Origin of the sequence: Nonomuraea sp. NPDC050547 (assembly GCF_044457345.1) — a bacterium.
In the GTDB taxonomy this organism is placed as follows: Bacteria; Actinomycetota; Actinomycetes; order Streptosporangiales; family Streptosporangiaceae; genus Nonomuraea.
This window is the reverse complement of the sequence record NZ_JBITGW010000010.1, coordinates 225,442-414,716: the sequence shown is the minus strand read 5'-3', so window position 1 is coordinate 414,716 and position 189,275 is coordinate 225,442. Positions and strand designations below refer to the sequence as shown.

The window sequence follows — 189,275 nt, the reverse complement described above, 5'->3', positions numbered from 1 at the left end:
CCGACCCCAAGCCCTTGGTGTGGACCAAGACCGCAGACGAGATCCTCGACAACCTCACCGCATACTGCCAGCGAATTAACGACTCGGCACACTAGCGCTAGCCGCTCCGGGCGATGGACGCGTACGGCGGTGCGTGCCTAACGTCGGTGGCATGGTTCCCGAATCAGCCCGCCACCTCATCCGCTACAGCGGCCAGGCCGCGTTCACCCCGGAGCTCATCGCCCGCGCGCACGGCACGTCGGTGTTCACCGAGAGCGGCCACGAGCTGCTCGACTTCACCTCCGGCCAGATGAGCGCGATCCTCGGGCACTCCCACCCGGCGATCGTCGCGACGGTGCGCGAGCAGATCGGCCGGCTCGACCACCTGCACAGCGGCATGCTCAGCCGTCCCGTCGTCGATCTCGCCCGCCGGCTCGCGGAGTCCCTGCCCGATCCGCTGGAGAAGGCGCTGCTGCTGACCACCGGGGCCGAGGCCAACGAGGCCGCGGTGCGGATGGCGAAGCTCGTCACGGGCCGGCATGAGATCGTGTCGTTCGCCCGGTCCTGGCACGGGATGACGATGGCCGCCGCGAACGCCACCTACAGCGCCGGGCGCAGGGGTTACGGGCCCGCCGCGCCGGGCAACTTCGCGCTGCCCGTTCCCGACCGCTTCCGTCCCGGCGTCGTCGACGCCGGCGGCGCGCTCGACTGGCGCCGCCAGCTCGACCTGGGCTTCGACCTGATCGACGCCCAGTCGGTCGGCAGCCTGGCCGCGTGCCTGGTCGAGCCGATCCTCAGCTCGGGCGGCGTCATCGAGCCGCCGCCCGGCTACCTCGCCGCGCTGGCGGACAAGTGCCGGGAACGCGGCATGCTGCTGATCCTGGACGAGGCGCAGACGGGGCTGTGCCGTACCGGGGACTGGTATGCCTTTCAGCACGACGGCGTGGTGCCCGACATCCTCACGCTGTCCAAGACGCTCGGCGCAGGGCTGCCGCTGGCGGCCGTGCTGACCAGCGCGGAGATCGAGCGGCGGGCGCACGAGCGGGGGTATCTGTTCTTCACCACCCACGTCAGCGACCCGCTGCCCGCCGCGGTCGGCAACACCGTCCTGGACGTCCTGGAGCGCGACCACCTCGACAAGCGGGCGGGTGAGCTCGGCGCGCTGCTGCGCGGCCGGCTCGACGAGATCGCCGCCCGTCACGACGTGGTCGGGGACGTGCGCGGGCGCGGGTTGCTCCTGGGCGTGGAGCTTGTCGGTGACGAGGTCCTGGGCGCCGGCGGCGCCGACCGGCTGGGCGCGGCCGTCACCCGGCGCTGCTTCGAGCTCGGGCTGCACATGAACATCGTGCAGTTGCCCGGCATGGGCGGCATCTTCAGGATCGCGCCGCCGCTGACCGCGAGCGACGAGGAGATCACCCGCGGCGCCGCCATCCTCGACCAGGCCCTCGCCGACGCCCGCCTATGACGGGCGGCTGATGGACATGCGCATGCGACCGTAGTCGAAGGTGACGGCGTACGGCTTGAAGAACTCGTGGGTGAAGTTCGCGATCATGTCGAAGCCGAACTGCGCCGACTGGCCGGGGCCGGGCAGGCCGGGGAAGACCTTCTCGGCGGCGTTGCCGCGCACGTCGCGCCTGACCGCGCCACCCAGGCCGGCCCGCTCCGCGGTGACCGGGTAGGTCTTGATGCCGAACCGCTCTCTCGGGTTGTCGTAGTCCACGGTGAGGCCGTACTGCTCCGCGATCGCCACCGTGGTGTCCAGGGCGCTGCCGATGCCGCCGGTGTCGATGCTGACCATCCTGGGCGGGTGATCGCCGAGGCTGCCCAGCGAGCACGGGAAGTGGTCCCCCGCCAGCCACAGCGGCAGGCGGGCGATCTCGTCGCGCGGGGCGCCGGGCGTGCGCCGCAGCACCAGGGCCTTGCCCGCGTAGTCCATGGTGGTCAGGAAGTGGTAGAAGATCGTGGTGCCGAACGCGCCCGCCGCCTGCGAGCCGTCGGGCAGGGGCGGCCGTTGCGCGTCGTTCCATTGCACGGGGATATTGCGGATCTCGATGTCCCCGACCCTGAAGGAGTCGAGGACGCCGAAGTGGAGCACGACGGGATGGTTGTCCACGACCCCGCCCTCGACGGTGGCCAGCGCGCGCAGCCCGGCACGCTCCGCCTCCTCCATCGACAGGTCCAGCGTCGCGTAGGTGTCGAGGTAGAACTTCCGCGGCTCGCCGCCGTTGACGCTCGCCTCGACCGAGGGGACGGGATCGAGGGTGTGGAAGGGCACGCGGGTGCTCCGGGCGCCCGAGATCGTCCAGGGCGTGCCCTTGATGGCCGAGTAGACCGTGGCGGACGCCGCGTCACGCGGGCGGCCGGTACGGCGCAGCAGCGGGATCGCGCGGGCCAGGTGGTCCTGGCGGACGAAGCACTCGGCCAGGCGCTGGGTGGAGGCGATGTCGCCCGGAGCCAGCGCGATGGCCCTGCCCAGGTGCGCCTGCGCGGTGCCGAACCGGTTGGACAGCAGCGCGATGTAGCCGATCCGGGCGTGGGCGTGCGCGGCGCGCGGGTCCTCGCGCAACTGGCGGCGGTAGCCGCGTTCGGCGTCGGCGAACCTGCCCTGCTTGAACAGCTGGTCGGGATCCTCGGTTCCGGCCTCGGCCGCGAAGGGCAGCGCCGTACTCGCTCCGGCGGCGGCCAGGGCCTTCAGGAAGGTGCGCCGGCCGGCATGGTGGAGGGTCATGTGTCCTGCCTCGTGTCGTGTGCGGATCGATCAAGGCCACACAACAGAGGCGGCGGTTAAACACGGATAAGCGCGTCCCACCAGGTGAGCACCCGCGTCCCGGACAGCGTCAGCCACTTCGACGGCTCCCCCACCGGCGCGTCCACCTCGAACCACACCCGCCCCGGATACCGCCACGCCTGCCGCCAGGTGCCGTCCGGGCGCCGGGCGGCCCGGATGAGCTCGATCGCCTCCGCCATCCGCGGGTCCGGCTTCGTGCCGTCGAACAGCGCGGCCTCGCGGAAGTACTCGGCCGCGGTGAGCACGGTGTACTGCCACCGGACGGGGTACGCGAACCGCCCCGCCCACGGCCCGACCGGCTCGCCGGTGGACAGGCGGCGGAAGAGGCCGCGCCGCAGCAGGTACTCCTCGCCGGAGCGCCGGGCGGCGCGGGTCTCGTCCGTGCCGCCGGTCGCCACGTCGTAGGCGAGCAGCCCCTTGAGCGAGTTGAGCGTCGAGTGGAACGACGAGCGCGTCGAGCCGTTGACCCACTCGCAGTTCCAGCCGCCGTCGGGCAGCCGGTGCTCAAGGAACCACTCGACGATGCCGGTGACGTCGGCGCCGAGCCACACGCCGTTCCCAGCCGTCCAGGCGTTGATGCAGCAGTCCACCTCGCCGCCCCAGTAGGGCAGACCGTCGTACTCCCACCGGCAGTTCTCGGCGAGCAGTTCGGCGGTACGGCGTTCGCGCAGGACGGCCGGATCCATCCCCCATTCCCGCAACGCGGTGAGCGTCCAGGTCGTCGCCGTCCAGGGCTGCCCGTCTCCCTCCTCGGGTTCCTTCGGGAAGAACGCGCCGCCCGCCCACTGGCCGTCCGGGTCCTGGAGGGCGAGGAGCCGGGCGCCGAAGCCCTCGGCCGCGATCCTCGCCCGCGTCGCCTCCCACACCCGCGGCGGCTCGCCGTCCAGGTCGCGCTCGACCTGCCAGCGCAGCGCCGGATCGGAGTCACGCAGCCATGCGGTCAGATCCATGGAGCCGACCCTATCCGGGCGCGCGCCCAGGTCAGAGGGTGGTGCTGAGGAACATGGGGAACTGGAAGCAGTTCGGCCCGATGAGCCGCTGGACCGAGGAGATCGTGTCGCCGAACTGCCACCACCGGTGGTGCAGGTCGCTGATGCTCTGGCCGGGCAGCACGCAGTAGGCGCGGCCGCCGTTGTTGTCGTGCTGGTAGACGACCCAGGCCGAGTTGCCGGTGACCCGCAGGGAGCTGGCCCGGTCGTCGCTGCCGGTCGGCGAGAGGTTGCCGTTGGTCTCGCTGAAGGTCCAGTTCAGCCCGCCCAGGGACTGGTTCTGGCCGAGGATGAGGGTCCCGACCGATGCCTGCGCGGGCACGGAGCCCGTCAGCGCGGCCACGGTCACCACGGCCGCCAGGATCGCCAGCAGGTGCTTGCGCATGAGATGCCTCCTCTGAGAGTGAATGTCATCAGAGGGGCGTGACATCCCGTTCCACCGTGGAACACCGCCGTCAGTCCCCGTCCTCCGGATACTGGAAGACGTCGTCGAGCGTGACGCCCAGCGCGCGGGCGATCTTGAAGGCCATCTCCAGTGAGGGCGAGTAGCGGCCCTGCTCGATGGCGATGACGGTCTGCCTGGTCACGCCGACGCGCTCGGCCAGGTCAGCCTGCGTCATCTCCCCTTTGGCGAAGCGCAGCGCGCGGATCGAGTTCGTCACCCTGGTGGGTTTGACCATGTTCAGAAACCCCTGCGGTAGGCGATGATCCGGGCGCTCGCCGAGGCGAGGGCCGACAGCACGAACGCCAGGTAGAGGGCGTTGGCGATCCAGAAGTGCGCGGCGCCGGCCAGGGTCAGCGCGAACACGCCGACGACGCCGACGGCCAGCACGTGGTACTCGGCACGCTGGCCGTACCGGCGGATGGAGGCGTCGCGCTCGTCCTTCAGGCCCGCCTCCCTCGGCGCGGCGATCGCGGTGGCGATCGACGCCACGATGTTCGCGAGTACGGCGACGCCGATGGCGGTGAGCAGGGCCGGGACGTAGGTGATCCGGGTGACGTCCGCGCCGGGCAGCTGCCGGAGGACGACGGTGAAGTAGACGACGGGGATCGCGAGCGCGACCGCCGCGTACACCCACACCCGTTTTTCCTCGGTGGACACGACACTCCTCCATGCAAAGAAAAGCCGACATCGCCAAGGTAAAGCACCTTGGACATGGTGTCAAAGATTCTTAACATGAATCAGCTGGGCCACCCGCGTTCGGTGAAGATCTCGATGAGGTGGCGGACCGCGATGCCGGACTCGGTGGGGTAGCGGAAGTGCCGGTCGGGGTTGAGCGTGTAGATGTTGCGGCGGCCGACTCGTTCGCGGGCGAGGTACCCGGCGTCGTGCAGGTCGTTGACGATGCCCTGGACGGTGCGCTCGGTGATGCCGATGGTGGCGGCGATGTCGCGCAGCCGGGCCTCGGGATCGCGGGCGATCTCCAGCAGGACCCGGGCGTGGTGGGTGAGGAAGGTCCAGCCGGGCGGGCTTTCGCCTGGAAGTTCGGGCACGGCGTTCACTCTCTCGTCCCCCGCGTGACGACTGTTATAGGAACATCGTATACTGAAATGTCTTTCCTGTATTGTCATTCACTCATAGAGTAGAGTAACGCCGTTCGAGTGGGCCTTCTGTCCGGGAGATCGCCGAGGTCGTGATGACGCCGCTGTCCTTGATGACCGTCAGCATGCTGCGTGGCACGCTGATCACCGTCACCGGTGAGCTGGACGCCAGCAACGTCGCACAGCTGGCGGACCACGTCGCCGAACGCCACACCGAGCCGGGGCTGCCGCTGGTCCTCGACCTGAGCGGGCTGAGTTTCATGGACAGCACCGGCCTGAGCCTGCTCCTGCATCTGAGAGCCGGCGCCGGCGAGCACGGCGGCAGTCTCCACCTGGCCACCGTACAGCCCCGGCCCGCCCGCATCCTGGAGGTCACCGGCGCCTACCGCCAGTTCAACATCCACCCCACCCTCGAAACCGCGCTCCAGGCCTCCGGCCTGACCTCCGCCGACCCCTCATCGGCCGACATCGCCTGACACGCGGCACGCGCCGGTAGCCGCGGACCACCATCGGCCGGCATCCAGGGACCTCACGCGCTCGTTCGCCCGTGAGGAACCGCGCGTTGCCGGCCTCGCGCGAAATCCTGACGCGGCCGCCGGCGCCCCGTCATCCGCCGACGTGTGGCCGCTGGAGCCCCGTCGCGAGCCGACGTGTGGCCGACGACGCCCCGCCATCCGCCACATGTCTACCGCTGGAGCCCCGTCCGCCGCCGTGTGCCGCTGGAGCCCCGGTCATCCGCGCCGCTGGGAGAGCGGAGCCCGTCATCGGCCGGCATCGGGGGACGTGTGCCTTTTGAGCAGCGGCTCGCCGCGGTCCCACGGCTCAAGCCGTCCCCGCCGCTCCGCGCGCTGTCTGGCCAGGCCGGACAGCGCCTCCAGCACGACGCGGCTGCCGAGCATCGCCGTCACGTCGGCGTGATCGTGGGCGGGGGCGACCTCGACCACCTCGACGCCGACGATCGGCAGCTCGTAGGACAGGCGCCGCACCGCGTCCAGCAGTTCGCGGGAGGTCAGGCCGCCCGGCTCCGGCGTGCCCGTTCCCGGTGCCATGCCCGGATCGACGACGTCGATGTCCACCGACAGGTACACCCCGTCGCACTCGTCCAGCGCGATCTCGGCCGCCTCGCTCAGGCACTCGGCCAGGCCGCGCTCGACGATCTCCGTCATCTCGTACGAGCGCATCCCCTGCTCGGCCATCCAGCGCAACGTCTCCGGCCCCGGCCAGTAGCCGCGCAGCCCGATCTGCAGGAACCGGTCGCCCCTGGCCGCGCCCGACTCGATCAGCCGGCGCATGGGCTGGCCGTGCCCGATGAGCGTGCCGTACGAGCTGTCGCCGGTGTCGGCGTGCGCGTCGAAGTGCAGGACCGACACCCTGCCCCACCCGGCCGCGCGGGCGACGCCGGTGATGTTGGGCAGCGCGATCGAATGGTCGCCGCCGAGCACGAGCGGGACCTTGCCGGCCGCCGCGACCGTGTGCACCGCCCGCTCCAGGGCGGCGTGCGCGGCGTAGGCGTCACCGCTGAGCATCATGACGTCGCCGGCGTCCTTCACCCGCAGGTCCAGCAGGCCGTCCACGCCGAGGGCGAGCGACGGGCGGGCGCCGTCGTGTTCGAGGTAGCAGGCCTGCCGGATGGCGCCGGGGCCGAAGCGGGCGCCCGCGCGGTAGGAGGTGCCTCCGTCGTACGGCGCGCCCAGGATGACCACCTCGGCCTCGTTCCAGGAGGCCGGATCGTCCAGGTCGCAGGCGGGGACGCCGAGGAAGGTGAGATCGGGACCGTACATAGCGCCGAATCGGGTCATGGCCGCATCCTCACAGCGACCGTTCATGATCCGGAACGCCCCGCTTTTCTGCACCACCTCCATACGCTCTATGCAGCTCGATCCAGACCCGGTCCACGACGGCGGGGCGTGGCCCGGCGGGGATCACGAACTGGATCCCGCGTGCGCCCACGTCCTGGAGCACCGGGCGGGAGACCACGTCGTACCCCTGCTCGAAGGCGAGTTCGGGCACCAGCGCCACCGCGCCCCCGGCGCCGACGAAGCCGTGGATCACGCTGTAGTTGTCGGCACGCAGCGCGATGCGGGGACGGAAGCCGAGGGACTGGCAGGTCGCGTACAGGGTCTGGTCGCTCGGGTCGTAGGAGCCGCTGGAGATGATCCACCCCTCGCCAGCCAGCAGCCCGAGATCGACGGGCCCTTCGCCTGCGGCCAGGGCATGGCTTCCGGGCAGGAGCAGCCGGTAGGGGTCGTCCATCAACGTCCGCACCCGCAGATCCGCCCCATAACGCCCCCGCACCCCCGCCCCGGCCTTCGCCCCCGAGCCACCACCCGACCTCACCCCCGAACCGGGCCCAGGCTCCACCCCCGAGCCATGACCGGGATCCGCCCCCGAGCCGAGGCCGGGCTTTTCGGCCGCGACGCGGACGGACTTGGTCGCCGCGACGTCGTAGATCAGGGCGCAGTGCAGTGACCTGGCCCGTAGCCGGGTGAGGAGGTCGAGAGGCTCGGCCTCGGTGAGTTCGATCCGGACGTCGCTGCCCTCGGTGGCGCGCCGCAGCGGGCCGGGCAGCAGCTTGGTCGCCGCCGTGGTGAACGCGCCGACCCGCAGCGTGGACACACCGTGGGCCAGGCGCGCCGCCACGTCCGACTCCACGGTCTCGATCCGCTCCAGCACGACCGCCGCGTGCTCCAGCACCATCGCCCCGATGTCGGTCAGGACGGCGCCCGTGGGACCGCGTTCGACCAGCCGGGCGCCGAGGTGGGCCTCCAATGCGTCGAGGTGGTAGCTGATCGTGGGCTGGCCGTAGTGGAGCCGGCGGGCCGCCCCTGCCAGCGAGCCGCTGACCGCGATCGCCCTCAGCACGTGGAACTGGCGTAGATCCATCATCCATACATGCTATGGAGGGAAGGTGGTCAGCTCGCCGTACGCGGACAGGGTCTTGGCCAGATCGCCCCCCTTGCCGCGCAGCGTGGCGTCCAGGAACGCGGTGGTGACCGCCGAGGTGAGCCGCGGGCCGGCGGCGCGCCCGGCGGAGCCGATCAGCGAGGGCAGCGGCGGCAGGTACAAGGGCGCGTCGGTGAAGGTCAGGTGGGCCGAGCCGGGGACGGTGAGCCGGTAGCTCGCCGCCTTGCTGAGGTCGAGCACCCGGGTGAGGCGGGAGAGGTAGTCCCGCTCCTCCCCCGGCGCGATGTCGTGCGTCAGCGCGAGCACGGGCTGACGGAACGGCCGGGCGACAGGGTCGCGCGGATAGCCGTCCAGCACGATGACCGCGGCGAACCGCGCGTCCTGCCGGGCGGCCTGCAACGCGGCGGCCCCGCCGAGGGAGTGACCGGTCGCCGCGGCCCGTTCCAGGTCGAGGCGCCCGGCCAGCGGACCCTGGATCTCGCCGCTGTGCATCCGGCCGAGCTGCGTGAGCACGAAGCTGAGGTCGCCCGCGCGGACCGCCGTCCATCCGGCCGCCCGCCGCTCGTCCTCCGCGTCGTCACCGGTCGCCACCAGCCGCGTACGTACGGCCCTGCCGTCGTCGAGCACGACCACGGCCGAGTCGTAGGGATGGTCGATCCCCGCCACCACGTACCCGCGGCTGGCCAGGTCTTCGGCCCAGGCCGTGTTCTGGGTGCGCACCCCGCCCAGCCCGGGTGAGAAGAGCACCACGGGGAACCGCTCACTCCCGCCGGCCACCGGAGCCTCCGGCGCCGAACGCGCATGGGCACGCGCCACCTCGTCGAGCATGAACCCGGGCACCCCGAGATAGTCCGCGGAGCCCCCGGCCACGATCCTCGCCTCCTCAGCGGTACGCCCGAGGTAGCGGCTCCGCCGGGCGCCCGTGGCGTCACCGGAGGGGTACCAGAGCTGGACCACGACCGTCCGCTCGTCGCCCGCCTTGGCGGTGGCGGTTTCCTCCCGGTCGGCGTCCGTCCACTGCACCACGGTGGTCCCGACCGCGTACGCCCCCGGCGGCTGGGGAAACACCGGCAGCGGCAGCGCCCACGACGCCCCCGTGCCCGCCACGACCAGGCCGAGCCCGGCCACCGCCCCTGGCAGCGCCGCCCACCATCGCGCCCTGCGCACCGGCCGCCCCGTCCGCCCTCTCATCAGCACGAACACCGTGAAGGCCAGCGCGACTCCCCCGGCGGCGAGCACCGGGATGAGCTGCCAGCGCACGCCGGACACGGCCAGCACCACCGCGCACACCGCGAAGACGGCCCCGGCCGCCATCGCGACCGGCCGCCGCGCGGGAGGCGGGAGCCAGCGGGCCAGCACCAGCGCCAGGGTGGCCAGTACGGCAAGGATCTCCAGGGGAGACAGCCCGAGAATCGTCACCCGCCCATTCTTCGGATCCCCGCCGCGCCCGGCATCAGCTCTACGTCCAGACCTGCTTGCTCCCCTGGTATGACCTCGCACGCCGATGTCCCACCAAGGTCTGATGCCAACTAGTTGGAAAAGTGGGTACTATACGACTAGTTGGCATAGGAGGGCGTATGGCCGGAAAGATGATCGAAGGGCCGGACGGCCGGTACATCGTGGGCACGGTGAAGATCGGGGAGAAGGGGCAGATCGTCATCCCGAAAGACGCGCGGGACCTGCTCGACCTCCAGCCGGGCGACACCCTGCTCGTGCTCGTGGACCGCAAGCAGGGCATCGCGCTGGTCGACAACGAGAGATTCCGCAACTTCGCCGGCGGAGTCCTCGCCGCACAGGAAGCCGCGCAGGAAGAGGAGCCGACGTGATGACCGGCTACCACAACCCCTTCGAAGGGCGGCGCGAGCCGTTGCCGCCCGAGCTGGCGCGGGCCGGGTTCCGGCAGGAGTTCGCCACGTTCGACGGCACGGTCCTCAGCTATGTCCGCGGGCCGGAGGCCGGTGTGCCGCTTCTGCTCGTGCCCGGCCAGATGAGCCTGTGGAGCAGCTACCGCCGCGTCATGCCGGAACTCGCGCGGCGGTTCACGGTCTTCGCCGTCGATGTCCGGGGCCATGGGAACTCCTCCTGGACACCCGGCGACTACTCCTGGGACTCCGCCGGCGGCGACCTTGCCCGCCTGCTGCGCGAGGTCATCGGCCGGCCGGCGATCGTCAGCGGGAACTCCTCCGGCGGCGTCCTGGCTCTGTGGTGCGCGAGCCGTACCCCGGAGGAGGTCGCCGCGATCGTGCTGGAGGACCCGCCGATCTTCTCGGCCGAGATGCCGCGCTTCCGCGACCGCGACCGGTGGGTCTACGGCAGCCTCGCGCACGCCGTCAGCGTGCTCGGCGACCTCGACCGGCGGCGGGTCGCCGGCATCTACCGCCAGGAGATCCCCGTCTCGGAGACCAGGTCCGTCCGGATGCCGGAGCGGCTCGTCGGCCTGTTCGACCGGCTGGTGGCCCGGCATCGGCGGCGGCACCCCGGACGCCCGGCGAGCCTGGGCGTCCGGTGGCTGCCACGGTCGCTGGAGGAGATGGTCCGGGCGGCGTCGATGTTCGATCCCGACTTCGCCCAGGCCTTCCTCGACGGCCGCTTCTACGGCGACTTCTCCCACGAGGCCGCTCTCCGCGCGACGACCTGCCCCGTCCTGCTGCTGCACGCCAACTGGAACCGCTACGAGAACCACGGGCTGGTCGGCGCGATGGACGACGACGACGCGCGGAGGGTACGCGAGCTCGCGCCGCAGACCGTCTACCGGCGGATCGACGCCAGGCACGTGATCCACGGCGACAAGCCGCACGCGTTCACCGCCGCGCTGACCGATTTCGCGGCGAGGCTTCCCAGCAGAAGTGGCTAAACGCCCCGGGCGATCACGGCGGCGGCGACGAGACCCGCGATCGCCAGCACGCTGCTCGTGACGAACGGGTCGGCGAGGGCGGGAGCGGCCGCGAGGCCCACGTACACCGTGACGCCGGTCGAGCACGTCGCCGAGGCGGCCGCCGAACATCAGCAGGCCGCCGCCGGTGATCGTGTATCCGACGACCACCCACGTCAGCCGGCGGGCGTCCGCCTGGAACTCGGCGCCGATGGACGGCAGCGCGATGTTGACCACGGTCACGTCGACCGCGATGAGGAACTGCAGCATGGACAGGCAGCCGAGAACCAGCCACGGCCGCACGGAAGAACGAAGAGGGAATGACACAAGAACGCTCCGGTGCGCGAGAGAGATTCGGGCGACACGAAGCGACGGATCGTTCAGCGGAAAATGAAGGAGGAACGCCCCGCCGCTGGCGAAGCGTCCTGGTCACGGCGGCGGAAGCGCCAGACATGCCGTGCACGCTACCGGGGGTCCCCCGGTACGGCCCGCCCCGCGAGCCCATGCGAAGCTCAGGAGAGCCGTCCCCACGGAGAGGAACTCGCGCATGGACATGCCACTGGCCACCGACCGCCTGCTCATCAGGGACTGGTCGGCCGACGACGCCGAGGCGGCGCTGGCGATCTACGGCTCCGTCGACGTCACCCGGTGGCTCACCCCGGCCATGCACCGCGTCGAGGACGTGGCGGGCATGCGTTCCGTCCTGCAGGCCTGGCAGGAGGCCCAGCCCAACCTGCTCAAGCCGCGCGGCCGGTGGGCGGTCCAGCTCCGTGAGGGGGGCGAGGTCGTGGGCGGGCTGAGCATCCGGCTGCTCCCGCCGTACGAGGAGGACCTGGAGGTGAGCTGGCAGCTGGACCGCAAGGCGTGGGGCCACGGCTACGCCACCGAGGCCGCCCGCGCCCTCATCGCGTGGGCGTTCACCCAGGACGTGGACGAGTTGTTCGCCGTCGCCCGCCCGGCCAACCGGCGCGCCATCGCCACCGCCGAACGCCTGGGCATGCAGTGGGTCGGCGAGACGTCCAAGTACTACGACCTCACCCTGCAGGCCTACCGGATCCGCCAGGGCGACCTGCCCGTGGGCTAGAGCCCGGTCATGGACCTGATGTTGAGGTGGTAGATCCGGTCGCGGGCCTGCGGTGAGAGGCCGAGCGAGCCGATCGCCTTGATCGTCTCCCTGATGTACATGGGCCCGCCTTCCGGGTCGAACGGGCAGTCGGTGGCGAACAGGACGTGCTCGGGACCGAAGAACTCGAGGCCGCACCGCATCCCGATCGCGGAACCGGACAACGCCGTGTCGGCGTAGAAGCGGCGGAAGTACTCCAGCAGCCCCTTGGGCAACGTCTCGTCCAGCACCTCTCCCTCGGTGCGGCTGCCGAGCTGGTCGCTCCACCCCAGTCCGATCCTGCCCTCCAGGTAGGGGATCATCGCGCCCATGTGATGCGTGATGATCTTGAGGGCCGGATGGCGTTCGAACAGGCCGGAGAAGACCAGCCGGGACATGGCGACACTCGTCTCGTACGGCCAGCCCAGCGCCCACCAGATCTCATAGCGGGAGGCGTCCTCGGTGGCGTAGTCGGCGAAGGCGGCCCCGCGGGCCGGGTGCATCCAGATGGGCAGGTCACGCCGGGCCATCTCGTCGAAGACGGGGCGGAACGCCGGATCGTCCAGCGGCCGGCCGCTCACGTTGGTGAACACCTGCACGCCCCGGGCGCCGAGGTCGTCGATGGCGTACGCGAGTTCGGCCATGGCCGCGTCCGGGTTGTTCATCGGCAGGGAGGCGACGAAGGCGGGGAAGCGCTCCGGGTACGCGCGGCACAACTCCAGCATCGACTCGTTGGCCAGCCTGGCCAGCTCGGGCGAGTCGTCCGGCCCGGCGAGCAGTTCGATCGGCGGCGAGGACAGCGTGAGGATCTGCTGGTAGTCGTCGCCGAACTCCTCCATCATCCGCAGCCGCGCCTCGACGTCATGCAGCGCGGTCAGTTCCAGCCAGCGCTTGAGCGCGCCGGGGTCGACGGCGAGTTCGCGCATGCGCTCGAAGTAGGGCGCGGGCAGGATGTGGCTGTAGGCGTCGATCTTCATTGACTTCCTCTCGAGGTTTGCGGAACCCAGCCGGTCAGCCTGCGGTCCACGGCCTGGACCAGCCAGACCGCGCCCAGGGCGACGGCGATGATGACCAGCAGCACGGCCAGCACGCTCGCGCTGTCGAAACGCCCTCCGGCCTCGGTGACGATGTGGCCGAGGCCGACCACGGCGATGAACATCTCTCCGTTGATCATGCCGGTCACGGCTCTGCCGACGCCGAGCCGTACCCCTGCCATGATCATTGGCGTCGCGGCGGGGAGCAGGACCCGCAGCAGGATCTGGCGTTCGCTCGCGCCGTAGGAGCGAGCCATCTCCACCAGGTCGGCGGGCACCGTCTGGATGGCCGACGCGGTGTTGATGATGATGACGAACAACGCGTACATGACCACCACGGCGATGATCGAGGCGCGCCCGTCTCCCAGCAGGGAGAAGAAGATCGGCGCGAAGACCAGCGCGGGGGCGGTGAGCAGGGCGTAGACGTAGACGCCGAGGGCGGCCTCCACCTTGCGGTAGCGGCCCATCGCGACGCCCACGAGCAGTCCGGCGACCAGCGAGATCGCGAAGCCGATCAGCAGGTTGACCAGGCTGTCGGCGACGCTCTGGAAGATCTCGCCGTCCACGGCCATCTCCGCCAGGCGGGCCGCCACGGTGCTCAGCGGCGGGAAGAACGGCACGCCCGACAGCCGGCCGATCAGTTCCCAGGCGACGGCCCCGGCCGCCAGGCTGACGAGGGCGGCGGGAACGCGTGTTCTCATCGTGCCACCCGGTGCTCTTCGTGCATGTCGCGCAGCCGGTCCCAGAGGTAGGCGGTGATCTCGACGTACTCGCCGGAGCGTTCGAGCGCGCCGACGTCACTGGAACGCGGTCGCCGCAGCGGCACCGGCACGATCTCGGCGATCTGTCCCGGGCGGGCGCTCATCAGCACCACCCGGTCGCCGAGCAGCACCGCCTCCTCCATGCTGTGGGTGATGAACACGACGGTCAGCCGGCTCTCCTCCCAGATCGACAGGAGCTCCTCCTGCAGCAGCCGCCTGGTCTGCTCGTCGACGGCGCCGAACGGCTCGTCCATCAACAGCACCCTCGGCTGTACGGCCAGCGCCCGCGCGATGCCCACCCGCTGCTGCATGCCCCCGGACAGCTCGGCCGGACGCTTGGTCTCGAAGCCGGCCAGCCCCACCATGGCGATCAGCGCACGGGCACGCTCCTCGCGCTCGGCCTTGCCGACGCCGCGCAACTCCAGGCCGAAGGCGACGTTGTCCAGCACGGTCGCCCATGGCAGGAGGGCGAAGTTCTGGAAGACCATGCTGCGATCGGGGCCGGGACCCCGCACCGGCGCGCCGTCGACGCGGATCTCGCCGGAGTCCGCGGGGACGAGCCCCGCGACCGCCTTCAGCAGCGTCGTCTTCCCGCAGCCGCTGGGGCCCAGCACGGTCAGGAACTCGTTCTCCGCCACGTCGAGATCGACGTCGCTCAACGCCTGTACCCTGCCGCCGTCCTGGCCGACGAAGCTCTTGCTCAGTCCACGGATCTCTATCATCAGACGCTCCTTCCGGTGAGCTTGCGTTCACCCCAGCGGGCCACGGAGATCAGCAGGAGCGCCTCCGCCAGGATGATCACGATGGTCGCGTAGAGCTGTGGCGCCTTGAGCAGGCCGCGGTACTCGAGCATCAGCCCGCCGAGTGCCGTGGAGACCATGAGCAGCTCGACGAGCACCATCCCGGTGACCGCGCGGCCGATGCCGAGCCGGATACCGGTCATGATCGCCGGCAGCGCGCCGGGCAGGAGGACGCGGGTCCAGATCTGCCGCTCGCTCGCGCCGAAGCTGCGCGCCATCTCGATCAGCGATGGGTCGACCTGCCTGACGCCCGCGCGGCTGTTCACCACCACCATCACGATCGCGAAGATCGCGACGAGGATGACCCGTGCGGCCAGGCCGTACCCCACCGACATCCCGAGCAGGGGGATGATCGCGGCCATCGGCGTGACCAGCAGGATGTTGAGGTAGACGTCGGCGAACCGTTCGAGCGACCGGAAGCGGCCGAGCACGATGCCCAGCGGCACGCCGATGCCGACCGCGACGGCGAAGCCGAGCACGAGCGCCTGGTTGCTGGCGTACAGCGCCTGCCACAGCTCGGCGCCGCCCAGCAGCTTCACGCTCGCCCCGACGGTTTCCGTGAAGGTGGGGATGAGCAGGCCGCCGCGCACCCGGGCGTAGATCTCCCAGCTCACCGCGAAGATCACGAACGTCAGCAGCTGGTACGGCAGCAGCCCCCGCCTGGTCACGCCGCCGCCTTGATGAAGGACAGATCGGCGGCGTCCTTCGCCTTCATCCCCGGCTCGATCACGCCGGCGCGGACGAAGAAGTCGATGGTGACCTGCATGTTGCGCTCCGTCAGGCCGGCCGCGTCGAACAGGCCCGCCTTGACCGAACGCTCGGCGATCTCGGCCACGTCGTCGATCTCCTCCTCCGGCAGGTAGGTCCGCACGAGGTTCACCAGGTGCCGCGGATCGGCGTTGATCTTGGCGTGCTCGCGCACCAGCGCCGAGACGAACAGCTGCGCCACGTCCCTGTGCTCGGCGAGGAACGCGGTGTTGGCGTAGACCGTCTGCGGACGCAGGTCGGGCAGGGTCCTGCCGAAGTCGACGACCTGGGTGAAGGCCGAGTCGCCGGAGCGCTCCAGGGCCACCACGTCGGCCAGTTCCAGCGCCGTGGCGTCGATCTCGCCCGCGACCAGGGCCTGGGCGCGCACGTCCGATCCGCCGATGGTCAGGTACTCCGGCTTGCGGTCCCCGGTGCACTGCGTGCGTACCCACTCCTCGGTCATCGCGGTGGCGACCGCGCCCCGGCTGAAGATCCCGAACGGCTTTCCGTCCAGGTCGTCGCAGGTGACCCGGGACTTTCCGTAGATCGCCCACTGGTTGCCGATCGCGTCGGCGATGATCCGGATGGGCGCCTCCTGCTCGATGGCGCTCAGCGCGGGGCTGGTCGCCTCGGCGGAGATCGCGTACGCGCCCTCGGCCAGGCCGCCGATGGCCAGTTCCGGCTCCGCGAGCTCCACCACCTCGACCTTGTGGCCGGCCTGCCTGACCACGTCGACGGCGGCGAGAATCGGCACGGTGGTGATGTCCGGCTCCGTGACGGCGATCGAGAACGAGAGGGTCCCGTCCGGGTTGGTCTCGGTCCCCCGAACGCCGCACGCGGCCAGTGCGGACATCACCGCCAGCGCCGCGAGCCTCTTCAGATGCATAATGCTCCTTGTCAACGGCTAGGCAAACGTATGCCTAACGGCAGCATAGAGAGAAGGATCGGGCCGCCGTCAAGGGCGTTCTTCGCGGAAGATGTCAGATCTGCCCGCTGACCTCGAATGACACAGGCAAACGTTTTCCTCGCTATGCTGAGTGCCGTGAGCTCATTGGTGGAAGTCGCACGAGCGGCCGGCGTCTCCGTGTCGACAGCGTCACGGGTGCTGACCGGCTCCAGTCACCCGATCTCGGCCAAGACCCGTGCCAAGGTCATCGCGACCGCGGAGAAGCTCGGCTACTCGCCCAGCGCTCTCGCGCGGGCGCTGGTGTCGCGCAGCAGCAGGCTCATCGGCGTCCTCGTCAGCGACATCGTCAACCCCTACTTCTCCGTCATCGCCCGCGGAATCGACGACGTCGCCAGCCGCGCCGGCTACGTCACCATGCTGTCCAACGTCGACCGGCGTACCAGCACGGAGATCAGCAGGCTGCGGACGATGCGCGACTACCGCGCCGCCGGGGTGGTCATCGCCGGTAGCGGCTTCGAGGCCGACCCGCTCGCACCGGACCTGGCCGAGGCCGTACGGCAGGCCAAGGAGCAGGGCATCCAGGCCGTGTCCCTGACCGCCCGCGACCTCGGCTGCCCGGTCATCACCGCCGACAACGAGGGCGCCGCCCGCGACGTCACCGACCACCTCGTCTCGCTCGGCCACCGCCGGATCGCCTTCATCGACGGCCCCCCGGGCATGACCACCAGCAAGCAGCGCCGCGACGGCTTCCTGGCCTGCATGAACGACGCGAACCTGGGCGACGTGGCACGGTGCGTGCCCGGCGGGTTCGACTTCGAGGCCGGCCACCTGGCCGCCATGCGGCTCATCGCCCGCCCGCCGCTGCCCGACGCCATCCTCGCGGCCAACGACGAGGCCGCCGTCGGCGCGCTCAACGCGCTGCGGCAGGCCGGCATCGACGTGCCGGGCGAGATCTCCGTCGCCGGTATCAACGACCTGAGGGTCGCCCGGTTCGTCGGCCTCACCACGGTGAGCCTGCCGCTGTACGAGATGGGCGCCATGGCCGCCCAGCACCTGATCGACGCCCAGCCCGGCGACGCGACGACCACCCTCCTGAGCCACCGCGTCATCCCCCGGCAGACCACCGCCCGGCGGCCGACCGGCTAGGCGTCGGCGTTCCTGCCGGAGGGTCGAGTATCTTGTGCTCGCGCTCGCAGTTCACGGGAGGAACACGGATGTCGTCTGAAGGACGCCGGGTCCGGCTTCAGGATGTCGCCGACCACGCCGGCGTCTCCCTGGCCACCGCCTCGCGCATGCTGAGCGACTCCGACTACAAGGGCAGGGCCGCCCTGCGCGACAAGGTCGTCGCCTCCGCCGCCGAGCTCGGCTACCGGCCGAACCTGCACGCGCGCGCCCTGGCCAGCTCGACCTCGACCAGTGTCGGGCTGGTCGTGCACGACGTGCGGGACGCGTACTTCGCCATGATCGCCGGAGGGGTGATCAAGGCGGCCGAGGCGCACCGGCTGCTGGTGACCATGGTGTGCACGTACCGGGATCCGCAGCAGGAGCTCAACTACGTCAGCCTGCTGAGCACGCAACGCCCCCGCGCGATCATCCTGGCGGGCAGTTCCTTCGCCGACCGGGCCCACACGACCGCGATGACCGCGCAGCTGTCGGCGTACCAGGCCGACGGCGGCGCGGTCGTCTCGGTGACCCGTGGGCGCAGGATCGGTCATCTCGTCGAGGTGGGCAACGTCGAGGCCACCCGCCGGCTCGCGCACCTGCTCGCCGACCTGGGCCATACCTCCTTCGGCGTGATCTCCGGCCCCGCCAAGCTCATCGCGGTGCGCGACCGCATGCACGGTTTCCGGCTCGGCCTGCAGGACCGGGGCATCGAGCTGGCGCCCGACGCGATCGTGCACGCCGACATGTCCCGTGACGGCGGCGCGCGGGCCGCCCGCCGCCTGCTCGACCGCCCCGACCGGCCGACCTGCCTGTGGGGGGTGGCCGACGTGGTGGCGGTGGGCGCGATGGCCTGGGCCAGGAGCAACGGGCTGCGCATCCCCGAGGACGTCTCCGTCGCGGGCTTCGGCGGCACCCCCCTGGCCTCCGACGCCGTGCCGGCCCTGACCACCGTGGAACTCCCGCTCGAGCGCATCGGCAGGACCGCGCTGGACCTCGCGCTGCTGCCCCTGGACGAGCCGCGGCACACCGTGGAGATCGGCGGGACCGTGCTCATGCGCGACAGCACCGCGCCCGCCGTCAGGGCCTCATGACGCCGGTGCCGTGAGCTCCGGGACGTCGATCCAGCGGCGCTCGCGCCACGAGCGCAGCGCGAGCTCGGCGAGCTGGACGCCCTTGGCCCCTTCCAGCAGGTCCCAGGGGAACGCGGCGTCCTCGGCGACGTGGCGCAGGAACATCTCCCACTGCGCGCGGAAGGCGTTGCCGTACTCCTCGTTGTCGGGGACCGGGGACCAGCCGCCGCGGAAGTCGATCGGGTTGGGGATGTCCGGGTTCCACACGGGCATCGGGGTGGTGGCGCGCGACTGGATCCGGCACTCGCGCAGCCCGGCGACGGCGCTGCCCAGCGTGCCGTCGAGCTGCCACTCGCCGATCTCATCACGGTACGGGCGGGTCGCCCACGACGTGGTGAACTGCGCCAGGACGCCCTGGTCGAACTGGAACAGGCCGTAGGCGGCGTCCTCGGCCGTCGCCACGTACGCGTCGCCGTCCTCGTCCCAGCGGTTCGGGATGTGGATCTCGCCGTGGCACAGCACCGACCTGACCGGGCCGACGATGTCGTCGAGGACGTAGCGCCAGTGCGGGTACATGTCCAGGATGAGGCCGCCGCCGTCCTGCCTGCGGTAGTTCCATGAGGGCCTGTTGATCGGCTGCCAGTCGCCTTCGAACACCCAGTAGCCGAAGTTGAGGCGGAAGCTGAGCAGGTCGCCGAAGAATCCGCCGTCGACCAGCCGCTTCAGCTTGCGGATTCCCGGCAGGAACAGCTTGTCCTGCACGACGCCGTGCTTGACACCCGCCGCGTCGGCGAGCCTCACGAGGTCGAGGGCGTCGGCCAGGTCGCCGGCGGTCGGCTTCTCGCAGTAGATGTGCTTGCCCGCCGCGATCGCCTTCCTGACCGCCTCGGCGCGCAGGTTGGTGACCTGGGCGTCGAAGTAGATCGTGTCGTCCGGGTCGCCGAGGGCCGCGTCGAGGTCGGTGGTCCAGCGGTCGATCCCGTACCGGCGGGCGAGCGCCTCGACCTTGGCGGCGTTGCGGCCGACGAGGATCGGGTCGACCGTGAGCGTCCGCCCGTCGGCGAGGGTCAGCCCGCCCTGGTCCCTGATCGCGATGATCGACCGGTCGAGGTGTTGCCGGGTTCCCATGCGCCCGGTGACGCCGTTCATGATGATGCCGACTCGGACCTGATCCATGAGCACTCCTTAGAGTTGAATTGCAAGCGCTTTCTATCTATCGATGCAGCTAGTGTCAAGGCCAGCCTCACTCTTGCGTCTGTTCAATTTTCATGAGAACGTGCAGAAAATTGAAAGCGCTTCCCGATGAAAGGTGCTGGTCTGATGCCATCGACACCCCTCCTCGACCGGGTCGTCCTGGTCACGGGAGCCGGCCGGGGAATAGGAAGATCCATCGCCCTGGCCGCCGCCCGCGACGGCGCGCACGTCGCCGTCGCCTACCACTCGAGCCGGGACGGAGCCCACGAGGTCGCCGAGAAGGTCCGGGCGATGGGCCGCGACGCCGACGTCCGGCCGTGCGACGTGGCGGTGCGCGAGGACGTGTTCGCGCTGGCCGCCTGGGCCGAGGAGCGCTTCGGGCGCGTCGACGGCCTGGTCAACAACGCCGGGATCCTCATGGAGTCCGACTTCCTCGACATCACTCCCGAGCAGTGGGATCTGGTCCTCAGGACAGATCTGTCCGGCATGTTCCACGCGAGCCAGGCCGTACTCCCCGGCATGCTCGAACGCGGCTCCGGCTCCATCGTCAACATCGCCTCCCGGCTCGGCCAGATGGGCTGGGCCGGAGCCGCCCACTACGCCAGCGCGAAGGCGGGGGCGATCGCGCTGGCCAAGTCGATCTCGCGGGAGTTCGGATCGCGCGGCATCAGGGCCAACGCCGTGTCGCCCGGCGTCACCAACACCGCGATGGGACGCACCGTGATGGAGGGAGAAGTCGGGCGCAAGCGCATGGCAGAGCTTCCGCTCGGCCGCTTCGCCGAGCCGGAGGAAGTGGCCGAATGCGTGACCTTCCTGCTGTCCGACGGCGCCCGCCTCATGCTCGGCCAGACGCTCAGCCCCAACAGCGGCGGGCTGATGCCATGAGCGCCAAACTCCTCACCGTCGCGCGGGCCGTGGCCCTGGTGCCGGACGGCGCCGCCCTGTGGATCGGCGGGTCCGGCGCCGGTCACGGCGTGCCGCAGGCGTTCATCGACGAACTCGCCGCGACCTTCACCCGCACCGCCGCCCCCCGCGACCTGACCACGGTCCGCGTCGTCGGCATCGGCGACTTCGCGCAGCACGGCCTGTCCCAGCTCGCGCTGCCCGGCCTGACCCGGCGCACCATCGGCAGCAACATCGGCAACGAACCCGGCCTCGGCGCGATGGTCGCCGAGGGCGCGATCGAGGCGTACTCCTTCCCCCAGGGCGTGCTGTCGGCCCTGTGCCGCGACATCGCCGCCGGCCGTCCCGGTCATCTCACCCATGTGGGCCTGGGCACGTACGTGGACCCGCGCCAGACCGGCGGACGGCAGAACGCGCGCACCACCGAGGACCTGGTCCAGATCGTCGAGCTGGCCGGGCGGGAATGGCTCTTCTACCCCGCGCTGCCCGTCGACGTCGCGGTGATCCGCGCGAGCACCGCCGACGAGGACGGCAACCTCACCTTCGAGCACGAGCCGATCCTCGGCGACTCCCTCGCGCTGGCGATGGCCGCGCACAACAGCGGCGGCGTCGTCATCGCCCAGGTCGCGCACCTGACGACGCGCGGCTCGCTCCCGCCGAACCAGGTGCGCATCCCCGGCGCGCTGGTCGACCACGTCTACGTCGACGCCGAACAGCGGCAGACCTACCGCACCGGCTACTCGCCGTACTTCTCGGGTGAGCTGCGCAGGCCGTACGGCACCGCCGCCCCCACCCCCCTGGACGTGCGCAAGGTGATCGCGCGCCGCGCCCTGCTCGAGTTCCGCCGGGGCGACATCTGCAACCTGGGCTTCGGCATCTCCCAGCAGATCGGCGCGGTGGCCGCCGAGGAAGGCGTGGCGGAACGGCTGACGCTCACCGTCGAGCAGGGCATCTTCGGCGGCGTACCCGCGCACGGCCCGGACGGCGGCGCCGGGGTGAACTACCAGGCGCGCCTGGAACAGCCCTCCATGTTCGACTTCTACGACGGCGGCGGCCTCGATGTGGCGAGCCTCTCCTTCGCCCAGGTCGACCGGCACGGCAACGTCAACGTGCACGCCTTCGACGACCGGATGCGCGGCCCCGGCGGCTTCGTCAACATCAGCGCGCGGACCGGGCGGCTCTGCTTCGTCGGCACGTTCACGACGGGCGGCCTGCGCGTCGAGCTGTCCGGCGGCCTGCCCCGCGTCGAACGTGAAGGCGCCCGGCGCAAGTTCGTCGACGACGTCGGGGAGATCAGCTTCAACGGCCCCATGGCGCTGGGCAAAGGGCAGAGCGTCCGCTACATCACCGAACGCGCCGTCTTCGCCCTGACCGCCGATGGCCTGGAGCTGATCGAGGTCGCCGACGGGATGGACGTGGAGACGGACGTGTTCGCCCACATGGACTTCCGCCCGAAGGTCAGCGAGCGCCTGCGCCCCATGGACGCCCGCCTGTTCCGCGCCGCCCGCATGGGGCTCACCTTCGGAGAAGAGGACTGACATGGCGACGCTGGTCAACGTGACGCGCGGAACCTGCGCGGAGATCGAGCTGGACAACCCGCCGATGAACGTGGTCTCCCGCGAGCTGACCGGGCAGCTCCGGGCGGCGCTGCGCGCGGTCGGCGACGACGAGGACACCCGGGTCGTGATCCTGCACGGCGCGGGGACGCGGGCCTTCTGCGCGGGCTCGGACATCGCCGAGTTCGACGAGCTGCACGAGCACGTCGCCGAGCGCAAACTGCTGCTGGAGAAGCTCGTCTACCGGCAGCTCGCCAGGCTCCGGGTGCCGTCCATCGCGGCCGTCGAGGGGTACGCGCTCGGCGGCGGCCTCGAACTCGCGCTCTGCTGCGACCTGCGGATCGCGGGCGACCAGGCCAGGCTCGGCCTGCCGGAGCTCAAGCTGGGCGTCCTGCCGGGCAGCGGCGGCACCCAGCGGCTGCCGCGCATCGTCGGGCCGGCCCGCGCCAAGGAGATCATCCTCCTGGGCGAGCCGCTCGACGCCGCCACCGCGCTCTCGATCGGCCTGGTCAACCGCGTGGTCCGGGCGGGCACGGCGCTGGCCGCCGCCCGGGAGATGGCCGCGACGATCGCCGCGCGCGGGCCGCTGGCCGTACAGGCCGCGAAATCATTGATCGACCAGGCCGCGGAGCGGCCGCTGGACGACGGGCTCGCGCTGGAGCTCGACGCGTCGGAACAGATCTTCTCCACCCAGGACGCACGCGAAGGCGCCCGCGCCTTCCTGGCCAAGCGTCCGCCGGCCTTCAGGAGGTCGTGATGCGCACAGTCGCCCTGTTCGGCAACCCGCTGCGGCGTACCCACTCGGCCGTCATGCACAACGCCGCCTTCGCGGCGTTCGGCATCGACGCCCGCTACGAGCTGCGGGAGGTGCGCGAGTCCGACCTGGCCGAGCAGGTACGGCAGGCCAGGGACGAGCGCTGGCTCGGCTTCCAGATCACCGCGCCGCACAAACAGGCGATCATGCCGTTCCTCGACGAGATCGAGCCCGACGCCCTGCGGATCGGCGCGGTCAACAGCGTGGAAGCCGCCGCCGACGGGCGCCTGGTCGGCTTCAACACCGACGTGAGCGGCTTCACGACCGCGCTGCGCGAGCACGTGGGCACGGACCTGAGCGGCGCCGAGGTCGTCGTGGCGGGCTCGGGCGGCGTCAGCCACGCCGTGTCGTACGGCCTGGCCAAGGACGGAGCCGGCCACCTCACCGTCCTCGACCTCGACGCCGCGGACGCGCGCCGGCTCGCGGCCAGGTTCGGCGATCTGGCGGCGATCGAGCCGATGGCCTTCGCCGATCCGCGCGTACGGGATCGCCTGTCCGGGGCGGACCTGTTCGTCAACGCCACGTCGGTCGGCATGCTCACCCCGGGCCCCGTGGTGGACGTCGGCCTGCTCTCGCCGCGCGCGGCCGTGTTCGACGTGGTCTACCTCCCGCGGCTGACCGAACTCGTGCGGCAGGCCCGCGCGCGGGGCATGCGCGCGGCAGGGGGCGCCGGCATGCTGGTGGCCCAGGCTGCCGCGGCCTTCACCCGCTGGACGGGCGCGGGTGACGCCACCGCGGTCATGCGGGCGGCCGTCGAACCACTGCTGCACCGCGACGACCTCACCCCCTGAGCCGCGTTACGGCCGGCGTACCCGGTAGAGCAGGTGGAGCACGCGGTCGCCCTGGATGACGACATGCGGGTCTTCGAGCAGGTGCTGGGCGTCGACCGAGCCGAAGTAGCGTTTGCCCGAGCCGAACACCACCGGCACCACGTCCATCGCCACCTCGTCCACCAGCCCGAGGGCGAGCGCCTGGCCGCCCACGTCGCCGGCCGCGACGGCGACCGTCCGCTCCTCCCCCGCCAGTTCCTTGGCCTTGGCGAGCGCCTCGGCCACGGCGCCGGCGAAATGGTAGGAGGCCTCGGGGTGCCAGCCGTCCGGTTTGGGCCGGTGGGAGACCACGACGACGTGCTCACCGGCCGGCGGCCTGCCCTCCCAGCCGTTGGTCATGTCGAACAGGTGCCGCCCGATCACCATCGACCCGATGCCGTCCCACATCGGCCGCACGTACGCGGCCGAGACCCGCGACGCCTTCAGCCCGCTGCCCTCGGCGAGTTCGGTGTCGCCGTTGGTGTACCAGTCGAACAGCGGCCCGATCTGGTCGTCGGCGTCGGCGATGAAGCCGTCCACCGACACGACGTTGTGCATGACCACTCTGCCCATCGGACCTCCCCGGTACCGCGACCATTGTGGGCGCGCCCGCCCGCGCCCGCAATCACCCGGCGGGCAGCCGGTCGGTCCATTCGGCGTCGATCGTCACCCCGCCCTCGGTCGAGGCGACCCCTCCGAGGAGGGGAACCCAGACCGGCGTGTTGCGCACCCTGGCCGTCTCAGGATCCACGACCACGATCTGGCGGCCGGACGCGAGCGGAATCTCCAGCCTCCGCCCGCCGTCGCCCTCGCCGAGGTCGGTGACGTCCGGCAGCGCGGCCAGCGCCCGGTACGCGGCGGCGCGCACCGGGGACGAGACGGGAGCCTCGCTGATCAGCGAGACCAGCGCCTCGGCGGTGAAGCCGCCCAGCTCGGCGGGGCCCGGCGTGCCCGCGCTCGTGCGGATGCCGGCGCGTCCCACCTCGTCCCGGAGCCGGCCGGTCAGCGCCGTCTCCTCCTCCGGCAGGCCGCGCAGTTGCTCGAAGGTCATGCTCAGCGGCCCGATCCGGAACGGCTGCGGCTCGCCCGGCCATTTGAGGAGCTCGCCCTCCCCCTTCAGTCCCTCGCCCTTGAGCCAGAACTGCCCGTCGCGCCGGTACCAGTACTCCTGTGGCGGCCCGGCGGGCTTCGTGACGGTCACGTGCCAGTACGTCCCGGAGCCCTCGGGCGTGCGCTCGGCGGCGGTGGCCGCCACGAGCAGGACCTCGCGCGCCGAGGACGGCTCGGACGGCACGATCACGAACGCGGCCGCCGCGGCCACGGCGGCGACCGCCGGGAGCAGCACCCAGCGCGCCCGCCGCCCGCGTGGCCCGCGGCGCATGCGGGAGGTCACCTGCAGGCGCCGCCTGGCGACCACCTCCGGGGACGGGCCGGGCTTGGCGAGCACCGTCCGGATCACGTCGAGATCATCCATGGTCGTCCTCCGCCATCGCTTGGTGGATCTTCTTTCTGGCACGGTTGAGCCGGGACCCGACGGTCCCGTAGGAGATGCCGAGGGCGTCGGCCACCTCCTGGTGGGTGAGCTGGGCCAGGTAGTTCAGCGTCACCACGTCGCGTTCGCCCTGGTTGAGCGTGGCCAGGGCCCTGGCCACGCGCGGCCCCATGCGCTGCGCCGTGACCGCGTCGACCACGCGGTCCTCGTGGCTGCCCGCCGCAGGCTCCTCGCCGGTGCGGGCCAGGGCCCGGTAATGGCGCGCCTCCTTACGGCGGTGGCGGGCGATCAGGTTGGTGGCGATGCCGAACAGCCACGGCCGCAGCCCGCCGCGCGCCGGGTCGAAACGTTTTCGGTCACGAAAGGCCAGGCAGAACGTCTCCGCCGCGAGATCCTCGCCGATCTGGACGTCCAGACGCCCGGCCACATAGAGGTACACCTCGCGGAAGTAGCGGTCGTAGACGGCCGTGAACTCCTCCGCGTCCTGCCGGAAGCGGCCGACGAGTTCGTCGTCGTCCACCCTTCCGGGCGACTCGGTCCTCACACTCTCCCCTTCCCGCCAACGGTTCTTCCTCCTTCCTTCGCCGCAACCGGGCAGAGCTTTCCCGGCTTTCGCCGACGTATCTGGTATAGACCGGATACGGTGGCCCGTGGAATTCGGCGAAGCCCGTAAAGGCCACCGGGAGTGTCTCTATGCGTAGCGTTCTTTCCATCGGGGCGGCGGCGGTTCTCGCCTTCACCCTCGCACCCGCCCAACCGGCGACCGCCGCGGCGTTGCCGGGGGGCAAGTCCACGTATGTCGTGTCGCAAGGTCATCTCAAGGCGTCCTCCCGGGAGAACTGGGTGCGCCTGGGCAGTTACCGCTTCGCCGCGAACGGCACCGTGACCTCGTCGCTGTACCTGTGGTGGCAGCGCCATCCCGAGGCCAGGCAGGGCACCGGCATGACCCCGGACGCGGGCTGCAGCACCAAGGCGGGCGGCAAGGGCACGCGGGTGCGTACCTGCCAGGTGCTCACCGCGGGCGGCTTCACCGGCGCGCCCGACGAGACCCGCACCGGGACGTACACCGTGTCGGGGAACGTCGTGAGCATCCGGTGGAAGATCGCCCAGACGTGGACGGAGCAGTGGTTCGTGCGCCCCTCCCCCGACGGGAAGCTGGCGCGGCTGGACCTCAAGTCCAGTTCGCTCGCCACCCACGGCTACGCCTACGGCAGCAACGCCGCGCTCGGCACCCGGCGCGCGATGAGCTCGGTGAAGGCCCACCCCGGCGCGCTCCGGCAGGATCTGACGAGCTGGGCGGGCGGCAGGCTCGTGCCCTCCAACAACCAGCCGTTCGGCCACAAGGCCTTCCGCGCCTGCACGACCACGACGAGTTGCCTGACCTATCTGCAGCCCTCCTCCAACGGCGCCTGCCAGAAGGCCGGCGGCTGTCCCAAGTACGGCGGCGGCACCCGTGCGAACGTCAGCTCGATCCAGTACTACCTCACGAAGATCTCCAACTCCGACCGCCGCGACTCGATGTGGCACTGGTGCACGTGCCTGGCGATGGAGCGCGGCCAGTTCTGCTACACCGGCAACTCCCACGTCAAACCACTCATGCAGATCATCGACGACAAGGGCGCCTTCCGCGGATGGGTCGGGGCGGAAGCCTCGTTCTCCACCGGCGCGCGAGGGGCGGACATGCTGGCGGTCTTCCGCATCAGCGACTTCCGCTGATGGCCCGCACGCCGCATGACAGCTTCCACGATCTCGCGCTGCCGCCGGACCTCGACCCCGGCCGCAACAAGGGCGACCAGATCAAGGAGATTCTGGAGCTCATGGTGCGCGCCCTGCCGCCGGGCACGCTGCTGCCCTCGGAACGCTCGATCGCCGAGCGCTACCAGGTGGCCAGGGGAACGGTCCGGCAGAAGATCCAGGAACTCGTCATGCTGGGCGTGATCCGGCGCTCCAGCGGTTCCGGCACGTACGTCGCCGAGCCGAAACTGCAGCAGGGCACCACGATGGCCTCCTTCAGCGAGGAGATGCGGGCCCGGGGCAGGATCCCGGCCGCCCGCATCCTGTCGGCCCGCACCCGCCGGGCCGGCGCCGCCCTCGCCGAACGGCTCGGCGTCGACCCAGGCGAACGCGTCGTCGACCTGCGCAGACTCCGCTCCGCCGACGGCACTCCCATCGCCATCGAGCACACCCATCTGTCCGCGCGCCGCTTCCCCGGCCTGCAGCGCGTCCTGCGCGATGACATGTCCCTGTACGCCACGCTCGGCGAGCGCTGGGACGTGCGGGTGGAGCGGGCCGTGCACCGGGTCTCCGCGATCGCGCTGGGCGAGCAGGAGGCGGCCCTGCTCGGCGCGGCCCCCGCGTCGCCCTCCTTTCTGGTGGAACGGCAGGCCTGGGACCGGCACGGCGCCGTGGTCGAATGGGGACGCTCCACCTACCGCGGCGACTTCTACGACATCGTCTTCGAAGTAGGCACCTGACACGTGCGGTGTCGCGTCAGAGACCGCGTCAGGGCGGCGACGGCCCGGTATCAGAGCGGTCGACGAGAGTGAACGACATGAACGGGGCACCGTTCGCCAGAGACTTCACTCCAAGGAGCAGAACATCATGTTCGTCACCCTCACCGACCAGGACAAGCTGACCCTCCGCCTCGCCGCCTGGGGCGCCGTTTCCCTGATGTCCGCCGCCGGAGCCGCCGGTTCCGCCCACAAGGCCGCCACCCACGGCTCCATCGCCCTGACCTCCGCGACCGGCCAGGTCGGGCACGTGATCACCAAAGCGCCCAAGGGTGTGAAGTACGGCAAGACCGTCGCCGAACTCGCCGACCGGGTGCTCCCCGCCTTGACCGCCGCCATGAACCTGCTCAGGCAGCAGGATCCGGCCGAGGCCGACAACTTCCGGCGTACCGTCATCGTCGCCGCCGAAGCGGCCACGCGGGCCCAGAAGGGCCCCAGCCCCACCATGGCCGAGATGACCCGCAAGATCACCGAGGCCCTGGACGCCGCCTGACGGTCCCCGTGACTCAACCGGCGGCGACCCCGCTCATGACCACCCCGGCCAGCCGGACGGCGGCGGCCTCGGAGGGCAGGCCCGCGGCGGCCGACAGCGCGTGGAGGCAGTAGCGAGCGAGTTCGGCGGCGGGCACGTCCGCCCTGAACTCCCCGGTCCCCGCCCCCTCCTCCAGCAGAGCGCGGACGAGGTCGGCGAGATGTCGCTGGGCGTGCGCCGGGTGCCCGTCGCGGTGCAGGAGCGCGCCCAGGTCGGGGCCGTGTTCCCCGCGCCGCCGGAGGATGCTCGCGTACGCGGCCAGCACCGCCTCCAGCCGGCGGCCCGCCTCGCCCGGCCGGCCGGCGATCTCGGTGAGCTGCTGGAGATGGGCGGCGACCTGCCGCTCGTGCCAGGCGGACAGGATCGATTCCACGTCGGCGAAGTACTTGTAGACCGTGGCCCGGCCGATGGCCGCCCGCTCGGCGATCTGCGCCATCGTGACGGACATCAGCCCGCGCTCGACGACCAGCGCCCAGGCCGCGTCCAGAATCGCGTCCCGCACGGCGGCCCGGTGCGCCTCGATGGTCTCGTTCCACAGTTTGGGCACCGCTCAAGCATACGGGACGACAAGGTCGTGACAGATGTCTCCTATAGCGACATACTGTCTCGCAAAAAGGAGAACGACATGTCTTCCCAGACCCCGCCACCGGCGCCGAAGTGGGTGAAGATCTCTGGGATCGTCGCGGCCATCCTGCTCGTGGCGTTCCTCATCGCCCAGGTCCTCGGCGTCGGCGGCGAACACGGCCCCGGCCGCCACGCCTCCCCCGCGCACGCGGCGACCCTCGCGGAGCTCCGCCCGTGATGCCGCCCCGCCTGCGCAAACTCATCCTGACCACGCACATCGCCTCCTCCGTCGGATGGCTCGGCGCGGTCCTCGCCTACCTGGCCCTCGACGTCACGGCCGCGTTCGGCACGGACATCCCGGCGGTGCGCGGCGCCTACGCGGGCATGGACGTGCTCGTCAGGTTCGCGATCGTGCCCCTGGCCGGTGCCTCCGTCGTGATCGGGCTGGTCAACGCCCTGGGGACACCGTGGGGGTTACTGCGCCACTACTGGGTCCTGGTGAAGCTCATCCTCACCGTCGTGGCCTCGGTCGTCCTGCTGATCGAAAGCCGGACGGTGCGCGCCCTCACCGCATCGGCGCTGAGCGACGCCGACCCGCGCCTCCTGCCCGCGACGCTGCCCCATTCGATCGGGGGCGCGACGGTGCTGGTCATCGCGACGATCCTGTCCGTCTACAAGCCGCGCGGCCTGACACGGTACGGCTGGCGGCACCGTACCCACCCCCAACGCCTGCGACCGCGGCCCGGATCCTGAGGGCCGGTCGGAAGTTCAGCACCACACACACCTGAACCGTTTCCGCGGCTTGCCTGAGCCGTGCGCACCGTTCCGGGTGGTCCCGGTGCGGCAACGCACCGGGACCACCCGGCGAACAGCGCACCCGGGCACCCGGGCACCCTGCGAGCAGCCCGCCCGGAGCACCCGGCGAGCAGTGCACCGGGGCCACCCGGCGAGCGGCGCAACTCCGTGGTGTGGAGGAGCCGCGCCTGGCCCGGGTGGTTACGGGGCGCTTGCGGCGCGCTGGCGCTGCCTGTCGCGGTAGCGGCGGGCTTTCACGATGCTGCCGCAGCCGCGCATGCTGCACCAGCGGGCCGTGCGGTTGCGCGACTGGTCGTAGAACAGCCATCGGCACTCCGGGTTGTCGCACGACTTCAGCCGCGTCCACGTCTGCGTGAGCACGGCCTCGTGCACGGCGGCCGCGAGCGCCGCGATGACGCCTCCGGCGCCGTCCTCGCGTGGCCGGACGGAGGCGACCATGGAGCCCTGCCACACGTCGAGGCGGACCGAGGCGGCGTGGGGCGCGGTGAGATCGTTGAACGCGTCGACGACCGCGGGAGGCGGCTGCTCGCCCGTGGTGTTGGCCGCGGCCATCTCGCGCAGGGCATCGCGCAGCTTTCGGAGCGCCGACAGGTCGCGTACGGTCATCGGCCGGCCCTTGCCCAGCAAACCCTCGCCGGCCAGCCACGCCGTCGCGGCTTCCACGTCGCCCAGGGCGTCATGGTCGTTGTAGACGTCGTGGGTGTCGACGAACCTGCGCACCACTTCCAGCGCGCCGGGCGCCGCGCCACTGGGGTCATTGCTCACGTCGAAGCCTCCTCGGTCGCACACCCGTCGTCACCATCGTACGCGACTTGACGGTGACGGCCCCCTTGTTTGTCGTCACCATCGTAGCTATGTTGAAGGTGACGACAGACGGGAATCGGCCGCGGAAGTCTTCGGCGAGCCGGAACAGAGGCAACCTGGTGGCCGGCATGCCCACCCGTCACGAACCCGGGTTGCCGGTGATCCGTGCCTCGACGCTCGTGCCGTATCACCGACCCGCATGGGCTTAAGCGTCTTGAGAATCTTCAGCCCTGAAGCCGCGGACGCCGCGGACATCCTGGGCGGCCTGCCACCGGCGGGCGCTCGAGGAAACGGCACGGTCGCGCGTCAGCGTATGCCTGCGCCTTTCTCTTGATGTGAGTTTCGGAAGCGACGACCGGCAAGGAAGGAGCACCCGCATGACGGATTTCACGACGGCACCGCTCACACCCGCGACGTGGAAGGACTTCGAGCAGGTCATGGGCTCGAACGGGGGCGCGCGCGGATGCTGGTGCATGCACTGGCGGCTCTCGTTCAAGGAATGGGAAGCCGGCGCGGGAGACGGCAACCGGAATGCGCTGCGTGAACGCGCGAAACGACAGCCGCCACCCGGCCTGGTGTGTTACCTGGGCGACGAGCCCGTGGGCTGGGTCGGGATCGGCGAACGCCCGGAGTACCCGCGCCTGCGGCGTTCACCGGTCACCAAAGCCCTCGACGCCACGCCGACATGGGTGATCACCTGCTTGTTCGTCCGGCGCGACCACCGCCACCAGCGGCTTCAGGTGAAGATGATCGCCGCCGCGTGCGACTTCGCCGCCGAGAACGGCCGGCACACCGTCGAGGGCTTCCCCGTCGACCCCGTGCCAGGACAGGTCGCGGGCGCGGACAACGCGATGACCGGCATCGCGTCGGCCTTCCGGGAAGCCGGGTTCACCGAAGTGGCCCGCCGCAAGAAGGACCGCCCGGCGATGCGTCGCACCGTCGACGGCACCTGACAGCCACCGCCCGGGGAACATCTCGGTCACGGAATCGGAGAGGTACGGTCGCAGCCCCAGCCCCCGGCGCACGCCTAGCGTCGAGCACCGGAAACGACTCCATGGGAGGACCGGATGCGGGACGCGAGACGGCGCTGGGCGTGGCTGGCAGCGGGAGGACTGCTCTGGCTCCTGGCCGTGCACGGCCGCTACGACATAGCGGTGGCGGCGTGGCTGGCCCCGGTCCTCCTCCTGCGGTTCGTACGGCTGAGCCCGGCTTTCACCGGGCTGCTCCTGGTCTGGGTGGCCTCGGCCGCGGCTGGACTGTTCTGGATGGCCGAGACCGTGGTCCCCATGACCCCGATCACCGTGCTGGGCGTGATCGCGCTGGGCACGCTGACGGTCCTGCCGTACGTCGTGGACCGGCTGCTCGCGCCCGCACCCACGTGGGTGTTCCCGGCGGCCATGGCGGCCTGCGGGTTCCTGATGACGCTCCTCAGCCCGTTCGGCACCGCCTTCGGGGTGCCCGCCGCCACCCAGCACGGCAATCTGGCCCTGCTTCAGGTCGTCACGCTGACCGGGCCGTACGGGGTGAGCTTCCTGATCGGCTGGTTCGCGAGCGTCGCCAACCAGGTCTGGGAGCGGCCTTCGTGGCGGGCACCCGCGGTCTACGCGAGCGTGATGCTGGTCATTCTGATGCTCGGCGGGGCCAGGCTCGCGTTCCTGCCGCCCGGCGGGACGACCGTGCGGGTGGCGGGCATCAGCCCGGACACCTCCAGCACGCGGGAACTGCGTGGCGTCATCGGCGAGAACCCCTCCCCGGCCGAGCAGGCCCAGATGGATCCGGCCATGCTGCGGGCCGCGTACACCAAGATCAACACGAACCTGCTGCTGAGGACGCGGGAGGCCGCGCGCGAGGGGGCGAAGATCGTCGTCTGGTCCGAGCAGGCGGCGAACGTGCTGGCCGGCGACGAACGGGCCTTCCTCGCCGGCGTGGCCGCCACCGCGCGGGAGAACGGGATCTACCTGCAGGCCGCGGTGTCGGTCGGCCGGCCCACGGCCAATCGTGTGTACCTGTTCGACCCCTCGGGCCGGCAGGTCTGGGTGTACGACAAGGCGCATCCCATCCCCGGCCTGGAGAACTACCCGGCGGGTGACGGAGTGGTGCCGGTGACGGCGACGCCGTACGGGCGGCTGGCCACGGTGATCTGCTTCGACGCGGACTTCCCCGAGCTCATGCGGGTGGAGGCGGACATCATGATCGTGCCGGCCCGCGACTGGGCGGAGATCGGCCCGGTCCACAGCCAGAAGGCGCGGCTCCGGGCGATCGAGAACGGTTACTCCATGCTCCGGCAGGCGGAGTTCGGCGTGTCAGGGGCCTTCGACGCGCAGGGGCGGACGCCGGGCGCGCACGACTACGCGGGCGCCGATCGGCACGTGGTGTTCTCCGACGTGCCGACGCGGGGTTCGGCCACGCCGTACCGGGTGATCGGGGATGTCTTCGCCTGGTTGTGCCTGGCCGGTACGGCGCTGCCGATCGTCGTCAGGTTGTGGCGGTACTCGCCGGGCGGGCGCCCGAACCAGCGGGTGAACGCGCGGCGGAACGCGCTGGGCTCGGAGAACCCGAGCCGGTAGGAGAGCGCGTCGATGGTCTCGCCGCCCCGGCGCAGGCTGTCCAGGGCGAGGTCGCGCAGCAGTTCCTCCCGGATCCGGTTGAAGGACGTGCCTTCCTGCCGCAGGAGCCTGCGCATGTGCTGGACGCTGACCGACAGCCGGGCGGCCACGTCCTCGGCGCGGGCCCAGGTGGTCATGTCACCGCGTTCGATGACATTGCGCACCCGGTCGGCGGTCGTGGTGCCGTAGTCGCGGTGCAGGAGCAGGTCGGCCGGGGAACGGCGGATGTAGCTCAGCAGTTCGCGCTCGTCGCGCACGATCGGGGCGCTCAGCCGGCGGGCGTCGAAGCTGAGGGCGGCCGCGGGGGCGTCGAAGTCCGGCGTGCGGCCGAAGATCGGGGTGTACTCGGAGCTGTAGTCCGGTTCGGGGAAGGGCAGTTCCAGGCCGGTGAGCGCGATGCGCTGCGCGATGAGCCAGGCGGGGAAGCGGTGCACGAGGCTGAGCATGATCTCGGCTGCCAGTGGCGGGGTCCGGGTCTCGGCGGTGATCTCGATCCGGGCCGTCGAGCCGTCCACGACGAACCTGCTGCGGGTGTAGCCGGTGGTGATCGCCGCGAACGCGACCAGGCGCTCCAGGGCGGCGCGCAGGTCGGGCGCGTGGATCAGGGCGAGGGCGATCATCCGGAACGTGCCGGGCGGCACCGGTCCGGGGCCGAGGCGCAGCAGTTCGTCGCCGGTGACGTGCCAGAGGTTCCGCATCACGTTCACCGCCTGGTCGCAGTCCACGTGCGTGGCGCTCGCCTGCCGCACCTCGACGCCGGCGGCGGCAGCGGCCGTACGCAGAAAGTGGCCCGGAACCCCATATGTCGACATAAGCCCCCTGAGCTGGACCGTAGCATGCGCGTCGCGGGCGATTACCGCTGCTTGAACCGCTCTCCACGCGGGTGGTCTGCGACGGGTGAGGACAGAACCCTCAGGCTTTGTTCTTCGCGGACCTCCAACGGCGACCTGCCGGGAGAGATCTTTTTCACCGATCATCCGCCTTGGTGATCCAGTCTCATGACGCGAGAGAATCCGGCCTGACGGCATCGCGGCAACTCCCGTCGGCCACAGGCCTTGATCATCGCCGCATTTCCTGGTCATCGCAGGAACCAGCGCGCCGGCAGGATTTTCGCTGATATTCCCTGCGCGATTCAGCGGCTCACCGGATAGACTCCGCCATGAAGGCAACAATCACATTGGCTTCATTCGCCGAGAAAGGCCCTTCCTGGCTCGCCGGGTGGGGTCTTTCTCATGCGCGCCGGCCTTCGGACGCTCATACCGCTAACGTTCAGGCGCCCTCATTCACCGCCGTATACCTTGAGCCGGCCTGATCACGGCGTATGCGCGACGAGAAGGCCCCGCGTCAGCGAATTGCCCGGCAGATCTCGCCGAGCGTGTTTCGCAGCACGTGGCAGACATGGTCGACGGCCCTGGAATCGAGCTCTTTCAGCACGCACAGGCGCACCGCCCGCTCGCCCGTCGCAAGGGCGTTGGCCGAGACCCGCAAACCGGTCGCGGCGGCGTCGGCCCGGATCCGGTCCAGGCCCAGATCCCGCGCCGCGCGTTCGGTGACGGGGGCAACTCGATCGCGTCCAGAGCGGCGATGTGGTGGCGGACCAGGACGTCCTCCCCGGCTTCCTCCGGCAACCCAGGGAAGAGGCCCCGGATGAGTACGTTCATCCAGAGCCTCGGACGGCACCCACCTCTTGGAAAGCCCAGTTGCCCGGCGCCGACGCGTCGGCGCTCCAGTAGATCTCCTCGAGGCCTTCGATGAACCCGGCCTTGGTCACGGTCGTTGTCCTGGTCGAGCCGGTCGAACCCCTTCCGGCTGCCGGCCACGCCATTTCCTTCCCCGGCCTGTAGCTCTCGTCCACGTGCCGACGAGAAACCGGCCGGCCTGGGGGTGCGTCAGACGCGCTGGGCTTCCTGCTCGCGGGCCGGGTCGAGGCCCTTCGCGATCAACCAGATGGCCAGGACCAGGCTTTGAAGCGCCAGTGGCGCGTTGATGGCCAGGTAGACCGGTGTGACGACGTCGGTCAGGCCTACCAGCACCAGGAAGCTGGCCAGCATGGCCGATCCGGCCCCGAGAAGACCCCAGGCGGACAACCAGCGAGGAACAAGCCTCGATCGATACAGAATCCCGAACAGCAGGAGGTCCCCGAGACCCAGCGAGATGATCAGCGCGACGTGGTTGACGAAGTCACGCGCGGTCCGCAGCAGGTCGCCCATGGTCTCCAGGTGAGCCGCGCCGCCCTGGGCGAATTCCTGGCCGAGCACCAGGAACAGGGGCAGGAGAATCACGCCGATGAAATGGAACGTCGCGGCGATCAGCCTGAATCCGAGGAATCCCAGGCTGAGGGCTTCATTCACCTTTCTCAAGGTGGGGTACAGGTAGAGGGCGAACCCGACATAGGCCGGGATCATGATGAACTGGGAAACGGCGCCGACGATGATCTGGTTCTTGTGCGCCGGGATGAGAGCCAGATAGTTCGATTCCTCGATGACGGGAACGACACTCAGCATTCCCGCGATCATGCCCACGATGACCAGCGCGCCGGCCATGGCGGCCGCGCGCCTGTTTACCTTCATAGCACTCTTCTCGTAGACGTCGAAGCAGACTGAACTCACCCTTCACTTACACCGTAAGGGCAAGTGAGGCCGACCTTACCCTTACAGGGTAAGGTTCGCAAGCCGACGGCCTCAGATCGGGCGGCGGGTGGCGGAGGGCAGCTCGCCGTACTTCTGGAAGTAGTGGGCGGCGAAGCGGCTCAGGTGGGGGAAGCCCCACCGCAGCGCCACGTCCGTGACGCTCGTCGACGCGCCGGTTTCGGCGATCGCCCGCAGGTCGGCGTGCGCCTTGGCCAGGCGGACCTCACGCAGGTACGCCATCGGGGTCGTCTGCATGTGCGCACGGAAACTCGCCTGCAGGGTGCGTACGCTGACCCGGGCCGCGGCGGCGATGTCACGCGGCGACACGAGCTCCCCCGCGTGGTCTTCGCAGTAACGGCGAGCTCGCCGGAGCGCCGCCTGACCGGCGAGCGGGGCGGGTTCGGCCACGACGGCGGCGAAGTTCCCGGCGTGCGAGGCGACCATCGTGTGCAGGAGGAACTGCTCCATGTGGTGGGCGGCCAGCGGCGAGGCCGTGAACGACAGCACGCCCTCGGCCAGTCCGCGCAACGCGCCGCCGAACGGGCCGTCGCGGGCGATCTCCGGCTCGAAGACGGGCACGCGCGGGGACGGGCCGCTGAGGTAGTCCGCCAGCGTCCGCTCGACCTGCGCCTGCGGGACCTGGACGATGAGGATCTCGTGGTTGACGCTCCAGTTCATGACGGGCCGCTGCCCCGGGCCGATGACGGTGATCGGGCTGCAGAGCTCGCGCCGGTCCACGCTCAGCCGCCCGTGGCCACGCAGCGGCACGTGGATGTAGAAGTCCCGCAGGTCGCGCACGCTCACGCTGATCTCCGCCCCGTAGGCGAGCGTCTGCATCGTGAGCGTCCCCCGGTGCAGCGGCCGGTAGCGCGCGCCGTCCGGGCTGAGTTCGCGCACCTTCAGCCGATGCGGCGCGAAATGCCGCGTGACCAGGTCATGCATCTCATCGACCAGCACGTGGCCCCCCTTATGCCGATGGCGCATATCCTGCCGTTTTCGGAACACGGGTGGAAGCCAGTTGTCTATCCGTAATGCGCGATTACGGACGCGGTTGGCGGATACCCTGCCATGTCGCGCTCGGGCATGGTGGTTCAGGCGGGGAAGCGGGGGCTCCCGCGCACCGACCACCACGGAGAAAGCCATGAGCGCGCACATTCAGACCTTCCACCTGGATATCCCGGACGCCGCCGTCGATGACCTGATCGAACGGCTCGGCCGTACCCGATGGCCTGACGCGATGCCGGGACTGGGGCACGGCATCGCCCAGGAGCGGGTCAGGGAACTGGCCGAATACTGGCGCGCCGGCTACGACTGGCGGGCCGCCGAGGCGCGGCTGAACCGGCTGCCGCAGTTCGTCACGGAGATCGACGGGCAGCGCATCCACTACGCGCACGTGCGCTCCAGCCGCGACGACGCGCTGCCACTGTTGATCACCCACGGCTATCCGAGTTCGTTCGCCGAGTTCGAGAAGCTCGTCCCCCTCCTGCTGGAGCGCGGCTTCGACCTGGTCATCCCGTCGTTACCCGGGTTCGGCTTCTCGGCTCCGGTGCGCGAGCCGGGCTGGGCGATGGGCCGCACCGCGCGGGCGTGGGCGTCGCTGATGGCCGCGCTCGGCCATTACCGGTACGGCGTGCACGGTGGTGACGTGGGCGCGGGGATCTCCGGAGCCCTCGGCGCGCTGGACGGCGAGCACGTGGCCGGCATCCATCTCGTCACCGACCCGTACACCGCCGCGGCCACCGCGACGTTCCTGCCGTGGGTCTCCCAGAGGCTGAATCCGGACGACGAGGTCGACAAGCTGGCTCTGAGCCGCATGGAGGAGTTCAGGAAGGAAGACTCCGGCTATCTGGCCATCCAGAACACGCGCCCGCTGACGCTGGGCTTCGGGCTGACCGACTCGCCGGTGCTCCAGCTCGCGTGGATCGCCGAGAGCTTCGACGCCTGGACCGACCTGCCGATCGACATCGATCAGCTGATCACCAACGTCAGCATCTACTGGTTCACCGGCACGGGCCCGTCGGCCGCCCGGTTCCTGTACGAGCAGTACCATGCCTCGGACTGGGGCGCGCCGCCCACCGTGCCCCAGGGATACTCGGTCTTCGGCGCCGACCCGACCGTACGCCGCCTGCTGGAGCCCGCCGAGGACGTGCACTGGGTCGAGCACGAGCGCGGGCGCCACTTCCCGGCCATGGAGGCGCCCGAGCAGCTCGCCGCGGACCTGTCGGGCTTCTTCGACCGGCTCAGATGACGCCCGCCCCCCGGTCCGTGATCGTGACCTCGTGCTCCCATGCCGAGCGCGGCTGGAGATGCAGGCGCCAGTAGTGCTCGGCGATGTCCGCGGGGTCGAACGCGGTCCCGGCGGCGACCACGCCGCCCACCGTGATACTCGCCACGTGCACGCCCGCCGGGCCGTACTCCTCGTCGAGTGCGGCCACGAGCGTGCGGATCCCGGCCTTGCCCAGTGACAGGCTGAGGTACCCGGCCTTGGGCTCCGGCATCCCGCCGGTGATCAGGAACGTGCCGCCGCCGGACCGTCCCATATCGGGCAGCACGCGCGCGGCCGTGACCAGTGCGCCGCCCACGTTCACCGCCCACCTGCCCAGATGGCCGTCGAGCGACAGCTCCCCGGGCCGGTCGGGCCGGATCACCGCCGCGTTGTAGACCACCACCTCCGGCACGCCCCGCTCGGCCAAGATCGTGTCCAGGGCCGCGCGCAGGCGGTTCTCGTCGCCCGCGTCGGCCGTGGCGGTCAGCACCTCCGCCTCGCCGCCCACCGCCGCGGCGACCGCCCGTACCGTCTGCTCGCCGCGCGCGACCAGCGCCACGGACCGGCCCTCGCGGGCGAACCTGCGCGCCACCGCCTGCCCGATCCCCGGACCTGCGCCGACAATCACCACTCCGGACATAAGACACTCCTCCTTCGCGTTGGCACGGACACTAAGGCGTCACACCCATGTGAAGGTCAACGGAGGAGCCCGTGCGCATCAGCGACCTGTCCGAGCGATCCGGCGTCAGCCGGCGGCTGCTGCGCTACTACGAGGAGCAAGGCCTCCTCCATCCGGTACGGCAGGCCAACGGCTACCGCGACTACGACGAATCCGACGTCGTGGCCGTCCGGCACATCCGCCTGCTCCTGGAGGCCGGGCTGCCGACCGTGGTGATCGGCCGGCTGCTGCGGTGCGTGCACGACGACGGCGGCAAGGCCGTACCGGCGCCGTGCCCCGGCATGGTGAACCAGCTCCGCCGCGAACGCGCCAGGATCGCCGAGACGATCGACAAACTGCGGACCTCCCAGCGGGCCTTGGACGGACTCCTGGCCGACACCCTGGGCGCCTTCGCCCGTCCAGGGATCTAGCGCGAACGAACCGTGGAGCCCTGCCGGAGGTGGCACGGCACGGTGGCCCCTCAGGAACCGGGCAGGTCCAGGGAGGCGAGCCTGGCCGGGTCGGTCACGATCGTGATGGCCGTGATCCGGCCCTCGGCGACGGTGAACGCCATGACCGAGAGCGGGGCGCCGTCCTCCCGCCACGAGACGATGCCGGGCCGGCCGTTGACGAGCACGTCACGTCCCCGCGCCGCCGCGGTGGCCGACAGCCGTGCTCCGGCGGCGACCTTGGTGGCGCCGAGGACGACGACCACGCCGTCGGCGGTGTCGACGGTCAGCTTCACCTCGGGGTCGAGCACGCGCAGCAACCCCTCGAAGTCGCCGTGCCGGGTCGCCGCCAGGAAGGCCTGGACCACCTCCCGCTGTTCGCGTCTGGCTTCGGGCGGCCGCCCGGTCGCCTGTACCTTCCTGCGGGCGCGGCTGGCGAGCATCTTGGTGGCGTCGGCGGACTTGCCGAGGATCTGGCCGATCTCCTCGAACGGCACCGCGAACAGGTCGTGCAGCACGAACGCCAGCCGCTCCCCCGGCTTGAGCGAGTCCAGGACGACGAGCAGCGCCAGCCCGACCGAGTCGGCGAGCGCCGCGTCGTCGTCCGGCGCGGGGCCGTCGTCGGCCGTCACGACGAGGTCGGGCAGCCGGTCGTCGTAGGCCGCCTCGGGGCGGGTCTGGCGTGCTCGCAGGACGTCGAGGCTGATCCGGCCGACCACCGTGGTGAGCCAGCCGGCCAGGTTGCCGATGGCCGCCGTGTCCTGGCGGGCGAGCCGGAGCCAGGCCTCCTGAACCGCGTCCTCGGCGTCGGCGTGCGAGCCGAGGACCCGGTAGGCGAGCGCGCGCAGCCGGCCGCGCTGGGCTTCGAACACGTCGGCCACCAGGCTGGAGTCGGTCACCTCGGCACCTTTCCCGGATCAGCGGCGCTGCTGGCGGAGGGAGATCCGGTTGCCGTCCGGGTCCACCGCCTCGATGCGAACGCCGAAAGGGTAGTCCACCGGCTCGGGCGCGTCGAAGCTCACGCCTCGCCGGCGGAAGACCTCGAAGTCCTTCCTCAGGTCGTCCGACTCGAGGATGAGCGGGCCGGGCGCGGCGCCCGGCTCGGCCGGTTGTCCCGAGGCGGGCGCGTGCTTCCAAAGAATGATCTTGACGGGGTTTCCGGGGACGCCCACGGTGAGGAAACGTCCGTCAGGGCCCGGATAGTCGGCGTGCTTCTCCAGTCCGAGCCCTTCGGTGTAGAACGTCAGCGCGCGGTCCTGGTCGGTGACGTAGACCGTCACGTACATGATGGTGGTCAGCATCCTGTTCTCAGCTCCCTTGAAGGTCGACGAGTCGTCGGCTGTATGACGGGAGCGGGCGGGAGGAGGTAACAGATCAGCCGCGCCACCACTTCTGATTCGCGCCGCCGTGGCACTCGTACTGGATCGGCGCCGCCCCGCTGCCGCCCCGGTCCTTGACGTCCACGCACTTGCGGTGGACGAGCGCGCCGCCGCCGTAGTCGACGGCGAGCCGTCCTTGGGCGGCGTCGAACCAGGCGCCGGCGAAACGCTCGCCGAGCCGGGGTGGCGGACTCGGCGTGAGAGCGCTCTCTCGCTGTGAGCTTCACAGCCACTTCACTCGAAGTCAATGCGGCGGGACACGCTCAGCGGGCGGCGAGGTTGATGTAGACGCCCTTGACCTCCGTGTAGACCTCCAGCGCGTACGCCCCCATCTCCCGGCCGAAACCGCTGCTCTTGAAGCCGCCCCACGGCGCCGCCGGGTCGGGGGTGTGGAGCATGTTGACGAAGACCGTTCCGGCTCGGATGTCGGCCGCCAGCCGGTGGGCCGTGGTCAGGTCGTCGGTCCAGATGGAGGCGGCCAGGCCGTAGGAGCTGTCGTTGGCGCGCTCGGCGAGTTCGGCCGGGTCGTCGTAGGTGAGGACGGACATCACCGGGCCGAAGATCTCCTCCCTGGCGATGCTCATGTCGTCGGCGACCCCGGCGAAGACGGTGGGCCGGTAGAAGTAGCCGGGACCGTCCACCCGGGCGCCGCCGGTCAGCAGGGAGGCGCCCGCGGCCACGCCCTCGCGTACGCGGCGGTCGACCTGGTCCAGGTGTTCCGCACTGATCAGGGGACCGAAGGCGACCTGCCCGGCCAGGTCGGCGGCTCGTTCCGTGAACTCGGCGGCCCGGCGGGCGTCGACGTAGAAGCGTGAGTACGCCGCGCACACCTGGCCGCTGTTGAACATCGCGCCCTGAACGCACCCGGTCACGGCCCGTTCCATGTCGGCGTCGGCCGCGACGATCACCGGGGTCTTGCCGCCGAGTTCGAGGGTGACGCGGGCCAGGTTGCCCGCCGAGGCCCGCAGGATGCTGCGGCCGGTCTCGGTGGAGCCGGTGAACGACACCTTGTCCACGCCGGGGTGGGCGGCCAGGGCCGCGCCGGTATCGGGGCCGCCGGTCAGGAGGTTGACGACTCCGGCGGGGAATCCGGCCTGCTCGCACAGTTCCATCAGCTTCAGCGCGGTCAGCGGCGTCTGCTCGGCCGGTTTGATCACGACCGTGTTGCCGCAGGCGAGCGCCGGTGCGAGCTTCCAGGCGAGGATCATGAGCGGGAAGTTCCAGGGCGTGATGAGCGCGCAGACGCCCACCGGTTCGCGGCGGGTGTAGTGCAGGACGTCGGGCAGCGACACCGGGATCGTCGCGCCCTCGATCTTGGTGGCCCAGCCGGCGAAGTAGCGGAAGTGCTCGGCGGTGCCCCGGACGGAGATCTCCCGCGCGACGCCGGGCGGCTGGCCCTGGTCGTGGCTCTCCAGGCGGGCCAGTTCGTCGTCGTGGGCCTCGATCAGGTCGGCCAGGTGCCACAGCAGGCGGCCGCGCGCCGACGGGGACATGCGCGCCCAGGCGGGGTCGTGCAGCGCCGTCCGGGCCGCGGCCACGGCGTCGCCGACGTCGGCCGCACCGGCGGCGGCGACCGTGCCCAGTTCGGCGCCGGTCGCCGGGTCGAGGGTGGCGAACTCGCGGCCGTCGGCCGCCGGGCGCCACGTGCCGCCGATGAACAGCCGGCCCGGGGTGCGCAGCCGGGGCGGAGAGGAGCCCTCCAGTGTGATCGTCATGACCTGAGCATGAACGCGAGGCGCCGATCGCGCCTTGTCCGGGAGCGTCCATTCGTTGCCTGTTCATGTACGGTTTCCTATATGAGGCTCCGGACGAGCGACGTCCCGGCGCAGGATCGCGAAGAGCTCTGGCGGCACACGGTCGCGCGCTCCTTCGTCCCGCTCGACTTCGCGTTCCGGCGGGGCTGCTCCGGCGAGATCACCGGCCGCAGGATCGGCCACATCCTCGTCACCGAGGTGAGCGCCGGGTCCCACCGCGCCGAACGCACCGACCGGCACATCAGGAGCTCGGCCGGCCCCGGTTTCTACAAGCTGAGCCTGCCGGTCAGCGGCCGGGTGCGGATCCGGCAGGACGGCCGCGACACTCCCCTGCTGCCCGGCGACCTCACGATCTACGACACGAGCCGGCCGTACCAGGTCGTCTTCGACGGGACGTGCAGGGTGATCGTGGTGATGTTCCCGCACGGCGAGCTGCGCCTGCCGCAGCGGGCGATGCGCGAGGTCACCGCGCGGCGGATCGCGGGCGGGCGAGGGCTGGGCGGCGTGGTCTGCCCGCTGCTGGTGAACCTGGCCGGTCACCTGGACGAGATCGGCGGCGCGCCCGCGGCGCGACTGGCCGACAACGTCGTCGACCTCGTCGCCACGCTGTACGCGTCCCGCCTGGGCGAACACGCCACCGCTCCGGCGCCGCTGCTGCGCGAGCGGGTCAAGGCGGTCATCGCGGCACGCCTCCGCGACCCCGGGCTCCGGCCGGAGACGATCGCCGCGGCCTGCCACATCTCCCCCGGATACCTGCACAAGCTGTTTCGCGCCGAGGGCGTCACGGTGTCGAGGTACATCCGCGACCTGCGCCTGGAGCGCTGCCGCCGCGACCTGCTCGACCCCGGCTCAGGCGAGGTGGCGGTGCGCGCCATCGGCGCGCGCTGGGGGTTCACGGACGCCGCGCACTTCAGCCGCGTGTTCAAGGCGGGGTACGGGCTGGCGCCCCACGAGTACCGGCTCAGCCGCCACGCGGGCGAATGGTGAAGTCGAAGGCCAGCGTGCCCGGGTCGAGCAGGGTGGTGCCGCCGTCGACGGTCAGCACCGCCCCGTTGACGTAGGAGGCAGCGCCGCTCAGCAGCCACACCACGGCGGCGGCCGCCTCCTCAGGAGCGGCGGGCCGGCGCTGGGGCACCAGCCTGGTGATCTCGGCGTAGGCCTCCTCGCGGTCGAGCCCCAGCGGCTGCCCGAACTCGCGCATCTCCTCGTCGGCCATCTCGGTGCGCACCCAGCCGGGACAGACGACGTTCGCCCGCACGCCCTGGGGGCCGAAGTCGGCGGCGATCGTCTGGGTGAGCATCGTGAGCCCGGCCTTGGAGGCGGCGTAGGCCGAAGCGCCCGCGGGCGCGCGCAGCGCCGCGATGGAGCTCACCGCGACGAACGCCCCCGACGCGGCGATGAGGTGCGGCAGCGCCGCCCGCGCCAGCAGGTAGCCGGAGGTGAGGTTCGTGCGCAGGCTGGTCTCCCAGTCCTCGGGCGTCAGCGTGAGCACGGTGCCCGAGCGCATCACCCCGGCGTTGGCCACCACGCCGTCCAGCCGCCCGAAGGTCGCGACCACCTCGGCGACGAGCGCGCCGACGTCCTGCTCGGAGGTGACGTCGGCGACGATCGGCAGCGCGCCGGTCTCCGCCGCGACCCGGTCCAGGGCCGACCTGCGCCGCCCGCAGATCACGACCCGCGTTCCGGCGTCCGCCGCTCTGGCCACGGCCGCGCCGATGCCGCTCCCGCCGCCCGTGACGATCACCACGTGTGACACGGCCCCGAGATTATCGCAAATCCTATACGAGCACTACTTACACGGACTTAACATCCATTACCCTAAAGTGCTAGGAGACTAGATAAATGGGAGAACCGGTGATCGAGTTCCACCTGGACGGCCGCTCGGGCGTCTCGCCGTACCTGCAGATCGTCCAGCAGGTACGGCAGGCGCTCCGGCTGGGCCTGCTACGCGAAGGCGACCAGCTCCCCACCGTGAAGGACGTGGTCGCGAACCTGGCGATCAACCCCAACACGGTGCTCAAGGCCTACCGGGAGCTTGAGCACGAGGGCCTGGTGGCGGCCCGGCCGGGCGTCGGCACCTTCGTCACCAGGACGCTGACCGACGCCTCGCTGGCCGCCCACGCGCCGCTGCGCAGGGAGCTGCGGATCTGGCTGGCCAAGGCCCGCCTGGCCGGTCTCGACGACGAGAGCATCGAGGCCCTGTTCATGAACACCTTTCGGACCGCCGCTCAGGAGGACATAGCATGACCGCTGTCCTGCAGGCCCAGGAGCTGGGCAGGAGGTACGGCCGGCGATGGGCCCTCAGAGACTGCACCATCGACATCCCGGCCGGGCACGTCGTCGGGCTGGTGGGCCCCAACGGCGCCGGCAAGACGACACTGCTGAAGATGGCCGCGGGCCAGCTGGCACCGACGTCGGGCGGCATCACGGTCCTCGGGGGCCTGCCCGCCGCCGGTCCGGCCCAGCTGGCCAAGGTGGGATTCGTCGCCCAGGACACCCCCGTCTACGCCGGGCTGAGCGTCGCCGACCATCTCCGGCTGGGCGCCCGGCTCAACCCCGGCTGGGACGCCGGACTGGCCCGCGACCGGATCGCCGCGCTCGGCCTCGACCCCGCCCACAAGGCGGGCCGGCTGTCGGGGGGCCAGCGCGCCCAGCTCGCCCTCACGCTGGGCCTGGCCAAGCGCCCCCAGCTGCTGATCCTGGACGAGCCCGTCGCCTCGCTCGACCCGCTGGCCCGCCGCGAGTTTCTGCAGGGCCTGATGGAGGCGGTCGTCGAGCACGAGCTCAGTGTTCTGCTCTCCTCCCACCTGGTCGCCGACCTGGAACGTACGTGTGACTACCTGATCGTGCTGGTCGACTCGCGGGTGAGGGTGGCGGGCGAGGCCGAGCGGCTCCTGTCCACCCACCACCGGCTCACCGGCCCCCGCCGCGACCCCGACCGGCTGCCCGCCGACCAGGAGATCGTCAGCGCGAGACATACCGACCGGCAGAGCACCTTCATCGTGCGCACCGAGTCCCCGATCCACGACCCCGCCTGGACGGTCAGCCGGCTCAGCCTGGAGGACCTCGTCCTGGCCTACATGGAGAAGCCCGCCGAACCCCGGCGCGCGGCACTGGAGGTCCGGCGATGATCTGGCTGACCTGGCGGCAGTTCCGCGGCGCCGCCGCCATGATGGGCGCGGCCCTGCTCGCCCTGGCCGCCGTCCTGGCCGTGACCGGCCCCGGACTGGCCGCGGAGTACTCCGCCGGCATCGCCGCCTGCACCGGCGAGCGCGGCGGCTGCGCCCGCTTCTTCGACCGGTTCTTCGAGGAGTACCAGACCCCCTTCGTCCTGGTCACCGCCGTCGGCGTCGTCCTGCCGGCCCTGGCCGGCCTGTTCTGGGGCGCGCCGCTGATCACCCGCGAACTGGAGGCCGGCACGCACCTGCTGGTGTGGAACCAGAGCATCACCCGCGCCCGCTGGCTGGCCGTCAAGCTCACCGTCATCGGCCTCGCCGCCGTGGCCGCCGCCGGTTTGGGCAGCCTCGCGGTGACGTGGTGGTCCGGCCCGCTGGACAAGTCCGCCGCGCCGGGGTTCGCGCTGATGGACCCGCTGGTGTTCGGCGCGCGCGGCATCGTCCCCATGGGGTACGCCGCTTTCGCCTTCGTCCTCGGCGTGACCGCCGGGATGCTCCTGCGCCGCACCCTCACCGCGATGGCCGTCACCCTGGCCGTCTTCGCCGCGCTCCAGTTCGTCGTGCCGCTGCTGGCCAGGCCCCACCTGCAGCCGCCGGTCACCTCGGCCTTCCCGCTCAGCCAGGAGAACGTGGACGTCTTCGGCCTGCCCCGCGACGGAACGAGTCCCCGGGTCGCCCTCGACAACGCCATCCCCGGCCACACCGGCGCCTGGGTCCTGTCCAGCCGGCTCGTCGACCCCTCCGGCCGCCCGATGATCAGCGACGACGCGGGCACCGTCATTCCGGTCTCCGTGACCTCGGGGCCGTGCGCGCCGCCCTCGATGGCGGCGCCGGGAGAAGGCGGGATGGAGGGCTGCCTGGCCGAGGTCAACCGGCTGGGCTACCGGCAGCAGGCCACCTACCACCCCTTCGCCCGGTTCTGGACCTTCCAGGCCATCGAGACCGGCGCCTACGCCCTGCTCACGCTGGGCCTGGCGGGCTTCTGCTTCTGGTGGATCAGGAGGCGCCTGTCATGAGCTCGAAGACCGTGGCCGCAGGGCTCGTCCTGCTGCTGACGGCGGCCTGCGCGGGCCAGACGCCGCCGCGCGCCGTGCCCGGCGTGGTGAGCGCCACCGGCTCGCCGGCGTGCGCCGAGCCGCCACGCGGCGCACCGCCCGCCGCCGAGACGCCCACCACCGTCGACGTCATCGAGCAGGCCTACCTCTGCATCCTGTCCACCTACTACAGCGGAGCCACGCTGGACCACCGCACGCTGCTGAACGCCGGATTCGTCGCCTTCACCCAGGAACTCAACCGCGACGGGCACGACCTGGCGGAGGCCACCCTGCCGGCGATGAGCGGTGACCGGACGGCCGACTGGGCGGCGTTCGAGAAGCTGTTCCGGCGCCTCACCGACCTGCTGCCGCAGGACGCGAAGCTGCGCGAGCGGCTGGCCGCCGCCACCCTGGAGGCCATCGTCGCCGCCCTGGACGACAACCACGCCCGCTGGGCGCACGGCATGCGGCGCGCGCCCAGCTCCTACGACGACGAGCAGTACGGCCTGGGGTTCAGGCCGAACCTCGGCCCTCAGACAGCCGGCAACCCCGGCATCGCCCTGCCCCCGCTGTTCGTCGCGTCCGTGCTGGGCGGCGCCGCCAGGAGCGCCGGGCTGCGGCCCGGCGACATCATCGAGTCGGTGAACGGCTCCGCCCCCTTCGTCGGCACGGACGTCACCCCCGCCGCGATCACCGCCCTGTACCCGCGCTATCCGCAGGCCGGCCCGGTCCGGCTGCGGGTGCTGCGCCAGGACACCGGCCGCCGCCGGGAGGTGACGCTGAAGCCCGGCCTGTTCCGGCCCGACCCCGCCGCCCTGCAGACCGTCACCGCCGAACGGCTCGGCGGCGACATCGCCCACGTACGGCTGCGCGGCTTCGGCCCCGACTCCGCCGACCGGGTGCTCAAGGCGATCTCCAGGCTGAACACCGGCCGCGGGCTCGCCGGTCTGGTCCTGGACCTGCGCGGCAACGGCGGCGGCAGCCCCGACGAGGTGAACCGGCTGCTGGGCGCGTTCGCGCACGGCAAGGTCACCGCCTACCAGTGCGCGCCCGACGGCGCCTGCGAGACCATGCGCACCGATGACGGCGTCGCTCTGCTCGGCCTGCCGTTCGTGGTGCTCACCGACCGCGCCTGCGCCTCGGCGTGCGAGCACTTCAGCGCCGCGGTCAAGGACCTCGGGCTCGGCAAGCTGGTCGGGACGCGGAGCGCGGGCGCGGTGTCGGGGCCGGCGCAGGGGTACCTGCTGAGCAACAACACGATGTTGTCGTTGCCGTCGAAGCACCACCTGGCGCCCAACCGCGAGGTGATCGACCGGGTGGGCGTCGCGCCCGACCACCATGTGCCGCAGACTCCGGAGGACGTCGCGGCGGGGCGCGACGCCGCCCTGGCCAAAGCCCTGACCCTGCTGCCGGGAGGACGTGCGTGATGAGCCTGAAGCCGCTGCTGCGAGGTGGGCTCGCCGCCGGGCTCGTGGTGCTGGCCGTCTCGGCCTGCTCGGCGCCGGCCGCGCCCCGGTCGGCCGGGGCCGGTCCGCCGAAGGCGAGCGGGCCCGCCGCGCTGCCCGCGCCCACGGGCGCGTATCCGGTGGGAGCCACGATGCTGCATCTGACCGACGACTCGCGGCCCGATCCGTGGGTTCCCGAGAGGAAGGCCAGGGAGCTCATGGTCACCGTGTGGTATCCGGCCCGGGAGCGTTCCGGGCGGCCGGTGCCGTACATGAGCGCGAAGGAGTCGGAGCTGACCCTGAAGGGAAAGCGGGTGACCGGCTCGCCGTACGACGTGCTGAGCAGGACGCGCACCCACGCCTTCGCGGACGCGACGCCGGCCGGGCGGGACGGGAGCCTGCCGCTGGTGGTGCTCTCCCCCGGGTTCACGATGCCCAGGAGCACGCTCACGGCTCTGGCCGAGGACCTGGCCAGCCACGGGTACGTGGTGGCGGGGGTCGACCACACCTACGAGAACTACGCGACGACCTTTCCCGGCGGGCGCGTCGCCGACTGCGTGGCCTGCGACGCCGACAGCGATTTCGGCTTCGGGACGAAGGTCACCGGGATCCGGGCGGCCGACGTCTCCTTCGTGCTCGACCGGCTGACCGGCGACGGGCCCGCGTGGAAGGGCTCCTCGCTGATCGACCCGTCCAAGATCGCGATGGCCGGCCAGTCGATGGGCGGGGCCGGGGCCGTGGCGGCCATGGTGAAGGACTCCCGGGTACGCGCCGGGATCGACATGGACGGCACCACCTACGCCCGCATCCCCAAGGGCGGGCTGGCGCGGCCGATGTTGTTCCTGGGCTCGGCGGGCCACAAGCCGGGTGGCCGCGACGTCTCCTGGGATCGCGACTGGAAGCTGCTGACCGGCTGGAAGCGCTGGCTCGTCCTGCCCGCCGGCGACCACCAGTCGTTCACCGACGTGCCGCTCCTGGCGGGCGCGCTCGGCGTGGAACCGCCCGGCACGCTGACGGCGGCCCGCTCCGCGGAGCTCACCCGCACCTATGTGCGCGCCTTCCTCGACCTGCATCTGCGCGCCAAACCCCAGCCCCTCCTGGAACGGCCCTCGCCACGCCACCCCGAGGTCACCCACTGCGCCCCGGCCGCGAAGACCTGCGCCTAGCCTCAGCCGAGGACCAGGCGGTGGCCGTCCCTGCGCAGCGCCGCCAGCGCGTCCTCGGCGTGGTCGGGGCCGCGGGTCTCCAGCTGCAGTTGCACCTCGACCTCGTCCACGTCGAGACCGGAGCCCACGCGCTCGTGCACGATGTCCAGCACGTTCACGCGCAGCGCCGCCAGATCGGTCAGCAGGGCGGCCAGGGCGCCCGGCCGGTCGCGCAGGCGCACGCGCACCGCCAGGTAGCGTCCGGCCGCCGCCAGGCCGCGCCGCAGCACGCGGGCCAGCAGCATCGGGTCGATGTTGCCGCCGGACAGCAGCACGACCACCGGCGGCTCGAACGCCCCAGGATGGGCCATCAGCGCGGCCACGCCGACCGCCCCGGCCGGTTCGACGACCTGCTTGGCCCGCTCCAGGCACAGCACCAGCGCCTTGGAGATCTCCTCCTCGGTCACGGTGACGACCTTGTCCACCAGGTAGTGGATCAGCTCGAACGGCAGGTCGCCGGGCCGCCCGACGGCGATCCCGTCGGCGATCGTCGGGTACGGCTCCAGCAGCACCGGACGCCCCGCTGCCAGCGACGGCGGGTAGGCGGCGGCCCGCTCGGCCTGCACGCCGACCACCGTGATGCCGGGCCGCAGCGACTTGGCGGCCAGCGCGAGCCCGGCGGCCAGCCCGCCGCCGCCGATCGGGACGACGATGGTGGCGGTGTCGGGCAGCTGGTCGAGGATCTCGATGCCGATCGTGCCCTGACCGGCGATGACGTCGGGGTGGTCGAAGGGGTGGATGACGACGGCGCCGGTCTCGGCCGCGTGCTCGTGCGCCCTGGCCAGCGCCTCTTCGACGGAGCGGCCGCCCAGCCGTACCTCGGCGCCGTAGCCGAGCGTGGCCTCGACCTTGGGCAGCGCGGCGCCCTCCGGCATGTACACGGTGGACTTGGCGCCGACGAGACCGGCGGCGAGGGCGACGCCTTGGGCGTGGTTTCCGGCGCTGGCCGCGACGACGCCGCGGGCGCGTTCCGGCTCGGTGAGCCCGGCGATGCGGACGTACGCCCCACGCGCCTTGAACGAGCCCGATCGCTGCAGGTTCTCGCACTTGAGGTGGACGGGGCCCGCGGCCAGGTCGGACAGCACCCGCGAGGGCAGCACGGGGGTGCGCACGGTCACCGCGGCGAGCAGTTCCTGCGCTGCGAGGACGTCGTCGAAGGACACCTGCGGACCGGTCATGCGGGCAAGTCTCCCACCGTGCGGCACCGGCCGGTCACAGTGACTGCGCGAAAGCGAACAATCCGCCGGGGTCGTAGGCTGCCTTCACCTCTCTCAGGCGTTCCAGGCTCGCGCCGTGGTAGGCGGCGGGCCAGCCGGGCAGGTCGGCGTCGGGGTAGTTGGGGTAGACGCCACGTGTCCAGGGTGACAGCCGTGCCCAGGACGCGCACAGCCAGGCGTGGGCCTCGTGCCTGCGGGCGTCGGTGGCGCGGAAGCCCACCTGGACGGACTGCTTCAGCAGGAAGCGCGGGGTGCGGTGGGCGAAGGCGCCGCCGCTCGCGCGGGCGATGGCGCCGCCCCAGGGGACGAACTCCAGGTCGCGGATCTCGCCGTAGACGCGGTCGGCGGCCAGCCGTTCCAGCAGGTCGTCGATGGCGGCCCGGGGCAGCCTGCCGGGGAAGAAGCCCGACTTGTTCAGGCGCAGGCCGGGGCGCTCGCCCGGCGGCAGATCGGTGACGGCGCCCGCGCCGCCGTCGGCGTAGGCGTGGTGGCGGGCGGCGGCCGGGCCGTCCAGGGGTGTGAGGGTGACCTGTTCCAGGGGCGGGAGGTCGGCGAGGATCTTGCGGGCCTGTTCCCTCGTCCCGGCGACGGCGCCGAAGAGCACGGCGTAGGGCTCCTCCTCCGGTTCGTCGCCGCAGATGACCGCGATCTCCAGGTTCACCTCGTCGGGCGCCTCCGGCAGGTGGTGCTGCCAGGCCTCGACGAGGTCGGCGGCGCGGGCGTACGGGCAGATGGCCTGGACGACGGTGATCGGCACGATGGGGCGGGTGCGCAGCGTGACCTCGGTGACGACGGCGAAGTTGCCGCCGCCCGCGCCGCGCAGCGCCCACAGCAGGTCCTCCGGCGCGTCGGTGATCCGTCCGTCGGCCAGCACCACGCGCGCGGCGAGCAGGTGGTCGGCGCCCAGGCCGTACAGGCGGCTGAGCACGCCGTAGCCGCCGCCGAGCACCGCGCCGACCACGCCGACGTCCTGGCACCAGCCGCACGGGACCAGCCGGCCGTGCGCGGCGAGGGTCCCGGCGAGCTCGCCGACGCGTACGCCCGCGCCGGCCTTGACCACGTCCGCGCCGGTCTGGATGGTCTTGAGACCGGACAGGTCGATGAGCAGGCCGGTGGTGGAGGAGTGGTCGGCGAAGCTGTGGCCGCCGCCGCGCAGCGCGAACGGCATCCCGCGTGAGCGCGCCAGGTCCAGGGCGGCCGCGACGTCGGTTTCCGTGGCGCAGCAGGCGATGAGGGCGGGCAGCCGCTCGGTGGGCGTGCCGAGGAACGCCTTGCGCCTGGCCTGGTAGCCGGGCTCGCCCGGCTGGATCAGCCTCATCGGCGTGCCGCCCTGCCGGTCTGCAGGGCGTACAGCTCGGCGTAGCGGCCGTTCAGGGCGAGCAGTTCGTCGTGGGTGCCCTGCTCGGCCACGCGGCCCCGGTGCAGCAGGACGATCCGGTCGGCGTGCCTGACGCTGGTCAGGCGGTGGGTGATGAGCACCACGGTCCGCTCCCCCGCGATCTTGCGGAGCGTCTCGTACACGGCGTACTCGGCCTTGGCGTCCAGGGGTGCGGTCGGCTCGTCCCAGATGAGCAGGGGGCCGTCGCGGAACAGGCCGCGGGCCACCGCCAGGCGCTGCCACTGCCCCGCCGACAGCTCGTGGCCGCCCCTGAACTGCTTCGACAGCAGCGTGCGCCAGCCGTCCGGCAGCTCGGCGACCACGTCGTCGGCCGCGGCCAGCGCGGCGGCCTCGCGCAGGGCGTGGTCATGCGGGTCGGCGCGGTCGTGGCGGCCCATGCGGACGTTGGTCCTGGCGTCGTGCGGCCAGCGCAGCGGGTGCTGCGGCACCAGCACGACCCGGTCGGCGAGCGAGGCGGGGTCCAGGCCGGCGGTGTCGAGGCCGTCCCAGCGCAGGGCGCCGGTGCTGGGACGGTAGAGGCCGGCCAAGAGCCTGGCCAGCGTGGTCTTGCCGGAGCCGTTCTCGCCGACCAGCGCGATCGTCTGGCCCGCGTGGATGGTCAGGTCGATGTCGCGCAGCGCCGGGTTCGAGCTGCCCGGGTAGGTGAAGCCGACGCCGTGCAGCGTGAGGCGTTCCGGTGAGCGGGGCGCCGCCGTACCGCCGGAAGGGGCGCGGCGAGCATGGGCGTCGGCGAGGAAGTCGTGGTAGTCGGCCACGTACATGAACTGCTCGAACAGCTGGTTGGCGGCCTGGGCGAGCTGCTTGAGCGCGGTCGCGGCCACCCGCACGGCGATCACGGCCGTCCCGGCCGCGGCCAGCGCGATCCACCCGGAGTGCAGCATCAGCCCGAGTACGGCCAGCACCCCGGCCATGGCCAGCCCGCCCGCCGCGCGCCCCGCCGCCCTGACCCGGGCCATGGACAGGCCCACCCGGGTCTCGGTCCTCTGCAGAAGGTTCGCCACCTGCCGGTACTCGTCCAGCACGTACGGCTGCGCCTGGCAGGCCCGCACCTCGGCCGCCGGTTCGCGTTCCGTCGCCAGGTCGGCCAGCATGTCGACCCGCCGGTTGAGCGTGACCATCTCGCGCATGCCGCCGTACCCGTGCCGGGCCGCCCTGAGCACCGCCCATCCCTCGGGGATCACGCTGAGCACGAGCAGCGGCACCAGCACTGGATGCAGGACGGCCAGCCCGGCGGCGGCCGCGGTCACCCCGCAGGCCGCGCCGAGCAGGTCGATGGTGTTGGCCACGGCGCGGTCCAGGTGGAACAGGCCGCGGTCGCGGGCCCGGTGCAGGCCGTCGTAGAAGTCGACGTCGTCGAAGTCGGCCAGTTGCACGCCGAGCGCGGCGGCGAACAGCCGTTCCTCGGCGGCCCGCCGCAGCGCGGGTTCCAGCCGCGCCCTGGCCAGCTCGACCGCGGCCTCCGCCGCCGCGCGCAGCGCCACGATCGCGGCGACGAGCGCCAGGCCGGGCACGGCGGCCGCCAGCCGTTCCGGCGCGGCGCCCTCGGCCAGCAGGTCGTCGAGCACCGAGGCGGTGGCCAGCAGCCCGCTGGCCGTCGCGGCGCCCGCGGCGAGCTGCAGGGCGAGGATGACCAGCGCCGGGCGGCGCCCGCTGTGCCAGATGAGGCGCAGCACGGGCGCGGTCAGCGCGGGCAGGCGGCGCAACGTGCGCCGCGAGGCCGGGTCGGGACGGTCCAGGTGCCAGTAGGGGGCGACGAGGTCATCCTCCACGCGATCTCACTCCAGGTCCGGGAGCAGGACGGACGGCAGCGCGCTGCCCGGGTGCGTACGCAGCAGCTGGTAGGCCACCCCGCCGAGGCCGGGCAGCAGACCGGGCGCGAAGGCGTCCCTGGCCAGGCCGCTGATCGGGCCGTTGGTCTCCAGGCTGCCCAGGATGTGGGCGAGCAGGGCCTCGCGCCCGACCGGCGCGACCCCGGCGGCCCGAGCGTGCTCGATCACCTCCCAGGATCCGAGGTCGCCGTGGCAGAGCGTGTGGTTCCAGCCGGTGCCGTCGGCCCAGCAGGAGGCGGCGGCTCTGGCCAGGCGCTCGCGCCACAGGTCGCCGCCCTGGCGGGCGAGCTGGTCGGCGGCGACGATGCCGACCCCGCCGGCGCCGTGACACCAGGCGGCGGCGGTGTGGCCGTCGCCGCGCAGGTCGAGCCAGCCGCGCTGGCCGTGGTCGTAGAGCGTGTCCTCGTAGGCGAAGGCGGCGTCGGCCAGCTCGCGCCTTCCCGGCAGGCGCGACAGCGCCCAGCCGATGCCGGTGGCGCCGTGCGCGAGGCCGCCGAGCCCCTGGGGGAAGCGGGGGCTGGGCCAGCAGACGCCGCCCTCCCGGTGCTCGGCGAGGCCGGCCAGGCGGGCGCCGATCGATGCGGCCAGTTCGCTCCAGCGGGGCTCCGCGGTCCGCGCGGCCAGGCTGAGCAGGGGAACGATGGCGCCGGCCATCCCGGCCAGCAGGTCGTAGGAGTCGTCGGCCTCGATCGCCGGGGGCAGCAGGGCCGCCTGCGCGCGGGCGCGCTCCAGCGCCTCGTCTCCCACCGCGCCGAGCGAGCGCAGGAGCAGCCAGCCCCACACCTGCGAGGCGATGCCCAGGTAGGCCCCGGGCGGCTCGGGCCGCAACGGAAGGCCCTCCTGCCGCTTCTCGGCGTCGCGGTCCTCGGCCAGGCGGATGGTGCGCAGCAGTGCCGCCCGCAGGCCGTCCAGGTCGTCGACGGGGTCGGCCCTGCCCGCCGCGCTCTCCGTCAGGTAGGCGCTCACCAGGATCGCGACGCCGTGGGCCCCGCCGTACAGGTCGGCGGCCAGGGGTTGCACGGCCCAGCCCGTGGGGGTGAGCAGGGGCGTGATCCAGGTGACGGTGCCGTCGCCGCCGCGCACGGCGCTGTCGAGCACGCCGCGCATGATGCCGGCCGCGGCGGTCCTGCGGCGCGACTCCAGCCGGTCGGTACGGATCACGCCGGGCGACAGCCCCTGGTCCTCCGGCATCCAGCCCTCGTTGAGGTAGGCGCTGACCAGGGCCGCCTGCGCCACCCCGCGGTCCAGGGCGTGGTCGCGGGCCCGCCAGCGGGCCACCGCGTCGGCGACCAGGTCCAGCTCGGGCCCGCACCGGGTGCCGGCAGGGCCGCGCAGCATGCCGGCGCGCGGCGTGGTGTCGAACATCGGGATGTCGCCGTGGCACAGCTCGTCCACCTCGGCGGCGATGATGGCGGCGTCTCCGGGCGCGCCGGGGACGTTCTCCGACATCTTGGCCAGCAGGGCGGCAGCCTTGGCGCGGGCGCCCGCCTCGTCGTGCAGCGCGACCGGGTGCCACAGCATGCGGCCCAGCTCGGCGTAGGACTCGGTGGAGCGCAGCACCGCGCGGACCGGGCAGTCGGCGAAGCCCGCCAGCAGCGGCTCCAGCTTGCCCGAGCGGTCCAGGTCGGCCAGGCGGGCGTCGAGCTCGTCGAACCCCGCGATGATCGCGTCCCAGTAGTGGCCGAGCACCGGCTCGGGGCTGGGGTGGTTGGCCGCCGGAGGCAGGTCGACCAGTTCCGTCCCCATGCGGGGGGCGTCGGTGCCGGCGCCGAGCACGACGGGCAGTTCGACCCGCGGCTGCTGGCCGGGCAGCGCTCCGGCGGCCGACATGTCCACGCCGCGCCAGCCCAGGGCCACGCCGCGTCCCGGCAGCAGGCCGGTCCGCATCACCGAGGCGTCCACCAGCTCCACGGCCAGGTCGACGGCCTGGCCGTAGCCGGAGGGGCGGGCCTTGGCGTGCGGGGCGAACAGGCTCTCGCAGTCGACGACGACGGGCTGGGGGCCGGCCGCGATGAGGTTCTCGGCGTGCAGGTCGCTGCCGCCGAGCAGGCGCATGAGGGCCAGCCAGTGGCCCATCCCGGTGTAGAAGGCGCGCAGTTCGCCGTCTCCGGCGCAGTGGCGGTGCCCGATGTGCTCGGCCCAGCCGTACTCCCGCCTGGTCACGACCGCGGGCACGCGCATGGCCGACACGCCGAGGTGCGTGAGCAGCTCGGCCAGCGCCGCGTCCACGGCCAGCGAGCGCGGCTTGTAGATCACGCGGCCGTCCGCGCCGCGCAGCAGGATGACGCTCTGCCCGCCGCGGTGGCTGTCGCCCGCGCCGAACTCGACGTGCTCCAGCTCTCCTTCCGGCGCGCCGGGCAGGGTGGAAAGCGCCGCGCGGTCGGCGGCGAAGCGCTGGGCGAAACGATGCGCGGCCGCGCAGCGGTTGCGGATCACCGTCATGAGCCGCGCCATCATGCCGGGGTACGGCCCCGCCAGCGCCTGCCAGAACGCCGGTCGCGCCACGGCGTCCTTCCACTCCAGCCAGCGTTCCTCGGAGTTCGCGGCGCTCAGCCGCCCGGACAGGCGCGCGGCGTTCAGCTCCAGCACCAGCACTCTGGTGATCTTGCGGCGGACGTCCTCCTCGACGCACTGCGCGGAGCCGGCCAGGATGGCGGCGCGCTCGGCCGCGGCGAGGCCGGTGAGCGACCCCAGCCGGGCCTCCAGACCGGCCAGCGGCGCCGCGATCAGCGGGTCCAGCGGGGGATCGAACTCACCGGCCATATGCTCCCGTCCCCGCTCAGCAGCAGTAACGGGTACGCGAGCCCGAGCAGGCGGTCCCGCACTTTCCTGAGTGGCCGGGGCCGGTCATGGTGATCTCGGATTCGACGTACATGCCGGGCAGCAGGGGGCCGACGGGGCTGTCGGGCTCTTCGCCCGTCCTCCAGGCGAGGATGATCTCTTCGGCCCTCTCGAGCGTGACGGTCATGCTTGCTCCCTTCTCGGACTTGGCGCCATGTTCTGCCGCCGGGTCCGTCACCGATAGGCGTCATAACTGCGCACTTGACACGACATTCCGGATATGGGAAAGACAGGAGTGATCACCCTTTCTGTGATTGACGATGACCGCATGCTCATCGACGGACTGGCGGCATGGCTGGAAGGCGTACCCGACGTCCGGCTGACCGCGTGCGCCGCGACCGTCCCCGAGCTTCTGCGCGCCGAACCCGCCCCCGCCGACGTGGTCCTGCTGGACCTGCTGCTCGCCGACGGCTCCGACCCCGTCCAGAACGTGCGCACGCTGGCGGGCCTGCATCGGCGGGTGCTCGTGGTCAGCGTGGTGACCTCGGGCGACATGGCCGTGCAGATGATCGACGCCGGGGCCTGCGGCTACCTCACCAAGGACCACGACCTGGCCGCCCTGCTGGCGAAGGTCAGGGAGGTGGCGGAGGACGGGGTGGCCCTGTCGCCCGAACTGGCGCTGGGCTGGCTGGCGGCGCGCGACGGCGAACGGCCCGTGCTGTCCCCGCAGGAACGTGCCGTCCTGCTCGCCTACGCCTCCGGCATGACGCTGGCCGCCGCCGCCAGAAGCGCCGGGGTGCAGCCGGGCACCGCCAAGAACTACCTGGAGCGCGTCAAGGACAAGTACCGCAAGGCCGGCCGTCCCGCCTACACCAAGCTGGAGCTGGCCACCCGGGTCAGAGAGGACGGCCTGGCCACCGGAGCTCCACGCACACCCCTTCACCGGGGGCCGTGATGACCTCCGCGCTGCCGCCCGCCTCCGCCATGCGCCCGGCGACCGAGGAGCGCAGCCCGTAGCCCGGCTCGGTCAGGTCCGGGGCGAAGCCGCGGCCGCGGTCGACCACGCGTACGGTGACCACCCCGTCCACCTCGACCGCGGTGAGCCAGGCCTCCCGCTCGCCGGAGTGCCTGGCCACGTTGTTGAGCGCCTCCTCGGCCGCCTCCGCCATGGCCACCGACACCGCCGTGGGCAGGTCCTCCGGCAGCGCCTCGGCGGCGTAGCGCACGCACAGTCCCAGGCCCGCCGCCCTGGCCACCGCCCGCGCCAGGCCGTTGCTCAGCCCGTTGGCGGGTCCCGCGGCCTCCTGTCTGATCAGGGCCCGGACATAGGAGGCGTCGGAGGCGCACCGGCGGCGTACCTCCTCGGTGTGGTGGTCGAGGCCGCCGCGGGCGATCGCGGTCAGCGTGGCCAGCACGGTGTCGTGCAGTTGCCGGAAGTGGGCGAGCCTGGCGTGCTCGGCCACCCGTTCCGCCACCCGTGCCGCCTCCGTGGCCAGCCGCTGCTCGGCCAGGCCGTCGAGCCGCGTGGCCTGGGCGGCCAGGTAGCGGCGGATGAAGAAGACGATGATCGCGAACCAGACATAGCTGTTAACCCGGACGGCCAGCTCCAGCAGGAACGGGTAACGCTGGCCGAGGTCGGCGGCGTGCGCGAACGCGTACACGATGATCGGGGGCACCAGTGCGGCGAAGTGGATCGCGCGGCGGCTGACCGCGCCGATCAGCGCGCCCGTCGCCAGCAGGGCGTGCGAGGACCAGTTGGACACGCACGCGGCGGAACCCGGCAGGCACGCGCCCGTCACCGCCACCATGAACGCGCAGGTGGCCGCCACGTCGATGACCACCGCCGGCGGCGCGAACCAGCCGCGGCGGGCGACCCAGCGGAACAACGTCACGTTCCACGCCAGCGCCAGGGCCAGCAGGGCGGCGTTGCGGCCGCGGTCTGCGAACAGAGCTTCGGCGGCCAGCAGGCTCGCGCCGGCCGGCAGCAGGTAGCTGGCCCGCTGCAACAGCAGGAGCATCGCCACGAACCTGCACACCCGCTCCCGGCTGGGCCGCGAGGCCAGGAACAGCGGGTCGCGCCAGCCCAGGGAGCCCCGCCCACCCGCCTGGGCCTGGCCGGCGGGCTCGGCCGCCGCGGGTGGAGAGTGCATGCAGGGCCGTCCTTCCGCCGATCCGCCTGAAGGATCTCCGCGCGGCGAACGGGCGTCAAGCGGGCACCGGATCAGTCGAGGACCGCGACCGCCTCAAGCTCGACCAGGTGCTCCGGTACGTCCAGCGCCGCCACGCCGATCAACGTCCCGGGCGGCACCGGCGTGCCGCCCAGCTTCGCGGCCGCCCGCGCCACCCCCTCCAGGAACAGGGGCATCTTGTCCGGGGTCCAGTCGACGACGTAGACGGTGAGTTTCGCCACGTCGTCGAAGGTGCCGCCGGCTCCGGCCAGGGCGGTGGCGACGTTCAGATAACACTGCTCGACCTGGGCGGCGAGGTCGCCGCCGTCCCAGGCCACCTGGCCGGCGACGAAGACCATCTTCGTCCCGGTCGCGATCGACACCTGCCGGTAGGCGTTGATCTCCGGCAGTCCGCTGGGGTTGACCAAGGTGATGGGCATGCCCGCCTCCGTACTCTCTCGTGGTTACTCGGACACCGTAGGAGAGTGGCGGCTGACATGGAAGAACGCACTTTTCGGAGACTGGGGAACCCTTTGGTTACCCAGGTTGTCACGCCCACGCCACCTATGCTAGCTATAACATCCTGTGCTGATCGACATAGGAGCGGAATCCATGACGAGTGACGACCTTCTCCACCGCCTGCGGACCCTGGAGGACCGCGAGGCGATCCGCGAGGTGCTCCACCGCTACGCCCGCGGCGCCGACCGGTGCGACCTGGAGCTGTTCAAGTCCTGCTACTGGCCTGACGCCGTCGACTGCCACTGGTTCTTCAACGGCAACGCCCACGCCTTCGCCGACTACGTGATCTCCCTGCTCGCCGAGCTGCGCACCTCCCAGCACTCCATCACCAACCCGATCATCGAGCTGGACGGGGACCGGGCGTTCGCCGAGTGCCAGTGGTACGTGCTGCACCGCATGGAACTGGGCGACGGCTCGGGCCGCCTGCTCGACCAGCAGCTGGAAGGCCGCTACGTCGACGTGTTCGAACGCCGGGACGGCGAGTGGAGGATCCTGCGCCGCCAGACGGTGACGGAGGCGGGGCGCGAGTTCGTGGTCGAGGACCTGAACGCGGGGATCCCCGACGACCTGCCCATCGCGGGCCGCCGCGCACCCCGCGACATCGTGTACGCCGGGATGGACATCCTCGGCATGGAGGTCATCGCGATCGACGGCATGGACCTGTGGGAGATGGCCCGCGCCCGCCACCGCTGACGACGCGGGCCCTCAGGATCGATAGGACTCCAGGCCCGCCAGGACGAAGTCCATGCCCCGCGTGAAGTGGGCGTCCCAGCCGGCGTCGGCGCCCGGCGGGTGCGCGGCGAGCACCGGATAGAGGGCGGCTCGCCGCTGGATGTGCTCGCCGAGCGCGCGGCGGGAGCCGCCCTGGTCCTCCTGCCGCCAGGCCGCCTCGACCGAGGCCGTGCCGATGACGTAGTTGCTGACGGCCGCGGCCGCCGCCGACAGGTTGAGCCCGGAGAACCCGGCCGAGACCAGGGCCGCGTGCACGAACTCGGCCCGCGCCAGAGCATGAGGCCCCATCAGCGGACGGCTGCTGGCCAGCGGCCCCGCCCACGGATGCCGCAGCAGCGCGGCCCGCAGCCCGTCCATGAACGCGGCGAGATCCTCCCGCCAGGACACGTGATCGGGCAGCGCGACCTCGCCGAACACCTCGTCCAGCGCCAGGTCGAACAGCTCGTCCCGGGTCGCCACGTACCAGTAGAGGCTCGTGGCGTGCACGTCCAGCGCCTCGGCCAGGCGCCGCATGCTCAGCCCCGCCATGCCGTCGCGATCCAGCGTCCCGACCGTGGCGGCCACGATCCGCTCGCGGGTCAGCGACGGCGAGCGCTGCGGGGCGGGCGGCTCGCGCAGCCAGACGCCGCCGGGCATCGTACCGGCGCCCTGCGGACGCTTGGGGCTCATGCGCCCATGCTAGTAGCCCTACACTGTTGGATTAATCCAACACTGTAGGAGGAAGTATGGAAGGCCATCCGAGACGCTGGGCGATCCTGATCGCCATCTGCGCGGCGCTGCTGGTGATCGTGATGGACAACACCGTCCTGCACGTCGCCCTGCCCGCGATCACCGCCGCGTTCGGCGCCACCGCCGCGCAGCAACAGGCGATCGTCGACGCCTACGTGATCGTCTTCGCCGGGCTGCTCATCGCCGCGGGAGCCGCCTCCGACCGCTACGGCCGCCGGCGCGCCATGGTCATCGGGCTGACCGTGCTCGGCCTGGCCTCCGCCGCCGCCATCGCCGCGCCCTCGACGTGGTGGCTGATCGGCGCCCGCGCGCTCATGGGCGTCGGCGCCGCCCTGGTCATGCCGGCCACGCTGGCCGTCCTCGTCCAGGTCTTCCCCCCGCGTGAACGGCCCAAGGCCTTCGCCGCGTGGGCGGCGGCCGCCTCCGTCGCGATGGCGGCGGGGCCGGTGCTCGGCGGGTACCTGGTGGACGCCTGGAGCTGGGCGGGCGTCTTCCTGATCAACGTGCCGCTCGCCGGCGTGGCCGTACCGGCGATCCTGTGGCTCGTCCCCGAGTCGCGCGACCCGCGCGCCCGCCCCGTCGACCCCCTCGCCGCCGCACTGGTCACCGCCGGCATGGTCGCCCTGACCACCGCCATCATCGCGCTCGGCGAGCACGGCCGCCCTTCGCCGCTCGTCCTCGCCTGCGCCGGGGCCGCCGTCCTCGCCCTCGCCGCCTTCGTCCTGCGCCAGCGGCGGGCGAGCACGCCGGTCGTCGAGTTCTCGCTCTATCGCGACCGGCGCTTCGCCGGAGGCAGCGCCGCGGCCGCCCTGCTCACCGTCGGCACCGGCAGCGCGCTGTTCGTCCTCACCCAGTACCTGCAGCTCGTCCTCGGCTACGACGCCCTGCGGGCCGGGCTCGCGGTGATGCCACTGGCCGCGGGCACCGTCCTCGGCTCGGCGGCCGGCGCCCGCGTGCCCTCCCGCATCGGCCCCCGCGCCACGATCGTCATCGGATTCGCGATCACCGCCGCCGGCTTCGCGCTCCTCGCCGCCCTCACCCCCGGCAGCTCCTACCCTCTCGTCGCCGCCGGACTCCTTCTGGCGGGCGCCGGCACCGGGCTGGCGGGACCGTCCACGACGACCACGGTGCTCGGCGCCGTCCCGCCGGAGCGCGCGGGCATGGGCTCGGCGCTCAACGACACCCACCAGCAACTCGGCATCGCGCTCGGCGTCGCCGTCCTCGGCAGCCTGCTCGCCGCCACCTACCGCACGGGCCTGCCCGCCGCCGTCCCCGACGCCGCGCGCGCCTCTCTGGCCGCGACCCTCACCCACGACACGGTACGTCTCGACGCCGCCCTCGCCACGGCCGCCAGGGAGGCCTTCACCGGCGCCCAGACCCTCACGATGCTGACCGCCGCCGGCTGCGCCCTCGCCGGGGCGGCCATCGCCGCGACCGTCCTGCGCCGGGATTGACCTCCACCTGGCTTGAGGTCGCAGGCTGGGCCCAGCGTCCATTGATCAAGGGAGAACACCGTGCTCAAGCTTGGCGTCACGCTGCCGCCGTCCGGCGTGGACGAGAGCGCCGGCGTGCGCGAGCATGCCCGGCGCGCCGAAGACCTCGGCCTGGAGTCCATCCGGATCGGCGACCACCTGATCCCGGTGCGCCCGTATCCCGACAGCACCATCGTCCTGGCCACCGCCGCTGACGCTCAGAGCGACCCGACCACGGCGTTGACCGCCGCGAGCAGCGCACCCCCCACCAGCGCGACCACCAGAACCACACAGACAATTCTCGCCCAGGACTGCACCCCGCCATCCTGCCGCCGAAACGCCCAGGTCACAACCGGGGCTTCCGGCGGGTCCACTTGTCCAGGACCTTGAGCACGGGGTCGCCCGGCCTCACCACGAAGGCGTCGCCGTCCGTACGCCCGGCGTCGCACCAGGCCCAGACCACGAACCCGACCACGCCCGCCGCGAACTGCGCCGACATCTTGACCGCGTAGGCCCTGGCCCGGCCGCGCAGCCCGCCGGTCTCCTTCGGGTCGATCCCCGCCTCGCCCACGAACAACGGCTTGTCCAGCGCCCTGCACTGCGCCAGCCGGATGGCCAGCCCGTCGAACCGGTTGCCCGGGATGGCCTGGTCCGGCTCGTGGTAGTCGTGGTACTCGCACACGTCCAGCGCGGGTGAGGCGTAGACCTCCTGGTAGTTCTGCGCGGCGGTGCCGCACTGGCCGCCGCCCATCGTGCCGAGCGTGAGCAGGTGCGCGGGCGAGGCGGCCTTGGCCACGGCGCCCACGTCGTCGGCGAAGTCGCGCAGCGCCTCGGTCGCGCCCGGCCCGCACTCGGCGGAGTCGGCCGGCTTGGCCTCCGCCTCGTTCACCAGCGTCCACATCGCGATCGCCGGGTCGTGGCGGTAGCGCCGTACGGCCTCGGCCACCCAGTCGCGGTAGGAGACGGTGCCGCCGGGGTCGATCTCGCGGTAGCCGCTGCGGTACCAGCTCTCGGTCTTGTAGCCGCTCCACTCGCATTTGCCCCATTGGTCGGTCAGCACGGGCAGCACCTTCACCCCGTGCCTGCGCGCTGTGGCCAGCATGCGGTCGAGCGCGCGCCAGTCGCGCCTGCCGTCCTTGGTGGCCAGCCGCTGGAAGAACCAGACGCGGATGACGTTGCCCCGCATCTGGCGCAGCGACCTGCCCAGCGACATGGGATACCAGCAGTTTCCCTCGCTGGCGGCGTTGTAGACGTTCAGCCCGGCCATGACGTACGGCCGGCCGTCAAGCGTCAGCCGGGTCCCCTCGGCGCGCACGAACCCGGGCTCGGGACCCGGCACCACCGGCAGGAGCGCCATCAGCATCCCCACCATCCACAAGCCCATCGCCATCCCCCTCACATTGTCGGCGCGTCCCCCGTCCAACCTGCGGAAACGCCGTATACCCTGCCCGTTGATCCACTCTGCCTGACATGAACCGTCAGGTCGAGTAAGTCCGAGCCTGCGTCTGGAGATGCTGGTGAGCTTGGCCGTGGTGATGCCCGCCTATTGCGAAGAGGGCAGCCTGGAATCGACGGTTGTGGACTTCCTGACCGTCCTGGACGGAACCGATCACCAGGTGATCGTGGTGAACGACGGCTCGTCGGACGCGACGGGCGAGGTGGCCGAACGACTGGCCGAGCGCTTTCCCGGCCGGGTGCTCGTGATCCACCACCCCGCCAATCAGGGGTACGGCGCGGCCGTACGGACCGGCATCCAGGCCGCGCTCAACTCGACGGACGCCGAGCTGATCTTCCTGACCGACTCCGACGGCCAGTTCCGCGCCAGGCAGCTGCCCTGGTTCGTGGAGCTGGCCGGCGCCGAACGGGCCGACGCCGTCATCGGCTACCGCTCGCGCCGCGCCGACCCGCCCGCGCGCCGGATGTTCGGCTGGCTGTGGACGCGCCTGTGCCGGGCCCTGCTGCGCATCCGCGTGCGTGACATGGACTGCGCGTACAAGCTGCTCGACCGGCGGCTGCTGGAGAACGTCTCCTTGCGCGGCGACGCCGCCACGATCTCGCCCGAACTGCTCGTCAAGATCCAGGCCAGGGGCGCCCGCGTGGTGCAGCGGCCGGTGGACCACTTCCCCCGCGAGCACGGCCACCAGACCGGCCTGCGCCCGGCGGTCGTGCTGCGCTCGCTGCTCGGCCTGGGGCGGCTGTGGGCGAGCATGTTCCGCCACAGCCCGGCCGGGCGGGCCGCGCACCGGTTGTTCCGCCCGCATGACTCGGCGCTGGCCTGGCTGACCGTGGTCGCGGTCGCGCTGTCGGTGGCCGGAAGCGTGTACTTCGCCGACGTGCCGCTGTCCTACCCGGACGCCGTCTCGCACCTGCTGATCTCACGCCGGGTCCTGGAGTCGCCGACGCCGGGGTTCGCGCAGCTGGGCGGCGTCTGGCTGCCGTTCCCGCACCTGGTGGCGTTGCCGCTGGTCTGGGTGGACTCCTGGTATCTGTCCGGCCTGGCGGGCTCGCTCATCTCGATGGCGGCCTACGTCCTGACGACCCGCTACCTGTACCGGACCGCGCGCCTGCTCACGCACAGCCGGGCCGCGGGCCTGACGGCGGGCGGGGTGTTCATGCTCTGCCCGAGCGCCCTGTACCTGCAGAGCACGCCCATGACCGAACTGCCGCTGCTGGCGTGCCTGGCCGCGGCCACCTACCACCTCACCCGCTGGTGCCGCACCTGGGCGCCGCGGCACCTGGCCGCGGCGGGCGTGGCGTCGCTGCTGGCCACGCTCACCCGGTACGAGGCGTGGTTCTTCGTCCCGACGGCGGCGGCCGTCGTGATCGCGATCACCTGGACCCGTTCGCCGCGCGGCAGCAGGCTGCGCAGGGCCGAGGCGCACGTGATCTTCTACGGGCTGCTCGCCTGCGCGGGCATCGCGGGCTGGCTGGCCTGGAACACGATGATCTTCGGGGATCCGTTCTTCTTCCACCGCGGCGAGTTCTCCAGGCCCTCGCTGTGGGTGTCGGGCACCGAGGTCACGACCGGCGACTGGATGGTGTCGGCACTCACCTACGCCTACGCGGTCGTGGGCAACATGGGGCCGGTGCTGCCGGTGCTCGGGGTGGCCGGGCTGGCCGTACACCTGATGCGGCGGCGCTCGCCGGTGCCGCTGGCACTGCTGGTGTTCGCGCCGTTCTTCGTGTACGCGCTGTACGGCGGCCAGCGCCCGCTGCACGTGGAAGAGGTCACCGGCAGCCTGTACAACGTCCGCTTCGGCCTGGTCATGCTGCTGCCCGTGGCGCTGTTCTGCGGCGGCCTGACCGCGGAGGTCAGGACGCTCGTCACCGCCCTGCGGCTCAGGATGGCCCGCGTGCCCGCCGCCCGGCTGCGCACACTGGGCCACGTCTTCGCCGGCGCGGTGGTGGTCTCCTGCGCGGTGAGCGCCGCCGCCTCCGGCATCGACACCAGGCGCGAGGCCGAGGCCTTCCGCGCGACCGGCGTCGAGCGCGCCAACAGCACGGCCGCGCAATGGCTGCGCACGCACTACGACGGCGGCCGCGTGCTCATGGCCTCCTTCGGCAACGAGACGATGACGTTCGACTCCCACCTGCCGCTGTCCTCGATCCTGTACGAGGGCAGCTTCCGCCGGTGGGAACCGGCGCTGCGCGACCCGGCGGCCAGCGATGTGCGCTGGATCCACCTGCGGCGCACACCGGGCCATCAGGATCCGGTCTGGCGGGCGCTGGGCGAGTCGCCCGAGCTGAGCCGCTACACGCTGGTCTACGAGGATCCGTACCGGCGCATCTATCGCTTCTCCGGCATCGGGAGTTCGGCATGACCCAGCGGACCCTGCCCACGACCTCCGTACCGGAGAACGGCAGCGCCCGCCGGCTCCTGAGCCGCGGTCAGGCGCTGGCCGCGGCCGCCACGGCGCTGCTGGCGGGGGCGGCCGCGATGGCCGACCCCGCCCAGGCCGGCCTGGTGCTGACCGCGGCGGCGAGCGTGCTCTACGTCGCCGTCATCGCGTTCAAGGTGCTGCTGACCTACGGGCACGACCGCTCGCACGTGATGCGGTTCGGCCCGGGGGAACTGCCGCCGGACGACGAGTTGCCCGCGTACACCGTGCTGGTGCCGCTCTACCGTGAGGGCAACATCCTGCGCGACCTGCTCGAACGGCTGGCCGCTCTCGACTATCCGCACGATCGGCGGCAGATCCTGCTGCTGGTCGAAGAAGACGACGAGGAGACCAGGGACGCCCTGCCGGGCGCGTTGCCGCCGGGTTTCGAGGTCGTGGTGATCCCGGCCGGGCACCCGCGTACCAAGCCCAAGGCCTGCAACGTCGGGCTGCGGCACGCGCGCGGCGAGTTCTGCGTCATCTTCGACGCGGAGGACCAGCCCGAGCCCCTCCAGCTGCGCAAGGCGGTGGCGGCCTTCCGCAGCTCGCCGCGGTGGATGGTGTGCGTGCAGGCCGAACTGCAGTACTGGAACCCGTGGACGAACTGGCTGACCCGCTGCTTCGCCGCCGAGTACGCCCACAACTTCGGGCTGTTCCTGCACGGCCTCGACCGTTTCCGGCTGCCGATCCCGCTCGGCGGCACCTCCAACCACTTCCGCACCAGCGCCCTGCGCGACCTCGGCGCCTGGGATCCGTACAACGTCACCGAGGACGCCGACCTCGGCATCCGGATCGCCAGGCGCGGCTGGAGCGTGCGCATGATGGAGTCGGTGACGCTGGAGGAGGCCAACTGCCGGCTGGGCAACTGGCTGCGCCAGCGCAGCCGGTGGATCAAGGGCTACTGCCAGACCTGGCTGGTCCACATGCGCGCCCCGGTGCGGTTGTGGCGTGAGCTGGGCCCGCGCGGCTTCGCCGCCTTCCAGCTCGCCATCGGCTTCTCCACGCTCACCACGCTGCTCAACCCGATCTTCTGGGCGATGACCGCGCTCTACCTCGTCGCGGGCTCGGGCCCGATCGCCGGGTTGTTCCCCGGCCCGGTCCTGTACACGGCCGTGGCCTCGATGCTGGCGGGCAACCTGCTGCTCATGCACGGCTACATGGCGGGCTGCCTGGAGCGCGGGCTGCACGCGGCGGTGCGGACGATGGTGTTCGTACCGGTCTACTGGGCGCTGATGAGCGTCGCCGCCTACCGCGCCCTCTGGCAGCTGCTGCGGCCCAGCCGCCGCCACTACTGGGAACTGACCGAGCACGGCCTCATCGACGCCTGACGCTTCACCCACAACCCGGCGAACCAGGCGAGCAGCCCGACCCCGAGCTGCTCCCACCCGAACCCGCTGCCGGGCCCGACCGGCAACCCCCTCCCGTGTACGGCCGGCGTCGTCGTGACCACGATCGCGGCGACCACCGCCCACGCCGTGGTCATCACCGCGACGGCCCAGCGCTCCCCCCGCCGGAACGCGGTCAGGGCGATCCACCCGAGCAGGACGAGCAGCCCGGCGGCCATGGCCGCGCTGTCCAGGACGTGCGCCCTGGCCGGTTCGGTGACCAGCGTGGCCATGCCGTCCCGGTCGGCGCCGGGTCCCGCCACCGACCAGAAGAGCGTGAGCAACGGCTCCTCCAGCGCGAGCATGACCAGGCCGAGCACGACGAGCCAGGCGGCCGCCCGGTCCCGTCCGATGCGGCCGGAGAGCGCGGCGAGAACGAGCGTGGCGGCGAGACCGACCAGGGCCCAGGCCAGGGCGATCTGGGCGGTCATGGCAGGTTCACCGCGCCGTGCCGGGTCATCAGGTAGGCGGCGTGGCCGGGTATGAGGCGCCGCCGTCCGGTCGCGGTCGTCCGGGTGAGGCGCTCGATGGCGAAGTGGCCGCCGAAGCGCTCGCGCACCTCGCCGGGCTCCATGGGCCGCAGCCTCTCCCAGCGGCGCGGCTGCCACTCGAAGCACCAGAGCAGGAACCGCGCGCCCGGACGCGCCAGCGGCACCACGTTGTCCACGTAGCGGTCGCGGCGGGGCGGCGACAGGTCGTCGAGCGTCCCGTAGTCGACCAGGACGTCGAAGTCGCCATGATCCTGGCGGAGCCGGGTGAGATCGTCCTCGACGAAGCGCACGCCGGTTCCCGCCCTGGCCGCGTTCCTGCGCGCCTTGGCCAGGGCGGCGGAGGCGAAGTCGAGGCCGGTGACCTCGAAGCCGTGCCGGGCCAGGAAGATCGCGTTCGCTCCGGTCCCGCAGCCCAGGTCCACGGCCCTGCCCGGCGTCAGCCGTCCGGAACGCACCAGCTCGACCAGCTCCGCACGCGGCCCGATCTCCCAGGGCATCCGGGCCAGCCGGTAGCCGAGGTTGTAAAGGTGGCGAGAGTCCATCACGGTGCTAGCATTTACTCAAACCATCTAATAGTCAATTGATTTGAGTATCAAATTGTCGAAGGATCCGAAGGACGAGCTGGCCCGCGAGCTGACGGGCGAGCTGTTCGAACTGAGCATGGCGCTCGACCTCATCGGGAACGCGTCCGCCGGGCAGATCGGGATCAACCAGACCGACCTCATGTGCCTGAACCTGCTCGTCCGCCACGGCCCCATGAGTCCCGGCCAGATCGCCGCCGCCCTGGGCCTGACCACGGCGGCGATCAGCGCGATGGCCTCCCGGCTGGAGGCGGGCGGCTACGCCGCCAGGGAGATCGACCCGAAGGACCGGCGCCGCGTCCTCATGCACGCCTCGCCCCTGGGCGCGGAACGGGCGTTCGGCCTGTTCGACGACTTCTTCCGGGCCGCCACGGAGTTGTTCGGCACCACCTCGGAGGAGGACCTCAGGCGGCTGGCCGGCCTCCTGCGGAGCTTCCGCCACCTGCTGACCGAACACGCCCAGGCCATCCGCGACCGGCCCGCGTAGCTCGGCGAGCGTGGCGACCAGGTGCGCGCCGAGCCGCTCACCGGTGTTCTCGACCGTGAGCACCGCCGTCCTGGCGTGAACGCCGGCCGTGAGCCGCACCGTGCCCCGCTCGGGCAGGTTGCGGACGATCGCGTTGTGCACGAGGTTCGTCGTCATCCGCGGCAGGAGCTCGGGGTGACCCCGTGGTGCGGGCCGTGGCGGGTGGCATCCGTGATGCGGGTCAGCGGGGCGAGCATGCGTCCGGCGAGAACCCACCCTCCGGCGAGGCCGGACACCAGCAGGAACGCCAGCACCAGGAATGCCCGCGGGAGGAAGGCGCGCAGCAGGCCGGCCCGGTCCGGAAGCAGGCCGTCGTGGATGGCCCGCGCCATGAAGGGTTCGTCATCGAGTTCCGTCGCCGGCGTCGTCCTCACCCAGGGGACGGACATGCCGGAGGACCACAAGGCACAGCACGGTCGCCACGACGATGGCGACGCCCCCTGCGGCCGAGGCGATGTTCACCCCGGTGGTGAACGCTTCCCGAGCCGCCCGCACGACCTCGGCGGGCACCTGGCCGGCGACCGAGAGCGCCCCGGAAAGGCTGCCGGTGAGGTGAGCGGCGACCTCGGGCGAGGTGCCCTCGGGAGCGGTCATGCCGGCGGTGTACAGGGCGGTGCCGAGGCTGCCGAGCAGGGCGACGCCGACGGCGAGGCCGAGTTCCTGGACGGTCTCGGACATCGCGGCGGCCGATCCGGACTTCGAGACCGGCGCGGCGCCGACGACCATGTCGGTGCCCAGGGCGGCGATTGCGCCCAGCCCCAGGTAGATGAAGGCGAACCCGGCCACCACAGCCGCGGCGTCGCCGGTGCCGGCCGTCGCCAGCAGGGCGTACCCGATCACCGACAGGCCCAGCGTGGCGGCCATGACCAGCCCCGGGCGGACCCGCCGGGCGACCAGGGGCGCTCCGATGGCGGCGGCGAACATCGCCAGGGCCGGTGGCCCCATCCACAGCCCCGCGGTGAAGGGGGTGAGGCCCTCGACGAGCTGGAGGTACTGGGTGACCAGGTACATGGTGCCGCCGACGCCGACGAGCCCGATCAGCAGCACGGTCAGCGCGGCGGAGAAGGCCCGGTCGGTGAACAGGGTGACATCCAGCAGGGGTGAGGCCAGACGGCGCTGGCGGCGCACGAACACCACACCCGCGAGCACACCGGCGGCGAGCAGGAGCACCGTGCTCGCGTCCGCGCCGTCGGCGGCGGCGTGCTTGACGGCGTAGATGACCGGCAGGATCGCCGCCAGGGACAGGGCGACGCTGGCCGGGTCCAGCCGTCCGGCCCGCGGGTCGGCGTACTCGGGCAGGAGGGCCTTCGCGCCGGCCAGGACGACGACCGCGACGGGGACCGCGATCAGGAACGCCGCACCCCACCAGAACGCGTCGATCAGCGCGCCGCCGACCACGGGCCCCGCCGCCATGCCCAGGGCGAACATCGTGGCCCAGACCCCGATCGCGATCGCCCGCTGCCGCGGGTCGCCGAACATGTTGGAGATCAACGACAGCGTCGAGGGCATCAGCGTCGCCCCCGCTACTCCCAGCAGGGCGCGGGCCAGGATCAGCAGTTCGGCGCTGGGGGCGAAGGCCGCGAATACCGACACGACCGCGAAGGCCGCCATCCCGATCAGCAGGAGGCGACGCCGGCCGATCCGGTCGCCCAGGGTCCCCATCGTGATGAGCAGCCCGGCGATGAGGAACCCGTAGGCGTCCATGATCCACAGCGTTTGCGTCGCCGATGGATCAAGGGCTCCGGCCAGGCTCGGCAGCACCAGGTACAGCACGGTGACATCCAGGCCCAGCAGCACCGTCGGCAGCGCCAGCAACCCCAGGCCTGCCCACTCGCGCGCTCCGGCACGCCGCGTCGCGACCTCTGACATGCGTCCTCCTCCGTTAGATATTTGAACGATAGTACAAGTAGAACTATCGTTCAAATACCTTTGAATCGGTATCGCCGTACCGGATTTTGGTACAGTACGGCGATGATGATGGGAGAACGGGGAAGAGGCCGGGCCAGTGGGCGGCGGCAGGAAGTGCTGGGGCACGTGGTCGCGGTGATGATCGAGCGCGGGTTCCACCAGACGCGGTTCAAGGACGTGGCGGCGGCGAGTGGCGTGGCGATCAGCACGTTGCAGGTGTACTTCAGCACGCGCGAGGACATGCTGGCCGAGGCGCTGCGCACGTCCACCCGAGCGGAGGTGGACTCGATGCGGGCGCGCGTCTGCGAGCTGAGCGACCCGTGGGATCAGCTGGTCGGGCTGATCGATCGGGGCTTCGCGACGCCGGTGCCGGTGTGGCGGATGCTGATGGAGTTCTGGACGGCGGCCGCCTACGACGAAGAGCTCCGCGCCCACAGTCACCAGCTGCAGGCGAGCTACCGCGCTCCCTTCGAGGCCGTGCTGAACGCGGGGATCGACGGCGAGGCGTTCCGGACCCGTCACGAGGTCGCGGTGATCACCGATCTGATCGTCACCACGCTCGACGGCCTCCTCTACCCCAGGGTCCTGGCTCAGCCGCGGCCCGCCGGACCCGACCTGCGGGACCTTCTGCTGGATCAGCTGCGCGCGACGCTCGGGGTGACGCGATGAGAACGATCATGGCCGTCCTCCTGCTCGCCGCACTGCTCGCGGCGCCGGTACGGCCCGCCGCGGCCACCGGCGGCATCCTGCTGGAAAGCCGCCCGTTGGCCGTGCCGGCCGAACTGGCCGCCGCCGGTGCGACAGGTTTCCGGATCCGGTACGTGTCCACCTCTCCGAAAGGCCGCCGGATCGAGGTGACGGGCGCGGTGTTCCTGCCCTCGGGAACGGCTCCGCCGGGCGGCCGGCGGGTCGTCTCCTGGGCGCACGGCACCACAGGTGTGAGCGATCGCTGCAGCCCGTCCCGTGACCGCGAGCTCGGCGGCTATGGCTATCCCGGCTACCTCGCCGGGTTCGTGCGCAGGGGTTACGCGGTCGCCGCGACCGACTACGAGGGGCTGGGAACCCCGGGCGTACACCCGTATCTGATCGCCGAAAGCCAGGCCCGCTCGGTCGTGGACGCGGTCCGGGCCGCCCGGGAGCTGAGCCCTGACATGTCCCGGGCCTGGCTGACGGTGGGACACTCCCAGGGCGGGCACGCGGCCATGGCGGCCGGCGAGATCGCCGCCGGGTACGGCAAGGGCCTGGACTTCCGGGGAACGGTCGCGCTCGCCCCGGTCACCGACAACCGGCCGTACGTCGACCAGCTCTCCCGGCTGCGGCCCGTCGACCACGGCTACTACATGGCGATCCTGGCCGGGCTGTCCACGCAGCATCCCGGCCTGCGCCTCGCGGACTATCTCGGACCCCGGGCCCGCCGCGAGTACCCGCGCATCCACACCACCTGCATGACGGACCTGACGAACCGGCTCACGAAGCTGAACCTGCCGGGCACCGAGTTCACCCCCGCCACCGGTGCCGCGACCGCGAAACTGCGCGGGTGGCTCGGCGACAACGCGGTCCCCCGCGCCCGTTCCGCCGCGCCCATGCTGGTCGCGCAAGGACTCAACGACGTGCTGGTCTCACCGGCGCAGACCGCGAAAGCCGCCGAGCACGCCCAGGCACTCGGCACGGCCACCAAGCTGATCACCTACCCCGGCACCGACCACTTCCAGATCCTCACCTCGTCGGCCCCGGACGTCCTGCGCTGGATCGACGCCCGCTTGCGCCGTTGACCGCACAAGCTCTTCGCCGTGGTGGATGCCGGGGCCGTGAGGTCAGGAAGGCACGATGTTCTCAGCCTGGAGGCCCCGCTGCCCCTGGACGATGTCGAAGGAGACCTTCTGGCCCTCCTGCAGTTCCCGGTAGCCCTGGGCGGCGATGTTGGAGAAGTGCGCGAAGACGTCGTCGCCGCCGCCGTCCTGCTCGATGAAACCGAAGCCCTTCTCTGCGTTGAACCACTTCACGGTGCCTGTTGCCATGCCAGCTCCTAAGACTTGCGGGTGGATCGGGATCGCGCGGTCGCGGAAGCCGACGATCACCCTGGCCCGACGTGGGATGAACGATGAACACCAGCGGGCCACTACTAGTTCGTCGACACAAAGATACCTCAGAGTAGTGGATCAACCACACAACGCGACGACAGCCGGCCCCACCGGCTCCCGAGGCCTCATTCCTGGCCGTTCAGCGCCCGGATGATGTGATCGATGATCGCCTGGATGCGCTCAGGGGTGGTGGCCGGTTCCAGCCGCAGGAGCGGCCGGTAGTAGAGCGGGGCATACAGCAGGTCGATGGCGAGCTCGAGGTCGGCGCCCTCGGGTAGCTGTCCTTGCGCCTGCGCGTCGCGCAGCCGTTCGACGGCGGCGGCTCTGCGCGGCCGGAGCAGGTCGTGGGTCAGCGCCCGGGAGAGCGCGTCGTCGTGCTGGGCTTCGGCGATCACCCCGAGATAGGCCGTCCCGTGCACGAGGGCGAGCACGGCCGTCATCTGGGCGCGCAGGTCGGCGACCAGATCGCCGGTGTCGGGGAAGGCGGTGCTCTTCGGCACCTCATCGATGATCGCCTCCAGCACGACCGCGCCCTTGGACGACCACCAGCGATAGATCGTCTTCTTGCTCACGCCGGCGCGGGCCGCGATCGCCTCCACGGTCACGCGGCCGTATCCCAGCTCGGCGCACAGATCCATGGCGGCGTCCAGGATCGCCCGCCGGCTCTTCTCACTGCGCCGGCTCTCGTTCGGTGTCACTGACCCAGCCTACAGGAAACGACACGTGGCGTGTTGACAAGACTCTTCGGCCGCGCCCACAATGCCGAACATAACGACACGCGCCGTGTCGTGTCGCGTCATAAGGAAAGGAAGCTTGTGAAATCCCCTTCTCGCCGGCTCGCCCTCATCGTGCTCTGCGCGATGCAGCTCATGATCATCCTGGACGGGACCATCGTCACGGTCGCCCTGCCCACCATCCAGGACCAGCTCGGTTTCACCCAGCCCGGCCTGGCGTGGGTGATGAACGCCTACCTCATCGCCTTCGCCGGCCTGCTGCTCCTGGCCGGACGACTCGGCGACCTGCTGGGCGTCAAGCGGGTGTTCATCGCGGGAGTCGCCGTGTTCACCCTGGCCTCGCTGCTGTGCGGGCTGGCCGAATCGAGCGCGCTGCTGATCGCCGGCCGTACGCTGCAGGGAGTCGGCGCCGCGCTGGCCTCGGCCGTGATCCTCGGCATGATCGTCAAGCTGTTCCCCGCCCCCGCCGAACAGGCCAAGGCCATGGCCATCTACAGCTTCACCGCGGCGGGCGGCGGCGCTATCGGCCTGCTCGCCGGCGGCGTCATCACCCAGACCATCGGCTGGCACTGGGCCTTCCTGGTCAACGTACCGATCGGCGCGCTCGCGCTGGTGCTCGCCACACGCCTGTTCGCCGCCGACCGCGGCCCCGGTCTCGGCCGCGGCGCCGACATTCTCGGCGCGGCACTGGTCACCGCGGGCCTGTCCCTCGGCATCGCCGCCATCGTCACCACCACCATCCTGTACGGCCTGGCCGCGGCGGCACTGCTGGTCGCGTTCGTGATCCGCCAGGCCAGGGCCGCCCAGCCGCTGGTCCCGTTGCGCGTCTTCGGCAACAGGACGTTGTCCGGCGCCAACCTCGCCACGATCCTGCTGTTCGCCGCCGGTTTCGGCTTCCAGTTCCTGACCGCCCTGTACCTGCAGCGCGTCCTCGGCTTCGACTCCCTGCAGACCGGGCTGGCCTTCCTGCCGGGCCCGCTGGTGATCGGCGTGATCTCGCTGTTCGCCGCGGCGCCGCTCACCGCGCGGTTCGGCGTGCGTACCGTCCTGCTGACCGGCCTGTCGGCGATCGCGGTCGCGCTGATCCTCCTGAGCCGCGCACCCGTCGACGGTGACTACCTGGTCGAGATCATGCCGGTCCTGGCCCTGATGGGCCTCGGTATGGGACTGGCGATCCCCGCCCTCATCATGCGAGCCATGTCGGGGGCGCGACCCGCGGACGCGGGACTGGCCTCCGGCCTGACCAACACCGCCCAGCAGGTCGGCGCCGCGCTCGGCACCGCCGTGATCGCCACCATGGCCACCCTGCGCACCGACACGCTGATCGGCCAGGGCGTCGCCACCGTCACCGCCGAACGCGACGGCTACAGCCTCGCCTTCCTGATCGCCGCGGGCTTCGTCGTGGCCGCCATCGCGGTCGCCGCCTTCTACGACAAGGCGACCGACCCCACCCCCATCCGCGAAGAAGCCGAGCGAGAAAGGACCAACGCCCCGAACCCGGCCTAGCCGGATCCGTCCTCGCGCAGTTCGCTCAGCCGTTCCTGGGCGAACGAGCGGATCTCCTCCTCCTCGGCTCTGGCAGCGTGCTCCAGGAGGCTGCAATCCTCCACATCGGACAGGCTCGCGGCGGCCGCGGCGGCGAACAGCCTGGTCACCGGGTCACCTGCCTCCAGGCGGATCACGATGCCGGCCAGATCGGGCTCCTCGCCGTCCTGGAGGATCAGCCACTCGGTCAGTTCCTTGAGCCGGCCGGGGGGCAGGCAGGACGCCCCCGCCTCGAGCTGCTCGACCGAGGCCTCGGTCAGGAACTCGAGTACCTTCCACCGGACGGCGCTTTCGGGGTCCCGGCTCAGGTTGATGACCTGCGCGATAGTGGGCCCGTGCCGCTGGTCGGCGTTCTCCAGCACCACTGCCGTCGCGTCGTATCGCACGCTGAGGATCGGGCTGGACAGAAGGGCCGGGACCTCCTCGATCAGCGGTGCGGCGAGTTCGGCCAGTTCCGACAGCAACCAGGTCGCCGTCCGCAGGATCCGGTCGTCGCCGCTGTGCAGGAGCCTGGTGAGGTTCTCGACGGGGTATCCCGCGTACAGCTCGCTGAGCAGGTCGTTGGCGGCCGGGCCCACGACGTCGCCGTCGGCCGGATGCGCGAGGATGCGCTCGATCAGGTCCTCGCCCGTTCGCGTCCGCATCGGCGCTACCACTTCCTGTTCTGCTGCATCCGCCGGAACTACCCCGCCGCGCGGGCCGGCCGCGGCCAGGCGTGGTCCGGGACCTCCCGGGCGGCGCAGGTCGTCCAGGATGCGGCGCATCGGGTCGGTGACGCGGCGGCGCACGATGGGAGCGATCACCTTGCCGGTGCCCTCGCTGCCTTCACGCAGAATCTTCCTGACCGCCTGCCGCGAGGCCAGCACCCGAGCCGTCGCGACCGTCGCCCCCACCGCCCCGCCGAAGATCAGTGCCTTGGCCACGCCGACCGCGGTGAACACCGCCTGCGTGCCCGCCGCCACCTTCACCGCCGACACGACGGAAGCGGTGCCCTCCAGGGCCACCGGCATCACCTTCATGGCCGCGTTCGCCTGGGCGGTGTGGCCACCCTGCGCGTCGGTCCTGCTCCAGTGGTTGCCCATGCTGGTGGCGGACTCGCCGCGGTAGACCTGCTGGGTGGCGCGGACCGCCGAGTCGGCGGCGTGCCCCGAGGGGGCCGCACCGGACTGGGCGACCCGCGCGGCGTTGCCCTCGGCTCTGACGTCGTCCTCGTTCATGTTCGGCCAAGGACCGAGCATCTGCATCATCCCCGCCGCCTCGGGGGGAAGCGTCACAGCCACGTGCGGCCGAGGTTCTGGGCGGCGAACGAGCGGTTCCGGCGCCTGCTGACCGGCTGGAGCTGATCCGCCGGCCGTACCGTGGCGCAGCGAGTGATCTTGACGGGGGCTACGATCGGGCTTGACCCCCGGGAGGTGCGCCCATGGACGCCGCGACGGTCGCGATCGACGTCAGTGAGGCGGACGGCGCCGCCGTACCCGCGAAACCTCGCGGAACTTGAACGAGCCCACCGGCCCGCGGTCCGCCGCGCTGGGCGGCGCCAACTCCGGCATCATCATCACCGGAGACGGCGCCCAGCTCGGCGCCTCCGCCCTGCCGCTCCCCCGCCCCGGCGACGTGCCGGCGCCGCGCGGGCTGAGCAACCTCACCAAGCCGCCGGCCCTCGACTTCGTCGGCCGCGCCGACGCGCTCGCCGCCCTCGGCACCGCGCTGAACGGCGCGGCCTCCGTCGTCGTCTCCCAGGTCGTCTACGGACTGGGCGGCGTCGGCAAGAGCGAGCTGGCCCTGCAGCACGCCACGGCCAACCGCGAGCACTACCGCGTCATCTGGTGGATCACCGCCGAGTCGCCCGAGCAGATCGAGGCCGGCCTGGCCCAGCTCACCCGTTTCCTCGTGCCCGAGCACCCGGTGGAGGTGCCCACCCGCCAGGCCGCCGTCTGGGCCAAGACCTGGCTGCTGGAGCACGACGGCTGGCTGCTGGTCCTGGACAACGTGCACAACCCCGCCCAGGTACGCGACCTCCTGGCCCAGATGCGCGGCCACATCATCGTCACCACGCGGCGCGACCTGGGCGCGCGGGCCTGGCGGGTACGCGAGCTCATCGCCCTGGACGTGCTGTCCCTGGAGTCGGCCACCGACCTGCTCATGCTCAGCGCGGCCGACGGCAAGGACCGCGAACCCGCCGCCCGCCTGGCCGCCGCGCTCGGCTGCCTGCCTCTCGCCATCGAACAGGCCGGCGCCTACATCGAGGAAACCCACGGCGACATCACCGCGTACCTCACCAAACTCGACGAGACCTTCGACCTCTACGCGCCCGTGGCCCATCGCGGCGACCCCGAGCAGACCATCTCGAAGATCTGGCGGATCAGCATGCGGGAGGTCGGGCAGACCAGCCCCACCGCTCTGGCGCTCCTGCGCGCGTTGTCGTGCTTCGCCCCCGACGACATCCCGCTCACGCTGTTCGACGAGGCGGCGCTGGGCGACCTGGCCCTGCTGGCGTCCTACAGCCTGGTCAAGCGCAGCGCGGGCGGCGTCGCCATCCACCGGCTGGTCCAGAGCGCGGTCCGCGCGGAGGCCAGGGACGCGCACCTCCTCGACGCGGCGGCCAGGGACGCGCTGTCCATGCTGCTCACGCGGCTGCCCGAGCGCCGCGCCTTCGCCCTCGACGAGTGGCCGGAGGGGCTGTCGCTGCACCCGCACGCCGTCGCCGTGGCCTCGCTGATGCCGGTCCACAAGCCCTCGATTTCGCTGGGCAGGCTCCTGCGCGACACCAGCCGCCTGCTCAACCTGCACGCCCGGTTCAAGGAGGCCTTCCCGCTGGCCGAACGCGCGCTGACGCTCGCCGAGGACCGGTTCGGCCCCGACCATCCCGCGCTGATCGGCTTCCTGACCAACCTCGCGGCCACGCTCAGCGGCCTGCGCAGGGACGACGCCCTGCGGCACGCCGCGCGCGCCGTCGCGATCGCCGAGGCCTCCCTCGGCCCCGGCCACCGGGACCTGGCCCCCCGGGTCGGCAACCTGGCCGCCGTCTACATCGACCTCGACCGTGCCCACGACGCGTTGCCGATGGCCCGCCGCGCCCTGTCCATCGCGACCGCGACGCTGCCGCCCGGCCACCCCGACCTCGGCCGCCACCTGGGCAACCTGGCCGCCGCGCTGGCGGGCGTGGGCGATCACGAGCAGGCGCTCGCCCTGGAACTCCAGGCGCTGGACCTCACCGAGCGCGCCCTGCCCGCCGACCACCCCGAGCTGGTGGTACGGCTCGGCAACCTCGCCCTGGCCCACCACGCGACTGGCGACACACAGCAGGCCATCGGCTGTGCCGCCCACGCCGTGACCCTCGCCGTCCGCATCCTCGGCCCCCGCCACCCCACGACCGGCTGGGCCCAGCACCTGTCCCGCCACCTCGTCAGCCACCACCCGTGAGCGCTCAGCCGTTTCTCAGGGTCCCTCAGGCCCTTCACAGCCGTACGGGCCCATGCTTTGAACATGTTCAAGAGATGGCCGGAAGCCGCCGGATACGCGGCCGCGACATGGTCGGCCGGTTACGCCCTGCTGGGCGTCACCTGGCTGCTGGGCTGGAACACCTTTCCCTGGGGCAGGGCCGCGGAGGATCCGCTGGATCCGGGCGACGACCGCGATTTCCTCGTCCTCTTACAAGCGGCGGACGCGGCGCCCGCGGCCATCGCGCTCGGCGCGGCGGGCGCGGTCGTGGGACTCGCCATGGCCAGGGGGTTCACGCACGCCCGGTGGCCGCTCGCCGGATTCGGCGCGGCGGCCGCGGTGCTGCTGGCCGTGATCGCCCCGGACGGGCGGGCGCTCATGGTTCTCGGCTACCTGCCGATGCTCATCGGCGGGCTGCCGTTCGGCTGGCCGCCGGTCGATCTGGGCGGGTGTTCACGTGGTCGCTGTGTCACCAGTTCGTCCTCCTGGCCGGCGGGCTGCTGTGGGGCCTGGCCACGCTCGCCCACGTCCGGCGCGGCCGTGGCGCGTGCGCCCACTGTGGCGGCGCGGCGCGCTGGTCGCGTGCCCAGTTGCTGCGGTGGGGCCGGATCGCCGCCTACACGGGCGCGGCGATCCCGCTGCTGTATGCCGTGACGCGGTGGGCGTGGGGGCTGGGCCTCGCCGTGGGCATCGGGGCCACCGAGCTGGCCGCGATGCACGAGAGCGGGCTGGTCTGGGCGGGGGTGGGGCTGGCCACGTTCGGCGCGGTGGGCGCGGCGCTCACGCTCGGGCTGGCGCATCGATGGGGCGAGGTGTTCCCGCGCTGGATCCCGGTGCTCGGGGGCAGGACGGTCCCGGTGTGGCCGGCCGTGGCGCCGGCCGCGCTCGTGACCGTCGTGCTGGTCAACGCCGGCTGGCGCATTCTCGTGGGCGCGTTCGTGACCGTCGACCTGTCCAATCCCATGGCGTTGTGGCCGCTGTGGGGACTGGCCGTGGGGGTGGCGACCGTTGCGTACTGGTTGCGGCGCCGGAGGGAATGCCTCCAGTGCGCGCGGCCGGCTCTCGTCTGAGCCGGTGGCGGGCGATCAGGTGACGGGGCGGGCGGTGACGTCCTGGCCGGCCCAGTTCAGCGCGAACTCGCCGGTCGCCAGGAAGTCCAGCTCGACCTCACCTTTCATCCTGGCGTAGAAGCGCGTTTCTGACATGGGCCGCAGTTCTGTCCTGACCAGCCCCTGCACCTCCACCATCAGCTGGTCGCCGTCGCGCGTGACGTCCATGGTGGAGGTACGGCCCATGTACCGCATCGTGTAACGGCCGGTGTACCGGTCGAGGACGACCGGATCGACGGTGACGAAGACCCTGCGGCCGGGCAGCTCGTACGGCTCGCCGCGGGCGACAGCCGCCAGACCGGCCTCGATCTCGGCGAAGGCGGCGTTCTCGATGTTGGACAGCACCGTCACGAAGAGGTCGTCACGACGGTAGTGCGCCGAGACACTGACGAAGCCGATGGCACCGCCCGCGCTTTCGACCCGGTCGCCGCGTACCGCACAGCCGTAGCCGTAGCCGGTCCCGTCGGCTGCCGTGTGCGGCTTGACCAGCTCCGCGAGCGATTCGGGGCGCAGCAGGCGGGGCAGGCCGCGGTTCCATCGGAGCAGGTCCTCGGCTGTCGAGTGCAGGGCGCCTGCGGCGTCCTGGCTGGAGGAGTGCACGCGCGGGGTGCGGGTGAGGCGGCCGTCGCTCGCCATGTAGCCGAGGGCGTGTCCTGCCGCGGAATCGCCGGTCAGGCCGCTGCGCTCCATGGCCAGTGGCTCGAAGACCTGCCTGCGCAGGTACGCACCGTAGGTCAGGCCGGACGACCGCTCGATCACCTCGCCGAGCAGGACCCAGCCCGAGTTGCTGTAGCTCATCCGCGCGCCGGGCTCGAACAGCAAAGGCCGGTCCTTGAAGCCGGCGATGAGCGCCGCTCTCGTGCGCGGCGTCCCCATGGCGCGGGTGAAGCCGTCGGTGGTGACGTAGTCGGGGATGCCCGAGGTGTTGGTCAGCAGGTGGTGCAGCGTGATCGCGTCGCCGTGCGGGTAGCCGGGCAGGTGGTGGCCGATCGGGTCGGTGAGTCGGAGCCTGCCCTCCTCCCGCAGGCGCAGGATCGCGATCGCGGTGAAGGTCTTGGTCTGGGAGCCGATCCTGAACGCCGTGCGCGGCGTGTTGGGCACGGCGTGTTCGTGGTCGGCGTGGCCGTACCCCCTGGCGAACAGACGGCGGCCCCCGCGGGCGACCAGCACCGCGCCGCTGAACCTGCCGAGCCGCGTGTACGCGCGGACGAGCGCGTCCATGCGCCGGGTGAGGAAGAACATGCGCATACCTCCATTTTGAATATTCAAGTTTGATTATCAGAGCATGGGGCGGCTGATATGGTCAACCTTGACTATCGCGTGGAGGTGTTCGAGTGTCGTCAACCCGGTTGCTCGTGCTGGGGGTGCTCTATGAGGGGCCGCGTCACGGATACGAGATCAATCAGCTCGTCACGGCCGGGTCGCTGGAGCAGTGGACCGACGTGAAGGCGGGATCGGTCTATCACGCCCTGGCCAAGCTGGAGAGCGAGGGGCTGGCCGAGACACATGCGGAGGAGCGCACCGGCGACCGGCTGCGCCGTATCTACGGGATCACGCCAGAGGGCCGGCACGCGCTGCGCGACCTGCTGCGTAAGGCGCTGTCCGCTCCCCCGCACTCCACCACGTCCGGCTTCGCGCTGGCGCTGCGCTGGCACACGTTGCTGGACCCGGGCGAGGCGCGGGAACTGGTGGAGGCCTCCTCCCTGGCGCTGGAGAGCCGGCGGGCGGAGATCGCCGCGGGGCGGAGGGCCAAGGAGGGGCTGTCGCCGCTGGCCGACGTGCTGTTCGACAACGCCGAGGCGCATCTGGCCGCCGACGCGAAACTCCTGGCGGACATCCGGCGCCTGCTCGCCCGATGACAGCGGTCCTACCCGGCCGCCGCCGGCACAGCCAGGAGGGGCCCCCACGCGGAGGACCGCGTCATGGAGTCGCGCCCCGTCCCGAGCGCTGTCGGTGAGCGCCAGGCCCGGGGCCTTTGGTCGTCGGTGCGGGCGTGGCGGGCCCGCCGGATCGTTTCCCCGTTCGGGCGCGGCATGGCCGGCCCGCGTTCCAGGAACGTCGTGGCCGCGTCGCTCCCCTGGCGCGGTGGCTGATCCCGGCGAACAATGCGCTGGAGGGGGTGACCGATGGCCGACAAGGTACGGGTCTGGCTCAACAGGGGCGGCATCATCAACACCGGCGACGGCGCCCTCAACATCGTCAACAACATCGTCCAGGCTCCACCTCCGGTCCCGGCCGCCACGGTGCAGGCCCGGCCCCGCCTCGTGCGGCTGCGCTCGACCCGCGCGGCCGCCCGCCTGTTCGTCGGGCGGGAGAAGGAGCACGCGGCACTGGCCAAGGCCCTGAGACGGCGTTCCGGCGGGAACGCCCAGGTCCTGACCGGGCTGGGCGGGATCGGGAAGTCCACGCTCGCCCTGCGGTACGCGCTGGCCCAGGTCGGCCGGCACAACCCCCTCTGGTGGATCGACGCCGAGGATCCGGCCCAGATCGACTTCGGCCTGGAAGCGCTCGCCAGGCAGCTGCACCCGGAGGGCTCGCCGGAGCGGCCCGTCGAGTGGGCCAGGCAGTGGCTCGCCAGTCACACCGGCTGGATGCTGATCCTCGACAACGTGACCCGCCCGCCGGAGGTCGCGGAGCTGATCGGCTCGCTTCCCGGCGGGCGGTTCCTGGTGACCAGCCGCCAGGGCGTCGGCTGGGAGGACATCGCCACCCCCATCCGGCTGGGCGTGCTGTCCGCAGGCGATGCCGTAAGGATGCTGGACAGGCGGGTGGCAGATCGCGGCCTGCTCGACGGCGGCGAGGAGCTGTGCGCGGCGCTCGGCGGGCTGCCGCTCGCGATCGAGATGGCCGGGCACTACATGGCCCAGAACCACGTCTCCGCGCGGACGTATCTGCGGCGGCTTTCCGGCGACGGCGCGGTGCTGGACTGGACGCACGCGGGCGGAGATCTCGACCGGACCGTCGCGCGGACCTGGCGGGTCACCCTGGACCGGATCGCCGCCCGGCACGGGCCGCTCCCGGGGCGGGTCCTGGGCGCCCTGGCCTGGCTCGGCCCCGACGACATCCCCATCAGCCTGCTCCCAGACGACTCCCAGGCCGCCGCCGGGCACCTCGCCGCCTACGGGCTGGTCACCCGGTCCGGCGACGCGCTCTCGGTCCACCGGCTCGTCCAGGCCGTCAGCCGGGATCCCGGGGCCCGCCATGGGGCGGGCCGGACGTTGCGGACCGCCTGGACCGACGGGCCGGAGCCGGCGGCCCGGCTGGCTCCGCACTTCGCCGCCTTCATCGCGGCAGGCGGCCTCGCCGAGCTCGACGACACCTCGGCCGATCTCGCGGTCGCCTACGCCATCCACCTGGCGCGTACCGTGTCGAGGCAGGAAGGCATAGCCTTCCTGGACAGGACCATCACCGCGCACGAGGGATCCGGCCACCCGGCCCTGCTGTCCATGCGGACGACCCTGGCCGTTCTGCGCACGCCGCTCGATCCTCTCGAGGTCTCGATCGGCGCGTTCGAACGGCTCGTCGCGGACAAGCAGCGGATAATCGGCCCCGGAGCCCTCGACACCCTGGAGACCCGGCTCGAACTCGCCGGCCTGTATGCCCGGCGCGGCGAGGACCACCGCACCTTCGCCCACTACCGGCGGCTCGCCACCGACGCCGAACGGGTCCTGGGCAAGAACCACTCCCTCACCCTGCAGACCAAGTGGGACCTGGCCGAGGCCTACCTGAACGCCGACCGGACGTGGCGGGCCGGCCACACGATCGTGGTGCTCGTGCTCTGGTTCTCGGTCCTCACCGGCCTCGAGGAGACGCGCGGCCGGGACGACGAGGTGACCCGCCAGATCGGCGTGACGATCGCCAGGTATGTGAGCACGCTCGCGCTCCACGAAGATCCGGGAACCAGGAGGGTCCTCCGTCTGGTCGGCGCCGCCGAACGCATCCGCCGCCGGCTGAAGGGCGCGTGACGACTCCGCCGTCCGGCGGGCGGTGATCCACCGATCGGTGGACCGGCAAACCCCGCCCCCTGGCCGATGCCGGAAAAGCGCTGGTCATAGCAGGCTGAGGCGCATGCCACCAGTCATCGAGGTACGTAACCTCCACAAGCGCTACGCGGACAAGGTCGCCGTCGACGACGTCTCGCTCACCATCCAGGAGGGCGAGATCTTCGGCATCCTCGGCCCGAACGGCGCCGGCAAGACGACGACCGTGGAGTGCGTCGAGGGCCTGCGCACGCCGGATCGCGGTGAGATCAGGGTGCTCGGGCTCGACCCCCTCCGGGACCGCGCCGAGCTGACCCGGCGGCTCGGCGTCCAGTTGCAGGCCGGCCACCTCCCCGAGCGGCTCCATGTCGCCGAGGCCCTGGAGCTCTACAGCTCCTTCTACCCTCAGCCCGCCGACTGGCGCGCGCTGCTGGACGACCTGGGCCTGGCGGACAAGGCGAAGACCAGGTACGGCAAGCTGTCCGGCGGCCAGAAACAACGGCTCTCCATCGCGCTGGCGCTCATCGGCGGCCCCCGGGTGGCGATCCTCGACGAGCTCACCACCGGTCTCGACCCGCAGGCCCGGCGCGACACCTGGGACCTGATCGAGGGCGTACGCGCCCGCGGGGTGACGATCGTGCTGGTCACCCACTTCATGGAAGAGGCGGAACGGCTCTGCGACCGGCTCGCGCTGATCGACGCCGGCCGCGTCGTCATGGTGGACACCCCGGCCGGTCTGACCGAGCGGGCGCGCATCGGGCAGCGGATCCGGTTCCGCCCGTCCAGGCCGATGGACGACCGCCTGCTGACCGGCCTGCCCGACGTCTCCGGCGTCACCCGCCAGGGCGAGCTGGTGATCGTCAGCGGATCCGACAACGCGCTCAACGCCGTCACCACCGTGCTGGCCCGCAACCAGATCGTGGCCGAACGGCTCCGCGTCGAGCAGGCGAGCCTGGAGGACGCGTTCGTCCAGCTGACCGGCAGGCGCCTCGAATCCGGCCCCCGCTAACCGATCACCGAGAGGACTTCACACCCATGTCAACCCTGCGTACCGCCGAGCCGGCTTCCGCCACGTGGCGGCTCGTCAAGGCCGAGAGCACCTTGTGCGTCCGGGACAAGGTCGCGCCCCTCTGGGGCATCGGCTTCCCGCTGATCCTGCTGATCATCCTGGGCAGCGTCCCCGATCTGCGGGAACCCGTGGCGGCCGGCGGCGGCCTGACGTACTTCGACCTCTACGTTCCTGTTCTGATCCTGTTCAATCTGGCCATCCTGGCCACGGCCTCCCTGCCGACCACGCTCGCCGGCTACCGGGAGAACGGCGTGCTGCGGCGCATGCGGACCACGCCGGTCGGGCCGGCCCGCGTGCTCGCCGCCCAGCTCGTGGCCAACTTCGCCATCGCGGTCATCGCGATGGTCCTGTTCCTCGCGACGGCCTGGGTCGGCTTCGGCGTCGACCCGCCGAAGCACCCTGTCGGTTTCGCGCTCGCCTGGCTGCTCGCGGCGGCCGCGCTGCTCTCGATCGGCCTGCTGATCACCGCGCTCGCGCCGGGCCGTGCTCCGGCCACGGCGATCGGCACGGTGCTGTTCTTCCCGTTGATGTTCTTCGCCGGGCTCTGGATGCCGATCTCGCAGATGCCGCCGCTGCTGCGCGACATCGCCCACTACACCCCGCTCGGGGCGGGCATGCGGGCGTTCCAGGACGCCTACCTGGGTGACTTTCCGTCGGTCGTGCCGCTGCTGACGCTGGCGGCCTATGCGGTGGTGTGCACGTTCGCCGCGGTCCGCTGGTTCCGCTGGGAATAGAATCTCGCGGGGAGAGGGAGTTGTGAGCAGGAAGATCTCGATTTCGCGGGAGCCGCCGTTCCTGCTGGTCAACGTGGTGCCGTACGCGCTGCTGGTGCTCCTTGTCGCGATTCTGCTGATCGTGGAGGACTGGGCGGGCGGCTCCCTGCTCGTCGACCTCGGCCTGTGCGGGCTGGCGGCCGCGTGGATGCTCGGCATGTTCACCCTGCGTCCCGGCTGGCGGAACCGGCCGCGGATCATGGGCGTGTTCGTCGCGGGGGTGCTCGTGATCACCGCGGTCCTGGTGGCCCGCCACCCCGCTTTCGGGCTCTTCACCCCCGCCGCGTACATCTACTCCTTCACCGTCCTGCGCTGGCCGTGGCGGCTGCTGGGCGTCGCCGCCGCGGCCGTCCTCGCCGGTACGGCGCAGGCCTCCGGCATCCCCAAGACGGACGCGCTCGGCCTGGCGATGCACGTGACCATCATCGCGTTCAACATCGCCCTGATGTGCGGCTGCGCCTGGGTCCTGCGGCTCGCCGAGAAGGAAGAGGAGCGGCGCGAGCAGACGCTCGAAGAGCTGAGCAGGACGAACCGGCTGCTGGAGGCGTCGCTCGCCGAGAACGCCGGTCTGCACGCCCAGTTGCTCGCCCAGGCCAGGGAGGCGGGCGTACTCGATGAACGCCAGCGGATGGCCCGCGAGATCCACGACACCCTGGCGCAGGGGCTCACCGGCATCATCGCGCAGCTCCAGGCGGCCGAGCAGATGCACGAGGTCCCGGAGCCGTGGCTGCGGCCGTTCGAGGCCGTGAAGAACCTGGCGCGGGAGAGCCTGGCCGAGGCGCGGCGCTCGGTCGACGCGCTGCGGCCCGAGCCGCTGCGGACCGCGCGCCTGAGCGACGCGCTCGTCGCCGTCGCCGGCCGGTGGTCGAAGCTGCACGGCCTGCCCGTCCAGGTCACGACGACCGGTACGGCGCGGCCGATGGCGCCCGAGGCCGAGTTCGCGCTGCTGCGCACGGCGCAGGAGGCGCTGGCCAACGTGGCCAAGCACGCGGGCGCCAGCAGGGTCGGCGTGACGCTGTCCTATCTGCAGCAGGAGGTGGCACTGGACGTGCGCGACGACGGCAAGGGCTTCGACCCGGCGATCCTTGAGGACGGCGGGTTCGGCCTGACGATCATGCGGCAGCGGGTGGAAGGGCTGTCCGGCAGCCTGCGGATCGAGTCCGAGCCCGGCGCCGGCGCCGGCATCTCGGCCTGCGTCCCCTGTCCCGCCGGGAGCGGCGTGTGATCCGGCTGCTGATCGCCGACGACCATCCTGTCGTCAGGGACGGGCTGAGCAGCATGTTCGCCTCCGCGCCCGGATTCGAGGTGCTGGGCGCGGCCGCGGACGGCGCCGCCGCCGTACGGCTCGCCCAGGAGCTGCGGCCCGACGTGATCCTGATGGACCTGCGCATGCCCGGCATGGACGGGCTGAGCGCGATCGTCGAGCTCGCCCGGCTCGGTGTCACCGCGCACGTGCTGGTGCTGACGACCTACGACTCCGACACCGACGTGCTGCCGGCGATCGAGGCGGGCGCCACCGGCTACCTCCTCAAGGACTCCCCCCGCGAGGAACTGCTGCGCGGCGCGCAGGCCGCGGCCAGGGGCGAGAGCGTGCTGTCCCCGACCGTGGCTGCCCGGCTCATGAACCGGATGCGGGCGCCCGCGCCGCAGCTGCTCAGCCCCCGCGAGCTGGAGGTCCTCGAACTGGTGGCGGCGGGCAACACCAACCGCGAGGCGGCCGCCCGCCTGTTCATCACGGAGGCGACCGTCAAGTCCCACCTGCTCAACATCTACACCAAGCTCGGGGTGAACGACCGCGCCGCCGCCGTCACCGAGGCGTTCCACCGCGGCCTGCTCGTTCCGCGCACGGACTCCTGACCGCGAGGTCAGGGCCGCGGGGGTTGCGGGCTGCCGGTTCGCCGGTTGGCGCTCAGGCTGGTGATCGTCACGAGGGCCAGGACCGCGATGATCACGCCGAGTGACATCAGGGTGGGGATCTCGGGGATGACGGGCCAGATGCCGTGTGCCCAGTGCAGCACCAGCTTGACGCCGATGAACGCCAGGATGACGGCCAGACCGTGGTTGAGGTGGCGCAGTCTGGCCAGGGCGCCCTGGAGGACGAAGTAGAGCGCCCGCAGGCCGAGCAGGGCGAAGGCGTTGGTGGCGAAGACGAGGAAGGGGTCCTCCGTGACGCCGTACACGGCCGGCACGGAATCGACGGCGAAGACGATGTCGGTGACGAAGACGGCCACCATGGCCAGCGCGAGCGGCGTCAGCGCCCGGCGCCCGCCCTCCCGCACCACCAGATGTGAGCCGCGGTAGTCGTCGGTGACCGGCATGAGGCGGCGCAGCAGCCGTACCGACCGCATGCGGGAGATGTCGACCTGCTGCTCGTGCCCGGCCAGCGCGTCCTTCATCACCTTGCCCGCCGTGACGATGAGGATCGCGCCGAACAGCAGGAACGCCCACGTCCCGCTCTGCAGGACGGCCGCGCCCAGCGCGATGAAGATCGCGCGCAGCACGAGCGCGCCGATGATGCCGTACAACAGCACCCGCTGGGCGTACACGGCCGGGACGGCGAAAGCCGACAGCAGCAGCATGAAGACGAACAGGTTGTCCACCGACAGCGACTTCTCCACCACATACCCCGTGAAGAACTCCACCGCGATCCCGGACCCGAACGCCTGCCACAGATACACGCCGAAGCCCACCGGCAGCGCGAGGTAGAACAGCGACCACCCCACGGCCTCACGCATGCGCACCTCGTGCGGGCGCCGCGTCAGGACGAAATCCACGCTCAGCAGTACGGCCAGCGCGGCCACGGTGATCGCCCACAACGACGGTGTGCCGATCGTCGGCAGGTCGGCGGAAAGAGCGGTTGCCACAACAGGCACGGAGAGCCTCCTCGAACGTACGCGGCCGTTCGAGGTCTCCTTCACCCGCGTCCACGCGGGCGGCCGTCCGGGGACGTCCCATCACGTCCGTACTGACCGGGGCGGCTCTTACGAAGTACTCCCCTCGCGCTGCCAGCCTAGTTCAGGGTCCAGGGTGACAAAGACCCTGGCCACGGACACGGCGGCTGAGCGCGAGAGCCCACGCCCTCGGCACGATGTTCACGGCTGACGGCCTCCCCATACGCGCAGGGATGTGTTGTGATCGTCTGGTGAGACTGACCGTGCCCAGACGCGCGGTCGCTGTGCCGAACTCCGCAACATCATCCGTAGGCGACGATGGGATGGACGCGATGCCTGGTGAGGGCGAGTACGAGCCGAGTCCGCGGCAGTGGGTGCGCGAACAGGTCGAGCTGTACGAGAGCTCGGGCGGCACCGAGGGGACGACGCTCTGGGACACGGGACTGCCCGTGATCATCGTCACGATGCGTGGCGCGAAGAGCGGCAAGATCCGCAAGATCCCGCTGATGCGCGTGGAGCACGAGGGACGGTACGCGGCCGTGGGCTCGAAGGGCGGCTTCCCGACCCACCCGGTCTGGTACTTCAACCTCAAGGCCGACCCGCACGTGGAGCTCCAGGACGGGCCCGGCCTCCAGACCATGACGGCCAGGGAGATCACCGGCGACGAGAGGGCCGAGTGGTGGGAGCGGGCGGTCGCCGCGTTTCCGCCGTACGCCGAATACCAGGAGAAGACCGACCGGTTGATCCCCGTCTTCGTGCTGGAGGCGGCGACCGGGAGCTGACCGGTTAACCGGCGCCGAGGGAGCGGATACTGGCGAAGCGGTCGAGGGCTTGTTCGAAGGCGGCCGGCGAGATCGTCACGCCGCCGCTGAACGGGAAGTCGAGCTGGGAGACCAGGAACAGCACCATGCCCACGAGCCCTCCGACCACGGCCGCCATCGTGATGTGCACCTTGCGGACGGGGCCGCCGCAGACGACCGCCGGCACCACGGCGGTGAGCCCGCGGCCGGCCAGGGCGATCCACAGCAGGGGCGGCACGCCGGTGTCGGCCACCTGTGCCCTGGTCCCGCGGGCGTCGAGGACGGCCTGCATGCGGCTCATGGCCTGCCCGTAACGGGTGGACGCGGCGGCGGTGCCCGGCTCGATGGTCTGGAAGAAGGCGCGCATCTGCTCGACCGAGCGCCAGGCCGCCGGTGACAGCGTCCGCTGCTCGGCCATGAGCGGCCATTCCTGGCGGATCACCGTGGTGGTGTACTCGCCGGCCAGGCTCCGCAGCTTCTCGCGCTGCGGCTCGGGCAGGCTGCGGGAGTACCAGGAGACGTCGACCAGGGTGCCGGCCTCGGTGGAGCTGGTCTGCGTGGCCGAGTTGACCTGATTCCAGGCGGCGACGCCCACCAGGGCAACGAACATGAGCTCTCCCCTTCTGTAACGCATTACATACAGAGAGTATTGGCTGATCCGGTGGAGCTGCGGTTCCACCGGATCAGCCCGGGGCTCAGCGCACCCGGAACGCGCGCTCGACGGTCTGGGTGACCGTGGCGCCCGCGCTGTCGCGTGCCGAAAGCCGCAGGGAGACCGTGTCGCCCGAACGCGGCAGGTTCAGCAGGAGCGCGTGCCAGCTGTCACGGCCCGTCGGCACGACCGCGACCCGGTGCCAGGACGTCCCGTTGGTGGAGACCTCCGCGGTGACCTTGGTGATCGGCTTGGTCGCGCCCTCCATGCGCTGCAGCCGTAGCGGCAGGGTCATCAGGCCGGGGCGGGTGGCGTTGTTCAGGTCGAGCTTGGGCTCGGCCCGCAGGACGAACACCGGCACCGGGCCCGCGCCCGCCGAGGTGAACGACCACTCGGTCGTGAGCTTGGACGACAGCTCGGTCGCCCTGGGGTCGGCCGTGCCCTCGACGCGGAGCTGGAAGCGCCCCGAGCCGGGCGTGACGGGCAGGCTCACGGTGTAGTTGGGCAACTGGGCGGCCGTCGCGACGACCTTGCCGTCGCGCAGCAGCGTGGTGGTGCCGTCGCCGTAGTCGCTGCCGCCGGTGACGCGGTCGCGCCCGGCCGCGTGCCACAGGGGCAGGTTGCCCACCTCGAACTCGGTGTCGGTCCTGGTGATCAGGGTCCGCTCACGCAGGGCCGTACCCACGACCCCCGAGTTCCAGCGCTCGTGCTCCTCGCGTCCGGCGCGGAAGGTACGCGCGTCGGCGTGCTCGATCGTCTGGTGAAGCCGTCCGTTCGGCATCGTCTCGAAGGCGCGCTCCCAGGGGAGGCCGGGAGTGAAGTACCAGGCTTGGGTCACGGGCAGCGCGGTGACCACCTGGCTCCAGCCCGTGAAGCCTTCGCCGAGAGGTCCGCCCGCCGTGGGTCCCGCGCCCGGCGCGCCGGTGGCACCGGCCCGCAGGGTGGCGAGGTCGGCGCGTACCTTGCCGAGCTCGCGGTCACGCGTGCGCAGCTCCCCGGGAACGAGGCCGTCCTTGCGCAGCACGAGGTTGTACACGTACGGGCTGTCGGTGAACGTGCCGTCCGAGCGCAGGGCGGCGAGCTGGGTGAACTTCTCGAAGCGGAACCCGGACGTCTTGTTCGTGGTGGGCGCGACGCGGAAGCGCAGCGGGTCGGGCGGGACGTTGCGCGGCAGGGAGAAGCGGTCGATGGAGAAGCTCGCCGCCCACTCCTGGCCGTCCTGCCGCTTCTGGAAGAAGACGAACTCCTCGCCCGCCGTCCTGGCGTCGGGCCGGTCGGTCTTGACCTCCATCATCTTGGCGGTCCTGGCGTCGAAGACGACCTCGCGGTCGGCCTTCACGTCCAGGCCGGTGATCGGCACGACGCTGAGTTCCGCGTGCCCGTCGTCGAACTGGGTCCGCATGACGGTGTAGGCCAGGTAGCGGCCGGCCGGCACGCGGATCGGGCCCTCGCTGTCGCCGTGGTTGATGCCCATCTGGATGAGCGGCCCGCCGTTCTCGGGCATCAAGGTCATCGGCATGAAGTCCTCGGAGTCGTCGGGGACGGTGCCGAGCTGGTCGATGAGCTTGACGTGCAGGTCGTAGCTCTCCGGTTCCTTGCCGAAGCTGACCAGAGTCGACAGGGTCACGCCCTCGGAGGAGGCGGTGATCCGCCCGCCGTACGCGGTGGTGGAGGCGGCCTTGGGCGCGGCGGTCACGGTGACCGGGGCGGTGCCGCCGGCCGGGACGGTGACCTGCGCGGCGCTCAGCGTGAACACGCCCTGCGGCGCGGCCTTGCCCTCAAGGTCGGTGGCCTCCAGCGCGAGGTTCAGGGTGACGGGCGCGGTGCCGGCGTTGCGGTAGGTGAGGGTGCGCTCGATGGCCTTGTCCTCGTACGGCCAGCGCAGGTGACCGAAGGCGACCGTGCCCGCGTCGGCCGTGACGCTCTGCCGTACCGCGCCGGCCACGTCGAGACGGCCGGTGCCGTACTCCCAGACGCTGCCGCCGGTCTTGGCCGAGGCGACCAGGGCGGACTTGAGCTCGCGCGAGGTCCAGCCGGGGTGCTGCTGGGCGAGGATGGCCGCGGCGCCCGCGACGTGCGGGGTGGCCATCGAGGTGCCGGACATGCGCACATGCTCGGCGCCGCCCGCCTTGGCCGCGGCGATGGCCACGCCGGGAGCGGTCAGGTCGGGCTTGAGCGCGAAGTCGCCCGCCCGGGGACCACGGCTGGAGAAGCTCGCGAGCTTGTCGTCGAAGTCCACGGCGCCGACGGTGAGCGCCGCGTCGGTGCTGCCGGGGCTGCCCAGGCTGCCCGGACGAGGGCCTTCGTTGCCCGCCGCGATGACGAAGAGGATGTCGCGCTCGGCGGAATAACGCTCGACCGCCTGCTCCAGCGGGTCCAGGCCCGCCTGGTCGGGGGCGCCGAGGCTCATATTGATGATCTTCGCGCCCTGCTGGGCGGCCCAGTCGATGCCCTCGATGATGTCGGAGGTGTAGCCGCTGCCCCCGTCGTCGAGCACCTTGCCGTTGAGCAGCCGGACGCCCGGCGCGACGCCCTTGCGCGCGGGCGTGCCCGTCGCACCCTGACCGGCGATGGTGGAGGCCACGTGGGTGCCGTGACCGGCACGGTCCATGGCGTCGGCGCTCTCGCTGAAGTTGGCCGACGCGTCCACGCGCCCGGCCAGGTCGGGGTGGCGGTCGTCGACGCCGGTGTCCAGGACGGCCACCTTCACGCCCTCACCGGTGAAACCGGCCTTCCACGCCTCCGGCGCGCCGACCTGGGGCACGCTGCGGTCGAGGGTGGCCTTGACGGGCGCGTCCAGCCACACCTTCTGCACCGACCGGTCCTGGCTGAGGTGAGCCCAGGTGGCGCCGGCCGTGGCGACGGCGTTGATGGAGGCCAGCGGGCGGGCGCCCGACAGCGCTGTCATCGGTGCCGCGCCCTGGCGGTACTGCACGATCAGCGGCAGCTGCTTCTCGCCGAGACCGTCCTTGATCAGCTGCGGGACCCGGAAGAGGTTGCGGTCGAGCACTCCTCTGGCCACGTCGCCCGCGACGTCGAGCGGGATGAGCGTCCAGTCGTCCTTGGTGCCCTCGGTGATGTAGCGGACGTTCGTCCGGCCGGGGCCGGCCGTGAAGGTGATCCGGCCGCGGTCGACGCTCACCCGGTCGCCGGTGACCAGCGTGACGCTCTTCGCGGCGGCAGTGTCGGGTGGGGGTGATTCCGCGCTTGCCGACGGGGTCGCGGCCAGGGCCGCCGCGAGGACGGCCGCCGCGACTAAGGTTCTGCCTACCATGATGGTCTTCCTCTCTTCCTGACGAAGAGAGTCGATCAAGGGTGAGATCCCCCGACAAGTAGTCACGGTGGCGGTTTCGGTCATGTCATAACTCCGCCACCGGGCACTCATGGGCTCGGGGACGCCGACCTGCGCGTGCGCGTACCCGGTCGAAGGCGGCCTGGGCCACCCTGCGGGGTCAGGCGTCCTGCCGTGTCGGCTGGCCGAGCAGGCCGCCCTCCGCCGCGGCGACCGCCGCCTGCACCCGGTCGCGCACGCCGAGCTTGGTGATGATCGCGGCCACGTAACCCTTCACGGTCGACGGGCTCAGCCCGAGGCGGGCGCCGATCTCGCTGTTGCTCAGCCCTCGGGCCACCTGGACCAGCACGTCCTTCTCCCGGGGGGTGAGCATGCCGAGCTGGTCGCCGTGCGCCGGGCGGGGATCCGTGGTGAGCAGGTGGGTGATCATGCTTCCGGTCACGGACGGGTCGAGCAGCGCGCCACCGGCGGCCACCACCCGTACGGCGTCGATGATGCGCTCCGGAGTGCTGTCCTTGAGCAGGAATCCGGCCGCCCCCGCGCGCAGGGCCCCGAAGACGTGCTCGTCCATGCCGAACGAGGTGAGCACGACCACCCGCGTACCCGGCGCCTCGGCCAGGATCCGCTTGGTCGCCGCCAGCCCGTCCATGCGCGGCATCCTGATGTCGACGAGCGCCACGTCGGGACGGAGTGACACGGCCAGGTCCACCGCGTGCTGCCCGTCCGCGGCCTGCCCGGCCACGCGCAGGTACGGCTCCGCCGCCAGCACCGCGACGATCGCGGCACGGACCATGGCCTCGTCCTCGGCGACCAGCACCGACGTCGGGTTCACGCCGGCGACCAGACGCGCACCGTGCCGCCCGAGTCCGCCGGCCCGAAACCCCCATCCATGGGACACACCCTACGAAGAGGGTCTTATGGTTTCTGTGAGCCCGGTCTTCCGCGGGCTACAGGTCGTTCTCGTGCTTCAGGGCCTCGTCGACCCGGTCGAGCACGTCGGTCAGCTCGGCCTCACCGTGGGCGGCCGAGACGTACCAGATGCCGCGACCGGCCACCCAGACGCCGTGCGCGGCCAGGGTACGGGCGAATCGGGCGTACCTGGCCAGGTCGAGCGCGTGGAGTCCGGCCAGGTCGTGGACCGGCCGCGGTGGCCCGAAGCTCACGTGGAAGGCCACCGGCAACCCCTGTATCCGCAGCGGCACACCGTGCCGCCGTCCCAGCTCGGCCAGCCCCGCCATCAGCCGGCGCCCGTGGTCCTCGACGCGCGCGTACGGCGGAGCCGAGGTCAGCGTGTCGAGCGTGGCGACGACGGCGGCCGCGGCCATCGTCGAGGCGTTGAACGTGCCGGAGTGATTGACCTCCCCCGTGCCGAACCTGGCCATCAGGTCGCCCCGCCCCGCCAGCGCGCTGACGGGCCAGCCTCCCGCCAGCGCCTTGCCGTACACGGCGAGGTCGGGTGTCACGCCGAAGTGCCCCGCGGCGCCGCCGAGCGCCAGGCGGAACCCCGTGATGACCTCGTCGAAGACGAGTACGGCGCCGGCGCGTTCCGACAGTTCGCGCACCAGGCCGAGGAAGCCGTCCCTGGGCGGGATGGCGCCCGCGTTGCACATCATCGGCTCGCAGATGACGGCGGCGATCTCGGCGCCGTGCCGGTCGAACAGGGCCGTGAGGGCCTCGGCGTCGTTGAAGGGGACCACCAGCCAGTCCGCGAGCGCGCCGGCCGGCTGCCCGGCGGACGCGGGCCCGTGGCCGCCGTTCGCGAAGTCCATCAGGACGTTGTCGAGCCAGCCGTGGTAGTGGCCGGCGAATCTGACGATCCGCCGCCTGCCGGTCGCGGCGCGCGCCAGCCTCAGCGCGGCCTGGACGGACTCGGTGCCGGAGACGCCGAATCGGACGGTGTCGGGCCAGCCGGTCGCCGCGATGAACCGCTCGGCCGCCTCGACCTCCAGTGGATGCTGGGCGCCGAAGACCATTCCCGACCGGGCCGCTTCCGCGACCGCGGCCGACACCCTCGGGTGGGCGTGGCCGAGGAAGGCGGGGCCTTGGCCGAGCAGGTGGTCGACGTACTCCCTGCCGTCCAGGTCCCACAGGCGCGCGCCCTCGCCCCGCCGGAAGAACACGCGTGGCGCGCCGAGCCGGACGTTGGAGCTGACCCCGCCGGGGATCACCCGCTCCGCCCTGGCCGGCAGACCTTCGGCGAGCATGCTCACGGGGCGCCTTCCAGCAGCAGGATCGCGTCGACCTCGAGGGCGAATCGCGGCAGCACGGCGGGGACCGTGGTCCGCGCGGGGTAGGGCTTGGACAGGCGCTGTTCGCAAACCTCGTTCCACTGCGCGAAATCGGCGAGGTCGTTCAGGTAGGCGCCGAGCCTGACGACCCTGCCGAGGTCGGCGCCCGCGGCCCTGGCCAGCGCCTCCAGGTTGTCGAACACCACGTGCGCCTGCTCCGCGAAGGTCCCTCCGGCCAGGTTGCCCGACCCGTCGAACGGGCCCTGCCCCGAGATGAAGAGGAACCCGCCTGCGCGGATCGCCGGGGAGTAGGGGCCGGCGGGCGGTCCGCAGTCGGGACTGATGACAGCTTCGAACACTGCAGTCACGTTCCATTCACTGAAACTAGAATTCCGATAGGTAGACCAAATCGCACCGGATCGTGGAAGTCAAGACCGAGGATTTCTGTCACCTGGAATCGCGCTTTTATCTGTTGGAGCGAAACTTGCTATCGTCTTGCTGGTATCTCGACCGTTTCGACCATCGTTCGACCATCGGAGGAAGCGTGCAGGTGGTGAAGCGGGAGGCGACGTACCCGATCAGGGCCGTCGACCGCGTCTGTGACGTGCTCGACCTGCTCCAGGAGTCGCCTGAGGGGGTGTCGCTGACGCTGGTCGCCGAGCGCACCGGGCTGCCCAAGAGCTCGGCCATGCGCTACCTCATGGCGCTGGAGGCCCGCCGGTACGCCGAGCGCGACCCCGCCGACGGGACCTACCGCCTGGGCATCGCCTTCAGGTTCGACCGCACGCGCTACCTGGAGCTGGTGCGCAACGCGGCCGAGCCGTACCTGGTCAAGCTGCGTGACCGCTTCCACGAGACGGTCAACCTGGGCATGCTCTACGGGGCCGAGATCGTCTACGTGGCCGTGGTGGAGAGCGAGCGGTCGGTCAGGCTGTCGGTGGACGTGGGCGCCAGGGCGCCGATCCACTCCACGGCGATCGGCAAGGCGATCGCGACCCAGCTCGACGAGCACCGGCTGCGCGAGATCCTGGGCCAGGCCGGCATGCCGGCCATGACCGACGACACGATCACCGACCCCGACGCCTACGTGGCCGAGGCCGCGAAGGTCGCGGCCGAGGGCTACGCCGTCGACGACTGCGAGGACCAGCCCGACGGGCGGTGCGTGGCCGTCCTGCTGCCCGAGGTGCCCGTGCCCTCCGCGCTGAGCGTGAGCGCCCCCGCCTCCAGGTTCGCCGTGGAGGACGCGGCCCGCATCGCGCACCACCTGCGCAAGGCGGCGCAGGAACTGGCCGAGACGATCCGCGCGCTCCCCGCTTGACGCGGCCTGGGGAGCGCAGGCTAGTTTGAACCAGCAAAACAGCGGTTCCGTCTGACGAAATGGCGCTCCCCATGACCCGGCACCGAGTCGGCATCGCCGGCCTCTGGCACGAAACCAACACCTACGGCCCCCACCCGGCCGACCTCGCCGCCTTCGAGGCGTTCGAGCTCCTCACGGGGACGGCGATCGTCGAGCACCACGCCGCCACCCGGTCGGTGATCGGCGGCTTCCTCGGCCACACGGACTTCGACCTCGTGCCGGCCTTCTCCGCGGGCGCCTGGCCCTCGGGACCTGCGCCGGCCGCCACGCTGGCCGTCCTGCTCGACGGACTCACCGGCGCCCTGGCCGCGGCGGGCCCGCTGGACGGGCTCCTGCTCAACCTGCACGGCGCGATGGTCGCCGAGGGCTGCCCGGACGTGGAGGCCGAGGCGCTGCGCAGGATCCGCGCCCTGGTGGGCGACATCCCCATCGCGGCCGTGCTCGACCTGCACGCCAACCCGTCCCCCGAGTTCGCCGGCCTGTGCGACATCGCGCTCAGCTACGACACCTACCCGCACGTGGACATGTGGGAGCGTGGCAAGGAGGCGGCGCAACTGCTGGCGCTGGCGCTGGACGGCCGCCCGCTGGTGACCGTGGTGGCGAAGGCGCCGCTCCTGACCTGCCCGCTGGCGCAGGCCACGGACGCCGAGCCGATGCGCGGGCTGCAGGCGCGGGCCACCGCCAGGGCGCGCGCCGCGGGGCTGCTCAGGGCCGGGGTCACGGCCGGATTCGCCTACAGCGACGTGGCCAGGGCCGGGATGAGCGTCCTGGTGGTCGCCGACGCCGGCCTGGCCGCCGCGGCGCGCGCGGTGGCCGGTCGGTGCGTCGAGGACATCGAGGCGCACGCGGACGCCTTCACGGTGGAACGTCCCGGCGCCGGGAACGCGGTGGCCCTGGCGATCGAGGCGGCTCGCGCCCCTGACCGGCGGCCGGTCGTGCTGGCGGACCTGGCCGACAACATCGGCGGAGGCAGTGCGGGCGACGGGACCGCGCTGCTGGCGGAACTGCTCGCCCAAGGCGCGGAGAATGCCGTCGTGGTCATCGCGGACGCCGAAGCCGTCGCGGCGGCGGCCCAGGCGGGTCCCGGCGGCCGGGTACGGCGGGCCGTCGGCGGCAGGTCCGACCGCCTGCACGGCGAGCCCGTCCCCGTGGACGCGACCGTGGTGTCGGTCTCCGACGGCCGCTACACCACCCAGGGGACGTGGATGACCGGTCAGAGCTTCGACATGGGGCCCAGCGCCGTGCTCGCCGTGGACGGGGTACGCCTCGTGGTGACCACCAGGCCCACCCCGCCCTTCCACCGCGAGCAGGTGACCTCGCAGGGCATCGACCCCGCCGAGGCCGGCATCATCGTGGCCAAGGGCGCGGTCGCCTGGCGGGCCGCCTACCCGGACGCCAGGACGGTCATCGAGGTGGCCACCCCGGGCGCCTGCGCGGTCGACCTCACCCTCCTGCCCCGTACGGCCACGCCGCTCAGGGTGGTGTGAGGGGCCGCGCCCGGGGTTCCCAGCCGAGGGCGTCCCTGGTCGGATGCCAGTCCAGGTACTCGCGCTCCCGGTCCCCCGTGACCGGGTAGGCCCCGAAGGGCCCGCGGTGTTCTAGCGCGGCGAGGAAGGCGCGCGCGACGTCGCCCGCCGCGGTGCCGACCACCCGCTCCGGCATGGAGGCGCAGCTCAGCCACTCATCGTCCGGCATCGGGGCGGCCAGCCGCAGTGCGACGACGTGCATCGCGTGCTCGCGCGCCGCGGCCTCGCACACCTGCTCGCCGAGCCGCTTGGTCAGCCCGTAGGCGTCGACCTCGTCGGCGGCGGGATCGGCCGCGTAGTCCCGGTGCAGGTAGCCGGCGAACACCGACATGCTGCTGGCGTACACCACATGCCCGGCCCCGGCCTTCGCCGCGGCGGAGAGGGTCAGGTACAGGCCTTTCACGGACACGTCGAAGTGGCTGATCGCCCAGCCGGGGCCGTCCCGCCAGCCCGCCTTGCGTCCCATCGCCAGGTACACCACGGCGTCCTGGCCCTCCACCGCCGCCGCGACCGCCTCCGGGTCGGTGACGCTGCCCGCCAGCCAGTCGCCCTCACGCGGGTCGGGAACGCGCGGGTCGAACAGGCGCAACTCGTGCCTGTCCGACAGGGCGGGGGTGATCATCCGTCCCACCTCTCCCGCGGCGCCGACCACCAGAACCCGCATCACCGCACCCCCGCGTCCCAGACCGGGGCCACGGCCGCCCTGCCGTACAGGCCGTCGAAGGTGGCGCTGCCGTCGTCGCCGGTCACCACCAGCCGCGCGCCGCGCGGCTGAACCGGCATGGTCCCGATGTAACGGCACTCGTCGAACAACTGCGTGATCGTCGCGTAGTGCCTGGCCCTGCCGTCGCCGAGGTCGAAGGTGAGCAACCGCCGCGGATACTCCACCGTGTACGGCGCGGCCATCCGGTACCTCTCCAGCGCCGCCTCGTCGACGGTGACGCCGAGCCCCGGCCCGCCCGGGATCCTGGCGTAGCCGCCCCGGATCTCGATCGGGTCCTCGATCAGGTCGTCGGAGTAGACGTTGAGGCAGGTCACCGCGGGCCATCTGGCATGTGTCAGCACCCCGCCCAGGTGCAGCGTGAACGCCGTCGTCAGCCCGGCGCCGACCACCTGGAGCCAGCAGTTCTTCTGGAACGCGGCGGCGTGCTGGCCCTGCGCGAGCAGCCCGGAGACCCCGGCCAGGCACAGCACGAACCCGTCGAGCGCGTCCTGCCTGATCCATTCGGGCAGGAGCGTCTTGGTGTAGTGCTCGGCCAGCGGCCGGTCCACGCGGGCGCGCAGCGACCTGAAGCCCGCCACGTCGTCCTGCTTGATCGGCGACTCGTAGATGCCCACGCGTTCCTCGCGGTCGAGCTCGCGCAGCACCTCGACGGCCTGCCCGGGGGTGAGCAGCATGCCGTTCCAGTCGATGTCGAGGGCGAAGTCCGGGGGGGTGACCCCGGCGATCGCGGCGACCTGCTCCCTGATGTCGAACCAGGGCCTGGCCTTCAGCTTGTGTGAGCGGTAGCCCTCGGTCAGCGCCTCGGCGGCCTCCTGCGCCAGCACCTCGGCGGGCATCTTGGTGCTCCACCACGAGATCGGGCACCAGTCACGCACCAGCGGCAGGTTCAGCAGCCGGTGCATCGGCACGTCCAGCGCCTTGCCGACGATGTCGAACAGCGCCATCTGCAGCCCGGCGCCGAGGCTGTCGTCGGCGAGGAACTCCGCCGGGTTGCCGCCGGTCACCCTGGCCACCGCCGTCTCGGAGACCGTCTGCCACGTGTAGTGCGGGAGCGTCTCGCCGTACCCGACGATGTCGGGGTCGTCGGTGCGCACCCTCAGCACCTCGATCACCCCGAACTGGCCGACCAGCAGTTCGTTCCACGGCCGCGCGCGTTCCCTGAAGGGCACGCGCACCACCACGCGCTCGACGTCCACGATGCGGAGCTTCATCGGCGCACCCGCCCCGCGGCGAAGCGGCGGGCGAACCCGATCGCGCGCCCGTAGGCGGCCTCGACGATCTTCTGCCCCATCTCGGCGCCGGCCAGCCGGGCGTCGCCGAGCGCCCCGCTGTCCGTCCAGGTCTCGAAGGCGACCGGCAGGTCGACCCGGCCGGACGGGGGGTCGGTGTCCCGGTCCGGCGGCGCGCCGGGCGCGGGTGGACCGATCAGGTCCGGGCGGACCAGGTGCGGCGCGATCGCCATCGCCACCGACGTCTCGCTCTGGCAGGCGTGCCCGTAGCGGCCCTCGGGGATCAGCTCGGCGATCGTGTCGGCGGCCAGCAGGGCCCACATCAGGTGGGCCATCTCGACGCCGTGATCCCTGCGCAGTTCCCTGGCCGCGAGCCTGATCGGGTCGGTGTTGCCGCCGTGGCCGTTGACGACCAGGATCCTGCGCAGCCCGTGGTGGGCCAGCGACTCGGCCAGGTCCGCGAGCAGCGCCAGGTACGTGGCCGGCCTGAGGGTGAGCGTGCCGGGGAAGGCCAGGTGGTGCTCCGACAGCCCGTACGGCACGGGCGGGCACAGCACGGCCGCCGCGCCCAGGTCGGCGGCGAGCCTGCGGGCGAAGGCGTCGGCGATGCCCATGTCGGTGTCCAGGCTCAGGTGCGGCCCGTGCTGCTCGCACGCGCCGACCGGCAGGATCGCCACGCCGGCCGCGGCCAGCGCCCGCCCGGCCTCCTTCGTGGTCATCCTGGCCAGCTCGTTGGTCATGCGGTACTCCAGGTGGCGAGGGCCCGCAGCGCGGGCAGGACGGCGGTGATCGGCAGCGGGACCGGGCGGCCTTCCGCGACGGCGGCCACGAACGCGGCGTCCTGGGCGGCCAGGCCGACGCGTTCCATGGCGTCGTCGCCGCCGCAGCCGGCCAGGACGCCCGAGGGGCCGAGCAGCGAGCCGCCGGTCAGGGTCAGCGTGGTGTCCTCGGCGATCAGCAGCAGGTCCCTGACCGCCGAGCGCGAGTGGTAGGACAGGGACAGGGTGGCCAGGCCGCCGCCAGGCGTGGTCAGGACGGCGCCGGCGTCCATCGGCCTGCCGCTCCCCCGCCAGGCGGGGCCGCGCGCGCCCGCCACCTCGGCGTCCGCGTCGAGCAGCCACAGGGCGGCGTCGACCAGGTGGGCGCCGTGGTGCCACAGCACGTCGTCGGTCCAGCCGCGGGTGTCGGCCTGGCGCAGCATCAGCGTGCGGCCGACGGCGTGGCGTACCCGCAGCCCCGATTCCACCAGGTCGCGAGCTCTGCGGTACGGCGGGCAGAACCGCAGCGTGTGGGCCGCCATCACCTGCCTGCCCGAGTCGTCGGCGACGCGGACCACCTCCAGCGCGTCGGCGAGGCTCATGGCGACGGGGACCTCGCACAACACATGACACCCCGCGCGCAGCGCGGCGAGCGTCTGCGGCACGTGGAACACGTTCGGCGAGCAGATCACCACCGCGTCGAGCCCGGAGGCCGACAGCAGCGCGTCGAGGTCGGGGTGCGCGGCGGCGCAGCCGTACAGCTCGGCGAAGCGCGCGGTCGCGGCCGGGTCGGGCCCGCACACGCCAGCCAGCCGGGCGCCCGCCGCCCGCAGCGCCACCGCGTGCCGGGCCGCGATCGCCCCGGGCCCGGCGATCCCCACGGTGATGGTCATACGGTCGTCATCCGGCCCGTCCGGCAGGATCGCGCGGCGGCCAGGCAGAGCCGGGCGCTGAGCAGCCCCGCCGACAGCGGCGAGCGGCTGTCCGGCGCGCCGTGGCAGGCGGCCACGAACTCCCTGGCCAGTTCCAGATCGCCGCCGAAGTGCTCGTCGCCGGTCTCCGCGCGGCCGCCGTGCTCGGTGACCGTGCCGCTCATGTGGTCGATGAGGGTGACGCGGCCGGTGTACCAGTCGAAGCTGATCGTGCCCTTGTGCCCGATCAGCGTGGCTCCCCGGGCGGCCGCCCGCCCGCGGGAGTAGAAGTTCTGCGAGTAGGACACGTGCAGGCCGGACTCGTAGCGCACGAGCGCGCTGCCGGAGTCGTGGTTGCCCACGTCCTCGCCGTAGACGCACCTCCAGTCCGCCGTCGCCTCCCGGCCGCCCGGCCCTTCCGGGCAGGTGTGCCGCAGGTCGCAGTCCGAGCAGCGCAGCCCGGCGGGCATCGTGCCGCCGAAGACCGTCCGCGACTCCATCGCCACGACCTCCAGCGGACGCCGGCCGATCAGGTAGGTGAGGTAGTCGAAGTCGTGCGTCGCCTTCTGCAGCCAGAGCCCGCCGGTCAGCGCCGTGTCACGCATCCATCCGTGGAAATAGGACGCCACCGCGTACGCGGGCACGTTGTTGACCGCCTGGACGTGCGCGACCTGCCCGATCACGCCCTCGTCCAGCAGCCCGCGCACCGTGCGGGCCAGGCTGGACAGGCGCAGCGGGAACGACACCACGACCGGGCTCGTCGCGCCCTCGGCGGCGGCGGCCAGCGTGTCGTACTGCGCCCGGTCGATCGCCACCGGCTTCTCCAGGAACAGGGGCAGTCCGGTGGCCAGGACCCGCAGCGCCATCGGGGTGTGCAGGTCGCACCGGGTGCCGATGAGCACGCCGTCCAGGTCGGCCGAGTCGAGCATCGTGGCGGCGTCGTCGTAGCGGTCGGCGCCCTCGGGCGCTCCCGCCGCCGGGTCGGCGATCGCCACCACCCTGGCCCCGGGGTCCACCCGCCCGACGGCCGACAGCACCGCTTTGATGCGCCGGCCGTAGCCGATCACGCCCAGCCTGGTCATTCGCGTCTCACCTCAGGTGGTTCTGGTAGGGGGCGCCGAGTTCGCTGAGCACCGGCGCGGCGACCCGCAGCGTGCCGGCCGACAGCTTCCTGACGCCGAACTTGACGACGCCCGTCGCGGGTAACCGGTCGACGTAGGAGACCAGGCGCCAGGCCGTGTCGTGGGTCACGGCGCCCGCGTGCAGCACGTTGTCCCAGAGCTGCCCGCCGGTGCCCGCCGCGTCGACCCGCAGGTAGCAGGCGAAGTAGACGTACTTGCCGGCGAGTTCCGGGTTGGCTGCCAGGTCGAGGGGGAAGCCGAAGTAGTCCGTGTCGCCGGCGCCGTTCAGGGTGAAGACGGCCTGCCTGCGGTGGGTCGTGGCCGCCGCCGCCCAGGTGCCGCCGCCCGCCGACCCGACCATGACGAACCCGGACAGCGGCGGCGCGTAGTTGACCGGCGCCACGCCGTCGATGAGCGCCGTGTGGAACGTGGTGGTGGGGGCCGATCCCAGCTCGTCGATCTCGATGGGGTCGAGGACGGCGTGGGCCGCGTGCGGGCTCCAGATCGCGTTGCCGCGCTGGAGCACGCCGTTGACCTTCGCGCCGCCCGAACCACCCGTCCGGTTCGTGCCGGTCTTGAGGAGCACGTACCGGGCGACGCCCGTCGTCTGGTAGCGCAGCACCGTGGTGCCGGAGATCTCCAGGGCCGCGTCGGCCGAGTAGCAGACCACGATGTGCTCGGCGGTCGTGGGCGCGACCACGTTGTCGGCGAAGCGGATCGTGCCCACCGGGTAGGCGGTGTTGACCACGCCCGCGGTGCCGGACCCGTTGACGATCACGCTGGCCTTCACCGTCCTGGCGGGGTCGGTGAAGGTGTAGCCGGTGGTGCCGTTGTTCTCGAAGTAGTTGCCGACGATCTGCAGCGGGCTGACGTAGAAGCGCACGAAGATCCCGGCGACCAGGTTGTCCTCGATCGTGCAGCCGTTGATCCTGACGCCGAGACAGCTGTGGTCGAGGTTGATGCCGATCTTGGCGTTGTTGAAGATCTTGGTGTTGGTCACGTTGAACGCGTTGGTGCTCGCCGCGCCGACCCGGATGCCGTCGCCGGAGTTGCTGGAGAACTCGCAGGTCTCGACGTCGTTGCACCAGCCGTTGCCGATGTACAGGCCCGCGGTGGCCGTCCGCTTCACCAGGATCCGGCGGAACAGCGTGTGCGCGACGGACAACGCCTTGATCCCGTACGGCACCCTGCCGCCGCCGTCGACGGTCAGGTCGGAGAACTCGTACCTGTTGCCCACGACGTTCTCGGTCAGGGTGAAGGCGAAGACGGCCTCCATACCCGCCGGAGGCGTCGCCGGGGCGGTCACCAGCGTGTACTTCGCCTGCGTCAGCGCGCCGTCCGAGCCGAATCCGTCGCCGACGATCCGGATGGGCGCCTTCGCGGAGTCGATGACGATCGTCTTGCCGACCAGATACTTGCCGGTGGGCAGGTACACCACTGCCCCCGCGAGGCTCTGCGCGGCGGTCACCGCCGCCTGGATCGCGTCGCTGTCGTCCTGGACGTTGTCGCCCACCGCGCCGAACCAGCGCACGTTCAGCGGCCCGTCGAAGATCCGCAGGAAGCGCTGCCCTCCGTTCGACACCAGGACGGTCGCGCCGTTGTCGTCCACGGCCGTCGAGCTCCCCCGGTAGGAGAAGACGCCTTCCTTGCCGGGGTCGGTGACGTAGAAGTGGGTGGCGGCGGGGGCCGCCGTCACGAGCTTGAGCTGGCCCAGGGTGGTGGCCGGCAGGCCTTCCGGTACGGCGGCGGCGTGCGCCGTACCCGGCAGGAGAGCGGCGGCCACCCCCGGCACGGCGATCGCGGCCAGCGCGCCGCGCCTGCTGAGGGGGGCGGGGTGCTCGGTCATGGCATGCTCCTTCAGACTCGTCGGGCCAGGTGGTCGGCGGGCCAGGCCAGGGCCATCCCGCGACCCTCACGCAGAAGCGCCTGGAAGTCCGCCAGGAGCCCGGGTTCTCCGGCGACCGCCTGGGGCTCGGTGCCGCGCCGTACACAGAAGGCGGCGAGCGCTCCGGCGGCCTCCCCGATGCTCCACTCGACGGGGTGGACGCGGTAACAGCCGTTGGTGATGTGGGTGGTGCCGATGTTCTTGGCCGCCGGCAGCAGGTTCCGCATCCGTACCGGCAGCAGGGCGCCCAGCGGGATCTGGAACGGGTAGGTCGAGACGTCCACGTAGTTGCGGCCCGACGCGGTGGGGTGCAGGTCGATCCGGTAGGCGCCGACGCCGACGGAGTCGGCGAACCGCTCCGCGCCCGCCAGCCCCGCCCGCGCCTCCACCCCGACGTCGAGTTCGGTGATCCGGCGGCGGCTGACGATCCGCCGCCCCTCCCGCACGTACGGCGCGCGGGCCAGGCCGTCGCGCGTGCCCATCACCGAGCCGCACGGCCGCAGCCCCCGCCGGCCGAGTTCGGTCTGCAGCCAGTAGACCAGCGACAACGTCAGCTCTCTCGCCTCGGCCAGCCGGGTCTGCCTGGCCGGCGTGTCCACGCCGGTGACGACGCCGCCCAGGTAGTCGTTCTGCGGCCAGTTGACCAGGGTCACGTCGGTGCGCGCGGGCTCGTAGTGCGCCCCGTAGCGGATCCGGCGAAATCGCCAGAGGTCGGGCAGCTCCCACCGGCGCGGTTCGAGTGTCCACGGGTGCGGCACCGTCAGGCTGAGCAGCCTGTCCGGCCAGCCGGGCGGCGCGAAGGCGCGCCAGCGGTCGTACCCGGCGGGGCGCTCGATGGTGTGGTCCTCCCCCTCCCGGTTCTCCAGCGCCACGCACCAGGTGATGGCCTGCTGGGTGCCCTCGTCGGCCGGTCCCTCCAGGGCGTGCGGCTCGCCGGTGTCGTCCTGCGACTCCGCGCCGAGCACGTGCTCCGTACCGGTGAGCGGCAGGAGGTCGCCCTCCTCGGTGGCGTCGAGGACGTAGCCGGCGCCGATCGTCACCAGCGTGCCGTCCGGCCGGGCGAACGTGACCGCCTCGACCCGGTCCCCGGTGACGTCGGCGTGGACGGGACGCGGGCCGCGCAGCACCTCAAGGCCCGCGGCCAGATCATCCAGGACCTCGGCGATGACCACGGGCTCGGCGCAGATCGGGCTGACCGCCCCCTGGCCCGGGTTGAGCAGCGGGTCGGCCCGCGCGGCGGGCGTCAGCTGCCTGTGGGTGCGATACCAGTCGCGCAGCGCCGCGCGAAAGCGCCGGTACGTCGGGGTGACGCCCAGCCGCTCCGTCCACCCGTGCTCGTCGGAGGGCACGCCCTGGGAGGTGAGCTGGCCGCCGAGCCACTCCTGCTCCGAGACCAGCAGCACCGACGCGCCGCCCTGCGCGGCCGCGAGCGCCGCGGCCAGCCCGCCGGTCCCGCCGCCGACGACGAGGACGTCGTAGCGGTCCCTCATACCGTCACCACCGATCCCGCGCGGCGGGCGCGTTCGGCGGCGAAGACCGCGAGGTGGGTCTCCAGCGACTCCAGCGCCCCCGACCGGATGCGGGTCGCGTCACCGGTCGCCACCGCCGTCACGAACGCGTCCATCAGCGCGGCGTCGCCGCCGCCGTGCCCGCCCGCGACCGTCGCGTCACCGGCGGGCGCCGCCTCGGCGACGCGGGTGCGCTCGCTGACGAAGTCGAAGACCTCCGCGCGCTCCCCGTCGCCCTCCAGCGAGCCCCGGGTCCCGAACAACCGGGTACGCCGGTGCCCGCCCTTGACGAAACCCGTCATGGTCAGCGAGCCCGTCGCCCCGCCCTCGAACTCCAGCGAGACCACCTGGTGGTCGACCACGTCGTTCCTGCCCAGGTAGACGCACTCGCCGTACGGGCCGGTGCGCAGCGCCCGCAGGATGGAGCCGTCGTCCGGCTCCGGCGTCAGCACGTTCATCGGCCAGCCGTGGCCGCGCTGGTTCTGGAGCCTGAGATAGATGCGGTCGGCGGCGTAGGGGCAGCCGGCGGAGACCCCGCAGTCGAGGCAGCGATCGGCCGCGCCCTCCGGCCGGTTCTCCGGGCGGAAGTGGGTGAGGGAGCCGAAGCTGGAGACCCTGGCGATCGGGCGATCCATCACGTACCGCAGCCAGTCGACGTCGTGGCACGACTTGGCCAGCAGCATCGACGAGGACGCCTCCTCGCTGCGCCAGTTGCCCCGGACGTAGGAGTGGGCCTGATGCCAGTAGCCGACCGGTTCCAGGTGCTGGACGGAGACGAGGTCGCCCAGTTCGCCCGAGGCGACCACGTCCTTGATCAGCTCGGTGTATCGCGTGTACCGCATCACGTGGGCGACCGCGAAGAGCACCCCGGCCTCCAAGACCGCGGCGACGACGCGCTCGCAGCCCTCGGCCGTCGGCGCGAGCGGCTTCTCCAGCATGATGTGGTAGCCCTGCGCGGCCAGGGCCTCGGTGGGGCCGACGTGCTCGCGGTCGGGGGTGGCGATGATCGCGGCGTCGGCGAGCCGTCCCGCCCGCGCGAGTTCCTCCCACGAGCCGAACCGCGCTCCGGCCGCGACGCCGGGGAGCGCGTCCGGCCTGGGGTCGGCCACGGCCACCACTTGCGCCCGGTCGGGATGCCCGGCCGCCCAGCGGGCGTAGCCGGACCCCCGGCTGCCCGCGCCGACGATCGCCAGGGTGACGGGGCTCATCGGTTCTTCCAGTACGTCACCGTCTCGTCGGCGAGCTTCCGGACGAACTCCGCCGCGGTGATCCTGCCGAAGATCAGCTCGTCGTTGACGGGGAAGATCACCTTGGTCTGGTACTCGGAGAAGTCGGAGCCCGCCCGGACCTTGACGATGCGGCCGGCGTCGAGGAGCTTCTTGATCTCCGCCACCTCCGGCGCGGCGGGGACGTCCGGCCTGATCGCGATCTCCTTCGCCGTAGAGGCCAGCTGATCCTGGTACTTCTTCTGCAGGAAGAAGGAGATGAACTGCTTGGCGGCTTCCTGGTTCTTCGCCTTGGCCGGGATGCCGAACCCGACCAGGGCCACGTTGGCCGGTGGCGCGGGCCTGCCGCCGACCGCCGGGAAGGGGAAGGCCCGGTAGTCGAAGCCCTGCTTCGCGTATGGCAGCGTCTCCCTGGGCAGCCAGGTGCCGCCGTAGATGAAGTCGGCGTCGCCGTTGGCCCACTTCTGCTGCTGGGCGGGGAACTTGCTCGCGGTGTATCCGTCGGCGAAGTAGCCGCCCTTGGCCAGCTTCTCGATCAGCTTGGCCGCCTCCAGGTACGCGGGCTTGAGCCAGGTCTGCCCGGTCTTGTCCTTGACCGCGTTCACGTAGCCCTCGTCGCCGGCGACGGCCATCGTGAAGTAGGTCAGGTAGTAGGCGTTGTAGCCGGTGAGGCTGCCGTCCTGGGCGATCGGCCGGCGTCCCTTGGCCTTCTCCGCGTCGAGCGCCGTGAAGAACTCGTCCCAGTTCTCCGGCGCCGCCGCCGCCAGCTCCGGATGGCTCTTGCCGTCGTAGAAGAAGGCGTAGCTGGAGGCCTGGTAGGGCACCATGACCGGGCTCGTGCCGCCGACGGGCGTGGCCACCGTCTTGTAGGCGTCGCCGACCAGGTCGCCCACGGTCTTGTCCTCGCCGGGAACCTTCGCCGCGTAGACGGGGGTCATGTCCAGCGCGTTGCCCGTGGAGGCCAGCGCGCTGACCAGTTCGGTGTTGTTCGTGTCGAGCAGGTCGGCGGGGACGTTGCTCGTGTTCAGGGTGGGCAGCAGCGCCTTGGTCGGGTTGCGGCCCTTCCACTGCACCTTCACCCTGATGCCGGTGGCCTTCGTGAACTCGGCGACGGCCTGCGCCATCACCTTCTGGTCGGCCTCGCCCTCCGACCACATGCTCCAGAGGGTGAACTCCTTGCCGTCCCCCGAGGAGGACGAGCCGCCGCAGGCGGCCGGCGTCAAGGTCAGCAGGGTCGCCGTGCCCGCGGCGAGAAGTCTCGTGGTGGTTCTCATCGGGATGCCTGTCTGTTCGGTCGGTCAGGAGTTCTCGTCGTGCAGGACGACGTCGTCGAGGTGGATCGCCGGGCGGGCGGGGTCGTGGTCGATGATCGTGACCACGAGCAGGACGTGGTCGACGGACTTGGCGCCGATGACGGCGGGGACGTCCTCGACGACGCCGAGCCAGGCCCAGCGGCCCGTCGTCTCCGCGGTGAACCGCAGCGGCTGGGCGTAGACGCGCAGGGTGGCGCCGGCGGCGTCGCGGGCGATGAACCGGGTCGCGGCGACGGCGGGCGACCTGCCGGTGGAGCGGTAGCGGAACCTGGCGGCCACCAGTCCCGGCTGGATCTTGACGCTCTGGGTCGCGTCGACCTGGGGGCCGGTGAGCGCCAGGCTGGCCGTACCGGAGAAGGAGGTGCCGCGGACGATCGCGGCCCGGGTGGAGGAGATCGTCCAGGGGGCGGGCGTGCCGTCTTCGAAAGAACCGTTGACCACCCGGTTGGGCGCCGCTCCCGACGCCACGCGCAGGATGAGCCTGGCCAGCCTGGCCTGGTCGCCCGTGCCGGCGGCCGCGGTGGTGAGGCGGTCGTGCAGCGCGCCCCTGTTGCCGTCGCCGCGCACGCGGTCGGCCAGCGTCCAGAACCGGTAGGGGTCGAAGCCGGTCCAGTTCAGGAAGAGCCGCTCGGGTTCGAGGCGGTGGCGCAGGATCGGGTCGGGCTTGACCTCCTGGACGATCTGGATCCGGCGTCTGGCCAGCCGTACCTTCTCGTCGAGGGTGGTCAGGGTCTCCTCGGCCAGCGCGAGCGCCTGCCGGTCCGTCCTCGGGACCGGAACGGGACGGAAGTAGCTGAGGGCCGACGCCTCGTAGTACTCGAAGGCGCGCAGCAGGATCGCGGCGCGTTTGACCTGGGCGGGCGTCTGGGCCTTGGCCGCGGCCGCCTCCAGTAACCGGCGGGCCCGCGCCACCTCGGCGGGCGTGATCTCGGCGAGGTAGTCGGCGAGGTTGAGGGAGAAGTAGGTGCGGTGCCTGCCGAGGGCGAAGAACGGCGTGCGGGGCACGCGCCCGGACCAGAAGGAGTCCCAGAGCTCGTAGTAGCGCACCAGGTCGGCCGCGCCCGCCGGGCCCACCGCCCGCTCGCACCACTCCCGCAGCAGCGCCCGCACGTCGGAGCGCACGTCCCAGGTCAGCCGCGCGAAGATCCACGCCTTCGGGCCCTCACCCCAGTTCGGGTACAGCTCCGCGTAGTGGAAGGCGACGCCGTTGGCCCTGGCCCACGACCACGCCTGGCGCATGCCGTCGAGGTCGAGCCTGGGCAGCGTGTACGGCGTGCCGTAGGCGTAGTCGTACCACCCGATCCTGGTGGCCACCCGCCGCCAGGCCCTGGTGTGCCGCCGGTCGATCTCCCTGCCCTCCTCGTTGGCCCAGATGTACCTGTCGCGGGTGAGGAAGGGGACCACGCTGGGGTGCAACGGGAAGGGCGGCGGATCGACGACGTGGGTGTAGGCCAGCAGGCCGATGGTCTTGCCGGGGAACTCGGCGGCCACCCGCTCGGCGACCGCGTTGACGAAGCCGTAGTAGGCGCGTGAGGCGGAGGCGTAGCCGAAGGAGTTGAGCGCGGGCTCGAGCTCGTCCTCGCTGTAGCCGTTCAGGTCGTTGGCGCCCAGGGAGATCGAGGTCGCGGCGGGGTTGTCGCGGAAGAACGTGAGCACGTACTCGGCGGCGCGGTCGACCACGTCCTTCCGGCTGTAGCGCGGCTGCCATCCGGTCGTCTGATTCGCTCCGGGGAGCACGGTCTTCCCGTCCTTCAGCGGGTAGTAGTCGGGATGGAAGCCGGGGAGGTCGGGATTGGCGTACACCTTGGGCGGGAAGATGGCCGCCATCTTGTGGTGGAACTCGACGGGCCAGTGCGCCCGCGCCGCCCTGGAGGCCCACCGGAGGTTGATGTCGGCGCTGTCCCAGCCGTCGCCCTTGCCCAGGTCGCTGAAGACGCGCATGGAGAAGGCGGGCGTGGTGGACAACCGCTCCGCCGGTACGGCGAGGTCGCCGCGGGCCGGCACGTCCTCGCCGTCGGGCCCGGGGAACAGCCAGCGGACTCCGGCGTAACGTTCCAGGAACTCGTAGACGCCGAACCTGGTGCCCCATGAGCTGGCGCCGGCTATCACCAGGCCGTCGGCGTCGGGGCTGATCGCGAAGCCGTCGCCCGACACGTCCGCCGGTGGCGGGCCGCCGAGCCGTACGCTGGTCTGGCCCGCCGGGGCCTGGCCGGTCGTGATGGGCAGGCGCGCTCCGGTGGACTTCTCCACGTAGTCGGCCAGGGTCTTGGCGGCGCTGGTCAGCTGGGCGTCGGCGGCTTCGGGAAGGACGATGACGGCGGTGGCCGTACCGGCTCGCACGAGGAAGAGTCCGGCCGACGCCCGCGCGGGCACGGCCAGGAAGGCCGGGAGCATGGCGCCCATCTTGAGGACGGTTCTGCGTTTCACAACTACCTCCGCGACTGGCTACCTGCTGTAACCCGCGGCGATGCCTTCGATCAGCCGCGTGCCCATCCACAGGTAGAGCATGAGAAGCGGGATCACGATGATCGTGATGCCGGCGAAGAGCACCGACCACTGGGCGCCGGTGTACTGCATGGTCTGCATGAAGTGCAGGAGCGACAGCGAGATCGTCGTCTTGTCCTGGAGCAGGACCAGGGCGAAGAGCGTCTCGCCCCAGTGCGAGATGGCCTGCAGGACGAACAGGGTGAGCAGCCCCGACCGGGTCAGGGGCAGCATGATCTTCACGTAGGTGCGGGTGGGCGAGGCGCCGTCGATCGCCGCGGCCTCCTCGAGCTCGCGGGGCAGCGAGGCGAAGAAGGCCGTCAGGAAGAAGACGGCGAAGGGCACGCTGGTGCCGATGAAGACGATGACCAGCCCGGTCAGCGAGTTGACCAGGCCGAGCTTGTCGAGCGCCACGAAGATGGGGATGAACAGGGTCTGCGCGGGGATGCCGAGGCCCATCGCGAAGAACACGGTGGTGGCGTTCGACCAGCGCCAGCGAAACCGGCTCAGCGCGTACGCGGCCGGCGCCGCGATGACGACGGTGACCACCCCGCTGACCAGGACCAGGATCAGCGAGTTGAGCACGCCCTCGCCGAACTTGGCCGCGTCCCACGCCGTGGCGTAGTTGGACCACTGCGGCGAGGCGGGCAGCCCCCATGGATCGTTGAACACCTCGCGTGTGGTCTTCAGCGAGCTGAGGAACATCCACAGGACGACGAGCATGTCGAACACCGCCAGCGACCACGCGGCGGGCATGGCGATGAAGAACAGGGGTCCACGTGAGCGCCGGGCGCGGGACATTTTCATGATCGACTCCAGTCCTTCAGTAGTCGACGTCGTCGCGACGCTGGGTGGCGTGCCGGGCCAGAAGCGTCAGCCCGACGGTGAGGACGAGCATGAGCACGGCGCAGGCCGCCGCCATGCCGAATCCGGCCTCGCCCTCCGAGGGGAAGGCCGTGGCGTAGGAGTAGAGGGAGAAGTTCCAGATCTTGGTGGAGGGCAGTTGCCCCGTCGCGCCGGAGAAGGTCAGCAGAAACTCGAAGACCTTGAGCGCGCCGATCATCCACAGCACCATGCAGACGCCGACGACGTCCCACATGAGCGGTAGCGTCACGTACCTGAAGCGCTGGAAGGCGCTGGCGCCGTCGAGGTCGGCCACCTCGTAGTAGTAGCGGGGGATGCGGTCGGTGGCCGCCATGAAGATCACCGTGTAGCCGCCCGAGCTCAGCCACACCATGCCGAGCATGATGGTCTTGAACGCGTTGTCGCTGGACAGCCACTCGGGCACCGAGCCGAACCCGATCGCGCGCAGCCCGGCGTTCACGAGCCCGTCGGGGTCGTACATGAACCCCCACAGGATCGAGATGACCACTCCGGGGATGAGGGTGGGAAAGAAGATCACCGCTCTGACGAACTTCCTGCCCACCATGTCCTGGAGCAGCATCGTCAGGACGAAGCTGAGCAGGAACACGCCCGCGCCGACCCCGAACACGATGAGGAAGGTGTTGACGAACGAGGTGTGGAAGACCGGGTCCTTGAACATCCGGGTGTAGTTCTGCAGCCCGACGAACTCCATCGGCCCCACGCCGGCCCACTTGTTGAAGCTGATCCACACCGTGAAGACGGTGGGCGCGATCATCACCAGCAGGTAGATCACGAGCGACGGCATGATGAACGGGGCGAGGAGGCGACGCCGGCTGCGGTCGAGCGGGCTGCCCTGGTTCTTGCGGGCCGCTCGTTCCGCCTGCCGGTCTTCCGCGCGGGTTTCGACGAGCGTGTCGACCACCATGAAACCTCCGTGGGTTGTGACCGGGGTGTGGGGATCGCGCTGCCGAGGTTGTGATCACTTCTGTCGGGGCGATGGAAGGAAGTCTGTGACCGAAACCCAGCTAATGTCAACAGGCAGAATTCATGTTTCATTTGATGCAACCGACTCGCTACACCTGACCCGGCGGTGGTAGAACCCGCCGGGTCAGGCGTTTCAACAGTCGGCACAGACCGTCGTTCAGCGGGTCATGGCTGCGGCGTCAGCGCGTCCGCGTAGCCGAAAAGCGCGGGAAGGCCCCCGGTGTGCACGAAGACCACTCGCTCCCCCGGCGCGAGCAGGCCCCGGCTGCAGTGGTCCAGCAGGCCGGCGAAGCCTTTGCCGGAGTAGACCGGGTCCAGCAGGATGCCCTCCGCCGCGCCCAGCGTGGCGATCGCCGCCAGGCTCTCGGCGCTCGGCACGCCGTAGCCCTCGCCCACGTAGCCGGTCAGGTTGACGACGTCGGCGGGCTCGATGGCGCTCGCCAGCCCGAGCAGTTCGGCCGCGCCCCTGGCCAGCGCGGCGATCTGGGCAGGGGGCAGGTAGGCCTCGTGAGCGGCGGTCATCGGGTTGACTCCCACGACGCGGGTCGGCAGCCCGAGCAGCTCGCAGCCCAGCTGGAGCCCGGCCTGGGTGCTGCCCTGGGAGGTGACGAAGATCCAGTCCGGCGCCTCCCCCGCCTCCACGATCTCGACGAGGGCCTCGACGTAGGCGAGCGCGGCGAGCGTCAGGCTGCGGGTCGCCCCCATGCCCACCACGTACGGCCGGCGCCCCCGCTCGCGCAGCCGCGCCGCCAGTTCGTCCTTGCGCCGCGTGCTGCTCTCCGCCGGGTCGATCGGGGTGATCGTCGCGCCCAGCAGGTGCGAGACCAGGTGGTTGCCCTGGACCGGAGCGCTCATCGCGTCCCGCTTGGGCAGCAGGAACACCTCCAGGCCCAGCTTCGCGCCGGCCGCCGCCAGCTGCCTGGAGTGGTTCGACTGCGAGGCGGAGCCCTGGATGACGCAGTCGGCGCCCTGGGCGATCGCGTCGCCCAGCACGTACTCGTGCTGGCGCACCTTGTTGCCGCCGAAGGCCAGCCCGGTGCAGTCGTCGCGCTTGACGCTGATCGCCGAGCCCTCGGCCGCCGACAGCCTCGGGCAGGCGTCGAGCGGGGTGGGCAGGTGCGCGAGCCGTACCCGCGGCAGGCGGGCGAGCCGCTCCCTCACCGTCGTGATCATGTTTCCTCCATGGTTGACGCGATGGGCGCCGATCCTTACAGTCAGGGACGCCATTCACAATCGAGGACCGCATTCACATATGTGGAGGAGATCGTGACACCAGGCCGATGGATACGATGCGGCAGCCTCGTCGACGGCCACGGAAAGTCCCCGCTCACCGACATGGCCGTGGAGGTGAACGGCCCGCTCATCGGCCAGGTCATCCCCTGGGCACAGGCGCCGGACGGCGCCCGCGCGCACGCCGTCGACCTGTCCGGGCACACGCTCGCGCCCGGATTCGTCGACGCCCACGTGCACCTGCTGTTCACCGCCCGCGAGACCCACGCGGCGACACGGGCCGCCATGCGGGCCGCGACGCCCGCGCACCTCGCCTTCACCGCCGCGCGCAACGCCGCCGAGTGCCTGCTCGGTGGCGTGACGACCGTCCGCGACTGCGGCGACCAGGACTTCCTCACCCTGGAACTGCGCGACGCGATCGCCGCCGGCCTCCTGCCGGGACCGCGCGTGCTCGCCGCCGGACCGCCGGTGACGGTCACGGGCGGGCACCTGTCGTGGTGCGGGAAAAGGGCCGACTCCCCCGACGAGGTACGGCGGGCCGTACGGGAACTGTGCGCCGCCGGCGTGGACCTGGTGAAGATCATGGCCAGCGGCGGCAACATGACCCACGGCTCCAACCCGCGCATGCCGCAGTTCGACGAGCACGAACTGCGCCTGGCCGTGACCGAGGCGCACCGTCTCGGCCGCAGGGTGGCGGCGCACTCCCAGAGCGCCGAGGCCACCCGCCGCTCCGTGGCCGCGGGGGCCGACACCGTCGAGCACTGCGGCTGGAACCTGCCCGACGGCTCGGCCGAGCTGGACCCGCGGACCGTGGACGCCATGGCGGAACGGGGCACGTGGGCGGTGCTGACCTACTCGGGAAGCACCCGGCCGATGCTGCCCGAGTACGCCGGCCACCCGTCCGGGGAACGCGCGGCGGCACTGGCCCTGTCCGCCACCGGTGACCTGCACGGCGACTACCGGTGGGCGCGCGCCATGCGCGATCGCGGAGTACGCATGGCGCTCGCCAGCGACGCCGGGGTCCGCTACACCCCGTTTCGCGCCTTCACCGACAGCATCAGGTGCGGCATGGTCTCGCTGGACCTCCGCGCGGCCGAGGCCATCGGCCTGGCGACCAGGCAGGCCGCCGAAGCGCTCGGCATCGCCCACGAGGTGGGTAGCGTCGAGCCGGGCAAGCAGGCCGACCTGGTGGTGCTCGACGGCCTCGTGCACGCCGCCACCACCAGGATCGGCGCCGTCCGCCAGGTCTGGCGCGCGGGCACGCCGGTGGTGGATCACGGCAAGCTCACCCTGCCCACCGGCCCGGAGGCGCACGATCCTCCTCGCGGAGGATGACACGCGGTATGACCAGATGCTTCGTCACGACTTGCCTCTCACAGGCGTTCACATGCGGTGAGGCACATCGTTTCAGCAGGTAGCCGCCATATTCTTCGCCAATCCGGATGAACCGCCGGGGCTATCCCCCTCCGGAGGACCTCCTCCCACGGGCGTACAGACCAGCGCCGGGGGGACGGTCTACTTGCCGGCGAAGTTCGTGACGAGCTTGTCGAACTCGCGGTCCGTCAGCGTCCTGTTGAGCTCCAGGAGCCGGTCGGCCATCCAGCCCACCGCGTAACGCGTGGCGGGCTTGCCGGCCTCGACGGCCTCCCGGATCGCGGCGGCGACGACGCCCGGGTCGGAGCCCTGGGTGTCCTCGCCGAGCTGCGACTCGGCGCGCTCGGCCATCGCCTCCGCCATGGCGCCGTAGGCGGTCGCGCCGGAGATCTCGCGCAGGTCCCGCGGCGTGTGGTCTTCGAACTCGGTCTTGATGATGCCGGGCTGGACGATCACGACATCGATGCCGAACGGCTCGACCTCCATGCGCAGGGTGTCGGAGTAGGCCTCCAGCGCGTGCTTGGTCGCGTAGTACCAGCAGCCGAGCGGCAGCGCGATCTCGCCCCCGATGGAGGAGATGTTGATGATCGTGCCGGACCCCTGTTCGCGCATGTACGGCAGGGCGAGCTGCACCAGTCGCGCGGGTGCGAACACGTTGACCTCGAACTGGTCGCGCGCCTGGTCGATGGAGACGTCCTCGGCCGCGCCGTGCACGACGGTCCCGGCGTTGTTGATCAGCACGTCGATGCGGCCCCGCTCCCGGGCGACGGTGCTGATGACCCGTTCCAGGTCTTCCGGCCGGCGTGCGTCCAGCGCCAGCGCGTGCCCGCCGGCGTCACGGATGTCCTCCATCATGTGGACGCGGCGGGCGGCGCCGTAGACGATGTGGCCGGCGCGGATGAGTTCGAGGGCGGTGGCCTTGCCGATCCCGGCGGAGGCGCCCGTGACGATGACGACCTTTTCCATGATGACTCTCCTCTTCGTTCAAAATGAAGGCTAGGATCGCGCTTGTCTTGGGACAACTCACGAAACATATAGACGCAGGCAGACAGCCTCATACTGGTGCAATGAACGTGCAGCTGAGTGCAACAACGGGAAGACTGATCACATGCCAGGAGACCGGCTGACGGCCGAGGAGCGCCGCCGTATCGCCGAGGGGATGGCGGCCGGCCTGACGTACGCGGAGATCGCCCGCAGGCTGGGCCGCTCCAGGTCCACCGTCACCCGCGAGATCGCCAGGAACGGCGGCCCGCACGGCTACCTGGCCGCCCGCGCGCAGCACGCGACGAGCTGGCGCGCCCGGCGGCGCAGGCGCGCTCCCCACGCCGGCGACGTCCCGGGCGCCCACGCCGGTGACACCCCCACGGTCAGGGAGTTCGAAGAGCGGTTCGTCGCCATGATGATCGAGACCGGGATGGCGCCCATGACGGCGAAGGTGTTCGCCGCGCTGTTCATCAGCGAGGGCGGCAGCCTCACCGCCGCCGAGCTGGTCCAGCACCTTCAGGTCAGCCCGGCTACCATCTCCCATGCCATCAGATGGCTGGAGCTCAGGGAGATGGTCACCCGGGAGCGCGAGGCGCGCCGGATGCGGTACGTCGTCGACGTCGACGTCTGGTACCGCACCTGGGCGGCCAGCGCCCGGTCGATGGCGATGTGGGCCGCCACCACCCGGCACGGCGCCGGGATCTTCGGCCCCGACACCCCCACGGGCGACCGGCTCCACACCACCAGCCAGTTCTTCGAACTCCTCGGCCACGACATGGCCCAGGCGGCCGAGCACTGGCGCCAGGCCCTTTCCATGCACCGCCGGCGGTGAACGCGCCGGCTCCGGCAACCCCCTGGGACGCGTACCGTGCGCGGATGGCCCGTGGTCGAAGGATGAGCGGATAGAGAGGCCGTCGGCGTCCGGATGGGCGGCATGCGCCCGCTTCGCAGCCGAGACGACCTACGGGATCCCGCTGGATCCGGATCCCGGAAGACTGGACACCCGCCGCCCGATGCCACTTGGCGTGCCGGTGGACGACGTGTCCGACGACCGGCTCCCCGGGGGAGTCCCCGGTGCGGGCGGCGGCAGACCGTGCACCGTGGTCGCCACGGTCACCGGACCTCGATCGCCGGCCGCCGGGCACGTATCCGAGCCGGGCCTTCCTGCCGCAGGGATCGGCCGGGCCGGCGGATCCGGCCCGTGACCTCGGTGAAACCGGCGCGGACCACACTGAGCAGATGCGTCTCCTTTTCGCGCTGCTGGCGCTGATCGCCCTGTCCGGCTGCGGCTCCGGCGCGACGCTGAGCCAGGCCGTCATCGACCGGGCCGCCCGGCAGGGTGTGGCGCCCGAGCTGATGTACGTGGTGGAACTGCCCGGGTTCACACTGGCCGAGCAGTCGGTGGGCGCGGTCGGCGACGACGGGTTCGGCGCCGTCTACACCTCCGCGGACGGCGGGCAGGTGGAGTTGCGGGTCGACCGGACACCATACAGATGTGTGGGGACCTGCGAGCGCGATGGCGACGGCTGGTACACCGAGCACGAGGGCCGTCAGGAGTACGTCGCGGTCCGCGCCAGCCACTACGTGCGGCTGGTCTGCCAGGCCGGGCAGGTGGACCGGGCCGTGCTGAAGCGGGCGGCCGAGGAAGCCAAGCCGGCCGTCGGCGACGGAACACCCTCGCCGCCTCCCAGCCCCGTCGAACGCGGCGACCTGCCGCGCGACGGCGACGGCGCGCCGATCCAGCCGACCGGCCCCGGCGGCTGAGCCACCCGACGGGCCTGCCACCGCCTGATCAGCCGTTGCAGGGCACGTCAGCGAGGTTGATTGGAATTGATTGTCTTTTCCGCGCGCCCTGAAGCCAATCAACATCCGGGTGGTAGACCGAGATCGACCCGCACTCCGTCGCACAGAGGAGATCCATGAAACGGATGATGAGCCTGGCCGTCATCGGCGCCGTGGCCGCCACCCTGTCCGCAACCGGTCCCGCGCAGGCCGAGCCAGTCCTCCAGTCGAGCGCCACCGCCTCATGCCCCAGCGGGGCGGTGTGCCTCCAGGAGCCGGACGGCTCCATAGCGCGCCGGAACATCTGGTACTCGTACGGGGCACACAATCTGGTGAACGTGTACGGCACCAAGATCCTCATCAACAGCCAGACCGGCGGAGCCGGCTTCCAGATATGCAAGGGCTACAACGGCGCCGATTGTTACCCCGTGCAGCGCGCCACGGGTGCCTACGGCGCGTACGACTTCACGCCCATCAACTCGATCGTGCTGGTGCGATAGCCGCGCCGGTCCCCGATGGAACGGAGCCGTGCGGCTCGCCCTCCTCGCGGAGGGCGCGCCGCACGGTGCTGGTCAGTCCGCCGGCAGGATGATGAACGAGAAGTCCGTATGTATCCGTCGGACGAGGGATATTTCGGATTTTATGCGGCGCTCGGTCTCGCCCCTGCTGATGCCCAGCCCCTGGGCGATCAACCGGTCGGGCCGGACGGGAACCGGGTCGGCGAAGGACACCTCCACCTTCACCGGCCAGCATGGATCCGGCCGCTCCGGCGGCGTGACGAGGCGCCAGGCGTCCGTCCAGTCCAGGGTGAAACGGTTGCGCCGGGCGAAGAACGGGTCGAGCAACCAGCGCGCGACCAGCTCGGAATCGTTGTTCTCATACGCCCGAAGGTCCGCGACCGAGCGGGCCGGAGTCCGCTCGTGCACGGTGAGTTTGCCGGTCCGGTCGCAGGCGGCGCAGCGGACCAGCAGCCAGACGTCGAGGAGCTTGCCGTTGGCGTTGACGCGGAAGCGGCCCTCGCCCGTGGTGGCGGACGCGGCCCCGCAACCGGCGCAGCGCAGCGTCAGCAGGGGCAGGCGGGTGCGCCGGACGATCCAGGGCAGCACGACATGATCGATATGGGGTTGTGAAGACATGATCTCTCTGAAGACCTGACGGGCACGCCGAAGCAGCCGGCGGCTGCGCGGCGTCGGGAAACGGGGTCAGGTCTAAAGAGCGGGCGGGGTCAAGCCGGTGTCCTCACGTCGATGGCGTGACCGCACCCTAATACCGCGTTCGCGGCCCGATCAACGCGTTTTCACGTGCGGATCATGAGCCGGTGTGGAGAGTCCGGAAGCGGCCGGGTTCCGCGGGATCCCGGTCGGCGACCTGGATGGGCGGCCAGGCCCACTGCCAGACGCCGATACCCGGTGTGCGGGAGAACCGGATCTGGCCGCGGGTGCCCTCGACCGCCACGTGCGGCCAGGATTTGGCGATGCCCGGCCGGTCCACGCCCTGGGAACGCAGCACGCCGGCCAGGACCGTGATCGTGTCGTAGCCCTCGAAGGCGACGAAGGACGGCGTTTCGGCCAGCCGTTCGCGGAGGGCGGTCTCGACGCGTGCTCCCAGGGGGCTGAGGCGCTCGGGCAGGTAGCGCAGGAACGGGATCGCGGCGCCGTCCTCGCCCAGCAAGCTCGCCCATCCGGCGAACTCCGGCTGTCCGGCCGGAGCACCGATCAAGATCCCGGACAGGCGCGGGTCGCGGCGCACGGCCCTGACGATCGGCACCGCCGGGTCCGGGTGGCCGACCAGGAGCAGGAGGGCGGTGGCGCCGTTTCCGGCGAGTTCGTCGCACACGTCCGCAGGGGCGAGCGTGCCCATGTCGAGGTCGATGACGTCGAGGTGTTCCCGGAGGATGCGGGCCCCCGACGCCCAGTAGACACTCGGCTGGGCGGCCACGGCGATGCGGCTGTGGCCCGCGCCGAGAAGGAAGTCCGCGTAGATCCGCCAGCCGCGGGACTGCGCCGGGGCCAGGCGCGCGACCCAGTCCGTCGGCTGTTCGGTGAGCGCGTCGAGAACCGCCGACGAGCAGAGGTACGGCAGGCCGAGCGCGTCGGCCCTGGCGGCGACGGCACGGGCGACGACGCTGTGGTACTCCCCCGCCAAGGCGGCCACGCCCAGGCCGGCCAGTTCGTCCACGGCCGCCGCGGCCTTCGCCGGATCGGCCGCGGTGTCCCTGACCACCAGGTCGAGCGGCCGTCCGCCGATCCCGCCGGTGTCGTTGACCTCACCGGCGGCCAGTTCGAGTCCGGCGAGCAGGTGGCGGCCCGCTTCTGCCCATCCCGGCCGGGTCAGCGGAACAAGAGCTCCGACCCGGACGGGCGATGCGTCGGCAGGTGGTGTGTTCATGTGGTGGTGTCTCCCGTGCGGCCCGGACCTTGGTACTGGTGTGCTCGCCTATTCAACGCGCACGAGGGCCGGAGACGTCAAGCTCCCCGGCGGCTATCAGGTGGGTGAGCAGGCCGTCCAGGAGCGCGGAGGCGGGCGGGCAGGTCAGGCCGGCCCCCGCCAGCGTGCGTTCGGTGCGGGAACAGTCGAAGCCGGGGCCCTTGGCCTGGCCGTACTCGGTGAAGGAGCGGGGGTAGGCGGCCACGGGGAGGGGTTCGCCGGCCGCCAGCCGCGCGCGCACCTCGGCCCGCCAGCCGGCGCCCGGGACCAGCCGCAGCGTGAGGCCGCGTTCCCGCAGACCGGCGACGATGTGGGCGGAGCTGAGCGTGTGCGGGTTGTAGTAGTGGAAGTCGCCGGTGGCGCCGCCGCGGGCGAGGTGGATGATCGCCGCCGCCACGTGGTCCACGGGCGTCATGTCCAACCGCTCACCGTCGGGGACGGCGCCCAGCGTGACGCAGGTGGCGAGGAACCTGCCCAGGAAGTCGCCGGGCGGGCAGGCGCCGGTGGCGGTGTCGCCGCTGATCCTGGCCGGTCGATGGATGCCCACCGGCAGCCCGGCCTCCCGGGCCGCGGCGGCGAGCCGGTCGGCCGCCCATTTGCTCTGGTCGTAGCCGGGGTGCAGCAGGTCGGGCTCGGGCAGCGGGTCGTCCTCGCGCACCACCCGCTCCCCCGGCGCCAGGTGCACGCCGAGCGTCGAGACCAGGTGCACGGGGATCGCGGCCGTGGCGGCCAGGCGGAGGATCTCCAGCGTGCCGCCGACGTTCGCCGGTCGCAGTCCCGCGTACGGCTTGGCGAAGTCCACCAGGCCGCCGCTGTGCACGATGAGGTCGAGGGTCCCGGCCAGGTGGCCGAGCCGCCCGGCGAGTCCATCCATCGCCAGGTCACCCGGTTCTGGCACGATCGTGCCGGCCAGGTCGGGTTTCCACAGGCCGTAGCGCTCCAGGTTGGCCCGCAGGCGAGCCGCCGGATCGGACCCTCTGACCAGGCAGTGCACGGTGATCCCCGCCGAGGCCAGCCCGGCCAGCAGGTACGCCCCCAGGAACCCGGTGCCCCCGGTCAGCAGCACTCGCCGGGGCCCGGTGACCCGGACCGGGACCCGGGAGACCACCAGGTCGTCCGGCAGCACCGCGTCGGCCCGCACGTCCGGCCCGCGCACCGCCTGCCGTCCAGGCGGGCGGCCAGTTCGGCGAGGTCGGCGGCGGCGAAGAAGACGTCGAGCCCGACCGGCCGCCCGGTGCGCGCGGCGATCCGGCCGGCGGTCTTGGGCGTGAGCAGCGAGTGGCCGCCCAGGTCGAAGAAGTTGTCCCGGCGCCCCACGGGCACGCCGAGCGTCTCCTCCCACACCGCGGCGACGGTCCGCTCGGTGGGAGTGCGCGGGCTCTCGTACGGCACCGCCTCCACCTCGGGCAGCGGCAACGCCCGGTAGTCGATCTTCCCGTGCGGCGTCATGGGCACCGCGTCGAGCATGACCAGGTCGTGCGGCACCATGCCGGCCGGGAGCTTGCCCGCCAGGAAGGCGCGCAGCTCGGCCCGGGTGATCCGGTCCCCGGTGAGGTAGGCGACCAGCCGCCCGCGCACCCCGGTGACCACGGCCTCCCGTACGCCTTCGTGAGCCAGGCAGGCCGCCTCGACCTCGGCCGGTTCGACCCGCACGCCGTTGATCTTGAGCTGCCGGTCGTCGCGTCCCAGGAACTCCAGGTTCCCGTCGGCCCGGCGGATGGCCAGGTCCCCGGTGCGGTAGACGCGCTCGCCGCGGAAGGTGACGAAGCGCTCCGCGGTCAGCTCGGGCCGCCCCAGATAACCTTCGGCCAGGCACGGCCCGCCCACATACAGCTCGCCGGGCGCCCCGATGGGCGCGAGCGCGCCGTGCCGGTCCAGGACGTAGGCCCGCACGTGCGGCAGCGGAGTGCCGATCGGCAGGTGGGGACGCGGGCCGAGTTCCGACCCGTCGACCGTCCGGTAGACGGTCGCGCACACGGTCGCCTCGGTGGGGCCGTAGTGGTTGAAGAACGACAGGCGTCCGCCGGTCAGCCGGGCCCAGGTGCGCAGCCGGTCCACGGGCACGCTCTCGCCGCCGACCATGACGGTGGTCAGCGGGCCCGGGTCCACCGCGTCCCGGCCGGCCAGGTCGTCCACCCACTGCCGCCAGAGCGCGGTGGGCGTGTCCACCATCGTGATGCCGTGCCGGGCGCACAGCTGCAGCGCCTCCGGTCCGCTCAGCGCGAAGGGCGAGGGGTGCAGCACGATGGCGGCGCCGCTGAGCAGGGCCGGATACAGGTCGCCGGCCGAGGCGTCGAAGCTGAGCGGCGGCACCATGAGCACCCGCTGGCCGGGGCCGAATCCGTGCAGGTCGATGAAGGCCCGCGCGAGCCGTACGACGGTGTCGTGCGCCACGACGACGCCCTTCGGCGCGCCCGTGGAGCCCGAGGTGTAGATCACGTAGGCGGGACCGTCGGACGGCTCGCGCGGAGGCGCGGGCAGGTCTCGCTGAGGCGCGGGCAGGTCGCGCACCGACGTGCCGATCGCGACCGCGGCGCCGCAGTCGGCCATGAGCGCGGCCAGCCGGTCGGCGGGCTGATCGGGGTCGAGGGGCACGTAAGTCGCGCCGGCCTTGAGGGTGCCGAGCAGCGCGACGATCGCCTCGGGGCTCGCCTTGAGGCACACGGCCACGCGCGCGCCGGGCCGTACTCCTCGCTCGCGCAGTTTCCCGGCCAGGTCGCCCGCGCGCGCGTCCAGCTCCGCGTAGGTGAGCACGTCGCCGGGCGTGATCACCGCGGGCGCCTGGGGTGTACGGCGGGCCTGCGCGGCGATCAGCTCCTCCAGCCGGAGCTCCGGCTCGGCCAGGGGCGCGCCGGAGCCCAGCAGCATCGCCTGTTCTCGCGGCGCGAGCATGTCCAGCTCGCTCAGCCTGGCCTCCGGCCGGGCGGGCATCTCCCGCAGCAGCCGTTCCAGATGCGTGGCCAGGCGGGCCACGGACTCGGCGTCGAAGCGCTCGGTGCTGTAGGTGATCACCAGGTTGAGCGCGTCCGTGCCGACGACCACGTCCACGGCCAGGTCGAAGGTGGCCCGCTCCGGTCCGGTCCCCACCGTCTCGCCGGCCAGTTCGCCCAGCCGCAGCGGCTGCTCGCCGACCAGCCCGAGCATGAGCATGGTCTGGAATATCGGCGTACGCGCGGGATCGCGGCCCACCCCGAGGTCACCGACGACCTGCTCGAAGGGCACCGCGGCGTTGGAGAACCCGCGCAGCAGCCGCCTGCGCACCCCTTTGAGCAGTTCGCCGACGGTCGGGTCGCCGTCCAGCGCGGCGCGGACGGCCAGAGTGTTGATGAACAGGCCGAAGACGTTCTCGAACTCCTCCTGGTCCCGTCCGGCGACCGGGGTGCCGACGCAGAAGTCCTCCTGGCCGGTGTGGCGCATGAGCAGGGTCTGGTAGGCGGCCATCACCACCATGAACGGCGTGCACCGCCGGGCTCTGGCCAGTTCGGCGACGCCGTTCCAGACCTCGATCGGCATCGTGTGGACGAGCTTGGCGCCCGCGGTGCTCCTGACCGCCGCCCGCGGCCGGTCGGCCGCCAGTTCCAGCACGGGCGCCCCGTCGAGCTCGGCGCGCCAGAACGCGCGCTGCTCCTCGTGCTCCTGCCCGCGTCGCGCCGCGGCGTAGTCCCGGTACGGCGGAGCCTCCCGCGCCGGCGGCGCCTCGCGACCCGCGGCGAAGGCGGCGTAGAGCTCGTCGAGCTGCGGGAACATGACACGTTCCACCGACCAGGCGTCCCCGATGAGGTGGTGCATGGTCATGACCAGCACGTGATCGGCAGGTGTGAGCCGCAGGAGCGAAGCCCGGAACAACGGCCCCCGGGCGACGTCGAAGGAGGCGTCGGCCCTGGCTGAGATCAGGTCGCCCAGCCCGGCCTCGTCCGTCTCGACGACCTCCAGGTCAACCGGTACGGCCGGCCGTACCTCGGCCACGGGCGTCTCGTCCACCTCGGGGAAGACGGTGCGCAGCGACTCGTGCCGGGCGGCCAGCTCGCCGAGGGCGCGGGAGAGTGCGGTGACGTCGAGCTGGCCCCTCAGCCGGGCCGCGACCACCATCGTGTAGCTGGAGTCGCCGCCGGCCAGGCGGTCCAGGAACCACATCCGCTCTTGCGCGGGTGACAGGGTGGCGAACATCGTGGCCGATACTCCCTTTGCGGGTGCGTGCGTTCTGACCCCGGACCTGACAAATTTTCTTATAGGAAAGTTTCCTATTTGTTTGTTAGCGTGATGCTACACAGCTCCAGTGGACGTGGACAATGGACGGGCTCCGTTGAATCTGATCGTGCACTTCGATGGCCTGCCGGACCGGCAGGGCGCGCTGACCATGGGCCAGGCGAACATGGCGCGCTGCGTGCGCCGGGATCCTCCCGAGCACATGAACTTCCTGATGATCAAGCGCGTGCCACGGCGGATCGGTCTCGACCGGATCGCCGACGCCACCCTCGCGCTGCTGTCCCGGCACGAGGGCCTGCGCACGACCTTCACCGCCGACACACAGCACGTGCACGGCAAGGGCGCGCTGGAGGTCGTGGTCGTCCCCGACCACGGCGGTCCGCCGATGCGCGCCGCCGAGGAGACGGGCGCGCTCCTGCGCGCCCCGCGCTTCGACCTCGAAGGCGAGTTCCCGCTGCGCATGGCGGTGATCTGCACGGAGGCCGAGCCACGCCTGGCGGTCTTCGTGCTCCCGCACACCGCCGTGGACGCCATCAGCCTCGCCCACCTGCTACGCGAATGGGAGACGCTCCTGCACGGCCGGCCGTTGCCCGGCCCCGAACCCACCCAGCCCATCGACCTGGCCGACGGCGAACGCACCCCGGCGGCGCTGCGCCGCGCCGAGGCGGCACTCGAACACTGGCGTACCGGCCTGGCCAGGTCGCCGCAGACGATGTTCCCGATCGCCTTCGACACCGAGCACGCCATGGTGGCGCGACTGCGCGTCCGCTCGGCCGCCGTCACGCCCTGCCTGGAACGTGCCGCCGCCAGGACCGGGGCCAGCCCCTCGATGATCGTGATGGCCGCGCTCGGCACCCTCGTCGGCCACCGTACGGCCCAGCCGACCTGCCTGCTGGCCTCCCTGTCGAGCAACCGCGCCCACCCCAGGCTGCGCACGCACATCGGCCCGCTGGCCCAGGACGCCCTGGTCGTGACCGATCTGCGCGCCGCGACCTTCGACGAGCTGATCGCCCGCTTCCGGGTGGCCGCGCTCGCCGGGTACCAGCGCAGCCGCTTCGACTCCGAGGCGCTGTGGGAGGCGATCCACGCCATGGACGCCGAACGCGGCACCCGGTACGCCAGGGACTGCGTGTTCAACGACATGAGCGCCCAGGTGCCGCCCGACGACGACGAGGACCCCGTCGACGAACCCGAGCTGACCTGGCTGCCCGAGGCGGCGCTGCCGGCCAACCTCTCGCTCTGGATCAACCGGCTCGACACCGTGCTCGACCTCACCCTGTGGGTCAACCCGGCGGCGCTGTCCGGGGACGAGGCGGAGGCGTTCGGGGCGGGGCTGGTCAGGCTGCTGACGGCGGCGGGCGATCGGGTGGTGGACGTCGCCGAGATCGGGGCGGTCACCGGGGTGGCGGCCATGCCGTACGGGCCGGAGTGGGTGCGTTCCGGCACCTCGTGGGTGCGGCCGGAAGCCGTCCGGCGGCTGGTCGAGCGCGCGGTGCCCGGCGCGACGGCGAGCGTCACGCTCGACGGGGACGGCACGTTCACCTGCCACCTCGTCACCGGCACGGCCATCACCCCGGGCCAGGTGCACCGGGCCTGTCTGGACCTGCTGCCCGGCCACCCGGACGCCGTCGCCCCCCGCCGCTACGTCATCGAGCCCCTGGAGTGAGGGACCGCAGGACTGGGCAACGCCGCGATCACCCCGGCGAGCACCGGCAGCCCGATGGCCAAGAGGAGGACGACGCTCATGATCACCAGCGAAGGGTGGGCGCCCCCGCGGGAGAACCGCGGGGGCGCCGGTGCCGGTGGCTAAGGGGTGAGGCGGACGGGCAAGGGGCTCGCGCCCAGAGCCGACACCTCCACCGCCGTGCGGACATAGGTGGTGTAGCCGGACGCCGACACCGTCAGGTTGCGGACGCCGGCGGCGGCGGGCAGCCGGTAGTGGCCCGAGGCGTCGGTGACGACGCCGGGGCCGCCCGCGGTGACCGTCGCGCCGGCGATCGGGGTGCCGTCGGTCTTGGTCACCCTGCCGACGATCACCGGCGCCGCGACGGCGGGCGCCGCGATGTCGAACGTCAGCACGGTGAACGAGTGCGCCGGGAAGGTGTGGGCGTTCACGCTGGTGGTCGTGGTGGTCGTGGTCTGGATGGCGGTCGGCTGCCGCCAGGTGTTGCGGTCGAGGTAGCCGGGCGAGCCCACCGTCGAGACGGTGGCGGTCGAGCCGACCGTTCCCGCTCCCGCGAGGTTGATCGTCGCCGCCTGCGCGGCCGACGGATCGCGGTTGACGACCGACACGTAGAGCTTGGTGCCGTCCGCCGATCTGGTGGAGGTGACGTCGAGCATCGGCACGCCGTTGCGGGCGGGCAGGTTGCCCATGGCGGGGGCGTTGTAGGTGGGCCCGGTGACCGTGGTGGGCAGCAGCAGCGGCCCGTGGCGGTCGGCGATCAGCTTCTGCACCAGGTACGTCGGGGTGACGAAGCTGCCCCTGTTGCCCAGCCGGATGGCGCTGCCGTCCCAGAACTCCATGAGGGTCGAGGCCGCGTTCACCTCGTTGACGTCGCTTCTGCGCATGAACAGGTTGAGCAGCCCGGCCTCCTGCAACGCGCCCTCCAGGCTCCTGGACCTGCGGTGCTCCTCGTTGAAGTACATGGCGTTGTGCTCGGTCACCGCGATCTTGATGTCCCGGCTGGTGCCGTTGAGGATGGTGTCGGTGACCGTCGCCATGCGGTCGCCGATCACCGCGGGCGCGCCGACGGAGGCGGCGTAGACGGCCGCGCTGTCATAGGCCTGCGGCAGCGGCTGCGGGCTGTAGTAGTGGATCGACAGGTGGTCGAGCTTGGATCCCGCGTTGGCGATCATCGTGGTGTTCCAGCTCTGGTCGTTGTTGGTGCCGTCGCCGCCTTCGCCGATGAAGGTGATCGTGGCGTCCTTGGCGGCCATCGCGTCGCGGAAGGTCACGTAGCTGGCGGCGAAGGCCGCCGCGCCGGTGTGACCGGGCGTCCAGGAGCCCCACACCTCGTTCCCGATCTCCCACGTCTTCACGTCGTACGGCGCGCGCCCGCGTTTGGCGCCCCAGGTGGTACCGGCGGCGCCGTTGGTGTACTCGACCCAGTTGGCCGCCGTCGCCGCGGTCCCCTGACCCCAGTTGACGTTGAGCACCACGGGGATGTTCAGCGCCTCGGCCAGGCCGAGCACCTCGTCGGTGCCGACGTCGTTGGTCATCCACCCGGCTTCCCACTGCCCGTAGTACATGGGCGGGCGCTGGTCGCGGGGGCCGATGCCGTCGCTGAAGGTGTAGCTGTCGGCGATGATCCCGCCGGGCCACCGGATCGAGCCCGGGTTGAGCGCGGCCACCCGGTCGACGAAGTCCTTGCGCCAGCCGCCGTGCACGACCTCGGCCGGGTCCTTGGGCATGACTCCCGCCATGTCGATCCAGAGGGTGCCGGTGCCGGCCGTACCGATGAAGAGCTTGGCGTAGCGGTCGGTGACCGACGGGGTGAGCGTGACCGTGTGCTTGGACCACGTGCCTGCGACGCCGGTGACGTTGGCGGTGGCGTAGGGCGTGTAGCCCGGCGAGTCGCCGGTGTCGGGGCCGAGCGCGAGAGTGACGGGCGCGCTCAGCCCGGTCTGCTTGAGGTAGACGCTGACCTCGTACGCGCGGCCGGCGGTGAGGGCGATGCCGCCCTGGCTGATCCCTCTGCGCCCGCTGGTGTGCTGGACGTCGACGCGCTGGGCGTAGCTGCCGTTGGAGGCGGTGCGCTCGCGCTCGTAGGTGGCGACGTCGGTGTGCCCGTCGGGACGCCAGGCGTTGTCGGTGCGCCACCAGGTCAGGTAGTCCCACTTCGTCACGCTGGTGCCGTAGCCGTAGAGGAAGGCGTGGTACTCGGTGTTCTGCAGGACGGCGGGCTTGGGGAGGCTGTGGACGAGACGGCCGTTGGCGAAGAAGGAGACGGTGTCGCCGACCTCGACGCGCAGGGTGACGGGCAGCGAGATCGCCGGGCCGGTCCACGGGGTGACGCCGTCGCCGAAGACGCGCAGGGTGCCCGCTTCGACCCCGAATTCCAGATATTTCGAGAAATCGCCGCGTCCGGTGCCCGCGTACAGGTTGAGCAGGCCGTTCACTCCGGTGTAGGAGTCGAGCTTGGCCTCGACCGCGTAGTCCTGCACGTCGCTCTCGACGAGCGGCTGGGACATGAGGCCGTAGCGGCTTCCGGCCGCCCCGTTGATCGTCATCTGGCTGTTGGCCGCGCCCGCGCTGCCCCAGCCGCCTTCGAGCGTGGTCGGTGTCCAGGCGCCCGAGACGCCGCCGCCCTCGAAGTGGTTGTCCCAGCGGTCGAGCATGTGCACCTGGCTGACCTTGACCTCGTCCCAGACGGTGGCCGAGGTGCCGAAGCCGTACAGGAAGAGACGGAAGTCCTGGTGGGGGACGTCGGTGCGGGTGGCCAGCTCGTGCACGCGCACGCCGTTGACGAAGAACCTGAACAGCCTGCCGTTGGACCAGTACGGGCTGACCTGCACGCTCAGCGTCGCGGGCAGGGTGACCGCGCCGCCGGTCCAGTTGCCGGTGCCGTCGCTGGTGAAGACCCTGGCCACGCCGCCCTCGACGCCGAACTCCATGAAGCGCTCGAAGCCGCCGGCGCCGCCGTAGACGTTGATGAGGCCGTTCGTGCCCGTGACGCCGTCGAGCCTGGTCTCGATCGTCGTCCAGTCCACGGAGCTGTTGGCGATGGGGTCGGACAGCAGGCCGTAGCGTGACTGCGCGCCGCCGGTCACGGTGGCGCGGCCGCCGCTCACGCTCACGCTGCCGTTGGCCGTGCCCTCCAGGCGGGACGGGGTCCAGCGGGGCGACAGGGAGGTTCCGGAGAAGGAGTCGTAGGTGCCGTCCGGGGTGAGGGCGAGGTAGTCGGCGGTGACCGTGCCGCTCCAGCCGTACAGGAAGGCCCGGTAGTCGCCGGGCAGGCCGGTGAAGCCCGTCAGGGTGTGCACCAGCGTGCCGTTGTGGAAGAAGCGCAACGTCCGCGCGGTGCCGTCGCGGCCGGAGACGTCGACGCGCAGCACCGACGGCGTGGTGGCCGCGCCGCCCGTCCAGGTGGGGCGGCCGTCGGCGTGGACCTTCAGCACGCCGCCCTCGATGGCGAACTCGGCGAAGTTCGTGAACGCGCCGGAGCCGCCGTAGACGCTGAGGATCGCATTGGCGCCCGTGGCGGAGACGATCCTCGTCTCGACGCTGACCGTGGCGTACCTGCTGCCGGGGACCGGGTTGGACATGATGCCGAAGCGGCCGGGCTGGGCGGCGGTGATGGCCGCGGTGCCGCCGGAGACGGTGAACGTCCCGGCGGGTGCGCCGTCCAGGCTGGTGGGGGTCCACTTCGAGCGGTCGGCGGTGTCGAAGCCGTCATAGAGGGTACTGCGGGCGGGTTCGGTCTCCAGGGAGCGGTTGGCGACCTTCTCGGCCCAGGCGTTGTTCATGGAGTCGGAGGCCCACTCCATCATCTGGCCGGTGACCGACGGCTGGACGACGCCGATCGGCTTGCCGGCGTCGACGGAGATGACGTTGGCGTTGATGGTGGCGGCGGCTTCCGCGGTGGCGCCGGTGAGGGCGATATTTCCGCATAAAAGGGCTAGGCAGGCAAGGACGTGCTTCACCATGCGTGGTACCTACTTCATTCCGGTGGTTGCGATGCCTTCGATGAAGCGCCGTTGGACGAGCAGGAACGCGGCGACCATCGGCAGGAGGGTGAGCACGGCGCCGGCCATCAGCAGGCCGTACTCGATGACGTGCTCGCCCATGAACAGCGCCAGCCCCGCGGGCAGCGTCTGCATGTCGGTCTCGGTGGTGAACACCAGCGGCCAGAGCAGGTCGTTCCAGTTGTACATGAAGTGGAACAGGCCCAGCGTGAGCAGCGCGGGCCCGGACAGCGGCAGAATCACCCTTCGGTAGATGCCGAACTCGGACGAGCCGTCGATGCGGGCGGCCTCGTCGAGTTCGCGCGGGATCGTCAGGAAGTACTGGCGCAGGAAGAAGATGCCGAACGCGTTCGTCGCCCGCGGCACGATCAGCCCCTGGTAGGTGTTGATCCAGTCCATGGAGCTGAGCAACTGGAACAAGGGCACCAGCGTGACCTGCGGCGGGATCATCAGCAGGAGCAGGATCAGGACGAACACCGCGTTCTTGCCGGGGAAGTCCATCCTGGCCAGCGCGTAGGCGGCCAGGGAGTCCAGCAGCAGCGACACCGCCGTCACACCGCCCGCGAACACGACGGTGTTGAGGAACTGCCGGCCGAAGGGGATCCGCTCCCAGATCTGCGTGTAGTGGTCGGTGGTGAAGCCGCCGGGCAGCAGCGAGGGCGGATAGCGGACGATCGCGGCCTCCGGCGTGATCGACGCCACGACCATCCAGACCAGCGGTAGCAGGACCAGCGCCGCACCCACCAACAAGGCCCCATATTTCAGGACTCGCACTAGTACCTCACCGCCCGCCGGCTGAAGAAGACGTTCTGCGCCAGCGACAGCACGAACACGATCAGCACCAGCACCCAGGCGATGGCCGAGGCGTAGCCGAACTCGAAGTCCTGCAGGCCCTTGCGGTAGACGAGGTAGACCAGCGACTCGGTGGCGAAATGCGGCCCGCCGCGGGTCATGACGAAGATCTGGTCGAACACCTGGAGCGCGGCGATCGCGGCGATGATGAAGACGAACATCGTGGTGTGCCCCAGCAGCGGCCAGGTCACCTTGCGGAAGCGCTGCCACGGCCCGGCGCCGTCGATGGTGGCGGCCTCGTAATACATGCGCGGGATCGTCTGCAGACCCGCCAGATACATGACCATGTAGAAACCGGCGTTCTTCCAGACGCCGACGCCGATCAGGTACCACATGGCCACGTCCGCGTCCCGCACCCCGTCGCCCACGTCGACGCCGAGGCCGCGCAGCCAGTACGTGACCAGCCCGATGTCCGGATCGAGCAGGAACTTCCACGCGATCGCCACCACGCCCAGCGACACCACCGACGGCAGGAACAACGCGGACCGGAAGAACCCGCGCCCCCGGACGTGGCCGTTGAGCAGCAGCGCCAGGCCCAGGGCCAGCGCGACCGCGACGGGCGTGGCGACGACCGCGTAGAACACCGTGTTGCGCAGCGCGACCAGGAAGGCCGGGTCGGCGAGCAGCTTGGCGTAGTTGCCGAGCCCCACGAAGATCCCCGGGCCGATGGACTTGTCGTAGAAGGAGTCGGCCAGCGACTGGAGCATGGGCCAGACCATGAACACCCCGACCACGATCAGGGTCGGTGCGAGAAAGGCGTACGCGGTCGCCGTACGGCGGGCCCTCATGGGCCGGAAAGCGGCGCGATCGCCTTGGCCGCCTCGTCAAGCGCCTGCTGGACCTCGGCCTTGCCCGTGGTCACCCGCTGGACGGCCGGTTCGAAGATCTCCTCGTAGATCTTGCGGAACTCGGCCTGGCCGGGCAGCAGCACGCGGGCCTTCTCCGAATGGGCGGCGAACTGCGCCACGTACGGGTTGGCCTTGGTGTCCTCGGGGGTGACGTCGGTTCTGACGCCGGGGAAGCCGGAGCCGTTCGACCACGCGATCTGCGACTCCTTGGAGTTCCAGAACGTGAACCACTCCTTGGCCGCCTTCTGCTTGGCCGCGTCGGACTTCGCGTTGAGCACGAAGGAGGAGGCGCCGGCCAGCGTCACCGCCCCGGCGGGGCCCGCCGGGACCATGGCGACGCCGAAGTCCACCCCGGCTTCCTTGAAGCCGGTGGTCATCCACGGCCCGGTGATGTTGGTGGCCGCCTTGCCGGTCTGGAAGAGCTTGTCGGCGTCCGCGCCGCCGAGGCCGGTGGGCGAGATCCGGTCCTTGGCGACGAGGTCGCTCCACTGCCGGACCGCCTGCACCGACTGCGGGCTGTTGAGCGAGAGCACGTCGCCGCCGTTGCCCCACAGCAGGATCGGCCAGACCTGGATCGTCTGGTGGTCGGGCAGCGCGGTGCCGTACTGCTCGGGGCGGCCGTCGCCGTTGGTGTCCTTGGTCAGCTTCTTCAGCGCGGACTGCCACTCCTGCCACGTGGCCGGCGGCTTGCCGGGGTCGAGCCCGGCGTCCTTGAAGAGCTTCTTGTTGTAGTACATGAGGATCGGCGTGAACGTCATGGGCACCGCGTAGTGCTTGCCCTTGAACAGGGTGGCCTCGACGGCGGGCTTGACCAGGCCGGCCGTGCGCTCGGCGGTGAACCAGTCGTCGAGCGGGGCCAGCACGCCCTTGGCCGCGAAACGGCCGATGTGGGCGTCGTCGAAGGCGACGAGGTCGGGGCCGTTGCCGCTGGTGTAGGCGGGCAGCAGCTTCTGGAACAACACATCCCAGGTCATGATGTTCATCTCGATGCGGATGTCGGGATGCGTGTCGTTGAACTTCTTGACCAGCCCTTCCAGCGCGGGGCGGTCGGGGCCGGTGTAGCCGTTCCAGAAGGTGAGCGTGACCGGTGCGCCGGGTGTGCCGGAATTATCGGCGGATCCGCAGGCGGTCAGCGAGAGTGCGGCGACGACGGCGAGAGCGAGCAGGCGTTTCATGCGGGGTCAGCTCCGGTGAAGGTGAGACGGATCAGGCTCCAGGACGCAGCCGGGAGCAGGGCGCGCAACTGTGCCCCGTCGAGCTGCGCGTTGGTGAGCGGCACGACGGCCGCTTCGGTGGCGTGCGGGTCGGCCCCGGCCTCCAGCAGGTGGGTGTGCGCGAGTCTCAGCCGTCCTAGGGTGCGCAGGTCGGCGGTCAGGTCCAGGGCCTCGTGGGCACTCCTGTTGACCGCGATCACCGTGACGCCCTCGTCGTCGAGGGTGGCCACGGCGGACAACTGCGCGGCTTCGCCGTACCTCGCCGTGTCGAGCAGCGGCGAGCGCGGCTCCACCCGCAGCACGGTCCCCCGCGCGTGGCGGGCGGTCAGCGCGAACGGGTGGAAGATCGTCTGACGCCAGGCGGGACCGCCCGGCGAGGTGCGGATGGGCGCGATGATGTTGGCCAGCTGCGCCTGGCAGGCCACGCTCACGCGGTCGGAGTGGCGCAGCAGCGTGATGAGGAAGTCGCCGACCACGACGGCGTCGGCCGCGGTGAAGGTGTCCTCGATGAGCGCGGGCGCCTCCTCGAAGTCCCCCTGCTCACGCCCTTCGTAGCGGGCCTGGTTCCAGACGTTCCACTCGTCGAAGGACAACATCATCTTCTTGGTACGGCGCAGCCGCGCCCGCACGTGGTCGGCGGTCGCGACCACGGAGGAGATGAACCGGTCCATGTCGACCGCCGCGGCGAGGAAGCTGCCGAGGTCGCCGTCCTCCTCGTAGTAGGCGTGCAGCGAGATGTAGTCGACCGCGTCGTAGGCGTGCTCCAGCACCGTCGACTCCCACGCCCCGAACGTGGGCATCTGGGAGTTGGAACTGCCGCACAGCACCAGCTCGACGCCCGGATCGACCAGCCGCATCGCCTTGGCGGTCTCGTTGGCCAGCCGGCCGTACTCGGTGGCCGTCTTGTGCCCGATCTGCCACGGCCCGTCCATCTCGTTGCCCAGGCACCACAGCTTGATCCCGTACGGCTCCGCCGCCCCGTGCTTGATCCGCAGGTCGGACAGGTGGGTGCCGCCCGGCAGGTTGGCGTACTCCAGCAGGTCACAGGCTTCCTGGATGCCCCGGGTGCCCAGGTTGACGGCCATCATCGGCTCGACGCCCGCCCTGCCGGTCCAGGACATGAACTCGTGGAGCCCGAACCGGTTGGTCTCGATCTGCCGCCAGGCCAGGTCGAGCCTGGTCGGGCGATCGGGGCCGACGCCGTCCTCCCAGCGGTAGCCGGAGACGAAGTTGCCGCCCGGATAGCGCACCACGCTGACGCCCATCTCGCGGGTCAGGTCCAGCACGTCGCCACGGAAGCCCTCGGGCGTGGCGCTGGGGTGGCCGGGCTCGAAGATCCCCGTGTAGACGCACCTGCCCATGTGCTCCACGAAGGAGCCGAACAGGCGCCGGTTGACGGGGGCGATCTCGAAGGCCGGATCCAGGCTGAGGTGTGCGTCTTCCATGGCAGCCTTTCTACATCGTTGTCTGCAACGTTGTAAACGGTCTATTTCATCGTTGTAAATCGCGATAGAGTGCTCGGCATGCGGCCCAGGCTGAAAGACGTCGCCGAACACGCGGGCGTGTCCATCAAGACCGTCTCCAACGTGGTCAACGGCTACCCCCACGTCAGCCCGGACACCCGCTCCCGGGTCGAGGCGGCCATCGCCGAGCTGCGCTACCGGCCCAACCTCTCCGCGCGCAACCTGCGCAGCGGCCGGTCAGGGGTGATCGCGCTGGCCGTACCGGATCTGTCGATCCCCTACTTCTCCGAGCTGGCGACCAAGGTGATCGAGGTGGCCGACCTGCGGGGCTGGACCGTCCTCATCGACCAGACCCAGGGCGAACGCCGTAAGGAACAACTCGTCATGTCCGGCATCCGGGCCCAGCTCATCGACGGCATGCTGTTCAGCCCCCTCGCCCTCACCCCCGAGGACCTGCGCGCGCGGACCGACCAGACCCCGATGGTCCTGCTGGGCGAGCGCATCGGCGGCGGCACGCTCGACCACATCGCCGTCGACAACGTCGCCGCCGCCCACCTGGCCACCTCCCACCTGGTCGCCCTCGGCCGCCGCCGCATCGCCGCCATCGGCGCCCAGCGCGCCGCCCGCGCGGTCACGGCCGAACAGCGCCTGCGCGGCTTCCGCCGCGCGCTGGCCGACGCGGGCCTGTCCGAGCATGCCGTCGCCGACGTCTCCGACTACCACCGCGCCGACGGCGCCGAAGCCATGGCCCGCCTGCTGGCCGGCGACCCGCCGGACGCCGTCTTCTGCTTCAACGACACCCTCGCCCTGGGCGCGTTGCGCACCCTGCTCTCCCACGGCCTTCGGGTCCCGCGGGACGTCGCCCTGATCGGCTTCGACGACATCGAGGACGGCCGCTTCTCCACCCCCACCCTGACCACCATCGCCCCGGACAAGGCCCACATCGCGGAAACCGCGGTCAACCTCCTGGCCACCCGCCTGTCGGCGGCCGGCACCGAACCCCCGCAGGACCTCTGCGCCCCGCACCGCCTGATCGTCCGCGAGAGCACGGCCACCGGCCCGTGAGTCCGAGGGTTGATCTTCATGCGATTCGCCGGGCGTCGCGTGCCCCTCGGCCTGATCGCCGAGGGGCGTTGGGTGGACCGGGTGTCAGGGCTGTCCGGCGGCGCAGAACTCGGCTTCGAGGACCTTGGTGAAGGAGGCCACCGGGTACTTCCAGTCACCGTTGACGTTCTGCACGAGCATGCGGGTGGCGTCGCGGGTGCCGTAGGCGTATGACCATGAGCCGGGGAGCGCGCCGCCCATGCCCCAGACCGTGGTGCCGCAGGACAGTTTCACCGAGGCCACGCCGAAGCCGTAGGTGGTGTTGGGGATCCACTTTCCCTCGGGGACCACGGTGGTGGCGAACATCTGACGATGCTGGGCCTGGGGCAGAAGCCGGCCCTTGAGCAGCGCGGTGAAGAACCGGTCGAGGTCGGCGGCGGTGGAGACCATGTCGCCCGCCGCCCAGCCGGCGGAGGGGTTCAGCTCGGTCACGTCGTAGATCGTGGTCGTGGAGTCCTCGGAGGACAGCTTGGAGTAGTGCCGGGCGTGCGGGCCGCGGATCCGCACCTCCTTGCCCGCGGGCACGTACGTGCCGGTCAGGCCGAGAGGACGGGCGATCCGCCGGTGGACCAGTTCGGCATAGGTCTCGCCGGTCGCCTTCTCGGCGACCATAGCGGCGAGGACGAAGCCCGTGTTGGTGTAGGTCCAGCCCTTGCCCGGCCGGAAGTCGGACGGGTTGGATGTGGCGATCTTGATCAGTTGCCCCGGCTGGTATCGGTCGTAGCGGTGCTTGAGGAAGGCGGGGGTGTACATGCGGGCCAGCATCTGCTTGTCGATCAGGTGGTTGAAGATGCCGCTGGTCATGTTGAGCAGTTGCCTGATGGTGACCAGACGGCCGTCGTGGCCGTTGCCGCGCACCAGGCCGGGCAGCCACTTCTCCACCGTGTCGTCCAGGCTGAGCTTGCCTTCGGCCACCAGTTGCAGCACGACGGTGGCGGTGAAGGTCTTGGTGATGCTGCCGATGCGGAAGCGCTCCCCCGGCAGGCGTTCGCGGCCGGTTCGGGTGTCGGCCACGCCCGCCGTACCGAACCATGTGTCGTCTCCCTCGCGAACCGTCGCGAGGAGGCCGGGGAGGCCGGTGTCGGCAATGGCCCGATCAAGCGCCTGCTGAACTCCGGGGCGGTCGGGGATCCGGTCCGCACCGGTCGCGGGTGTGGCCGTGGCGGCGACCGTGGTGACGACGAGCAGGCCAAGGCCCACTCGGGACATGCGGGACTTGGTGACGAAGGCAGAATGCCCGGAGACAGGCTCACCCGCCAGGACCGCCAGGCCATCGCCGCCGGCCTGGCCGCGGGACTCACCTACTCCACGATCGCCAAGGGTCTGCGACGCCCGGCCTCGACCGTCACCCGCGAGATCCTCCGCAACGGAGGGCCGGCCGGGTACCGGGCCGAGCAGGCTCATCAGGCCACCAAGCAGCGCGCCCGGCGGCGTGCGTCGGCCCGGTCGGCACCGTCCCCGGCCCCCCGGCCGCCGAAGCCCTGCGGGACTTCCGTGAGCACTTCGCCGCCCGGGTGGGCGCGACCGGGCTGCCGCCGATGATGAGCAAAGTGCTGGCCTGCCTGTACGCCACCGACACCGGCAGCCTCACCTCAGCCGAACTGGTCCAGCACCTGCGGGTCAGCCCGGCCTCGATCTCCAAGGCCGTCAACTACCTCGAGAAGCAGGAACTGATCCGCCGCGAACGCGACCCTCGACAACGGCGCGACCGCTACGTCATCGACGAGGACGTCTGGCACCGGGCGCTCCTGGCCAGTGCCCGGGTGAACGCCGAGCTGGCCGACATCGCCGAGCGGGGAGCCGCGATCCTCGGCACCGCCACTCCCGGCGGTGCCCGCCTGCGGGACGTGAGCCGGTTCCTCGGCCACATCAACGACGACCTCGTCCGCTCCGTCGACCACTGGCGGAGCGCCGCGGACGGGTCGCGAAAGAGAGCCCGCAGCCAGCCTGTACGCCACCAGCCCGGTTGGGACTATGCGTCTTGTGACCCCGGTGCGCCGGGACAGGCCGGGTCACCGCCACCCGGCGATGTATTCAGGTCAGGGGTAGATCGTGTAGGTCTTGGTGTTGTTGCATACGATCGTGCCCGGGAGGCAGCGCTTGGCCCTGATCGTGATGCGGTCGAGGTTGGTGCGGGTCGTGGACCATTTGAAGCTCTTGTGGCCCTTGTTGCGACCGGCCTCCTTGTACCCGCCGTAGATCTCGTTGCCGTTGCTCTTCTTGAAGGAGACCTCGACCACGGCCGTCCAGACGTCCTTCTTGGTGTCCGTGACACTGCCGCGCGCCTCGCCGTAGCCGTTGCTGCACAACTTCAGGACGTAGCTGACGAAGCCGTCCTTCGTGTTCAGCTTGCTCCACTTCTCCTTGCAGCCGGCCGAGGAGACGTCCGAGGTGGCGGCGGTGGTGGAGGCCGTGGCCGCCGTGGCCGCCGTGGCCGCCGTGGCCGCCGTGGCCGCCGTGGCCGCCGTGGCCGGTGTCAGTACGGCGAAGGCCGCAGAGACCCCGGCGAGGGTGGCGAGCATCTTCGAAGGGGAGAGCTTCCGCATGAAATTCGATCCTTGTCCGTCAACGAGAACTTCGCCGTGCTCCGCCTGTGCTCAGAGCACCGCGGATGATGCTAAACACCGGCGGTATGGCCGCGGTATGTCCACGGCATGTCAGGCCTGGGAGAACCGGAAGCGGACGATGCGGGTGGAGCGCTTCATGCCCGGAAGCAGGGTCATGAGGCGGTACATGCGGCGTATGTTCGCGGGCGCCTTGGCCATCAGCACGGGTGCGTCGTACATCGGCGCCTCGTCGACGTATTCGAGCCGCGGGTGCCAGTCGGCCGGCGCGGCCGGGTCGTTGAAGCCGCAGTGGAACCGGGTGCCGTAGGCGCGCAGGGTGGGGTCCCACTTCGAGGTTCGCCAGGCCCAGACCGGCACGGTGTCGAACTGGATCTGGCCTGCGGGGAAGGCGTCGACGACGCTGGTCAGCAGTCGCCGGACGGCGGGCTCGGTCAGGTAGGGGACCAGTCCCTCGGCGATCATCAGCACGGGCCGGCCGCGGGGCGTGTGTTCCAGCCAGGTCAGGTCGGTGACGCTGGAGGAGATCAGGGTGTAGTGCTCGCGCGGTGGCAGGAACCGTTTCCGCAGTTCGATGACGGACGGGTAGTCCAGGTCGTACCAGTCGACGGTGGCGGGCGGGTCGATCCGGTACACCCGGGCGTCGAGGCCGCAGCCCAGGTGGAGCACCACCGCGTCGGGGTGGGCGGCCAGGAAGCTTCGGGCCCAGTCGTCGTGGGCCTTGGTGCGTACCACGGCGGCCAGGCCCATCTGGCTGCGGCCGAATCGGCGCTTGTCGTAGCCGGGGTCGAGGCGTCGCATCGCCCGCTCGGCGTACTCGTCGCCGAGGATCGGGTCCGGCAGCCGGTTGTCCAGTGCCTTGGCCCGGAGGACGGGGCTGAGGGTCTTCTGCACTCCGATGAGCTCAGTGTCCTTCACCCCTGTGATGGTACTCTTATTTCATGAAATTCGTGAAGTTTGAGAATAGCTCTGCGAGTGGAAGGGAGCTTGGGTGACGCGCGTGGAGGAGGGCGCCCTCGCCGGCTACCGGGAGCGGTTCGCGCAGATCATGGTCGAGTACGGCATGCCGCGGATGGCCTCGCGTGTGTTCGCCGCGCTGCTGATGAGCGACTCCGGCAAGTTGTCGGCCGCCGAGCTCGCCGAGCGGCTGGAGGTCGGCGCGCCGGCGATCTCGGGGGCGGTCAAGTACCTGGTGCAGGTGCGGCTGGTCGAACGCGGCCGCGAACCCGGCAGCCGGCACGACTTCTGCCGGATCCACGAGCACACCTGGAGCCGCTTCGTCAGCCAGTCCGACCCGATGCTGGCCCGGGTGCAGGCCGGGGCCGAGGAGGGCCTCGCGCTGCTGGGTCTCGACAGCCCCGCCGGGCGGCGATTGGAGGAGACCCGCCGGTTCTTCGCGTTCGTCCGCGACGAGATCGACCAGTCGATGGCGAAGTGGTGGCGGCTCCAGGCGGCCGAGCGCGAGACCGAATAGCGGCGCCTGAGCCACGCCGCCGGCCCGTGTGTCCTTCGACGCAGACGCCCCGGACTCTCGCCGCATATAAATTCCTCCATCACGGGGAAATCATCAGCGAGAGGGTCAACGCACATGCGCATTTCCATGGTCACACTCATCGCCGCGATCGGACTGGGGCTCCTTCCCGGCACCACCGCGCACGCGAAAACCGCGCAATTAGCCTATGAGATCGTGCCCAACGTCAACCAGAACTGGGCGCTCAACATCGGTGGCAGCAATGGCGACGGACGGGCCGGCGTCAAGGCCGGCGTCTGGTGGCGCTCACCCGGATCCCTGCCCAACTCCTGGACGCTGACCTTCAAGTTCGGCACCGCGGCGGGCGTCAGCTACTACCAGTGGAAGAACAGGTTCAGCGGCATGTGCCTGGAGCTGGAGTTGAATTCCAGCGTCCGCTTCGCGATTCAGCAGCCGTGCGGGAGTTCCACCCGCCAGCAATGGGCATTCATTCAGCAGGGGAATGGCAGCGGCGGATTCCGGGTCTCCAACAGGGCGTCGGACGTGGCCGACAATATCGCCCCCGGCCAAGGCCGCGTGCTGAAGTTCGTCGCTTCCGGTATCGGCGAGACACCTCCGGTCGGGTCCTTCGCCTTCATGGCGTTCGCCAGCAACAACGCGCACGAGTTCTGGCACTCCCGGCCCTTCACCATCTGAACCGTTCCAGAGCGCGGTTGGCCGGTTTCGGACACGGCCACAACCGTCCGCGGAATCCGGATAAAGTCGGCCAGGCTGGGAGGAGGGCAACCGTGGTGACAGCCGCGTCGGTGGTCACGCCGGCGGTGGCCGTCATGGCGTCGGTGGTGACCCTGGTGAACGTCCAGGAGTTCAAGCGCCGGTGGCTGTCCGCCCAGCTGGCCCAAGAGATCGCGCGACCGGTCCACCGCACGTACAGTCCGGGGCTGGTGGCGCTCCTCGGAGCCCTGGGGGCCGGGGTCGCCTTTCTTCTCGCTGCCCCGCTCACCCGGCTCGGGCAGGCGGGCACGGCGGGCATCGTGCTCGTCGCCGCCCTCGGGCTCGTCCTCGGCGTCGCCGGGCTGAGCTTTCTCGGTCTCGGCGCCGCCGTCCACGCGCTGTGGTGGCCGGCGGACCCGTTGATCGTGTACTGGTGGGCGATCCCGCTGGCCGCGGGCGGCATCCTGAGGCTCCTCCATCTCGCCGAGCCCGACCGGCGCGGCGCCTGGAGCATGGTCGTGGCCCTGAACCGGTACGGGCCGGTCATCAGGGGAACCGCTCCGGCGGAACCGTTCTGGCGGGTCGCCGGGCTGCTGGCGGGGCTCGCGCCGCTCGCCGCCGTGGTCGCGGCCGGTCAAGGACTCAGCCCGGCCGACCGCGCCGCCCTGGCCGCCGCCGCCGTGCTCGTGGCCGTCCAGACCACCTGGACGGACCTGCGGAGCCTCGCCATTCCCGAACGGCTCGCCCGGCTGAGCCGCCAGGCCGGAACCGCTCTGCTTCGTGGCGGCACGGTCGTGGTGGCGGCCGGCCCCGTGGGCGCGGCAGGCGCGGATCTGTGGAGCCGCGGCCCCACCGGTGTCGCCGGAGGGTTGCTCCTCGCCGCTCTGGCGACCCTGCCGTGGCTGCTCGTCGAGCTCACCAGCCGCCTCGGCCGTACCTTGCCGGTGCCCGTGCGGGTCGCCGCGACGCTGGTTCGCATACCTTTGACCGGCGGCTTCGCGGCCGTCGCCCTGGCCGCCTTCCACCCGCGTCCCGGATTCGCCGTCGCCGCCCTGCTTCTGGCCGCGGCGGAGACCGCGACCCTGGCGGCGGGCCGCGGGCGCGGCGCTCCGTTCCACATCTCCTACCGGTCCGCGACCGGCTTCCTGGCCGACAATCCCGACCGCGCCCAGAACCTGGCTGGAAAGTGGCTGCGCGACGCGATACTCAACCGCCCCGCCCGGCCGGACCTCAACCTCATCCGCGCCCTCGCCAAGCGCGCGGCGCTCGCCGGGCGCGGCGACAGCACCGGAGACCCCGCTCACCGGACCGGCCGGGACGCCCTGTGCTGGGACGATCTCGCCGACCGGCTTCTCGACCTGGTCGACAGCGAGGTACGCCCCCGCTACCCCGGCAAGCACCTGGCCCGGCTGGACCTCGCCGCCGCCAACGCCCGCGCGGACGTGTCCTGGAGCCGCGCGATCGTCCTCACCCATGCCGCGGCCTGGGACGAGGCCCGCCGCCAATGGGGTGACTGCGCGACCCGCCGCATGCTCCTCGGTCACCCCGCGCACGAGCTGTTCGCCCGCGCCATGATCACCATTCTGCTCGTCCGCCTCGGACGGACCGCCGACGCCGCGAGGTCCTTCGACCGGCTGGGCCGGGCGCCGACGCCTGTCCCGGTCTTACGGGCGTGCGTCGAACTGGCCGGAGCGGCGCTCGCCGGTGGCCCAGCCCTTCCGGCGCCGCCGGTGACGGCCCGTGCTTTGCGCTCCGCCTGGTGGGGCGAGCCGGGGGGCCGCCTGCGTTCGTACTGGACCGCCGACGAAAGCGCCCTGATCCTGCGGGACGTCGCCGGATGACCGGCTCACGCTCCTCTCGCGGCTTCTACCTCTACGCGACGCTGCTGCCCCTCGCGACGACCGTCGTCGCCTTGATCTTCGGACGGCTCGGCCCTCTGAACCTCACGCTCGCCGCCGCCCTGTGCGTCACCGCGAACTACGCGCTGCAGTACCGCGCCTACACGGTCCTGACGGAGGCCATGCGGGGGCTGCGGCTCCAGAGCGAGCTGTCCTTCACCGGCCTGCAGGTCCTCGGCGGCCTGTTCCTCGGCAGCCTCGTCGGGAAGCTGTGGGACGCGCTGCCGGCCCTCCACGGCAACGAACTGTGGATCGCCCTCGCCGTCGCCCTGCTCCAGCAGTTCACCGGCCCCATCTACCGGCTGCGTCTGCGTCCCCTCGTCTGGCTGCTGTCCAGCCCTTACCGGGTCCTGTTCGACAAGGGTGTCCTGCTGTTCTACGCCGCGCTCATCACCTCCTCTCCCGGGTTGCTGTGGCTGGCGTTGTGGCTGGCGCTCTTCGACCTGCCCAGCTCCCTGGGCATGGCGATCCAGTCGCGTTACCCGGGATGGGAGGCGCGGGCCAACGACGCCCACCAGTACCTCGTCAGTGACACCGGGACCCGGCGGAGCCTGTTCGAGGAGCCCTGGCTGAGAGACTTCGTGCTCGACCGGCCCGACCGTCCCGATCTCGGCTTCATCCACACGCTCGCCAACGAGGCCACCCGGTCGGTTCAGCAGAGCCGTGCCATGACCCTCGATCTCAGCGGGCTCAGCGCTTTCACCACCACCTCCGGACTGCGTTCCCTCACCTGGGTCGACGCCGCGCTCGCCCTCCTCGACCGTGCCGAATCCGCGATCCCCGGCACGCCGGAAGCGCGCCGCCGCTTCCGGCTGGCCCGCGCCCACTGCGCCTACGCCCGGTCACTCGTGTACTTCACCACCGGCCACCGCGACGAGTTCCGGGCGTCCTTCACCGAGGCGTGCGCGATCTGGCGGCAGGAGGGCCATCAGGATCTCGTCGCCGCGGAATGCGCGCTGGTCTACCTCAGCTCCAGCGGCGAGAAGCTGTTCCTCCTCCTGACGCCCGCCGACGGCCTCGCCCTCCTCGGCCCCCTCCTCGACGACCCCGCCCTCTCCCCCGACGCCCGGCGCCGCACGCTACTGGCCGCCTCCCTCGCCCACCAGGAACTCGGCGATCCCGAACAGGCCGCCCGGCTGAAGGCGGAAGGCTTCGCGCAGCGGCCCCGCCGCGGCGACGGCCGCCGCCTCCTGCGCCGGTACCGGGCCGCCGGCCTGCCCCGCAGGCGGTCGGCGATCGCCACCGCGGACCGGCTCCTCGCCGTGGCGACCGGCCCGTTCGCCGAGATCACCCAGTTCGCGCCGGCCGGCTCCCCCGCCATCGCCCTGGACAGCTGGCCGCCCAGCCAGGCGCGCGACCGCGCCGCACTCGGCCTGCGGATGTGGGATCTGGGCCGCCGCGACCAGGCCCACGCGCTCCTCATGGAGGTCGCCGGTTCGCTGCGGGCCGGCGACCAACTGGTCACCGCGTTCTACGTCCTGCTCGAACTGGGCCGCGCCCAGCTCGACAGCGCCCCCTCCCGCGCCTATCGCACCCTCGATCAGGCCGCCGAGGTCTATGAGACCCTCCGGTCGCGGATTCTGGACGACGAGGTACGGCTCAGCACGGGCGCCCCCATCGAACGCCTCACCCTCCTCACCCTCGACCTGCTCCTGAACGCCCCGGGAGGCGACGGCGAATCCTGGCCCCCGGCACCACGCGCGGCGGCGTTCGCGCTGGTCGAGCGGGCCCGGTCCCGCGGACTGCTGGAACTGCTCGGCACCACGGTCCCGCCCGGCGGCACCGCCCCGCCCGACCTGCTCGCCGCCGAGGCCGAGGCGCGGCGGACCGTCGCCGGCAGGCGGGCCGCCCTCGCCGCCGCCGACACCCCGGCCGGCAGCGAGATCGCGCTGCGTGGCCTGCGCGAGGCCCTGTCGGAGCTCTCGGCGGCCCAGGACCGCATCGCCGCCGTCGACCTGGCAGGAGAGGAGTACGTGAGCCTGTCCCGCGGCGCCCCCCTCACCTTCGCCGAGGTGAAGGCGTTGCTGCGACCCGAGGAGTCCGGGTGAGAACCGTCCTGGCCGAGTATCTGGTCACCGAGCGGGAGACGTTCCTGTTCCTCCTGGACGCCGAAGCCGACGAGCCGCGTACCGAACGCATCCCGCTGACCCGCGACATCCTGCGCACGCATATCACCGACCTGGCGATCGCCCTGCACGCCGGCCGTACCGCGTCGGCTGACGGCCCGCTGGCCGCGCTCATCGCCCCGCTCGCCCAGGTCAGCGCGCCCGGCGACCTTCTGTGGATCGTCCCGCACGACACCCTGCACTATCTGCCGTTCGGCATGCTCGCCCTGGACGGCGCTCCCCTGGCGGCCCGCAACCCGTCGTGCACCACGCCCAGCGCCACCGTCATGCGGTACTGCCAGGCCAAGCACGACCCGTCGCGGCGCCGCGTACTGGCCTACGCCGACACCGCACCCGGCCGGCCGCTGCCCCACGCCCGCCGCCAGGCGGAAGGGCTCGCCCGCGTCTTCGGCGACGACGCCGTCATCCGGCTCGGCCCCCACGCCACCTCCGCCGCGCTCGACACCGACCTCGGCCCCGAGCCCGCGCGGATCATCCACTTCGGCTGCCACGGAACGTTCGTGCCCGAGTCACCGCTGCGTTCCGGCATCACCCTCGCCGACGGCGAGCTGACCGCCGAGCGCATACTCGGCCGCTCCCTGCGTGCCGACCTCGTCACGCTCAGCGCCTGTGAGAGCGGTGTCAACGCCCGCCGTCCCGGCGACGAACTCGTCGGCCTCACCCGCTCGCTGATCTACGCCGGGGCGGCCTCGGTCCTCGTGACCCTCTGGGCCGTCGACGAGTTGTCGACCAGCCTGCTGATGGCCGACTTCTACCGCGAGCTCGCGGCCGGCGCGGGGAAGGCGGTCGCGCTCCAGCGCGCGCAGAACACGCTGCGGTCGATCACCGGTGACGAGGTGATCCGCCGGTGCGAGCGGGAGCCCGGTTCGTCCGCCGAGGACATCGCCGACGTGCGCTTCCGGTGCGGTGACTTCGCCGCCGCCCGCGACGCCTACGGCCGTCTCCTCGACGCCGCCGATCCGGACGACGAGCGGGCCGCCCGGCTCCAGGCGGCCGAGACCCGCAGCAGGTGGGCGGCCTCCGCCGCGGATCGTCCCCCCGACTACACGCGGCGGATCTACAGTGATCCCTACCATTGGGCCCCCTTCGTATTGGTTGGTGACTGGCGATGAGCCCGACCTTGCTGTCCGAGGCCGACGGCTTCTTCACCGCCCTGCCCTGGCGGATGGAATTGGAGACGGCGCGCACGACGCTGGCGTCCGGCGGCCTCGGGATCGTCCACGACGACGCCGGGCACGCGGTCGCGGCCGTCCGGCACGCCGACCTGGCCGGCGTCGCCGGACCGGACCTGCGTACGGCGGTGGCCCGCCTGGCGCCGGTCATCGAGGTGGCCGCCGACGTGACCTTCGCCGAGTTCGCCGCCTCGCCCGCCGTCACGCTTCTCGATCTCGGCGCCAGGGTCCTCGTCCTGCGGGACGGGGACCGTACCGTGGGGATCGTCCCCGCCGAGGTGTTCGCCGCGCACCTCGCGTCACCGGACTACACGCCTCCGGCGCCCGTCATGGCCGGGGCGGGCGGCCTCGGCGACGCCACTCTCCCCGGTCAGCCGCGGACGGGGCTGGCGCCCGTGGTCTGCCGGGAACCCGGATGCGGTCACCTCAACCGGCTCGCCCATTACCGGCACGGCGCGCCGCCCTGGTGCCAGCGCCCGGAACCGCCGCGCCACCGGTTGCTGATGGGCGGCTGAGGGCGTGCTCGGCACCGTCGTCAAAGAGGCCGGTGGGCTGCTCGACCGCCGCTTCTTCCTCAACGGCCTGCTTCCCGTGCTGGCGTTCCTCGGATGCTGCCTGCTCACCGTGGCCGCCGCGAGGGGAGGAGTCGCCGGGGCGATGACCGCCTGGCAGCGCCAGGACGCCACCGTCAAGACCGTTCACGTGCTGGCGTTCCTGGTCGTCGCGCTCCTCGCGGCAGCGTGGCTGGCCAGCGCCGCGACCAGCCTCGTCAGGCTCTACGAGGGCTACTGGCCCGGCCCGATCGGCCGTCCGTTACGAGCCGTCGGCCTGCGCTGGCACCGCAACCGCCTGGCCGCCCTCGACCCCGGCGACGACGCGGACTACGCCCGTCTCCACACCGGCTATCCCAGCGACCCCGCCGAGGTCATGCCGACCCGCCTCGGCAACATCCTCAAGAACGCCGAACTCCACCCCGAGGACCGCTACGGCCTCGACGCGGTCGTCATCTGGCCGCGCCTGTATCCCCTTCTCCCCGAAGAGCAACGCGCCGCGCTCGTCGCCGCCCGCACCGAGCTGGAGTTCTTTCTCACCGTCTCCGTCCTCGCCGCGGTCTACAGCGCCGCCTCCGGGATCTTCCTGATCGCCGCCGGGGCCGCTCCCGGCCTGTTCCTGCTGTGCCACGGCGCCGGCGGCGTCGCCGCGCTGCTCGCCTACCGGGCCGCCCTGCCGAGCGCGCGGCTGTACGGCCAGCAGGTCAAGGTCACCTTCGACGTCCACCGCGCCCTCCTGCTCACGGCGACCGGCCGGCAGGACACCGAGGATCTCGACGAACGCCTTCGCTGGCAGGCGCTGGCCCGCCACTGGTATCGCGGCATTCCTCTCGCCGCCACCTACCACGCGGCCGCCGCGAGCCCGGAGCCCGACGACCCGGCCCCGGACGAAACGCCCGCCCCGTCCCGCCGAGCCCTCCCCCCGGCGGCCGTCGTCCTCGCCGCCCTGCTCCTCACGAGCGCCCTCGGCGCCGTGCTCCTGCGATGACCGGTGACGCCCCGCTTCCGGCACGCGGCCGGAACCGGGGCGTCACCGGCGCCGGACCCTGCCGGCCAGGTCTAGCGGGCCGGAGCCGGCGCGCAGGCGGGCTCGGCGGGCTGGGCCGGTACGCTGACCGCGTCCCACGCGGCCTTGACCGTGACGCAGGCCGGGTCGGCCGGGCCGTACAGGTCGATGGCCGACATGACGGAGGCGGTACGGACGTGGACGTAGCGCCAGCCGGACGTCTTGCGCAGGAGGGACTGCATGAAGACGCGTCCGGCCTTGACCAGGCCGATGCCGGTCACCGAGGCCGGGCCGCCGGCGCAGATCGGGCTGGAGGGCTTCCCCCTGCCGGGCGTGCTGCCTTCGGCCAGCAGATAGAACCAGTGGCGCATCGGGCCGGAGGCGGCGTGGACCTCGGTGGCCGGGATCTGGGCGCTGTAGCAGTTGGGATGGCCGTCCAGGCCCGGGTTGTAGGTGTGGCGGAGTGGTCCGCCGCCGATCATGTCCTCCCCCTCGCCGATCAGGTAGTCGGGCAGGTCGACGTGGTTGTTCGCGTACCACTCGGTGAGGGTGCCGAAGATGTCGGCGGCGCCCTCGTTGATGCCGCCGTTCTCGTTGCCCGCGCCGGTACCGCCGGGTGTGGTCTGGTAGACGACGTGACCGTACTGGTGACCCACCAGGTCGAGCTGGGTCGGGAAGCTCTGGCCGCCGGGGAAGTCGACGGTGGAGCCGGGGATGGGCGTGCCCGTCACGATCCGGGCGGGGGCGCCGCGGCCGCTGCCGTTGATGCCGTTGCGGCCCAGCCAGTCGCGCAGCATGTCCCACATGCGCTGCACGCCGTACAGGACGTCGACGCAGGCGGTGACCGTGTCGTTGCGCCGTCCGTTGCCGATCGTGGCGCCGGACGGCAGTTTGACGGGCATGGTGCCGTTGATACCGCAGGAGATACCTGGACGTAACGGGTCGGTCAGGATGTAGTACCCGCCGGATTCGGTGACGTCGATCTGGACTCCGCCGTTGTGGTGGCCGAGTCCGGAGGCCGGGACGAAGGTCAGGGCGAGGCTTATGGCCGCCGAGAACGCTGTCGCCGCATAGACAGGAAGCTTCACGATGCTCCTTCCAAGGGCTTGTGGCGTCTGGAGGTTAAGATCCGCCTGACCGGCCGTCAACCCGCAGGAAGGGGCGCGGGCCGTACCGTGATCACGCGACCATGACCGCTTCGGCGGGCAGGCGGCGGGCGAGCCGGATCACCGTGAGCGCGGCCGCCGCCAGCAGCACGCCGAGCGTCGCCCACAGCAGCGCCGGGACCGTGGTGAGCAGTGCCGAGAACCCGGCCGGCGCGACGACGGCGGCGACCGCCCAGGTCAGCTGGTAGATCGCCAGATAGCGGCCGCGCATGGCGGGCGGCGCGGTGCCCGCGGCCAGTCCCCAGGAGGGGACGGTGTGCATGAGCTCGCCCACGGTGAGGATGATCGTGGCCGCGACGAGCCCGCCGATCCGCACGGGCCCCGGCGGCAGCAGCGCCGTCGCGGCGTAGGCGCCGCACGCCGCGATGAGCACCGCCCCGCCCAAGGCCAGGGAGTGCGTACGGCGGGCCGCACGCTGCAGCCGCCGGACCAGAAGCTGACCCGAGGCCGCCAGGAAGGTTCCCACCAGCACGCTGCGCGCGTCGAAGCGGTCGATCAGGATGCCCGCGACCGGATTGGCGGCCAGCCCGGCCGCGGCAGCCACCGTCACGCCGAGTCCGACCACGGCCATGGACAGCCCGGTGACCTCGTGGATGAACAGCAGGGTGAGCGGAACGTAGAGGCCGCTGCCCAGCGCGTCGACGAACATCCCCGTCAGGAACGCCCGCCCGCCCCGGACACGTGTGGCGGACGTGACAGGCATGCGGGCCAGTCTCACCAGATCACGCGCCGGGCGGATCAGCCCTTGTGCCCAGGCACGCTCCGTCGTTGGTCCTAGGTACATCCGGTTCCCGGACGCGCAGTCCGATGTATCCCTGGCCGGGGAAGGCGCGGTACTTCGCGCCGTCGCTGAAGAAGTACCGGGTGCAGGGGGTGGGGCGGCTGTAGGCGGTGACCGATTCGCTCACGCCGAGGATCCCGACCGCGTTGACGATGAACGGCAGGGTCTTCTCGCCGTGCACCAGGCCGATGTCGATCTGCTGCGGGGTGGGCTCCCAGCCCTGGGGCATCCTGGCCATGAGCGCGTCGCGCGTCCCGGCGCGCAGGAGCGGCCCATAGGCGGGGTCGGCGATGGCCTCGCGGGCGTAGGCCAGCCCGCGACGGTACTCCGCGGTGCCCGCCCACTCCGCGAACTCACTGACGCGCAGGTCCGGGCGGCCCGCGGTGTCGCGGGCGCGCCGAATCCTGGCCGCCATCTGGCTGATGTCGGCGCGGGCTCGGCGGTAGGCGTGATGGTCCGGCCGGCCTCTGGCGAGATAGGTCGCGGCGGTCATCTCCAGGTCGGAGACCAGGACGTCGACCCGTCTGACCGTCCGGGCCGCCCACCGGAACGTCGCCGCGAGCCGGGCGGCGGAGAAGTAGGGGTTTCCCGGGCTGACCAGCAACGTGATGTGCTCGCGCCCGGCCAGGATCCGGGCGCACCGGGCGCTGCACGGCTCGACGTCGACGAGCGGGGTTCCCGCGAGAGGCTTCATCCCTCCGTGTCTTCCCGGGCGTGAACCGCGGCTCACCCGCCCGCGGCCCCGTTCACCGGTTCTTGGCGGTGAACGTCAGATGGGTGACGCCGGAGGGCGTGGAGACCGCTTCGATGTGGTACGTCGCCTCCAGCGCCTCCAGGCCGTCCCAGAGCCGGACCCCCCGGCCGAGCAGGATCGGAACCTGGACCACGTGCATGTGATCGACCAGGCCCTCGGCGAGGAAGTCGCGGACCACCGAGGGGCCGCCGCCCAGGCGCACGTCCAGGCCGTCGGCCGCCTCGCGGGCCGTCTTGAGCGCCTCGGCGGGTGAGGTGTTCAGGAAGTGGAACGTGGTGCCGCCCTCCATCTCGATCGACGGCCGCGGCCGGTGGGTCAGGACGAAGACCGGCGTGCGGAACGGCGGGTTGGCGCCCCAGGCGCCCCTGTAGCCGGGGTCGTCCTGCCAGCCGGGCGGGCCGAACTTGCCGGCGCCCATGATCTCGGCGCCGATGCCGGGAGCGTGCATCGCGGCGAACACGTGGTCGGCGCCGACGCTCCCGGCCTGGCCGCCGGCCCGCTCGGTCCAGAACCGGGTGGCGAACATCCATTCGTGCAGGCGCTCGCCGGCATGCCCGAACGGGGCGTCCGGGGCCTGACCCGCTCCGGTGGCGAAGCCGTCGATCGAGATCGAGAGGTTGTGAACGCGTAGCTCGGACATCGGCGTGCTCCTTCGACGGTGAGCTTCATGGCGAACACCAGCATGCTGCCTTCCCCTCAGGCCGTGTAGTGGCCTCTTCGCGCAAACTGTTTGAAGTATTATAGTCACAATCAAACAGTTGGAGGTGGCTATGTCCGACCATGCCGCCCGGGGGCGCCTGCGCCGCCTGGTTCTCGCCGCTCTCGGCCCGCCGCTGGTGGTGCTCGTGCCGATGGTGCTGGTCGCCACGCTGGGCGAGCGCCTGCCCGAGAGGGTCACCGTGCACTCCTGGTCGTTCGGCACCCGGATCGGCTTCACCTGGCAGGAGTGGTCGGCGCAGCCGGTCTTCGGGATGATGGTGTGGGCGCAGGCGCTCCTGGCCGTGGCGTTCCTGACGTACTGGTATGTGCCGCTGGGCCAGCGCCTCGTTGTGGCGCTCGGCTGGACGGTCGGCCTGCTCATCCCGGTGGCGTACGGACTGTGGGCCCTCGGGCTGACCTCCTCGCTCGGTGGCGAGGTGCGGCCGGGCTGGCCGATGGCCGCGCAGGTCGCGGGCACGGTGGCCGCGTTCGCGCTGGGCTGGGTGGTGGCCGGGCCGCTGCCGCGGCATCCGGAGACCGACGTGGTTCCGCCGCCGTGGTTGCGAGCCATGCCGATCGGGGCGGCGCAGCGGGTGATGTTCGTGGCCTGGACGTGGTCGGTGCGCAGGCTCGTGAGTGGTGCGATGCTCGTGGGCCTGGCGATGTGGCTGGGCTTCTGGCCGCTGCTGGCGTGGGCGGTGTTCGAGGCCGCACAGGCGCGTACCCGGCTGCAGATCGACGCCGGCGGCCTCAGCGTGACGCTGCCGTGGCTGGGCCTGCGGCGTACGGTGCCGTGGACCCGCGTCCGGCACGCCGACGTGACGAGCGAGCCACCCAAGGGCCGCTACAAGCTGGACGACGGCAGCTGGGGCTGGGGCGCGCTGGCCGGGAAGGGCCCGGTGCTGGTGGTGTCGCTGTCCGACGACCGGCGCCTGGTCTACTCCACGAGCCAGGCCGGCACCGCGGCCGCGCTGGTCAACGGCTGGCTGCACCGCCTCCGGGCGGGCTCGTGCTGATCACCGTGGACTTCGCCTCCGCCCAGCCGCTGTCGGACCAGGTCGCGGGCGCGGTGCGTACCGCCCTGGCCGACGGTACGGCGGCGCCGGGCGACCGGCTGCCCTCGGCCCGCAACGTCGCCGCCAGCCTCGGCATCAACCTGCACACCGTGCTGCGCGGCTATCAGCAACTACGCGACGAAGGCCTGGTGGAGCTGCGCCGGGGCCGCACCGCGGTCATCTCGGGCACCACCGACCAGCTGCGCCTCCGGCTGGAGGCCGCCGCACGGGAGTTCGCCGCCACCGCCCGCCAGGCCGGTGCGAGCGACGAGCAGGCCATGGCCGCCGCCCAGGCCGCGCTGCGCGACCTTTCCTGATCACCCGGCGTGCCCGGCGCGGTGTGGCGCCGGGCACGCGGGTGGCCCGGGTCAGGTGGGGGGTGTAAGCAGCCTGCCCAGGGCCGGGAGGTGGACTATCCGGTGACGAGCGTCAGGCCGTAGGTCTGCAGGATCTCGTTGACGGGCTGGTGGTACGTCGTTCCTCCGCTGGTGCAGTTGCCCGAGCCGCCGGAGGTGACGCCCTGGGCCTGGCTGCCGGAGATGAACGAGCCGCCGGAGTCACCGGGCTGGGCGCACGCGCTGGTGCGGGTCAGGCCGGTGATGGTGCCTTCGGGGTAGCGGACGGAGGCGTTGTGCTGCTGGATGGTTCCGCAACGCCATCCGGTGGTGGAGCCGGAGCGGCAGATCGAGGCTCCGACGGAGGCCTGGGTCGAGCCGCGGACGATCACGTTCTGGCCGCCGGACCCGCGCACCCACGGACGGACCGTGTTGCCCGGGGCGGCGACCCACGCGTAGTCGTTGCCGGGGAACGACGAGCCCTGGAAGGTGCCGGTCGGCTGGGTGGTCCGCGCGCCGGTACGGCCGCAGTGGCCGGCGGTCACGAAGCCGGGGGTGGAGCCGCGGGTGACGGAGAAGCCGATCGAGCACCGGGTGCCGGAGCCGATGTAGTAGGCGGCGCCGCCGACGATGTTGATGAACGGCCGGGGGCTTTCCGCCGACGTGGTGATCTGGACGGCGCTCCTGTCGACGCCGGCGCGGGTGACGAACGCGTCGGCGGCCCGCTGGGTGGGGGCGGCGACGACGACGGTGTTGGTGCTGACGTCGACGTACCAGAGGCTCGCCCGTCCGGAGGCGGCGCGGTCGAGCTGGTCCTTGACGGCGTTGAGCTGGGCCAGGGTGCGGGAGACGACGACGGGCTGAGCGCCCTGGGCCTCGATCGACGCGACGGCGGCCTGGTCGGTGGTGGCGACGTTCAGCCGGGAGGCGTCGGCGTTCAGCCAGGCGCCCGCGTAGCTGGCGCCGAGCTGGGCGGAGAGCCTGGCCTCGGCGGCGGCGGCGCGCCGCTCGTTGGCGAGGCGGGTGTGCACCTGCTGTTCGGTGAGACCGAGGTCCCGCTCCATGGCGTCGACCATGGCCGGGGGCGCCTGCTCGGGGGCGGGGGACGGCGGCTCCGCGTGGGCGGCGGTGGCCAGGCCCGTTAAGCAGAGCGCCGCGACGGTGGCACTGGCGAGCACGGTTTTACTCGACATATCCACTCCTTTTTGGGGGTGGTGTCAAGCTAGCGGCTTCGCAGCCCCAAAAAGGCCCCTTCATCCCGCCATGAGCGTCCGTTGAGTCGCCGTTAAGGATCGCACTGTCAAGATATATTGACAGAGTCGCGAGCGTCAATATATCTTGACAGCATGAACGACGATCCCGCGGTGGGGCTGAAGGCCGTGGTGGCCCTGCGCAAGCTCGCCGACCATCTGGAAGCGCTTCACGTGCGCAACGCCAGGCAGCGCGGATGGTCCTGGCAGGCGATCGCCGACGCGCTGGGCGTCACCCGGCAGGCCGTACACCAGAAGCTCGCCCAGCGGACACAGGACTAGGAGCCGCACGATGTTCGAGAGGTTCACCCCCGACGCGCGCCAGAGCGTGCTGGCCGCGGCGAGCATGGCCGCCGAGTCGGGCGCCGCCAAGGCCGAGCCCGACCACCTGCTGCTCGCCCTGTCCAGGGCGGGCGGGGCGGGCGCCGACATTCTGAGCGGCCACGGCGTCACCGCCGACGATCTGACCGCGGCCGCCCGGGGCCCCCGGCTGCGCGCCGGGCTCACCGACGACGAGGCCGACGCCCTCGGCGCGGTCGGCATCGACGTCGAACAGGTCTTCCGCCGCATCGAGGAGACCTTCGGGCCCGGCTCGCTCGACCAGCCGGACTCGCCGCCGTCGCGCAAACCCGGTCGCGTCGGCGGGCCGTACAGCCCGCAGGCCAAGAAGGTCCTGGAGATCAGCCTGCGCGAGGCCAGGGCGCTGGGCGCGCGCGAGATCGGCACCCCGCACCTGCTGCTCGCGCTGCTCCGGCTGGGGGTGTCCCCGCCGCTGGCGGCCGTGCTGGCCGGGCACGGGGTGACCTATGACGGGGTACGGCGCGGCGCCGGCGGGACGGCGTGAACACCAGAGCGCTGCTGGGCTGCGGCGTCGTCGCCGGCCCGGTGTTCGTCGCCTCGTTCCTGCTCCGGGGCGCGTTCCTGGCGGACTACGACCCGCTCCGGCATCCGGTCAGCTCGCTCGCGCTGGGACCGGCCGGATGGGTGCAGTCCGCCACCTTCATCGGGTGCGGCCTGCTCGTGGTCGCCTTCGCCGTCGCGCTGCGGGGCCTGTGGGGGCGCCTGCTGATCGGCGTCTGGGGGCTCAGCCTGGCTGGCGCCGGGGTCTTCGTCACCGACCCGGTCGGCGGCTACCCTCCCGGCACTCCCCCGCTGTCCGACTACACCACCTCCGGCCTGCTGCACGACCTGTTCGCCATCCCCACCCTCCTGGCGCTGCCGCCCGCCTGTCTTCTTCTGGCCCGCCGCTTCGGGCCCGCGTGGACGGTCTATTCGCTCGTCACGGCGGTGGCGTTCCCCGCCCTCTGGATCCTGGCCGGGCTGGGCTTCGAGCAGAACCCCTCGCTGGTCGAGGTGGCGGGCCTGTTCCAGCGAGCCGCGATCATCACCGCGTGGGCCTGGATCACCGCGCTCGCCGTGGCCCTGAGGCGAGGCGCGCCCGCGGGTATCCGGGATCAACCGCTTCCCCCGCCTGGCGCTCGCGCCCGGTGACAGCGGCCCCCGCCGACGCCCCGACTTCGCCCTGCGCGGCCTCCGCGTCACTCTCCAGCCCGCCCGGCCGTGAGCCGATCATGCCGAGCCTGAGCGATCAGGCCCGCCACGAGAACCTCGACCGAAGCGGTTGCGCGTCAACGCGGAGCCCCCGCCCATGTGTCGGGGGGCGCGGGTGGGGTCAGGCCGGCGCCGCTTCTGTCGTGGCGGGGCTGACGCTCACCGGGCGCCGCCGGATCCGGCCGGGAACGCCGCGCGCAGTGCCCCGACGGGCGTGCTGCCACCTCTGGCGCCTCAGGTCGGTCATCGCGTGTCGCGGATCCCGAGAATGTAGGTCGCGGTCAGCGCGACGGCACGGTCCTCGTCCTGGGACAGGTCCGCCAGAGCTTGGGACGCGGTGGTTCCCGGGATGTCGGCCAGCGCCTGTGTCAGCCGCAGACGTGCCGGCGGTTCGACGCCTTCGCGGGCGAGGCGGTCCACGAGCCTGGCGGCGATCCGTTTCGCCGGCGCGGGACGGCTCGCCAGCGCGCTCAGGGCGTCGGCGGCGCCGACGTCGTTGGTCACCTCGACGACCATGTCGATGAGCGTCGGGACGGCCTCGGCCACTCCGCGTGCTCCGAGCGCCAGGGCCGCGTGCCTGCGTACCACGAGGTCGGGGTTGGTGAGGGCCTGCCGCAGCAGCGTGGTCGACCCGTCGTTCGTCAGCTCGGCGATCGACTGGACGGCGCGTTCGCGCACCTCGGCCGCCGGTGAGCCGAGGCCCTCCGCCAGCAGGGCCAGCCCGTCCTCGCCCGACTGCGCCAGCGCCCAGCGAAGGGCTCCGGCGACGTTCGGGTCCGCCTCGTTCAGCGCCGCCTCGACCAGGGCTTCCACCGGCAGCGCGGCCTCTTCGACCGAGGACAGGGCCGCGCTCTGGCGCTTGCCGGCGCTCTTCGAGCCCAGCGCCTGCAGGAGCGCGACGATCTGGAAGACGTCCTCCCAGCCGGTGGGTTCCACGGCGTCGATCCGGCGCAGGCGCGTGAGCAGTTCCGTCTCGGCCGCGATGCGTTCGCGCGTCTGGCGGATGAGGCCGGCGACGAGTTCGGCGGGCGTGAAGGCGGGGTCTTCGAGCGCCCGCCTGACCTCACGCAGCGACAACCCCAGGGAGCGCAGGCTCTCGATGTGGAAGATCCGCTGGATGTCCCGGCTGGAGTACTCCCGATAGCCCGCGTCGCTACGGCCGGTCGGCCGCACCAGGCCGAGCGCGTCGTAGTGCCTGAGCATGCGGGCGCTGACCCCGGACCGCCGCGCCACGTCACCGATCAGCACGGCCCGTCACTCCTCCCCGCCGGCGCCGCCGAGGGCCACGACCCGCTTGGCCTCCTCGATCGCGAACGCGAACCCGGCGTCCGGGTCGCGCAGCAGCCGCTCCGTGGCGAGCGCGTGGGCGCGTACGCGCGGGTCGGGGTCGGTCGTCGCGGCGCGCACCGTGGACACCATCGCCTCGCCGAGCGCGACGAGCGCCCGGCTGAGGCTGAGCTGCGTCTCCCGTTCGCCGCGTCCGAGCTGGGTCGCCAGCACCGCGGCCAGCTCGGGCTCCTCGCCCGCCGGCACGAGCACGACGGCGGCCCGCCACGCGCTGCGCGCCACCTCGTCGTCGGCGTCGGCCAGCAGCGCCAGGGTGATCGCCGGCCACGCCCGCCGGTCCCCGATCTTGGACAGGGTGTGCAGCGCCTGGCTGCGTGCCTGCGTACGCTCCGAGCGGAGTTCGCCGAGCAGCTCCGGGACCGTCATGGACGCCGGGTGGCGGGTGAGCGCCCACGTCAGCATGTCGCGCACGTAGAACTCGGGCTCGACCGCGCTCCTTTCGATGAGCCTGCCGACGAACCGCGGGTCGGGGGCCGTACCGACCGCCATCGCCGCCCGCAGCCGCACGGACGAGCTGTCGTCGTCCAGAGCCTGGAAGGCGCGCGTCGCATCCGTGTCCTGGTTCTGCGTGGTCATCGGGACCACCTCCTCGGCAACCAGTGAAGACCTTGTCACTGTGTCAAGGTCAAGCAGGGTGTTCCCCGCCGGGCCGCCACCAAGCCCCGGCCGTCGAGGAAGATCGCGGGTGAGCTGCGGGTTTCAGCGCCGTTTCAGCGTCACGGCCGCGGCGGCCGACACGCTGCGGGGGTGACTTCGCAGCACACGATCACGGATCCGGCGGCGCTCAGCGTGGACGGCCGGCCGATGACCGTCCGCGACTTCCTCGCCGCCTGCGCGCGCGGCCTCGACCCCGCCGCCGAGATCTCGCCGGAGGACGCCCGGCTGGCCGGGTGGCGGGCGGCGTTGCTGGCCGGCGGCCTGCCCGCCGTACGGGCGATGGGCACGGACGCGACGTTGTGGACGCAGGCGGGCCTCCGCCCGCGGATGCTCGGAGCGGTGGAGGAGCGGACCGGACGCCGGCGAGCCGGCGGGGGCAGGTCAGTGTGAGGGGCTGAGCCCGGCCAGGTTGTGCCAGAGTTCGTAGCCCACGAACGCCAGCACGGGCAGGCCGAGCGCCGCCAGCAGCCGCGTCGGCCACACGACCGGCGCCGCCTTCGGAGCGGCGGGCGGCGTGCGGCGCAGCGGCCGTGGTTCGGGGGCCGCGGTGAGCTCGGGATGGCGCGACAGGAACCCGTACGGCAGGCAGGTCACCTGATAGGCGCCGCACCCGGGGCAGCTCACGCTCACCCAGGGCGGCTGGACGGTCACCGAGCCGCGCTTCCACACGCGGATCTCCCCGCCGTGGTGATCGTCGGAGACCGTCCGGACGCTGTAGCGCTGTTCCCACATGTGCTGACACCGGTGACAGCCGAAGGACCAGACCTCTTGGCTGCTGAACTCCTCGTGCACAGGATCACCCCCGGGCAACGACGCGCCGACGACCCGAGTGTGCGCCGGGCCCGGCAGCCGCGCAAGACGACGGTAGGTGTCACCCGGAGCCACCAAATGCTCACCAACTGTTCCTGGCTTTCCATCGTGCACCCGGGCTCCACGTCGGCGATCTTGAACAGGCCGAGGCTCTCACGGGGCCACGGCGGGCGGCGCGGCCGGTGTACGCGAGGGTCCTCCTAGGCTGGTGGCCATGCGGATTGAGGTGCTGGGGCCGGTCCGGGCCTACGGCGACGGCGGGGCGCCGATCGACGTCGGCGGGACCAGGGTGCGTGCGCTGCTGGCCAGGCTGACCCTGGCCGGCGGCGAGGTGGTGCCGGTCGATTCGCTCATCGACGGGCTGTGGGGCGATCTCCCGCCCCGCGAGAGCGTCAGGGCGCTGCACGCGCTGGTGTACCGGCTGCGGCGGGCGCTGGGCGACGGCGAGATCGTCGAGCTGGCCTCCGGTGGCTACCGTCTGCGCGTACGCGCCGAGGACGTCGACGCCGGCCGGTTCGAGGAACTGGCCAGGCAGGGGCGTGGCGAGCTGGCCGCCGGCGCCGGAGGCAGGGCCGCCGCGCTGCTGGGTGCGGCGCTGGCGCTGTGGCGGGGCGACGCGCTGGCCGACGTGCTCGACCTCCCTTTCGCCGGGACGGCGGCCGCCCGCCTGGAGGAACTGCGCGCCGCGGCCACCGAGGACCGGTTCGAGGCGGAGCTGCTGCTGGGTAACCACGGCGAGATCCTGGCCGAGATGGAGGCGGCGGCCGCGGCGTATCCGCTGCGCGAGCGGCTGGCCGTCCTGCGGATGCGGGCTTTGCACGCGGCGGGCCGTCAGGTCGAGGCGCTGGCGCTGTATGAGGAGGTGCGCCGCACGCTCGCGGAGGACCTGGGCATCGACCCCTCCGAGGAGCTGCGCGCGGCGCATCTGGCGGTGTTGCGTGGCGAGAGCGGGCCGTCGCGGCGCTCGCGTGCGACGCCGGGCCGGCTGCCGGCCCCGCTGACCGGCTTCGTCGGCCGGGACGAGGAGCTGAAACTGCTCGGCGGGCTGCTGGACGGCTCGCGGCTGGTCACGGTCGTCGGTCCCGGAGGAGTGGGCAAGACCCGGCTGGCGGTGGAGGCGGTGAGCCGGCACCGGGCCCATCGGCGCGGCCGCGTCTGGCTCGTCCCCCTGGCCGGGGTGGACACGCCGGCCGGTCTGCCCGAGGCGGTGCTGGGCACGGTCACCGCGGCCGAGGCGCTGCCGCCGGGCACGCCGCTCGATCGATCGGTCGCCCTGCTCGCCGGTGGCGAGGGCGTGCTGGTGCTGGACAACTGCGAACAGGTCTCGGAAGCGGTGGCCGGCTTCGCCGGGCACCTGCTCGAACGCCTGCCGAACCTGACCATCCTGGCCACGAGCCGGGAGCCGCTGGAGGTCGTGGGTGAGGCGCTGTGCCGGCTGGCCCCGCTCACCCTGCCCCCGGCCCACGCCGATCCGGTCCGCGCCGCGCGGGCGAGCGCGGTCCGGCTGTTCCTCGATCGGGCGGCCGCGGTACGGCCCGGCTTCGCGCTGGAGGAGCCGACGGCGGGCCCGGTGGTGGACATCGTGCGCCGGCTCGACGGCCTGCCGCTCGCCCTGGAACTGGCCGCGGCGCGGCTGCGCACGATGGACGCCGGTGAGCTCGCCCGGCGCCTGGACGATCGTTTCCGGCTGCTCGGCACCGGCAACAGGACGGCCCAGCCGCGGCAGCGCACGCTGCGCGCTGTCATCGACTGGAGCTGGGACCTGCTCACCGACGAGGAGCGGACCCTCGCCCGCCGGATGTCGATATTTCCTGCCAAGGCCGGTCTCGGGCAGATCGAGGCGGTGTGCGGTGGAGACGCGGCGTATCTGCTGGATTCGCTGGTCGACAAGTCGATCGTGGAGCGGGCCGGTGACGGCTACCGGATGCTGGAGACCATCCGGACCTACGCCGCCGGGGAACTGCGCTCCGCCGAGGAGCGCGAAGCCGTACGGCGAAGGCTCACGCGCCACTACGCCGGCCTGGCCGAGCGGCACGAGCCGCTGATGCGCGCGCCCGGACAGGCGGAGTCGCTGCGGTTGTTCGAGTTCGAGCACGACAACCTCGTCTACGCCCTCCAGGCGGCCGTCGAGGACGGCGACGCCGAGGCGGCGGCCCGGATCCTCGGCCCGCTGTACTGGTACTGGGACATGCTGCGCTATGACGGCCGGGCCGACGTCTACGTGGCCAGGGTGCTGGAGTTCGGCGACGCGCTGCCGCCGGCGGCCAGGGCCGCGTTCGCCACGATCCACCTGCTGGCCGGTGAGGCGGACGCCGGGCAGGTGCGGGCCGCGGTCGAGGACTGCGCCCGGACGGGCGCGCTGCGCCGCTATCCGATGCTGCTGACCATGACGCTGACGGCGGCCTTCATGGCCGGTCTCGACGACCTGGTCGACCGGGAGACGGCCCGGGTCAGGGAGGGGTCCGACGACTGGGCCGTCGCGCACACCCACCTGGTCGAGGCGCTGCGCGGCCGTACCCGCGGGGACTGGGCGGGTGGCGCGAGCGCCGCGGCGCGGGCGTTGCGCGCGTTCGAGCGGGCGGGCGACCGGTGGTGGACCGCGATGATGCTGAACGGCACGGCCCAGATCCACGGGATCGAGGGCCGCGACGACGACGCGGTGGCCGACTTCGAGCGCGGCATCGCGATCAGCGGCGGCCTCGCGTGGCAGGAGGAGATCTCCTCGCGGCTCGGGCTGGCCACGCAGCGGATGCGCGCCGGCGATCTGAAGGGCGCGGGCGAGGACCTCGCGTCGGCGTGGCAGGCGGCCGGGGACCGTGGGCGGCCGATGCTGGAGATCCAGGTTCACGCCTGTTCGGCGGAGCTGTGTCGCCGCCAGGGCGAGCCCGGCCGGGCCGACCGGGAACTCGACCGGCTGGAGCGGGTGGCCCGCGAGTGGTCCCTGCCCGAAGCGGCGAGCCAGAGCCTGCTGCTGCCCGCCCGAATGGCGAACCTGCTCACCGCGGGTGACGCCGCGCGGGCGCGCGCCCTGCTGCCCTCGGCGCTCCGGGCGGCCCAGGCGAACCTGGACCTCGCGCCGGCCGCCGAGTTCCTGGCCCGGCTGTTGTCGCTGGAGGGCGATCCGGCGGGCGCGGCCACCGCGCTCGGGATGAGCGAGGTCATCCGCGGCACCTTCGACCGCGGTGATCGGGAACTGGGCGCGTTCGCGGCCGGCCTGATGGAACGGCTCGGCCGTACCGGCTATGCCAGGGCCTACGAGCGGGGCGCCGGCCTGCGGCGGGACGAGGCGATCGACACCGTCATGAGGTCTGGCCGCTGAGGCGGATGATCCCGCGTGAGGCGGCGACGGTCACCGCGGCGGTGCGGTCGTCGACGCCGAGCTTGGCGAAGATGTGCAGGAGGTGGGTCTTGACCGTGGCCTCGCTGATGCACAGGTGGGCGGCGATGGCCTTGTTGCTCATCCCCTGGGCGACGGCGTCCAGGACCTCGATCTCGCGGCTGCTGAGGGCGCCGGGCGCGTCGGCCCGCGCCCACGACAGCACCCGGGTGGCGATCGCCGGCGACAGCGCTCTCTCTCCGCGCGCCGCCGCCCGGATCGCGTCGAACAGCTGCTCGCGGCGGGTGTCCTTGAGCAAGTAGCCGATGGCTCCGGCGTCGATGGCGCGCGAGATGTCGCTGTCGGTGTCGTAGGTGGTCAGGACGATCACCTTGGCGCCTGGGTCGTGCTCGCGGATCCGGGTGATCGCCGTCGCGCCGTCGATCTCGGGCATCTGCAGGTCCATGAGGGTGACGTCGGGGCACAGGTCGCGCGCCAGCCGTACCGCGTCGGTGCCCGACACGGCCTCGCCGACGACCTCCAGGTCGGCCTGGGTGCCGAGCATGGCACGAATGCCGTCGCGCACCACCGGGTGGTCGTCGGCGATCAGGACGCGGACGGTCATCGCGCCCCGCTCAGCACCGCGACCGGGACGCCGGCCACGACCGTGGCGCCCGCGCCGGGAGCGCTTTCCACGAGCAGGGTGCCGCCGAGCTGCTCCATCCGCTCCCGCATGATCGACAGGCCGTGTCCCGAGGCGGCCCGCTCGGGATCGAACCCGCCGCCGTCGTCGTGGACGTCCAGCACCACCAGGTCCTCCATGTACGACAGGGTCAGCGTGACCTGTTCCGCGCCGGCGTGGCGGCGGGCGTTGGCGACCGCCTCCTGGGCCACGCGCAGCAGTTCCGCCTGGACGTGGGCCTCCAGCGGCCGGAGCACGCCGGTGATCACGGTGTGCGCCTGGACGCCGGTCTCCTCGCGCAGCCGGGCCGACAGCCGCCGCAGAGCCTCAGGCAGGCCGCACTCGTCGAGGTCGCCGGGCCGCAGCGCCCCCACCACGCGGCGGCTTTCGGCGAGGTTCTCCCTGGTCACCCGTAGCGCCTGGCTGAGGTGCTTGTTGTCCGGGAGGGTCGCCTGCGCCGCCTCCAGCAACATCACCACGCTGGCGAACCCCTGGGTGAGGCTGTCGTGGATGTCTCTGGCCAGCCGCTGGCGTTCGGCCGCCACGCCGGCCTGCCGTTCCGCCGCCGCCCGCGCCTCCTGCGCCGCCTGCAGCTCGTCGATGAGCCGCTTGCGTTCGGCGCTCTGCTGGGCGACGGAATGGAAGTATCCGACCGCGGCGCCCGTGCTGATCGCGACCAGCGCGCTGATGACGATCTCGGTCCAGGTGATCGACCCGGTCGCGTGATAGCGGTGCCACAGCCAGCCCCCGGCGCACGACACCACCGCGACCAGCCCGACCCGCACGGCGTCCATGCAGTACGGCGCGAGCACGCTCAGCCCGACCACCAGGAAGGAGGAGTCGACGGCGAACAGCCCCAGCCAGATCAGCCCGCCGCCCAGCACGTACGGCAGCGGCACGTCACCCGCGTGCGGCGTGCGCAGCACGAACCACACCGCGTACCAGGCGGCCAGCGCGGCCACCAGCACCACCGGGAGGACCTGTCCTCCCTCGATCACGGGTCCCGCGGAGGTCAGCACCAGCCACGAGGCGAAAAAGGCGTGCTGCCACCGGCGCCGCGACCGCTCCCAGGACTCCACACCGCCGACGATATTCAGTCGTCGGCCTGATGCGCATCAACCAGTTGACTGATCGCACAATCGGCGTACCGCTCGATGCGGGCGCGGCCGTGGCGGAACCAGACTCGACGGCGTGACAGCCATCCCCAGCCCGTCCCAGGCCGTCTGGCATCTGGGCCCGATCCCGATCCGCGCCTACGCCCTCCTGATGGTCCTCGCCATCCTCGCCGGCGCGTGGGTGACCCGGCGCCGCTGGGCCGCCCGCGGCGGCGATCCCGGCGCGGTGGGCGACATCGCCACGTGGGCGGTGCCGTTCGGCCTGGTCGGCGCCCGGATCTACCACGTGGCCACCGACTGGCAGCCGTATTTCGGTCCCGGCCGGGATCCGCTGCGGGTCTTCGCGATCTGGGAGGGCGGCATCAGCATCTTCGGCGCGCTCGCCGGTGGCGCGCTGGGTGTGTGGCTGGCCTGCCGCCGGCGCGGCATCCCGCTGCGTGACTTCGCCGACGCCGTCGCTCCCGGGATCGCGATCGGGCAGGCGATCGCCCGCTGGGGCAATTGGTTCAACCAGGAGCTGTACGGCGGGCCGACCACCCTGCCCTGGGCGCTGGAGATCGACCTCGCCCACCGGCCGCCCGGCCTGGAGTCCACGGCCACCTACCATCCGGCGTTCCTCTACGAGTCGCTGTGGAACCTGGGCGTGGCCGGCTTCGTCATCTGGGCCGAGCGGCGTTTCCGCCTGGACCGCGGCCGGACGTTCGCCCTCTACGCCGCGGCCTACGCCGCCGGCCGCGCCTGGATCGAGTGGTTGCGCATCGATCCCAGCTACCACCTCGCCGGGCTGCGGCTCAACGACTGGACGGCCCTGCTGATCTTCGCGGCCGCGGTCGTCTACCTGGCGGTCACCAGGAAGCCCACATCTCGGCATCACTGATGACCGCCGCGGGCGTGTCAGTCGCCCTCGTGGGCGTGGTGGCGGGTCCAGGCGGCCCAGTGGCCGGCGTAGCGGCCGCCCGCCTGCCTGAGGTCGTCGTGGGAGCCGTCCTCCACGACCCGCCCGCCGTCCATGACGACGACGCGGTCGGCGCCGGCGGCCTGGGTGAGGCGGTGCGCCACGATGAGCGCGGTCCTGCCGTCGATGGCCTGCTCGACGGCCCGCTCCAGGGTACGCGCGCCGGTGCTGCCGGCCTCCGCGGTGGCCTCGTCGAGCACGGCCAGGGCGGGGTCGGTCAGGACCAGGCGGGCCAGGGCGAGCTGCTGGCGCTGGGCCCCGGTGAGCCGGTGCCCGCCCTGGCCGACGACGGTGGCCAGGCCGTCGGGCAGCGCCTCCGCCCACTCCAGCGCCTCGACCGTGGCCAGCGCGGCGCGCAGGTCGTCGTCGGTGGCCTGCGGGCTGGCCAGGCGCAGGTCGTCGGCGAGGGGCCCGGCGAAGACGTGGACCTCCTGGGTGACCATCGCGATCCCGGCCGGGGCGCGCACCGTGCCGGTGGTCGGCTCGTGCACCCCGGCGACGATCTTGGCCAGCGTGGTCTTGCCCGCGCCGCTCGGCCCGACCAGCGCGACCCGCTTGCCCGGCTCGATGTCCAGGTCGACGCCATGCAGCACCGGGCGGCCCGGCTCGTAGGCGTGGCCCAGGCCGCGCACGCTGACGCCCTCGCCGTGGGTCTGCCTCGGGGCCTCGGCGGCGACGTCGGCGACGCCGATCAGCCGGGCGAGGCTCGCGGTCGCCGCCTGCGCGTCGTCCAGCAGGGCCAGCGCGGTGTTGATCGGCCCGAACAGGTTGAGGAAGTACAGGGCGGCGGCGGTGGCCGTACCGACGGTGACCGCGCCCTCGCCCACCAGCAGCACGCCCGCGGCCAGCACCGCGGCCAGCCCGATGTACTCGCCGATGTGCAGGCGGCTGTAGAAGCGCAGCATCAGGTGCACGCCGCGCATCGTCAGCTCCACCGCGGCGCGCGAGCGGCCGTCGACGCGCGCCAGGTGGTCGGCCTCGGCGCGCAGGGAGCGCACCGTGGAGGCGCCGGCGAGCGTGTCGAGGAGCTGCTGCTGCTGCTCGCCGGTCGCGACGCGCTGCGCGGCGTACAGGGGTACGGCGTTGCGCACGTACCAGCGCCCGGTGTGCAGCTGGACCGGGATGGCCAGCAGGGCGGCGACCATGAACCGCCAGTCCAGCAGCGCCATCGCCACCAGGGTGAGGACGATCGACAGCAGCGAGCGGGCCAATGCGGGCAGCGCGGAGCGCACGGCCTCGGCGACGCGGGCGACGTCGCCGGTCACGCGGGAGGTGAGGTCGCCGGAGCCGGCCCGTTCGACCCGTTCCAGCGGCAGGGCCAGGGCGCGTTCGACGAAGCGTTCGCGCAGTTCGGCCAGCGCGGTCTCGCCGAACCTGGCCACCAGGACGAGTCCCCAGGAGGTCAGCAGGCCCTGGACCACGCCGACCAGCACCAGCAGGGCCACCGGGGTGGTGAGCAGGGTGGCGGGCTGGCGCCCGGCCACGAGGTCCACGACGTACCCGAGAAGGGGCTGGACGAGCAGGCCGACGGAGGTGGCGACGATGAGCAGGCCGAAGCCCGCCGCGGCGACGGCGCGGTGCGGACGGATGATCTCCCGGACGGCGGCGCGGGCGCGGGCCGGGGTGGCGGTGGGCAGCAGGTCTTTCACGCCAGCACCGCCTTGCGGTAGTCGGCGTTGCGCTGGAGCAGGTCGGCGTGGGAGGCGTCGTCGGCGACGCGGCCGCCGTCCAGCAGCAGGACGCGGTCGGCGGCCGACAGCAGGGCGGGGCTGGTGGTCACCACGACGGTGGTCTGCCCGTGGCGCAGCCGCCTGACGGATTCGGCGATGTGCGCCTCGGTGACGGCGTCGACGGCGCTGGTGGGGTCGTGCAGGACGAGGACGGGGCGGCGGGCGTCCAGCGCCCTGGCCAGGGCGACGCGCTGGCGCTGGCCGCCGGACAGGGAGCCGCCGCGTTCGCCGACCGGGGTGTCGGGCGGCACGTCGGCCGCGCCGGCGGCGGCCAGGGCCTCCGGGGTGCCGCCGTTGTCGGCGACGGTTCCCTCGAACAGGACGGCGTCGTGCTCGGCGACCAGCACCGCCTGGCGCAGCAGGGCGGGGTCGACCTCGCGCAGGGGTACGCCGTCGAGCTCGATCGTGCCCGATTCGGGGTCGCCGTGGCGGCCGAGGCAGTGCAGCAGGGCGGTGGCGGCGGCCGGGTCGGTGGCGGCCACGCCGACCAGTTCGCCGGCGACGATGTCCAGGTCCAGCTCGCGCAGGCCGCCGTGGGTGACGCCGCGCAGCCGTAGCGCGCCCTTGATCTGCGCGGGCAGCTCGGCGCCCGCGCCCGCGACCGCGGGCGGGGCCGACAGCAGCGCCGCCACGCGGGTGGCGGAGGCTCGGCCCTGGGCGAGCTCGGCGTTGACCCACGCGAGCATGTACAACGGGCCCTGCAGGAACAGCGCGAGCCCGACCGCGGAGACGAGCTGGCCCAGGGTGATCGTGCCGTTGGCGGCGAGCGTGCCGCCGGCCAGGGCGAGCAGCGCGATGAACGCGCCGGTGAGCGCGATCACGACGCCGTTCTGCAGCGCTTCGGCGCGGGCGGCGCGCAGGGTGGCGGCCAGCGAGGTCCGGCTGGTGTGCCGGTAGCGCTCGACCGCGGCCCGCTCGGCGCCCAGGCCCTTCAGCACCCTCAGCCCGCTCACCAGGTCGGCGGCCACGCCCGAGGCGTGGGCGGCGCTCTCCTGCTCGACCGCGCTGCGGCGCTCCAGCGGCTTGCTGAGCAGGTGGCCCAGCCACAGCAGCGCCGGCGTGCCCACCAAGACGATCAGCCCGAGTTGCACGGACGTGGTGAGCAGCACCACGCTGGCCACGGCCAGGCCGGTGAATCCGGCGACGCCGGTGAGGACCGCCAGCAGCACCATGCCGACCCGGCGCGCGTCCTCGGTGGCGATCCCGGTCAGCTCGCCCGGCAGCCGGTCGCGGTCGGCGCCTCCGCCGGGGTGCAGCACGCGGGCGACGATGGCCGAGCGCAGGTCGTGTGCCGCCTCGGTGGCGGCCCGCTCGCCGGCGCGGGCGCCGAAGCGGTAGCTGAACGACAACCCGACGTAGACCACGGCCAGGACGGCCAGCCACACCAGCAGGCGGCTCCAGCTCGCCCCCGCCACGGCCTGGTCGATGGCCAGTCCGACGAGCACCGGCACCAGGGCTTCGCCCGCCTGATGCCCCGCTCCGAGCAACGAACCCGCGATCAGCCTGCTCCGCTGACCTCTGATCGCCCCCGAGAGGACGTCCCGACCTGACCGCACCTGGCACTCCTGCAAGACTCGACAAAGATTAGGCAAGGCTAACCTGAACACGGGACCTTGATCGAGGGCGGGGTGCCCGGTATAGGTTAGGTAAGCCTATGCTAAGTTCCCGGGGCGATATCGTCTCACCACCGGAGACCCCATGCCGTACAAGCGTCTCGTCCCCCTGGCCGTCCTCGCCCTCCTCGCCACCGGATGCGGCTCGGGCTCCGGCGAAACCGCCGCCGCCGCGGTCACCACGATCAAGGACCCCAAGGGCCACGCCGTCGCCATGCCCGCGCGGCCGAAGGCCGCACTCGGCTTCTACACCACCGACGTCGACATCCTGATCACGCTCGGTATCCCGCTCGCCAAGAGCCAGCCCATCCGCGGCGACAGCGGCTTCACCACCTTCCCCGACTACTTCCCGCAGGAGCCGCTCAAGGGCGTCAAGCCGTTCCCCAACTACCCCGAGTACAACTACGAGCAGACCCTCAAAGCCGAGCCGGACTTCATCCTCAACGGCCTCGGCTACGACGACAAGGTGCACCCCCGGCTCGGCCAGATCGCGCCGACCTACACCGTCGACGCCTTCGACGGCAAGAACTGGGAGGTCCACTTCAAGCGCACCGCCCAGGACCTCGGGCGCGCCGACCGGTACGACGCCTGGAAGGGCACCTACGACAAGCAGGTCGCCCAGGCCAAGGCCGACATCGCCAAGGCCGGCAACGCCGACCTCACCGTGGCGACCTTCGGCTACTGGGAGGGCAACGGCAACATCGCCTGCTACGCCGGCGTGGCCTGCAAGGCCTTCGACGACCTCGGCCTGAAGCGCACCCCGCTCAGCGACGACGACAAGCTCACCATCAGCCCCGAGCAGATGGGCAAGCTCGCCGACGTCGACGTCGTCTGGGTCTCGGTCGGCGTGGGCGAGGAGGGCAAGAAGGAGCTCGCCACCATGCTCGGCACCCTGGGCCAGAGCCCGGCCTGGCGGGCGCTGCCGTTCGTGAAGAACAAGCGCATCTACACCTACAACATGGAGATCGCGTACGGCTCGCCGAGCGGCCAGCAGGCCTTCGTGGAGCAGGTGCGCAAGGACCTCACCGCCAACCCGAACCTGGCCGGGTGAGGCGGCGATGCGCATCTTCCGCACCGAGGTGAGCGCCGTCACCCGCCTGAGCGCCACGATGATCCGGGTCACGCTGGCCCTGGCCGAGGACTTCCCGACCACGGGCGTCGGCGACGAGTACGTGCGCCTGTTCTTCCCGCACGGCGACGACCGGCGCGAGGTCTCCCTGCCCGAGCCGCACGGCGACTACTGGCGCACCCCGGAGGGCGCCCCCGAGGCGCCGATGCGGACCTACACCGTCCGCGCGGCCCGCCCCCGGGAACTGGACGTCGACTTCGTCGTGCACGACGGCGGGATCGCCGCCCGCTGGGCCCTCGGCGCGCGGCCGGGCGACGTCCTCGGCCTGAACTCCCCCACCGGCCTGTACGAACCGCCCGCCGACCTGCGCTGGCAGGTGCTCGTGTGCGACCTCACCGGCCTGCCCGCGATGGCCCGCCTGATCAGCGGCGTGCCCGAGCACGTCACCACCAAGGTGATCGCCGAGATCCCCGGCGACGACTCCCGGCTCGACCTGCCGCACCGGCCCAACGTCGAGGTCACCTGGCTGCACGGCGGCAACGCCACCGGCCCGAGCCGGCTCGAGGAGGCCGTGCGCGCCGCCGTACCGCCCTCCCGTCCGATGGAGGGCGGCTACGTCTGGGTCGCGGGCGCGACGGACACGCTGCGCGCGGTGCGCCGCTACCTGCGCAAGGAACGCGGCCTGCCCACCGACCGGTACAAGGTCATCGGCTACTGGACGCCGAACGGCGAGGCCTGGGCCGAGCGGTTCCGCACGCTGCCCGCCGACGACCAGCGCCGGCTGGACGCGATCTGGCAGGACACCGCCCGCGACGAGGAGGACCTGCGCGACGACTACGAGGCCGAGCTTGAGCGTCTCGGCCTCTGAGCCGGGCGGCGGGCGCCTCGCGCGCTCGCCCGTCCCGCTCTTCGCCTGGCTGCTCGGCTGCGTCGTGCTGCTGCTCGCCGCCGTGCTGCTCAGCCTGATGGTCGGCTCCGCCGCCATCTCGCCGCAGACCGTCCTGGCCGCGCTGCTCGGCAAGGCCCACTCCGTGGAGGCGCGCACCGTCATCGAGCTGCGGGTGCCGCGCACGGTCCTCGCCATCGTCGCGGGCGGCGCGCTCGCGGTGGCCGGCGCGCTCATCCAGGCGCTCACCCGCAACCCGCTGGCCGACCCGGGCATCCTCGGCGTGAACGCCGGCGCCGGCTTCGCGGTCGTGATCGCCGTCGCCTTCTTCGGCGTGACCGGGGTGCCCGGCCGCATCGGCGCCGCGCTCACCGGAGCCGCCGTCGCCGCCGCCGTGGTCTACCTGATCGGCTCCATGAACCGCGCCCGCACCGCGGGCCCGGTCACGCTCGTGCTGGTCGGCCTCGCCTTCGGCGCCGTCCTGCAGGGCCTGGCCGGGGCGATCACGCTCGTGCGCCCGAAGGCGTTCACGCTGATGCGTCACTGGGACACCGGCGCGCTCAACGACCGCACGCTCGCCATGGTGGCGCAGGTCCTGCCGCTGATCCTGCTCGGTCTCGCCATCGCCTTCGTCGTCGCGCCCTCGCTCAACGCCGTCGCCCTGGGCGACGGGCCCGCCAAGGCGCTCGGGGTACGGCTCGGCCCCGTGCGCACCGGCGTGGTCGCCGCCGTCAGCCTGCTCTGTGGCGCGACGACGGCGCTGGCCGGGCCCATCGGGTTCGCCGGGCTCATGATCCCGCACATCGTACGCTGGCTGTTCGGGGTGGACCAGCGGTGGATCGCCGCCTACAGCGCCGTGCTGGGCGCGGTGCTCCTGCTCGTGGCCGACGTCGCCGGACGCCTCGTGCTGTGGCCGGGCGAGCTGCCCGCCGGGATCGTCACCGCGTTCGTGGGCGCGCCGTTCCTCATCGTGCTGGCCCGGCGCAAGGAGGCGAGCGGCCTGTGAGCACCCGCGTCAAGCTCGACACCGGCCGGCCCGAGTGGGCCGTCCGCACCCGCCTGCTCTCGGCCCGCCTGGACCGCCGCACCCTCGTGGTGAACCTCGCGCTGGCCGCCGTCATCGTCGTGACCGCGCTGGTCTCGCTGGGCGTCGGCGACATCTTCGTGTCCCTGCCCGACGTCCTGGCCACCTTCTACGGCGGCGCCTCCCGCGCCGACACCGTCGTCGTGCAGCAGTGGCGCCTGACCCGGGTGCTGCTGGCGCTGCTGCTCGGCTTCGGCCTGGCCGTCAGCGGCGCCCTCTTCCAGTCGCTCACCCGCAACCCGCTGGGCAGTCCCGACGTCATCGGCTTCAGCACCGGCTCCTACACCGGCGCCATCGTGCTCATCGCCCTCTTCCACGCGCCCACCGCCGTCATCTCCTTCGGCGCGCTCGCCTCGGGCCTGGCGGTGGCCGCGATCGTGCTGGCCCTGTCCTACCGGGGCGGCTTCCGCGGATTCCGGCTGATCGTGGTCGGCATCGGCGTCAGCGCCGTCCTGAGCGCCCTCAACACCTGGATCATGGCCAAGGCGCAGCTCCAGGTGGCGATGTCGGCCGCGATCTGGGGCGCGGGCAGCCTCAACTCCGTCGCCCCCGACGCCCTGCCGGTCGCCGCCGCCGGCATCGCGCTCTTCTCCGCCCTCGCTCTCCTGTACGGCTCCCGCATCCGCGCGCTCGAACTCGGCCAGGACGCCGCCGACGCCCTCGGGGTCCGCTCCCGGCACACCCAGATGGCCGTGACCGGCGCCGGCGTCGGCCTGGTCGCGATCGCCACGGCGGTGGCCGGGCCGATCAGCTTCATCGCGCTGGTCGCGCCGCAGATCGCCGCCAGGCTGACCGGCCGCGGCGGCTGGTCCCCCATCGGCGCCGGGCTGACCGGCGCCCTCCTGCTGCTGCTCGGCGACACGGTCGCGCGGGTGGCGTTCCTGCCCGTCCAGCTTCCGGTGGGCGTCGTCACCACCAGCCTGGGCGGCCTCTACCTGATCTGGCTCCTGGTACGCGAAGCGAGACGCCTGTGACCATCGCCCACCCGAAATCCACCCCGATGCCCACGGACCCCGCCGTGACCCCCGCGCTGACGTCCGCGCGGACCTCTGCGCCGGCCTCCGCCGCTACCGCGGGCGGCGACGTGAGCGGGGGCGCCGCGCCGCTCGTCGCCGAGGGCCTGTCGCTCGGCTACGGCTCCGGCTTGATCATCGACGGCCTCCACCTGGAGATCAGGCCCGGCTCGTTCACGGTCGTCATCGGGCCCAACGGCTGCGGCAAGTCCACGCTCCTGCGCGGCCTCGGCCGGCTGCTGCCACCGCGCGCCGGCCGGGTACTGCTCGGCGGGCGCGACCTGCACAAGCTGGCGCCCAAGGAGGCGGCGCGCGAGATCAGCGTGCTGGCGCAGAGCTCGATCGCCCCCGACGGCATCACCGTCGCCAACCTGGTCGCCCGCGGCCGCTTCCCGCACCAGGGGCTCTTCCAGCAGTGGACGGAGTCCGACGAACGGGCCATCCACGACGCCCTCACCGCCACCGGCACCTTCGACCTGAGCGCCCAGCGGGTCAACGCCCTGTCCGGCGGGCAGCAGCAGCGCGTGTGGGTGGCGGTGGCGCTGGCCCAGCAGACCCCGATCATGCTGCTCGACGAGCCCACGACGTACCTCGACGTGGCCCACCAGGTCGAGCTGATGGAACTGTTCACCGACCTGCAGCACGCCGGCCGCACGATGGTCGCCGTGCTGCACGACATCAACCAGGCCATCCGCTACGCCACCGACCTCGTGGTCATGCACGAGGGCCGCGTCGTGGCCTGCGGAAACCCGTCGGAGATCGTCACCGCCCAGCTGATCTCCGACGTCTTCGCCCTGGACTGCTCGGTGTTCCCCGACCCGCTGACGGGCCTGCCCATGATGCTCCCCGCCAAGCGCGAGCGCTGACCCCGAAAGCCACCGAACTCCCCGGAAGCCGGACCTACCGAGGCCCGGACACCGGGCAGGGCGGCCACCGGGCTTCCCAGGCGCCGGGTATGCGGGTTCCGGGCATGGCGGAAGCCGGACTCCCCGGGAGCCCAGCTTCGCGGGAGCCGGACTTCCCGGAGCCGGACATTGCGGGAGCGGGACATTGCGGGAGCCGGGCCTTTCGGATGCCGCTGCTGGTCATCGAGGGTCGAGGTCGCCGAGTTTCCCGGCGGCCTCCGCCAGCGCCGCCCGTACGGCCTGCGCCTTGCCCAGCCGCCCGATCAGGACGTGCACGGCCAGCCCGTCGAGCAGCGCGTTGAACGCGGGCAGGAACTCCTCCGCGCGCACCGGCCGGAAGGTGCCGTCGGCCACGCCGTCGGCGATGATCGCGGTCAGGTCGCGGGTCCACCCGCTGTCGATCGCGTCGGCCGTCCTGCTCATCTCGCTGGCCGAGGTCGAGCGCAGCCACGCCTCCAGCCACAACTTCCACGAGGCGTCGTGGCGGCCCTCGGGCAGGTAGAGCCGGATGTAGGCGGCCAGCCGCGCGCCCGGGGCGGTGACGGCGGCCAGGTCGCGGGCCCGGCGTTCGGCCAGGTCGCGCTCGCTCCACCGGAACGTCTCGGCCAGGATCTGGTCGCGTGACTGGAAGTAGTACAGGACCCGCGCCGGGCTCATCCCGGCGCGCTCGGCGATCTGCTGAACCTGGATCTCGCTGACCGGCTGCTCGGCGATGACCTCCAGCGCCGCTTCGAGGACGCGCCTGCGGGCCAGCCTGCCGCGCTCCTGGGTTCTGCCCCGCGGTTCGGTCGGTTCTGCCATGAGTTCGATCCTCCCCCTTGACGCACAGCCGTACCAACTTAAATTTGATTCAAGTTTAGGATCGGAGGAGTCCATGAGGCGGTTACTGGCAGCGCTGCTTCCGCTGGCCGCCGGCGCGGTGGTTCCCGCGCAGGCGGGCGCGGACACGGTGCTGAGGCACGGGTTCGTCTACACGGTCGACGCTCGCGACAGCGTGGCCGAGGCGGTGGCGATCGACAACGGGAAGATCATCTATGTCGGCGGCGACGCGGGCGCGCGACGTCACATCGGCACCAAGACCAAGGTCATCGACCTCAAGGGCCGCATGGTGATGCCCGGCCTGCACGAGGGACACATCCACGACATCACCCGCGAGGACCGCAAGACCTGCGACCTCAAGGCGGAGCCGCTCACGGTCGCGCAGTTCCGGAGCCGCGTCAAGGCCTGCCTGGCCGATCCGGAGCTGGGCGCGGAGCCGGACGACTTCCTGAACGTGACGAACCTCTACATGCAGTTCCTGCGGCCCGCCGGAACCACCCCGCACAAGCGGATGCTCGACGGGCTCGGCACCACCCGCCCGATCATCGTCTCCGCGGCGGTCACCGGCCACACCACGCTGGTCAACCAGAAGGCCCTTGACCTGGCCGGAATCACCAAGAACACCCCCGACCCCGACGCCGGCCGGATCAACCACGACAAGAACGGCGAGCCGAACGGCCTGCTCGAAGACGCCGCCGCCCGCCTGGTCACCAAGCTCATCCCGCCACCGCCTCCCCTGTCCCCCGAACGCGCCGCCGAACTGGCCGGCCTGCGGATGCGCGACTTCAGCCAGGAGGGCATCACCAGCTTCTTCGTACCCGGCAGCGACGCCGCCACGGTCACGACCTTCCAGAACCTGCGTGGGGCGGGCGGCCTGACCGCCCGCGCCCACTTCGCCATCTCCACCCGCATCGGCGACCTGCGCGAACCTAGGAAGCTGTACGCCGCCCTGGCTAAGATCCGCAAGGAACTGGAACGCCCCAGCCAGATCCCCCTGCCGGTCCGCGCCTGGCGTCCGGGCAAGCAGGAGGGCCCGCGCCTGGTCGCCGAGCCCGCGGTCTCCGTCGACGGCGTCAAGATCCTGCTCGACGGCATCGTGCAGTACCCGGGGCAGACCGCGGCCCTGCTCAAGCCGTACCTGGACGCCAAGGGCAAGCCGCGCAAGGACAAGTCGGCCCGCGGCGAGCTCTACATCGGCGCCCAACTCCTCAACCCCGTCGTCGCCGAACTGGAGCGGCTCGGCTACCAGTCCCACATCCACGCCATCGGCGACCGCGCGGTCAGGACCGCCCTCGACGCCTTCGAGGCGGCGCGCAGGGCCAACCCCGGCATCCGGGCCCACCAGACCATCGCGCACGCCGAGGTGGTCGACCCCGCCGACTACCGGCGCTTCGCCACCCTGGACGTGACCGCGTCGATGGGGCTGCAGTGGGCCAAACCGGCGCCCGACTCGACCGACGCGGTCAAGCCGTACCTGGGCGCGCGGTTCGACCTGTACGAGCCCACCAAGCCGATCACCCGGGCCGGCGGCAAGGTCTCGCTGGGCAGCGACTGCTGCCTGGACCCGTTCGACCAGTGGTTCGGGCTTGAGGCGTCGATCCTGCGTGAGGCCGACTGGGGCAAGGACTTCCCGCAGTACGCCGGGAAGGTCAACGCCCTGCCCGGCCTGTCCCGGCGCGAGGCGATCAGGGCCGTCACGATCAACGGCGCCTACCAGATGCACCAGGAGAAGGTCACCGGCTCGCTGGAGACCGGCAAGCTGGCCGACCTCATCGTCCTGAACCAGAACATCACCAAGGTCGCGCCGGACGACATCTCCCGGACCGACGTCCTGCTGACCATGGTGGGCGGAAAGGTGGTCTGGGCCGCGAAGCCGTTCAGCTGACGGTCTTCAGCCGGGCGGCGAGACGGCCGGCGAGGGGGTGGTCGCCGAGGCCCTCGCGCACCCACTGCTCGGTCAGGGCGGTGTACAGCTCCTTCGGCGCCCGCTCCCAGTCCGGCCTGCCGTGCGGCGGGCGCGGGTCGTACTCCAGGGCGTACTGCACGGCCCGCGCCACGTCGAGGCCGGCCAGTTCCGCGGTCAGGTGCAGGGCCATGTCGATGCCGGCCGAGACACCTGCGGCGGTCAGCACCGGGCCGTCGGCCACCCAGCGCTCGCGGACCGCGATCGCCCCGAACTCGGGCAGGACGTCGAGCATCGACCAGTGCGAGGTGGCGCGGCGGCCGTCGAGCAGGCCCGCCGCGCCCAGGATCAGCGAGCCGGTGCACACCGACGTCGTCAGCCCGGCGGCGCCGCGCACGTAGGCGAGCAGGCGCTCGTCGGCCATCGCGCGCAGGGTCGGCGCGCCGCCGCCGGGGACCACGATCACGTCGGGGGCGGGCACCTCATCGAAGGTGTTGCCGGCCCGCACCCGCAACGGCGTGTCGGTATCCCAGGTCTCCAGCCGTTCCCCGACCACGACGACCCGGAACTCCGGGCGCATCGCCGCGAGAGTGGACAGCACCTGCAGCGGGCCGACCAGGTCCAGGATGGTACAGCCGGGGTAGAGCACGAACGCGATGGTCTTCTCGGTTGCCATGCCCCCATCCTGACCGCCCGGGACCGGTCGCGGCCGGCGCGTGTCCGCAATCTTGGGAAACCTGGCAGCGATCATGGGCAGGGCCGGCGGAAGGGGAGACCGGGAAACGCCTGGCTCCAGTCGGCGGGGGTGAGCGCGGGCCTGGCCCGCGCACAGACGCGGGCCGCCGCCGTCGCGGGGTCGACCGGCCACAGCCGGACGGTGTGGTCCTCGCTCGCGCTGGCCACGTACTGGCCGTCGGGGCTGAAGGCCACCGCGTAGACGCGGTCGGCGTGCCCGGTGAGGGTGCCCGCGGGGCGCGGGCGCCGGGGGTCGCGCACGTCCCACAGGCCGACGGTGCGATCGAGCGAGGCGGTGGCCAGCCCGCGGCCATCAGGCGAGAAGGCGATGCCCTGCAGGGCGTCGGTATGGCCGATGAGCTGCGACAACGGCCGGATCCCCGCGCGATCGGCCACGTCCCACAGGCGGGCGGTGCGATCCAGGGAGGCGGTGGCCAGCATCCGGCCGTCGGGCGAGAAGGCGACCGCCTGCAAGGTCTCCGGCTGCTGGGGGCTGGTGGCCAGCCGTACCGGCCGCTGGGGGTCGCTCACGTCCCACAGGACGATCACGACGCCGTTCAGCGTCGCCAGCAGATGGCCGTCGGGGCTGAAGGCCAGGCCCGTCGCGCCGTTGCCGCCCTCGCGCACCGAGCCCGCCGCGCGCGGGCGCGCCGGCTCGGACAGGTCCCACAGCCGTACGACGGGGTCGCCCGCGCCCGCGCTGGCCAGCAGATCGCCCCGAGGGGCGAAGGCCACCGCGCGGATGCCCCCCTCATTGGCGGCGCCGATCACCGCTGACGGAGACGGCCGGCTCCGGTCGGCGACCCGCCACAGCCGCACGGCGCCGTCGACGCCGCCGGTCGCGGCCAGCGCCCCGGACGGGTGGAAGGCGACCGACTCGACCTGCCCGGTGTGGCCGCGCAGCCGCGGCAGCGGGGCGGGCCGGTAGGGGTCGGCGACGTCCCACAGCCCCGCGGTGAAGTCCTCGCTGCCGGTCAGCAGGGTGCGGCCGTCGGGGCTGAAGGCCACGGCCGACAGCGCCGCCGGGTTGCCGCCGAGGACGGGGCCGGGCAGGCGGGTGAGCAGCGTGGTGCCGTCGAAGGCGGCCGAGGCGAGCATGCCGCCGCCGGGCCGGTAGGCCAGCGCCCAGACGACGTCGGTGTGCCCGGTCAGCACCGTGGCGGGGGCGCGCGGCTCGGCGACGTTCCACAGGCGGATGGTGTGGTCCCAGCCGCCGCTGGCGAGCTGACGCCCGTCCGGGCTGAAGGCGAGCGCCTGCAACGGACCGCTGTGCCCGGTCAGCACGGCGGGACTGCGCGGCTCGGCCACCTCCCACAGCCGGACCCGGTGGTCCCAGCCGGCCGTCGCCAGCCGGCGGCCGTCCGGGCTGAACGCGACGGCGGTGACCTTCTCCCCGTTGCCGCTCAGGCGGCGCAGCAGGCGCGGGCGGCGTGGGTCGGCGGTGTCCCAGAGGGCGGCGGTGCCGTCGTCCCCGGCGGTGACGAGCGTGGCGGTCGTGGGGTGGAAGGCGAGGGCGGTCATGGTGGAGCGGTGCGCGGCGCGCGTGGACAGCAGGCGGGGGTCGCCCGCGTTGGCGATGTCCCACAACCGCAGCCTGCCGTCGCCGCCGGCCGTGGCCAGGATCGTGCCGCCGCCGCCGACCGCGACGGCGTAGACGGGCCCGGTGTGGGCGGCGAAGGCGGCCAGCGGCTTGGACGGGCCCGCCGCCGCGGCCCACCACAACTGGACGGTGCCGTCGTACAGGCTCGCGACCAGCAGGCGGCCGTCGGGCGTGAAGCGCAGCGACTCGATGTCGTCGCTCACCCCGGTCAGCTCGGCGAGCTTGTCCGGCGGGCCGTCGTCGTGGACGCGCCAGAGCCGGATCGTGCGGTCGTCGCCGCCGCCTGCCAGGACCCGGCCGTCGGGGCTGAAGGCCAGCGTGTTCATCTCGTGAGGAAGGCGGTCGCCGAGCGGGGTGGTGAACGCGCTCAGCAGGCTGCCGCGCGCCTCCAGCGTCGGCGTGAGCCGGAAGGCGGCGAGGCTGAGCTGGGCGGCCAGCGGCGCGTTGGCCGTGCGCAGCTGGATGGCGCGCTCGGCCACGCGCTGGGACAGGGCCGTGTTGCGCTGGCCGGTGGCGGCCTCCTGCTGGCTGCGCGCGTACCCGGTGGCGGCCCCGGCGATCACCACCATGGCGGTTAAAACGGCGATGAGCGCGCGGGCGGCGAGCACGCGGCGGCGGGCCTGGCGCTCCTCGCGCTCGCGCGCGGCCAGGCTGGCCGCCAGGAACTCCTCCTCCGGCGGGCTCAGCGCGGGCCCCTGGCGCTCGGCCCATTCGCGCGCGGCCGCCAGCCGCACGCCCCGGTAGAGGGCGCCGGGGTCGCGGCCCAGCGACTGCCAGGTCTCGGCGGCCTCGGTCAGCCGCTGGTGGGTGCGCAGCCCCTCGCGGTCGGCGGCCAGCCAGTCGCGCAGGCGCGGCCAGGAGCGCAGCAGCGCCTCGTGGCCGATCTCGACGCTGTCGTGGTCGAGCACCAGCAGGCGGGCGACGACCAGCTGCTCCAGGACTTCGGCCGTGGCCTCGTCGTCACCGAGGCGCCGCCGGTGCACCCGGCGTTTGGTGTCCTGCGCGCCCTCGCCGAGCACCGTCAGGCGCAGGAACAACCGGCGGGCCAGCCGCCGCCGGTCGGGCGGGAGGTGGGTGTAGACCCGCTCGGCGCTCTGGGCGATCGCGCCGTCGATGCCGCCGGCGGCCTCGTAGGCGGCCAGGGTGAGCGTGAGCCCTCTGCGCCGGCGCCAGGTCTCCAGCAGCACGTGGGAGACGAGGGGCAGCACGCCGTTCTGGCCGGCCGCGTCGGCGACGATCCGGGCGGCCAGCGCCCCCTCGACCAGGCAACCGGCGTCGGCGGCCGGACGGACGACGGCCTGGCGCAGTTCTTCCACGCGCATCGGCCCGATCGGGACGTGCGCCCGGCGCAGCACCTCCAGCAGCCGGGGCTCGGCCAGGCAGTGACCGTAGAAGTCGGCGCGCACGCCGATCACCACGCGGTGCCCGTCGGCGGCGCCGACCAGCAGGTCGATGAAGCGCGCCCGCTCACCGGAATCGCGGCAGAGCGTGAAGACCTCCTCGAACTGGTCCACGATGATCAACGTCTCGCCGTCGCCAGGCGGCGCCCAGTCGCGCGCCGGGTGCGCGCCCGGCGTGAGCACGACCACGGGCCACGGCCGCGCCCCGGCCTGCACGCGCGCCTGCAGCCCGGCGCGCAGCACCGACGACTTGCCCGACCCCGACGCGCCGAGCAGCGCGACGAACCGCTGCTCGCCGATGCGCTCCAGCAACTCCTCCACGAGCGCCTCACGGCCGTAGAAACGCTGCGCGTCCGCGGCCCTGAAGGGCGCCAGTCCCAGGTACGGCGCCGCCTCGTCGGCGACCGGCTCCGGCTCGTCGTTCTCCCGGCCGCGCAGCTCCCGCCAGCGGCGCTCCCACTCCTGCGGCTCGCCGCCGCACGCGCGTACGTAGGCCAGCGTGACCGCGAGCGTCGGCAGCCGCCGGCCCGAGGCCGCCTCCGACAGCGTGGCCGCGGCGTAGTGCGCGCGGCGGGCCATCTGCCGGTAGGTCAGGTCACCCGCCTTGGCGCGCAACAGCCGCAGGTCCGCCGCGAAGCGCAGGACCTCCGGATCGTCTCCCTCCAACGGACGCTCAGGCCGCGGCACCGCGCCTCCCCCAGGATCGCCTTGCCTTTACTCAAACCGAAGTCCGGACGTTGATCAACCCTGGAAGATTGTTCGCCGCATTCGTCGCTCATAACGCCCTATGAGCCTTACGAGCTGCGGACTTACTTGCGGGAAACCACGGAAGCCGGCTCGGAGGAATTGTTATCAGCGGTTTCTTGCCTTTGTCCGACGGCACATGTCAAGGACGCTCCGCTACGCGACGCGATGATTCACCGGCCCGCGAGTGGGCAGCCGTACCCCATGCGAAAGGTCGCGGTCATCGCCCACCGCAAGAAGACCCTCGGCGGAGGCCTGGACGAGCTCCGCCGCCGGATCACCGACCGGGACATCGGCGGACTGCTCTGGTACGAGGTGCCCAAAAGCAAGAAGGCGCCCAAACAGGCGCGCAAGGCCCTCGAAGAGGGGGCCGAGCTGATCTTCGTCTGGGGCGGCGACGGCACCGTGCAACGCTGCGTCGACGCCCTCGCCGGAACCGGGGCCGTCCTGGCCGTCGTGCCCGCCGGCACCGCCAACCTCCTCGCCCGCAACCTCGACATCCCCGAAGACCTCGAAGAAGCCGTCCGGATCGGCTTCGAAGGCCGCCGCAAACCCCTCGACCTGGGACGGATCAACGGCGAGCACTTCGCCATCATGGCCGGCGTCGGCTTCGACGCCGACATGGCCGCCGACGTCGACGGCGGGCTGAAACGACGGCTGGGCCGCCTCGCCTACGTCTGGACCGGCCTGCGGCACGCCGGCGACACGACCACCCCCACCCGCATCACGATCGACGGCGTGAAATGGTTCTCCGGCGAGGCCGGATGCGTGCTCCTGGGCAACGTGGGCACGATCACCGGCGGCATCGAGGCGTTCGACGACGCCCGGCCCGACGACGGCTGGCTGGAAGTGGGCGTCGCCACGGCCAAGAGCAGGCTGGAGTGGGGACGGCTGCTCGCGCGGATGGCCACCGGGCGCTCCGACGAGTCGCCGTTCGTCCGCATCACCCGGGCCAGGAAGGTCACGATACGGCTGGCCGTACCGCGGACCTATGAGCTGGACGGCGGCGCCCGCGACCGCGCGACCAAGCTCAAGGCGGACATCCTGCCCGGCGGCATCACCGTCTGCGTCCCCTGACCCGCGCGGCCGGCCGCGAAGACGCGGGCGCTCCGCAAAGGCGCAGGCCGCCCGCAAGGCGCGAGCGCACGCGCGTCGTCAGGCGTCGCGGCGCTTCATCAGGACGGCGCCCGCGACCACCGCCACCGCCACCCAGACCAGATAGACCGCGAACCCGCTCCACGGTCCCAGCGACCCGTTGCTCTGGCCGGAGACGACCAGCAGCCCGGCGTTCGTGGTGAAGTGCTCGGACACGGTCCTGCCCCACTCCCCCGGCAACTGGACCGTCAGCGTGGGCAGCACCATGATCAGCGCGATCGCCGACACGATCGCGCCGGGCGTGTGCCGGATCAGCGAGCCGAGACCCAGCCCGAACAGCCCGCAGGCAGTCAGGTAGAGACCCGCCCCGAGCGCCGCCCGCACGATCTCGCCCGCCGTCAGTGACGGCGGCTGGGAGATCACCACACCGACGCCGATCGCCCCGGCCGCCGCGACCGTGGAGACGGCCAGCGCGACCGCCGAGAACGCCACGAGCTTGCCGGTCAGCAGCATGAGGCGCTGGGGCACGGCCATGAGCGAGGTGCGGATGCTCCCGGTGCGGTACTCGCCGGAGATCACCAGGACACCCAGCGTGGCCATGGCCAGCGAGGCGAACATCACGCCGGTCAGGCTCGCCGAGAGCACCTGCTCCCCCGGGACCGGCCGCCCCTTCGCCATGCTCTCGGCCGTGAGGTTGATGAGCGCGGAAAAGCCCAGCATCAGCGCACCCGTGACGCCCAGCGTCCACATCGTCGAACGCACCGAGCGAATCTTGGTCCATTCGGACCGGAGTATGTCGATCACCATCCAAGGATCCCGGCGCGGGCCGCGACTTTCCTCCTGCCTGGGCAGGGTTACGCGGCCCGCGACCTGGGAGCCTGCTCCTAACCCCCTGGTCTGACCGGCTACAGCATCTCCCCGGGGATGGCCGCGACCAGCCCGCCGTCGATGATCAGATCCTGGCCGTTGATGTAGGACGCCTCGCCGGAGGCCAGGAACGCCACCGCGCCCGCCACGTCGTCGGCGGTGCCGAACCGGCCCGCCACCACCTCGGCCACCACCGTGCCCTGGGCCTCGGCCGAGACGTTGTCGTGGAACATCGGCGTCTCGATGTAGCCGGGGCTCACCGAGTTGACCCGGATCCGCCTGGGCCCGAGCTCGGCCGCCAGCGTGTGCGCCAGGTTGTGCACCGCCGCCTTCGTCGAGGAGTACAGGGAGCCGCCGGGCAGGCCGCGGTGCAGTGTCCACGACGCGTTGATCACGATCGCCCCGTGGTCGGCCAGCAACGGCAGCGCCTTCTGCAGGGTGAAGAACACGCCCTTGTAGTTGATGTCCACGACCCGGTCGAACTCGGCCTCGGTGACCTCCGCGGCCGGATCGAACGAGGCCACGCCCGCGTTGGCGAAGACCACGTCCAACCTGCCGAACCGGTCCCGGATCCGGGCCATCAGCGCGTCCAGGTCGGCCAGGCTCGCCGCGTCGCCGCGTACCGCGAGCACGCGCTCCCCGCCGGCCAGCTCCTCCACGGCGGCGTCCAGCCGTACCTTGTCGCGGCCGGTGATGACCACCCGCGCGCCTTCGGCGAGCAACCTCCGCGCGGCGGCCAGTCCCATGCCGCTCGTGCCGCCGGTGATGAGTGCGATCTTGTCCTGAAAACGGGAAATGGTGTGCGTCATGGGACTCAGCGTGCCGACCGGCGCGCGAGGTGAACAGTGCCCGGCTATCAGGGGTCTGTCACCACCACCCTCACGCCGGAGCGGCCAGCCTGAGCAGCGGGAGCCGGGCCAGGCGCTCGGCGGTGCCGGTGCCGGGGCGGGGGTTGAACAGCTCCAGGTACCAGTCGGGATGGTCGACCACGGCCAGGGGCGTCGTGTCGAAGAACAGCTCGCCGGCCTCGGGATGGCGGACCGCCTTGACCGTCTGGGCCTGGCCGCTGACGTCGTGGCGGGCCCACAGCTCGGCGAACTCCTCGCTCACGACGCTCAGCTCGTCCACGACCTCGGCGAACCCCGGGTCGCCTGGATCGTGGGCGACGCAGGCCCGGTAGGCGGCCACCACGGACGGGGCGGCCGACTCCCACGCGACCTGCATCGCGCGGTAGCGGGGGCTGGTGAAGAACGTCACCAGGCAGTTGCGGTCGGCGTCGGCGTACCCGAACAGCTCCCGCGCGGCGTCGTTGACGAGCAGCAGGTTCCAGTACCGGTCGCGCAGCATGGCCGGTCGCGGCATCCACGCGTCGAGCAGGTGCCGCAGCTCCGGGGTGACCGCGGTGTCGCCGGTCGCCCCGGCCCGCGGCGGGTTGAGCCCGGCCAGCAGGTAGAGGTGCGCGCGCTCCGGCTCGCTCAGGCGCAGCGCCCTGCCGATCGCGTCGAGCACCTCGCCCGAGACGTTGATGTCGCGGCCCTGCTCAAGCCAGGTGTACCAGGACACACCGACCCCGGCCAGCACGGCGACCTCCTCGCGGCGCAGCCCCGGAGTCCGGCGGCGGCCGGCGCCCTCGCCCGCCAGGCCGACGTCGCCGGGCGTGAGCCGCGCCCGGCGCGAGCGCAGGAAGGCACGGAGCTGCTCGCGGCGCTGCCGCGCCGCCGCTGGGGTTTCTCTGGGCATGCTTCATCGTATCCAGCCCGTGCCCTTTACAATGTAGATCAACTGGATTCCCGGAGCCGCCCGTCCGACAGCTCCAGCCGCCGTTCCACCTTGATCTCCGCGAGGAAGCGTTCGTCGTGGCTGACCACCACGAACGCCCCCTCGTACGCCGCCAGCGCGCTCTCCAGCTGCCCCACGCTGACCAGGTCGAGGTTGTTGGTCGGCTCGTCCAGCAGGAGCAGCTGGGGCGCCGGCTCCGCGCACAGCACGCAGGCCAGCGTGGCGCGCAGCCGTTCGCCTCCCGAGAGCACGCCGACGGGCAGATGGGCCCGCGCGCCGCGGAACAGGAAGCGGGCCAGCAGGTTCATGCGCTCGGCCGCCGGCATGGCCGGGGCGAACGCGGCCAGGTTCTCCGCGACCGTGCGCTCCTCGTCGAGCAGGTCCAGGCGCTGCGACAGATAGGCCACCCGGCCCTCGGCCCGCCTGGCGAGTCCGCCGCCCGGCTCCAGATCGCCGCTGATCATGCGCAGCAGGGTCGACTTGCCGGCTCCGTTCGGGCCGGTCAGCGCGATCCGCTCGGGCCCGCGGACCGTCAGGTCCAGGCCGGGCTCGGCGAACAGCTCGCGGGCGCGCAGCCGTTCGCCCAGGAAGACGGTACGGCCGGCGGGCACGCTCGTCCCCGGCAGGTGCAGCACGATCTTCTGGTCGTCGCGCAGGGCGCGTCCCGCCTCGTCGAGCCGGGCCTGGGCGTCGCTGACCCGGGAGGCGTGCATCTGGCCGGCGCGCCCGGCCGACTCCTGCGCGCCGCGCTTCATGTTCCCGGCGAAGATGCGCGGCAGGCCGGCGCTCTTGAGGTTGCGGGCGGCGTTGCCCGCCCTGCGCTCGGCCCGTTCGCGGGCCTGTTGCATCTCCCGCTTCTCGCGCTTGAGCTCCTGCTCGGCGCCGCGCACGGTCCGCTCGGCCGCCTCCTGCCCGGTACGCACGGCCTCCTCGTAGGCCGTGAAGCCGCCGCCGTAGAAGCGGACCTCGCCGCGGTCCAGTTCGGCGATGCGGTCCATGCGGTCGAGCAGGGCGCGGTCGTGACTGACGACGAGCAGGCAGCCCTTCCATTCGCCGAGCACGTCGTGGAGCCGGTCGCGGGCGTCGCGGTCGAGGTTGTTCGTCGGCTCGTCGAGCAGCAGGACGTCGGGCCGCTTGAGGAGTTGCGCGGCCAGGCCGAGCGAGACGATCTGGCCGCCGCTCAGCGTGGCCAGGCTCCGCCCGAACGCGAGCTCACCGAGCCCGAGCCGGTCGAGCTGGGCGCGGGTGCGCTCCTCGATGTCCCAGTCGTTGCCGATCGTGGTGAAGTGCTCCTCGCTCGCGTCCCCCGACTCGATGGCGTCCAGCGCGGCGATCACCGGCGCGACGCCCAGGACCTCGGCCACGGTCAGGCCGGCGGCCAGCGGCAGGCTCTGCGGCAGGTAGCCGAGGACGCCCTTGACCGACACGCCGCCGGCGGCGGGCCGGTACTCGCCGGCGATCAGCTTGAGCAGCGTGCTCTTGCCCGCGCCGTTCGGGGCGACGAGCCCGGTACGGCCGCCGCCCACGCTGAAGGACAGGTCACCGAAGACAGGCGTGTCGTCGGGCCAGGAAAAGGACAGGTTGGAGCAGATGATGAACGCATCGGACATGTGAAGACCTCGTACGGAGACGATCCGGGCGTGCCGAAGCCGCCCGGCGACGGGAAGGGATTCGGGGAACGACGACAGGGCCACATCGGCGGCGGTCATACGCGCCTGCCGGGGCCGGTCGATCTCCGGTATCACCCGGAGATGTCGTCGTCACCTGCCACGTCTGGTCTCCTAGCTTCAGAACAGCTGCGTTTCACACCTTATCTCACCAGTGGCCGGTGCATCGGCTGGTCCCCTCCGGTCCGTCGTGCGGGAACCAGCCGCACGCCTGGAACCGCTGCGATCCCTGGCTGCTGGCCGGCCACATCTGCGACCAGGCGTCGTAGCCGTCGATGCCGACGCGCTGCAGGCGGGTGTAGCAGCTCTGGTCGCCCTTGCGCACCATCATGTACACCTCGTCGCCGGTGAGGGTGGAGCCGGTCAGGCGGGCCCAGCCGTACTGCTTGCCGTTGAAGCGCTTGGCGTGCACTTCGACCGAGCGCCCGTTGAAGCCGACGCGGCGTACCACCGACCCCCGGGTGTCGCCGGGCCAGGGAAGGGCGTCGCTGCACTGGGTCACGATCATGGGGACGGGGTCGTGGTGGGCGGCCACCGGGGCCGGTCCGCTCAGGGCGGCCGCGAGGACATGGGCGAGGATGACGGAGATCGACATGTCCGGAGCGATGCCCGGTCACGTTGATCGTCGCGCACAAGAACCGTTCAAGAGATCGTCCGGTTCTAGCCGTCGGCGAGGGCGGCGAGCAGCCGGTCCTCGGTCACCTCCGGCCCGCTGAGCTGGTGGGTGATGGCGCCGTCGCGCAGCACCACCACCGAGTCGCAGTTGTCCACGAGCTCGCCCACGTCCGAGGAGATCAGCAGAATGGCCAGGCCGTCGACGGCGAGCTCGTCCAGGAGGGTCTGGATCTGCCGCTTGCTGGCCTGGTCCACTCCCCTGCTGGGCTCGTCCAGCAGCAGGACCTTGGGCTGCATGGCCAGCCACCGGGCCAGCAGCACCTTCTGCTGGTTGCCGCCGGACAGCTCGCCGGCGAGCTGGCGGGGCGAGGCGGCCTTGATGTCCAGCCGCGTCATGAAGGTGGTGACGATCCTGTCGATCCGGGTGTCGGCCACGATGCCGGCATGGGACAGGCGCGGCAGCGCGGCCAGGGCGATGTTGTCGCGTACGGACAGGTTGGGCACGATGCCCTCGGTGGTGCGGTTCTCCGGCACCAGGCCGACCCCGGCCCTGACGGCGCTGCGGACCGACCACCTCCTGCTGGCCGTCCCCGACACGGTGACCTGGCCGGACTCGACGGGCAGGGCCCCGGCGATGGCCCTGGCCGTCTCGCTGCGACCGGCGCCGAGCAGCCCGCCGAGGCCGACGACCTCCCCGGGACGTACGGCCAGCGACACTCCGGCCAGCATGTTCGCGCGGGTCAGCCCCTTGGCCTCCAGCACGGGCCGGTCGGCGACCTCGTCCACGGGCCAGCTCTCCAGCGGGGAGGCGTCCCGGGGATGGAAGGGGCGGCCCATCATGAGCGAGACGAGGCGGACCCGGCCGAGTCCGGCCGGCGGCCCGGTGTGGACGACGCGGCCCTCGCGCAGGACCGTGACGCGGTCGCAGATCTCGTAGAGCTCCTCCAGGCGGTGGGTCACGTAGATCACCGCCCGGCCCTCCTCGCGCAGCCGGGTCACGGCGGCCAGCAGGGTCCTGAGCTCGGCGTGTTCCAGGACGGTGGCGGGCTCGTCCATGATGACCAGCTTGGCGTCCGAGCAGGCGGCCCTGGCCAGGGCGACGAGCTGCTGGGCGCCGGGGGTGAGGGAGTCGAGGGGGCGGCGGGTGCCGACGCGCAGGCCGTACTGGGACAGGAGCTCTTCCGCGCGGGCGTGCATGGCCGCGAAGTCGATCAGCCCCAGCCGGCCGCGCGGCTCGGCGCCCAGGAAGAGGTTGCGGGCGATGCTCATCGTCGGGACGAGGCCGCTCTCCTGGTGGACCGTGGCGATGCCGGCCTGCCTGGCCTGCGCGGGGCCGGCGAACCTGACCGGCACGCCGTTGAGAAGGACCTGGCCCGCGTCGGGCCGGTACACGCCGGAGATCACCTTGACCAGGGTGGACTTGCCCGCCCCGTTGCCGCCGATGACCGCGTGGACGGAGCCGGGCCGCACGGCCAGCGTGACGTGGTCGAGCGCCGGGACGCCGTCGAAGGTCTTGAGAACGCCTGCAAGCTGAAGCACGGTTGCCTCCACCCCGATGGTGGCCACAACAAGAAACAATCTCGCAACGAAGATGTCACATTCGGTCAGAGCTGGGCAACGTGCAGCCGCACTCCCTTCGCGGCCAGTTCGTCGAGCACGTCGCGGGGCGCGTCGTCGTCGGTGACCAGATGCGCGATGCGCTCGGCCGGGATCGTCTGGACCATCGTGTCGTGACCGATCTTGGTGTGGTCGGCCAGGACCACGACCTCCTCGGCCGCCGCGGCCAGCGCGCGGTCGACGGCGGCGACCTGGAGGCTGGGCGTGGACAGGCCGCGCTCGGCGGTCAGCCCGTTGCCGGAGACGAACGCTCGGCGCACCCGCAGGCCGGCCAGCGAGCCCTCGGCGGCGGTGCCGACCAGGGCGAGGATCGGGCCGCGCAGCGAGCCGCCGGTGACCACCACCTCGATGCGCGGGCAGCCGGCCAGCGCCTGGGCCACGAGCAGGGAGTTGGTGACCACCGTGAGGTCGCTGTGCCTGGCCAGCCGGCGAGCGAACTCCTGGGTGGTGGTGCCGGGGCCGATGACGATGGCGTCGCCGTCCTCCACGAGCGAGACGGCGAGGTCGGCGATGACCGTCTTCTGGGCGGCCGACACGGCGCTCTTCTGCGTGTGGCTGGGCTCGCGGGTGAAGTCGCCCGGCAGGGTGGCGCCGCCGTGGTGGCGGTTGAGCAGGCCCTCGGACTCGAGCGCGCGCAGGTCGCGGCGGACGGTCACCTCCGAGGAACGCACCGCCTGGGCGAGCTCGCGAAGGGAGACCGCGCCGTTGGCCCGGACCAGCTCCAGGATCCTCTGGCGGCGCTCGGCTGCGAACACGGGCCTGCCGCTCTCCCTCTGCGTGTCGCTCACGTGGCCCGAGCATAGTCGACCAGAGATGGACTGCCCATCTCTGACCATTTCAGAACGAATCTGATCGAGTTTCCTTGACCCCGGTGTCGGAATGGTGCTTTCTTTGGTCGAGATGGCGCTCGTTTTCGATCGGAAGGCAGCTCCGTGATCACACGCCTCTCCTTAGCACTGGCCGTCCTGCTCAGCGTGATGTGGCCGCTCTCCCCCGCGGCGGCGACGCAGGCGGAGCGGCATGGCCTCAAGGGCGACTACCACCTGAGCACCGGGCCGGGCACGTTCGACTTCGGCGAGCTCAAGGCCACAGCCGTGGATCCGAACATCGACTTCTCCGACCTCAACCCCGCCCTCGCGGAACTGACCGGCCGCGACGAGAACGTCACCGTACGGTGGACCGGGCGCATAGCCGCCCCCGCGGCGAACACCTACACCTTCTCCATGATCGGCGACAACGGCTTCCGCCTCTGGGTCGACGACAAGCTGATCATCGACAACTGGCGCGACATCTGGGACGTCGAGCAGGTCGGCACCCCGATCGCCCTGGAGGCCGGGCGCACGTACGACATCAAGATCGAGTACTTCGAGCACTTCGGCGGCGCCAACCTGCGGCTGCGCTGGCAGAGCCCGGACCTGGCCAAGACCGTCGTGCCCGAGCAGGCGCTCCTCCTGCCCGAGGGCTTCGACCCGCCGGGCCCCGTCCAGGCCGAGGTCGGCACGGCGGGCGACACCGCCACCCTGACCTTCGCCAAGGCGCTCAAGCCCATCACCGCCGCCACCGGATTCAAGATCACCACAGGCGGGTCGGCCTGGCCGATCACCTCCGCCTCCTCCTCCGGCGCCACGCTCACGT

General features: G+C 72.0%; 179 protein-coding genes and 2 pseudogenes (1 of these 181 running past the window's edge). 80 read left to right on the top strand and 101 right to left on the bottom strand.

All coding sequences use genetic code 11. From position 1 onward, the window contains the following. The first annotated feature begins 151 nt into the window (after positions 1-151). Positions 152-1,444 (top strand): aspartate aminotransferase family protein, encoded by a 1,293-nt coding sequence (locus ACIBHY_RS26665; RefSeq protein WP_397308015.1) that lies wholly within the window; start codon positions 152-154, stop codon positions 1,442-1,444. On the opposite strand, the gene ACIBHY_RS26660 is transcribed toward ACIBHY_RS26665, so the two are convergent. From ACIBHY_RS26660 to ACIBHY_RS26635, 6 genes are all read right to left on the bottom strand, one after another. Further along, complete coding sequence (locus ACIBHY_RS26660) at positions 1,439-2,707, bottom strand: aspartyl protease family protein (protein ID WP_397308014.1); 1,269 nt, start codon at positions 2,705-2,707, stop codon at positions 1,439-1,441. The two genes, ACIBHY_RS26665 and ACIBHY_RS26660, sit on opposite strands and share 6 nt — an antisense overlap. 56 nt (positions 2,708-2,763) lie before the next feature. Then, entirely contained in the window at positions 2,764-3,717 is a 954-nt protein-coding gene (locus ACIBHY_RS26655; RefSeq protein WP_397308013.1) for a squalene cyclase, read from the bottom strand. Between the two features lie 31 nt (positions 3,718-3,748). Next, positions 3,749-4,141: a beta/gamma crystallin-related protein gene (locus tag ACIBHY_RS26650; RefSeq protein WP_397250762.1), complete on the bottom strand. Its 393-nt coding sequence runs from the start codon at positions 4,139-4,141 to the stop codon at positions 3,749-3,751. Between the two features lie 70 nt (positions 4,142-4,211). Further along, a complete protein-coding gene (locus tag ACIBHY_RS26645) occupies positions 4,212-4,436 on the bottom strand; it encodes a helix-turn-helix transcriptional regulator (RefSeq protein WP_397250764.1) in 225 nt (74 codons plus the stop codon). A 2-nt stretch (positions 4,437-4,438) separates the two neighbouring features. Next, positions 4,439-4,858: a hypothetical protein gene (locus ACIBHY_RS26640; RefSeq protein WP_397250766.1), complete on the bottom strand. Its 420-nt coding sequence runs from the start codon at positions 4,856-4,858 to the stop codon at positions 4,439-4,441. An 80-nt stretch (positions 4,859-4,938) separates the two neighbouring features. Then, positions 4,939-5,250 (bottom strand): helix-turn-helix transcriptional regulator, encoded by a 312-nt coding sequence (locus tag ACIBHY_RS26635; RefSeq protein ID WP_397250768.1) that lies wholly within the window; start codon positions 5,248-5,250, stop codon positions 4,939-4,941. 143 nt (positions 5,251-5,393) lie between these two features. On the opposite strand from ACIBHY_RS26635, the gene ACIBHY_RS26630 reads away from it, so the two are divergent. After that, positions 5,394-5,774 (top strand): STAS domain-containing protein, encoded by a 381-nt coding sequence (locus ACIBHY_RS26630; protein ID WP_397308012.1) that lies wholly within the window; start codon positions 5,394-5,396, stop codon positions 5,772-5,774. Between the two features lie 285 nt (positions 5,775-6,059). On the opposite strand, the gene speB is transcribed toward ACIBHY_RS26630, so the two are convergent. Genes speB through ACIBHY_RS26615 form a run of 3 tightly spaced genes read right to left on the bottom strand, consistent with a single transcriptional unit; the run spans position 6,060 to position 9,621 of the window. Next, entirely contained in the window at positions 6,060-7,097 is a 1,038-nt protein-coding gene (gene speB, locus ACIBHY_RS26625; RefSeq protein WP_397250772.1) for an agmatinase, read from the bottom strand. Between the two features lie 10 nt (positions 7,098-7,107). Then, positions 7,108-8,184 carry a LysR family transcriptional regulator gene (locus ACIBHY_RS26620; RefSeq protein WP_397308011.1) on the bottom strand — a complete coding sequence of 359 codons (1,077 nt, stop codon included), beginning with the start codon at positions 8,182-8,184 and terminating at the stop codon, positions 7,108-7,110. A gap of 9 nt (positions 8,185-8,193) precedes the next feature. Beyond that, complete coding sequence (locus ACIBHY_RS26615) at positions 8,194-9,621, bottom strand: hypothetical protein (RefSeq protein ID WP_397308010.1); 1,428 nt, start codon at positions 9,619-9,621, stop codon at positions 8,194-8,196. 158 nt (positions 9,622-9,779) lie between these two features. On the opposite strand from ACIBHY_RS26615, the gene ACIBHY_RS26610 reads away from it, so the two are divergent. The 4 genes from ACIBHY_RS26610 (at position 9,780) to ACIBHY_RS26595 (ending at position 12,158) form a co-directional block, all read left to right on the top strand. Continuing rightward, positions 9,780-10,028, top strand: a complete 249-nt coding sequence (locus ACIBHY_RS26610; protein WP_397250778.1) for an AbrB/MazE/SpoVT family DNA-binding domain-containing protein — start codon at positions 9,780-9,782, stop codon at positions 10,026-10,028. After that, a complete protein-coding gene (locus tag ACIBHY_RS26605) occupies positions 10,028-11,056 on the top strand; it encodes an alpha/beta fold hydrolase (RefSeq protein ID WP_397308018.1) in 1,029 nt (342 codons plus the stop codon). Before ACIBHY_RS26610 ends, ACIBHY_RS26605 begins: the two co-directional genes overlap by 1 nt. Positions 11,057-11,164: 108 nt before the next feature. Further along, positions 11,165-11,398 (top strand): hypothetical protein, encoded by a 234-nt coding sequence (locus tag ACIBHY_RS26600; RefSeq protein WP_397308009.1) that lies wholly within the window; start codon positions 11,165-11,167, stop codon positions 11,396-11,398. 223 nt (positions 11,399-11,621) lie between these two features. Next, the gene (locus ACIBHY_RS26595) at positions 11,622-12,158 is read left to right on the top strand and encodes a GNAT family N-acetyltransferase (protein WP_397250780.1); all 537 of its coding nucleotides are present in this window, start codon (positions 11,622-11,624) and stop codon (positions 12,156-12,158) included. Here ACIBHY_RS26595 and ACIBHY_RS26590 read toward each other — a convergent pair. The 5 genes from ACIBHY_RS26590 to ACIBHY_RS26570 are packed head-to-tail and all read right to left on the bottom strand — an operon-like array spanning position 12,155 to position 16,404. Then, positions 12,155-13,153 carry an amidohydrolase family protein gene (locus tag ACIBHY_RS26590; RefSeq protein ID WP_397308008.1) on the bottom strand — a complete coding sequence of 333 codons (999 nt, stop codon included), beginning with the start codon at positions 13,151-13,153 and terminating at the stop codon, positions 12,155-12,157. The two genes, ACIBHY_RS26595 and ACIBHY_RS26590, sit on opposite strands and share 4 nt — an antisense overlap. Next, positions 13,150-13,911, bottom strand: a complete 762-nt coding sequence (locus ACIBHY_RS26585) for an ABC transporter permease (protein ID WP_397250784.1) — start codon at positions 13,909-13,911, stop codon at positions 13,150-13,152. The genes ACIBHY_RS26590 and ACIBHY_RS26585 overlap by 4 nt, the downstream gene beginning before the upstream one ends. Further along, the gene (locus ACIBHY_RS26580) at positions 13,908-14,693 is read right to left on the bottom strand and encodes an ABC transporter ATP-binding protein (RefSeq protein ID WP_397250786.1); all 786 of its coding nucleotides are present in this window, start codon (positions 14,691-14,693) and stop codon (positions 13,908-13,910) included. The genes ACIBHY_RS26585 and ACIBHY_RS26580 overlap by 4 nt, the downstream gene beginning before the upstream one ends. Further along, positions 14,693-15,439, bottom strand: coding sequence for an ABC transporter permease (locus tag ACIBHY_RS26575; RefSeq protein WP_397250788.1), 747 nt, complete (start codon positions 15,437-15,439; stop codon positions 14,693-14,695). The genes ACIBHY_RS26580 and ACIBHY_RS26575 overlap by 1 nt, the downstream gene beginning before the upstream one ends. Then, entirely contained in the window at positions 15,436-16,404 is a 969-nt protein-coding gene (locus ACIBHY_RS26570; RefSeq protein WP_397250790.1) for an ABC transporter substrate-binding protein, read from the bottom strand. Before ACIBHY_RS26570 ends, ACIBHY_RS26575 begins: the two co-directional genes overlap by 4 nt. Positions 16,405-16,560: 156 nt before the next feature. Here ACIBHY_RS26570 and ACIBHY_RS26565 point away from each other — a divergent pair, with 156 nt between their 5' ends. Next, positions 16,561-17,571 carry a LacI family DNA-binding transcriptional regulator gene (locus ACIBHY_RS26565; RefSeq protein WP_397308007.1) on the top strand — a complete coding sequence of 337 codons (1,011 nt, stop codon included), beginning with the start codon at positions 16,561-16,563 and terminating at the stop codon, positions 17,569-17,571. A 68-nt stretch (positions 17,572-17,639) separates the two neighbouring features. Beyond that, positions 17,640-18,680, top strand: a complete 1,041-nt coding sequence (locus tag ACIBHY_RS26560) for a LacI family DNA-binding transcriptional regulator (RefSeq protein WP_397308006.1) — start codon at positions 17,640-17,642, stop codon at positions 18,678-18,680. Here ACIBHY_RS26560 and ACIBHY_RS26555 read toward each other — a convergent pair. Beyond that, positions 18,675-19,835 (bottom strand): Gfo/Idh/MocA family protein, encoded by a 1,161-nt coding sequence (locus ACIBHY_RS26555; RefSeq protein WP_397250796.1) that lies wholly within the window; start codon positions 19,833-19,835, stop codon positions 18,675-18,677. The two genes, ACIBHY_RS26560 and ACIBHY_RS26555, sit on opposite strands and share 6 nt — an antisense overlap. Positions 19,836-19,979: 144 nt before the next feature. On the opposite strand from ACIBHY_RS26555, the gene ACIBHY_RS26550 reads away from it, so the two are divergent. Genes ACIBHY_RS26550 through ACIBHY_RS26535 form a run of 4 tightly spaced genes read left to right on the top strand, consistent with a single transcriptional unit; the run spans position 19,980 to position 23,917 of the window. Next, the gene (locus ACIBHY_RS26550; RefSeq protein ID WP_397250798.1) at positions 19,980-20,738 is read left to right on the top strand and encodes an SDR family NAD(P)-dependent oxidoreductase; all 759 of its coding nucleotides are present in this window, start codon (positions 19,980-19,982) and stop codon (positions 20,736-20,738) included. Then, positions 20,735-22,294 carry an acyl CoA:acetate/3-ketoacid CoA transferase gene (locus tag ACIBHY_RS26545; protein ID WP_397308005.1) on the top strand — a complete coding sequence of 520 codons (1,560 nt, stop codon included), beginning with the start codon at positions 20,735-20,737 and terminating at the stop codon, positions 22,292-22,294. Before ACIBHY_RS26550 ends, ACIBHY_RS26545 begins: the two co-directional genes overlap by 4 nt. Before the next feature lies 1 nt (position 22,295). After that, positions 22,296-23,069 (top strand): enoyl-CoA hydratase/isomerase family protein, encoded by a 774-nt coding sequence (locus ACIBHY_RS26540; protein WP_397308004.1) that lies wholly within the window; start codon positions 22,296-22,298, stop codon positions 23,067-23,069. Beyond that, positions 23,069-23,917, top strand: coding sequence for a shikimate dehydrogenase family protein (locus tag ACIBHY_RS26535; protein ID WP_397250804.1), 849 nt, complete (start codon positions 23,069-23,071; stop codon positions 23,915-23,917). The genes ACIBHY_RS26540 and ACIBHY_RS26535 overlap by 1 nt, the downstream gene beginning before the upstream one ends. Before the next feature lie 6 nt (positions 23,918-23,923). On the opposite strand, the gene ACIBHY_RS26530 is transcribed toward ACIBHY_RS26535, so the two are convergent. From ACIBHY_RS26530 to ACIBHY_RS26520, 3 genes are read right to left on the bottom strand one after another with little or no spacing between them, the layout of a single operon-like run. Then, positions 23,924-24,508, bottom strand: a complete 585-nt coding sequence (locus ACIBHY_RS26530) for a dihydrofolate reductase family protein (protein ID WP_397308003.1) — start codon at positions 24,506-24,508, stop codon at positions 23,924-23,926. Between the two features lie 52 nt (positions 24,509-24,560). Continuing rightward, on the bottom strand, positions 24,561-25,409 hold the full coding sequence (locus tag ACIBHY_RS26525; RefSeq protein ID WP_397250808.1) for a hypothetical protein: 849 nt from the start codon (positions 25,407-25,409) through the stop codon (positions 24,561-24,563). Next, complete coding sequence (locus tag ACIBHY_RS26520) at positions 25,402-25,971, bottom strand: RNA polymerase sigma factor (protein ID WP_397308002.1); 570 nt, start codon at positions 25,969-25,971, stop codon at positions 25,402-25,404. The genes ACIBHY_RS26525 and ACIBHY_RS26520 overlap by 8 nt, the downstream gene beginning before the upstream one ends. 149 nt (positions 25,972-26,120) lie before the next feature. Here ACIBHY_RS26520 and ACIBHY_RS26515 point away from each other — a divergent pair, with 149 nt between their 5' ends. The 3 genes from ACIBHY_RS26515 to ACIBHY_RS26505 all read left to right on the top strand — a co-directional run bounded on the left by ACIBHY_RS26515 (position 26,121) and on the right by ACIBHY_RS26505 (position 28,430). Then, positions 26,121-27,143: a hypothetical protein gene (locus ACIBHY_RS26515; RefSeq protein WP_397250812.1), complete on the top strand. Its 1,023-nt coding sequence runs from the start codon at positions 26,121-26,123 to the stop codon at positions 27,141-27,143. Next, positions 27,143-27,901, top strand: coding sequence for a GntR family transcriptional regulator (locus ACIBHY_RS26510; RefSeq protein WP_397250814.1), 759 nt, complete (start codon positions 27,143-27,145; stop codon positions 27,899-27,901). Before ACIBHY_RS26515 ends, ACIBHY_RS26510 begins: the two co-directional genes overlap by 1 nt. A gap of 127 nt (positions 27,902-28,028) precedes the next feature. Further along, positions 28,029-28,430, top strand: a complete 402-nt coding sequence (locus tag ACIBHY_RS26505; protein ID WP_397250816.1) for a hypothetical protein — start codon at positions 28,029-28,031, stop codon at positions 28,428-28,430. Between the two features lie 13 nt (positions 28,431-28,443). On the opposite strand, the gene ACIBHY_RS26500 is transcribed toward ACIBHY_RS26505, so the two are convergent. Then, the gene (locus ACIBHY_RS26500; protein ID WP_397250818.1) at positions 28,444-29,016 is read right to left on the bottom strand and encodes a TetR/AcrR family transcriptional regulator; all 573 of its coding nucleotides are present in this window, start codon (positions 29,014-29,016) and stop codon (positions 28,444-28,446) included. Positions 29,017-29,094: 78 nt separating this feature from the next. Between ACIBHY_RS26500 and ACIBHY_RS26495 the strand changes: the two genes are divergently transcribed. Together ACIBHY_RS26495 and ACIBHY_RS26490 are read left to right on the top strand one after the other, a co-directional pair. After that, complete coding sequence (locus tag ACIBHY_RS26495; protein WP_397308001.1) at positions 29,095-29,271, top strand: hypothetical protein; 177 nt, start codon at positions 29,095-29,097, stop codon at positions 29,269-29,271. Beyond that, positions 29,268-29,786 (top strand): hypothetical protein, encoded by a 519-nt coding sequence (locus tag ACIBHY_RS26490; RefSeq protein WP_397308000.1) that lies wholly within the window; start codon positions 29,268-29,270, stop codon positions 29,784-29,786. The genes ACIBHY_RS26495 and ACIBHY_RS26490 overlap by 4 nt, the downstream gene beginning before the upstream one ends. 243 nt (positions 29,787-30,029) lie before the next feature. Here the strand turns inward: ACIBHY_RS26490 and ACIBHY_RS26485 are convergent, their stop codons facing one another. Further along, positions 30,030-30,614 carry a CGNR zinc finger domain-containing protein gene (locus ACIBHY_RS26485; RefSeq protein ID WP_397307999.1) on the bottom strand — a complete coding sequence of 195 codons (585 nt, stop codon included), beginning with the start codon at positions 30,612-30,614 and terminating at the stop codon, positions 30,030-30,032. A 416-nt stretch (positions 30,615-31,030) separates the two neighbouring features. Here ACIBHY_RS26485 and ACIBHY_RS26480 point away from each other — a divergent pair, with 416 nt between their 5' ends. Further along, positions 31,031-31,606 (top strand): GNAT family N-acetyltransferase, encoded by a 576-nt coding sequence (locus ACIBHY_RS26480; protein ID WP_397250826.1) that lies wholly within the window; start codon positions 31,031-31,033, stop codon positions 31,604-31,606. A gap of 114 nt (positions 31,607-31,720) precedes the next feature. Then, positions 31,721-32,950: pseudogene (locus ACIBHY_RS26475) on the top strand (nitrilase-related carbon-nitrogen hydrolase); the annotation flags it as partial. A gap of 50 nt (positions 32,951-33,000) precedes the next feature. On the opposite strand, the gene ACIBHY_RS26470 reads toward ACIBHY_RS26475, so the two are convergent. From ACIBHY_RS26470 to ACIBHY_RS26455, 4 genes are all read right to left on the bottom strand, one after another. Beyond that, positions 33,001-34,071 (bottom strand): AraC family transcriptional regulator ligand-binding domain-containing protein, encoded by a 1,071-nt coding sequence (locus tag ACIBHY_RS26470; RefSeq protein ID WP_397307998.1) that lies wholly within the window; start codon positions 34,069-34,071, stop codon positions 33,001-33,003. Between the two features lie 845 nt (positions 34,072-34,916). Continuing rightward, positions 34,917-35,114 (bottom strand): hypothetical protein, encoded by a 198-nt coding sequence (locus ACIBHY_RS26465; protein WP_397307996.1) that lies wholly within the window; start codon positions 35,112-35,114, stop codon positions 34,917-34,919. A 34-nt stretch (positions 35,115-35,148) separates the two neighbouring features. Then, positions 35,149-35,802, bottom strand: a complete 654-nt coding sequence (locus ACIBHY_RS26460; RefSeq protein WP_397307995.1) for a DUF4386 domain-containing protein — start codon at positions 35,800-35,802, stop codon at positions 35,149-35,151. A gap of 138 nt (positions 35,803-35,940) precedes the next feature. Beyond that, positions 35,941-36,846 (bottom strand): AraC family transcriptional regulator, encoded by a 906-nt coding sequence (locus tag ACIBHY_RS26455; RefSeq protein WP_397250832.1) that lies wholly within the window; start codon positions 36,844-36,846, stop codon positions 35,941-35,943. Positions 36,847-37,030: 184 nt separating this feature from the next. Here ACIBHY_RS26455 and ACIBHY_RS26450 point away from each other — a divergent pair, with 184 nt between their 5' ends. After that, positions 37,031-38,137 carry an epoxide hydrolase family protein gene (locus ACIBHY_RS26450; RefSeq protein ID WP_397250834.1) on the top strand — a complete coding sequence of 369 codons (1,107 nt, stop codon included), beginning with the start codon at positions 37,031-37,033 and terminating at the stop codon, positions 38,135-38,137. Here ACIBHY_RS26450 and ACIBHY_RS26445 read toward each other — a convergent pair. Then, positions 38,130-38,795 (bottom strand): SDR family NAD(P)-dependent oxidoreductase, encoded by a 666-nt coding sequence (locus tag ACIBHY_RS26445; protein WP_397250837.1) that lies wholly within the window; start codon positions 38,793-38,795, stop codon positions 38,130-38,132. The genes ACIBHY_RS26450 and ACIBHY_RS26445 overlap by 8 nt on opposite strands. 71 nt (positions 38,796-38,866) lie before the next feature. On the opposite strand from ACIBHY_RS26445, the gene ACIBHY_RS26440 reads away from it, so the two are divergent. After that, positions 38,867-39,244 carry a MerR family transcriptional regulator gene (locus tag ACIBHY_RS26440; protein ID WP_397250840.1) on the top strand — a complete coding sequence of 126 codons (378 nt, stop codon included), beginning with the start codon at positions 38,867-38,869 and terminating at the stop codon, positions 39,242-39,244. Between the two features lie 50 nt (positions 39,245-39,294). On the opposite strand, the gene ACIBHY_RS26435 is transcribed toward ACIBHY_RS26440, so the two are convergent. The 3 genes from ACIBHY_RS26435 to ACIBHY_RS26425 all read right to left on the bottom strand — a co-directional run bounded on the left by ACIBHY_RS26435 (position 39,295) and on the right by ACIBHY_RS26425 (position 42,356). After that, on the bottom strand, positions 39,295-40,161 hold the full coding sequence (locus ACIBHY_RS26435; protein WP_397307994.1) for a sigma-70 family RNA polymerase sigma factor: 867 nt from the start codon (positions 40,159-40,161) through the stop codon (positions 39,295-39,297). Between the two features lie 18 nt (positions 40,162-40,179). Continuing rightward, positions 40,180-40,563: a VOC family protein gene (locus ACIBHY_RS26430; RefSeq protein ID WP_397307993.1), complete on the bottom strand. Its 384-nt coding sequence runs from the start codon at positions 40,561-40,563 to the stop codon at positions 40,180-40,182. Between the two features lie 341 nt (positions 40,564-40,904). After that, positions 40,905-42,356, bottom strand: coding sequence for an aldehyde dehydrogenase family protein (locus ACIBHY_RS26425; protein WP_397250846.1), 1,452 nt, complete (start codon positions 42,354-42,356; stop codon positions 40,905-40,907). 81 nt (positions 42,357-42,437) lie between these two features. Between ACIBHY_RS26425 and ACIBHY_RS26420 the strand changes: the two genes are divergently transcribed. After that, positions 42,438-43,382, top strand: coding sequence for a helix-turn-helix domain-containing protein (locus tag ACIBHY_RS26420; RefSeq protein WP_397307992.1), 945 nt, complete (start codon positions 42,438-42,440; stop codon positions 43,380-43,382). On the opposite strand, the gene ACIBHY_RS26415 is transcribed toward ACIBHY_RS26420, so the two are convergent. Continuing rightward, positions 43,357-44,151, bottom strand: coding sequence for an SDR family NAD(P)-dependent oxidoreductase (locus tag ACIBHY_RS26415; RefSeq protein WP_397250850.1), 795 nt, complete (start codon positions 44,149-44,151; stop codon positions 43,357-43,359). The two genes, ACIBHY_RS26420 and ACIBHY_RS26415, sit on opposite strands and share 26 nt — an antisense overlap. An 86-nt stretch (positions 44,152-44,237) precedes the next feature. Between ACIBHY_RS26415 and ACIBHY_RS26410 the strand changes: the two genes are divergently transcribed. From ACIBHY_RS26410 to ACIBHY_RS26390, 5 genes are read left to right on the top strand one after another with little or no spacing between them, the layout of a single operon-like run. Beyond that, complete coding sequence (locus ACIBHY_RS26410; protein ID WP_397250852.1) at positions 44,238-44,642, top strand: GntR family transcriptional regulator; 405 nt, start codon at positions 44,238-44,240, stop codon at positions 44,640-44,642. Then, entirely contained in the window at positions 44,639-45,526 is an 888-nt protein-coding gene (locus ACIBHY_RS26405) for an ABC transporter ATP-binding protein (RefSeq protein WP_397307991.1), read from the top strand. The genes ACIBHY_RS26410 and ACIBHY_RS26405 overlap by 4 nt, the downstream gene beginning before the upstream one ends. After that, positions 45,523-46,587, top strand: a complete 1,065-nt coding sequence (locus tag ACIBHY_RS26400; RefSeq protein ID WP_397250856.1) for an ABC transporter permease — start codon at positions 45,523-45,525, stop codon at positions 46,585-46,587. Before ACIBHY_RS26405 ends, ACIBHY_RS26400 begins: the two co-directional genes overlap by 4 nt. After that, entirely contained in the window at positions 46,584-48,032 is a 1,449-nt protein-coding gene (locus ACIBHY_RS26395; RefSeq protein ID WP_397307990.1) for a S41 family peptidase, read from the top strand. Before ACIBHY_RS26400 ends, ACIBHY_RS26395 begins: the two co-directional genes overlap by 4 nt. Next, positions 48,032-49,216, top strand: a complete 1,185-nt coding sequence (locus tag ACIBHY_RS26390) for an alpha/beta hydrolase family protein (protein WP_397307988.1) — start codon at positions 48,032-48,034, stop codon at positions 49,214-49,216. Before ACIBHY_RS26395 ends, ACIBHY_RS26390 begins: the two co-directional genes overlap by 1 nt. A 2-nt stretch (positions 49,217-49,218) precedes the next feature. Here the strand turns inward: ACIBHY_RS26390 and ilvA are convergent, their stop codons facing one another. The 5 genes from ilvA to ACIBHY_RS26365 are packed head-to-tail and all read right to left on the bottom strand — an operon-like array spanning position 49,219 to position 56,668. Next, positions 49,219-50,433, bottom strand: coding sequence for a threonine ammonia-lyase (ilvA, locus tag ACIBHY_RS26385; protein WP_397250862.1), 1,215 nt, complete (start codon positions 50,431-50,433; stop codon positions 49,219-49,221). Positions 50,434-50,467: 34 nt separating this feature from the next. Beyond that, positions 50,468-51,790: an FAD-binding oxidoreductase gene (locus ACIBHY_RS26380; protein ID WP_397307987.1), complete on the bottom strand. Its 1,323-nt coding sequence runs from the start codon at positions 51,788-51,790 to the stop codon at positions 50,468-50,470. Next, positions 51,787-53,640: an ABC transporter ATP-binding protein gene (locus ACIBHY_RS26375; protein ID WP_397250866.1), complete on the bottom strand. Its 1,854-nt coding sequence runs from the start codon at positions 53,638-53,640 to the stop codon at positions 51,787-51,789. Before ACIBHY_RS26375 ends, ACIBHY_RS26380 begins: the two co-directional genes overlap by 4 nt. Before the next feature lie 6 nt (positions 53,641-53,646). Beyond that, the gene (locus ACIBHY_RS26370) at positions 53,647-56,463 is read right to left on the bottom strand and encodes a type 2 lanthipeptide synthetase LanM family protein (RefSeq protein WP_397307986.1); all 2,817 of its coding nucleotides are present in this window, start codon (positions 56,461-56,463) and stop codon (positions 53,647-53,649) included. Positions 56,464-56,479: 16 nt separating this feature from the next. Further along, positions 56,480-56,668 carry a DUF6229 family protein gene (locus tag ACIBHY_RS26365; protein ID WP_184964695.1) on the bottom strand — a complete coding sequence of 63 codons (189 nt, stop codon included), beginning with the start codon at positions 56,666-56,668 and terminating at the stop codon, positions 56,480-56,482. A 123-nt stretch (positions 56,669-56,791) separates the two neighbouring features. On the opposite strand from ACIBHY_RS26365, the gene ACIBHY_RS26360 reads away from it, so the two are divergent. Next, a complete protein-coding gene (locus tag ACIBHY_RS26360) occupies positions 56,792-57,436 on the top strand; it encodes a response regulator (RefSeq protein WP_397307985.1) in 645 nt (214 codons plus the stop codon). On the opposite strand, the gene ACIBHY_RS26355 is transcribed toward ACIBHY_RS26360, so the two are convergent. Together ACIBHY_RS26355 and ACIBHY_RS26350 are read right to left on the bottom strand one after the other, a co-directional pair. After that, positions 57,378-58,631, bottom strand: coding sequence for a sensor histidine kinase (locus tag ACIBHY_RS26355; RefSeq protein ID WP_397307984.1), 1,254 nt, complete (start codon positions 58,629-58,631; stop codon positions 57,378-57,380). The genes ACIBHY_RS26360 and ACIBHY_RS26355 overlap by 59 nt on opposite strands. Before the next feature lie 71 nt (positions 58,632-58,702). Further along, a complete protein-coding gene (locus ACIBHY_RS26350) occupies positions 58,703-59,089 on the bottom strand; it encodes a RidA family protein (RefSeq protein ID WP_397307982.1) in 387 nt (128 codons plus the stop codon). 172 nt (positions 59,090-59,261) lie between these two features. On the opposite strand from ACIBHY_RS26350, the gene ACIBHY_RS26345 reads away from it, so the two are divergent. Next, a complete protein-coding gene (locus tag ACIBHY_RS26345) occupies positions 59,262-59,861 on the top strand; it encodes a nuclear transport factor 2 family protein (RefSeq protein ID WP_397307981.1) in 600 nt (199 codons plus the stop codon). Between the two features lie 12 nt (positions 59,862-59,873). Here ACIBHY_RS26345 and ACIBHY_RS26340 read toward each other — a convergent pair whose 3' ends face one another. Further along, positions 59,874-60,569 (bottom strand): TetR/AcrR family transcriptional regulator, encoded by a 696-nt coding sequence (locus ACIBHY_RS26340; RefSeq protein ID WP_397250878.1) that lies wholly within the window; start codon positions 60,567-60,569, stop codon positions 59,874-59,876. A gap of 56 nt (positions 60,570-60,625) precedes the next feature. On the opposite strand from ACIBHY_RS26340, the gene ACIBHY_RS26335 reads away from it, so the two are divergent. Both ACIBHY_RS26335 and ACIBHY_RS26330 read left to right on the top strand, forming a co-directional pair. Further along, the gene (locus ACIBHY_RS26335; protein WP_397307980.1) at positions 60,626-62,083 is read left to right on the top strand and encodes an MFS transporter; all 1,458 of its coding nucleotides are present in this window, start codon (positions 60,626-60,628) and stop codon (positions 62,081-62,083) included. Between the two features lie 60 nt (positions 62,084-62,143). Further along, the gene (locus ACIBHY_RS26330; RefSeq protein ID WP_397307979.1) at positions 62,144-62,491 is read left to right on the top strand and encodes a hypothetical protein; all 348 of its coding nucleotides are present in this window, start codon (positions 62,144-62,146) and stop codon (positions 62,489-62,491) included. On the opposite strand, the gene ACIBHY_RS26325 is transcribed toward ACIBHY_RS26330, so the two are convergent. After that, positions 62,448-63,491, bottom strand: a complete 1,044-nt coding sequence (locus ACIBHY_RS26325) for a hypothetical protein (RefSeq protein WP_397250884.1) — start codon at positions 63,489-63,491, stop codon at positions 62,448-62,450. The genes ACIBHY_RS26330 and ACIBHY_RS26325 overlap by 44 nt on opposite strands. A 127-nt stretch (positions 63,492-63,618) precedes the next feature. Here ACIBHY_RS26325 and ACIBHY_RS26320 point away from each other — a divergent pair, with 127 nt between their 5' ends. After that, the gene (locus ACIBHY_RS26320; protein ID WP_397307977.1) at positions 63,619-65,922 is read left to right on the top strand and encodes a glycosyltransferase; all 2,304 of its coding nucleotides are present in this window, start codon (positions 63,619-63,621) and stop codon (positions 65,920-65,922) included. After that, positions 65,919-67,307 carry a glycosyltransferase gene (locus ACIBHY_RS26315; RefSeq protein ID WP_397307976.1) on the top strand — a complete coding sequence of 463 codons (1,389 nt, stop codon included), beginning with the start codon at positions 65,919-65,921 and terminating at the stop codon, positions 67,305-67,307. The genes ACIBHY_RS26320 and ACIBHY_RS26315 overlap by 4 nt, the downstream gene beginning before the upstream one ends. Here ACIBHY_RS26315 and ACIBHY_RS26310 read toward each other — a convergent pair. After that, positions 67,268-67,795: a hypothetical protein gene (locus ACIBHY_RS26310; RefSeq protein ID WP_397307975.1), complete on the bottom strand. Its 528-nt coding sequence runs from the start codon at positions 67,793-67,795 to the stop codon at positions 67,268-67,270. The genes ACIBHY_RS26315 and ACIBHY_RS26310 overlap by 40 nt on opposite strands. Beyond that, positions 67,792-68,397 carry a class I SAM-dependent methyltransferase gene (locus ACIBHY_RS26305; protein WP_397251319.1) on the bottom strand — a complete coding sequence of 202 codons (606 nt, stop codon included), beginning with the start codon at positions 68,395-68,397 and terminating at the stop codon, positions 67,792-67,794. Before ACIBHY_RS26305 ends, ACIBHY_RS26310 begins: the two co-directional genes overlap by 4 nt. 55 nt (positions 68,398-68,452) lie before the next feature. Here ACIBHY_RS26305 and ACIBHY_RS26300 point away from each other — a divergent pair, with 55 nt between their 5' ends. Further along, entirely contained in the window at positions 68,453-68,923 is a 471-nt protein-coding gene (locus tag ACIBHY_RS26300; protein ID WP_397250892.1) for a MarR family winged helix-turn-helix transcriptional regulator, read from the top strand. 152 nt (positions 68,924-69,075) lie between these two features. Here ACIBHY_RS26300 and ACIBHY_RS26295 read toward each other — a convergent pair whose 3' ends face one another. Together ACIBHY_RS26295 and ACIBHY_RS26290 are read right to left on the bottom strand one after the other, a co-directional pair. Continuing rightward, positions 69,076-69,294 carry a hypothetical protein gene (locus ACIBHY_RS26295; RefSeq protein WP_397307974.1) on the bottom strand — a complete coding sequence of 73 codons (219 nt, stop codon included), beginning with the start codon at positions 69,292-69,294 and terminating at the stop codon, positions 69,076-69,078. 10 nt (positions 69,295-69,304) lie between these two features. Continuing rightward, complete coding sequence (locus ACIBHY_RS26290; RefSeq protein ID WP_397307973.1) at positions 69,305-70,831, bottom strand: MFS transporter; 1,527 nt, start codon at positions 70,829-70,831, stop codon at positions 69,305-69,307. 102 nt (positions 70,832-70,933) lie between these two features. Between ACIBHY_RS26290 and ACIBHY_RS26285 the strand changes: the two genes are divergently transcribed. Beyond that, entirely contained in the window at positions 70,934-71,539 is a 606-nt protein-coding gene (locus ACIBHY_RS26285) for a TetR/AcrR family transcriptional regulator (RefSeq protein WP_397307972.1), read from the top strand. Continuing rightward, a complete protein-coding gene (locus ACIBHY_RS26280; protein ID WP_397307971.1) occupies positions 71,536-72,642 on the top strand; it encodes an alpha/beta hydrolase family protein in 1,107 nt (368 codons plus the stop codon). Before ACIBHY_RS26285 ends, ACIBHY_RS26280 begins: the two co-directional genes overlap by 4 nt. 42 nt (positions 72,643-72,684) lie before the next feature. On the opposite strand, the gene ACIBHY_RS26275 is transcribed toward ACIBHY_RS26280, so the two are convergent. Beyond that, positions 72,685-72,888: a cold-shock protein gene (locus tag ACIBHY_RS26275; RefSeq protein WP_184964720.1), complete on the bottom strand. Its 204-nt coding sequence runs from the start codon at positions 72,886-72,888 to the stop codon at positions 72,685-72,687. 188 nt (positions 72,889-73,076) lie between these two features. After that, a complete protein-coding gene (locus tag ACIBHY_RS26270; protein ID WP_397250902.1) occupies positions 73,077-73,649 on the bottom strand; it encodes a TetR/AcrR family transcriptional regulator in 573 nt (190 codons plus the stop codon). Positions 73,650-73,766: 117 nt separating this feature from the next. On the opposite strand from ACIBHY_RS26270, the gene ACIBHY_RS26265 reads away from it, so the two are divergent. Further along, positions 73,767-75,191 carry an MFS transporter gene (locus ACIBHY_RS26265; RefSeq protein WP_397307970.1) on the top strand — a complete coding sequence of 475 codons (1,425 nt, stop codon included), beginning with the start codon at positions 73,767-73,769 and terminating at the stop codon, positions 75,189-75,191. On the opposite strand, the gene ACIBHY_RS26260 is transcribed toward ACIBHY_RS26265, so the two are convergent. Then, positions 75,188-76,477, bottom strand: a complete 1,290-nt coding sequence (locus ACIBHY_RS26260) for a hypothetical protein (protein WP_397307969.1) — start codon at positions 76,475-76,477, stop codon at positions 75,188-75,190. The genes ACIBHY_RS26265 and ACIBHY_RS26260 overlap by 4 nt on opposite strands. Positions 76,478-76,724: 247 nt before the next feature. Between ACIBHY_RS26260 and ACIBHY_RS26255 the strand changes: the two genes are divergently transcribed. From ACIBHY_RS26255 to ACIBHY_RS26245, 3 genes are all read left to right on the top strand, one after another. After that, positions 76,725-78,653, top strand: coding sequence for a tetratricopeptide repeat protein (locus ACIBHY_RS26255; protein WP_397250910.1), 1,929 nt, complete (start codon positions 76,725-76,727; stop codon positions 78,651-78,653). A gap of 63 nt (positions 78,654-78,716) precedes the next feature. Next, positions 78,717-79,325, top strand: a complete 609-nt coding sequence (locus tag ACIBHY_RS26250) for a hypothetical protein (protein WP_397307968.1) — start codon at positions 78,717-78,719, stop codon at positions 79,323-79,325. Next, complete coding sequence (locus ACIBHY_RS26245) at positions 79,322-79,741, top strand: hypothetical protein (protein WP_397307967.1); 420 nt, start codon at positions 79,322-79,324, stop codon at positions 79,739-79,741. The genes ACIBHY_RS26250 and ACIBHY_RS26245 overlap by 4 nt, the downstream gene beginning before the upstream one ends. Positions 79,742-79,756: 15 nt before the next feature. On the opposite strand, the gene ACIBHY_RS26240 is transcribed toward ACIBHY_RS26245, so the two are convergent. Beyond that, complete coding sequence (locus tag ACIBHY_RS26240) at positions 79,757-81,028, bottom strand: serine hydrolase (protein WP_397307966.1); 1,272 nt, start codon at positions 81,026-81,028, stop codon at positions 79,757-79,759. A gap of 86 nt (positions 81,029-81,114) precedes the next feature. Here ACIBHY_RS26240 and ACIBHY_RS26235 point away from each other — a divergent pair, with 86 nt between their 5' ends. From ACIBHY_RS26235 to ACIBHY_RS26210, 6 genes are all read left to right on the top strand, one after another. Next, the gene (locus ACIBHY_RS26235; protein ID WP_397307965.1) at positions 81,115-81,639 is read left to right on the top strand and encodes a helix-turn-helix transcriptional regulator; all 525 of its coding nucleotides are present in this window, start codon (positions 81,115-81,117) and stop codon (positions 81,637-81,639) included. Positions 81,640-81,906: 267 nt separating this feature from the next. Further along, complete coding sequence (locus ACIBHY_RS26230; protein ID WP_397307964.1) at positions 81,907-83,745, top strand: hypothetical protein; 1,839 nt, start codon at positions 81,907-81,909, stop codon at positions 83,743-83,745. A gap of 103 nt (positions 83,746-83,848) precedes the next feature. Continuing rightward, on the top strand, positions 83,849-84,769 hold the full coding sequence (locus ACIBHY_RS26225) for an ABC transporter ATP-binding protein (RefSeq protein ID WP_397307963.1): 921 nt from the start codon (positions 83,849-83,851) through the stop codon (positions 84,767-84,769). Between the two features lie 26 nt (positions 84,770-84,795). Beyond that, positions 84,796-85,563, top strand: a complete 768-nt coding sequence (locus ACIBHY_RS26220) for an ABC transporter permease (RefSeq protein ID WP_397250922.1) — start codon at positions 84,796-84,798, stop codon at positions 85,561-85,563. Between the two features lie 22 nt (positions 85,564-85,585). Continuing rightward, positions 85,586-86,827 (top strand): sensor histidine kinase, encoded by a 1,242-nt coding sequence (locus ACIBHY_RS26215; protein ID WP_397307962.1) that lies wholly within the window; start codon positions 85,586-85,588, stop codon positions 86,825-86,827. After that, complete coding sequence (locus ACIBHY_RS26210) at positions 86,824-87,459, top strand: response regulator (protein ID WP_397307961.1); 636 nt, start codon at positions 86,824-86,826, stop codon at positions 87,457-87,459. The genes ACIBHY_RS26215 and ACIBHY_RS26210 overlap by 4 nt, the downstream gene beginning before the upstream one ends. Before the next feature lie 8 nt (positions 87,460-87,467). Here ACIBHY_RS26210 and ACIBHY_RS26205 read toward each other — a convergent pair whose 3' ends face one another. Further along, a complete protein-coding gene (locus ACIBHY_RS26205) occupies positions 87,468-88,475 on the bottom strand; it encodes a TerC family protein (protein ID WP_397250928.1) in 1,008 nt (335 codons plus the stop codon). 350 nt (positions 88,476-88,825) lie between these two features. Here ACIBHY_RS26205 and ACIBHY_RS26200 point away from each other — a divergent pair, with 350 nt between their 5' ends. After that, the gene (locus ACIBHY_RS26200; RefSeq protein WP_397251320.1) at positions 88,826-89,275 is read left to right on the top strand and encodes a nitroreductase family deazaflavin-dependent oxidoreductase; all 450 of its coding nucleotides are present in this window, start codon (positions 88,826-88,828) and stop codon (positions 89,273-89,275) included. A gap of 4 nt (positions 89,276-89,279) precedes the next feature. Here ACIBHY_RS26200 and ACIBHY_RS26195 read toward each other — a convergent pair whose 3' ends face one another. The 5 genes from ACIBHY_RS26195 to ACIBHY_RS26175 form a co-directional block, all read right to left on the bottom strand. After that, a complete protein-coding gene (locus tag ACIBHY_RS26195) occupies positions 89,280-89,903 on the bottom strand; it encodes a hypothetical protein (protein ID WP_397307960.1) in 624 nt (207 codons plus the stop codon). Positions 89,904-89,988: 85 nt separating this feature from the next. Next, positions 89,989-93,219 carry a S8 family peptidase gene (locus ACIBHY_RS26190; protein ID WP_397307958.1) on the bottom strand — a complete coding sequence of 1,077 codons (3,231 nt, stop codon included), beginning with the start codon at positions 93,217-93,219 and terminating at the stop codon, positions 89,989-89,991. Between the two features lie 178 nt (positions 93,220-93,397). Continuing rightward, positions 93,398-94,069 carry a response regulator gene (locus tag ACIBHY_RS26185; RefSeq protein WP_397307957.1) on the bottom strand — a complete coding sequence of 224 codons (672 nt, stop codon included), beginning with the start codon at positions 94,067-94,069 and terminating at the stop codon, positions 93,398-93,400. Between the two features lie 115 nt (positions 94,070-94,184). Next, the gene (locus ACIBHY_RS26180) at positions 94,185-95,441 is read right to left on the bottom strand and encodes an aspartate aminotransferase family protein (protein WP_397308017.1); all 1,257 of its coding nucleotides are present in this window, start codon (positions 95,439-95,441) and stop codon (positions 94,185-94,187) included. Between the two features lie 2 nt (positions 95,442-95,443). Further along, positions 95,444-95,824 carry a RidA family protein gene (locus ACIBHY_RS26175; RefSeq protein ID WP_397307956.1) on the bottom strand — a complete coding sequence of 127 codons (381 nt, stop codon included), beginning with the start codon at positions 95,822-95,824 and terminating at the stop codon, positions 95,444-95,446. 185 nt (positions 95,825-96,009) lie between these two features. Here ACIBHY_RS26175 and ACIBHY_RS26170 point away from each other — a divergent pair, with 185 nt between their 5' ends. Beyond that, a complete protein-coding gene (locus ACIBHY_RS26170; RefSeq protein WP_397250938.1) occupies positions 96,010-96,783 on the top strand; it encodes an IclR family transcriptional regulator in 774 nt (257 codons plus the stop codon). A gap of 71 nt (positions 96,784-96,854) precedes the next feature. After that, positions 96,855-98,309: a M81 family metallopeptidase gene (locus tag ACIBHY_RS26165; protein ID WP_397307955.1), complete on the top strand. Its 1,455-nt coding sequence runs from the start codon at positions 96,855-96,857 to the stop codon at positions 98,307-98,309. Here ACIBHY_RS26165 and ACIBHY_RS26160 read toward each other — a convergent pair. From ACIBHY_RS26160 to ACIBHY_RS26100, 13 genes are all read right to left on the bottom strand, one after another. Continuing rightward, positions 98,296-99,012 (bottom strand): NAD-dependent epimerase/dehydratase family protein, encoded by a 717-nt coding sequence (locus tag ACIBHY_RS26160; RefSeq protein ID WP_397307954.1) that lies wholly within the window; start codon positions 99,010-99,012, stop codon positions 98,296-98,298. The two genes, ACIBHY_RS26165 and ACIBHY_RS26160, sit on opposite strands and share 14 nt — an antisense overlap. After that, positions 99,012-100,283 (bottom strand): mandelate racemase/muconate lactonizing enzyme family protein, encoded by a 1,272-nt coding sequence (locus ACIBHY_RS26155; protein WP_397307953.1) that lies wholly within the window; start codon positions 100,281-100,283, stop codon positions 99,012-99,014. Before ACIBHY_RS26155 ends, ACIBHY_RS26160 begins: the two co-directional genes overlap by 1 nt. Then, complete coding sequence (locus ACIBHY_RS26150) at positions 100,280-101,041, bottom strand: creatininase family protein (protein WP_397250946.1); 762 nt, start codon at positions 101,039-101,041, stop codon at positions 100,280-100,282. Before ACIBHY_RS26150 ends, ACIBHY_RS26155 begins: the two co-directional genes overlap by 4 nt. Continuing rightward, positions 101,038-101,952, bottom strand: a complete 915-nt coding sequence (locus ACIBHY_RS26145; protein WP_397307952.1) for a Gfo/Idh/MocA family protein — start codon at positions 101,950-101,952, stop codon at positions 101,038-101,040. Before ACIBHY_RS26145 ends, ACIBHY_RS26150 begins: the two co-directional genes overlap by 4 nt. After that, entirely contained in the window at positions 101,949-103,052 is a 1,104-nt protein-coding gene (locus ACIBHY_RS26140) for a Gfo/Idh/MocA family protein (RefSeq protein WP_397250950.1), read from the bottom strand. The genes ACIBHY_RS26145 and ACIBHY_RS26140 overlap by 4 nt, the downstream gene beginning before the upstream one ends. Positions 103,053-103,059: 7 nt before the next feature. Next, complete coding sequence (locus ACIBHY_RS26135; RefSeq protein ID WP_397307951.1) at positions 103,060-104,937, bottom strand: glycosyl hydrolase family 28-related protein; 1,878 nt, start codon at positions 104,935-104,937, stop codon at positions 103,060-103,062. A gap of 11 nt (positions 104,938-104,948) precedes the next feature. Further along, positions 104,949-106,466, bottom strand: coding sequence for an FAD-dependent oxidoreductase (locus ACIBHY_RS26130; RefSeq protein WP_397250954.1), 1,518 nt, complete (start codon positions 106,464-106,466; stop codon positions 104,949-104,951). Then, entirely contained in the window at positions 106,463-107,692 is a 1,230-nt protein-coding gene (locus ACIBHY_RS26125) for a Gfo/Idh/MocA family protein (RefSeq protein WP_397250956.1), read from the bottom strand. The genes ACIBHY_RS26130 and ACIBHY_RS26125 overlap by 4 nt, the downstream gene beginning before the upstream one ends. Beyond that, positions 107,689-108,984: an ABC transporter substrate-binding protein gene (locus tag ACIBHY_RS26120; RefSeq protein WP_397307950.1), complete on the bottom strand. Its 1,296-nt coding sequence runs from the start codon at positions 108,982-108,984 to the stop codon at positions 107,689-107,691. The genes ACIBHY_RS26125 and ACIBHY_RS26120 overlap by 4 nt, the downstream gene beginning before the upstream one ends. 24 nt (positions 108,985-109,008) lie before the next feature. Continuing rightward, positions 109,009-111,450, bottom strand: a complete 2,442-nt coding sequence (locus tag ACIBHY_RS26115) for a DUF4838 domain-containing protein (RefSeq protein WP_397307949.1) — start codon at positions 111,448-111,450, stop codon at positions 109,009-109,011. An 18-nt stretch (positions 111,451-111,468) separates the two neighbouring features. Continuing rightward, a complete protein-coding gene (locus ACIBHY_RS26110; protein WP_397250962.1) occupies positions 111,469-112,314 on the bottom strand; it encodes a carbohydrate ABC transporter permease in 846 nt (281 codons plus the stop codon). Between the two features lie 16 nt (positions 112,315-112,330). Further along, the gene (locus tag ACIBHY_RS26105) at positions 112,331-113,296 is read right to left on the bottom strand and encodes a carbohydrate ABC transporter permease (RefSeq protein ID WP_397250964.1); all 966 of its coding nucleotides are present in this window, start codon (positions 113,294-113,296) and stop codon (positions 112,331-112,333) included. 224 nt (positions 113,297-113,520) lie between these two features. Then, positions 113,521-114,528 (bottom strand): D-cysteine desulfhydrase family protein, encoded by a 1,008-nt coding sequence (locus tag ACIBHY_RS26100; RefSeq protein WP_397307948.1) that lies wholly within the window; start codon positions 114,526-114,528, stop codon positions 113,521-113,523. Between the two features lie 93 nt (positions 114,529-114,621). Here ACIBHY_RS26100 and ACIBHY_RS26095 point away from each other — a divergent pair, with 93 nt between their 5' ends. Further along, positions 114,622-115,920: an amidohydrolase family protein gene (locus ACIBHY_RS26095; protein ID WP_397250967.1), complete on the top strand. Its 1,299-nt coding sequence runs from the start codon at positions 114,622-114,624 to the stop codon at positions 115,918-115,920. A gap of 180 nt (positions 115,921-116,100) precedes the next feature. Here ACIBHY_RS26095 and ACIBHY_RS26090 read toward each other — a convergent pair whose 3' ends face one another. Beyond that, complete coding sequence (locus ACIBHY_RS26090; protein WP_397250969.1) at positions 116,101-116,925, bottom strand: oxidoreductase; 825 nt, start codon at positions 116,923-116,925, stop codon at positions 116,101-116,103. A gap of 142 nt (positions 116,926-117,067) precedes the next feature. Here ACIBHY_RS26090 and ACIBHY_RS26085 point away from each other — a divergent pair, with 142 nt between their 5' ends. The 3 genes from ACIBHY_RS26085 (at position 117,068) to ACIBHY_RS26075 (ending at position 119,225) form a co-directional block, all read left to right on the top strand. Next, positions 117,068-117,775, top strand: coding sequence for a helix-turn-helix domain-containing protein (locus ACIBHY_RS26085; RefSeq protein ID WP_397250971.1), 708 nt, complete (start codon positions 117,068-117,070; stop codon positions 117,773-117,775). 407 nt (positions 117,776-118,182) lie between these two features. Next, positions 118,183-118,707: a hypothetical protein gene (locus ACIBHY_RS26080; protein WP_397250973.1), complete on the top strand. Its 525-nt coding sequence runs from the start codon at positions 118,183-118,185 to the stop codon at positions 118,705-118,707. A 155-nt stretch (positions 118,708-118,862) separates the two neighbouring features. After that, on the top strand, positions 118,863-119,225 hold the full coding sequence (locus ACIBHY_RS26075) for a hypothetical protein (protein ID WP_397250975.1): 363 nt from the start codon (positions 118,863-118,865) through the stop codon (positions 119,223-119,225). A 72-nt stretch (positions 119,226-119,297) separates the two neighbouring features. Here the strand turns inward: ACIBHY_RS26075 and ACIBHY_RS26070 are convergent, their stop codons facing one another. From ACIBHY_RS26070 to ACIBHY_RS26055, 4 genes are all read right to left on the bottom strand, one after another. Further along, positions 119,298-119,831: a DUF1062 domain-containing protein gene (locus ACIBHY_RS26070; protein WP_397250977.1), complete on the bottom strand. Its 534-nt coding sequence runs from the start codon at positions 119,829-119,831 to the stop codon at positions 119,298-119,300. 202 nt (positions 119,832-120,033) lie between these two features. Continuing rightward, a complete protein-coding gene (locus tag ACIBHY_RS26065) occupies positions 120,034-121,113 on the bottom strand; it encodes an ABC transporter substrate-binding protein (protein WP_397250979.1) in 1,080 nt (359 codons plus the stop codon). A 52-nt stretch (positions 121,114-121,165) separates the two neighbouring features. After that, positions 121,166-122,308, bottom strand: coding sequence for a thioester reductase domain-containing protein (locus tag ACIBHY_RS26060; protein WP_397307947.1), 1,143 nt, complete (start codon positions 122,306-122,308; stop codon positions 121,166-121,168). Continuing rightward, the gene (locus ACIBHY_RS26055) at positions 122,209-125,319 is read right to left on the bottom strand and encodes an amino acid adenylation domain-containing protein (RefSeq protein ID WP_397307946.1); all 3,111 of its coding nucleotides are present in this window, start codon (positions 125,317-125,319) and stop codon (positions 122,209-122,211) included. The genes ACIBHY_RS26060 and ACIBHY_RS26055 overlap by 100 nt, the downstream gene beginning before the upstream one ends. 148 nt (positions 125,320-125,467) lie before the next feature. Here ACIBHY_RS26055 and ACIBHY_RS26050 point away from each other — a divergent pair, with 148 nt between their 5' ends. After that, the gene (locus ACIBHY_RS26050; RefSeq protein ID WP_397250983.1) at positions 125,468-127,024 is read left to right on the top strand and encodes a condensation domain-containing protein; all 1,557 of its coding nucleotides are present in this window, start codon (positions 125,468-125,470) and stop codon (positions 127,022-127,024) included. A 140-nt stretch (positions 127,025-127,164) separates the two neighbouring features. Here ACIBHY_RS26050 and ACIBHY_RS26045 read toward each other — a convergent pair whose 3' ends face one another. Genes ACIBHY_RS26045 through ACIBHY_RS26025 form a run of 5 tightly spaced genes read right to left on the bottom strand, consistent with a single transcriptional unit; the run spans position 127,165 to position 135,402 of the window. Continuing rightward, entirely contained in the window at positions 127,165-131,004 is a 3,840-nt protein-coding gene (locus ACIBHY_RS26045; RefSeq protein ID WP_397307945.1) for an alpha-L-arabinofuranosidase C-terminal domain-containing protein, read from the bottom strand. A gap of 9 nt (positions 131,005-131,013) precedes the next feature. After that, a complete protein-coding gene (locus ACIBHY_RS26040; protein ID WP_397308016.1) occupies positions 131,014-131,787 on the bottom strand; it encodes a carbohydrate ABC transporter permease in 774 nt (257 codons plus the stop codon). Positions 131,788-131,816: 29 nt separating this feature from the next. Next, the gene (locus tag ACIBHY_RS26035; protein WP_397307944.1) at positions 131,817-132,683 is read right to left on the bottom strand and encodes a carbohydrate ABC transporter permease; all 867 of its coding nucleotides are present in this window, start codon (positions 132,681-132,683) and stop codon (positions 131,817-131,819) included. After that, entirely contained in the window at positions 132,680-133,918 is a 1,239-nt protein-coding gene (locus tag ACIBHY_RS26030; protein WP_397307943.1) for an ABC transporter substrate-binding protein, read from the bottom strand. Before ACIBHY_RS26030 ends, ACIBHY_RS26035 begins: the two co-directional genes overlap by 4 nt. Further along, positions 133,915-135,402, bottom strand: a complete 1,488-nt coding sequence (locus tag ACIBHY_RS26025; RefSeq protein WP_397307942.1) for an alpha-N-arabinofuranosidase — start codon at positions 135,400-135,402, stop codon at positions 133,915-133,917. Before ACIBHY_RS26025 ends, ACIBHY_RS26030 begins: the two co-directional genes overlap by 4 nt. 78 nt (positions 135,403-135,480) lie before the next feature. Here ACIBHY_RS26025 and ACIBHY_RS26020 point away from each other — a divergent pair, with 78 nt between their 5' ends. Beyond that, entirely contained in the window at positions 135,481-136,485 is a 1,005-nt protein-coding gene (locus ACIBHY_RS26020) for a LacI family DNA-binding transcriptional regulator (protein WP_397250995.1), read from the top strand. A gap of 84 nt (positions 136,486-136,569) precedes the next feature. Here the strand turns inward: ACIBHY_RS26020 and ACIBHY_RS26015 are convergent, their stop codons facing one another. Continuing rightward, positions 136,570-137,733, bottom strand: coding sequence for a serine hydrolase domain-containing protein (locus ACIBHY_RS26015; protein ID WP_397307941.1), 1,164 nt, complete (start codon positions 137,731-137,733; stop codon positions 136,570-136,572). A 24-nt stretch (positions 137,734-137,757) separates the two neighbouring features. Here ACIBHY_RS26015 and ACIBHY_RS26010 point away from each other — a divergent pair, with 24 nt between their 5' ends. Both ACIBHY_RS26010 and ACIBHY_RS26005 read left to right on the top strand, forming a co-directional pair. Continuing rightward, positions 137,758-138,066, top strand: coding sequence for a helix-turn-helix domain-containing protein (locus ACIBHY_RS26010; protein WP_397250999.1), 309 nt, complete (start codon positions 137,758-137,760; stop codon positions 138,064-138,066). Next, positions 138,063-138,170, top strand: a pseudogene (locus ACIBHY_RS26005) (MarR family transcriptional regulator); the annotation flags it as partial. The gene ACIBHY_RS26010 and the pseudogene ACIBHY_RS26005, both read left to right, overlap by 4 nt. Here ACIBHY_RS26005 and ACIBHY_RS26000 read toward each other — a convergent pair. From ACIBHY_RS26000 to ACIBHY_RS25990, 3 genes are all read right to left on the bottom strand, one after another. Then, positions 138,117-138,425: a hypothetical protein gene (locus tag ACIBHY_RS26000; RefSeq protein ID WP_397308020.1), complete on the bottom strand. Its 309-nt coding sequence runs from the start codon at positions 138,423-138,425 to the stop codon at positions 138,117-138,119. The pseudogene ACIBHY_RS26005 and the gene ACIBHY_RS26000 sit on opposite strands and share 54 nt — an antisense overlap. A gap of 138 nt (positions 138,426-138,563) precedes the next feature. Beyond that, positions 138,564-139,070 (bottom strand): hypothetical protein, encoded by a 507-nt coding sequence (locus tag ACIBHY_RS25995; RefSeq protein WP_397308019.1) that lies wholly within the window; start codon positions 139,068-139,070, stop codon positions 138,564-138,566. Between the two features lie 111 nt (positions 139,071-139,181). Continuing rightward, positions 139,182-140,006, bottom strand: a complete 825-nt coding sequence (locus ACIBHY_RS25990) for a class I SAM-dependent methyltransferase (protein WP_397251005.1) — start codon at positions 140,004-140,006, stop codon at positions 139,182-139,184. Between the two features lie 73 nt (positions 140,007-140,079). On the opposite strand from ACIBHY_RS25990, the gene ACIBHY_RS25985 reads away from it, so the two are divergent. The 7 genes from ACIBHY_RS25985 (at position 140,080) to ACIBHY_RS25955 (ending at position 148,008) form a co-directional block, all read left to right on the top strand. Beyond that, positions 140,080-140,562, top strand: a complete 483-nt coding sequence (locus ACIBHY_RS25985) for a GbsR/MarR family transcriptional regulator (protein WP_397307940.1) — start codon at positions 140,080-140,082, stop codon at positions 140,560-140,562. A gap of 114 nt (positions 140,563-140,676) precedes the next feature. Beyond that, a complete protein-coding gene (locus ACIBHY_RS25980) occupies positions 140,677-141,255 on the top strand; it encodes an RICIN domain-containing protein (protein ID WP_397251008.1) in 579 nt (192 codons plus the stop codon). A 92-nt stretch (positions 141,256-141,347) separates the two neighbouring features. Next, a complete protein-coding gene (locus tag ACIBHY_RS25975) occupies positions 141,348-143,114 on the top strand; it encodes a hypothetical protein (protein ID WP_397307939.1) in 1,767 nt (588 codons plus the stop codon). Then, positions 143,111-145,219, top strand: a complete 2,109-nt coding sequence (locus ACIBHY_RS25970; RefSeq protein WP_397307938.1) for a hypothetical protein — start codon at positions 143,111-143,113, stop codon at positions 145,217-145,219. The genes ACIBHY_RS25975 and ACIBHY_RS25970 overlap by 4 nt, the downstream gene beginning before the upstream one ends. Further along, the gene (locus tag ACIBHY_RS25965; RefSeq protein ID WP_397251011.1) at positions 145,216-146,409 is read left to right on the top strand and encodes a CHAT domain-containing protein; all 1,194 of its coding nucleotides are present in this window, start codon (positions 145,216-145,218) and stop codon (positions 146,407-146,409) included. The genes ACIBHY_RS25970 and ACIBHY_RS25965 overlap by 4 nt, the downstream gene beginning before the upstream one ends. Further along, positions 146,406-146,984, top strand: a complete 579-nt coding sequence (locus ACIBHY_RS25960; protein WP_397251013.1) for a hypothetical protein — start codon at positions 146,406-146,408, stop codon at positions 146,982-146,984. Before ACIBHY_RS25965 ends, ACIBHY_RS25960 begins: the two co-directional genes overlap by 4 nt. A gap of 4 nt (positions 146,985-146,988) precedes the next feature. Next, complete coding sequence (locus tag ACIBHY_RS25955; protein WP_397307937.1) at positions 146,989-148,008, top strand: hypothetical protein; 1,020 nt, start codon at positions 146,989-146,991, stop codon at positions 148,006-148,008. Between the two features lie 71 nt (positions 148,009-148,079). On the opposite strand, the gene ACIBHY_RS25950 is transcribed toward ACIBHY_RS25955, so the two are convergent. From ACIBHY_RS25950 to ACIBHY_RS25935, 4 genes are all read right to left on the bottom strand, one after another. Further along, complete coding sequence (locus ACIBHY_RS25950) at positions 148,080-149,114, bottom strand: M4 family metallopeptidase (protein WP_397307936.1); 1,035 nt, start codon at positions 149,112-149,114, stop codon at positions 148,080-148,082. Positions 149,115-149,205: 91 nt separating this feature from the next. Continuing rightward, complete coding sequence (locus tag ACIBHY_RS25945) at positions 149,206-149,895, bottom strand: hypothetical protein (protein WP_397307935.1); 690 nt, start codon at positions 149,893-149,895, stop codon at positions 149,206-149,208. A 19-nt stretch (positions 149,896-149,914) separates the two neighbouring features. Then, complete coding sequence (locus ACIBHY_RS25940) at positions 149,915-150,667, bottom strand: tRNA-dependent cyclodipeptide synthase (protein WP_397251022.1); 753 nt, start codon at positions 150,665-150,667, stop codon at positions 149,915-149,917. Between the two features lie 52 nt (positions 150,668-150,719). Next, the gene (locus ACIBHY_RS25935; protein ID WP_397307934.1) at positions 150,720-151,367 is read right to left on the bottom strand and encodes a dihydrofolate reductase family protein; all 648 of its coding nucleotides are present in this window, start codon (positions 151,365-151,367) and stop codon (positions 150,720-150,722) included. A gap of 130 nt (positions 151,368-151,497) precedes the next feature. On the opposite strand from ACIBHY_RS25935, the gene ACIBHY_RS25930 reads away from it, so the two are divergent. Next, the gene (locus ACIBHY_RS25930) at positions 151,498-152,442 is read left to right on the top strand and encodes a hypothetical protein (RefSeq protein ID WP_397307933.1); all 945 of its coding nucleotides are present in this window, start codon (positions 151,498-151,500) and stop codon (positions 152,440-152,442) included. Beyond that, positions 152,436-152,798 carry a GntR family transcriptional regulator gene (locus ACIBHY_RS25925; protein ID WP_397307932.1) on the top strand — a complete coding sequence of 121 codons (363 nt, stop codon included), beginning with the start codon at positions 152,436-152,438 and terminating at the stop codon, positions 152,796-152,798. The genes ACIBHY_RS25930 and ACIBHY_RS25925 overlap by 7 nt, the downstream gene beginning before the upstream one ends. 95 nt (positions 152,799-152,893) lie before the next feature. Here the strand turns inward: ACIBHY_RS25925 and ACIBHY_RS25920 are convergent, their stop codons facing one another. After that, entirely contained in the window at positions 152,894-154,009 is a 1,116-nt protein-coding gene (locus ACIBHY_RS25920; protein ID WP_397251030.1) for an alpha-lytic protease prodomain-containing protein, read from the bottom strand. A gap of 153 nt (positions 154,010-154,162) precedes the next feature. On the opposite strand from ACIBHY_RS25920, the gene ACIBHY_RS25915 reads away from it, so the two are divergent. Genes ACIBHY_RS25915 through ACIBHY_RS25905 form a run of 3 tightly spaced genes read left to right on the top strand, consistent with a single transcriptional unit; the run spans position 154,163 to position 155,557 of the window. Continuing rightward, entirely contained in the window at positions 154,163-154,348 is a 186-nt protein-coding gene (locus ACIBHY_RS25915) for a hypothetical protein (protein WP_221340737.1), read from the top strand. 10 nt (positions 154,349-154,358) lie between these two features. Further along, entirely contained in the window at positions 154,359-154,910 is a 552-nt protein-coding gene (locus ACIBHY_RS25910) for a Clp protease N-terminal domain-containing protein (protein WP_397251032.1), read from the top strand. Further along, positions 154,907-155,557, top strand: coding sequence for a DUF998 domain-containing protein (locus ACIBHY_RS25905; protein WP_397307931.1), 651 nt, complete (start codon positions 154,907-154,909; stop codon positions 155,555-155,557). Before ACIBHY_RS25910 ends, ACIBHY_RS25905 begins: the two co-directional genes overlap by 4 nt. Before the next feature lie 303 nt (positions 155,558-155,860). On the opposite strand, the gene ACIBHY_RS25900 is transcribed toward ACIBHY_RS25905, so the two are convergent. Continuing rightward, positions 155,861-156,865, bottom strand: coding sequence for a HEAT repeat domain-containing protein (locus tag ACIBHY_RS25900; RefSeq protein ID WP_397307930.1), 1,005 nt, complete (start codon positions 156,863-156,865; stop codon positions 155,861-155,863). A 6-nt stretch (positions 156,866-156,871) separates the two neighbouring features. After that, positions 156,872-157,540: a HEAT repeat domain-containing protein gene (locus ACIBHY_RS25895; RefSeq protein ID WP_397307929.1), complete on the bottom strand. Its 669-nt coding sequence runs from the start codon at positions 157,538-157,540 to the stop codon at positions 156,872-156,874. A 171-nt stretch (positions 157,541-157,711) separates the two neighbouring features. On the opposite strand from ACIBHY_RS25895, the gene ACIBHY_RS25890 reads away from it, so the two are divergent. After that, positions 157,712-158,011 carry a hypothetical protein gene (locus ACIBHY_RS25890; RefSeq protein WP_397307928.1) on the top strand — a complete coding sequence of 100 codons (300 nt, stop codon included), beginning with the start codon at positions 157,712-157,714 and terminating at the stop codon, positions 158,009-158,011. Here ACIBHY_RS25890 and ACIBHY_RS25885 read toward each other — a convergent pair. Beyond that, positions 158,003-158,353 carry a hypothetical protein gene (locus tag ACIBHY_RS25885; protein WP_397307927.1) on the bottom strand — a complete coding sequence of 117 codons (351 nt, stop codon included), beginning with the start codon at positions 158,351-158,353 and terminating at the stop codon, positions 158,003-158,005. The two genes, ACIBHY_RS25890 and ACIBHY_RS25885, sit on opposite strands and share 9 nt — an antisense overlap. A gap of 292 nt (positions 158,354-158,645) precedes the next feature. On the opposite strand from ACIBHY_RS25885, the gene ACIBHY_RS25880 reads away from it, so the two are divergent. Beyond that, entirely contained in the window at positions 158,646-161,750 is a 3,105-nt protein-coding gene (locus tag ACIBHY_RS25880) for an AfsR/SARP family transcriptional regulator (RefSeq protein ID WP_397307926.1), read from the top strand. Here the strand turns inward: ACIBHY_RS25880 and ACIBHY_RS25875 are convergent. Beyond that, positions 161,731-162,372 (bottom strand): response regulator, encoded by a 642-nt coding sequence (locus tag ACIBHY_RS25875; RefSeq protein WP_397307925.1) that lies wholly within the window; start codon positions 162,370-162,372, stop codon positions 161,731-161,733. The two genes, ACIBHY_RS25880 and ACIBHY_RS25875, sit on opposite strands and share 20 nt — an antisense overlap. Beyond that, the gene (locus ACIBHY_RS25870) at positions 162,369-163,508 is read right to left on the bottom strand and encodes a sensor histidine kinase (protein WP_397307924.1); all 1,140 of its coding nucleotides are present in this window, start codon (positions 163,506-163,508) and stop codon (positions 162,369-162,371) included. Before ACIBHY_RS25870 ends, ACIBHY_RS25875 begins: the two co-directional genes overlap by 4 nt. Before the next feature lie 112 nt (positions 163,509-163,620). On the opposite strand from ACIBHY_RS25870, the gene lgt reads away from it, so the two are divergent. Continuing rightward, positions 163,621-164,421 carry a prolipoprotein diacylglyceryl transferase gene (gene lgt, locus ACIBHY_RS25865; RefSeq protein WP_397307923.1) on the top strand — a complete coding sequence of 267 codons (801 nt, stop codon included), beginning with the start codon at positions 163,621-163,623 and terminating at the stop codon, positions 164,419-164,421. A 17-nt stretch (positions 164,422-164,438) separates the two neighbouring features. On the opposite strand, the gene ACIBHY_RS25860 is transcribed toward lgt, so the two are convergent. After that, positions 164,439-166,148 carry an ABC transporter ATP-binding protein gene (locus tag ACIBHY_RS25860; protein ID WP_397251052.1) on the bottom strand — a complete coding sequence of 570 codons (1,710 nt, stop codon included), beginning with the start codon at positions 166,146-166,148 and terminating at the stop codon, positions 164,439-164,441. Beyond that, entirely contained in the window at positions 166,145-167,785 is a 1,641-nt protein-coding gene (locus ACIBHY_RS25855; RefSeq protein ID WP_397251054.1) for an ABC transporter ATP-binding protein, read from the bottom strand. The genes ACIBHY_RS25860 and ACIBHY_RS25855 overlap by 4 nt, the downstream gene beginning before the upstream one ends. Before the next feature lie 142 nt (positions 167,786-167,927). On the opposite strand from ACIBHY_RS25855, the gene ACIBHY_RS25850 reads away from it, so the two are divergent. Genes ACIBHY_RS25850 through ACIBHY_RS25830 form a run of 5 tightly spaced genes read left to right on the top strand, consistent with a single transcriptional unit; the run spans position 167,928 to position 172,760 of the window. After that, on the top strand, positions 167,928-168,893 hold the full coding sequence (locus ACIBHY_RS25850) for an ABC transporter substrate-binding protein (protein WP_397251056.1): 966 nt from the start codon (positions 167,928-167,930) through the stop codon (positions 168,891-168,893). 7 nt (positions 168,894-168,900) lie between these two features. Beyond that, entirely contained in the window at positions 168,901-169,779 is an 879-nt protein-coding gene (locus ACIBHY_RS25845; protein WP_397307922.1) for a siderophore-interacting protein, read from the top strand. Continuing rightward, entirely contained in the window at positions 169,760-170,803 is a 1,044-nt protein-coding gene (locus tag ACIBHY_RS25840; protein ID WP_397251060.1) for a FecCD family ABC transporter permease, read from the top strand. Before ACIBHY_RS25845 ends, ACIBHY_RS25840 begins: the two co-directional genes overlap by 20 nt. Next, positions 170,800-171,855: a FecCD family ABC transporter permease gene (locus ACIBHY_RS25835; protein ID WP_397307921.1), complete on the top strand. Its 1,056-nt coding sequence runs from the start codon at positions 170,800-170,802 to the stop codon at positions 171,853-171,855. Before ACIBHY_RS25840 ends, ACIBHY_RS25835 begins: the two co-directional genes overlap by 4 nt. Next, positions 171,852-172,760: an ABC transporter ATP-binding protein gene (locus ACIBHY_RS25830; RefSeq protein ID WP_397307920.1), complete on the top strand. Its 909-nt coding sequence runs from the start codon at positions 171,852-171,854 to the stop codon at positions 172,758-172,760. The genes ACIBHY_RS25835 and ACIBHY_RS25830 overlap by 4 nt, the downstream gene beginning before the upstream one ends. Before the next feature lie 219 nt (positions 172,761-172,979). Here ACIBHY_RS25830 and ACIBHY_RS25825 read toward each other — a convergent pair whose 3' ends face one another. Further along, positions 172,980-173,600 (bottom strand): TetR/AcrR family transcriptional regulator, encoded by a 621-nt coding sequence (locus tag ACIBHY_RS25825; protein WP_397251066.1) that lies wholly within the window; start codon positions 173,598-173,600, stop codon positions 172,980-172,982. A 73-nt stretch (positions 173,601-173,673) separates the two neighbouring features. Between ACIBHY_RS25825 and ACIBHY_RS25820 the strand changes: the two genes are divergently transcribed. Further along, complete coding sequence (locus tag ACIBHY_RS25820; RefSeq protein WP_397251068.1) at positions 173,674-175,503, top strand: amidohydrolase; 1,830 nt, start codon at positions 173,674-173,676, stop codon at positions 175,501-175,503. On the opposite strand, the gene ACIBHY_RS25815 is transcribed toward ACIBHY_RS25820, so the two are convergent. Both ACIBHY_RS25815 and ACIBHY_RS25810 read right to left on the bottom strand, forming a co-directional pair. Beyond that, positions 175,496-176,197: a DJ-1/PfpI family protein gene (locus ACIBHY_RS25815; protein ID WP_397251070.1), complete on the bottom strand. Its 702-nt coding sequence runs from the start codon at positions 176,195-176,197 to the stop codon at positions 175,496-175,498. The two genes, ACIBHY_RS25820 and ACIBHY_RS25815, sit on opposite strands and share 8 nt — an antisense overlap. 71 nt (positions 176,198-176,268) lie before the next feature. Continuing rightward, on the bottom strand, positions 176,269-179,943 hold the full coding sequence (locus ACIBHY_RS25810; protein WP_397307919.1) for a hypothetical protein: 3,675 nt from the start codon (positions 179,941-179,943) through the stop codon (positions 176,269-176,271). A 261-nt stretch (positions 179,944-180,204) separates the two neighbouring features. On the opposite strand from ACIBHY_RS25810, the gene ACIBHY_RS25805 reads away from it, so the two are divergent. After that, on the top strand, positions 180,205-181,077 hold the full coding sequence (locus ACIBHY_RS25805; RefSeq protein ID WP_397251074.1) for a diacylglycerol/lipid kinase family protein: 873 nt from the start codon (positions 180,205-180,207) through the stop codon (positions 181,075-181,077). 78 nt (positions 181,078-181,155) lie between these two features. Here ACIBHY_RS25805 and ACIBHY_RS25800 read toward each other — a convergent pair whose 3' ends face one another. The 7 genes from ACIBHY_RS25800 to ACIBHY_RS25770 form a co-directional block, all read right to left on the bottom strand. Next, positions 181,156-181,857: an ABC transporter permease subunit gene (locus tag ACIBHY_RS25800; protein ID WP_397251076.1), complete on the bottom strand. Its 702-nt coding sequence runs from the start codon at positions 181,855-181,857 to the stop codon at positions 181,156-181,158. Positions 181,858-182,000: 143 nt separating this feature from the next. Beyond that, complete coding sequence (locus ACIBHY_RS25795) at positions 182,001-182,771, bottom strand: glucose 1-dehydrogenase (protein WP_397307918.1); 771 nt, start codon at positions 182,769-182,771, stop codon at positions 182,001-182,003. Positions 182,772-182,841: 70 nt separating this feature from the next. Continuing rightward, on the bottom strand, positions 182,842-183,702 hold the full coding sequence (locus ACIBHY_RS25790; RefSeq protein ID WP_397251080.1) for a helix-turn-helix transcriptional regulator: 861 nt from the start codon (positions 183,700-183,702) through the stop codon (positions 182,842-182,844). 38 nt (positions 183,703-183,740) lie between these two features. Then, positions 183,741-185,351: an ABC-F family ATP-binding cassette domain-containing protein gene (locus ACIBHY_RS25785; protein WP_397307917.1), complete on the bottom strand. Its 1,611-nt coding sequence runs from the start codon at positions 185,349-185,351 to the stop codon at positions 183,741-183,743. A gap of 205 nt (positions 185,352-185,556) precedes the next feature. Further along, complete coding sequence (locus tag ACIBHY_RS25780; RefSeq protein ID WP_397307916.1) at positions 185,557-186,003, bottom strand: hypothetical protein; 447 nt, start codon at positions 186,001-186,003, stop codon at positions 185,557-185,559. 65 nt (positions 186,004-186,068) lie between these two features. Continuing rightward, positions 186,069-187,562, bottom strand: coding sequence for a sugar ABC transporter ATP-binding protein (locus ACIBHY_RS25775; RefSeq protein WP_397251086.1), 1,494 nt, complete (start codon positions 187,560-187,562; stop codon positions 186,069-186,071). 65 nt (positions 187,563-187,627) lie between these two features. Then, positions 187,628-188,428, bottom strand: coding sequence for a DeoR/GlpR family DNA-binding transcription regulator (locus ACIBHY_RS25770; RefSeq protein ID WP_379624826.1), 801 nt, complete (start codon positions 188,426-188,428; stop codon positions 187,628-187,630). 144 nt (positions 188,429-188,572) lie between these two features. Between ACIBHY_RS25770 and ACIBHY_RS25765 the strand changes: the two genes are divergently transcribed. Continuing rightward, positions 188,573-189,275, top strand: the start of a protein-coding gene (locus ACIBHY_RS25765) for a PA14 domain-containing protein (protein WP_397307915.1). 1,817 nt of this gene lie beyond the right edge of the window; only the first 703 of its 2,520 coding nucleotides appear in the window; the start codon lies at positions 188,573-188,575; its stop codon lies off the right edge, out of view.

Coding starts and splice junctions, on each gene's coding strand:
- ACIBHY_RS26580 (WP_397250786.1), bottom strand. CDS start 14,693: ATGATAGAGATCCGTGGACTGAGCAAGAGCTTCGTCGGCCAGGACGGC.
- ACIBHY_RS25785 (WP_397307917.1), bottom strand. CDS start 185,351: ATGTCCGATGCGTTCATCATCTGCTCCAACCTGTCCTTTTCCTGGCCC.
- ACIBHY_RS26230 (WP_397307964.1), top strand. CDS start 81,907: ATGGCCGACAAGGTACGGGTCTGGCTCAACAGGGGCGGCATCATCAAC.
- ACIBHY_RS26380 (WP_397307987.1), bottom strand. CDS start 51,790: ATGAGGCTGATCCAGCCGGGCGAGCCCGGCTACCAGGCCAGGCGCAAG.
- ACIBHY_RS25820 (WP_397251068.1), top strand. CDS start 173,674: ATGAGGCGGTTACTGGCAGCGCTGCTTCCGCTGGCCGCCGGCGCGGTG.
- ACIBHY_RS25935 (WP_397307934.1), bottom strand. CDS start 151,367: ATGTCCGAGCTACGCGTTCACAACCTCTCGATCTCGATCGACGGCTTC.
- ACIBHY_RS25920 (WP_397251030.1), bottom strand. CDS start 154,009: ATGTCGAGTAAAACCGTGCTCGCCAGTGCCACCGTCGCGGCGCTCTGC.
- ACIBHY_RS26055 (WP_397307946.1), bottom strand. CDS start 125,319: ATGTTCGCCACCCTGTCACCCGCGCAAGAGCGGATGTGGTTCCTGGAC.
- ACIBHY_RS26510 (WP_397250814.1), top strand. CDS start 27,143: ATGGCCCGCACGCCGCATGACAGCTTCCACGATCTCGCGCTGCCGCCG.
- ACIBHY_RS26665 (WP_397308015.1), top strand. CDS start 152: ATGGTTCCCGAATCAGCCCGCCACCTCATCCGCTACAGCGGCCAGGCC.
- ACIBHY_RS25805 (WP_397251074.1), top strand. CDS start 180,205: ATGCGAAAGGTCGCGGTCATCGCCCACCGCAAGAAGACCCTCGGCGGA.
- ACIBHY_RS26085 (WP_397250971.1), top strand. CDS start 117,068: ATGCCAGGAGACCGGCTGACGGCCGAGGAGCGCCGCCGTATCGCCGAG.
- ACIBHY_RS26125 (WP_397250956.1), bottom strand. CDS start 107,692: ATGAGCCCCGTCACCCTGGCGATCGTCGGCGCGGGCAGCCGGGGGTCC.
- ACIBHY_RS25930 (WP_397307933.1), top strand. CDS start 151,498: ATGTCCGACCATGCCGCCCGGGGGCGCCTGCGCCGCCTGGTTCTCGCC.
- ACIBHY_RS26540 (WP_397308004.1), top strand. CDS start 22,296: ATGGCGACGCTGGTCAACGTGACGCGCGGAACCTGCGCGGAGATCGAG.
- ACIBHY_RS26650 (WP_397250762.1), bottom strand. CDS start 4,141: ATGCGCAAGCACCTGCTGGCGATCCTGGCGGCCGTGGTGACCGTGGCC.
- ACIBHY_RS26645 (WP_397250764.1), bottom strand. CDS start 4,436: ATGGTCAAACCCACCAGGGTGACGAACTCGATCCGCGCGCTGCGCTTC.
- ACIBHY_RS26220 (WP_397250922.1), top strand. CDS start 84,796: ATGTCAACCCTGCGTACCGCCGAGCCGGCTTCCGCCACGTGGCGGCTC.
- ACIBHY_RS25940 (WP_397251022.1), bottom strand. CDS start 150,667: ATGAAGCCTCTCGCGGGAACCCCGCTCGTCGACGTCGAGCCGTGCAGC.
- ACIBHY_RS26030 (WP_397307943.1), bottom strand. CDS start 133,918: ATGAAACGCCTGCTCGCTCTCGCCGTCGTCGCCGCACTCTCGCTGACC.
- ACIBHY_RS26140 (WP_397250950.1), bottom strand. CDS start 103,052: ATGACCAGGCTGGGCGTGATCGGCTACGGCCGGCGCATCAAAGCGGTG.
- ACIBHY_RS26505 (WP_397250816.1), top strand. CDS start 28,029: ATGTTCGTCACCCTCACCGACCAGGACAAGCTGACCCTCCGCCTCGCC.
- ACIBHY_RS26155 (WP_397307953.1), bottom strand. CDS start 100,283: ATGAAGCTCCGCATCGTGGACGTCGAGCGCGTGGTGGTGCGCGTGCCC.
- speB (WP_397250772.1), bottom strand. CDS start 7,097: ATGACCCGATTCGGCGCTATGTACGGTCCCGATCTCACCTTCCTCGGC.
- ACIBHY_RS26250 (WP_397307968.1), top strand. CDS start 78,717: ATGTTCAAGAGATGGCCGGAAGCCGCCGGATACGCGGCCGCGACATGG.
- ACIBHY_RS25885 (WP_397307927.1), bottom strand. CDS start 158,353: ATGTGGGAACAGCGCTACAGCGTCCGGACGGTCTCCGACGATCACCAC.
- ACIBHY_RS25915 (WP_221340737.1), top strand. CDS start 154,163: ATGAACGACGATCCCGCGGTGGGGCTGAAGGCCGTGGTGGCCCTGCGC.
- ACIBHY_RS26425 (WP_397250846.1), bottom strand. CDS start 42,356: ATGACGATCACACTGGAGGGCTCCTCTCCGCCCCGGCTGCGCACCCCG.
- ACIBHY_RS25850 (WP_397251056.1), top strand. CDS start 167,928: ATGCCGTACAAGCGTCTCGTCCCCCTGGCCGTCCTCGCCCTCCTCGCC.
- ACIBHY_RS25845 (WP_397307922.1), top strand. CDS start 168,901: ATGCGCATCTTCCGCACCGAGGTGAGCGCCGTCACCCGCCTGAGCGCC.
- ACIBHY_RS25960 (WP_397251013.1), top strand. CDS start 146,406: ATGAGCCCGACCTTGCTGTCCGAGGCCGACGGCTTCTTCACCGCCCTG.
- ACIBHY_RS26025 (WP_397307942.1), bottom strand. CDS start 135,402: ATGGAAGACGCACACCTCAGCCTGGATCCGGCCTTCGAGATCGCCCCC.
- ACIBHY_RS26260 (WP_397307969.1), bottom strand. CDS start 76,477: ATGATGCAGATGCTCGGTCCTTGGCCGAACATGAACGAGGACGACGTC.
- ACIBHY_RS25795 (WP_397307918.1), bottom strand. CDS start 182,771: ATGACGCACACCATTTCCCGTTTTCAGGACAAGATCGCACTCATCACC.
- ACIBHY_RS26530 (WP_397308003.1), bottom strand. CDS start 24,508: ATGGGCAGAGTGGTCATGCACAACGTCGTGTCGGTGGACGGCTTCATC.
- ACIBHY_RS26350 (WP_397307982.1), bottom strand. CDS start 59,089: ATGCCCATCACCTTGGTCAACCCCAGCGGACTGCCGGAGATCAACGCC.
- ACIBHY_RS26420 (WP_397307992.1), top strand. CDS start 42,438: ATGAGGCTCCGGACGAGCGACGTCCCGGCGCAGGATCGCGAAGAGCTC.
- ACIBHY_RS26200 (WP_397251320.1), top strand. CDS start 88,826: ATGCCTGGTGAGGGCGAGTACGAGCCGAGTCCGCGGCAGTGGGTGCGC.
- ACIBHY_RS26515 (WP_397250812.1), top strand. CDS start 26,121: ATGCGTAGCGTTCTTTCCATCGGGGCGGCGGCGGTTCTCGCCTTCACC.
- ACIBHY_RS26080 (WP_397250973.1), top strand. CDS start 118,183: ATGCGTCTCCTTTTCGCGCTGCTGGCGCTGATCGCCCTGTCCGGCTGC.
- ACIBHY_RS26090 (WP_397250969.1), bottom strand. CDS start 116,925: ATGGAAAAGGTCGTCATCGTCACGGGCGCCTCCGCCGGGATCGGCAAG.
- ACIBHY_RS26610 (WP_397250778.1), top strand. CDS start 9,780: ATGGCCGGAAAGATGATCGAAGGGCCGGACGGCCGGTACATCGTGGGC.
- ACIBHY_RS26120 (WP_397307950.1), bottom strand. CDS start 108,984: ATGAGAACCACCACGAGACTTCTCGCCGCGGGCACGGCGACCCTGCTG.
- ACIBHY_RS26310 (WP_397307975.1), bottom strand. CDS start 67,795: ATGACCGCCCAGATCGCCCTGGCCTGGGCCCTGGTCGGTCTCGCCGCC.
- ACIBHY_RS26110 (WP_397250962.1), bottom strand. CDS start 112,314: ATGAAAATGTCCCGCGCCCGGCGCTCACGTGGACCCCTGTTCTTCATC.
- ACIBHY_RS26020 (WP_397250995.1), top strand. CDS start 135,481: ATGCGGCCCAGGCTGAAAGACGTCGCCGAACACGCGGGCGTGTCCATC.
- ACIBHY_RS26395 (WP_397307990.1), top strand. CDS start 46,584: ATGAGCTCGAAGACCGTGGCCGCAGGGCTCGTCCTGCTGCTGACGGCG.
- ACIBHY_RS26105 (WP_397250964.1), bottom strand. CDS start 113,296: ATGGTGGTCGACACGCTCGTCGAAACCCGCGCGGAAGACCGGCAGGCG.
- ACIBHY_RS26660 (WP_397308014.1), bottom strand. CDS start 2,707: ATGACCCTCCACCATGCCGGCCGGCGCACCTTCCTGAAGGCCCTGGCC.
- ACIBHY_RS25980 (WP_397251008.1), top strand. CDS start 140,677: ATGCGCATTTCCATGGTCACACTCATCGCCGCGATCGGACTGGGGCTC.
- ACIBHY_RS26285 (WP_397307972.1), top strand. CDS start 70,934: ATGATGATGGGAGAACGGGGAAGAGGCCGGGCCAGTGGGCGGCGGCAG.
- ACIBHY_RS25910 (WP_397251032.1), top strand. CDS start 154,359: ATGTTCGAGAGGTTCACCCCCGACGCGCGCCAGAGCGTGCTGGCCGCG.
- ACIBHY_RS26100 (WP_397307948.1), bottom strand. CDS start 114,528: ATGATCACGACGGTGAGGGAGCGGCTCGCCCGCCTGCCGCGGGTACGG.
- ACIBHY_RS26370 (WP_397307986.1), bottom strand. CDS start 56,463: ATGGCCGGTGAGTTCGATCCCCCGCTGGACCCGCTGATCGCGGCGCCG.
- ACIBHY_RS26165 (WP_397307955.1), top strand. CDS start 96,855: ATGACCCGGCACCGAGTCGGCATCGCCGGCCTCTGGCACGAAACCAAC.
- ACIBHY_RS26655 (WP_397308013.1), bottom strand. CDS start 3,717: ATGGATCTGACCGCATGGCTGCGTGACTCCGATCCGGCGCTGCGCTGG.
- ACIBHY_RS26545 (WP_397308005.1), top strand. CDS start 20,735: ATGAGCGCCAAACTCCTCACCGTCGCGCGGGCCGTGGCCCTGGTGCCG.
- ACIBHY_RS26045 (WP_397307945.1), bottom strand. CDS start 131,004: ATGGTGAAGCACGTCCTTGCCTGCCTAGCCCTTTTATGCGGAAATATC.
- ACIBHY_RS26400 (WP_397250856.1), top strand. CDS start 45,523: ATGATCTGGCTGACCTGGCGGCAGTTCCGCGGCGCCGCCGCCATGATG.
- ACIBHY_RS26390 (WP_397307988.1), top strand. CDS start 48,032: ATGAGCCTGAAGCCGCTGCTGCGAGGTGGGCTCGCCGCCGGGCTCGTG.
- ACIBHY_RS26240 (WP_397307966.1), bottom strand. CDS start 81,028: ATGCGCATGTTCTTCCTCACCCGGCGCATGGACGCGCTCGTCCGCGCG.
- ACIBHY_RS25995 (WP_397308019.1), bottom strand. CDS start 139,070: ATGCGGAAGCTCTCCCCTTCGAAGATGCTCGCCACCCTCGCCGGGGTC.
- ACIBHY_RS26405 (WP_397307991.1), top strand. CDS start 44,639: ATGACCGCTGTCCTGCAGGCCCAGGAGCTGGGCAGGAGGTACGGCCGG.
- ACIBHY_RS26590 (WP_397308008.1), bottom strand. CDS start 13,153: ATGAAGATCGACGCCTACAGCCACATCCTGCCCGCGCCCTACTTCGAG.
- ACIBHY_RS25825 (WP_397251066.1), bottom strand. CDS start 173,600: ATGGCAGAACCGACCGAACCGCGGGGCAGAACCCAGGAGCGCGGCAGG.
- ACIBHY_RS26075 (WP_397250975.1), top strand. CDS start 118,863: ATGAAACGGATGATGAGCCTGGCCGTCATCGGCGCCGTGGCCGCCACC.
- ACIBHY_RS26555 (WP_397250796.1), bottom strand. CDS start 19,835: ATGGATCAGGTCCGAGTCGGCATCATCATGAACGGCGTCACCGGGCGC.
- ACIBHY_RS26315 (WP_397307976.1), top strand. CDS start 65,919: ATGACCCAGCGGACCCTGCCCACGACCTCCGTACCGGAGAACGGCAGC.
- ACIBHY_RS26410 (WP_397250852.1), top strand. CDS start 44,238: ATGGGAGAACCGGTGATCGAGTTCCACCTGGACGGCCGCTCGGGCGTC.
- ACIBHY_RS26445 (WP_397250837.1), bottom strand. CDS start 38,795: ATGTCCGGAGTGGTGATTGTCGGCGCAGGTCCGGGGATCGGGCAGGCG.
- ACIBHY_RS26620 (WP_397308011.1), bottom strand. CDS start 8,184: ATGATGGATCTACGCCAGTTCCACGTGCTGAGGGCGATCGCGGTCAGC.
- ACIBHY_RS26325 (WP_397250884.1), bottom strand. CDS start 63,491: ATGGCGATGGGCTTGTGGATGGTGGGGATGCTGATGGCGCTCCTGCCG.
- ACIBHY_RS26145 (WP_397307952.1), bottom strand. CDS start 101,952: ATGACCATCACCGTGGGGATCGCCGGGCCCGGGGCGATCGCGGCCCGG.
- ACIBHY_RS26365 (WP_184964695.1), bottom strand. CDS start 56,668: ATGACCGTCACGCTCGAGAGGGCCGAAGAGATCATCCTCGCCTGGAGG.
- ACIBHY_RS26460 (WP_397307995.1), bottom strand. CDS start 35,802: ATGGCCGGCGCGCTGGTCATCGTGGGCATGATCGCGGGAATGCTGAGT.
- ACIBHY_RS26535 (WP_397250804.1), top strand. CDS start 23,069: ATGCGCACAGTCGCCCTGTTCGGCAACCCGCTGCGGCGTACCCACTCG.
- ACIBHY_RS26295 (WP_397307974.1), bottom strand. CDS start 69,294: ATGGCGCGGGCCATCCACGACGGCCTGCTTCCGGACCGGGCCGGCCTG.
- ACIBHY_RS26010 (WP_397250999.1), top strand. CDS start 137,758: ATGCCCGGAGACAGGCTCACCCGCCAGGACCGCCAGGCCATCGCCGCC.
- ACIBHY_RS26340 (WP_397250878.1), bottom strand. CDS start 60,569: ATGAGCCCCAAGCGTCCGCAGGGCGCCGGTACGATGCCCGGCGGCGTC.
- ACIBHY_RS25875 (WP_397307925.1), bottom strand. CDS start 162,372: ATGACCGTCCGCGTCCTGATCGCCGACGACCACCCGGTGGTGCGCGAC.
- ACIBHY_RS26305 (WP_397251319.1), bottom strand. CDS start 68,397: ATGGACTCTCGCCACCTTTACAACCTCGGCTACCGGCTGGCCCGGATG.
- ACIBHY_RS26450 (WP_397250834.1), top strand. CDS start 37,031: ATGAGCGCGCACATTCAGACCTTCCACCTGGATATCCCGGACGCCGCC.
- ACIBHY_RS26630 (WP_397308012.1), top strand. CDS start 5,394: ATGACGCCGCTGTCCTTGATGACCGTCAGCATGCTGCGTGGCACGCTG.
- ACIBHY_RS26150 (WP_397250946.1), bottom strand. CDS start 101,041: ATGACCAACGAGCTGGCCAGGATGACCACGAAGGAGGCCGGGCGGGCG.
- ACIBHY_RS26470 (WP_397307998.1), bottom strand. CDS start 34,071: ATGTCGACATATGGGGTTCCGGGCCACTTTCTGCGTACGGCCGCTGCC.
- ACIBHY_RS26160 (WP_397307954.1), bottom strand. CDS start 99,012: ATGCGGGTTCTGGTGGTCGGCGCCGCGGGAGAGGTGGGACGGATGATC.
- ACIBHY_RS26595 (WP_397250780.1), top strand. CDS start 11,622: ATGGACATGCCACTGGCCACCGACCGCCTGCTCATCAGGGACTGGTCG.
- ACIBHY_RS26130 (WP_397250954.1), bottom strand. CDS start 106,466: ATGAGGGACCGCTACGACGTCCTCGTCGTCGGCGGCGGGACCGGCGGG.
- ACIBHY_RS26585 (WP_397250784.1), bottom strand. CDS start 13,911: ATGAGAACACGCGTTCCCGCCGCCCTCGTCAGCCTGGCGGCCGGGGCC.
- ACIBHY_RS26290 (WP_397307973.1), bottom strand. CDS start 70,831: ATGTCAGAGGTCGCGACGCGGCGTGCCGGAGCGCGCGAGTGGGCAGGC.
- ACIBHY_RS25880 (WP_397307926.1), top strand. CDS start 158,646: ATGCGGATTGAGGTGCTGGGGCCGGTCCGGGCCTACGGCGACGGCGGG.
- ACIBHY_RS26430 (WP_397307993.1), bottom strand. CDS start 40,563: ATGCTGACCACCATCATGTACGTGACGGTCTACGTCACCGACCAGGAC.
- ACIBHY_RS26275 (WP_184964720.1), bottom strand. CDS start 72,888: ATGGCAACAGGCACCGTGAAGTGGTTCAACGCAGAGAAGGGCTTCGGT.
- ACIBHY_RS25970 (WP_397307938.1), top strand. CDS start 143,111: ATGACCGGCTCACGCTCCTCTCGCGGCTTCTACCTCTACGCGACGCTG.
- ACIBHY_RS25945 (WP_397307935.1), bottom strand. CDS start 149,895: ATGCCTGTCACGTCCGCCACACGTGTCCGGGGCGGGCGGGCGTTCCTG.
- ACIBHY_RS26605 (WP_397308018.1), top strand. CDS start 10,028: ATGACCGGCTACCACAACCCCTTCGAAGGGCGGCGCGAGCCGTTGCCG.
- ACIBHY_RS26190 (WP_397307958.1), bottom strand. CDS start 93,219: ATGGTAGGCAGAACCTTAGTCGCGGCGGCCGTCCTCGCGGCGGCCCTG.
- ACIBHY_RS26195 (WP_397307960.1), bottom strand. CDS start 89,903: ATGTTCGTTGCCCTGGTGGGCGTCGCCGCCTGGAATCAGGTCAACTCG.
- ACIBHY_RS26180 (WP_397308017.1), bottom strand. CDS start 95,441: ATGCTCGCCGAAGGTCTGCCGGCCAGGGCGGAGCGGGTGATCCCCGGC.
- ACIBHY_RS26035 (WP_397307944.1), bottom strand. CDS start 132,683: ATGAGGGCCCGCCGTACGGCGACCGCGTACGCCTTTCTCGCACCGACC.
- ACIBHY_RS25780 (WP_397307916.1), bottom strand. CDS start 186,003: ATGTCGATCTCCGTCATCCTCGCCCATGTCCTCGCGGCCGCCCTGAGC.
- ACIBHY_RS26225 (WP_397307963.1), top strand. CDS start 83,849: ATGCCACCAGTCATCGAGGTACGTAACCTCCACAAGCGCTACGCGGAC.
- ACIBHY_RS26570 (WP_397250790.1), bottom strand. CDS start 16,404: ATGCATCTGAAGAGGCTCGCGGCGCTGGCGGTGATGTCCGCACTGGCC.
- ACIBHY_RS26355 (WP_397307984.1), bottom strand. CDS start 58,631: ATGCACTCTCCACCCGCGGCGGCCGAGCCCGCCGGCCAGGCCCAGGCG.
- ACIBHY_RS26525 (WP_397250808.1), bottom strand. CDS start 25,409: ATGGATGATCTCGACGTGATCCGGACGGTGCTCGCCAAGCCCGGCCCG.
- ilvA (WP_397250862.1), bottom strand. CDS start 50,433: ATGACCGGTCCGCAGGTGTCCTTCGACGACGTCCTCGCAGCGCAGGAA.
- ACIBHY_RS26550 (WP_397250798.1), top strand. CDS start 19,980: ATGCCATCGACACCCCTCCTCGACCGGGTCGTCCTGGTCACGGGAGCC.
- ACIBHY_RS26135 (WP_397307951.1), bottom strand. CDS start 104,937: ATGACCGAGCACCCCGCCCCCCTCAGCAGGCGCGGCGCGCTGGCCGCG.
- ACIBHY_RS26495 (WP_397308001.1), top strand. CDS start 29,095: ATGTCTTCCCAGACCCCGCCACCGGCGCCGAAGTGGGTGAAGATCTCT.
- ACIBHY_RS26560 (WP_397308006.1), top strand. CDS start 17,640: ATGTCGTCTGAAGGACGCCGGGTCCGGCTTCAGGATGTCGCCGACCAC.
- ACIBHY_RS25895 (WP_397307929.1), bottom strand. CDS start 157,540: ATGACCACGCAGAACCAGGACACGGATGCGACGCGCGCCTTCCAGGCT.
- ACIBHY_RS25815 (WP_397251070.1), bottom strand. CDS start 176,197: ATGGCAACCGAGAAGACCATCGCGTTCGTGCTCTACCCCGGCTGTACC.
- ACIBHY_RS26015 (WP_397307941.1), bottom strand. CDS start 137,733: ATGTCCCGAGTGGGCCTTGGCCTGCTCGTCGTCACCACGGTCGCCGCC.
- ACIBHY_RS25790 (WP_397251080.1), bottom strand. CDS start 183,702: ATGCCCAGAGAAACCCCAGCGGCGGCGCGGCAGCGCCGCGAGCAGCTC.
- ACIBHY_RS26345 (WP_397307981.1), top strand. CDS start 59,262: ATGACGAGTGACGACCTTCTCCACCGCCTGCGGACCCTGGAGGACCGC.
- ACIBHY_RS26065 (WP_397250979.1), bottom strand. CDS start 121,113: ATGAACACACCACCTGCCGACGCATCGCCCGTCCGGGTCGGAGCTCTT.
- ACIBHY_RS26280 (WP_397307971.1), top strand. CDS start 71,536: ATGAGAACGATCATGGCCGTCCTCCTGCTCGCCGCACTGCTCGCGGCG.
- ACIBHY_RS26480 (WP_397250826.1), top strand. CDS start 31,031: ATGACGGATTTCACGACGGCACCGCTCACACCCGCGACGTGGAAGGAC.
- ACIBHY_RS26335 (WP_397307980.1), top strand. CDS start 60,626: ATGGAAGGCCATCCGAGACGCTGGGCGATCCTGATCGCCATCTGCGCG.